Source organism: Mesorhizobium sp. Root102, from assembly GCF_001425625.1.
In the GTDB taxonomy this organism is placed as follows: domain Bacteria; phylum Pseudomonadota; class Alphaproteobacteria; order Rhizobiales; family Rhizobiaceae; genus Mesorhizobium.
The window spans coordinates 165698-389236 of sequence record NZ_LMCP01000034.1; the positions used below are offsets into that span (position 1 = coordinate 165698).

Annotated in this window: 232 protein-coding genes, 1 tRNA gene and 6 pseudogenes (2 of these 239 only partly in view); 130 read left to right on the forward strand and 109 right to left on the reverse strand. The window is 63.9% G+C overall.

Annotated features, from left to right (window positions below; genetic code table 11):
* Positions 1–232: the 5' end (the start) of a hydroxyacid dehydrogenase gene (locus ASD12_RS22985; protein ID WP_056591527.1), read on the reverse strand. 800 nt of this gene lie to the left of the window's left edge; 232 of the gene's 1032 nt are visible here — the first part of the coding sequence; its start codon is at positions 230–232; its stop codon lies beyond the left edge, outside the window.
* Positions 233–377: 145 nt separating this feature from the next.
* On the opposite strand from ASD12_RS22985, the gene ASD12_RS22990 reads away from it, so the two are divergent.
* Together ASD12_RS22990 and ASD12_RS22995 are read left to right on the forward strand one after the other, a co-directional pair.
* Positions 378–1418, forward strand: coding sequence for a LacI family DNA-binding transcriptional regulator (locus ASD12_RS22990; RefSeq protein WP_056591531.1), 1041 nt, complete (start codon positions 378–380; stop codon positions 1416–1418).
* Positions 1419–1550: 132 nt separating this feature from the next.
* Complete coding sequence (locus tag ASD12_RS22995) at positions 1551–2405, forward strand: sugar phosphate isomerase/epimerase family protein (RefSeq protein ID WP_056591533.1); 855 nt, start codon at positions 1551–1553, stop codon at positions 2403–2405.
* 321 nt (positions 2406–2726) lie between these two features.
* Here ASD12_RS22995 and ASD12_RS23000 read toward each other — a convergent pair whose 3' ends face one another.
* Complete coding sequence (locus tag ASD12_RS23000) at positions 2727–3917, reverse strand: NAD(P)/FAD-dependent oxidoreductase (protein ID WP_056591537.1); 1191 nt, start codon at positions 3915–3917, stop codon at positions 2727–2729.
* 129 nt (positions 3918–4046) lie between these two features.
* Positions 4047–5546: a hypothetical protein gene (locus ASD12_RS23005; protein ID WP_056591540.1), complete on the reverse strand. Its 1500-nt coding sequence runs from the start codon at positions 5544–5546 to the stop codon at positions 4047–4049.
* Between the two features lie 240 nt (positions 5547–5786).
* Between ASD12_RS23005 and ASD12_RS23010 the strand changes: the two genes are divergently transcribed.
* Together ASD12_RS23010 and ASD12_RS23015 are read left to right on the forward strand one after the other, a co-directional pair.
* The gene (locus tag ASD12_RS23010; RefSeq protein WP_056591543.1) at positions 5787–7889 is read left to right on the forward strand and encodes an exopolysaccharide transport family protein; all 2103 of its coding nucleotides are present in this window, start codon (positions 5787–5789) and stop codon (positions 7887–7889) included.
* A gap of 1 nt (position 7890) precedes the next feature.
* Entirely contained in the window at positions 7891–9207 is a 1317-nt protein-coding gene (locus tag ASD12_RS23015; RefSeq protein ID WP_056591546.1) for a VpsF family polysaccharide biosynthesis protein, read from the forward strand.
* A 32-nt stretch (positions 9208–9239) separates the two neighbouring features.
* Here the strand turns inward: ASD12_RS23015 and ASD12_RS23020 are convergent, their stop codons facing one another.
* The gene (locus tag ASD12_RS23020; RefSeq protein WP_056591550.1) at positions 9240–10496 is read right to left on the reverse strand and encodes a cellulase family glycosylhydrolase; all 1257 of its coding nucleotides are present in this window, start codon (positions 10494–10496) and stop codon (positions 9240–9242) included.
* Positions 10493–11662 carry a DUF1972 domain-containing protein gene (locus ASD12_RS23025; RefSeq protein ID WP_056591553.1) on the reverse strand — a complete coding sequence of 390 codons (1170 nt, stop codon included), beginning with the start codon at positions 11660–11662 and terminating at the stop codon, positions 10493–10495. The genes ASD12_RS23020 and ASD12_RS23025 overlap by 4 nt, the downstream gene beginning before the upstream one ends.
* Before the next feature lie 350 nt (positions 11663–12012).
* On the opposite strand from ASD12_RS23025, the gene ASD12_RS23030 reads away from it, so the two are divergent.
* The 11 genes from ASD12_RS23030 (at position 12013) to ASD12_RS23080 (ending at position 25224) form a co-directional block, all read left to right on the forward strand.
* A complete protein-coding gene (locus ASD12_RS23030; protein ID WP_056591555.1) occupies positions 12013–13182 on the forward strand; it encodes a glycosyltransferase in 1170 nt (389 codons plus the stop codon).
* The gene (locus ASD12_RS23035) at positions 13179–14486 is read left to right on the forward strand and encodes a hypothetical protein (protein WP_082525623.1); all 1308 of its coding nucleotides are present in this window, start codon (positions 13179–13181) and stop codon (positions 14484–14486) included. The genes ASD12_RS23030 and ASD12_RS23035 overlap by 4 nt, the downstream gene beginning before the upstream one ends.
* 13 nt (positions 14487–14499) lie before the next feature.
* A complete protein-coding gene (locus ASD12_RS23040) occupies positions 14500–15729 on the forward strand; it encodes a GNAT family N-acetyltransferase (RefSeq protein WP_056591558.1) in 1230 nt (409 codons plus the stop codon).
* Between the two features lie 42 nt (positions 15730–15771).
* Positions 15772–16959, forward strand: a complete 1188-nt coding sequence (locus ASD12_RS23045; RefSeq protein ID WP_244482960.1) for a GNAT family N-acetyltransferase — start codon at positions 15772–15774, stop codon at positions 16957–16959.
* Between the two features lie 447 nt (positions 16960–17406).
* Complete coding sequence (locus ASD12_RS23050; RefSeq protein ID WP_056592180.1) at positions 17407–17631, forward strand: hypothetical protein; 225 nt, start codon at positions 17407–17409, stop codon at positions 17629–17631.
* Between the two features lie 45 nt (positions 17632–17676).
* Positions 17677–20166: a DNA ligase D gene (gene ligD / locus ASD12_RS23055; protein ID WP_056592184.1), complete on the forward strand. Its 2490-nt coding sequence runs from the start codon at positions 17677–17679 to the stop codon at positions 20164–20166.
* A gap of 223 nt (positions 20167–20389) precedes the next feature.
* Entirely contained in the window at positions 20390–21295 is a 906-nt protein-coding gene (locus ASD12_RS23060; RefSeq protein ID WP_056591564.1) for a Ku protein, read from the forward strand.
* Entirely contained in the window at positions 21292–22413 is a 1122-nt protein-coding gene (locus ASD12_RS23065) for a tetratricopeptide repeat protein (protein ID WP_056591568.1), read from the forward strand. Before ASD12_RS23060 ends, ASD12_RS23065 begins: the two co-directional genes overlap by 4 nt.
* Before the next feature lie 49 nt (positions 22414–22462).
* Positions 22463–23107 carry an alpha/beta fold hydrolase gene (locus ASD12_RS23070; protein ID WP_056591571.1) on the forward strand — a complete coding sequence of 215 codons (645 nt, stop codon included), beginning with the start codon at positions 22463–22465 and terminating at the stop codon, positions 23105–23107.
* A 4-nt stretch (positions 23108–23111) separates the two neighbouring features.
* Entirely contained in the window at positions 23112–23882 is a 771-nt protein-coding gene (locus tag ASD12_RS23075) for an exodeoxyribonuclease III (protein WP_056591574.1), read from the forward strand.
* Positions 23883–24024: 142 nt separating this feature from the next.
* Positions 24025–25224 (forward strand): hypothetical protein, encoded by a 1200-nt coding sequence (locus tag ASD12_RS23080; protein ID WP_056591577.1) that lies wholly within the window; start codon positions 24025–24027, stop codon positions 25222–25224.
* Between the two features lie 2 nt (positions 25225–25226).
* Here ASD12_RS23080 and ASD12_RS35500 read toward each other — a convergent pair whose 3' ends face one another.
* The 3 genes from ASD12_RS35500 to ASD12_RS34330 all read right to left on the reverse strand — a co-directional run bounded on the left by ASD12_RS35500 (position 25227) and on the right by ASD12_RS34330 (position 25863).
* A complete protein-coding gene (locus tag ASD12_RS35500) occupies positions 25227–25313 on the reverse strand; it encodes a hypothetical protein (RefSeq protein WP_082525625.1) in 87 nt (28 codons plus the stop codon).
* Between the two features lie 156 nt (positions 25314–25469).
* Complete coding sequence (locus ASD12_RS33465; protein WP_082525626.1) at positions 25470–25562, reverse strand: hypothetical protein; 93 nt, start codon at positions 25560–25562, stop codon at positions 25470–25472.
* Positions 25563–25773: 211 nt separating this feature from the next.
* Complete coding sequence (locus ASD12_RS34330) at positions 25774–25863, reverse strand: putative RiPP precursor (protein ID WP_156388918.1); 90 nt, start codon at positions 25861–25863, stop codon at positions 25774–25776.
* Between the two features lie 231 nt (positions 25864–26094).
* Here ASD12_RS34330 and ASD12_RS34675 point away from each other — a divergent pair, with 231 nt between their 5' ends.
* From ASD12_RS34675 to ASD12_RS33485, 3 genes and pseudogenes are all read left to right on the forward strand, one after another.
* A complete protein-coding gene (locus tag ASD12_RS34675) occupies positions 26095–27684 on the forward strand; it encodes a WD40 repeat domain-containing protein (protein ID WP_056591581.1) in 1590 nt (529 codons plus the stop codon).
* Between the two features lie 41 nt (positions 27685–27725).
* Positions 27726–28277, forward strand: coding sequence for an isochorismatase family protein (locus ASD12_RS23090; protein WP_056591584.1), 552 nt, complete (start codon positions 27726–27728; stop codon positions 28275–28277).
* 353 nt (positions 28278–28630) lie between these two features.
* Positions 28631–28982, forward strand: a pseudogene (locus ASD12_RS33485) (metal-dependent hydrolase); the annotation flags it as partial.
* Between the two features lie 324 nt (positions 28983–29306).
* Here the strand turns inward: ASD12_RS33485 and ASD12_RS23100 are convergent.
* Both ASD12_RS23100 and ASD12_RS35505 read right to left on the reverse strand, forming a co-directional pair.
* Complete coding sequence (locus tag ASD12_RS23100) at positions 29307–29573, reverse strand: hypothetical protein (protein WP_056591590.1); 267 nt, start codon at positions 29571–29573, stop codon at positions 29307–29309.
* 78 nt (positions 29574–29651) lie between these two features.
* Positions 29652–30053: a hypothetical protein gene (locus ASD12_RS35505; protein ID WP_244482948.1), complete on the reverse strand. Its 402-nt coding sequence runs from the start codon at positions 30051–30053 to the stop codon at positions 29652–29654.
* A gap of 265 nt (positions 30054–30318) precedes the next feature.
* Here ASD12_RS35505 and ASD12_RS34345 point away from each other — a divergent pair, with 265 nt between their 5' ends.
* Positions 30319–30471, forward strand: a complete 153-nt coding sequence (locus ASD12_RS34345; protein ID WP_156398642.1) for a hypothetical protein — start codon at positions 30319–30321, stop codon at positions 30469–30471.
* An 8-nt stretch (positions 30472–30479) separates the two neighbouring features.
* On the opposite strand, the gene ASD12_RS23110 is transcribed toward ASD12_RS34345, so the two are convergent.
* On the reverse strand, positions 30480–30761 hold the full coding sequence (locus ASD12_RS23110; RefSeq protein ID WP_056591596.1) for a hypothetical protein: 282 nt from the start codon (positions 30759–30761) through the stop codon (positions 30480–30482).
* Positions 30762–30868: 107 nt separating this feature from the next.
* Positions 30869–31609, reverse strand: a complete 741-nt coding sequence (locus tag ASD12_RS23115; protein ID WP_056591599.1) for a sulfotransferase family protein — start codon at positions 31607–31609, stop codon at positions 30869–30871.
* A gap of 411 nt (positions 31610–32020) precedes the next feature.
* Between ASD12_RS23115 and ASD12_RS34350 the strand changes: the two genes are divergently transcribed.
* The 3 genes from ASD12_RS34350 to ASD12_RS23130 all read left to right on the forward strand — a co-directional run bounded on the left by ASD12_RS34350 (position 32021) and on the right by ASD12_RS23130 (position 34054).
* A complete protein-coding gene (locus ASD12_RS34350) occupies positions 32021–32284 on the forward strand; it encodes a hypothetical protein (RefSeq protein WP_156398643.1) in 264 nt (87 codons plus the stop codon).
* Positions 32285–32744: 460 nt separating this feature from the next.
* Positions 32745–33047 (forward strand): DUF1236 domain-containing protein, encoded by a 303-nt coding sequence (locus ASD12_RS23125; RefSeq protein ID WP_056591604.1) that lies wholly within the window; start codon positions 32745–32747, stop codon positions 33045–33047.
* A 212-nt stretch (positions 33048–33259) separates the two neighbouring features.
* Positions 33260–34054 carry a hypothetical protein gene (locus ASD12_RS23130; protein WP_056591607.1) on the forward strand — a complete coding sequence of 265 codons (795 nt, stop codon included), beginning with the start codon at positions 33260–33262 and terminating at the stop codon, positions 34052–34054.
* 58 nt (positions 34055–34112) lie between these two features.
* Here ASD12_RS23130 and yghU read toward each other — a convergent pair whose 3' ends face one another.
* Positions 34113–34979 (reverse strand): glutathione-dependent disulfide-bond oxidoreductase, encoded by an 867-nt coding sequence (yghU, locus tag ASD12_RS23135; RefSeq protein ID WP_056591610.1) that lies wholly within the window; start codon positions 34977–34979, stop codon positions 34113–34115.
* A gap of 233 nt (positions 34980–35212) precedes the next feature.
* On the opposite strand from yghU, the gene ASD12_RS23140 reads away from it, so the two are divergent.
* Together ASD12_RS23140 and ASD12_RS23145 are read left to right on the forward strand one after the other, a co-directional pair.
* Positions 35213–36118 (forward strand): S1C family serine protease, encoded by a 906-nt coding sequence (locus ASD12_RS23140; RefSeq protein WP_056591614.1) that lies wholly within the window; start codon positions 35213–35215, stop codon positions 36116–36118.
* Positions 36119–36134: 16 nt separating this feature from the next.
* A complete protein-coding gene (locus ASD12_RS23145) occupies positions 36135–37109 on the forward strand; it encodes a LysR family transcriptional regulator (RefSeq protein WP_056591616.1) in 975 nt (324 codons plus the stop codon).
* A gap of 16 nt (positions 37110–37125) precedes the next feature.
* Here the strand turns inward: ASD12_RS23145 and ASD12_RS23150 are convergent, their stop codons facing one another.
* Entirely contained in the window at positions 37126–37854 is a 729-nt protein-coding gene (locus ASD12_RS23150) for an SDR family oxidoreductase (RefSeq protein ID WP_056591619.1), read from the reverse strand.
* Positions 37855–37984: 130 nt separating this feature from the next.
* On the reverse strand, positions 37985–38446 hold the full coding sequence (locus tag ASD12_RS23155; protein ID WP_056591622.1) for a MarR family winged helix-turn-helix transcriptional regulator: 462 nt from the start codon (positions 38444–38446) through the stop codon (positions 37985–37987).
* A 65-nt stretch (positions 38447–38511) separates the two neighbouring features.
* On the opposite strand from ASD12_RS23155, the gene ASD12_RS23160 reads away from it, so the two are divergent.
* Entirely contained in the window at positions 38512–38982 is a 471-nt protein-coding gene (locus ASD12_RS23160) for a cupin domain-containing protein (RefSeq protein ID WP_056591625.1), read from the forward strand.
* Between the two features lie 21 nt (positions 38983–39003).
* On the opposite strand, the gene ASD12_RS23165 is transcribed toward ASD12_RS23160, so the two are convergent.
* Entirely contained in the window at positions 39004–39396 is a 393-nt protein-coding gene (locus ASD12_RS23165; protein ID WP_244482949.1) for a hypothetical protein, read from the reverse strand.
* A 254-nt stretch (positions 39397–39650) separates the two neighbouring features.
* Here ASD12_RS23165 and ASD12_RS23175 point away from each other — a divergent pair, with 254 nt between their 5' ends.
* Positions 39651–40250, forward strand: coding sequence for a YdeI/OmpD-associated family protein (locus tag ASD12_RS23175; protein WP_056591629.1), 600 nt, complete (start codon positions 39651–39653; stop codon positions 40248–40250).
* 5 nt (positions 40251–40255) lie between these two features.
* Here the strand turns inward: ASD12_RS23175 and ASD12_RS23180 are convergent, their stop codons facing one another.
* Together ASD12_RS23180 and ASD12_RS23185 are read right to left on the reverse strand one after the other, a co-directional pair.
* Positions 40256–40885 (reverse strand): glutathione S-transferase family protein, encoded by a 630-nt coding sequence (locus ASD12_RS23180; RefSeq protein WP_056591632.1) that lies wholly within the window; start codon positions 40883–40885, stop codon positions 40256–40258.
* Positions 40886–41134: 249 nt separating this feature from the next.
* The gene (locus tag ASD12_RS23185; RefSeq protein WP_056592187.1) at positions 41135–41446 is read right to left on the reverse strand and encodes a hypothetical protein; all 312 of its coding nucleotides are present in this window, start codon (positions 41444–41446) and stop codon (positions 41135–41137) included.
* A gap of 405 nt (positions 41447–41851) precedes the next feature.
* On the opposite strand from ASD12_RS23185, the gene ASD12_RS23190 reads away from it, so the two are divergent.
* Complete coding sequence (locus ASD12_RS23190) at positions 41852–43474, forward strand: ABC-F family ATP-binding cassette domain-containing protein (protein WP_056591635.1); 1623 nt, start codon at positions 41852–41854, stop codon at positions 43472–43474.
* 118 nt (positions 43475–43592) lie between these two features.
* On the forward strand, positions 43593–43946 hold the full coding sequence (locus tag ASD12_RS23195; protein WP_056592190.1) for a hypothetical protein: 354 nt from the start codon (positions 43593–43595) through the stop codon (positions 43944–43946).
* A gap of 63 nt (positions 43947–44009) precedes the next feature.
* Here the strand turns inward: ASD12_RS23195 and ASD12_RS23200 are convergent, their stop codons facing one another.
* The 4 genes from ASD12_RS23200 to ASD12_RS23215 form a co-directional block, all read right to left on the reverse strand.
* A complete protein-coding gene (locus tag ASD12_RS23200; RefSeq protein WP_056591639.1) occupies positions 44010–44663 on the reverse strand; it encodes a glutathione S-transferase family protein in 654 nt (217 codons plus the stop codon).
* 138 nt (positions 44664–44801) lie between these two features.
* Positions 44802–45350: a hypothetical protein gene (locus ASD12_RS23205; RefSeq protein WP_348271732.1), complete on the reverse strand. Its 549-nt coding sequence runs from the start codon at positions 45348–45350 to the stop codon at positions 44802–44804.
* Positions 45351–45745: 395 nt separating this feature from the next.
* Positions 45746–48349, reverse strand: coding sequence for an EAL domain-containing protein (locus ASD12_RS23210; RefSeq protein ID WP_200953720.1), 2604 nt, complete (start codon positions 48347–48349; stop codon positions 45746–45748).
* A 181-nt stretch (positions 48350–48530) separates the two neighbouring features.
* Positions 48531–49424, reverse strand: a complete 894-nt coding sequence (locus ASD12_RS23215) for a LysR family transcriptional regulator (protein ID WP_056591646.1) — start codon at positions 49422–49424, stop codon at positions 48531–48533.
* A 102-nt stretch (positions 49425–49526) separates the two neighbouring features.
* On the opposite strand from ASD12_RS23215, the gene ASD12_RS23220 reads away from it, so the two are divergent.
* The 3 genes from ASD12_RS23220 to ASD12_RS23230 are packed head-to-tail and all read left to right on the forward strand — an operon-like array spanning position 49527 to position 51414.
* Positions 49527–50267 (forward strand): SDR family oxidoreductase, encoded by a 741-nt coding sequence (locus ASD12_RS23220; protein WP_056591649.1) that lies wholly within the window; start codon positions 49527–49529, stop codon positions 50265–50267.
* Between the two features lie 7 nt (positions 50268–50274).
* Positions 50275–51171 carry an SDR family oxidoreductase gene (locus tag ASD12_RS23225; RefSeq protein WP_056592196.1) on the forward strand — a complete coding sequence of 299 codons (897 nt, stop codon included), beginning with the start codon at positions 50275–50277 and terminating at the stop codon, positions 51169–51171.
* Between the two features lie 30 nt (positions 51172–51201).
* Positions 51202–51414, forward strand: a complete 213-nt coding sequence (locus tag ASD12_RS23230; RefSeq protein WP_056591653.1) for a 4-oxalocrotonate tautomerase family protein — start codon at positions 51202–51204, stop codon at positions 51412–51414.
* A 256-nt stretch (positions 51415–51670) separates the two neighbouring features.
* On the opposite strand, the gene ASD12_RS23235 is transcribed toward ASD12_RS23230, so the two are convergent.
* From ASD12_RS23235 to ASD12_RS23250, 4 genes are all read right to left on the reverse strand, one after another.
* On the reverse strand, positions 51671–52318 hold the full coding sequence (locus tag ASD12_RS23235) for a glutathione S-transferase family protein (RefSeq protein ID WP_056591656.1): 648 nt from the start codon (positions 52316–52318) through the stop codon (positions 51671–51673).
* Positions 52306–52755 (reverse strand): SRPBCC domain-containing protein, encoded by a 450-nt coding sequence (locus ASD12_RS23240; RefSeq protein ID WP_056591657.1) that lies wholly within the window; start codon positions 52753–52755, stop codon positions 52306–52308. The genes ASD12_RS23235 and ASD12_RS23240 overlap by 13 nt, the downstream gene beginning before the upstream one ends.
* Complete coding sequence (locus ASD12_RS23245; RefSeq protein WP_244482950.1) at positions 52752–53066, reverse strand: metalloregulator ArsR/SmtB family transcription factor; 315 nt, start codon at positions 53064–53066, stop codon at positions 52752–52754. Before ASD12_RS23245 ends, ASD12_RS23240 begins: the two co-directional genes overlap by 4 nt.
* A gap of 175 nt (positions 53067–53241) precedes the next feature.
* On the reverse strand, positions 53242–54153 hold the full coding sequence (locus ASD12_RS23250) for a transcriptional regulator GcvA (protein ID WP_056591663.1): 912 nt from the start codon (positions 54151–54153) through the stop codon (positions 53242–53244).
* Between the two features lie 216 nt (positions 54154–54369).
* Between ASD12_RS23250 and ASD12_RS23255 the strand changes: the two genes are divergently transcribed.
* Complete coding sequence (locus tag ASD12_RS23255; protein ID WP_056591666.1) at positions 54370–54552, forward strand: hypothetical protein; 183 nt, start codon at positions 54370–54372, stop codon at positions 54550–54552.
* Positions 54549–55436 carry an NmrA family NAD(P)-binding protein gene (locus ASD12_RS23260; protein WP_056591669.1) on the forward strand — a complete coding sequence of 296 codons (888 nt, stop codon included), beginning with the start codon at positions 54549–54551 and terminating at the stop codon, positions 55434–55436. Before ASD12_RS23255 ends, ASD12_RS23260 begins: the two co-directional genes overlap by 4 nt.
* 286 nt (positions 55437–55722) lie before the next feature.
* On the opposite strand, the gene ASD12_RS23265 is transcribed toward ASD12_RS23260, so the two are convergent.
* Positions 55723–57384 (reverse strand): acyl-CoA synthetase, encoded by a 1662-nt coding sequence (locus ASD12_RS23265; RefSeq protein WP_056591672.1) that lies wholly within the window; start codon positions 57382–57384, stop codon positions 55723–55725.
* Positions 57385–57630: 246 nt separating this feature from the next.
* Here ASD12_RS23265 and ASD12_RS23270 point away from each other — a divergent pair, with 246 nt between their 5' ends.
* Positions 57631–58743: a KamA family radical SAM protein gene (locus ASD12_RS23270; RefSeq protein WP_056591675.1), complete on the forward strand. Its 1113-nt coding sequence runs from the start codon at positions 57631–57633 to the stop codon at positions 58741–58743.
* A gap of 4 nt (positions 58744–58747) precedes the next feature.
* On the opposite strand, the gene ASD12_RS23275 is transcribed toward ASD12_RS23270, so the two are convergent.
* The 3 genes from ASD12_RS23275 to ASD12_RS23285 form a co-directional block, all read right to left on the reverse strand.
* Positions 58748–59395, reverse strand: coding sequence for a 4'-phosphopantetheinyl transferase superfamily protein (locus ASD12_RS23275; protein WP_056591678.1), 648 nt, complete (start codon positions 59393–59395; stop codon positions 58748–58750).
* Positions 59395–59778 (reverse strand): GNAT family N-acetyltransferase, encoded by a 384-nt coding sequence (locus ASD12_RS23280; RefSeq protein WP_244482951.1) that lies wholly within the window; start codon positions 59776–59778, stop codon positions 59395–59397. The genes ASD12_RS23275 and ASD12_RS23280 overlap by 1 nt, the downstream gene beginning before the upstream one ends.
* Positions 59779–59857: 79 nt before the next feature.
* The gene (locus ASD12_RS23285; protein WP_056591681.1) at positions 59858–63976 is read right to left on the reverse strand and encodes a Pls/PosA family non-ribosomal peptide synthetase; all 4119 of its coding nucleotides are present in this window, start codon (positions 63974–63976) and stop codon (positions 59858–59860) included.
* 257 nt (positions 63977–64233) lie between these two features.
* Here ASD12_RS23285 and ASD12_RS23290 point away from each other — a divergent pair, with 257 nt between their 5' ends.
* From ASD12_RS23290 to ASD12_RS34930, 4 genes are all read left to right on the forward strand, one after another.
* A complete protein-coding gene (locus ASD12_RS23290) occupies positions 64234–64851 on the forward strand; it encodes a BA14K family protein (RefSeq protein ID WP_056591683.1) in 618 nt (205 codons plus the stop codon).
* Between the two features lie 447 nt (positions 64852–65298).
* A complete protein-coding gene (locus ASD12_RS23295) occupies positions 65299–65544 on the forward strand; it encodes a hypothetical protein (protein WP_056591687.1) in 246 nt (81 codons plus the stop codon).
* A gap of 419 nt (positions 65545–65963) precedes the next feature.
* On the forward strand, positions 65964–66281 hold the full coding sequence (locus tag ASD12_RS23300) for a DUF2934 domain-containing protein (protein ID WP_056591690.1): 318 nt from the start codon (positions 65964–65966) through the stop codon (positions 66279–66281).
* A 14-nt stretch (positions 66282–66295) separates the two neighbouring features.
* Positions 66296–66445, forward strand: coding sequence for a hypothetical protein (locus ASD12_RS34930; protein WP_023677295.1), 150 nt, complete (start codon positions 66296–66298; stop codon positions 66443–66445).
* 95 nt (positions 66446–66540) lie between these two features.
* Here ASD12_RS34930 and ASD12_RS23305 read toward each other — a convergent pair whose 3' ends face one another.
* The 5 genes from ASD12_RS23305 to ASD12_RS23330 form a co-directional block, all read right to left on the reverse strand.
* The gene (locus ASD12_RS23305) at positions 66541–67692 is read right to left on the reverse strand and encodes a sulfite oxidase (protein WP_056591693.1); all 1152 of its coding nucleotides are present in this window, start codon (positions 67690–67692) and stop codon (positions 66541–66543) included.
* A 324-nt stretch (positions 67693–68016) separates the two neighbouring features.
* Complete coding sequence (locus tag ASD12_RS23310; RefSeq protein ID WP_056591697.1) at positions 68017–69894, reverse strand: adenylate/guanylate cyclase domain-containing protein; 1878 nt, start codon at positions 69892–69894, stop codon at positions 68017–68019.
* 6 nt (positions 69895–69900) lie between these two features.
* On the reverse strand, positions 69901–70434 hold the full coding sequence (locus tag ASD12_RS23315; RefSeq protein WP_056592199.1) for a FecR domain-containing protein: 534 nt from the start codon (positions 70432–70434) through the stop codon (positions 69901–69903).
* A gap of 209 nt (positions 70435–70643) precedes the next feature.
* Positions 70644–71597: an EamA family transporter gene (locus tag ASD12_RS23320; RefSeq protein ID WP_056591700.1), complete on the reverse strand. Its 954-nt coding sequence runs from the start codon at positions 71595–71597 to the stop codon at positions 70644–70646.
* 649 nt (positions 71598–72246) lie between these two features.
* Positions 72247–73239: a helix-turn-helix domain-containing protein gene (locus ASD12_RS23330; RefSeq protein ID WP_056591706.1), complete on the reverse strand. Its 993-nt coding sequence runs from the start codon at positions 73237–73239 to the stop codon at positions 72247–72249.
* 273 nt (positions 73240–73512) lie between these two features.
* Between ASD12_RS23330 and ASD12_RS23335 the strand changes: the two genes are divergently transcribed.
* From ASD12_RS23335 to ASD12_RS23375, 9 genes are all read left to right on the forward strand, one after another.
* Positions 73513–74340 (forward strand): alpha/beta hydrolase, encoded by an 828-nt coding sequence (locus ASD12_RS23335; protein ID WP_244482961.1) that lies wholly within the window; start codon positions 73513–73515, stop codon positions 74338–74340.
* A gap of 187 nt (positions 74341–74527) precedes the next feature.
* The gene (locus ASD12_RS23340) at positions 74528–75496 is read left to right on the forward strand and encodes an MBL fold metallo-hydrolase (RefSeq protein ID WP_056591711.1); all 969 of its coding nucleotides are present in this window, start codon (positions 74528–74530) and stop codon (positions 75494–75496) included.
* Between the two features lie 72 nt (positions 75497–75568).
* Complete coding sequence (locus ASD12_RS23345; RefSeq protein WP_056591714.1) at positions 75569–76006, forward strand: DsrE family protein; 438 nt, start codon at positions 75569–75571, stop codon at positions 76004–76006.
* 201 nt (positions 76007–76207) lie between these two features.
* A complete protein-coding gene (locus tag ASD12_RS23350; RefSeq protein ID WP_056591717.1) occupies positions 76208–77035 on the forward strand; it encodes an SDR family oxidoreductase in 828 nt (275 codons plus the stop codon).
* Between the two features lie 20 nt (positions 77036–77055).
* A complete protein-coding gene (locus ASD12_RS23355; protein ID WP_056591720.1) occupies positions 77056–77289 on the forward strand; it encodes a hypothetical protein in 234 nt (77 codons plus the stop codon).
* 304 nt (positions 77290–77593) lie between these two features.
* Entirely contained in the window at positions 77594–78403 is an 810-nt protein-coding gene (gene minC / locus ASD12_RS23360) for a septum site-determining protein MinC (RefSeq protein ID WP_056591723.1), read from the forward strand.
* A gap of 75 nt (positions 78404–78478) precedes the next feature.
* On the forward strand, positions 78479–79294 hold the full coding sequence (gene minD, locus ASD12_RS23365; protein ID WP_056591725.1) for a septum site-determining protein MinD: 816 nt from the start codon (positions 78479–78481) through the stop codon (positions 79292–79294).
* Positions 79291–79563 (forward strand): cell division topological specificity factor MinE, encoded by a 273-nt coding sequence (gene minE, locus ASD12_RS23370; RefSeq protein WP_056591728.1) that lies wholly within the window; start codon positions 79291–79293, stop codon positions 79561–79563. The genes minD and minE overlap by 4 nt, the downstream gene beginning before the upstream one ends.
* Before the next feature lie 272 nt (positions 79564–79835).
* A complete protein-coding gene (locus tag ASD12_RS23375) occupies positions 79836–81329 on the forward strand; it encodes a hypothetical protein (protein WP_056591731.1) in 1494 nt (497 codons plus the stop codon).
* A gap of 224 nt (positions 81330–81553) precedes the next feature.
* Here the strand turns inward: ASD12_RS23375 and ASD12_RS23380 are convergent, their stop codons facing one another.
* The 6 genes and pseudogenes from ASD12_RS23380 to ASD12_RS35790 all read right to left on the reverse strand — a co-directional run.
* Entirely contained in the window at positions 81554–83338 is a 1785-nt protein-coding gene (locus tag ASD12_RS23380; protein WP_056591734.1) for an ABC transporter ATP-binding protein, read from the reverse strand.
* Positions 83339–83347: 9 nt separating this feature from the next.
* Positions 83348–84382, reverse strand: coding sequence for a glycosyltransferase (locus tag ASD12_RS23385; RefSeq protein ID WP_056591736.1), 1035 nt, complete (start codon positions 84380–84382; stop codon positions 83348–83350).
* Between the two features lie 3 nt (positions 84383–84385).
* Positions 84386–85492, reverse strand: coding sequence for a glycosyltransferase (locus ASD12_RS23390; RefSeq protein WP_056591739.1), 1107 nt, complete (start codon positions 85490–85492; stop codon positions 84386–84388).
* Positions 85489–86670, reverse strand: coding sequence for an acyltransferase (locus tag ASD12_RS23395; protein ID WP_056591742.1), 1182 nt, complete (start codon positions 86668–86670; stop codon positions 85489–85491). Before ASD12_RS23395 ends, ASD12_RS23390 begins: the two co-directional genes overlap by 4 nt.
* Positions 86670–86819: a hypothetical protein gene (locus ASD12_RS34360; protein ID WP_156388919.1), complete on the reverse strand. Its 150-nt coding sequence runs from the start codon at positions 86817–86819 to the stop codon at positions 86670–86672. The genes ASD12_RS23395 and ASD12_RS34360 overlap by 1 nt, the downstream gene beginning before the upstream one ends.
* A gap of 593 nt (positions 86820–87412) precedes the next feature.
* A pseudogene (locus tag ASD12_RS35790) lies at positions 87413–87753 on the reverse strand (helix-turn-helix domain-containing protein); the annotation flags it as partial.
* 311 nt (positions 87754–88064) lie between these two features.
* On the opposite strand from ASD12_RS35790, the gene ASD12_RS23405 reads away from it, so the two are divergent.
* The 3 genes from ASD12_RS23405 (at position 88065) to ASD12_RS23415 (ending at position 90515) form a co-directional block, all read left to right on the forward strand.
* On the forward strand, positions 88065–89150 hold the full coding sequence (locus ASD12_RS23405; protein ID WP_056591749.1) for a histidine kinase dimerization/phosphoacceptor domain -containing protein: 1086 nt from the start codon (positions 88065–88067) through the stop codon (positions 89148–89150).
* Positions 89151–89228: 78 nt separating this feature from the next.
* The gene (locus ASD12_RS23410) at positions 89229–89435 is read left to right on the forward strand and encodes a hypothetical protein (RefSeq protein WP_056591752.1); all 207 of its coding nucleotides are present in this window, start codon (positions 89229–89231) and stop codon (positions 89433–89435) included.
* 198 nt (positions 89436–89633) lie between these two features.
* Positions 89634–90515 (forward strand): DMT family transporter, encoded by an 882-nt coding sequence (locus ASD12_RS23415; protein ID WP_056591755.1) that lies wholly within the window; start codon positions 89634–89636, stop codon positions 90513–90515.
* Between the two features lie 96 nt (positions 90516–90611).
* Here ASD12_RS23415 and ASD12_RS23420 read toward each other — a convergent pair whose 3' ends face one another.
* Entirely contained in the window at positions 90612–93983 is a 3372-nt protein-coding gene (locus ASD12_RS23420; RefSeq protein ID WP_056591759.1) for an autotransporter domain-containing protein, read from the reverse strand.
* A gap of 343 nt (positions 93984–94326) precedes the next feature.
* On the opposite strand from ASD12_RS23420, the gene ASD12_RS23425 reads away from it, so the two are divergent.
* The 3 genes from ASD12_RS23425 (at position 94327) to ASD12_RS23435 (ending at position 97008) form a co-directional block, all read left to right on the forward strand.
* On the forward strand, positions 94327–95286 hold the full coding sequence (locus ASD12_RS23425; protein ID WP_056591762.1) for an AraC family transcriptional regulator: 960 nt from the start codon (positions 94327–94329) through the stop codon (positions 95284–95286).
* A 227-nt stretch (positions 95287–95513) separates the two neighbouring features.
* On the forward strand, positions 95514–96218 hold the full coding sequence (locus ASD12_RS23430; protein WP_056591766.1) for an outer membrane protein: 705 nt from the start codon (positions 95514–95516) through the stop codon (positions 96216–96218).
* Between the two features lie 73 nt (positions 96219–96291).
* On the forward strand, positions 96292–97008 hold the full coding sequence (locus ASD12_RS23435; RefSeq protein ID WP_056591769.1) for an outer membrane protein: 717 nt from the start codon (positions 96292–96294) through the stop codon (positions 97006–97008).
* Positions 97009–97190: 182 nt separating this feature from the next.
* On the opposite strand, the gene ASD12_RS23440 is transcribed toward ASD12_RS23435, so the two are convergent.
* The 3 genes from ASD12_RS23440 to ASD12_RS23450 are packed head-to-tail and all read right to left on the reverse strand — an operon-like array spanning position 97191 to position 100938.
* Complete coding sequence (locus ASD12_RS23440; RefSeq protein ID WP_056591771.1) at positions 97191–99488, reverse strand: xanthine dehydrogenase family protein molybdopterin-binding subunit; 2298 nt, start codon at positions 99486–99488, stop codon at positions 97191–97193.
* A complete protein-coding gene (locus ASD12_RS23445; RefSeq protein ID WP_056591774.1) occupies positions 99485–100468 on the reverse strand; it encodes a xanthine dehydrogenase family protein subunit M in 984 nt (327 codons plus the stop codon). Before ASD12_RS23445 ends, ASD12_RS23440 begins: the two co-directional genes overlap by 4 nt.
* Entirely contained in the window at positions 100465–100938 is a 474-nt protein-coding gene (locus tag ASD12_RS23450) for a (2Fe-2S)-binding protein (RefSeq protein WP_056591778.1), read from the reverse strand. Before ASD12_RS23450 ends, ASD12_RS23445 begins: the two co-directional genes overlap by 4 nt.
* Before the next feature lie 307 nt (positions 100939–101245).
* On the opposite strand from ASD12_RS23450, the gene ASD12_RS23455 reads away from it, so the two are divergent.
* From ASD12_RS23455 to ASD12_RS23470, 4 genes are all read left to right on the forward strand, one after another.
* Positions 101246–101866 carry a TetR family transcriptional regulator gene (locus tag ASD12_RS23455; protein WP_056591781.1) on the forward strand — a complete coding sequence of 207 codons (621 nt, stop codon included), beginning with the start codon at positions 101246–101248 and terminating at the stop codon, positions 101864–101866.
* A gap of 59 nt (positions 101867–101925) precedes the next feature.
* Entirely contained in the window at positions 101926–102924 is a 999-nt protein-coding gene (locus tag ASD12_RS23460) for a bestrophin family ion channel (protein WP_056591784.1), read from the forward strand.
* A gap of 124 nt (positions 102925–103048) precedes the next feature.
* Positions 103049–103522, forward strand: a complete 474-nt coding sequence (locus ASD12_RS23465) for a carboxymuconolactone decarboxylase family protein (RefSeq protein ID WP_056591787.1) — start codon at positions 103049–103051, stop codon at positions 103520–103522.
* On the forward strand, positions 103522–104379 hold the full coding sequence (locus ASD12_RS23470; protein ID WP_056592202.1) for a sigma-70 family RNA polymerase sigma factor: 858 nt from the start codon (positions 103522–103524) through the stop codon (positions 104377–104379). The genes ASD12_RS23465 and ASD12_RS23470 overlap by 1 nt, the downstream gene beginning before the upstream one ends.
* 25 nt (positions 104380–104404) lie before the next feature.
* Here the strand turns inward: ASD12_RS23470 and ASD12_RS23475 are convergent, their stop codons facing one another.
* The 4 genes from ASD12_RS23475 to ASD12_RS23490 all read right to left on the reverse strand — a co-directional run bounded on the left by ASD12_RS23475 (position 104405) and on the right by ASD12_RS23490 (position 107114).
* The gene (locus ASD12_RS23475; RefSeq protein WP_056591789.1) at positions 104405–104677 is read right to left on the reverse strand and encodes a hypothetical protein; all 273 of its coding nucleotides are present in this window, start codon (positions 104675–104677) and stop codon (positions 104405–104407) included.
* Between the two features lie 236 nt (positions 104678–104913).
* Positions 104914–105918 (reverse strand): NAD(P)-dependent alcohol dehydrogenase, encoded by a 1005-nt coding sequence (locus tag ASD12_RS23480; RefSeq protein ID WP_056591792.1) that lies wholly within the window; start codon positions 105916–105918, stop codon positions 104914–104916.
* Between the two features lie 50 nt (positions 105919–105968).
* Entirely contained in the window at positions 105969–106241 is a 273-nt protein-coding gene (locus ASD12_RS23485; RefSeq protein WP_056592205.1) for a hypothetical protein, read from the reverse strand.
* A gap of 123 nt (positions 106242–106364) precedes the next feature.
* Positions 106365–107114: a thioredoxin family protein gene (locus ASD12_RS23490; RefSeq protein ID WP_056591795.1), complete on the reverse strand. Its 750-nt coding sequence runs from the start codon at positions 107112–107114 to the stop codon at positions 106365–106367.
* 330 nt (positions 107115–107444) lie between these two features.
* Between ASD12_RS23490 and ASD12_RS23495 the strand changes: the two genes are divergently transcribed.
* The 3 genes from ASD12_RS23495 (at position 107445) to ASD12_RS23505 (ending at position 110316) form a co-directional block, all read left to right on the forward strand.
* Positions 107445–108665, forward strand: a complete 1221-nt coding sequence (locus ASD12_RS23495; protein ID WP_056591798.1) for a hypothetical protein — start codon at positions 107445–107447, stop codon at positions 108663–108665.
* Between the two features lie 36 nt (positions 108666–108701).
* Positions 108702–109334 (forward strand): PQQ-binding-like beta-propeller repeat protein, encoded by a 633-nt coding sequence (locus ASD12_RS23500; RefSeq protein WP_056591801.1) that lies wholly within the window; start codon positions 108702–108704, stop codon positions 109332–109334.
* A gap of 151 nt (positions 109335–109485) precedes the next feature.
* Positions 109486–110316, forward strand: a complete 831-nt coding sequence (locus tag ASD12_RS23505; RefSeq protein ID WP_200950966.1) for an aldo/keto reductase — start codon at positions 109486–109488, stop codon at positions 110314–110316.
* 85 nt (positions 110317–110401) lie between these two features.
* Here the strand turns inward: ASD12_RS23505 and ASD12_RS23510 are convergent, their stop codons facing one another.
* Both ASD12_RS23510 and ASD12_RS23515 read right to left on the reverse strand, forming a co-directional pair.
* Positions 110402–110773: an endonuclease domain-containing protein gene (locus ASD12_RS23510; protein WP_056591808.1), complete on the reverse strand. Its 372-nt coding sequence runs from the start codon at positions 110771–110773 to the stop codon at positions 110402–110404.
* A 123-nt stretch (positions 110774–110896) separates the two neighbouring features.
* A complete protein-coding gene (locus ASD12_RS23515; protein ID WP_056591812.1) occupies positions 110897–111202 on the reverse strand; it encodes a hypothetical protein in 306 nt (101 codons plus the stop codon).
* A gap of 411 nt (positions 111203–111613) precedes the next feature.
* Here ASD12_RS23515 and ASD12_RS23520 point away from each other — a divergent pair, with 411 nt between their 5' ends.
* Positions 111614–113116, forward strand: a complete 1503-nt coding sequence (locus ASD12_RS23520) for an ATP-binding protein (protein ID WP_056591815.1) — start codon at positions 111614–111616, stop codon at positions 113114–113116.
* A gap of 254 nt (positions 113117–113370) precedes the next feature.
* On the opposite strand, the gene ASD12_RS34370 is transcribed toward ASD12_RS23520, so the two are convergent.
* Together ASD12_RS34370 and ASD12_RS23525 are read right to left on the reverse strand one after the other, a co-directional pair.
* Positions 113371–113517 (reverse strand): hypothetical protein, encoded by a 147-nt coding sequence (locus tag ASD12_RS34370; RefSeq protein WP_156398644.1) that lies wholly within the window; start codon positions 113515–113517, stop codon positions 113371–113373.
* Between the two features lie 43 nt (positions 113518–113560).
* Positions 113561–114382 carry an N-formylglutamate amidohydrolase gene (locus tag ASD12_RS23525; RefSeq protein WP_348271733.1) on the reverse strand — a complete coding sequence of 274 codons (822 nt, stop codon included), beginning with the start codon at positions 114380–114382 and terminating at the stop codon, positions 113561–113563.
* Positions 114383–114622: 240 nt separating this feature from the next.
* Between ASD12_RS23525 and ASD12_RS23530 the strand changes: the two genes are divergently transcribed.
* Genes ASD12_RS23530 through ASD12_RS23545 form a run of 4 tightly spaced genes read left to right on the forward strand, consistent with a single transcriptional unit; the run spans position 114623 to position 118464 of the window.
* Complete coding sequence (locus tag ASD12_RS23530; protein WP_056591820.1) at positions 114623–115483, forward strand: xanthine dehydrogenase family protein subunit M; 861 nt, start codon at positions 114623–114625, stop codon at positions 115481–115483.
* Complete coding sequence (locus tag ASD12_RS23535) at positions 115483–115959, forward strand: (2Fe-2S)-binding protein (RefSeq protein WP_056591822.1); 477 nt, start codon at positions 115483–115485, stop codon at positions 115957–115959. The genes ASD12_RS23530 and ASD12_RS23535 overlap by 1 nt, the downstream gene beginning before the upstream one ends.
* Before the next feature lies 1 nt (position 115960).
* Positions 115961–118231 carry a xanthine dehydrogenase family protein molybdopterin-binding subunit gene (locus ASD12_RS23540; RefSeq protein WP_056591825.1) on the forward strand — a complete coding sequence of 757 codons (2271 nt, stop codon included), beginning with the start codon at positions 115961–115963 and terminating at the stop codon, positions 118229–118231.
* Positions 118219–118464 (forward strand): MoaD/ThiS family protein, encoded by a 246-nt coding sequence (locus tag ASD12_RS23545; protein WP_056591828.1) that lies wholly within the window; start codon positions 118219–118221, stop codon positions 118462–118464. Before ASD12_RS23540 ends, ASD12_RS23545 begins: the two co-directional genes overlap by 13 nt.
* Positions 118465–118593: 129 nt before the next feature.
* On the opposite strand, the gene ASD12_RS23550 is transcribed toward ASD12_RS23545, so the two are convergent.
* Complete coding sequence (locus ASD12_RS23550; RefSeq protein WP_056591831.1) at positions 118594–119229, reverse strand: class I SAM-dependent methyltransferase; 636 nt, start codon at positions 119227–119229, stop codon at positions 118594–118596.
* Between the two features lie 193 nt (positions 119230–119422).
* On the opposite strand from ASD12_RS23550, the gene ASD12_RS23555 reads away from it, so the two are divergent.
* Positions 119423–120955: an alpha/beta hydrolase gene (locus ASD12_RS23555; protein WP_056591834.1), complete on the forward strand. Its 1533-nt coding sequence runs from the start codon at positions 119423–119425 to the stop codon at positions 120953–120955.
* A gap of 108 nt (positions 120956–121063) precedes the next feature.
* Here the strand turns inward: ASD12_RS23555 and ASD12_RS23560 are convergent, their stop codons facing one another.
* From ASD12_RS23560 to ASD12_RS23570, 3 genes are all read right to left on the reverse strand, one after another.
* The gene (locus ASD12_RS23560) at positions 121064–121558 is read right to left on the reverse strand and encodes a DUF302 domain-containing protein (protein WP_056591837.1); all 495 of its coding nucleotides are present in this window, start codon (positions 121556–121558) and stop codon (positions 121064–121066) included.
* Positions 121559–121625: 67 nt separating this feature from the next.
* The gene (locus ASD12_RS23565) at positions 121626–122486 is read right to left on the reverse strand and encodes an alpha/beta hydrolase (RefSeq protein WP_056591839.1); all 861 of its coding nucleotides are present in this window, start codon (positions 122484–122486) and stop codon (positions 121626–121628) included.
* 149 nt (positions 122487–122635) lie between these two features.
* Positions 122636–123406, reverse strand: coding sequence for an alpha/beta hydrolase (locus ASD12_RS23570; protein WP_056591842.1), 771 nt, complete (start codon positions 123404–123406; stop codon positions 122636–122638).
* A 214-nt stretch (positions 123407–123620) separates the two neighbouring features.
* Here ASD12_RS23570 and ASD12_RS23575 point away from each other — a divergent pair, with 214 nt between their 5' ends.
* Positions 123621–124583 (forward strand): AraC family transcriptional regulator, encoded by a 963-nt coding sequence (locus ASD12_RS23575; RefSeq protein ID WP_056591844.1) that lies wholly within the window; start codon positions 123621–123623, stop codon positions 124581–124583.
* Positions 124584–124821: 238 nt separating this feature from the next.
* Here ASD12_RS23575 and ASD12_RS23580 read toward each other — a convergent pair.
* From ASD12_RS23580 to ASD12_RS23595, 5 genes and pseudogenes are all read right to left on the reverse strand, one after another.
* Positions 124822–124988: pseudogene (locus ASD12_RS23580) on the reverse strand (ABC transporter permease); the annotation flags it as partial.
* A gap of 7 nt (positions 124989–124995) precedes the next feature.
* Positions 124996–125838, reverse strand: a complete 843-nt coding sequence (locus ASD12_RS23585; protein WP_056591849.1) for a hypothetical protein — start codon at positions 125836–125838, stop codon at positions 124996–124998.
* 9 nt (positions 125839–125847) lie between these two features.
* Positions 125848–126213, reverse strand: coding sequence for an Ig-like domain-containing protein (locus ASD12_RS34375; RefSeq protein WP_156388921.1), 366 nt, complete (start codon positions 126211–126213; stop codon positions 125848–125850).
* Between the two features lie 365 nt (positions 126214–126578).
* Positions 126579–127017 (reverse strand): annotated as a pseudogene (locus ASD12_RS23590) (ABC transporter permease); the annotation flags it as partial.
* A 63-nt stretch (positions 127018–127080) separates the two neighbouring features.
* Positions 127081–127863, reverse strand: coding sequence for an SDR family oxidoreductase (locus ASD12_RS23595; protein ID WP_056591850.1), 783 nt, complete (start codon positions 127861–127863; stop codon positions 127081–127083).
* Positions 127864–128252: 389 nt separating this feature from the next.
* Here ASD12_RS23595 and ASD12_RS23600 point away from each other — a divergent pair, with 389 nt between their 5' ends.
* The 7 genes from ASD12_RS23600 (at position 128253) to ASD12_RS33505 (ending at position 136246) form a co-directional block, all read left to right on the forward strand.
* Positions 128253–129137: an AraC family transcriptional regulator gene (locus ASD12_RS23600; RefSeq protein ID WP_056591853.1), complete on the forward strand. Its 885-nt coding sequence runs from the start codon at positions 128253–128255 to the stop codon at positions 129135–129137.
* Positions 129138–129388: 251 nt separating this feature from the next.
* Positions 129389–130459, forward strand: coding sequence for a sugar ABC transporter substrate-binding protein (locus ASD12_RS23605; protein ID WP_056591856.1), 1071 nt, complete (start codon positions 129389–129391; stop codon positions 130457–130459).
* A gap of 91 nt (positions 130460–130550) precedes the next feature.
* Positions 130551–131390 (forward strand): ATP-binding cassette domain-containing protein, encoded by an 840-nt coding sequence (locus ASD12_RS23610; RefSeq protein WP_056591859.1) that lies wholly within the window; start codon positions 130551–130553, stop codon positions 131388–131390.
* Positions 131387–132646: an ABC transporter permease gene (locus ASD12_RS23615; protein ID WP_056591862.1), complete on the forward strand. Its 1260-nt coding sequence runs from the start codon at positions 131387–131389 to the stop codon at positions 132644–132646. Before ASD12_RS23610 ends, ASD12_RS23615 begins: the two co-directional genes overlap by 4 nt.
* 22 nt (positions 132647–132668) lie before the next feature.
* A complete protein-coding gene (locus ASD12_RS23620) occupies positions 132669–133397 on the forward strand; it encodes an SDR family oxidoreductase (protein WP_056591865.1) in 729 nt (242 codons plus the stop codon).
* 99 nt (positions 133398–133496) lie between these two features.
* Positions 133497–135098 carry an FGGY-family carbohydrate kinase gene (locus ASD12_RS23625; protein WP_056591868.1) on the forward strand — a complete coding sequence of 534 codons (1602 nt, stop codon included), beginning with the start codon at positions 133497–133499 and terminating at the stop codon, positions 135096–135098.
* A gap of 119 nt (positions 135099–135217) precedes the next feature.
* Entirely contained in the window at positions 135218–136246 is a 1029-nt protein-coding gene (locus tag ASD12_RS33505) for a cupin domain-containing protein (protein ID WP_082525629.1), read from the forward strand.
* A gap of 49 nt (positions 136247–136295) precedes the next feature.
* Here the strand turns inward: ASD12_RS33505 and ASD12_RS23635 are convergent, their stop codons facing one another.
* The 3 genes from ASD12_RS23635 to ASD12_RS23645 form a co-directional block, all read right to left on the reverse strand.
* Positions 136296–136637: a hypothetical protein gene (locus ASD12_RS23635; RefSeq protein ID WP_200950964.1), complete on the reverse strand. Its 342-nt coding sequence runs from the start codon at positions 136635–136637 to the stop codon at positions 136296–136298.
* A gap of 131 nt (positions 136638–136768) precedes the next feature.
* Positions 136769–138016 carry a DNA polymerase IV gene (gene dinB / locus ASD12_RS23640; protein ID WP_056591872.1) on the reverse strand — a complete coding sequence of 416 codons (1248 nt, stop codon included), beginning with the start codon at positions 138014–138016 and terminating at the stop codon, positions 136769–136771.
* A 122-nt stretch (positions 138017–138138) separates the two neighbouring features.
* Positions 138139–138555, reverse strand: a complete 417-nt coding sequence (locus tag ASD12_RS23645; protein WP_056591874.1) for a helix-turn-helix domain-containing protein — start codon at positions 138553–138555, stop codon at positions 138139–138141.
* 142 nt (positions 138556–138697) lie between these two features.
* Here ASD12_RS23645 and ASD12_RS23650 point away from each other — a divergent pair, with 142 nt between their 5' ends.
* The 4 genes from ASD12_RS23650 (at position 138698) to ASD12_RS23665 (ending at position 142366) form a co-directional block, all read left to right on the forward strand.
* The gene (locus ASD12_RS23650; protein ID WP_056591877.1) at positions 138698–139285 is read left to right on the forward strand and encodes a dihydrofolate reductase family protein; all 588 of its coding nucleotides are present in this window, start codon (positions 138698–138700) and stop codon (positions 139283–139285) included.
* A 126-nt stretch (positions 139286–139411) separates the two neighbouring features.
* Positions 139412–140293 (forward strand): SDR family oxidoreductase, encoded by an 882-nt coding sequence (locus ASD12_RS23655; RefSeq protein WP_056591880.1) that lies wholly within the window; start codon positions 139412–139414, stop codon positions 140291–140293.
* A gap of 110 nt (positions 140294–140403) precedes the next feature.
* On the forward strand, positions 140404–141345 hold the full coding sequence (locus ASD12_RS23660; RefSeq protein WP_056591881.1) for an alpha/beta hydrolase: 942 nt from the start codon (positions 140404–140406) through the stop codon (positions 141343–141345).
* Between the two features lie 130 nt (positions 141346–141475).
* Positions 141476–142366, forward strand: coding sequence for a sigma-70 family RNA polymerase sigma factor (locus ASD12_RS23665; RefSeq protein WP_244482952.1), 891 nt, complete (start codon positions 141476–141478; stop codon positions 142364–142366).
* A 44-nt stretch (positions 142367–142410) separates the two neighbouring features.
* Here ASD12_RS23665 and ASD12_RS23670 read toward each other — a convergent pair whose 3' ends face one another.
* The 5 genes from ASD12_RS23670 to ASD12_RS23690 form a co-directional block, all read right to left on the reverse strand.
* Complete coding sequence (locus tag ASD12_RS23670) at positions 142411–143154, reverse strand: 2OG-Fe(II) oxygenase (RefSeq protein WP_056591887.1); 744 nt, start codon at positions 143152–143154, stop codon at positions 142411–142413.
* Entirely contained in the window at positions 143151–143705 is a 555-nt protein-coding gene (locus ASD12_RS23675; protein ID WP_056591890.1) for a methylated-DNA--[protein]-cysteine S-methyltransferase, read from the reverse strand. Before ASD12_RS23675 ends, ASD12_RS23670 begins: the two co-directional genes overlap by 4 nt.
* Before the next feature lie 310 nt (positions 143706–144015).
* Positions 144016–144243, reverse strand: coding sequence for a hypothetical protein (locus ASD12_RS23680; RefSeq protein WP_056591893.1), 228 nt, complete (start codon positions 144241–144243; stop codon positions 144016–144018).
* Positions 144244–144255: 12 nt separating this feature from the next.
* Positions 144256–145371 carry a bifunctional DNA-binding transcriptional regulator/O6-methylguanine-DNA methyltransferase Ada gene (gene ada, locus ASD12_RS23685; RefSeq protein WP_056592213.1) on the reverse strand — a complete coding sequence of 372 codons (1116 nt, stop codon included), beginning with the start codon at positions 145369–145371 and terminating at the stop codon, positions 144256–144258.
* 89 nt (positions 145372–145460) lie between these two features.
* Positions 145461–146153: a helix-turn-helix domain-containing protein gene (locus ASD12_RS23690; protein ID WP_056591898.1), complete on the reverse strand. Its 693-nt coding sequence runs from the start codon at positions 146151–146153 to the stop codon at positions 145461–145463.
* A 176-nt stretch (positions 146154–146329) separates the two neighbouring features.
* On the opposite strand from ASD12_RS23690, the gene ASD12_RS23695 reads away from it, so the two are divergent.
* Both ASD12_RS23695 and ASD12_RS23700 read left to right on the forward strand, forming a co-directional pair.
* Complete coding sequence (locus ASD12_RS23695; protein WP_056591901.1) at positions 146330–146656, forward strand: DUF1330 domain-containing protein; 327 nt, start codon at positions 146330–146332, stop codon at positions 146654–146656.
* Between the two features lie 122 nt (positions 146657–146778).
* Entirely contained in the window at positions 146779–147330 is a 552-nt protein-coding gene (locus ASD12_RS23700; protein WP_244482953.1) for a hypothetical protein, read from the forward strand.
* Positions 147331–147463: 133 nt separating this feature from the next.
* Here the strand turns inward: ASD12_RS23700 and ASD12_RS23705 are convergent, their stop codons facing one another.
* Positions 147464–148534, reverse strand: a complete 1071-nt coding sequence (locus tag ASD12_RS23705; protein ID WP_056591904.1) for a phosphatase PAP2 family protein — start codon at positions 148532–148534, stop codon at positions 147464–147466.
* 289 nt (positions 148535–148823) lie between these two features.
* Complete coding sequence (locus ASD12_RS23710) at positions 148824–149273, reverse strand: ester cyclase (protein ID WP_056591907.1); 450 nt, start codon at positions 149271–149273, stop codon at positions 148824–148826.
* 226 nt (positions 149274–149499) lie between these two features.
* On the opposite strand from ASD12_RS23710, the gene ASD12_RS23715 reads away from it, so the two are divergent.
* Positions 149500–151596 carry an EAL domain-containing protein gene (locus ASD12_RS23715; protein WP_056591910.1) on the forward strand — a complete coding sequence of 699 codons (2097 nt, stop codon included), beginning with the start codon at positions 149500–149502 and terminating at the stop codon, positions 151594–151596.
* A 43-nt stretch (positions 151597–151639) separates the two neighbouring features.
* On the opposite strand, the gene ASD12_RS23720 is transcribed toward ASD12_RS23715, so the two are convergent.
* On the reverse strand, positions 151640–151834 hold the full coding sequence (locus ASD12_RS23720; RefSeq protein WP_056591913.1) for a hypothetical protein: 195 nt from the start codon (positions 151832–151834) through the stop codon (positions 151640–151642).
* A 268-nt stretch (positions 151835–152102) separates the two neighbouring features.
* Between ASD12_RS23720 and ASD12_RS23725 the strand changes: the two genes are divergently transcribed.
* The gene (locus ASD12_RS23725) at positions 152103–152828 is read left to right on the forward strand and encodes a 3-keto-5-aminohexanoate cleavage protein (RefSeq protein WP_056591916.1); all 726 of its coding nucleotides are present in this window, start codon (positions 152103–152105) and stop codon (positions 152826–152828) included.
* Positions 152829–152837: 9 nt separating this feature from the next.
* Here ASD12_RS23725 and ASD12_RS23730 read toward each other — a convergent pair whose 3' ends face one another.
* Positions 152838–154352 (reverse strand): AMP-binding protein, encoded by a 1515-nt coding sequence (locus ASD12_RS23730; RefSeq protein WP_056591919.1) that lies wholly within the window; start codon positions 154350–154352, stop codon positions 152838–152840.
* A 38-nt stretch (positions 154353–154390) separates the two neighbouring features.
* Positions 154391–155206: a p-hydroxycinnamoyl CoA hydratase/lyase gene (locus ASD12_RS23735; protein ID WP_056591921.1), complete on the reverse strand. Its 816-nt coding sequence runs from the start codon at positions 155204–155206 to the stop codon at positions 154391–154393.
* A gap of 117 nt (positions 155207–155323) precedes the next feature.
* On the opposite strand from ASD12_RS23735, the gene ASD12_RS23740 reads away from it, so the two are divergent.
* Both ASD12_RS23740 and ASD12_RS23745 read left to right on the forward strand, forming a co-directional pair.
* Positions 155324–155776 (forward strand): MarR family transcriptional regulator, encoded by a 453-nt coding sequence (locus ASD12_RS23740; protein ID WP_056591924.1) that lies wholly within the window; start codon positions 155324–155326, stop codon positions 155774–155776.
* A gap of 156 nt (positions 155777–155932) precedes the next feature.
* Positions 155933–157081: a Fic family protein gene (locus ASD12_RS23745; protein ID WP_056591927.1), complete on the forward strand. Its 1149-nt coding sequence runs from the start codon at positions 155933–155935 to the stop codon at positions 157079–157081.
* A 59-nt stretch (positions 157082–157140) separates the two neighbouring features.
* On the opposite strand, the gene ASD12_RS23750 is transcribed toward ASD12_RS23745, so the two are convergent.
* The 3 genes from ASD12_RS23750 to ASD12_RS23760 all read right to left on the reverse strand — a co-directional run bounded on the left by ASD12_RS23750 (position 157141) and on the right by ASD12_RS23760 (position 161116).
* Positions 157141–158238, reverse strand: a complete 1098-nt coding sequence (locus tag ASD12_RS23750) for a serine hydrolase domain-containing protein (protein ID WP_056591931.1) — start codon at positions 158236–158238, stop codon at positions 157141–157143.
* 84 nt (positions 158239–158322) lie between these two features.
* Positions 158323–159927, reverse strand: coding sequence for an ABC transporter substrate-binding protein (locus ASD12_RS23755; RefSeq protein ID WP_056591936.1), 1605 nt, complete (start codon positions 159925–159927; stop codon positions 158323–158325).
* 55 nt (positions 159928–159982) lie between these two features.
* Positions 159983–161116 carry an FAD-binding oxidoreductase gene (locus ASD12_RS23760; RefSeq protein WP_056591939.1) on the reverse strand — a complete coding sequence of 378 codons (1134 nt, stop codon included), beginning with the start codon at positions 161114–161116 and terminating at the stop codon, positions 159983–159985.
* Between the two features lie 136 nt (positions 161117–161252).
* Between ASD12_RS23760 and ASD12_RS23765 the strand changes: the two genes are divergently transcribed.
* Positions 161253–161870 (forward strand): XRE family transcriptional regulator, encoded by a 618-nt coding sequence (locus tag ASD12_RS23765; protein WP_056592219.1) that lies wholly within the window; start codon positions 161253–161255, stop codon positions 161868–161870.
* Positions 161871–161882: 12 nt separating this feature from the next.
* On the opposite strand, the gene gcvA is transcribed toward ASD12_RS23765, so the two are convergent.
* Positions 161883–162782, reverse strand: coding sequence for a transcriptional regulator GcvA (gcvA, locus tag ASD12_RS23770; protein WP_056591942.1), 900 nt, complete (start codon positions 162780–162782; stop codon positions 161883–161885).
* A 127-nt stretch (positions 162783–162909) separates the two neighbouring features.
* On the opposite strand from gcvA, the gene ASD12_RS23775 reads away from it, so the two are divergent.
* Both ASD12_RS23775 and ASD12_RS23780 read left to right on the forward strand, forming a co-directional pair.
* A complete protein-coding gene (locus tag ASD12_RS23775) occupies positions 162910–163614 on the forward strand; it encodes an SDR family oxidoreductase (RefSeq protein WP_056591944.1) in 705 nt (234 codons plus the stop codon).
* Between the two features lie 50 nt (positions 163615–163664).
* Positions 163665–164723 (forward strand): Gfo/Idh/MocA family oxidoreductase, encoded by a 1059-nt coding sequence (locus ASD12_RS23780; RefSeq protein ID WP_056591947.1) that lies wholly within the window; start codon positions 163665–163667, stop codon positions 164721–164723.
* A 55-nt stretch (positions 164724–164778) separates the two neighbouring features.
* Here the strand turns inward: ASD12_RS23780 and ASD12_RS23785 are convergent, their stop codons facing one another.
* Entirely contained in the window at positions 164779–166050 is a 1272-nt protein-coding gene (locus ASD12_RS23785; RefSeq protein WP_056591950.1) for a cytochrome c peroxidase, read from the reverse strand.
* Between the two features lie 201 nt (positions 166051–166251).
* Here ASD12_RS23785 and ASD12_RS23790 point away from each other — a divergent pair, with 201 nt between their 5' ends.
* The gene (locus ASD12_RS23790) at positions 166252–167790 is read left to right on the forward strand and encodes an acid phosphatase (RefSeq protein WP_056591952.1); all 1539 of its coding nucleotides are present in this window, start codon (positions 166252–166254) and stop codon (positions 167788–167790) included.
* 48 nt (positions 167791–167838) lie between these two features.
* Here ASD12_RS23790 and ASD12_RS23795 read toward each other — a convergent pair whose 3' ends face one another.
* A complete protein-coding gene (locus tag ASD12_RS23795) occupies positions 167839–168438 on the reverse strand; it encodes a DUF922 domain-containing protein (RefSeq protein ID WP_082525631.1) in 600 nt (199 codons plus the stop codon).
* A gap of 126 nt (positions 168439–168564) precedes the next feature.
* Here ASD12_RS23795 and ASD12_RS23800 point away from each other — a divergent pair, with 126 nt between their 5' ends.
* Positions 168565–169059, forward strand: a complete 495-nt coding sequence (locus ASD12_RS23800; protein ID WP_244482954.1) for a hypothetical protein — start codon at positions 168565–168567, stop codon at positions 169057–169059.
* Between the two features lie 43 nt (positions 169060–169102).
* Here ASD12_RS23800 and ASD12_RS23805 read toward each other — a convergent pair whose 3' ends face one another.
* The 3 genes from ASD12_RS23805 to ASD12_RS23815 form a co-directional block, all read right to left on the reverse strand.
* Positions 169103–169297, reverse strand: a complete 195-nt coding sequence (locus ASD12_RS23805; RefSeq protein WP_056591957.1) for a DUF1127 domain-containing protein — start codon at positions 169295–169297, stop codon at positions 169103–169105.
* A 64-nt stretch (positions 169298–169361) separates the two neighbouring features.
* Positions 169362–169889, reverse strand: a complete 528-nt coding sequence (locus ASD12_RS23810) for a hypothetical protein (RefSeq protein ID WP_056591960.1) — start codon at positions 169887–169889, stop codon at positions 169362–169364.
* A gap of 83 nt (positions 169890–169972) precedes the next feature.
* Complete coding sequence (locus ASD12_RS23815; RefSeq protein WP_056591963.1) at positions 169973–170248, reverse strand: DUF4242 domain-containing protein; 276 nt, start codon at positions 170246–170248, stop codon at positions 169973–169975.
* Between the two features lie 149 nt (positions 170249–170397).
* On the opposite strand from ASD12_RS23815, the gene ASD12_RS23820 reads away from it, so the two are divergent.
* Positions 170398–172020, forward strand: a complete 1623-nt coding sequence (locus ASD12_RS23820; RefSeq protein ID WP_056591966.1) for a BTAD domain-containing putative transcriptional regulator — start codon at positions 170398–170400, stop codon at positions 172018–172020.
* Positions 171989–172123 carry a hypothetical protein gene (locus ASD12_RS35795; RefSeq protein ID WP_280139595.1) on the forward strand — a complete coding sequence of 45 codons (135 nt, stop codon included), beginning with the start codon at positions 171989–171991 and terminating at the stop codon, positions 172121–172123. Before ASD12_RS23820 ends, ASD12_RS35795 begins: the two co-directional genes overlap by 32 nt.
* A gap of 60 nt (positions 172124–172183) precedes the next feature.
* Here the strand turns inward: ASD12_RS35795 and ASD12_RS23825 are convergent, their stop codons facing one another.
* From ASD12_RS23825 to ASD12_RS23840, 4 genes are all read right to left on the reverse strand, one after another.
* Positions 172184–173488 (reverse strand): cytochrome c, encoded by a 1305-nt coding sequence (locus tag ASD12_RS23825; protein WP_056591969.1) that lies wholly within the window; start codon positions 173486–173488, stop codon positions 172184–172186.
* A gap of 2 nt (positions 173489–173490) precedes the next feature.
* On the reverse strand, positions 173491–175797 hold the full coding sequence (locus ASD12_RS23830) for a xanthine dehydrogenase family protein molybdopterin-binding subunit (RefSeq protein ID WP_082525632.1): 2307 nt from the start codon (positions 175795–175797) through the stop codon (positions 173491–173493).
* Between the two features lie 19 nt (positions 175798–175816).
* On the reverse strand, positions 175817–176269 hold the full coding sequence (locus ASD12_RS23835; RefSeq protein ID WP_056591971.1) for a (2Fe-2S)-binding protein: 453 nt from the start codon (positions 176267–176269) through the stop codon (positions 175817–175819).
* A gap of 194 nt (positions 176270–176463) precedes the next feature.
* The gene (locus tag ASD12_RS23840) at positions 176464–177906 is read right to left on the reverse strand and encodes a PLP-dependent aminotransferase family protein (protein ID WP_056591974.1); all 1443 of its coding nucleotides are present in this window, start codon (positions 177904–177906) and stop codon (positions 176464–176466) included.
* Between the two features lie 5 nt (positions 177907–177911).
* On the opposite strand from ASD12_RS23840, the gene ASD12_RS23845 reads away from it, so the two are divergent.
* The 3 genes from ASD12_RS23845 to ASD12_RS23855 all read left to right on the forward strand — a co-directional run bounded on the left by ASD12_RS23845 (position 177912) and on the right by ASD12_RS23855 (position 180714).
* Entirely contained in the window at positions 177912–178664 is a 753-nt protein-coding gene (locus ASD12_RS23845) for a pyridoxamine 5'-phosphate oxidase family protein (protein WP_056591978.1), read from the forward strand.
* Positions 178665–178921: 257 nt separating this feature from the next.
* Entirely contained in the window at positions 178922–179374 is a 453-nt protein-coding gene (locus ASD12_RS23850) for a GNAT family N-acetyltransferase (protein WP_056592229.1), read from the forward strand.
* A 140-nt stretch (positions 179375–179514) separates the two neighbouring features.
* On the forward strand, positions 179515–180714 hold the full coding sequence (locus tag ASD12_RS23855; RefSeq protein ID WP_056591981.1) for a PLP-dependent aminotransferase family protein: 1200 nt from the start codon (positions 179515–179517) through the stop codon (positions 180712–180714).
* 23 nt (positions 180715–180737) lie between these two features.
* Here the strand turns inward: ASD12_RS23855 and ASD12_RS23860 are convergent, their stop codons facing one another.
* Complete coding sequence (locus ASD12_RS23860; RefSeq protein ID WP_244482955.1) at positions 180738–180992, reverse strand: hypothetical protein; 255 nt, start codon at positions 180990–180992, stop codon at positions 180738–180740.
* 381 nt (positions 180993–181373) lie between these two features.
* Between ASD12_RS23860 and ASD12_RS23865 the strand changes: the two genes are divergently transcribed.
* The 6 genes and pseudogenes from ASD12_RS23865 to ASD12_RS23890 all read left to right on the forward strand — a co-directional run bounded on the left by ASD12_RS23865 (position 181374) and on the right by ASD12_RS23890 (position 185428).
* Entirely contained in the window at positions 181374–181802 is a 429-nt protein-coding gene (locus ASD12_RS23865) for a VOC family protein (protein ID WP_056591987.1), read from the forward strand.
* A gap of 114 nt (positions 181803–181916) precedes the next feature.
* Positions 181917–182258 (forward strand): annotated as a pseudogene (locus ASD12_RS35515) (hypothetical protein); the annotation flags it as partial.
* A 108-nt stretch (positions 182259–182366) separates the two neighbouring features.
* On the forward strand, positions 182367–182984 hold the full coding sequence (locus ASD12_RS23875; protein WP_082525634.1) for a C39 family peptidase: 618 nt from the start codon (positions 182367–182369) through the stop codon (positions 182982–182984).
* 17 nt (positions 182985–183001) lie between these two features.
* Positions 183002–184075: a D-alanine--D-alanine ligase family protein gene (locus ASD12_RS23880; RefSeq protein WP_056591992.1), complete on the forward strand. Its 1074-nt coding sequence runs from the start codon at positions 183002–183004 to the stop codon at positions 184073–184075.
* Positions 184076–184237: 162 nt separating this feature from the next.
* Positions 184238–184597: an SPW repeat protein gene (locus tag ASD12_RS23885; RefSeq protein WP_056591995.1), complete on the forward strand. Its 360-nt coding sequence runs from the start codon at positions 184238–184240 to the stop codon at positions 184595–184597.
* A 396-nt stretch (positions 184598–184993) separates the two neighbouring features.
* Positions 184994–185428, forward strand: coding sequence for a hypothetical protein (locus ASD12_RS23890; protein ID WP_056591997.1), 435 nt, complete (start codon positions 184994–184996; stop codon positions 185426–185428).
* 90 nt (positions 185429–185518) lie between these two features.
* Here ASD12_RS23890 and ASD12_RS34380 read toward each other — a convergent pair whose 3' ends face one another.
* Positions 185519–185674 (reverse strand): hypothetical protein, encoded by a 156-nt coding sequence (locus ASD12_RS34380; protein ID WP_156388922.1) that lies wholly within the window; start codon positions 185672–185674, stop codon positions 185519–185521.
* A 214-nt stretch (positions 185675–185888) separates the two neighbouring features.
* Here ASD12_RS34380 and ASD12_RS23895 point away from each other — a divergent pair, with 214 nt between their 5' ends.
* Positions 185889–187826, forward strand: coding sequence for an AI-2E family transporter (locus tag ASD12_RS23895; protein ID WP_056592000.1), 1938 nt, complete (start codon positions 185889–185891; stop codon positions 187824–187826).
* A gap of 687 nt (positions 187827–188513) precedes the next feature.
* On the opposite strand, the gene ASD12_RS23900 is transcribed toward ASD12_RS23895, so the two are convergent.
* From ASD12_RS23900 to ASD12_RS23915, 4 genes are all read right to left on the reverse strand, one after another.
* Positions 188514–188816, reverse strand: a complete 303-nt coding sequence (locus ASD12_RS23900) for a DUF982 domain-containing protein (RefSeq protein ID WP_056592232.1) — start codon at positions 188814–188816, stop codon at positions 188514–188516.
* 134 nt (positions 188817–188950) lie between these two features.
* Positions 188951–189196: a DUF982 domain-containing protein gene (locus tag ASD12_RS23905; RefSeq protein ID WP_056592003.1), complete on the reverse strand. Its 246-nt coding sequence runs from the start codon at positions 189194–189196 to the stop codon at positions 188951–188953.
* A gap of 150 nt (positions 189197–189346) precedes the next feature.
* On the reverse strand, positions 189347–189532 hold the full coding sequence (locus ASD12_RS23910; RefSeq protein WP_162252278.1) for a hypothetical protein: 186 nt from the start codon (positions 189530–189532) through the stop codon (positions 189347–189349).
* Between the two features lie 125 nt (positions 189533–189657).
* Positions 189658–189957, reverse strand: a complete 300-nt coding sequence (locus ASD12_RS23915) for a hypothetical protein (protein ID WP_056592007.1) — start codon at positions 189955–189957, stop codon at positions 189658–189660.
* A gap of 271 nt (positions 189958–190228) precedes the next feature.
* Here ASD12_RS23915 and ASD12_RS23920 point away from each other — a divergent pair, with 271 nt between their 5' ends.
* Positions 190229–190468 (forward strand): hypothetical protein, encoded by a 240-nt coding sequence (locus tag ASD12_RS23920; RefSeq protein WP_056592010.1) that lies wholly within the window; start codon positions 190229–190231, stop codon positions 190466–190468.
* 76 nt (positions 190469–190544) lie between these two features.
* Here the strand turns inward: ASD12_RS23920 and ASD12_RS23925 are convergent, their stop codons facing one another.
* A complete protein-coding gene (locus ASD12_RS23925) occupies positions 190545–190751 on the reverse strand; it encodes a hypothetical protein (protein ID WP_056592013.1) in 207 nt (68 codons plus the stop codon).
* A gap of 1265 nt (positions 190752–192016) precedes the next feature.
* Entirely contained in the window at positions 192017–192316 is a 300-nt protein-coding gene (locus ASD12_RS23930) for a DUF1236 domain-containing protein (RefSeq protein ID WP_056592016.1), read from the reverse strand.
* 552 nt (positions 192317–192868) lie between these two features.
* Between ASD12_RS23930 and ASD12_RS23935 the strand changes: the two genes are divergently transcribed.
* A complete protein-coding gene (locus tag ASD12_RS23935; RefSeq protein WP_056592019.1) occupies positions 192869–193219 on the forward strand; it encodes a low affinity iron permease family protein in 351 nt (116 codons plus the stop codon).
* 435 nt (positions 193220–193654) lie between these two features.
* On the opposite strand, the gene ASD12_RS23940 is transcribed toward ASD12_RS23935, so the two are convergent.
* The 4 genes from ASD12_RS23940 to ASD12_RS23960 form a co-directional block, all read right to left on the reverse strand.
* Positions 193655–193798, reverse strand: coding sequence for a hypothetical protein (locus ASD12_RS23940; RefSeq protein ID WP_210173864.1), 144 nt, complete (start codon positions 193796–193798; stop codon positions 193655–193657).
* Between the two features lie 623 nt (positions 193799–194421).
* Positions 194422–194495 (reverse strand) — tRNA-Gln (locus ASD12_RS23950).
* 105 nt (positions 194496–194600) lie between these two features.
* Entirely contained in the window at positions 194601–194891 is a 291-nt protein-coding gene (locus tag ASD12_RS23955; RefSeq protein ID WP_056592026.1) for a hypothetical protein, read from the reverse strand.
* Between the two features lie 154 nt (positions 194892–195045).
* Positions 195046–195339 carry a hypothetical protein gene (locus ASD12_RS23960; RefSeq protein ID WP_056592029.1) on the reverse strand — a complete coding sequence of 98 codons (294 nt, stop codon included), beginning with the start codon at positions 195337–195339 and terminating at the stop codon, positions 195046–195048.
* On the opposite strand from ASD12_RS23960, the gene ASD12_RS23965 reads away from it, so the two are divergent.
* From ASD12_RS23965 to ASD12_RS35800, 4 genes are all read left to right on the forward strand, one after another.
* Entirely contained in the window at positions 195338–195670 is a 333-nt protein-coding gene (locus ASD12_RS23965) for a hypothetical protein (protein ID WP_156388923.1), read from the forward strand. The genes ASD12_RS23960 and ASD12_RS23965 overlap by 2 nt on opposite strands.
* Before the next feature lie 170 nt (positions 195671–195840).
* Entirely contained in the window at positions 195841–196920 is a 1080-nt protein-coding gene (locus ASD12_RS23970; RefSeq protein ID WP_056592036.1) for a PAS domain S-box protein, read from the forward strand.
* A gap of 157 nt (positions 196921–197077) precedes the next feature.
* The gene (locus ASD12_RS23975) at positions 197078–197386 is read left to right on the forward strand and encodes a hypothetical protein (RefSeq protein WP_056592237.1); all 309 of its coding nucleotides are present in this window, start codon (positions 197078–197080) and stop codon (positions 197384–197386) included.
* A gap of 90 nt (positions 197387–197476) precedes the next feature.
* Positions 197477–197611 (forward strand): hypothetical protein, encoded by a 135-nt coding sequence (locus tag ASD12_RS35800; protein ID WP_274533679.1) that lies wholly within the window; start codon positions 197477–197479, stop codon positions 197609–197611.
* A 68-nt stretch (positions 197612–197679) separates the two neighbouring features.
* On the opposite strand, the gene ASD12_RS23980 is transcribed toward ASD12_RS35800, so the two are convergent.
* The 5 genes from ASD12_RS23980 to ASD12_RS24000 all read right to left on the reverse strand — a co-directional run bounded on the left by ASD12_RS23980 (position 197680) and on the right by ASD12_RS24000 (position 199698).
* Positions 197680–197925, reverse strand: a complete 246-nt coding sequence (locus ASD12_RS23980) for a DUF982 domain-containing protein (protein ID WP_056592039.1) — start codon at positions 197923–197925, stop codon at positions 197680–197682.
* A gap of 13 nt (positions 197926–197938) precedes the next feature.
* Positions 197939–198175 (reverse strand): DUF982 domain-containing protein, encoded by a 237-nt coding sequence (locus ASD12_RS23985; protein WP_056592042.1) that lies wholly within the window; start codon positions 198173–198175, stop codon positions 197939–197941.
* Between the two features lie 109 nt (positions 198176–198284).
* On the reverse strand, positions 198285–198728 hold the full coding sequence (locus tag ASD12_RS23990) for a GFA family protein (RefSeq protein ID WP_056592045.1): 444 nt from the start codon (positions 198726–198728) through the stop codon (positions 198285–198287).
* Positions 198729–198818: 90 nt separating this feature from the next.
* A complete protein-coding gene (locus ASD12_RS23995; protein WP_024501602.1) occupies positions 198819–198998 on the reverse strand; it encodes a DUF3606 domain-containing protein in 180 nt (59 codons plus the stop codon).
* A gap of 508 nt (positions 198999–199506) precedes the next feature.
* Positions 199507–199698 carry a hypothetical protein gene (locus ASD12_RS24000; RefSeq protein ID WP_056592048.1) on the reverse strand — a complete coding sequence of 64 codons (192 nt, stop codon included), beginning with the start codon at positions 199696–199698 and terminating at the stop codon, positions 199507–199509.
* Between the two features lie 212 nt (positions 199699–199910).
* On the opposite strand from ASD12_RS24000, the gene ASD12_RS24005 reads away from it, so the two are divergent.
* Complete coding sequence (locus tag ASD12_RS24005; RefSeq protein ID WP_056592052.1) at positions 199911–200339, forward strand: DoxX family protein; 429 nt, start codon at positions 199911–199913, stop codon at positions 200337–200339.
* Positions 200340–200381: 42 nt separating this feature from the next.
* Here the strand turns inward: ASD12_RS24005 and ASD12_RS24010 are convergent, their stop codons facing one another.
* Together ASD12_RS24010 and ASD12_RS24015 are read right to left on the reverse strand one after the other, a co-directional pair.
* Entirely contained in the window at positions 200382–200651 is a 270-nt protein-coding gene (locus ASD12_RS24010) for a hypothetical protein (RefSeq protein WP_056592056.1), read from the reverse strand.
* A 150-nt stretch (positions 200652–200801) separates the two neighbouring features.
* A complete protein-coding gene (locus tag ASD12_RS24015) occupies positions 200802–201107 on the reverse strand; it encodes a hypothetical protein (RefSeq protein WP_056592240.1) in 306 nt (101 codons plus the stop codon).
* A gap of 477 nt (positions 201108–201584) precedes the next feature.
* Between ASD12_RS24015 and ASD12_RS35520 the strand changes: the two genes are divergently transcribed.
* The 4 genes and pseudogenes from ASD12_RS35520 (at position 201585) to ASD12_RS24030 (ending at position 203973) form a co-directional block, all read left to right on the forward strand.
* Entirely contained in the window at positions 201585–201836 is a 252-nt protein-coding gene (locus ASD12_RS35520) for a hypothetical protein (RefSeq protein ID WP_244482956.1), read from the forward strand.
* A complete protein-coding gene (locus ASD12_RS33540) occupies positions 201829–202233 on the forward strand; it encodes a hypothetical protein (protein ID WP_244482957.1) in 405 nt (134 codons plus the stop codon). Before ASD12_RS35520 ends, ASD12_RS33540 begins: the two co-directional genes overlap by 8 nt.
* Positions 202172–202831, forward strand: a pseudogene (locus ASD12_RS24025) (terminase family protein); the annotation flags it as partial. The gene ASD12_RS33540 and the pseudogene ASD12_RS24025, both read left to right, overlap by 62 nt.
* 386 nt (positions 202832–203217) lie before the next feature.
* Complete coding sequence (locus tag ASD12_RS24030) at positions 203218–203973, forward strand: terminase family protein (RefSeq protein ID WP_056592062.1); 756 nt, start codon at positions 203218–203220, stop codon at positions 203971–203973.
* 131 nt (positions 203974–204104) lie between these two features.
* On the opposite strand, the gene ASD12_RS24035 is transcribed toward ASD12_RS24030, so the two are convergent.
* Positions 204105–204476 carry a nuclear transport factor 2 family protein gene (locus ASD12_RS24035; RefSeq protein ID WP_056592065.1) on the reverse strand — a complete coding sequence of 124 codons (372 nt, stop codon included), beginning with the start codon at positions 204474–204476 and terminating at the stop codon, positions 204105–204107.
* 130 nt (positions 204477–204606) lie between these two features.
* On the opposite strand from ASD12_RS24035, the gene ASD12_RS24040 reads away from it, so the two are divergent.
* The 10 genes from ASD12_RS24040 to ASD12_RS24080 all read left to right on the forward strand — a co-directional run bounded on the left by ASD12_RS24040 (position 204607) and on the right by ASD12_RS24080 (position 214277).
* Complete coding sequence (locus ASD12_RS24040; RefSeq protein ID WP_056592068.1) at positions 204607–205176, forward strand: hypothetical protein; 570 nt, start codon at positions 204607–204609, stop codon at positions 205174–205176.
* Entirely contained in the window at positions 205145–205270 is a 126-nt protein-coding gene (locus ASD12_RS35805) for a hypothetical protein (RefSeq protein ID WP_280139596.1), read from the forward strand. The genes ASD12_RS24040 and ASD12_RS35805 overlap by 32 nt, the downstream gene beginning before the upstream one ends.
* A gap of 238 nt (positions 205271–205508) precedes the next feature.
* Positions 205509–206678 carry an acyltransferase gene (locus ASD12_RS24045; protein WP_056592243.1) on the forward strand — a complete coding sequence of 390 codons (1170 nt, stop codon included), beginning with the start codon at positions 205509–205511 and terminating at the stop codon, positions 206676–206678.
* Between the two features lie 284 nt (positions 206679–206962).
* The gene (locus tag ASD12_RS24050) at positions 206963–208714 is read left to right on the forward strand and encodes a portal protein (protein WP_056592070.1); all 1752 of its coding nucleotides are present in this window, start codon (positions 206963–206965) and stop codon (positions 208712–208714) included.
* Positions 208711–209031 carry a hypothetical protein gene (locus ASD12_RS24055; protein ID WP_056592073.1) on the forward strand — a complete coding sequence of 107 codons (321 nt, stop codon included), beginning with the start codon at positions 208711–208713 and terminating at the stop codon, positions 209029–209031. Before ASD12_RS24050 ends, ASD12_RS24055 begins: the two co-directional genes overlap by 4 nt.
* 357 nt (positions 209032–209388) lie before the next feature.
* Positions 209389–211785 carry a hypothetical protein gene (locus ASD12_RS35525; protein ID WP_244482959.1) on the forward strand — a complete coding sequence of 799 codons (2397 nt, stop codon included), beginning with the start codon at positions 209389–209391 and terminating at the stop codon, positions 211783–211785.
* A 2-nt stretch (positions 211786–211787) separates the two neighbouring features.
* Positions 211788–212183 carry an SMI1/KNR4 family protein gene (locus tag ASD12_RS24065; protein ID WP_056592077.1) on the forward strand — a complete coding sequence of 132 codons (396 nt, stop codon included), beginning with the start codon at positions 211788–211790 and terminating at the stop codon, positions 212181–212183.
* Positions 212180–212386: a hypothetical protein gene (locus ASD12_RS24070; RefSeq protein ID WP_056592079.1), complete on the forward strand. Its 207-nt coding sequence runs from the start codon at positions 212180–212182 to the stop codon at positions 212384–212386. Before ASD12_RS24065 ends, ASD12_RS24070 begins: the two co-directional genes overlap by 4 nt.
* Positions 212387–212602: 216 nt before the next feature.
* Positions 212603–213076: a hypothetical protein gene (locus ASD12_RS24075; RefSeq protein ID WP_056592246.1), complete on the forward strand. Its 474-nt coding sequence runs from the start codon at positions 212603–212605 to the stop codon at positions 213074–213076.
* Positions 213077–213311: 235 nt separating this feature from the next.
* Positions 213312–214277, forward strand: coding sequence for an IS5 family transposase (locus tag ASD12_RS24080; protein ID WP_056592082.1), 966 nt, complete (start codon positions 213312–213314; stop codon positions 214275–214277).
* Positions 214278–214442: 165 nt separating this feature from the next.
* Here the strand turns inward: ASD12_RS24080 and ASD12_RS24085 are convergent, their stop codons facing one another.
* Entirely contained in the window at positions 214443–214757 is a 315-nt protein-coding gene (locus ASD12_RS24085; protein ID WP_056592085.1) for a YMGG-like glycine zipper-containing protein, read from the reverse strand.
* A 258-nt stretch (positions 214758–215015) separates the two neighbouring features.
* Here ASD12_RS24085 and ASD12_RS24090 point away from each other — a divergent pair, with 258 nt between their 5' ends.
* The 8 genes from ASD12_RS24090 to ASD12_RS34935 all read left to right on the forward strand — a co-directional run.
* A complete protein-coding gene (locus ASD12_RS24090) occupies positions 215016–215588 on the forward strand; it encodes a hypothetical protein (protein ID WP_056592088.1) in 573 nt (190 codons plus the stop codon).
* Positions 215589–215686: 98 nt separating this feature from the next.
* On the forward strand, positions 215687–216598 hold the full coding sequence (locus tag ASD12_RS24095; RefSeq protein ID WP_056592090.1) for a hypothetical protein: 912 nt from the start codon (positions 215687–215689) through the stop codon (positions 216596–216598).
* Positions 216599–216641: 43 nt separating this feature from the next.
* Positions 216642–217631 (forward strand): hypothetical protein, encoded by a 990-nt coding sequence (locus ASD12_RS24100; protein WP_056592093.1) that lies wholly within the window; start codon positions 216642–216644, stop codon positions 217629–217631.
* Positions 217632–217976: 345 nt separating this feature from the next.
* On the forward strand, positions 217977–218573 hold the full coding sequence (locus ASD12_RS24105; RefSeq protein ID WP_056592097.1) for a hypothetical protein: 597 nt from the start codon (positions 217977–217979) through the stop codon (positions 218571–218573).
* Positions 218573–221041, forward strand: coding sequence for a hypothetical protein (locus ASD12_RS24110; protein WP_056592100.1), 2469 nt, complete (start codon positions 218573–218575; stop codon positions 221039–221041). The genes ASD12_RS24105 and ASD12_RS24110 overlap by 1 nt, the downstream gene beginning before the upstream one ends.
* 303 nt (positions 221042–221344) lie before the next feature.
* Positions 221345–222010: a hypothetical protein gene (locus ASD12_RS24115; protein ID WP_056592103.1), complete on the forward strand. Its 666-nt coding sequence runs from the start codon at positions 221345–221347 to the stop codon at positions 222008–222010.
* Between the two features lie 3 nt (positions 222011–222013).
* The gene (locus tag ASD12_RS24120) at positions 222014–222538 is read left to right on the forward strand and encodes a hypothetical protein (protein WP_056592107.1); all 525 of its coding nucleotides are present in this window, start codon (positions 222014–222016) and stop codon (positions 222536–222538) included.
* Between the two features lie 14 nt (positions 222539–222552).
* Positions 222553–223539, forward strand: partial view of an HNH endonuclease signature motif containing protein gene (locus ASD12_RS34935; RefSeq protein WP_200953719.1) — the 5' portion only. 1401 nt of this gene lie beyond the right edge of the window; 987 of the gene's 2388 nt are visible here — the first part of the coding sequence; it begins with the start codon at positions 222553–222555; its stop codon lies beyond the right edge, outside the window.

The following is a 223539-nucleotide window of genomic DNA, read 5'->3' on the forward strand; positions in this document are numbered from 1 at the left end:
CGCAGCGCAGCGCCTTCATCTGGTCGAGCGTTTCGGGCGATATCGGCGGCTGGCCGATAATGTAGCGGGCTTGCGCCAGCACGTCGGCCGGCAGTCTTGCTACCCCGTCGGCGGTGGTCTCGACGATGCGGTATTTCGACCTGAGGCGCGCCAGTTGCGGCGATGTGAAGATGAGGCCGAGCGTGCGTGGTTCCGGTGCGCTGATGACCAGTGGCAAATCCTTGTTTGACATGATGGTTCCTCCCGATACGATCCGGATCGCGCTTTCTGGGAGGTAAATTACCTCCGATAAAACGATTTACAATCACGAAAAATCGATTTATCCATTTCTCCAGCGGCCGATAAATGCTGACGTTCGTGCCTCGGAGGAGGGACCAATGGCGCATCGGCAAGGCCAGCAGCGGCGTGCCTCAATCCACGACGTGGCAAGCCATGCCGGCGTGTCCGCCGCCACCGTTTCCAAGGTCATGGCCGGCGTCACCACGGTCAAGCCCGAAAATGCGCAGCGTGTCTTCGATGCCGTCGAGCTGTTGGGCTACCGCGTCGATCCGCTGGCGTCCGACATGCGCAGGGCCAAGCGCCGCATCATCGGCGCCATCGTGCCCGAGTTCGAGAGCGAGTTCTTCGGCCAGATGGTCACCCAGCTCGAAAGCCTGGCCGAGCAGCGCGGCTACACGCTGGTGGCGGCATCGAGCCGTGAATCCGAAGCGCGTGAAACGGAAATCCTTGCCCGCATGCATGACTGGCGGGTGGCCGGCGTGGTGCTGGCGCCGGTGCGCAACGAGCACGGACCGGCGGCCGCATTCATGAAGGTCAACGGCATGACCGGCGTGCTGATCGACCGCGTGTTGTCCGACGATGCCTTCGACACAGTGTCGGCCGACAGCGCGGCGGCCAGTGCCGAAGTGGCGCGCGAACTGCTCGGCAAGGGTCACCGCCACATCCTGGTCGTCGGTCTTGGCGAACAGGCGGCGACGATACGCGCTCGCCTCGATGGCTTTCGCAGCACCGCGCTCAAGCTGGCGCCGGATGTCCGTATCGACGTTGTGCTCGCCGAAACCGATGTCGAGCCGCTCAGGGCGCAATTGCGCGACTACTTTGCGAAGGGAGAGCGGCCGACAGCGGTCTATTCGCTGTTCCTCAAGGGTACGCTGGTGGCACTCTCCGAATTCCGCCGGCGCGGCTGGCACTGCCCCAACGACATTTCGCTGGTCGGCTTCGACGATGCCGAATGGATGCAGGTGACATGGCCGGCCATCGCCGCCGTGGTGCAGCCGGTGCGCCAGATCGCCGGCCACGCCATGGAGGCCTTGTTTGCCAGGATCGAAGGCGGGGAGGGGCCGCCGATCGCGCGGCTCGAGCCTTGCAAGGTTCTGATGCGGGAATCCGTTGGCTCGCCAGGCAACGGCTCGCATTAAGGGGGAGGCTCCGGCACGTGACATCAACCGGAGGAAAGATGAAATGACGCCGTTCGCTCAGAAGATAGATCGATTTACTTTGGCTTTGGGCTTCGCGATGGCGTTCCCGGCGCACGAACACAGAGAGACCCGATGAATCTTTTTGGATTGCACACGTTCGCCCTTGCCCCGGTCTGGGATCTCGATCTGATCGAGCCGCAGATGGAGCGGTTGAAGGGGCTGGGCATCGGCCTGCTGGAGATTCCGCTGCTGCGCCCCGAGGAGATCGACACCAGGCGCACGCGCGCCTTTGCCGAACGTTGGAATGTCGCGCTTATTCCGTCGCTTGGCCTGCCTGCTTCACTCGACGTGGTGGCGCGGCCGGACGAGGCGCTGGCTTTCCTCGAACCGGCCTTCGGCGTGTGCGAGGCAGTGGGCAGCGAGGCGCTCGGCGGCGTCACCTATGGCACGATCGGCAAGACCTCGGGCCGTGAGAGGACGGCGGAGGAAATCGACGGCATATGCCGTTTTCTCGAGTGCGCCGCGAAGGCGGCCAAGGTGCATGGGCTGAAGCTCGGCATCGAGCCCTGCAACCGCTACGAGACGCATCTGATCAACCGCGGCATCGACGCGGCCAAAGTCATCGAGCGCGTCGGCGCCGACAACATCTTCATCCATCTCGACACCTATCACATGCATATCGAGGAGGAGAGTTTTGAAGCCGGCTTCCGCGCCGCCGCGCCCTATCTTGGCTACGTCCATGTCTCCGAAGCCAATCGCGGCGTGCCGGGGCGCGGCATGCTCAACTGGGCGGCCTGCATGAAGGCGATATCGGACATCGGCTATAGCGGCGCCATCACGCTGGAAAGCATGAACCATGTCGATGTCGACATCGCCGGCGGGCTCGCGGTGTGGCGGCCGGTGGCGGAGAACCCCGATGATGTCATTGCGGTTGGTCTGCCGTTCCTGCGCGAGGAGGCGAGGAAGGCGGGATTGACGCTGGGGTGAGGGCCCCATGGGGCCGTCACATGTGCCAGCGATGCAACAGTGCAGAATCGTTCGATCGAGGCCCCAAAGAAACGATGTAAGAACCAGTAACGGCACAATTGACACGGGGCATGGAATTGGTTCTTCTGACGTCGTATCCAACGTGGAGGGCACTTTGCGGTGAAGAAATACGAGAAGCCAACTTTGCAGAAGCGCGACAGGCTTTCGGGTGTAACGGCCCAGACTGCTTCCTCGACACCTCCGACGCCGCAGTGAGCGGTTGGCGTCTGACGCATTCGCACGATAAGGGCAATCAATAGGGCGCGATTGGCTGATCGCGCCCTATTGCATGTTGGCCACGGGCGCCTGCCGCTGTCCCAGATGCCGCATCTTGCGGCCGATGATCATCAGCCGGCGCGCCGTGTTGTTGCGCAGGCGCCGTACGCGCCATTCCAGCCCGGTTTCGATGGTGATCGACTTGGCGTAATAGCTCACACGCATGCCGTCCTCATCGGTCGCTACCTTGACCGGGTCGTCGTAGAAGGCGCTGATCTTGTCAGCTGCCATGCCTGGTGTTTCCAGCCAGCTCGGAATGTGAATCGAATGGAGCTGGTCAACATCGGTCATCACCCGCCCGATGCCGACGCCCGGCGTCGGACACGTCGTGCAGAAAGCGTCGCCGATGAAGACGACCCCATCGCGGCGATGACCTTGCGTCGTGCTCAGACTGACCTGCCTGACCTCGACGGGACTTGCCACTGCGAAGTTGCCACATTGCGCTGATATTTCGGGCATCAGCTCGCAAAGCATCTTTTGCGGATCCTGGCGAAATGCCCGCGTCCACGGTTCGGCCACGGTGCGATAGACGAACATGTTCGCCCGCATCTTGTCGCCGAGAGGAAAGATGCTGATGTAGGCGACACGGTCGGCGGCCCGCCTGCCGTAGCAGGTGAGAGACTGAGAGCCGAATTCACGCGGCGAGATGGCGAGGTCGAATCCCATCGACAGCGAATGCGCCTTCGATTGCTCGACACGCTCGACCCCGACGGCGCGCCGCAGCGCTTCGCCGTGGCCGGTGGCCACCACCAGCAGGCGGGCATTGATGACGGAACCGTCGGCCAGCACAAGCCGCTGCCGGTCCGGTCCGGTCGAGACCTCTGTTACCTTGCCGACCGTCAGCGGCACTTGCGGCGGCAAGGCATCGCGCAGGCCATTGATCAGCGCGCCATAGGAAAATGTGAATTCCGATTTCTTCTCATGCGCGAATAGCTGGCCGAGGCGGAAGACATGAGTGTCGGTTGTCGAGGTGACGAGACGCTTGACCGTCGCGTCGAGGCCGAGTTTTTCGAACAGCAGCATCTGATCCATGCCGATCTTCTCGGCCCGGAACTCGTCGTGATGGATGCGGTGCGGATCGATCAGCGCAACCTTGCGCCCGGCTTGTCCCAACACCGTTGCCAAGGTGGTGCCGGCCATTCCGGCACCAACGATCGCCACTTCGACTTCGGTTTGGCCAGCCTCTGCGGTACTCATTTCGCTGCCCTTTCTTTGTAGCAACTTCTGGTAGCAACTTCCCAAGTGCACTACGGTAAAAGATATCTCCCGGACCCAAATCAACCTCAAGAAACCGGAACACGTGTCTGGTAGTAAACAATGTTTAGGTTAATCGCGGACCCGTCGTTTCCAGCGCGGTGCAATCGCCGAGCCATCGATGAATTCAAAACCGCCTGCCTCGTTGAGTGTGTGAAGTTTGCGCCCACTCCATAGCGCACCCGGATTTAAGATGGTTTCAACGACCTGCTCCATGCCGATCAAATCAAGGTGAGAAATGCGTGCAATGCCGAGAGCCGCGCCATAGCTCCTGCGGCAGTCCTGCACCGGGCGCAGCAGGTCGTTGCCGCGCTGGACCATGCGGCCCGCCGGCCGCGCCGAGGCAATGTCGATCAGCACGGGATTGTTCGGATGCGGCATCCAGGGGCCGCGAAAATCCGGCGCAGACCACAGATGCAGCGTGTCGGAGAAGGCGCCGCCGCCATCCCGGATGGTGGCGAACAGCCACCACAAGCCGCCATGTTCGACCAGGGTGGCGTCGCTGGCGACGACGCCGGACAGAAGCGTCGCCTCCTTGACCCATCCGCCAGGAAAGGCGGTGGCCCGGTAGAGATCGACCGTGCCGTTGGCGCAGCTCTCCGGCACCATCCAGACCTCGCCGTCGCGCTCGAAGACGAAGGGGTAGGAGAGATGGTAGGGCAGGTCCAGCACCGGCTCAGGTCGGCCGAGCGGGCCAGACGGGCCGAAGGGCACCGCGGAGATGATGGCCCGGCCCAGCCGATGGATATAGTCCTCGACGAACAGGGTCAGCTGACCCTGATAAAGAATCGGGAACGGATCGGCGTAGAAGCGGCTGCCATCGTCCGGCAGCTCTTGCCAGCCCGATGCCGGATGCGCGCGCAGGTCGAACAGATCTCGGCCCCCGGTTTGCCGCCAGCCGACCTTCCAGTGCGGCGCGTTGTAGCAAAGATGGTAGATCTTCTGGACGATCCGCCGCGCCAGCGCCTTGCCGGCTCTGACGCCAAGCTTGCCAGCCGAGGGCAACAGCGGCGGGGCACCTGCCTGCGCCGGCTCGGGCAGATCGGGCACGGACTTGGCCGCGCCTGACAGGGCAGCTATGATCAGACTTGCCGTGCGCGCCAGCATGTCCTGGAAGGACGCGAGCGCGATGCCGCCATATTCGGTTCCCAGGCGCCCGGCGGCAATCGCGACACCGTTCTCCTCGATGCGGGCAAGCGGTGTGCGGCCGGCGAGGATCAGGGCCAGCAAGGCCGTTTCCCCACTTGTGCCATCATAGGTGACGCGCCAGACCCGCGTGCCTTCCAGCCTGACATCGCCGCAGAGGTCGATCACCAGGTCGGGCGAAGCAGGGGACTGTGTCCTGTAGGGAGCGAGCGTGGAAAGTGGCACACGCTTCGCCAGCCCATCATGGGACAGGCCGTGTATCGCCGTTTCGAGTTGAAACAGGGCCGCGGCGCTGCGCGGGATGCCGCCGCCCGCGGGCCTGGTATCGACGGACAGCTCGACATCGCCAAGCGCGGCGAGGCGTTCCAGCAGCGCGACATGGAAGGCACGCACGCAGTCGCCGTCCAGGCGCAGGCTTATCCGCATGTTGGAGACCCGAAAAGGCGGTATCCGGCCATGCCGATCCGGTCGAATTGTAGCCCCATCCGCATACGTCTCCGCTCGCTGTGCACCCAGCACCTCGGTATGTATATTTTTAAGCAAACCGCGTGCCAAAATTCACATGACTTCCCAACATAATTAACAATCTTTTAACAGTTGGAGGAATAGCTAGGTTAGTGCCGCAATCTGATCTTGCCGGCATATGGGGTATTGTCGGAGGCAGCCATGCAATCATCTCTGCCCATGGTTCCTCAGCAACATTCCCCGGATGCGGGACCAGCGGGATCATACGCGGCCTCGACGGTCGAACTGGGCGACCTAAAGCGCATCCTGGTGCGCCGCCGGTTCTGGATCTTCGGCACCGTCGCGCTGCTGACGCTGGTCACCTTGCTCTACGGTCTCTTCACGCCCGCTCTCTACAGCTCGGCGGCGGAAATCCTTATCGATCCGCAGGACCTGCAGGTGGTCACCAACGACGTCAATCCCAGCCGCATCTCACCCGACGGCGGCATCACGCAGGTCGAGAGCCAGGTCAGCGTGGTCCAGTCGACGGGCGTGCTGATGCGCGCGATCGCGGCGACCAACCTGACGCAGGATCCGGAATTCAACGGGCAGGGCTTGCTCTCGCGCCTGCTCGGTTCGGCATCGGCCGAAGGCGACAGGTCGGCGCAGACGCTCGATGCGCTGCGCCGACGCCTGGCGGTCAAGCGGGCCGACAAGGTCCTGGTCCTCGACGTCATCGTCACCGCCAAGAGCGCCGACAAGGCCGCCCTTCTGGCCAACGCCATCGCGCAGGCCTACCTGGTCGATCAGGCCGCCGCGCGGGCGCAAATGGCCAAGGACGCTTCGGAGTCCATCACAGCGCGGCTGGACGAACAGCGCAAGCGCGTCCAGCAAGCCGAGAATGCCGTCGAGGCCTACAAGTCGGCCAACAACATGGTGATGGCGGCGGGCAACCTGGTCAGCGACCAGGAACTGACCGAGCTCAACACGCAGCTTTCGGCGGCGCAGAGCCGCACCGCGGCGCTGAAGGCGCAGGTCGACCAGATGCGCCGGCAGAGCGGCACGGCGGACGCAACCTCGGAAGCGATGCGCTCGGCGGTAATCTCGAGCCTGCGGGCACAGGAGGCTACGCTGGTCGACCAGGTCTCGCAGCTCGGCACGGAGCTGGGGCCGCGTCATCCCTCGCTGATCGCCGCCCAACAGCAGCTGCGCGACACGCGCCAGCTGATCGCGCGCGAACTCGGCCGCATCGCCACCGCCACCGAGACCGACTATGAACGGGCGCTCGCCAACCAGCAGGCGCTGGAAGCCAAGGTCGCGGGTATGAAGAGCAAGTCGCTCGACACCGACCAGGCCTCCGTGCGGCTGCGCGAACTGCAGCGCGATCTCGAGGCTCTGCGCTCCGTCTACGCGAACTATCTCCAGCGCGCCCAGGAGACGCGCGAGCAGATCAATGTCGACAGCACCAATGCGCGCATCATCTCCAACGCCATGCCGGCCCTGAAGAAGAGTTGGCCGCCTTTGTCGCTGCTGCTCGTCGGCGCGATCTTCGGCGGGCTGGGGCTCGGCACCGGCCTGGCGCTAATCGCCGAATATGCCTCGCCCACGGTGCTTTCCAGCGCCCAGATGCAATCGGCCATCAAGGCGCCGGTGCTGGGCGTGGTCCCGGCAAAGTCAGGCACTGGCCGGCGCTGGTGGCCTTTCGGCGGGAGTGCGGCCGCTGCGGCCAGCCAGAAAACCGACGCCGTCGTCGGCCTTGCGCTGAGGCGGATGTTCAGTTCGGGCCAGCGGCCGCCGGACTGGCCGCTGGTGCCGTCCATCCTGGTGACATCGTCTCCGGGCGAGGGCGCGCAGCGCAGTCGGGTGGCACGGTTGCTGGCCAATACTGCGGCGTCCAGGGGCAGCCGGGTGCTGTTCATAGATGCCAATGTCAGCGGTGGCGGTCAGAAGGAGGCGCAGCCGGGAATCCTCGACGTGCTGCGCGGCGAGTATGCGTTCGAGGCCGTCAGCCACTACGCGGCCGGCAGCAACGTCGCGCTGCTGGGCAGGGGCCGCTCAAAGGCGGTCTTCCAGGAAGCGCATGGCATCTACTTCGCCCAGCACATGCTGGCCCAGGCCAGCCGGAGCTTCGAGCTCGTTGTCATCGACGGCGGCGCGCTGGCCGACAATCTCAATGCTTCGCCTCTGGTTGCCATGGTCGACGAGATCCTGCTCGTCGCCACGCTGAACGCCACGCCGATGCGCGACGTCAACGCGACCTCGCAGGCCGTTTCCGTCATGGGGCGGCTGCCGACAGGCGCCATGCTGGTCGACGAGGCGGCCTGATATGGCAGCCAGCTGGAGCGGAAGCGCTTCGAACTATGGTGCTGCCGCGCCCCGCGCCGGCACGTCGGTCGATGCGCTGACGCGCTTCGGACTGATCGTGGCGGTGGCGGTTCTGTTCAGCGTCTCCGGCGGCATGCTGTGGCTGGTGGGCTACAATTACGACGGCCTGTTCGGCAACCCGGCGACCAAGATCCACCCGTCCACCTATCTCATCGTGCTGCTGCTTGCCTGGCGCTCCTGCACCTTCGGCAATCCGGTCGGCTATCTCGTGCATGTCGCCGACAGGCGGCCGGCCAGCGCATTGATGGCCGCCATCTCGATCGTGCTGCTGTTCGTCGTCATTGCCAGGCAGCGTCCCGGCATGGCCGGCATGATCGATACGTTCGTGGCCGCGGCACTTGTGGTGCTGATGCTCAGCGAGGACGACGAACGGACATTCGCCGGGCTGCAGACTGTCGTTCATGTGGTCATGACGGCGAATGCGCTGCTTGCACTTTTCGAGTTCGCCACCAAGACGCTTATTTTCCCCTATCGCCTCGACGGGGTGGCGTTTACCACCGATCTGCGCTCGAGCGCGCTGCAGGGGCATCCGCTTGCCAATGCCATGGCGACAGCGATCTACGTGCTTGCCCTGCTCTCCGGTGCCAGATCCCTGTCGATGCCTGTGCGGATAGGGTTGATCGGCCTGCAATGTGCCGCACTCGTCGCCTTCGGCGGCCGCACGGCGATGGTGACGACGATCGTGCTCGGCGGCTGCTATCTGCTTTTTCAGGGCATCACCAAATTGCGCCAGGGCCGCGTCAACCTGCTGGGTGCAGCACTCGGCTTCATGCTTGCCGCGCTGCTGCCGGTCGTCATCGTCGTGGCGGCATATTATGGCTTTTTCGACGCGCTGCTGGAGCGCTTCGTGTCGGACAGCGGCAGCGCCAATGCCCGCGTCGAAATGTTCGAGCTCTTCAAGTACCTGGAACTGCGCGATCTGATCGTTGGACCGGATGTCGACCTGGTCGACAGCCTGCGCCGTATCAACGGTCTCGAACAGGGCATCGAGAACCCGATCATCCGCACCATCGTCTATCAGGGCGCCTTCTTCACCCTTTTGCTGACGTTTGGTTTCGTGCTGTTCCTGTTTGAGGTGGCTCGGCGCTGTCATGCCGGCATCTGGCTGCCGATGCTGGGCTGGATCATCCTGATCAACACTTCGGAAAGCGTCGCGTCGAAGACGACGCTGCTGACCAAATTCGTGGTGCTGGTGCTGGTGCTTTACCGGCCGGCGCGGGCGGTGGTGCGGCAAAGGACGCAGCCGGCGCAAACGTAGCGCTCTACGGCGGATGCCGGGATGGCAGGTGCCTATTCCGGCATAACCAGCCCAAGCGCCTCAACCATCGCCGGGTCCAGAGCCCGCGTGGTGTCGTCCATCATGCCCATGCCGTCGAAGAGATCCCAGAAGGCCCAGGGGAAGCCGAACGCCTCGGCGCTCTGCCTGACATCGACGATGTAGCGCGCGCGATCCGGATTGGGCGCCGCGACATAGTGGGCATCGGTGCGCAGGGCGCCGAACTCGCCCATGATGATGCGTTCCGGCGCAATGCCGTGGCCGTCGGCCCAGGCGCGAGCCTCGCCAAGATATTTGTCTACAAACCAGCGGTCGGGCTTGGCGTCGAAATAGACCTTCAGCACGCGCTCGGTTTCGGCATAGGCGGCCTGCTTGGTGTTTTCGGGGGTTTCGGTGTCCTGCGCCATACGCGCCCTGACCGACGCCAGCGTCTGTTCCAGCGAGCCGGCGGATGCCGGCCACGGCACGTTGTTGAGCGACCGGTAGACCGGCTCGCGCATCCACGGCGCGCCCTGATGGCTGAACAGATAGGGCTCGTAGAAGTGGAAGGTGAACAGGATCGGCTCGAACGGCGCCAGCGGTGCCGGATCGAGCGCGGTCAGTCCGCTCACCATCGAGCCGCAGCCTCCGGTGACGACCAGCGGCAGGGTCGCGGCCGACGCCCTTGCCGCGGTCAGGAGTGAAAGCTGGATCTGCGACCAGACGTTCGACGCGCAGGCCTGCGCCGGCTCGTTGACCGGCTCGAGCGCTATCCTGCCGGGCTGGAATCGCTCCAGCCTGCCAGCAAGCTCGCCGACCAGCCCGCGATAGAGATCGAAGGCGGGTGCGGCGGTGCTGGAGACCATGCGGTCCGGATTCCAGTAATGGGTGGCGCCATTGGCCTGGACGTTGACGATGATGCCGAGATCGGCGTCGAGCGTGGCGGTGACGGCCGCGTCCAGCATGTCCAGCAATCGACCGCGTGTCCTGGCGTCGGCCGCCAGGAAGGGGCCGGGATCGACGGGCAAACGGATGAAATCGAGCCCGGTCCTGCGCAGCCGACCAAGGTCGTCTGGGGTCGGCACCGGCCGTTGCGACTGGAAGGGCGGCCAGTCATAGTCGGTGCGCGGTGCGGGAAATTCGCGTGTCAGCGAAAACCAGGGCCAGGCGTTGACGCCGCGCCGAAACCGCGGTCCGGCGGCATGGGCGATTGGCGCGATCGGGAGCGAGCCGAGGGCCGCCGCCGTGGACAGCGCCGTCCGCAGCAGCCGCCGGCGCGACCAGCCTGTCATGCGGTGCCGGCTGAGGCGCGATTGGTTGCGATGGCTTCCGAGGCGGTCACGCCGAGCAAGCGGTAGGCTTCATTTTCATAGGCAAGCAGGACATCGTCCCAGCGGAAGGCCTCGCGGGCACGCGCCCTGGCGGCAAGGCCGCAGGTCCTGACCAGGTCATCATCGTCCAGCGCCTGCTGCATCCGTTCGGCGCAACTGTCCTTGTCGGTGAAGTAGATCGCCGCCGCCCCCGCGGTCCACCTGTTGTAGGGATTGTCGTGCGCGATCACCATGTTGCCGGCCGCCAGCGCCTCGACCAGCGACGGGTTGGTGCCGCCCACCGTGTGGCCGTGCAGATAGGCGCGGGCGTGGAAGCGCAGTGCCTTGACCATTGCCTGGTCGTAAATGGCGCCCGGCAGGACCACCGAGCTGTTCGCCGCCTTGCGGACGGCGGCATGATAGGGGATGTCGTCGGACAGCGTTCCCAGCACCACCAGCTTCATGTCGCGCTTGGCGGAGCAAAAGGCTTCGACGATCGGCAGGATGTTGTTGTCGGGTTCGATGCGCGCGATCGAGACCAGATAGCGCCCGGGCTCGAGGCCGAGCGCCCGCACCGGCGCTTCTGGCGCCGATGTCACCGGATCGGCCCCATAGGCGATGGTGGCGATGGCGCTGCGCGGCCGGCGCGTCGCCAGGTGATCGGCGATGGCGGGATGATCGGCGACCAGCCGATGCGAGGCCCAGGCGCCGATCCATTCGTTGAGCCAGAACCAGGTGCGCGCCGCCATGCCCCATTTGGGGCGGCGCCACTCAATGCCGTCCATGTTGGTGAAGATCTTGCGCCGCTTCAGCCTGAGCCAGGTCAGGAAGACCGCGCCATTGTAGCCAAGCACCAGGCAGACGCCCGGCCGACTGGCGGCGTCGCGGACACATTGCCAGTCGAATTCCAGGGTCGCGCGCGGCCCCTTGGAGGCAACCTGGATGTGGATGAGCTCGATGCCGCGCCAGGTTTCGCTGCGCACCCGCTGGTCGATCCGCTCGACCTCATCCTGGCAATAGACGGCGACCTTCCAGCCTCGCCCGACAAGAAACAGCGCCAGTCTTTCGGCAAAGGTTTCAAAGCCGCCATGGGCCGCGGGTATGCCGCGGGTCCCCAGGATCAGTATGGCTGGCGTCTCTGGTTTCATGGCTGGTGGCACTTTCAGATGCATTCTATATATTAGCTATTGCTTAATTTTTAGGAAGCAGGTGGCAACTTCCGTGCCATCCGCCGATTTTCGGCATACTGGCGGGTGATCATCGCGCGGGGTTGTAAAAAAACGGTGTTGAACCCGGTGGTTGTTTCATTCTCGGTCAACCCTTCTATGCGTAGCTGTATCGAAACGAGGCATTGCCAGGGTCGTGGCCAGGGTCGTGCGGCCGGTGATCGGACATATCGACCGATAGCCGGGCATATCGAACCAGGCATGATTCTTGCGACACGGATTCTGGACACCCTCGTCGAGCGCGATGGTTGTAGCACCTGGCGGGAAACAAGATGCGGATTGCCTGCGTTCATCAGGGCTATGAACTCTATGGTTCCGACCGTAGCTTCGCGGAGAGCGTTGCTGCGTTGCGCGCCGCGTTTCCGTCGGCCGACATCGAGGTGGTCTTGCCGCGCAGCGGGCCGATCGTGCAGATTTTGGAAGCGCATGCCAGCAGGATCGTCTTCGAACCGCTGTGGGTGCTGAGGCGCCAGGCCATAGCGCGCCTTGCGACGGTCGAGATGGCGCGATTGCCGGTTGCCGTGTTCAGGGCGTGGCGGCGCCTCAGGGAATGCGACCTCGTCTACGTCAACACCTCGATCGTGGCCGACTATGCGCTGGCCGCGCGCCTTCTTCCCCACAAGGCTGTCCTGCATATCCACGAGATCCCCGAAGGCGCCATGCGCAGGATACTCGTCGGCCTGATGCACTGGAGCCATGCGGATCTGATCTTCAACTCGCGCGCGACGCGCGCCGCTTTCGGCGATCCCAGGACCGCCCGCACGCATGTCGTCTACAACGGCGTTGCCGGGCCGGCGGCGCCTGAACCGACCACCTATGACGGCAAGCGCCCGTTGCGCGTGCTGCTGCTCGGCCGCATCAACAGGATCAAGGGGCAGGAGGTTTTGCTGGAGGCGATCGCCTCGATGCCGACAGAACTCCAGCCGAGGATCGAGGTGCGGCTGGTCGGCGGCGCCTTCGAAAGCACCGAGCGCGAACGTGCGCTGGCCGAACTGGTCGAGACGATGGGCCTCACCGGGCGCGTCAGCGTCTTGCCCTTCGTGCTCGACCCTTCGGAGCATTACCACTGGGCCGACATCGTCACCGTTCCGTCGCGGCGTCCGGAATCGCTCGGGCGCGTCGCCATCGAGGCAATGGCCTATGGCCGGCCGCCGCTGGTGTCGGCGATCGGCGGGCTGGTGGAAGTGGTCAGCGATGGCGAGACCGGCTGGCATGTTCCGCCCGGCGACGCGGCAGCCCTGGCCGCGAAATTGCAGGAGATCATCCTCGCCCCTGAGGCATGGCGCGGTTTTGTCGCTGCAGGGCGCGCGCGCTACGAGGCAATGTTCAGCGAGCCGGTCGCGGCCGCGGCGATCGCGGCGATCGCCGCCGACAAGCTCAAGACGACCATGGCGCGACCGAGCCGGGCGCGGGCCGCCCGCCAAGCGGAGACACGGCCGTGAAATTTGCATTCCCGAGCCATCTGGTTCGACGCCTCATGCTGATGATCGGCGGCGAGGCGATGCAGAGCGGCTTTCACTTTGCTCTCAACATCGGGCTGTTGCACATGCTGTCGGCGCAAGGCTATGGCCTCTTCGCCATTGGCATGGTGATGGGCGGCGTCGGCCTGTCCTATATCAGGTCGCTCACCGCCGTTCCCGCCAGCATCTGGATGAGCAAAAGCACCAACAGTGCCGGCGTCGATGCGCATGACGTGGCGTTTGGAACGGCGGCGCTAATCGTGGCATTGCTGATGGCCGTCGGTACGGCTGTTCTGATGCATCTCCTTGGCGATCCAAGCGGAATTGCCGCCGGCTGCTTCGTCGGCGCCTGGTCGTTGCGCAGCCATATGCGCACGGCTTTCTTCGCGCGTCGCCAGCAGGTGGTCGTTTCCATCAGCGACGGCGCTTTTACAATCGCCGGCATTGTCCTGACCGGGCTGACGATCTGGAAGGTCCAGGACCCGCTGCAGACCGTGTTCTATGCACTTGCCGCGGCAAATGTGTTCGGCATTTTCGTCCTGGTCCGGCTGGCTCGGCGCACACTTCGCATCAGCTTCCGCATGCCGACGCGGCGACGCTATACCAGGCTCTGGCACCAGCTGCGCTGGTCGGCGTTCAGCGCGACCACCACCAACATCCAGGGTCAATGTCTGGCGCTGCTGGTCGCGGGCATTGCCGGGCCTGCCGCCTATGCACCGCTGGCGGCGGTCCTGGTGCTGTTTGCCCCGCTGCGCATCATCAGTCTTGCTTTCGTAAACATGACGCAGCCAGAGCTCGCGAGGCTGATGCGGAACAACGAAACAGGCCGGGTTTGGGCACAGGCAAAGATCTGGGCGCTCGTCATGGGGCTCGGCGGCCTGGCCTATGGATGTGCGATCATGTTCGTCCTGCCGATGATAAAATCCCAGGCCCTGCAGGATGCGTCGATCGGATTCATCGGGATTTTTGTGACCGCGAATTTTGTCCCGATCATGCTCTATATCATGCCTCGCATCGTGCTTGAGATACTCGGCGATTTCCGGATCGTCGCGTTCACCACGCTGGGCGGCGCGGTCGTCGGGCTGGTACTGATCGCGATCCTGCTGGCGATAGCGTCTCCGCCGTGGGCGCTGGTGGGTTCCGCCGTGTCCGAGATCTTCGTGCTCGCGGCATCATGGTATTTCGCGCATCACCGCATATGGAATCTAGAGCATCCGGATGAGGCGCGCGACAGCCGGTTGGGTTCGTGGCGACGGGCGGTCTCGCTCGCGACGGCAAAACGATAGGAGAAGAGAAGATATGGCAGGCCAGGCAGTGCAAAGTGCTGCGGCGACCGGCTTGCCCGAAGGGCAGGCCCTACATCCCGCAACCGTCGCCGCGAACGATGCCTACACGGCGCGATTGCACACCAGCCTGGAAGCGGCCAGGCCGCTCTGGCTGCGCTACGAGGCGGACGGTGTGTGCACCGCGCACCAGCATTATGCGTGGGCCGAGGGAATCGTCGCGCGACTGATACCGAAAGGTGCGGACGTGCTCATCGTGGAGGTGAACGACGCCGCAACGGGCGCGCCCCGGATGCTGGTGCCGCTGATGCGGCGACCGGCTTTCCACCATCGGGTGATCGAATGGCTGAGCTGTGGCGTTTGCGACTATTCGGCACCGCTGCTGGCCGATGCGAGCCCGTGGACGCGGCAATCCGCACAGGCGGCCTGGGCCGCGGTGCTCTTCGTGCTGCCGCCGGCGGACCGCATCAACATCACCGGAATTCCGCAATTGATCAGCGGCGTCACCAACCCGCTGGCCTTGCTCGCGGCCACGCGCGATTCCCTTCATACCAGCTTCGGCCTCGCTATCGACGGCGACCCGGAAACTGTCCTCAAGCGCCTATGCAGGCCATCCTTCGTCAAGGCCTTCAACAAGGACTGGCGCCGGCTCGAACGGCTCGGCGACGTGGAACTGGTCGAGGCCAACACACCGGCCCTGGTGGAGCTGATCTTCGGCAGCCTGGTCCGCATGCGGCTCAGCCGCTTTCGAGAATTGGGCCGTTTCGACCTGCTGACGCAGGGGACGGTTGTCGATTTCTACCGAAACGCCGCTCTCGAGGGGCTGTCGGATGGATCGGTGCGGCTCTTCGGGCTGCGCGTTGGCGAAGCTCTGATCGCGGTCCAATATCTGCTGATCCATCAAGTTACTGTTCATGCTCTGCTGATATCAATCGACCAGGGCGCGGTGCCCAACGTCTCACCGGGGCTTCTGATCATGGGCAAGTTGATGAACTGGGCGCGCGGGCGGGGTTTCGACTATTTCGACCTGTCGGTAGGCAACCAGAGCTACAAGGAACATATGGGTGCCAAGGGTTCGGTCCTGCGCGAGCTTTGCCACGGGATTACGGTGCGGGGCAGTGCCGTGAGCACCGCCCTCGAGGTCCGCACCCGAAGTGAGGTATTCGTGCGCTCCAAACCTCGGCTGCTGAAGACGATGCAGGGACTGATGCGGAGTTTGCGGCGCTTGCGCGGGGGACCAAAATGACAGGACAAGCATGTGGCAAGCCGGGCAATGCAAGTGGCTGCGATGACGGACGATGGGCCGGTTTCCCCGATTGCCGCCAGCGCCGGAGCCGGCGCGCGCTATACGGCGCGGCTGCACACCAGCTTTGAGACCGTCAAGCCGCTCTGGCTGCAACACCAGGCGGACGGCGTCTGCACCGCCCATCAGCACTATGCCTGGGTCGAGGGAATCGCCGCGCGGCTGATGCCCAAGAGCGCGGACCTGCTCGTCATCGAGGTGAGCGACGCTGCTACGGGCGCGCCGGCCATGCTGCTGCCGCTGATGCGGCGCCGGGCCCGCGGCCACCACGTGATCGAATGGCTAAGCTGCCGCGTGTGCGACTATTCGGTGCCGCTGCTGGCGGATGCGAGAGCGTGGACCAGGCAGAGTGCCGACGCCGTGTGGGCGGCGGTCCGCGCCGTGCTGCCGCCGGCCGATCGCATCCATATCGCGGGGATCCCGCAGCAGATCCACGGCGTGGCCAATCCGCTGGCGCTGCTTTCGGTGGTGCGCGACTCCATCCAGATCACCTCCGGCCTCGTCCTGCATGGCGAACCGGAGACGCTCATCAAGCGCATCTGCAAGCCGTCTTTCGCCAAGACCTTCCACAAGCAGTGCCGCGCCTTCGAACGGCGTGTCGGCCTCGCTCTGGTCGAGGCCGACACGCCGGCGCTGACCGAGGAGCTCTTCGACACACTGCTGGAACTGCGGTTGAGGCGCTTTCGCGAGCTTGGGCGTTTCGACCTCCTGACGCAGGCCCCGGTCGTCGACTTCTACCGCCACGCGGCGCTGCAAGGCCTGTCCGACGGATCGGTGCGGCTGTTCGGGCTGCGCGCCGGTGAAGCCTGGCTCGCCTCCATCTATGTGCTGACCAGAAAAGGCACGCTTCACACCCTCCTGCTCGGCATCGACCAGAACGCGGTCGCCAATGTCTCACCCGGCCTGACGACGATGGGCAAGCTGATGATGTGGGCGCGCGGACATGGGTTCGACTATTTCGACCTGTCTGTCGGCAGCCAGGGCTACAAGGAACATATCGGTGCTGCGAGCTCGGTCCTGGCCGAGATTTGCGAACCGATAACGCTGCGGGGCAGGGCTGCGAACGCAGCCATTCTGCTGAGCAGCGGGACCGAGCGTTACGTGCGCTCCAATCCGCGACTGCTCAAGACCGTCCGGAGCCTGATGAGCCGCTTGCGGCGATTGAAGGACTGAAGGCGGCCGCATGCGAAACTCGCAGAGCCTGCCTGCCGAGGGGGCCGCGTCCGAGCGCCTGCGCAAGGATGTTCTCGCTGAGGGTGTTAAGCGGCGTCTTGACAAAGCATCGGTGCATGCCCCACTTGCCGTGAGCCGATTAGGGCTTTGGGGAATACCGATGAAAAAGACCTATGAAAAGCCGACGCTCAACAAGCGTCAGCAGCTCTCCCGCGTCACGGCGTCACCGATCCCGTCGGCAGCAACCTGACGGGCAAATCGCCGTTCGATCATCGCTACCATCAGATCCGCCGCCGCAAGGCGGCGGTTTCTTTTGTGCCCCCGATCCCGGCTACAAGCCGTTTGCACTGAAATTGACAGGACGGCGCGTCTCCGTCATCCTTGAGTCCAGTCGCCAGGCTGCGGACAGCGGCCATGTTGCGTGTCAGGGCGACCGAGGGCAGCGTCATGTTCAGTCCCATCATCGGCCAGAATTCCAAGCGCGCGGCCGTGCGCAAGGCGCTCGACCGCCACAAGGTGTACATCACCGCGCAGAGTTTCTCGGCCGGCACCTACCAAGCCCGCGTTCTGGTCGACGGCGAGGCTTATTGGGTCGATGAATTCCGGTTGAGCCAGCTGCAGCAAGGACTGTCGCCTGCGGAGCTTGAGTTGATGCCGGCCACCGACGATTGAGTGCGTGACTGGCTTGTTCCTGGCGGCCGTGCTTCGCTTCTGGTCATGACAACTCCACCAAAACTCAAAGCCTATCGCGCCAAGCGCGAATTCTCGAAGACGCCGGAACCGGCCGGTGGGCTCATTGGCGGCGATGGCAACCGCTTCGTCGTCCACAAGCACCACGCTACCGCAGACCACTATGACCTGCGCCTGCAGGTCGGCGATGTCTTGAAGAGCTGGGCGGTGCCGCGCGGGCCTTCGCTCAATCCGGCCGACAAAAGGCTGGCGGTCCAGACCGAGGATCATCCGCTCGAATATGTCGACTTCGAGGGCGTCATTCCCGAGGGCGAGTATGGCGGCGGGCCGATGATCGTCTGGGACACCGGCACATGGGCGCCGATGGACGACGTCGAAAAGAGTTTCAAGACCGGCGCCTTCAAATTCCGGCTGGCCGGCGACAAGCTCAATGGCGGCTGGATGCTGACCAGGCTGAAACCGAAACCCGGCGAGGACAGCGAGAAGAAGAACTGGCTGCTGTTCAAGGAGCGCGACCTTGCCGCCGACACCGCGCTCGACATCCTCGAAGCGCGGCCGGAAAGCGTCAAATCCGGGAAGCGCATCGAGGAGATGGTGGCGCCGGCGAAACCGGCGGCCAAGCCCAGGCCGGGGCCGCTGAAGCCAGGCACGCTGTCGGGCGCTTTCAGGGCCCCGGCACTCAGCCGCATCGAGCCGCAGCTGGCGACGCAGGTGCCGAAGCCACCGGGCGGCGAAGGGCCTGCGGAGCATACCAACGAAATTTGGCTGCATGAGATCAAATTCGACGGCTACCGCACCATGGCGCATCTAAGCGACGGCGTGGTCAAGCTGATCACGCGTGGCGGCATCGACTGGACGAAGCGCTATGGCGACCTGCCGCATGCCTTCGCGAAACTGCCTTGCCGCGATGCCATCATCGACGGCGAGATCGTCGTGCTCGACGCCAAGGGCATCAGCCGCTTCGCGCTGCTGCAGGATACGCTGGCAAAGGGCGCCGGCAGCAGGCTGCATTTCTACGCCTTCGACCTTCTACACCTCGACGGCTGGGACCTGACCAAGGCGCCGCTCGTCCGGCGCAAGGCGCTGCTGGCGCAAATGCTGTCCGGCCTCGGCGCCAATTCCGCCATCCAGTTCTCCGACCATGTCGAGGGATCGGGGCAGGGGCTCTACGACAAGGCGTCTGAACTCGGGCTGGAGGGCGTCGTCTCCAAGCGCGCCACTGCCACCTACCAGAGCGGCCGCACCAAAAGCTGGACCAAGACCAAGGCGCTGCAAAGCGGCGATTTCGTCATTGCCGGCTACACCACATCGGACGCGGCGGAGGGGCTGGCAGCGCTCGGCCTTGCCGAATTCGAGGGCGGTGAATTGCACTACCGCGGCAAGGTCGGCACCGGCTTCGACAGCGAAACCGCTGCCGAGCTGCTTGCCCGGCTGGAGCCGCTCGCATCAGGCGCGTCCGCACCGGAAGGCGCGCCGCGCGAAATCATGCGCGAGATGAACTGGGTCAAGCCGCTGCTCTCGGCCCGCATCCACTACGCCAACCGCACGGCGGACAATGCTCCGCGCCACGCGGTGTTTCGCGGCTTGCGCGATGTCGGCCTGTCGACGCCAGTGTCCTCGACACGCAAGCGGCTGATCTCGGAGGCTGATCTCGCCACCATCTGGGTGACCAACCCGACGCGGCGGCTGTTCGGCAAGACCGGCCCGACCAAGCTCGACATCGCCGTCTACTACGCGCTGGTCGGCGACTTCATGCTGCCGCACATCCTCGGCCGCCCGGTGTCGCTGGTGCGCTGCCCGACCGGCCTGCCGAAGGACTGCTTCTTCCAGCGCCATGCCTTCACCGGTATGCCGCCCTCGGTGGTGACGTTCGAGGCGACCAACTCCGAGGGCGAGACCAAATCCTACCTCTCGGTCGAAGGGGCGAAAGGGTATCTGGCGCTGGCGCAATTCGGTGTCGTCGAGTTCCACACCTGGGGCACCCACCGCACCAGCCTCGACAGACCCGACCAGATCGTCTTCGATCTCGACCCGGGCGAGGGGATCACCTGGCGCGAAGTGGTCGAGGCCGCGGTGCACATCAAAAGCGAGCTGGAAGGGTTGGGGCTGGTGCCCTTCGCCAAGACGTCCGGCGGCAGCGGCATCCACATCACGGTGCCGGTGACGCGCAAGCAGAACTGGAAGAAGCTGCACCAGGCGACCAGCGCCATCGCCACGCATCTAACGGCAACCGCGCCAGACACCTTCACCACCACAATGGGCAAGGATAATCGCAAGAGGCGCATCTTCATCGACTACCACCGCAATGCGCGCGGCCACACCTCGGCAGCACCTTACTCGCTGCGCGCCCGCACCAATCTGCCGGCCTCGACACCGGTGAGCTGGAGCGATCTCGAATCCATCGATGCGCCACAGGACCTGAACTATTCCTCGCTGCCGGGGCTCCTGGCGACGTCAGGCGATCCCTGGGCGGATATCGAGGAATTTGCGCGGGATTTGCCGGCCTTGAAGAACTAGGTTCCTGTCCCCCGCTCCCGTGGGGGCGAGGAAACCCAACGCCATCGACGCTTCCGACAATTTGAATTATTCTCCACCCACGACCTCAAAGACGTGGCGGAAGATTTCGTCAGGGATTTGCCTGTATCGTGCGGGGTCGGTGTAGGATTTGCGCAGCCTCGTTCGTCCTTCGGACGAAAAGTGCTGCAGTAAATGTCAGTGCATGGCCGCGTAGGAGTGTTTCATGGCGCCAAGGGCAAGTTGGAAAGGTTACCTCAAACTCAGCCTCGTCAGCTGTCCGGTGCGGCTATATCCCGCCACCAGCGCGAGCGAGCGCATCAGCTTCAACCAGCTGCACAAGAAGACCCACAATCGCATCAACATGAAGCCGGTCGATCCGGAACTCGGGCTCGTCGAGCGTTCGGATCTGGTCAAGGGCTACGAATATGAGGACAAGCAGTACATCATCATCGATGATGCCGACCTCGACGCGGTGCGCATCGAATCCAATCATACGATGAACATCGAGGCCTTCGTCGACGAGGGCGAGGTCGACGTCATCTACCAGGATGCGCCCTACTACATGGCGCCGGATGGGGCGATGGCGGAAGAAACCTTCGCCGTGTTGCGCGAAGCGATGCGCAAATCCGGCAAGCTGGCGATCGCGCGGCTGGTTCTGTCCAGCCGCGAGCGCGTGGTGACGATCGGCGCGCGCGATAACGGCATGTTCGTGTGCACGTTGAGAAACCCCAACGAAGTGCGTGGGACGGCTGAATATTTCGGCAACATTCCCGCCGGCAAGCCCGACGCGGAAATGCTGCAGCTCGCCGAAGCGCTGATCAAGCAGAAGGAAACCACCTTCGATCCGAGGAACTATGAGGACCGCTACGAGGCGGCACTCATGACGATGATCCGCGAGAAGCTCAAGGGCCACAAGCCGATCATCGCGGCGGCACCCGAGCGCGGCAATGTCATCAACCTGATGGATGCGCTGAAGGCCAGCCTGTCGCAGTCGAAGCCGCCGGCCAAGTCGAAGAGCAAGGCCGACGAGGTCGCCAAGCCAGCCGCCAAGAAGGCGGCAGCGGGTGGTGCTGCTGAAAATCCGCTGAAGGCCAGTCTGCTGAAGGCGGTCGGCAAAAGCAAGAAATGACGGCACCAGCCGTTTCGGGGGCGGTCTTTGGCACGGTCGGCGCGCTGGCGGCGTTTCCGCTGCGGCTCGCCGCACGCGAGGTCGAGCGCCAGCATGCCCAGCTCAGGCGCGGCCTCACCAGGCGCACTACGCATGTCGTGTTTGGCCGCACGCTCCTTGCCAAGGCTGGTCTGACGAAAAACGGCGATGCGGGGATCGAGCGCCGCGTCGCCGCCGCACGCGGCGCGGGGCAAACACTGCTCAGCGAGAACGGCTTTTTGCGCCGGCTCGGCTTGATGGGGGCGCCAGAAGCATCCTCACTGTCGCGGCAATCGCTGATCGAGCAATCGCGGCTGTCCGGCGCCGACCTGGACATGCTTTCGCTGTTCGATGCGTTCGAGCATGACGCAGAACCCTATTCCTTCCGCGACCTGATCCTGGCCCGCAAATATGCCGGGCTGGTGGCCGGCGGTGCGACATGGGGCGCAATCGCGCGCTCCGTCCATCGCTCCGGCCCGGTGGCGTCGCTGACCGCCAAGTCGCTCAATGTCGGCTCGCAGCACGGCCGGCCCGACGCTATCTATCTCGAAGGCGGCCAGAGCGAACTCGACGGGCAATTGCTGTTCGATCTTGGCACTGCCGGGGCAGAGGGCGACGACACGCTGGAAGAGCTGTTCGCCGCGGCCGAAGCGGCGGAGGATGGCGGCGACCATGAAGGTGCTGCCGCACTCTACCAGCGCTGCCTGGCCATAGACCCGAGCGATGCGATCGCCGCCTTCAACCGCGCCAACTGCCTGCGCGCCGGCGGCCACGCGGCGGACGCCGCGCACGACTATATCAGCGCGATAAAACTCGATCCGGCCTTCGTCGAGGCCTGGTTCAACCTCGCCGGGCTGATGAGCGAGCAAGGCCGCGAGGCCTCGGCGCGAAGGCACCTGCAGAAGGCGATCGCACTCGACAAGACCTATGCCGATCCTGTGTTCAACCTCGCGAGGCTGGAGTTCGACGCCGGCAATCTGCTGGAGGCGCGGCGGCTGTGGGTGCGTTACCTGGAGCTCGACGCGGAGTCCGAATGGGCTGGGGTGGCGACCAAGGGCGTGCAGTTCGTGGATATGCAGCTGGCGCGGACGGCGGGGTGAGGGGACTTATGCTGGCGAAGGAACTCGGCCTCTCCGGGAAGGTCGCCCGATGACCACCTTCCTCTTCGACGGTCCCGACACCGCTCCCGTCACCATCCTGCTCGCCCATGGCGCCGGCGCGCCGATGGACTCGGCTTCAATGACCGCGACCGCCAAGGCGCTGGCCGCGGCTGGCTTCCAGGTCGCGCGCTTCGAATTCCACTATATGGCCGCGCGCCGCTACGGCCACCGCAAGCCGCCGCCGCGGGCCGAGACGGTGAATCCGGAGTATGTCAAGGCGATCGCAGACCTCAGGGCGAAGGGCGTGACTGGCCCGCTCATCATCGGCGGCAAATCGATGGGCGGGCGCGTCGCCTCGATGGTTGCCGACGAGATGTTTGCCAAGGGCGAAATCTCGGGTCTGCTATGCCTCGGCTATCCCTTCCACCCGCCGACCAAGCCGACGCAGCTTCGGACAAAACACCTCGCCGACCTGAAGACGCCAACGCTGATCTTCCAGGGCACGCGCGACGAATTCGGGACACCAGACGAGGTGGCGACCTACGACCTTTCCAGCAGCATCGAGATCCATTGGCTGGAGGACGGCGATCATGACCTCAAGCCGCGCAAGAGCCTCTCGGGCTTCTCCGCCGCCGATCATCTGAAGACGCTGGCCGAGGCGGTGAAGGCGTGGTCGGGTCGGATCGTTTCCTGAAGCGATGAAAATCGCCTCCTTCAACATCAACAACATCAACAGCCGCTTGGAGAACCTGCTGGCGTGGCTGGCTGTCGCAAAACCCGATGTCGTCTGCGTGCAGGAGCTGAAGGCGCGCGACATGCAGTTTCCGCGCTCGGCGCTTGCGGCGGCCGGCTATGGCGCGGTGTGGAAGGGCGAGCCGACCTGGAACGGCGTTGCCATCCTCGCGCGGGGTTCGGAACCGGTGCTAACCCGCGATGCTCTGCCCGGCGACGATGCCGACAAGCAGAGCCGCTATATCGAGGCGGCGGTCAACGGCATCATCATCGCTTGCCTCTACGCGCCGAACGGCAACCCGCAGCCCGGTCCGAAATTCGCCTACAAGCTCGCATGGCACGAACGGCTGGAGGCGCATGCCGAACAGCTGCTCGACACCGGCCTGCCGGTGGTGCTGGCCGGCGACTACAACATCGTGCCCGAGCCGCGCGACATCTATGCCACCCGCTCCTATGACGACAACGCGCTGGTGCAGCCGGAAAGCCGGGCTTCCTTCGCAGCCTTGCTCGAGCAGGGCTGGACGGACGGCCTGCGCAAGAAGCATCCGAAGGAGACGCTCTACACCTTCTGGGATTATCGCCGTAACCGCTGGCCGCGCGACGCCGGCTTGAGGCTCGATCACATCTTGCTGTCGAAGAAGCTGGCGCGGCGCCTGACCGCCGCTGGCATTGACCGCGACGTGCGCGGTGAGGACGGCGCCAGCGATCATGCGCCGGTGTGGGTGGAATTGAAGTAGGGCGACCTTCCAGCCTGCGGCCGCGGTCTCCTTTTGCCGCCAGCGTCATCTGTGCAGCGACGTCGACGCAGGCTAGTCTGTTGCAAAGTGCTCCAGCCCGGATTGCTCATGATCACCAACAAGACCTGTGGATCGAGGCCCCATGTTTGACCTCGGTCCTGTCGGGATCCTGCTTGCCACCATCGTGGTGCTTGCGGCTGCCGCTGCCCTTTTCTGGCTGCTGTGGCAGAGGCGCAGCCGCCGCAAGGGGCGGCGGCTGACCAATCCGGCGGACGACTACGCCGTTCGCAGCGATTGGAGCGGCAGCAGCGGCACTTTGAACTATTCGTCCTTCGTTTATTTCGACGTCGATCGCGACGGCAAATACGGCGTCGGCGACCGGCCGATGGCCGGCATCATGGTGCGGCTGTATGATGAGGCCGGCAAGCTCGCCGCTTCAGCGCGCACCAACAATGCCGGCTTTGCCAACTTCCCGATGTCGGTAAAACGCAGAAAGGCCGTGATCCGCGTGCCGGGCAACTGGCGCTTTGCGGTTTCGGTGCCGCCCGGCTGGCAGGCGAAAAGCGAAAACGACATCCAGACCCGACACCTTCTGTCGTTGCCGGGTTCGCCGGCCGGGCTGGTCTCGCACGGGATGCTGCAGCCGGTCGGTCTGGCGCCGCTCCGGCGCCTCGGTGGGCGCGTCGCCGGCGAAGGATCCGTGACCCTCTCGGTGATGAGAAACGGACACGTGCTGGAGACGCGGCCGCTGGCGCCAGGTGCCGCCTTCAGCGTCGATCTGGCCGATGACGCCGACACGGTTCTCGTCAGTGGCGGCGGCCTTGAGCGGGGGCTGGCGCTGTCGCCCTATCCGGCCGATCTCGGCCTGTTGTCGGCGCAGACCGCTTGCATAGCGTCGGACGCCGCCCTGGAAACGATCGATTTCGACGATGTGACGTCGCGCACCTTCAGGAAGATTCCGTCCGGCCATGCAGGCTTGGCGTGGCGCAACCTGAATGCGATGGCGCGCGACTACACCAAGGACAGCCAGGGCTATGTCAATGGCAACGTCTCCGGCGACCATGTGGTCTACACCAGCAGCGGGCTGCCGGCCGAATTCAGTTGCGAACAGCCGTTCGGCTTTCACTCGGTCATGCTGAGCGCTGCCTGGCTGAAGTCGGAAGGGGAGGTGGCGCTGATCGAAAGCTGGCTTGGCGAGCAGCTGATCTCAAGCGACCAGGTCATGCTGTCGGCGCTGACGCCGCTGCACTACGCCCCGATGCTCAAGGCAGTAACGCGTGTTCGCCTGTCGACGAAACACTATTGGCAAATGGTTCTGGACGATCTGGTCCTGACGCGGTGAAATCAGAACACCGAGGCGCCATTGAGCGCCGTGACCGCCGACAGACGGCCTTTTTTCAAAAGAATTGGCTTCACATAAATCTTCTTCACGTCAGGCCCTCTCAAATCCAGATCCGATGATGCCAGACCGCAGCCATCTGTCAAACACGCGGAGCTGAATTAATCTGTAACAATGCCAAGGACAAGCGCCAAGGCGCTCATCCTCCAAATTCTTGATTCATCGCTGCGATCAGGTTTGCGCCCAGATCAGCCCGGCAAAATCGAGGCGCCGTTTGCCGCGGTGACCGTTGATAGACGGCCCTTCTTCAGAAAAACAGGCTTCGCATAGATCTTTTTCATGCCAGACTCTCCTAAAATCCCGGTTCGATGATGCCAGACCGTGGCCACCTGTCAACCATCCGGGCTAAAAGCATCTGCAATATATCCAAGGACGATCGGCATGGCGCTTGTCGTCCAATCTTTATTTTTACGCAATTCCTGATCGAAAACCGCTACACACTTTCTTGGAATTGCTCCAGCGTCGGCGCGATCCGGCCAAAGTGCGTCGGGATTATATTATGACGCTGCTCGAGCCGTTTGCCGTGACGGCTGAAAGCTTGCCCTTCCTGACGAAGGTCGGCTTGGCGTAAGTCTTCTTCATCGCGGTCTCTCCTGAATCCCTTAACGATGATGGCCAGACTGACGACATGTGTCAACCAAGCCGCAAGGCATGCGAGCGTCGGCAAGGGCGCGTGCCTTCGCTCGGCATGAACTGTCGGGTGGCGGGCTCTTGGCGATAGGAGCGCGCCGCTGGTAGTCTCGACCATTGCACCATGCGCGGGCGACGTTACGTCGTCAGGGCCACCAATGAACGGCCCGGGGGAAGAATCAGATGGACAGGTTGGCTGACAGGCTGTTTGCGCTTCCTCTGCTGGCGGCGGCAATGGCTTGCCTAGTGCGCCCATATCTGCTCCTGGGCGGAAGGGACTTCACCTGGAGCGGCATGGTGCGGATGCTGCATGGTCCGGCCACGCTGTGGCCGGTGGTGTTCCTGGCGGTGGGCGCGCTCTGCCTGCTTGGCGCTTTGTTGTTCTGGGCCGGGCTGCTGCCCGGCCGGCCGAGCCATCCCACTGGGACGCCGCTTTTTGGCCGCGACGCCGAGACCGGGCCCAAGGGCCGGCCGAACTTGCGGCGCGCTTTCTTTGTTTTGCCGGTGATTGCCGTGCTGGTGTTGCTGGCCGATCAATTCCCGCGGGGCGCGCACGGCCCGGGCGGCGAGGTGGCTTCGCCAAGCCAACCCAAGGCCAACGAACCAAAAATCCCTGGACCGAAGACCAACGAACCCAAGGGGCAGGATGTCGCTAGCGCGCCGCCGGCTCCGGAGCCAGTAGTCCCGCAAACACCACCTCCAACTGCTTCGCCGCCAGAGGCCGCCAATCCGCCCGCGCCACCGACCTTGCCTGCCCTGGTGCCGCCGACGCCGCCAGCTCCCGTCGCTCCGACGCCGCCTGAGGTCGCGGTCATTCCGCCGCCCACCGTGGCGCCATTGCCGCCGGCTCCGTCACCGCTGCCGACGCAACCCGAGGGCCACCGCGACGCCGTTGTCTGGCTGGCGGTCGCGCCCGACGGGCACTCGATCATGAGCGCCAGCACCGACCACACGATCAAGCTCTGGGATATTGCCGGCAAGCACTTGATCCGCGATCTCGGCGTCCACAAGGACATGGCCCGCACGGCGCTGTTCATGCCCGATGGCGTCAGCGCGCTGACGGCCGGTGACGACGGCGAGATCGTGCAGCGCAGACTTTCCGATGGCGCGGTGCTGCATGTCTTCTCGTCGGGCGGCAATGGCGGCGTCAACAAGCTGGCGATCAGCCCGAACGGCAAACGCGCCGTCAGTGGGCACGATACGGGCAATGTCATCGTCTGGGACCTCGAGAAGGGCGTCGTGCTGCACGTCATGAGCGGGCACGACTGGTCGGTCAGCGCCGTCGCCGTCTCGCCCGATGGCAAGCAGGCCCTCAGCGGCAGCATCGACGGCACGCTGAAACTCTGGGATGTCGAGACCGGCAAGCAGCTGCGCAGCTGGCACGGACATGAGCAAGGCACCTATGGCGCGGTGTTCACCGCCGACGGGCATCAATTGGTGACCGGCAGCGGCGATTACACGATCAGGCTCTGGGATCTCGACAGCGGCCGCGAAGTGCGCCGCTTCGAAGGCCATGAGGGCACCGTCTACGCGCTGGCGCTGTCGGCCGACGGCAAGCGCCTGGTCTCCGGCTCGCTCGACGGCACGGCGCGGCTCTGGGACATGGACACCGGCAACCAGATCGCGATGTTCGACAGCCAGACCGGCCCGATCTATGCGGTGGCCTTCGCCGCCGACGGCACGGTGCTGACCGGCGGCGACGACCGCACCATCCGCGACTGGCCGGCTATCGGCGGTGACGGCGTGGTGCTGTTTGCCGGTGCGCCGGAGTGAGCAAATCCTTGATCACCTTGCCCGCCGTGCTATCTAAAACCATGTCAGCTTCCAGCCTCCCAGACAAAGCGCCGCTCATTGTCATCGATCTCCAGACCGGCATGTTCGACGGCGTGCACGAGCCGCCGATCCATGATGCGCCTGATATTGTCGAGCGCACGAAGGCGGTGATCGACTGGGCGCGGCGCGGCGGCCGCCGAGTTGCCTTTATCAGGCATGACGGACCTGACGGCGATCCGCTGGCACCGGGTGAGCCGGGCTGGCCGGTATGGCCCGCCCTTGGCCAGGCGGCGGACGAGCCGACCTTCGCCAAATCCGTGCGCGATGCGTTCAGCAATCAGGCCTTCGGCGACTGGGTTGCCGGGCAGGGCGCGGGTGCTGTCATGCTGCTGGGCGCACAGACCGATTTTTGCGTGGCGGCGACCGTCAAGAGCGCGATCGCCAGAGGGCTCGGCGTGACCGTGGTTTCCGATGCCCACAGCACGCTGGACAATGCCAGCGAGAGCGCGGAGCAGATCATCGCCCGGCACAATGGCGAGTTTGCCGAGGCCGGCGTCAATCTGGTGACGACAAAGGCGTTGGTCGGCGGCTGAAGCCCGCGACGAACGTCGCGGCAGGCTAGTCGGCGCTTCCGGCGGCTGTGTTGTTCGACATCGCCGGCGCGCGACTTCGCGGATCGCATGATGGCGCCAAGCGGCTGCCGTGGTCGACGCGGACGGGGGGGCGCATTGTTGGGATGGCTCAGGCGCCCGCGTCAACCAGGGCGGCTCGTACCGCCGCGTTAGCAGCATTGCATATTGCGCGCCGGTCGAAACTTCCGCGAAAGCGGAATAGGCCGGGACCAAAGTGCAGATTCGGCGCCCGGGATTTCGGCGCGCCGAGAAACTGTTTCTCTTTCTTGCGGCATTGACCGCCGGCCGGCAAGCGGCGACGACTGCCGCTTCAACCCATGGATGGCATTCAGGCAAGCCGTGTCACCGTAATCAGCGGCTCCGACAACATCCGCGATTCCTGGCGGCCCTATGGCGATGGCGACATGCTGAGCCGCACCAAGATGATCGGCTGCCGTTCCGGCTTCTACGAGGACCACGAACAGGCCGCCGCCTTCGACGTGGTGACCCATGCCGGGGCGAAAGCGCTGGGGCTGGAGAGTTACGGCTTTGCGGTCGGCGCCAGCGCCGACTTCGTCACCCTGCCGGCAGCATGTGCCCGAGGCGGTGGTGGTGGTGCCGAAGGGCCGGACGGTTTATCGCCGGGGCAGGGCGGTGGCCACGGATGGCAAGGTGGTGGTGCGCTGATGGTCGTCGCATCGCCGGCGCGTGAGGCAAGCGGCAAGGGAGAAAATGGCCCGGCGGCCAGGTGCAAAGGGAGGCACGCCGGGCTCGGCCGACTTCTGGCGGTCGCCGACCGATTTGTTATATTCGCTATCTCTAATATTAATGCAAGCGCGGTCAAACCTCTTCGGTGGATAAAGGCCGTGCACCTCGGGCGTCAGAAGCCAACCTTTCCGGCCGCCACCAGCACCAGCACGACGACCGCTGCGCTCCAGACAGCGGCCGTGGCCAAGGCTCTTCCGTTCGGCCGAAACCTGCGGTGCGCCTCGGCGGCAATTTCGACATCGCTCAGAAGCGGCCGGAGTTGCAGATGCGCACCTTCTTGATCACCCAATGGTGGTGGCGCCATTGCTTCTTCACGTTCACGAAGCAATGCCGGTTGTGATGCCTGCGCCAGTAATGCTCGCGGTCGTGATGCCGGCGCCAATTATGCCGGCCCATGCCGTTATTGCCGTTGTCGGTCGTGATGACGAGGCTGGCGGCTTGCGCCGGAGCGACGATGGTGGGTGACACGACGGAGATGGCGACAAGGGCCGAAAGAATGAAGTTCTTCACTATAGATTCTCCTCTATTAGTCATGCTTACGCTAATCCGAAAGACGGCTGCTTGTTCCGCCGTGGGGTGCAGACTCGATCAATTTGCCGCTCTGCCATCCACCGCCTGGATCGATCGGGCCGGCGGGGAAGACTGTGCGCGTTGATCCGACGGCTGCTCGCTGAAGTAGAGCGAACTGCCCAGGACGAGGAATACGAAGCCCACCGCCATCAATCCGACCATGAGCACGGCGATCGCCGTGCCCGGGCCGTGGCCTGTTTTGATGATGGTGGATCGATGGGGCATTGCGTGTTCTCCGAGTTGGGCGCCGGCTGTTGTCATGCCGGAGCCTTGGCGACAAACGACAAGCAGGCCCCGATGTTCCCTTGTCAGGGCTTCAATCCAGTCAAAACGGGCTTTTGCTTTTTCCTGTGGGACCAAGGTCTTGGCTGTCGGAGACAAAGGTCCGAGGGGGACCTGTTCGGTTCCGGCAATGTCCATTGGACGTTCCATTATTTTAGTGAAAACTGATATATTATCTGGGTGAAGGCCTTAGCCGGCCAAGCGTCTTCGCCCAGGTATTCGGGCATGGAAAATGTGGTTTTGGCAAGTTTTAAGGCCACGTTGTCACATCTCGGCGGCGACGGGTGGCTCGCGGGGCGGTCTACGTCTCGGCACAGGGCGGGCCGCGGTTCAAACAGGGTCTTGCCGATAGTCAGGAATTCGAACTTGCAGGACTCGCGCGGGCGAGTGGTGGCGAGATATCATGGTTCCTCACGGGCATGGCGAAGCCGAATTCACCACCTTCACATCCATCACGGTCGAACCAGAGTGTCCGCATGCTGGAGACGCCGAAAAAATGACTGGGGCCGCCGCCGATCGCGATGCCTTCGATGATGAGCAGCGCGGCACGCCCTAGCACCCGGCTCACGTCTCGTCGAACCTACCCTCGCGGGTCGGGTGGCGCTTGATGGCGGCTTCTTCCTCGTCGTCAGGCAGGGCGTCGTCGCTGTCCTGGTAGGCGTTGTCGTCGTCTTCCTCGGACAGATCGCCATCCTTCTCGAGGCCGTAGCTGATCTCGCCGTCTTCCGACGCGGAGTCAGGCAAGATTCTGCTTCCCTTGATGGCATCCCAGTCTTGCTGCTGGATGATGGGACCATCGGCTTCTGTGTCGTCGTTGTCGATATCGGGTTTGCTGCGCGGTGCCATGCTGGCCTCCAATCCTTGAAAAGACTGGAGGCGAAACTCGGCGTGCCGGCGTTTGTTCCCTTACCCGCCGGGCAAAGACTGGTTCTGGATTGCCGACGGACTGGAGATCAGCCCAGCCACCACCACAGCGCCGCAACCACGGCCACAATCGCCGCAATGGTCAGCCCCAGCATGATGTAGGAGCCTTTGATGATATCGCGGATGATCTTCTTGATTGTTTCGCGGTCGTTGAGGTTGGGGAAAGGCTCGTTGGGCAGTGCCACGCCGAGGAACTCGCAAAGCGGCACCCAACCTTCGGTCACCTTGTAGATCAGCAGCTTTTGCGGCGGCACCGCTGCCTTCACCTCTTCGATATAGGCGTTGTAGCGCGCCACTGCCTTGGCGCGGTCGTCCATCACGCCTTTCAGGGTACGGCCCCACACCAGCTTGCGCGACATGTCCCCGAATTTCCGGCCGAAGGGCGTCAGCCATTCCAGGATCTTGAACTGCCAGACATTCTCGGTGAAGTAGATCGTGTCGATGGTGCTCTCATACCATGCTTCGGCGCCGCGCGGATGGAGCGTCAGCAAGACCTTTGCATCGGGGTAGGCAGCCATCAGTTCCTTCCACACGCAACAGCCAGGATTGTCGACCGTGGCCGTATAGTTGGCGAACACACGGTTCCAGTCGTGCTGGCTGCCCGGGGGGCTGTTGGCCACCTTGCGCCAGAAATCGAGATGGCCCTTGTTGGCCTTGTTCATGATCACTTCCTGCATGTGATAGGATGGCAGGCCGAGCCTGTTCAGCGCGGCAAAGGTCGACCACGTGCCAGTGCGGCCGAAACCGGCCCCTATCAATTTGAGTGTCATTTCCTCATCCCCCGGACCTGTTTTCTTCGCTACCCCAGTCCGTGAGCATCAAATTGCTCCCGACCAGGCCGGCGCGCAACAAATTTCGAGCGCACGGGCGCCCGATCACATACTTGCGAAGTTGCTAAAATAATGGAACGCTGTCCGCGGGTAATGGGAATTTGGCAGCGAGTCGTTGGAACCGGGGCGGTTCAACGATTGGGGAACGATGTATTTCGGACAGTTTCTTGTGGGGATGTCGGCCACGGCCGTGATTGTCGCGGTCTGGACCTATATGGCCACCGGTTCTTTCTGGGAGGCATTTGCCTGGACGATCGCGACGCTTCTTGTCGTGCAGGTCGGCTACTTCGTGCTCGTCGTGAGGCTGATCTTCGGGCGTGCGCCATGCCGCTACCAGCCAGGATCCAGTGGATGCTGTCTCGCCGCTGCATCGCGACGGTGTCTGGTTTTGAGGTCGGTACTCGGGTTCGATGCGGGATCGATCAGGAATGGCGCTTCCGCTACAAGCCCATCCATTCGCGCGTGCGCCAGGCAAGCCCGGCGAACAGCGTCACCAGCGCGATGGTGACGAATATGAAGGTGAAGGGATGCTTGGTCGAGGCTGTGTGTCAGCGCAAGGCCGCCAAAGGCCGGAACCAGTGCCGAGGCTTCGCGCTTCCCTGGCGTGACCGGTGAGACTGCCACCTCAGCCGGCGCCGTTTTGGGGCTCGCTCCGCTCCCGGGAAAGCGGGCCTTTTTTTCGTGGCGCCGGGAAAAGTGGCGGAACGACATTTCGCTCTCAACGTTAGCCAATCCTAAGGTATTGCAGCAATCGACCGCCGCTCTCGATAGAGATTGCGGAGGAGGTCGATGCGCCGCTCTTTGCGATCGCACCGAGATCGGCTTTCCATTTGGGACATAGCCCCGCCGGATCAAGGTTATAAATCCGAAAAATTATCCGGATTAGAAATTCATATACAAATCATCAAAAATATTTGGAAATATCTTGGGTCTTTCGCCGAAGCGAGACAATAATATGTGTCGGCGTCCGGCCGATTTTATTTATTCGTGTATTCGTAAATTCGAGATGGAACCTCAAGGCAATCATGGAGTTTTCATGCAGGGCGGATTTTCAGATAGCCCTTAGGAGATTGTCATGAAACTTTATCTTACGAGTGCGGCGGCCGCGGTTGTCCTGATGAGCGGCATTGGTGCGGCGCTGGCGGAAGATGTCATCGTCGTCCAGCCGGAACAGAACACTATCGTTCGCGAGTACATCAAGAAGGAGCCACTGGCATCGGTGAACCTTCTGGGGGTCGAGCTCAAGCTCGGCTCGCCGGTGCCGGATACGGTCCAACTGCGCGAAGTGCCCAACGTCAAGTACCGCGTCGCCGTCATCAATGACCAGACTGTCCTGGTCGATCCCGAGACCCATCAGATCGTCGAAGTCCTGAACTAAGAGTCACCGCGTCAAACTTACCTTGGGAAAAACCCGCCTCCGACGTCGCGTCGGTGGCGGGTTTCTTTTTGAGGCCGGGTCTTGGCCCATTCGGCGCAAGCGCATCGGGCTGGCAAAGTCGTCCGCCAGGGTGCAGGGTCTTGCGAAACGTTCGCAAGCCGGCATATGTCGATGTGCAGCCGGCCTTTCGGCCGAGACCTGAAAGCCCTTCGATGACCATCCCGCCCATCGAAACTGCCCGCGATGACGCACCCCGCACCCTGCTTCTGCTTGGCAGCGCGCCCGACGCGGTGCGTTGCGAGCCCTGGCCGAAGCAGGCGTTCAGCCGGATCGTCGCCATCAACAATGCTTGGCGGGTGCGCCCCGACTGGGATTTCCTCGTTCATGCCGGCGATTTCCCGTCGGACCGGCTGCCCCAAGACGCGACCTTGCGACAGGCTCGGATATTCAGCGCCACGCAGTATGTTCCGGCGCAGAACGCCTTCGGTGGCTTCGTCTATGCCGGCGCCACCATGGCGCTGACCGCTGCATACTGGACCATTCACAGCCAGAAGCCCGATGTGCTGGCATTCCTGGGCTGCGACATGATCTACGACCGTCCCGACAAGACGCATTTTTACGGCATCGGCCGTCCCGACCCGCTGCGCGACGACGTCACCCTGCGCAATCTCGAGGCCAAGTCGGCGCGCCTGCTTGTTCAGGCGCTGAAGCACGGCTGCCTGTGCATCAATCTGTCCGACCTGCCGCGCAGCCGGCTGGTCTTTCCCAGGCTCGCCTTCGACGAGCTTGGCGGCCTTTCGCTCACGCGGATTGCCGACATGAAGGCGGACATTCTTGGCAGCATCCGGCTCGACAAGGCCGAAAGAGCCGAGGAGATCGAGAGGGACCTCGGCTATTTCTACGAGGACGGCATGTACTGGAACCATCTCGACGAGATCGACGAGACGTTTCTTGCCGACATTGACGGGCTGTGGATGTCGGCCGTCGAGCAGAGGCGGACGGGTTGACGCCGCCGACCTCCTCGCAGGAGAGGGAGGTCGGCAGCGCTAGATCTAGCCGGTCAGCTCACTCGGCGGCCAGCTTGTCTTGCGTGTTCGTGTCGAAGTCGCTGGCGTCGTGGCGCTCATGCAGTTGCAGGGCCGGTTCGCCGAAGGCGCGGTTGACCATGCGGCCGCGCTTGACCGCCGGGCGGGCGTCGATCGCCTTCGCCCAGCGCTGCACATGCTTGTACTCCTGCACGGACAGGAACTCGGCGGAATCATTGTACATACGGCCGAGCGCCAGCCCGCCATACCAGGGCCACACCGCCATGTCGGCGATGGAGTAGTCCTTGCCGCCGAGATATTCGGTCTCGGCAAGCCGACGGTCGAGCACGTCCATCTGGCGCTTCACCTCCATCGAGAAGCGGTCGATGGCGTATTCGAACTTCTCCGGCGCATAGGCGTAGAAATGGCCGAAGCCGCCGCCCAGATACGGCGCCGAGCCCATCTGCCAGAATAGCCAGGACAGCACCTCGGCGCGGGCCGGCTGCTCGCTGGGAAGGAATTCGCCGAATTTTTCGGCGAGATAGACCAGGATCGAACCGGATTCGAAGATGCGCACCGGCGTCTTGCCGCTGCGGTCCATCAAGGCGGGGATCTTGGAGTTGGGGTTGACCTCGACGAAGCCGCTGCCGAACTGGTCGCCATCGTTGATCCTGATCAGCCAAGCATCGTATTCGGCGCCCTTGTGGCCGCGAGCCAGAAGCTCCTCCAGCATGACCGTCACCTTGACGCCATTCGGCGTCGCCAGCGAATAGAGCTGCAGCGGATGCTTGCCGATGGGCAGTTCCTTGTCATGGGTGGGGCCGGCGATCGGCCGGTTGATGCTGGCAAAGGCGCCGCCACTCGGCTTGTTCCAGGTCCATACTTTCGGCGGGGTGTATGCGGTCATCGCGGGGCCTCGTGTTCGGGGGGCTTGTGGAAAGGATGGGCAGGTCCATCTAAAGCTAGGGTTGCGGATGGGGAAGTTCAACTTGCGTTGAACTATTGTTTTATGCCGCCGCTGCACGGACCTTCTACTGCGTAGGGGATGAGGTCAGCACCCACCCCCCTTGCACCATCTCGCATGCGGCATACGTATAAGAGACATCGCCTCGCCAGAGCATTGCATCGCAGGACAAACGCATGACCATCAATCCCAATCCGCGCTCGGTCGTTGCCGTGCGGGCCACTGTTCCGGAAGATGCCTTTACGGCCGGGGCGCTCGGCACGCTCAGGGAAGGCAGCGGCGTCGTCATTCGCACTGACGGGCTGGTGCTGACCATCGGCTATCTCATCACCGAAGCGGAAGAGGTCTGGCTGACCAGCCATGATGGCCGCGTCATCCCCGCGCACGCGCTTGCCTATGACCAGGAATCGGGCTTCGGCCTGGTGCAGGCGCTGGCGCCGCTCGGCCTGCCGGCGGTGGCGCTGGGCGATGCCGGCAAGGCCAGGATCGGCGACGCCGTGGTGCTGGCCGACGGCATCGGCCAATCCGTGCAGGCCAGGATCGTCACCAAGCAGGAATTCGCCGGCTACTGGGAGTATCTGCTCGACGAGGCGATCTTCATTGCGCCGGCACACCCGTCCTGGGGCGGCGCCGGGCTGTTCGGCGCCGACGGCTCGCTGCTCGGCATCGGTTCGCTGCGCCTGCAGATGAGTCGCAACGGCGAAGTCGCCGATATCAACATGGTGGTGCCGATCGATCTGTTGCCGCCCATTCTCGATGATCTCCTGACACGCGGCCAGGTGGCCAAGCCGCCGCGCCCATGGCTCGGCGCCTTGTCGGCCGAAAGCGACGGCAAGGTGGTGGTAATGAGCGTGACCGAAGGCGGCCCGGCGGCCAAGGCCGGCCTGCGCCAGGGCGACATAATTTCCGACATCCGCGACGGCGCGGTCGATGGGCTGGCCGATTTCTATCGCAAGCTGTGGGAGAGCGGCTCGGCGGGTGCCGAGATCCCGATGCGGGTGCTGCGCGACGGCCGCGAAACATGGCTGCGCGTCAAATCGGCTGACCGCGGCAGCTTTCTGAAAAAGCCGCAGTTGCAGTAGGCTCGTCAGCCACGCGATGCATCCCAGACTGCTCAAGACCTTCCTGGCGGTGACGCGGAGCCGCAACATCACGCGTGCCGCCGAGGCGGTTCATCTCGCGCAATCGAGCGTCAGCGACCAGATCCAGGCCCTCGAAGCCGAGCTTGGCGCGACCCTGTTCACGCGCACGAAGTCCGGCCTCGAGCTGACGCCGGCAGGGCTGGCGCTGAAGCCGATAGCCGAAGACCTGTTGCGGCTCGATGGCGAGGCGCGCGCGGCCGTGCAGGCGGCGGCAGGTTCGACAAGCGGGCAGGTGACCATCGGCGCGCTGGAGACGATCGCGTCCGCCCGGCTGGCGCCTTGGCTGCCTGGGTTCCAGGCCGGCCATCCGGACATCACCGTGCGGATGAAGGTGGCGGGCAGCGGCGCGCTGCTGCGCCAGCTGGAGGATGGTGAGATCGATGTCGCGTTCTGCTTCGAGCGCCGCGATGTGGGCAAGAACGCCGCCGATGAACGCTTCGCCAGGCGCATGATAGCGGCCGAACTGCTGGTGCTGGTCGAAGCTCCGGGGCAGGGCAGCGCAGAGCATGGCCTGGCCACCCTTGCCACAATGCGCTTCGTGGCAACGGAGCCCGGATGCATCTACCGGCATATGTTCGACACCGCCTTTGCCGAGGTGGGCGTCGTTGCGCCGAAACTTGCCGCCGAAGTCGGCAGCATCGGCGCCATTGCGCGGCTGGTGGCGGCCGGCGCGGGGCTCGGCCTCGTTCCACGCCTTGCCGTCACGGACGCGATCGCGCGTGGCGACATCGTCGAAATGCCGTGGCCCGGCAGGCTGCGGACGGCGCCGCTCGCGATGATCTGGCGACGCCGACGCGTCCAGCCGCCGGCGCTCAAGCAATTGCTCACTGCCGCGCGCGACACGCTGGTGCCGGTCCCGCCGCTCGCCAGGGCTGGTTCAGGACCTGAATCGGCGAACCGCTCCAAGGCCTTGTTTGCAAACAACTCCTGACGGAGGCAACGGCGACCTAGACCAGCCGGTGCCCGCCCTCGACATGCAGCGTCGTTCCCGTGGTAAAGCCATTGCCGATCAGGAAGGCGATGGCATCGGCGATGTCGTCGGGTTGGCCGATCCGCCCGACCGGCAGCCGCCCGGCCATCGCGGCCAGCGTCTCGTCCTTGCGATCGCCGGCAACCTGGGCCCAGATCGTGGTGTCGACCCAGCCGGGTGACACGGCATTGACGCGGATCGGGGCGAGTTCCACGGCAAGCGCCCGCACCAGCCCTTCGAGCGCGGCATTGACTGATGCAACGACGGAGCCGCGCGCCGCCGGCCGGTAGGCGGCAATGCCGGAAACGAAGGTCATCGAACCGGTCCCTGCCAGCCGCGGTGCGCCGTGCTTGGCGAGCAGCAGCGGCCCATACAGCTTGCTCTCAACCACCTTTTGGGCCGCCTTCAGGTCAAGCTCCGGCAACAGCCGGTAGGCGCCTTCGATGTCGGCGGCGGTGCTGACGATGTGGTCGAGCCCGCCAATCCGCGCGAAAAGTGCGGCGACCTCATCCTCCCGGGTGACGTCGACGGCCGCCACCTCCAGGCAGACGGAATTGCCCAGCGCCGCGCGCGCCAGTTGCAGCCGGTCCTCGCCGCGCCCGGCGATGATCACCTTGGCGCCGGCCTCGACGCAGCGCCTGGTCAGCGCCAGACCCATGCCGGAACCGCCGCCGACGATCAGGATTTTCTGGTTCGAGATGCTCATATCCGCTCTGCCTTTGCTTGGATGGACAAGGGCATGGATTGGCAGTTCTGCGCGGCAGAAGGAAACGGAAGAAACTGATAGTGCCATCGGAAGGGCCGATGGAGCAGGGCGGGCGAGCGCCGTCTCTGGCTCAGCGCACCAGCGGACTTTCCCAGACGACAAACAGCAAAGCTTTCAGCTGGGCAAAGCGCTCCGGCCCAAGTTCGATGCGCCACTCCTCCTCGATGTCGCGCAGGATATCGACCATTTTCCAGAAGGCGGCATGGCCGCGTTCTGTGGACCGCACCACGCGCGCACTGCCGTCGCCGGGAATGTCGGAGCGGACGAGATAGCCGTAACCTTCGAGACTGCTGAGCAACTGGTTGATGGCCTGTTTGCTCATGCCGGCACGCTCGGCGATGGTGCCGGGCCGCGCGCCGTCCGGTCCGGGAAACTGCAACACCGCCATATGCGGCAGGCGCAATTCGTCGAAACCGGCGGCGTTGAGCTCCTTGATCAGCCGCCGCTGGATCGCTTGTGCCGGCACGCGCAGCAGGGCGCCGATCAGCAGGTTCTCGGTCTTGGTCTGCAGAATTTCCATCGAGGTGGCCATTGACGATCCGGTAAATTGAGTTTACTGATAGCTAGTAAATGTAATTTACCGGAGAGGTTTGCGCAATGTCAGTCCCGAATCTTCGGGTCAATCCAGCCGACGAGACCATCGGCGACAAAGGGCTGTCGATTCGTTTCCTTGTGACGGGCGACAGTTCGAACGGCAGCATCGCCGCCTTTGAGTTGAAGGTTGCCAGCGGACTGCGCCTGCTGGCGCCGGCGCACAGCCATGATCACTACGAAGAGACGATCTACGGCATTGACGGGGTGCTGACCTGGACCGTCGACGGCAAGCCGATCGAGGTCGGACCAGGAGAGGCGCTGTGCATTCCGCGTGGCGCAGTCCATCGCTTCGACAACAATGGCAGCATGGATGCGAAGGCGCTGTGCGTCGTCACACCGGCGGCGATCGGCCCGGACTATTTCCGCGAGATATTCGCCATGTTCCACGCCGCCGGCGGTCCGCCGGACAAGGCCAAGATGATGGACATCATGCGCCGCCACGGGCTGACGCCGGCAGCGCCGCCACCAAGCTGAAGTCGGTCGAAGAGGCGCTGGTCACTCGCCGCAAGCGGTGAAGGTGGTGCCCGGGTTCCAGTCCTTGAAGGCGATGGTCTGGCCTTCGACCGAGACGGTCTTGTGCTTCGTGCTGCCGTCCGGCTGCTTTTCGCTGCTGGTGCCTTTGCCGGTCAGCGCATTGTACTCGCAGGCGCTTTCGGCATTCTCCTCCATATAGTCATAATGGTCATAGGCAAAGCCGGCGGCGATGAAGGCATCGTTGCGCCAGGCGATGGTCAGCGTCATGTCGGTCCGTTCGCTGCCGATCCGCATCGCCGGCTGGTAGAGTTTGATCGAGCGGTTGGGCAGCATCGTCAGTTCCGGCTCGGTGTCGGAGTTCTCGTTGCCCGGGCGGTCGTAGTTGTTCCATTCGCCGAGGATCTGCCCGTGCACGATTTCAACGGGCTTGAGGTAATTGTGCTCCTATTCCGAGATTTTCTACAGCGGGGCCGGGAGAAAAATGTTCGGGTCGAGGGACAGAGGGGAGCGCGAAGGAACGCCGTACGCGCCCGACAAGTTTGCTGCCGGAAACTGACAGCGACTCGTGCCATTCTGGTCGATGACGATGGGCATGATGCCGGAGGCAGGATGACAGTGAAAACAGAGGACATGATGGCGCGAGCGACACCGAACAGGCAGGCCAACTGATGGCGCCGGTCAAAGTCGATCCCGAGAAGGTCCGCGAGTTCCCGGATGCCGCCAGCTTCCACGCCTGGCTCGGCAAGCACCACGCCACGGAAAGCGAAGTGTGGATCAAGGTGCACAAGGTGGGGTCGGGACTGAAGTCGATCACGCCCAAGGAAGCCATCGACGTGGTGTTGTGCTTCGGCTGGATCGATGCGGTGCGCAAGGGGCTGGACGAGAAGAGTTTCCTGCAGCGCTACACGCCGCGCGGCAGGAAGAGTATCTGGAGCCTGATCAACATCGACAATGTCTCGCGGCTGGTCGAGGAGGGCCGCATGACCGAACATGGGCTGAAACAGGTCGAGGCGGCCAAGGCCGACGGACGCTGGGCGCGCGCCTATGGCAGCGGCAAGGAGATGAAAATCCCCGATGATTTGCAAGCGGCCATCGACGCCGAGCCGGCAGCGAAGGCGATGCTGGCAAAGCTCAGCGCGCAGAACCGCTTCGCGCTCGCCTTCCGCACCCACAACATGAAGACCGAGGCAGGGCGCAAGAAGAAGATCGAGACTTTTGTGGCGATGCTGAAGCGCGGCGAGACGATCCATCCGCAGGGCAGGAAGTAAGCCCCTCAGGCGCCCGAGTGCGGATCGATGCTGTAGGGGTGCACGGGATAGCCGGGACCGATGGCATCGCGCACGCGGTGGATCCACGCCATGAGTGCCGGGCAATCCGTCAGTGAGAAGCCACAATCCTCGGCGCGATGGCTGTAGGCATAGACGGCGATGTCCGCGATCGTGATGTCGTTTCCAACGAGAAACGGGGTGTCGCCAAGGCTGCGGTTGAGTGCGGCGAGGGTGCGGACTCCAGCTTCGCGTTTGCCCGCAACCATGCCCTGGTTGCGCTCGAGCCGTCCGGTCAAGGTCCAGAAGCGCAGCGAGCCGATGACCGGCTCGACATTGTATTGTTCGAAGAACAGCCACTGCATGATTTTGGCGCACCGATAGCGGTCCGCCGGCAGAAAGGGCGTTCCTTCAGCAAGGTAGGTGAGGATCGCATTGGATTCGGCGATGGCGCTGCCGTCTTCGAGCTGAAGCACGGGAACCGCACCGGCCGGGTTGAGAGCAAGGAAGGCGTCGGTGCGGCTCTCGCCCTCGAAAATCGAGACGAGACGACTGTCATGGGAGATGTCGAGCAGCCCCAGGAGGACCCGGACTTTCCAGCCATTTTGCGATGGCAAATAGTCGTGGAGCGTGAGCATGGCTTCTCCTTCTGCGGCGAGGGGCTAGCGTTTCGCATGCGGCCCCGCCACCCGCCACCCGATTCCTGCGTCAGTGCGAAGACCGAAGCCGGCCGCAAGTTTTGAATCGTCGAACCGCTGTAAGCGTTTGTTTTACGCAGGTCCTGGAACTGCGTGGCCAAGAAAAAAACCGCCCTCGCTTTCGAGTGGCGGCCTTTTCCCGGGAGGATATCAAGAGAGAGTCAGAGCCAGACGGTTGACGGCTGTTGTTCACTGGTTCAGATCGACCGGTGTCACTCCAAGAAGCTTCAGGGCGTTGGCGAAGGTCCTGATACCTTGTGCCTGCTTGCGCTCGGCACAAAGCCGGTTTGCCTTGTCCTGGAGCGCGGTTGCCTCGGCGATCTCCCTGGCATCGGCTCCGGGTTCGGCTTTCGCTTGAATGACCCCGTCGAGTTGAAGACCGAGCCGGCTGCAATATTCGCTTCGGGTAACCGCCGCTTCCGCACCCGATTGCGCGACCGCAAGCATGGCGAGCGAAATGCCTGTCAGGGCAGCCATCCATCCGGTCGAACGTCGTTGCATGTTTGCGGACCATCTCTTTGCGTTGTGCCGCAGCGCTTCGGCCACCGCGGGGATGGTTATGACAGGCGATGTTTTCGCCAGTTTTTCCGGAGTGTTGAATCTTGTTTCTGGAGTGTGTCTGGCGGTGAAGCTGCCAATCTCCCACGTTGTGGGGGAGATGCCCGGCAGGGCAGAGGGGGGCGCCAAGGATCACCAAGTTCGTTGGTATCGCGACAGTTGCAAATGCTTCGGCCTAGATCGATGGATTGAGACGCCAGCGGGACAGCGCCCCCCTCTGGCCTACCGGCATCTCCCCACGAGGGGGAGATCGGCTGTATGCGGCGCTTGCGCCTCTTCCTTTGCAGCCATCCTTCGCGTAAGGCGCCGGGCAAATCCTTTCATCGCAGGCTCAGCCCCGGAAACCGCATGATCAGACTTGAAAGCATCAGCAAGCAGAACGGCCGTCAGCTTGTCTTCATCGAAGCGTCGGCGGCCCTGCAGAAGGGCGAGAAGGTCGGCCTTGTCGGGCCGAACGGCGCCGGCAAGACGACGCTGTTTCGCATGATCACAGGCCAGGAGCAGCCCGACGAGGGTCAGGTGCAGGTCGATCGTGGCGTCACCATCGGCTATTTCAGCCAGGATGTCGGCGACATGGAAGGCCACAGCGCTGTCGCCGAAGTGATGAACGGCGCCGGTCCGGTCTCCGAAGTCGCGGCTGAAATGGCAGCACTCGAGGCGGCCATGGCCGATCCCGATCAGGCCGACCAGATGGATGAGATCATCGAAAAATATGGCGAGGCGCAGCACCGCTTCGAGGAGCTCGACGGCTACGCGCTCGATGGCCGTGCGCGGGAAGTGCTCGATGGCCTGGGTTTCAGCCAGGAGATGATGGACGGCGATGTCGGCAAGCTCTCCGGCGGCTGGAAGATGCGCGTGGCGCTGGCGCGCATCCTTTTGATGCGCCCCGACGCCATGCTGCTCGACGAGCCGAGCAACCATCTCGACCTGGAAAGCCTGATCTGGCTAGAATCCTTCCTGAAGGATTATGACGGCGCGCTCTTGATGACCTCGCATGACCGCGAGTTCATGAACCGCATCGTCAACAAGGTGGTCGAGATCGATGGCGGTTCGCTGACCGCCTATTCGGGAAACTACGAATTCTACCAGCAGCAGCGGGCTATCGCCGACAAGCAGCAGCAGGCGCAGTTCGAGCGCCAGCAGGCGATGCTGGCCAAGGAGATCGCCTTCATCGAGCGCTTCAAGGCGCGCGCCTCGCATGCCGCCCAGGTGCAGAGCCGGGTGAAGAAGCTGGACAAGATCGACCGCGTCGAGCCGCCCAAGCGCCGACAGACCGTTTCCTTCGACTTCCAACCGGCGCCGCGCTGCGGCGAGGATGTCGTCACGCTGAAGAACGTCCACAAGGGTTACGGCAGCCGCTCCATCTATGAGGGGCTCGACTTCCAGGTCCGCCGCCGCGAGCGCTGGTGCATCATGGGCGTCAATGGCGCCGGCAAGTCGACGCTCTTGAAGCTGGTCGCCGGCGCTTCCGATCCCGACACCGGCACGGTCGCGCGCGGGCCCAGCGTGAAGATGGGCTACTTCGCCCAGCACGCCATGGAAGTGCTGGAAGGCGAGCGCACCGTGTTCCAGACGCTGGAAGATGCATTCCCCCAGGCTGGCCAGGCGCCGCTCAGGGCACTTGCCGGCTGCTTCGGCTTTTCCGGCGAAGAGATCGAGAAGAAGTGCCGCGTGCTGTCAGGCGGCGAGAAGGCGCGGCTGGTGATGGCGCTGATGCTGTTCGACCCGCCCAATCTGCTGGTGCTGGACGAGCCGACCAACCATCTCGACATCGCCACCAAGGAGATGCTGATCACCGCACTCTCGCAGTATGAAGGCACCATGCTGTTCGTCTCGCACGATCGGCATTTTCTGGCAGCCCTTTCCAACCGCGTGCTGGAGTTGACGCCCGAAGGCATCCACACCTATGGCGGCGGCTATACGGAATATGTCGAGCGCACCGGGCAGGAAGCGCCGGGGTTGAGGAGCTAGGGACACGGCGGCTATCGACCCACGACGTTCATACGGTCGGTGTCCAGGCCTAGGAGCGATCTGCTTGTGGGAAGAAGAGTTCTGTGTACTCTCCACCATGCTTAGGAAAGGCTTCGGGATGAGAATTGCCATGTCCGTCGCATTGGCCGCGACAGTTGCCGGATGCGCGACCTCTCCGGTCGACTATGGAGCGTCGCTTTCGCAGCAGGACCAGAAATGGGCGTCGCCGCAATGCCAGCAAGCCCGGGCGGCGGCTTCGGACTACGACGCTCGCGAAAAGCAGCACCCGGGTTGGGCATTCGTCGCGCTTGGCCCGTACGGGTTGGGGATCCTGGCGGCCGTCAAGGAGCACGAGCAGAAGCAACGAAAATTGGTCGCGCGCGAGGTGCACCTGCAATGCTCGAGCCTTCCGCTGCCGAAGGAACTGCAGGGCGACTTGAACCCTGCGAGCGAAAATCAGAAATATCCATAGTTGCGACTGCCTCCTTCGCGATCAAGCGGAGGCGCCGGCGAAGGGCTCTGAGAAAGGCCCGCATCAGCCGGCCGGTTGGCTGCCGGCGTTAACCGCCAATTGCGCGTCAAAGGCACGCTTGTAGGCGGGCCGCGCTTCGCCGCGAGCGACATAGGCGGAGAGGTTCGGATAGTCGTCCAGAATACCCGACGCTCTCAGCCTGAGCAGCACCGACACCATCATCAGGTCGCCGGCGCTGAAGGCCCCATCGAGCCAGTCGGCATCGCCAAGGCGACGGGAAAGTTGGCCCAGCCGGTTACGGACGCGATCCTGAACGAGAGGCATGCGTTGCGCGGACCAGGACTTGTCGGCCTCATGGATCCTGGCGGTTGCGAGCTCAAGGATCGACGGCTCCACCGTGCTGAGCGCGGCGAACATCCATGTGATCGCACGCGCCCGGGCATTCGCATCGTCTGGCAACAGGCCGGTATGGTGCCCCGCGATATGGAACACGATCGCCCCCGTCTCGAACAAGCCGAGATCGCCTTCTTCGTAGGTCGGAATCTGCCCGAAAGGATGAAGTGCCAGATGTGCGGGTTCCTTCATCGCCCTGAACGAAACAAGACGAACCTCGTAGGATTGGCCCACTTCTTCCAGCGCCCAGCGAACGCGCGTGTCACGCGCCAGTCCCTTGCCGCCGTCGGGCGACCGTTCAAAGGCTGTGATGGTGGGGATCATTGGAAGGCTCCGGGGTTGTCTGGTGTCCAGTTCTTGCGTTTGCATCCAAAGGACGAACGACCGGCAACATTCCCGACACCTATCTCATTTTTTGGCGATTGGATTCGCGGTTTGGACTGGCTGAGTGCATCCTCGGTGCTAGCGCAGCAGGCCTTCCGCCTCGAATGTGTCCCAGCCTTCCAGCTTTGGCCGTGGAGCGTCATCCTTGCGCGAATTGCGGGTAATGCGAACCTTGCCTTCCCGCTTTCCTGCTCGCGTCAGAGCGGCCTTGCCGGCCCCGCGCCGTCTGTTCTCAGTGACTTCCCGCGCATCCTCTTCTCTCCAGCCTGTCGCCAGGTCACGATCGAGAATGTCCTCGATGTGCCGTGGATCGAAGACATGGAAGGTTACGGCCTTGGAGCGCCCGCGCATCTTCACGGTGCGCGTGCCGACGCTTTTCAGGCGGCCATCCTTGAGCCACTTGTGACGCTCGCGGGAGGAGATCGCGAGAATGTCCTCTGCCTCTCGCGGAAGCACGGCCAGCGCTTCAATCCCGTCCAGTGTCCGAGAGATGGTTGCCGACGCGGCCTGGAACGCATCCGCATCGGTTTGCACCATGCGCAAAACGAAGCGGCCCGTCTCAGCCTTGGCAAACTTCCTCACCGCCCATGGCAGGCGGGCTCGAACTTCACGCTCGATCCCTTTCAAGCGCAAGGCGGAGCCAAGCGTCGCCGATGGCGGTAGTGGCCATTCGGCAACCAATGACGGGGTAGCTGTGCTCATGCCTCGCCCGAACCTGCCGTTAGGGACACCCGAACCTGCCGTTAGGGACAATTGCCGCGACGATGCCGCTCAGGATATTCCAAAAGGAACCGCGCTGCTTGTCCGCCATATACCATTTCGCTCATCAAGGGCCTCGTGAAACGATGGATCCCACAACGGAAATCAGGCTTGAAGGGTTCCTTTAGCACGGGGATCGCGAAGAGGGACGATTCCGTCGCCAGATTCGTCCATTCTCGGTTCACGGAGCCATCGCGACGCTGCCTTTGCTGCTTCGTCCTAGTCAGGGCAGCGTCATCGGCAACGACATCGGGTAGGGGCCATCACCCCGCGGCCAGCCATTTGCGCGACTGGGCGAAAGCCTTGAAGGCCTTGGCCTCCATCGGGCGACCAAAAAAATAGCCTTGCAGGATATCGCAGCCGAGCTCTTTCAGGATGCGCGCATGCTCCATCGTCTCAACGCCTTCGGCAACCACTTCGATACCGAGCGATTTGCCGATCTCGATGATCGACGCAACCAGTTGCCGCTGCGCCACCGAGCCGGTGATGGGCGTGATCAGTTGGCGGTCGATCTTGAGGCGGCGCGGCCGCAGCTTCAGCAGCGAGACGATCGAGGCATGGCCGGTGCCGAAATCGTCGATCTCGATGTCGATGCCGAGATCCTTGATGTGCTCGATGTTCCAGGTGACCAGATCGTCGTTCTCGTCGAGGAAGATGGACTCCACCAGTTCGAACGACACGGTTCCCGGCTTGATGTCGAGCTTGCGCAGGCCCTCGATCAAGTCCTTGTCCTCCAGGCGCCTGGCCGAGACGTTGACCGACACGCGCGGGATGTTGAGGTGGCTGCGCGACCAGCGCTCGAGATTCTCCAGCGCGTGTTCGAGGACGATGCGGTCGATCAGCGCCACGACATTGAGTTCTTCGGCCACCTTCAGATAGGCGTCGGGGGCCAGGATGCCGCGTCGCGGATGCTTCCAGCGCGACAACGCCTCGACGCCGACGATCTCGAGCGTCCTGGCATCGAACTGCGGCTGGTAGTAGGCGGTGAATTCGTGCCGCTCCAACCCGCCCAGGATCTCGTCGGCGGTCTGCTTGGTCCGAACGATCTCGCTCTGCAGCTCTTCGTTGAAGAACTCGTAGCGGTTGCGGCCGCGGCTTTTCGCCCGGTAAAGCGCGAGATCGGCGTTGACGAGCAGTTGCCTGGCATCGACGCCGCTGTTGGCGGCAATGCCGATGCTCACTCCGAACCGGCACGGATGGCCGCGATAGTCGACAGGCTGGCGCATCGCCTCGATGATGCGGTCGGCCAGCGCCGCGAGCTGTTCGTCGTCACGCCCATGGCTCACCACGACGAACTCGTCGCCGCCGATGCGCGCAACGAAATCGGCTGCGTCCGCATTGGCCTTGATGACATTCGAGGCATGCATCAGCATGGCATCGCCGGCGGCGTGGCCGAGCGTGTCGTTGATTTGCTTGAAGCGGTCGAGGTCGAGATGCAGCAGCGCCGTATGGCGGTCCGGTTCGCTGTTTTCGGCCAGCAGCTCGTCAAGATAGCGGCGGTTTGGCAGGCCGGTCAGAGAATCGTGCAGCGCCGCATACTCAATATGCGCCTTGGCAAGCTTCAGCTCGGCATTCTTCGATTCCGTCAATTGGCGCTCGCGCACAAGGGTCTCGTTGAGCAGCACGTCGCTGGTCACGTCCCATTCGGCGCCGATCAGCTTTGGCGTGCCGTCGATATCCTGGAAGAAGCTGGCGCGCGTGCGCACATGGCGGACCGTGCCGTCGGGGCGCAGGAGCCGGTATTGTGAGGAGTAGAGGCCTTTTTTCGCGGTGGCCAGATCGAAGTCCCGCAGCGCCCGACCGATGTCGTCGGGATGGATCGTCTTCGCCCAGTCATCATAACCGCGCGGCTTGCCGTCGGCTGGCTTGCCGTAGATTTCGTTGACGCGGTCATCCCACAGCATTTTGTTGGTGGCGAGGTCGTGTTCCCATACGCCGATGCCCGAGGCTTCCAGCGCCAGCTCCAGGCGGCCGGACAGGCGTCTGAGCTCGGCATAGTGTTTCTGCCTTTCACCGAACAGCCGCCCGGCAACGAGGATCGGCAGCACCACCAGCGCGCCGGCGAGCGTCATGAGCGCCCTCAGCAGCCACTCATTCTTCGGAGCGGCTGGCCAGCCGCCCTTGGGTATGGCCGAAATCCGCCAGGAGCCTGAAGGCAGCTGCACATCGGCGGACACGGGGTTGCCGGCCACGACATTGTCGCCGCCGAAGAAGCGTTCGCCGCCGCCGCCCAGCGCATCCGCGCCGGTGAGCGCGACATCGATGTCGAGATCGGGGTTGGTCAGCCCGCTCGCCGCGTAGAGCCTGTCGACATCGACCACCGCCGAGACGATGCCCCAGAAGCGGTTGCCGCCGCGCGCCGTCGGCACGAAGACCGGAATGCGCCCGATGAAGCCGCGACCGCCTTGAGTCAGATTGACCGGCCCGGCAAACACCAGCACGTGCAGGTCGCGCGCCCGAAGCGCTGCCTTGCGTTGGGCCTCGTTCTTGCGATAGTCGAGCCCGATCGCCTTCTCGTTGCCTTGCATCGGGTACATCAGCGAGATGACGAGGTCGGGCGCGCCGGCGATGTTGCGCAATTGCGATTTCTGCTTCAACAGATTGCCCGCGAGTGAGGCAAATCTCTGCTGGCCCATATAGGGCTCCGTGACGATGGTCGAGACGAGGCCCTGAACAAGCTGGAGATTTCCGCCTATGTTGCCTTCGAGCTTGGCGCGGATGATGTTGACCTTGGCCAGCACATCGGCGCGCGCCAGTTGATCCGAGACCCTACTGTTCTGCTGGTCGGCAAAGACGGCGCAGGCCAAAAGCACGACAAAAGCAATCGCCGCCGGCAAGTTGGCGGACGAAAAAACCGCCTGTCTCAAGCGGCCGAGACTGAGTTCCGTCGTAACCAATTCGACCCAAATACCTCTCTTGAACAACAGCCCACCGGTCGAATCTAGTAGCAAACGCTTAAATTTACCCTTCCAGGCTGGCGGGAAGTTTCAGTATCTGCCTATGCTGGCATTTCGGTTTGCAGGCTGGATCAGGCGCAATGGACCTGCGCTAAAGATTCGCCTCGGCGAAGATGCGCGACGCCCAGTCGAGGAAGACGCGAAGGCGTGGCGAGAGCTGTCTGTTTTGCGGGTAGAGCGCCGACAGCGGCGTCGGCGATGGCAGGCAGTCGGCCAGCACCTCCACGAGTGTCCCATCGGCCAGATCCTTTTCGAAGCGATAGCGCGGCGCCTGGATGAGGCCGAGCCCGAGCCGTGCCAGATCGGCGGCGGTGTCGGAATTGTTGGCGGCGACGCGGCCCGGCAGCCTGACCTCGCGGGTCTTGCCGCCGACGGTGAATTCGAACGGAAGGATCTCGCCGGTGCGCGACGAGACGAAGCCGACCGCCTGGTGGCCATCGAGCGCATCGGGGGAGGCGGGTGTGCCGTGCCTTTCGAGATAGGAGGGGCTGGCGCAGGTGATCTCGCGGATGACGGCCAGGCGGCGCATGATCATGCCGCTGTCGGGCGGCTCGCCGACGCGGATGACGCAGTCGACGCCCTCGCGCACGAGATCGACCAGCCGGTCGCTCTGGCCGATCTGCAGGTCGATGCGGGGAAAGCGGGCAAGGAACTGTGGCAGGCGCGGCAACAGGAAGGTGCGTGTGAGCAGCGTGCTGGCGTCGATGCGCAGCAGGCCGAAAGGCTCCGCGTTGCGGAAGGCGGCCTCGGCATCCTCGATCTCGGCCAGGATCGACAGGCAGCGCCGATAGTAGGCTTCGCCGTCCTGCGTCGCGTTCACCTGCCGCGTCGTTCGTTCCAGAAGCCGCGCGCCGAGATGCTCTTCCAGCCGCCGGATCGCTTCCGTCGCGGTTGAACGCGGCAGGCCGAGATCGGCCGCGGCAGCGGTGAAGCTGCGCCGCTCCAGAACGCGAACAAAGAGCCTCATCGTGTCCAGCCGATCCATGGCCTTTGTTCGCAGTTTCCGAATAGTGATGTCAATAGGCGGCTGATTATCCCGAATTGGCTTTGCCTATATCCGTGTCACCAACAGCACGGAGACACTTCCATGACATCTAACCACACCAGAACGGCGATCGTGACCGGCGCCTCCAAAGGCATCGGCGCCGCCATCGCACGGCGGCTCGCCCGCGACGGCGTCGCCGTCGTCGTCAACTATGCACGGGGCCGCGCGGAGGCCGAAGCGATTGTGCGCAGCATCGAAGCCGGCGGCGGCAAGGCGATCGCCGTTCAGGCCGATGTCGCCGATCCGAGCGGCATCGCAGCGCTGTTCGACGCCGGCGAAAAGGCGTTCGGCGGCATCGACATCCTCGTCAACAATGCCGGCATCATGAAGACGTCGCCGATCGCGCAGACCGACGATGCTTCGTTCGACACGCAGATCGCGATCAATCTCGGCGGCGTTTTCCGCGGCATGCGCGAAGGGGCGCGCCGGCTTCGCGACGGCGGCCGCATCGTGAATTTCTCCAGCAGCGTCGTCGGCCTCTACCAGCCGGGTTACGGCGTCTACGCCGCCACCAAGGCGGGCGTCGAGGCGATGACCCACATCCTGGCCAAGGAGCTTGGAGCGCGCCGCATCACCGTCAACGCGGTGGCGCCCGGACCGATCGAGACCGCGCTGTTCATGGACGGCAAGAGCGAGGCGCAGATCGAAGCCATCGGCAAGACGATCCCGCTCGGACGGCTTGGCCAGCCCGACGACATTGCCGGACTGGTCTCGTTCCTGGCCGGGCCGGACAGCTTCTGGGTCAACGGACAAATCATCCGCGCCAATGGCGGCGTTGTCTGAGGAGATGATCATGCAAAAGACAATCCTGATCACCGGTGCCTCCAGCGGCTTCGGCGCGATGACCGCGCGGGGGCTCGCAAGAGCCGGCCACATGGTCTATGCCTCGATGCGCGACCCCTTGGCGCGTTGCGGCGTGGCGGCAGCCGAGATGGAAGAATTCGCTCGCGACGAGGGCCTGGCGCTCAAGTCGATCGCGCTCGACGTGACCTCGGACGCTTCGGCCGACGCGGCGGTCCGGCAGATCCTCAACGAGGCCGGCCGGCTCGACGTGCTCATCCACAATGCCGGGCATATGGGGTTCGGGCCGGCCGAGGCGTTCTTGCCCGAGCAACTGGCGCAGATCTATGACGTCAATGTCGTCGGCACGCAGCGCGTCAACCGTGCGGCCTTGCCGCACATGCGCTCGCTCGGCCGGGGGCAGATGATCTGGGTCGGCTCGAGCAGCACGCGCGGCGGCACCCCGCCGTTCCTGGCGCCCTATTTCGCAGCCAAGGCCGGCATGGATGCGCTGGCGCAGAGCTATGCGCTGGAACTCGCCCGCTTTGGCATCGAAACGACGATCGTCGTGCCGGGTGCCTTCACCAAGGGCACGGAGCATTTCCACCATGCCGTAGCGCCGGCCGATGCCGCGCGTGTCGGCCACTACTGGTCCGGCCCTTACGCCGGTGTCGACCAGCAGGTGCTGAAAGAGCTGGCTGCACTGGAGCCGGCGGACGCCGATCCAGCCAAGGTCGCTGACGCCATCGTCGATCTCGTCGCGATGCCGCATGGAAGCCGGCCGCTGCGCGTCCACATCGATCCTTCCGATGACGGCGCAGCGATCGTCAACGGCGTTGCCGACCGCGTACGCGCGCAACTCGTGGAACGGATCGGCCTTGCCGACCTGCTCCATCCCAAAGCCTGAAATCCACCCTCAAGAGACAGGAAAACGATCATGCCATTCGCCAACATCAAGATGCCGCAGGCCGCTCTCTCCAAGGCGCAGAAGGAAGAACTTATCCATCGAACCACAGCCATGTTCGTCGACTTCTTCGGCGAGGGGGTGCGCCCTTACACGATGGTGCTGGTGGAGGAGGTCGCCGATGGCGGCTATGGCCGCGCCGACGAAGTGTTCATCGTGCCGGAAGCCTATCGCGCGAAGGAGTAGCGCAAGGCAAGCGACGGCGGTTCGAATTCCCGCACGCACCCGTCATATGGCGACTGGTCGCTGCGAACTGCAACGTTCATCCCGGCTGCCGATGTCTTGTTGCGTCTCGGCTTCCCAAACACCGATGCCCCCATTGGGTGACATGCATTAGGCGGGGTCCGGGTGAACGGTCCCTGGCTGTCCACCTGTCACACCCCTGTTCAGGCGTCTCGGGACACCGCGCTCAGCGACTGCGATACAGTCTCATCCGCGTGTATCAAGCTGCATCTGCCGCTGCAAAATGCGCCATCTGGTCTTCGTATGCCTTCACGAAGGCAGGCCGGGCCGTGGCGCGCGCGACGTACCCGCGACAGGCGGGATAGTTCGCCAGCCCGTCGAACCGATCGACGAGGCGCAACACGTCCGCCATCAAGATGTCGGCGACGGAGAAACTCTGGGCGAGCCATTCGCGCCCCGCCAGTACCGGTTCCATGTGCTGGAGCCGGTGAACCTTGAGGAACCCGTCCATCATCTTCCAGGCCGCCGTGTCGTGGCTCTCCCCCGAGAACACCAATATGGACCAGGGCAGGCTCGCCGCCTCGACCGAATTCAGGGCCGCGAACAGCCATTCCTTGGCGTCGCTGCGACCGCGCGGATCGGCGGGCAGCAGCGCATCGCTACGCTCGCCGAGGTGCAGCAGGATCGCGCCGCTCTCGAAGATCGAGATGTCTCCATCGGTCAGCCACGGCGCCTGCCCAAAGGGTTGATGCGCGAAATGCTCGGCCTTTCGATCGCGGAAGGGCGTGCTCTCGACGCGGTAGGGCAACCCGGCCTCTTCCAGCGCCCAACGCACCCGTATGTCACGCACATAGCCGCGCGGCGTTTCGGGAACCCAATCATAGGTGGTGAGGATCAGGTCGACCATTCGGCATCTCCAAGGAAAATAGGCAGCTTGTCGAGGAGACCTCTCCAGCCTTCCTCATGACTTTTGCGCGCATCTTCGTCGGGCAGATGCTCGTGGAGCAGCGTCAGTTCCGTGCCGCCGTCAAACGGCTCAAGCAGAAACGTTACCAGTGACTCTCGTTCTGGCATTCCGGGCCATTCCCAGGTGAAGACCAGCTTCTTCTCGGGAACCACGTCCTGATAAATCCCGGTGGGATTGTGCTCATCGCCGTTGAGCAATCGGAATACAACGCTAAATCGACCCCCCGGTCGCAAGTCGACATCGGCCCTGAGCGTTGGCCCCGCATCGGGACCCCACCACTGCATCATCAATGCGGGCTGCGTGATCGCCGCCCAGACCTTGGCGGGCGAGGCTTTGATCCTGCGCACGATGGTCACGCTCGGGAGGCGGCCGATCATCGTTCGCCACCCTCTTCCACGAGCGTGACAAGTCGATCGAGGCTTACCGTCCAGAGGCGTTCATACCGGTTGAGCCACGCCATCGCCTCTTGCATCGGCGCGACCGCGAGATGAACCGACACGGTCCGACCGGTTTTGGTCCGTGTGATCAATCCCGCATCGGACAGCACATCCAGATGCTTCATCATTCCGGGAAGTTTCAGCGAAAACGGCCGAGCCAGCTCGCTCACCGACAGGCCGGGTTCGTCCATCAACTGCAGCAGGATGCCCCGCCGCGTGGGGTCGGCGAGCGCCCAGAACGTGCGGTCCATACCGGATGATTTATGCTTCACCATATAGCGAAGTATCTATCGTTTACCCTGGCGGAGTCAACCATTGGATATCTCGCTACGAGAACCATTTGCACGACGTCTTGGGTGGGTGAGGTGGCTCGGCGAAGCCGAGACCCAAGAGGTGGCCTTTTCGCAAGCGCAGGCCTTCGCCGCCTCAACCGCTCTTCGTCGTATCAACCCACTCAGCCGCCACTTCGGCAAACATCCAGTCGCGGAACGCCCTGATCTTTTTCTGGCGCAGCGCGCCATCGCGATAGACGACGTAGTAGCGCGAGGCGGATTTCAGCGCGAGGTCGAAGGGACGAACCAGCCGCCCCGCGGCAAGATCGGCCGAGACCAGCGCGCTTCGGCCGAGCAGCACGCCTTCGCCGTGCACAGCGGCCTCAACGGCAAAGGTGGCGGAATCGAAGCGCACGCCGCGCTTGGGGTCGACATCGCCAACGCCGGCATGTTGCAGCCATGTTGCCCAGTCGATGCGAAAGGCATCATGGATCAGCTTGTGATGCCTGAGATCTCCGGGCAGGCGCAACGGATGTTCGCCTTGCAGCAGCTCCGGGCTGCAGACGGGGAAGACCTCTTCATCGGCAAGAAATTCCGCCGTCACCCCGGCATAGCCGCCTTTACCGTAACGGATGGCGATGTCGATGCCGTCGCTGACGAAATCGGAAAGCACGCCCGAGGTCGACAGCCGCACGTCGATATCAGCGTTGGCGCGATGGAAGCGATGCAGCCTCGGCACCAGCCAGCGGCCGGCAAAACCGTCCGATGTGCTGACATTGAGGATGCCCGTGATGCGGTCAGGCGTGGCGGCGATGGTGGCGGCGGCGATCTGGTCCAGCGCCGTCCTGACTTCCGACGCGTAGGCGGCGCCCAGCGGGGTCAGGCGCACGGACCTCGCCCCCCGATCGAAAAGCTGGATGCCCAGCCTGTCCTCGATGTTGCGGATGGCGCGGCTGACCGCGCCGTGGGTCACGTTGAGCTCACCCGCCGCCTTCGAGAAACTCAGATGCCTGGCGGCAGCCTCGAAGGCGGGCAGGGCAGTGAGGGGCGGCAGTCTGCGCGGCATGATCCACCTGTGAGCATTACTCACAAATCCTGCACAAAGAGTCGTTTGTCGTCCAGCCCGGAAATGTCCAATCTATAGGTCTAGCAGCGCATCCAGATCGGATTTCCCATCTCGCCGCTGCGCTGAACGACCAGAAACAGTGTGAGCAATCGTCATGCTCGTCCATCGCGGACGGCGTCGGCACGCCTGCGCCCAGCGAAACACAGGAGACGAACAATGAACCCGACCCTCGAATCCATCAGCGCCGCGATGAGCGGCCTTGCACGCAGAACCACGGCAGTCGTCGAGCGCCGCCGCATGCTGCGCCGGGTAGCGCGCTTCTCGGACCATCGTCTGCACGATTTCGGCCTCGAGCGCGACTGGGACGGCTCCATTCTGCGCAATGGGAGGGCGATATGACCAGCACCCTGATCATCGGCGCAACGGGGCTCCTCGGCAGCGAGATGGCGAAGGCCAGCGGCCACAATGGCGATCGCCTGCACGTTCTGGTTCGTCCAGCAACAGCCGGGAATGAAGAGCGGCTGCGCCCGCTGAAGGAGTTCGGCGCTAAAATCCATGTCGGCGATCTCGACGACTATGACAGCCTCGTTCGCGCTGCCGGCGCGGTGGATCGCGTCATCAGTTCGGTGCATGTGGATTCGGCCAGCGAGATGACGCTGGTGCGCGCGGTTCGCGATGCCGGCGTCTCCCGCTACGTGCCTTCCGCCGGCTTCGGCCTCGACTTTGCCGCCGCCGCACCGGGCTCGGTTCCACCGCTCGATCTCAAGCGAGCCGTGTTCGACGCGATCAGGCAAGCGGATCTGCCCTATACGGTGATCTACACCAACGGCTTCTTTTCGACCTGGGTGGCGACGCTGGGCGATTTGATGCGCTTCGGCTCGTCGCCTCTGCCTCCCGAAGAGGTGACGCTTTATGGCGACGGCAATGTGCCGGCGACGTTCGTCAGCGAGAAGGACATCGCCGCGGTTACCTTGCGTGCGCTGAATGACCCCGATGCCCTCCGCAGCGAAATCCGGATCGCCCAGAACCGGACAACCCAGAGCGAAATGATCGACCTGTGGCGCCGGGTGAGCGGCCGTTCGCCGCGCATCGTGCGCCAGGGTGGGGCGCAGCTGGAGACGATGATTGAGACAGCCCCCTGGCTCGGACTGCTGCGGGCGTTCTGGATTCGCGGCGAGACGGCGCTTGAGACGACCACGCCGGAAGCGGGTACGCTGTATCCGGAGCTGGCTTTCGAGACCCTCGAGAGCGCGTTTATGGCGATGGCTAGCGCAAAGGGCTAGGGTTGAGCGAGGCGCTGAAGCTGCCAATCTCCACCCGTGTGGGGGAGATGCCCGGTAGGGCAGAGGGGGGCGCTGTCCCGCCGATCTGTCTCGATCAATCGCGCTGCGCTCTCACGCCGGTCGGCAGGAGAAACGGCGTGGCGATCTGCTCTGTAGTGGAGGTTGGCGCTCTACGGCGCCCCCCTCTGGCCTGCCGGCCGTTCGTCGTTCGGAAAGCCAAGCAATTGGCTTTCCGTCCGCTTCGCGGACCAATCCTCAACCCCCACAAGTGGGGAGATCGGCAGCTTCAGCGCCCCTTCCGCTTCTCCACCTCGGCCTTCCTCAGAAGGAACCGCTGGATCTTGCCGCTCGGCGTCTTCGGCAGTTCGCTGACGAACTCGACCTCGCGCGGATAGGCGTGGGCCGAGAGGCGCTTGCGGACATGCTGCGCCAATTCCTCGGCCAGCGCCTCGCTGCCTTGAAAGGCAGGCGCCAGGATGACGAAGGCCTTGACGATTTCGGTGCGCTGCGGATCGGGCACACCGACCACCGCTGCCTCGTTGACCGCCGGATGTTCGATCAGCGCGCTTTCGACGTCGAACGGGCCGATGCGGTAGCCGGCCGAGGTGATGACGTCGTCGGCCCGGCCGATGAAGCTGATCGACCCATCGGGCTCGAACTCGACCGTGTCGCCGGTGCGGTAGTAGCCGCCCGCTATGGCCGGGGTTTCGGCCTGATGATAGCCGCCGAACCAGCGCAGCGGCGAGTTGGCGATGTCGACGGCGAGGACGCCGGGCTGATTGGGGCCAAGCTCGTTGCCGGCCTCGTCGAGCACGACGATGCGGTAGCCCGGCATGGCAAAGCCGGCCGAGCCGTGGCGCACCTGGTGCGACAGGCCGTGATGGTTGTTGACCATCATGCCGTTCTCGGTCTGGCCGTAATGGTCGTGGATGGGGGCGGCGAGATGAGCGTCGAACCAGCGGATCACTTCCGGGTTGAGCGGTTCGCCGGCGCTGCTCACCACGCGCAGGCGGCCCTTGACGCTGGCGGCCGACGCGGCGCCTTCGGCCAGCAGCAGGCGGAAGGCGGTGGGCGAGCCGGCAAGGCTGGTGACGCCGAGGCGCTCGATGATGTCGTACGTGCTCCGGGCGGTGAAGGCGCCCTCATTGAGGGTCGTGGCGATGCCAAGCAGCAAGGGGCCCGTGATGGCGTAATAGAGGCCGTAGGCCCAGCCGGGATCGGCGATGTTCCAGAAGACGTCGTCGGGCCTCAGCCCGATGGCATCGCGCATATAGGTGCCGAAAGCCATCAGCGCGCTGAGCGGCACCGGCACGCCCTTGGGGAACCCTGTCGTGCCCGAGGTCGACATCATCATGAATAAATCGTCGCCCTTGCGCATCACCGGCTGGCACTCGGGCGAGGCGGCGGCAAGGGCGGCGCTGAAATCGATGTCGCCGTCCGGCAAGGCTTCGCCTGCTGCAAGCACGGTCGCGACCCGAGGGCAATCCTCCACCTCGTCGAGCTTGCCGCGATTGGCTGTGTTGGTGACGACGAGCTTCGCGCCGCTGGTCTTCAGCCGGTGGTCGATGGCCTTGGGGCCGAAGGCGGTGAACAGCGGCTGGTAGACCGCGCCGATGCGCCACGTGCCGAGGATGAGCGCCACCAGTTCGGGAATGCGCGGCAGCATGCCCGCGACGACATCGCCGGGGCCGACGCCGGTCTGTTTGAGGACATTGCCAACGCGCGCGGACATGTCCTTGAGGTCATCGAAGGTGAATTCTCGCAACTCGCCGCCGGCGGAGATGGCGCGCAGCGCCAGCCGGTGCTGGCCGGTGTGGCGATCGCAGCATTCGATGCATGCATTGATGCCTGTGGCGGGATCGCCCTGAAGTTTTGCGATCTCATCCTCGATGCGAAAGCGCGCGACGGCGTCAATGTAGCGCGGCCGCGCCGCGGGTGTGTTGGTCATGGCAGTCCTCCCTGGCAGCGGCGCATCTCCCCATGCGGCGCTGTCGCGTGTGAGCTTGCCCGAAATTGTGGCGGTGGTCGATGCGGCGAAAGTTGATGGGGACAGGTTGGCGCTTGAACACCCCCCTCTGTCCGGCAGGATAGAGGGGGGTGCGAGAAGGATCGCGGCGCTGACGATCTGCGTGGTTGACCCAATCTGTCATCCAGCGGATAGGTCCGGCCCAAATATACTCGCTCGAGAAATCCCATGACTTCAGACACCAAGCTCTACCACGCACCCGCCGCCGCCCCCGACACCGCCTGGCAGGCGGACGTCCGCGCCGGCGTCCGCCACGTGCGCGACCTCGACCGCCTGCCGCTGTCACCCGCCGAGCGCGCGGCGACGCAAGCCGCGGCGGCGAACCACAAGGTGCGCGTTCCAAAAGCCTATCTCGACCTGATCGACTGGAACGATCCCGCCGACCCGATCCGAGCGCAGGTCATCCCGTCTCCGGATGAATTGGTGAAAACGGAGGGCGAGCTCGACGATCCGATCGCCGACCATGAATTCAGCCCGGTGCCCAGGCTCACGCATCGCCATGCCGACCGGGTGCTGTTGTTCCCGACTTATCAATGTGCGGTCTATTGCCGGTTCTGCTTCCGCAAGGAGTCGCTGACCGCGATCGGGAGAGGCTATACGCGCGAGGCGCTGGAGCCGGCGCTCGCCTATATCGCCGAGCATCCCGAAATCCGCGAGGTGATCCTGACCGGTGGCGATCCGCTGTCCTTGCCCGACAAGGCGCTGGTTGAAATCCGCGCTCGCATCGAGGCGATCCCGCATGTGCGCCTCCTTCGCATCCACACGCGCGTGTCGGTGGCGTTGCCGTCGCGCATCACACCAGGGCTGGTCGAGGCCTTGCAGGGCCGGCCGATGGTCACAATCGTCACCCATTTCAACCACCCGCGCGAGATCACCGACGCCACGGAGGCGGCCTGCCGCACGCTGCGCCAGGCCGGCTTCGTGCTGCTCAACCAGAGCGTTCTGCTGAAGGGCGTCAACGACACGATCGAGGTGCTGGAGGAACTCTGCCGCGAGCTGATGTACCGCCTCGGCGTCAAACCCTATTACCTGCATCATGGCGACCTCGCACGCGGCATGGCGCACAGGCGCACGACGATTGCGCAGGGACAGGCGCTGGCCGGCGCGCTGCGGGCGCGGCTGTCGGGTATCTGCAACCCCGTCTATGTGCTCGACCTGCCGGAAGGCGGCGGCAAGGTGCCGATCGGACCTTGTTATGTCGAAGCGCGGGAGGGGGAGAACTGGCGGCTGCGCGGGCTCGACGGGCAGGCGCGGAAATATACGGAGATTGTTGGCGAATAGGGTGCTAACGCGTCTCGACAAACGCCAGCACCACCACGCGCGGGGCAACGCAGTATGCGAGGCTGACGTTGCGGCCTGTCTTCGTTGTCGCCTGGCCTGCGTTCAGGTCGACGGTGATGTCCTCGTAGCCCAGCACCTCGCGATCGAGCGGATAGGAGGCCTTGTAGACCGCTTCCTTGGCGGCAAAGAGGATGCGGCCGGCAAGATGCCGGTCCGCGACGTCTATCCGGTCCGCAGGGGTTGCAACGAGCGCGAGGATGTCGTCCGGCAGAGGCTGCGCGGGCTCAACGTCGATACCCAGCGCGCTGATATGGCCAATGGGCGCCACCGCCGCCACGGCCATGTCGTCGTCGTGGGCGAGCGAACCCGTGATCCCGTCGGGCCAGACCGGCGCGCCGGTTGGCGCGCGCAGGATGGCGGCGTCGCTGACCCCAAGCTCAGCCAGCAGTCCGTGCGCGATCCAGCGGGCCGCTCCGCTTGCGCGCCGCATGGCCGGTTGGCGCGCGGGGATCGAGTGTGCTTCCTCGGGCAGCAGATGGGCCTCGTCGCCGTCGCGTATCACCCGGCATCCGATCCGGGCATTTTTGGGCGCAATGGCGATCATCGCCTGCAGCAGGGATGTTTGCGCAAGCGTGATTTCTGGGGACCGCATCACGGATCGTCCGTCCGTGCGGCGAAGGCGATATCGGCGATCATCTCTCCGTCCTCGTCGAGCCCTTCTTCGACGAAACCGGCGCTGCGATAAAGGTCTCGGGCCGCGTCATTGTCCGGTTCGTAGCAGATCGAAACGTGGCTGAAGTGGCCGAGCCCCTGGATTTCGTCCAGCACTTCACGCAGCGCGGCCTTGCCGTAGCCTCTGCCCTGAGAGGCGCGGTCGATCATGAAACGGTAGATACGCGCCTCGTCGTCATCCCGCGGCGCATCGTACATCAGGAACCCGACGACACAGGTCCCGGCCACGACGACGCGTGGCCGCGCGTCCTCGTCGGTTTCGGCTTCTTCCAGCGACTCCGCATTGCTGGCGACGAAATCCATCTGCTCCGGAGCGAGTTCCATGGCCGCGACCAGGGCCAGTTGGCCTCGGTCACTGCAACAAGACGGATTTCGCCAGTCTTCAAGCCGATACCTTGGAGCCATCGTCCGTGATCGGCTCGACGAAGCGATGTAGCTTGGCCGGGTTGCCGCGCCATATGGAGTTGGGCTCCAGCTCTTCGCCCTTCATCACGAAGGAGTCGACATCGACGACCGACCCTTCGCCCATCACGACGCCGTAATGGACAAAGGCTGAGGGTCCGAGCGTGCAGCCCTTGCCGATGCGGATGAAGTCGGACTTGAACGCGCCTTCCTCGAGCGAATGGGCCTGGATGACGCAGCCCTCGTTGAGGGTGGCGTCGTCGCCGATCTCCACCAGGGAGCGTTCGGTCAAATTGCTGCCGCCGTCATAGACACGGCTGCCGACCTTGACGCCCAGCAGGCGCAGGATCATCGGCCGAAACGGCGTGCCGGCGAACAGGCGCACGATCGGCGAATCCGCCAGCTTCCAGTGGCGTTCGTGGCGCCAGAAGGCGACGTCGTAGATCGTCGTCATCTGCGGCTTCAGCCTGCCAAAACCAAGGCTTGCCCGCTCGACCAGGATGTAGAACGGAATGGTGATCGCCGAGGTCAGGAGCACGGCGACGAACAGCGCGACCTCCGCCCATTCGGTGTAGTAGTTCAGCGCCCGGTCCCAGATCGCCAGCGTGGCGAACAGCATGACCCATTGCGTTGCCACGAACAGAAGGATCGTCACCAGGTTGTGGCGGTTCTTGTGCGGGATGCGCCGGCGGCGGTCGTCCTCGTCGACGCCAGCGATAAGCTCCTTGTCGCGGTTCACCATGCGCGGGATTTCAAAGGCAGGCGAACCGAGAAGCCCGACATTCTCGCGCAGCGGCCCATCGATGGGGATCATCACCTTGGTGCCGAGCAGGACGTTGTCGCCCGTGCGCCCGTCCGGCGGATAGTAGATGTTGTTGCCGAGATAGTTGCGCTCGCCGATGCGCGTCGGCTCGAGCCGGAACGCCGAGGCGGACTTGTGCATGTTGATCATGAAAAGCCCGTCCGACACCATGGTTTCGGTGCCGATCTCGCACAGCAGCGGGTTTTCGTGCTGCTGGTTGCTGCCGAAGTTGGAACCGGTCTGCACCACCTTGTTGAGGTTCCAGCCGATGGCGCGCATGTAGTGGACGATTGCCGAGCTGTCGCCGAACAGGAGGCCGAGCACGCGGGAGTTGCTCGAGAATTCGGCGACCGTCTGCAGCCAGTAGCGGAAGCCGTAAAGCGTGTAGGTGCGACCTGGCTTCAGGATCAGGTTTGTCAGTCGCGGCACCAGCGTCGCCGCCAGGAAGGCCACGGCGATGTAGCCGAAAAGCGTCACCGTGGTGCCGATCGCGACGATGCCGATCGTCTCCTGATAGTCGTCGCCGACATTTTCCCAATAGCTGTGGAACAGCAGCGGCAAAGGGGTGACGATGGCAAACAGGCCAATCAGCTGAACCGCTTCGAAGAGGAAGCGCCGGATGTTGGATGGATCGACATTGCGCACCTTGCAATAGTCCGCCGTGGTCGGCACGGCCGGCGATCCATGCCAGCGTTCGCGGTCCGGGATGCTTTGCCCGCGGTGCAGCGAGGAGGAATGGCCGAGCTGGGCGCCGTCGCCGATCCTGGTGTCGATGTCGAGCGTGGAGCCGACGCCCACGAAGGCATCGCGGCCGATGGTCAGCGGCCCGGTGTGGATATAGCCCGACTGGGCCCGGTAGCCGAGGATCAACGATTCCTTGCGCAGGATGGTGTTGGCGCCGATCGAAATGAGATCCGTGCAGACGGGCACGGATTTCGATTCGATGACGGCGTTCTTGCCGAGCCTTGTGCCCAGAAGCTGCAAATAGAAGCTGTAGAGCGGGCTGCCGCGGAACAGCACGACGGGCGCGGTGCGGATCAATGTCTTGACCACCCAGAAGCGGAAGTAGCGCACACCCCAGATGGGAAACGCCTCGGCCTTCCAGCGGCCGACGAGCACCCATTTGGCGATGACGGCAAAGCCCGACATGCCGAAGAACACGGCGGCCGAAAGCGCCACGCAGCGCAGGTACAGCTGCAGCGGATTGTCGAGCGCGTCATACATCCAGTTGAGGCCGTCGTTGATCGCCCACAGGGCGACATAGCTGTAGAGCCCGTAGAACAGCAGCTGTGCCGCGCCGCAGGTCCAGTAGGCAAAGTTCGATGCCCGGCGGGTGAGGACAGGCTCGTTGGTGGCCGTCGTCATCTCATCCGCCACGCCCAGATGCCGCGCCAGGCGCGCCACGGTCGGATGCAGATAGATGTCGCGCATCGACGCCGTCGCCCATTCCTTCCTGGTGCGCAGGCGGGCGCAGAAATGCGCCATCAGCAGCGAGTTGGCGCCGAGATCGTCGAAGAAGTTGTCCTCGACGGACACCGCGTCGAATTTCAGCACGGTCGCCAGTGCTTCGGCCAGGAAACGCTCGTCGTCATTGCCGGGCGCCACCATGGTGCGATCGGCCGAAAGCCGGATGCTCGTCGGCTTTGGCAGCTGGCGTAAATCCACCTTGTTGGAGACCGTCATCGGGATCGCCGGCAGCTCCTCCAGATAGGAGGGCACCATGTAGTCGGGCAGCCGCCGCTTCATCGTCTGGGCGAGATCGGCGCGGGAGATCGCTGCTACGCCGGCTTTGGGTGCGTAATAGGCGACGAGCTCGACGCGGCCGGGCTCGATCTCCCAGGTGGTGACGGCAGCCTGCGCGATCTCGGGCTGGTCGAGCAGCACCGCCTCGATCTCGCCGAGCTCGATGCGGTAGCCGCGGATCTTCACCTGGGTGTCGATGCGGCCGGCATACTCGATCTCGCCCTGGGCGTTGATGCGGCCAAGGTCGCCCGTGCGGTAAATGCGCCTGGACGGGTTGTTCGGCAGGCCGAGAAAATCGGCAATGAATTTCTGTTCGGTCAGGTCCGGCCTGTTGAGATAGCCGACCGCGAGCCCGATGCCGGCAATGCCGATCTCGCCCAGTTCGCCAGGCTCGGCAAGCTGTGGCAGCGAAGCGTCGAGAATGACGATCGAGTAGGTCGGCAGCGGCGCGCCGATGGTCACCGGACTGTCCGGCGTCAGCGCGCCCATGGTTGCCGTGACAGTCGCCTCGGTCGGGCCATAGGTGTTGAGGATCTGCCGCCCTGGCTTCGACCAGCGCACCACCAGATTGTGCGGGCAGGCCTCGCCGCCCACCAGAAGCGTGCGCAGGCTGGGCACGTCCGATGTCATCGACGACAGAAGCGTCGGGCTGCAGGCCATGCAGGTGATGTCATGTTGGCGCAGGAAGTCGGCAAGTTCCTCGCCCACCAACGGCATCTGGCCCGGCGCCGGCACCACCGTCGCGCCGGCGACGAACGGCACCCAGATCTCTTCGGAGGAAAAGTCGAAGGCGATGGTCATGCCCTGATAGACACGATCGCCCGGCCGGTAGCCGTAGGAGGCGGCGGCGACCCGGATGAAGTTGACGAAGCTCTGGTGGTTGATGACGACGCCCTTGGGCTTGCCTGTCGTGCCCGAGGTGTAGAGGATGTAGCAGGTGTCGTCGGCAGAAGCGGTCTTGGCATGCGGCTTCAGCGGCGCGCTGGACTGTTTGGAGATTTCGGCGGCCGCGCTGTCGATCAGCAGATGCGGAACCGGCAGTTGACCGGCGCGCGACGCATAGGCGGCGATGGTGACGATCAGGCTCACGCCTGCGTCTTCGATGATGAGCGTCATCCGCTCCTCGGGAAACGCGGTGGCCAGCGGCACGAAGGCGGCACCCGCCTTCATCACCGCCAGAAGCGCGACATAGGTCTCCGCCGAGCGGTCGAGAATGAGCCCGACGCGGTCGCCCGGCCGCACGCCGCGCTTGGCCAGCAGGCGGGCGAACTGGTTGGCGCGGCTGTCCAGCTCCTGATAGGTCCAGACCCGCCCGTCGGAGATCACCGCCGGCAAGGCGGCGAATGTCTGCGCGAGCTGTTCGAAGGCCGTGTCGAGCCGCTCGCCGGGCAGGCCTTGCCGGGCAAAGTCGGCGCCCGTCAGGATCTGGCCGCGCGCGACTGTCGCGGGGGCCGTTTTTACCAGCGCATCGATGCTTGCCAGGCCGGTTTCCGACCGGCTGCCCGGTCTTGCCTCGTCCAGTTCGGCGATATCGATACCGTAATCCATTTCCATACTTTCCCGTCCTGGCCGGGCATCGCCCGGCATGGCCATTTTCCGGCAGCTGCCGGCGGCTTATGCCATCCGATCTTTTCGCCAGTTTTTCCGAACTGTTGAATATTGTTTCTGAAGTGTGTCTGGGCGCTCGTCCGGGCTGACCTACGCGGCCTTGCACGCTGGCGCTGCCAGGCGCCACGGTTGATGAACGCTCGCTTGCCTGGAACCAGTCTTCACGCCCCGCATTCTATTAGACGAGGCTCAAGGAGAGTGGCATGAAAGCGATTTTGGGATTGGTTGGTGGCTTCGTGCTGACCCTTGCGGTCTTCGGCAGCGGGCTCGTCTTCGCTGCCTGGCTGCTTGCCTCCAATCCCGTGCATCAGGCAGGGCCCGTTGCGAGCGTGGCGGAGCTGTGGACGAGGAGCGCGCGGCCGGTGAACACGTCTACGCAGAGCCTGGAGCGGGTGCCCGCCGCGCGGCCCGCGGCGCCGGATGCCGCCGCCAGGTCGCAGGCGGCGCCGCCGGAAACCGATTCCACCTTGACCGGCGCGGTGGCGACCGCCGCGGGCGAGGGGGCCGTGCTGCCGGCTTCCCATGTCAGGTGGTGCGCGAGCCGCTACCGCTCCTACAATGCGGCAGACAACAGCTACATGTCCTATAGCGGCCAGGAGCGCCCGTGCGTCTCGCCCTATCTCGACACCGCCGCCGCTCACGACGGCGGGGGGCTTTCAGCCAATGTCAGCTATGTCTCGGCGGACAATGCTTCCCTGGTCGCCACGACTGGGCTTTCGGCCGACCACGTCGACTCCTGCTTCAGCCGCTACCGCTCCTACCGGCCGGACGACAACAGCTACCAGCCATATTCCGGTGGACCAAGACGTCAGTGCGAGTAGGCGCCACCTGCTGCTTTGCCATCGCCGGTGCGGGCTGCATTTCGCTCGACCGGCTGGTCGCCGTACCTGCGGCAACGGCGACCAGGAAATGGTCAAGCTGGCGATTGAGAACCTGTTCTCAGTGGATGTGAGGCTGCCGGTTCAGGGGGTGCGCTGACCCCTGCTGCCCGCAGTCGCCGCTTTGCGGCCGAATTCAACGCAGAATTCCACTCTTGCAATGGTTGCTACCACGCCGGTTCCCACGCCGGCACAAACACTACGCCCCTATAAGACGCCCCAACAGCGCAGCAACGAACCAGGACGGTCGTGCGCTGACAACCTGCCGTCGCGGATCCCGTGGGGATCGCGGCTGGCCGGTCTCGCCCGAAGAGCGAAAGACAGCCTCATGAACGCGATGCGGGCGGCGCGTCGAGGCCGATGTCAACTTTCAAAAGATGGAGACTTGAAATGAAGAAGATCATTCTCAGCATTGCCGCGTTCCTGTTTGCCTCCGGCATGGCTTTTGCCGGCAGCGACCACTTTGGCTCGGACTTCATCCCTGCCGCCAGCAGCTATCCGACTGCCGGTTCGCATTCGATGGTCTCCGGCGGCGCGGTCGGCGTCACCACGAGCATCACCGACAGCGCGGTGGAGGCAAATGCGACCTCCGGCATGCCTGCGCCGGGTTATGGCCAGGGCATCTGGGGCCGCTGACACCAAGGCCGGCCGCCACGGCCGGCATCCAGGCGGCGGACCGCCGCCTGGGCTGCGAACTCAGGTCAACAACAGGCCTGACGACGGCGAGTCCGGCGGAGTCGGCAGCTTCGTTCATGGGGCTTGATAGGAATTTATTCTTGACGCTGTGAGGGCAGCTATGCTACATGTCCGCCCATGGTGTTGATCTGCACCAGTAACCCGCCCGCACAGGCGGGTTTTTGCGTTCCATGCTTCGTCAACCAACGCGCCGGCGCCCTAACCCGCTAACCCGGATACTTGCGCTGCTCTCCCCTTGTTGGCCCTTGGGGAGGTGAAGTCTCCGCCGTAGGGCGCCAACCTTCGCGCGTGATCACGCAAATTTTTTGGATCGTTCGGTTTGGTGCGGCGTTCTTCCCTGACGCAAAGGAGGAATGACCATGGGCGACGACCGGCACGAGAAGATCCAGAAGCGCGCATACGAATTGTGGGAACGCGACGGCGGTGGCGATCCGGAGCGGCACTGGTACCAAGCCGCGGCCGAGATCGACAGGGAGGCTGCGCTGCCACTGACGGCGGACGATGCGCTGCCGCAAACCCGCGAGATCGCCAGCTCCGATGTGCTTACCGTCGAGGAACTGGCGGTGCGCACCGGCATATCCGGCGACGAGGCGCAGGAACTTCTCGACAGGCTGGGCAGCGACCGCGCCGCGACCGAGCAAGCCGCCCGCAACCTCAAGGGCAAGCGGCGGTCTTAGCCAGGGAGAGACCAATGATCCGGAAACTCAAGGACGGAAAATATCGCCTCTATTCACGCAAGAAGGACGAAAAGACCGGCAAGCGGCGGAACCTGGGCACGTTCGATACGCGCGAGGCGGCGGAGAAGCATGAGCGGGAGGTGCAGTATTTCAAGCGGCATTGAACGATGCACCGCTGACCAATTGCCATGCCGCGCGGCCGGCCCGGCATGACAATTGTCGCCACTTCGCTGGCCTCCCGCAGGCTTCCCGACTCTCCTCAAACGATCTTGATGCGCCGCGTCACCTGGCCATTGCTCTCCCAGTATGTGTGCTTCTTGGCGATCAAGGGATCGTCCATTGCCGGTTGAACCTGCCCCGTGGTGCTGACCGCGCGCGAGGTCACCGTGTGCTCTCCCAGCGAGGGGTTTGCCCAGGGCATGGACCAGATTTTCCAGGCGTGTTCGGCCTCCTCGCTGTGGTCGATGGTCGCCGGCGCCCAGGGCGCTTGATCGATTTGCACTTCGACCCGGTCGATCGGTGCGCCCCAAGCCGCGCCGACGATGGCGTAGTCGGAGCCTTTCTTGGTGACCTTCGCGGGTGCCGACTTCAGCAGCGCCCGGCCCACCGAGGTCTCGGCCCATACGGTCTCGCCATTGTGGTCTTCCTCCCGGATGGTGACATAGTCGCGGGCCATCAGAAGGCTCATGAAGCGGGTGTCGCGAACCTCGATGCGCTTCAGCCACTTGACGTTGGCGATCCCGTACCAGCCCGGAGCAATGAGCCGCAGCGGGAAGCCGTTGGGCGCCGGCAAGGCGGCGCCGTTCATTTCGTAGCAGAGCAGATTGGCGGGGTTCATCGCGTCGGCGAGCGCCATGCTGCGCGCGAAATTCTGCTTCATCTTCACGTCGCGTATCGCGACCTCGCTTTCGTCAGTGCCGAAAAAGACGACCTCGATGCCCTCTTTCAGAACGCCGGCTTCCTCGAGGATAGGCGCGAGCGGTGTCCCTGCCCATTTGGCATTGCCGATGCCGCCGGTGAAAAAGGGAAACCCGTGGTTGCCCGAGCATTCCACCGTGAAAACGACCTCCTGGCGCGGCCGTGCCCTGATGTCGGCGAGCGTCAGCTTCAGGGGCTTCTTGACCAGGCCCTCGATCTCCATGGACCATGTCTTCTCGTCGATCGTCGGTCGATTGAAATGCGAGATGCTGAAGAACTTTTCGTTTGGCGTTATCCAGCTATCCAGATCCTCCCAGACAAGCTGCGTCTTGATACCTTCCGGATTGGGGTTTTCGGTCGGCTGATCCAGCCACGGAACAACTTCCTCGCCCGCCTGTGTTGGAAAAGCGTAAGCGCGACGCGAGAGAGCAGCGATTGCGACAAGAGCAGCACTTCCTTGAACAAGAAATTCCCTGCGTTGAAAGCTATGCATGTTGGTTACCTCCCAGTTGATCCGGAACAGGCTGCAACGTGCGTTAGGCCGTAGCCTGATCACGGATAGGCGACAATGAAAGTACTCCCCATCCGGAAGTATCCGGATAGGTCGGACAATCACCGACGCACCTCAAGCATGTGAAGCGTTGGGCGAAACTCTAGCTGCGTTTCGCAATCCAAGAGTGCGCCTTTGAAAAGGACATGTCCACAACTTGGACGGGACATGATGACTTTGTGGCATTCTGGAGAGATTTCCTCAAAAAAATTGCTGCTCAGATCGCAACCGGCCGGCCGGGCCTTCGGTGGCGCCGGCCATCCTTGATCAGGGCCTGATCCTCGCCGTCCGTGCACTTTGCCAGAACCTGATTGCGAGCGAGCCGGATCGCCCACGGATCTGTGTTTCCACAGGCCCTTTCAGGGTACCGGAGCTGAACAACGCGCAGTCGCGGCCGGCGACATCGAGCATCTTGTCACTCACCGCGACGTCGGCATTGTGGTCGGCCGCGATCTCCATCAAGCGACTGGCAACGTTGACAGTGTCGCCTATGGCGGCGATGTGCTGACGGCCTTCGCTGCCGAGTCGAGAGGCCACGATCGTCCCGTGGTGGGCTCCAATCTTGAAGCCGAGCCGGGATGCGGTCGATGCAGGCAACGAGGCGAGCCAATCGTTGGTGCGGCTGGAGAGTCCCACACAACAGCGGGCGGCATTGAAGGCGTCATTTGCCGCTGGTTCCGGCAGACCGAACAGGATCATGGCTCCGTCACCCATGAAACTCGTGACGACGCCACCGCAGCGCGTCACTTCTTCGTCGACCAACGCATGAAAACTGTTCAGCAGTTCGCGTGTGGCGATCGGCCCCAAGGATTCACTCAGTCCGGTGAAGCCGGATAGGTCGATGAACAGGATGGCGGCGTCTCCCCGGACGGGGTCCGAGAGGAAGTCGCCATGCCTGGCGAGCCACTCCCCCATGCCTGGGGCTTCAACGCGTTGAAGCAATTGGCTCTGCGTTGCGAAAAATTGGGCCCGGCTCCTGCCCAGCCACAGCTGCGCGGCCCCGAACAGGATAGCCGGCGGGATGGCGGCGGCCATCGGCAACGCGGCGCTCAGCCAGATGTGGTGCGAGAAAGCGGTCATGTTGACCACGAACCAGATCAAGACCACGCCGGCGATCGCCGCGAGGCCGCTGGCGTTTCGCCGCCAAGCCAACAGCCCCACGAGGATCATGGGCAGCACCGCTGCAAAGCCGGCATCCGCAAGCCGGACATACTGGTCCCGCACCGTTCCGTCGCCGGTCATCAGATGGGCAATCGCCGTCGACATGACTTCGACGCCCGGGAGTATGGGATCGAACGGTGTCGGGAAGACATCGCCGGTGCCGGTTGCGGTCGCTCCGATCACGACAACTCGATCCCGGATGGTGCCGGGATCGAGTTGGCCCTCCAGCACGGTCGCCGCGCTGATCGTGCGGATCGTGCCGCGAGGGCCGTAGAATGTCAGAGGCAGGATGTGACCAATGTCCGTCCGGATCGGCCGTCCGCCCAGGGACAGATGATCGGGTGCGATTTCCGGATCCCCGCCTGCCGCCATGGTGGCGACACGCAAGGAGAAAGACGCTTCCAGCCGGTCTCCGGCCCGAAACAGCAACGGCACGAAGCGGGGCGTTCCCGTCTTGTCGGTGACCACGTTGACGACGCCGACAGCGGCGGCATCCGAGAACGCTTTCAGGGGCCACAGAAACCGCTCGGCATTCGGCACGCGGGCGAGGGGCCCTTCGCCCTCGGCCACCGTCCATTGTTCACCTCCGGGGTAGACCGCCGCGGCGGCGATGACGCTTGCCCCCCTGCCCAGCGAACGCGCGAGCGCCTCATCATTGTCTTTTGCGCCGGGATCGACCAGCAGCAGGTCGAGCGCAATGGCTTTTGGTCCAAGGCCGGCTATCGTATCGACAAGCCGGGCAAGCGTGGCGCGGCTGAGGGGATATGTGCCCTCGTGCCGCACCGCTTCATCGTCTATGGCGACAATGGTGATCAGCTCCGGTGGCTTTGCCGGTCCTCGAACGAGCGTTCGAAGGTCGGTCATCGTTGCTTCGACGCGATCGAGAAACCACAGATGACCGCGCCAGTGCGCGAAGCCCAGGCCGGCGCCCCAAAGACCCGCGAGAATGAGCGCGATCAGCGTCGGAAGCGCCCGCCCGCCCACTGCGGCTCACAGGCCGAAACGGGCCAGCAATGCGGAAACGCGCTTGGCGGGCCAGCGCTTGACGGTCAGTGGTGCCGTTCCGGGCACGACGTCGACGCCTTCGCCCGGCGCAAGCACCACGCCGGCATCGGACGCCCGCCTGTGCACGGCGACGCGACCCCTGAGGACGAAAACAGACGTCTTGCCCTCGCCAGTGTCGATTGCCCATTTGGTGCCGCGCACCGCGGCGATCGCCTGCGGGGTGACAACCGCGAAGCCACCCGGGACCGACCCGACTGGTGCATCGAGCAGCAGCGCCTTGCGCCGCAATCTGACCCCGTCGGCCTTGCCGTTTCGATCGCCGTCCTCCAGCGTAAAACGAGCGCCTTCTTCCACAATGATGGTGAGGCCCTTCCGACATTTCAGAATCTGCCGGGCCGTACCGGCCACCGGCTCGAGCTTACACCCCGCGTCCTGCGCCAGGGCGGCATCCACTCGGAAGACACCGGCAAACAGGCCAGCCACCACCAGGCTGCGGAAAAATCGGTCCCTTGCGTTCATCGACGTCCCCTTTGCTCTTGCGAAATCTTGCGGCCAAGAAAATCTTGCCGGCGCCAGCCCGGCAGCACGCTTGCGAACCGCACTTGCAGCCGTGTTGCGCCGCGGCAGCATGCCGACCGGCGATCTTAACACGACAACCCGGCTCCGACACCAAGCAAGGGCACGATGCAAACCAAGCGCTGACGGCCCTGCCGTCACTCGCAAGATTTCTATTCCACGCGTGGTTGAGCTGGCGTGGGTTTGACCACGGTTGCGAGTATGATGCCGGCAACGATGAAGGCCGCACCGACCAGATCGTAGTCGTGCAAGCCCTCGCCGAGCAGCAGATAGGCGAGCATGGCCACGAACACCGTCTGCAGGTAGAGCAGCATGCTTGCCCGGCTCGCGCCGAGCGTTTCCACGCTTTTGTTGTAGAGATAGTACATCAAGGCGCCGCCGGGGCCTGCCAGATAGGCGAGCGCGAGAATGCTGTCGACGTCCATGGCGGAGCGTTCATCGTTGAACAATTCCCACACATGGAAAGGCAAGGCGACCAGCGCACCGGCGCCGAGCAGCAGCACGACCATCGGCAGCAGTTCGATGCCGAATTTGGCACGGCGCAAAAGCACGGTGTAGAGGCCCCAGCAGAACGCGCTGCCGACGATCCACAGCTCGCCGGCGTTGACCTTGAGTTGCAGCAGCGCCGTCAGGTTGCCGTGGGCAACGATGAAAATCATCCCGGCAAGCGCAACCAGCGCGCCAAGCGACTTCCACAGCCCGAGCGGCTCGCCAAGCACGAAACGGGCGAGCACCATCGTCATGACAGGCGACAGCGCCATGATGATGCCGGCCGTGGTGGCGTCGGTGTCGTTGAGGCCATGGTAGATCATGCCCTGGCACAGCGTGAGGCCGATCGCCCCCACGGCGACGACCTCCACGGCGCGCGTCCGCAAAAGCCCGATCATCGCCTCGTGATGACGGTGCACGATCGGCAGCAGGATGGCGCAAGCAAGCGTCAGCCGCCAGAAGCAGAGGCCCCAGGGCGGCATTTCAGGCGCCACCCATTTGGCCGCGATATAGACACCGGCCGAAAGCAGCCAGCACAGGACGGCGGCCGGATAGCCGGCCAGGGAGGGGCCGGCCACGGGTTGCGCGGCCTGATGCGCTATCGGCATTGCCTGCATGTCATGTCCTCCCCCTTCGATGACCTCGGCCAGCCAACATAACCTGTGTCGTTGGGTCGTGCATCCGTTTTGAAAGGCGAGAAGGGATCCGCGCTCGGCCGCCCTATGTCTTCGATGGAGCGAGGAGTTCTTGCTCGTGAGGGGATGCGACGACCGGAACGGGTCAATTCACGACATCGGACATTGGAAGTTCAACGTCCTGAAAGATGGAAAATACCGCCTCTAGTCGCGCGAGAAGGACGAAAAGACCGGCAAGCGGCGGAACCTCGGCACGTTCGATACGCGCGAGGCGACCGAGAAGCACGAGCGGGAGGTGCAGTATTTCAAGCTGCAGTGAGGGTAAGGGTGGTGGTGCTTGCGACGGGCAGTGGCGATGGCGATACATCCCATGCCACCCTGAACGGGCTGACCTCAACTCCGCCAAGCGCAACAGCAGCAATGCGACCCATCGCGGACGTTCAGGCAAACTTTGCCTCGATCCGGAAGCGGACGTTGGTGGCGTTCCATCAAACGGCGGCCTCGCGCCTAAGGAAAGTCGTTCCTGGTGATCCCACCCGCTGTCCGAAGGAGGCACTCCTGGCCGGCGGACTCGAGTGCATGCACACGGTCCTCATCCGATACAGCGAAAACGTCATCGGCGCGAAACATCTTAAGAACTGACTGACGCAGGCCGATTATGGCTCCGTCGGTGCCGCTTGCGATAGTCGCCGGGGCTCACGCCTATGATCCGGGTAAACACTTTGCGGAACGAAGCCGGATCGACATAGCCTACGTCGAAGGCAATCTGGCTGACGTTTACGGTTGTTCCCTCAAGCTTTTCTCGCGCCGCGTCGACCCTGAGGCGCTGGCTGTACTCGTTGGGTCGAAACCCTGTGGCTTTGTGGAAACGGCGGACGAACGTGCGCATTTCCAAGTGAGCCCAGCCCGCCATGTCGCTGATGCTGACACCATGCGGGCCTTGCAGATGAAGCCGGTCCTGCGCGAGCGAGACGGCCAGGTCGCCGTGATTCAGTTCAGGTGAGAAAATCCTGTACAGGCGCTGTTGGCGACCTGGCGGATCAATCATCATGTAGCGTGCCGTCTCCAACATCGCCGCTCGCCCAAGAAGCCGATCAACGACGATGAGGGCAAGGTCCGCCCAGGCCAACATGCCACCGCCGGTGATCAGATCGCCGTCATCGATGATCAACTGATCGGCATCGACGTCGATACTCGGAAAGCTGTGTGCCAGTTGCCGTGCGCAAGCCCAGTGCGTGGTCGCCTGCCTTCCATCGAGCAGACCGGACTGAGCTAGCAGAAAGACGCCGCCACAGGTTGCGGCCACCGTTACGCCAGCGTTGTGGCGGTCGCGCAGCCATGCACTGGCGGCCAAGTCCTCCTCCATGCTCTCGACGACGGTGCGGAGCGGCGGCACGATAATGATACTGGGCTCGCCTGTTGCCCCTGACTGGTCGACGCGCTCCAGACCGCAGGCGGTTTCAGAAAACAGGCTCACCCGAAACAGCGGCGCGGCGCTTCCTGATCGGACACGCGCAAGCCTTTCGGCGATCTGGAACAGATCATTCAGGCCATGGACCACGCTGAGCATAGACAGCTTGCGGACCAGTATCCCGATCTCGGGCAGGTCAGCCGTAACGCTCATTGTCTCTAATGCCACTGCAATTTGTCCGATCTGCCGATCACGCCCGCCCGAGCGATTGTTCTATCTCATCGGATGCCGGCGTTGATGCCGACATCCATCTTTCGGAGCGAGCACATGCCAACGACCACAAACCAAGAAACCAGCGGGCGCGGAGGCATCTCGCGACGCGACGTGCTTGTCGGGGCGGCCGCCGTCACAGGAATTGCCCTGGCGCAGCCTGCCTTTGCCGCCACCACCGGAACGGCCAAAATCCCCAACCAAGGAGAGACGACAATGAGCACTATCACAGTCAAGGACGGCACAGAAATCTTTTACAAGGCCTGGGGCGAAGGCCAGCCGATCGTATTCCATCACGGCTGGCCGCTTAGCGGCGACGACTGGGATACGCAGATGATATTCTTCTCGGCCAACGGCTACCGGGTGGTCGCGCATGATCGCCGCGGCCACGGCCGGTCGAGCCCGAGTGCCACAGGCAACGAGATGGACACCTATGCGGCCGACGTCGCCGCGGTCACGGAACACCTTGGTCTGCGGGATGCGATCCACGTCGGCCATTCAACCGGCGGCGGCGAATTGATCCGCTATGTCGCTAAGTACGGTAGCGGTGGCCGGGTCGCCAAGGCAGTGACGATCGGTGCGATCCCGCCGCTGTTCGTCAAGTCGGCAAAGAATCCGAACGGTGTCCCCCCGGAAGTGATCGACGGCATTCGGGCCGCCGTCGCCGCTGATCGCGCGGGATTCTATCGCGATTTCCCGGCCGGGCCATTCTATGGCTTCAACCGACCCGGCGCGACGCCGTCGCAGGGTGTCATCGACAACTGGTTCCGACAGGCGATGGCAGGCGACATCAAGGCCCAGTACGACTGCATCACGGCCTTCAGCGAAAGCGATTTCACCGCAGACCTCAAGTCCATCGTGCAGCCCGTGCTGGTTATGCATGGTGAGGACGACCAGGTGGCGCCGATCGACACCACCTCACGCGAAGCGGTCAAGCTCTTGAAGAACGGTACGCTGAAGACCTATCCCGGATACCCGCACGGGATGGCCACGACGCACGCCGACGTGATCAATCCCGACATCCTCGCCTTCATTCGCAGCTGAGCCGCAACGCGGGCGGGAATGCTTCCCGCCCGCGTTCCCACGCATCGGTCAGTCGGGGCGCCACCTTCAAGTGGCCGCGCCGTGGTGATGCAAAGACACAGTGACCCGGACCGCAGCGCCAAACGGCCGACCGCAGACGTGGTGCGGCTTTGCACTGCCCAAGCGACAACCAACGAAGGACACTTCCATGGCTTCCACTTCCCGGCATCTCATGACCCGTCGCGGCTTCTGCCTGTGCTGCGTTGCCGCGCCCTTCGCCGCCACGGGTGGATGGCTCAGTCCCCGGGAGGCTTACGCCGAGGCCCGCGGGATCGTCAGTCTGATCAAGGACAGCGCAGCCGCTTCGCCGATCACCACGCATCGTCTGCGCGGTAACATCAGCGTCTTGGAAGGCTCAGGCGGCAACGTCGCAGTCTTCACCGGCACGGATGGCAAGCTGCTCGTCGACGCCGGCATCGGCGTATCACAACGACAGATGACAAAGGCCCTCGGCGCACTTGGTAGCGAGCCCGTCACGCACCTGATCAACACGCATTGGCATTTCGATCATGCCGACGGCAATGCGTGGCTTGGCTCCGCCGGCGCTACGATCATCGCGCAGGACAACACCCGCAAACACCTGTCGCAGGTCCAGCGGGTCGAGGACTGGGACTACAATTTTCTCGCCCTTCCGCCGGACGGGCTGCCAAGCGAGGTGTTCGCCAAGACCCGTGAGCTGCAGCTCAACGGCGCGTCGATCGCCCTGAAGCACTACGGATCGGCCCACACGGACAGCGACATATCCGTCACCTTTGCGGAAGCGGATATCGTCCATGTCGCGGACACTTACTGGAACGGCATTTACCCGTTCATCGACTACTCGACCGGCGGCAGCATCGACGGCATGATCGCGGCATCCGATGCCAATCTCGCGGCGACGACCGACAAGACGATCATCATCCCTGGCCACGGTCATCCGGTGAGCAACCGCGTCGAGCTTCAGAGCTTCCGCGACATGCTGGTCGCGATCCGAGACAACGTCGCAAAGTTGAAGCGCGAGGGACGATCACGGGATGAGGCCGTGTTGGCCAAGCCGACAGCTGCCTTTGATGCAAAATGGGGCCAGTTCGTCATCGATCCCGGCTTTTTCACACGCTTGGTCTACCAGGGTGTGTGAGCCTGGCAGACGCGCGCGCGCCGACGATCACAGTGCACACAGCGGGCACATCGCTCCCACAAGGATTACCTCATGAACACGTCCATACGCACACTTCATATAGACATTCCTGTCGTGCTCGCCGAGGTGAAAATGGTCTTCAGCATCAGCGCGCTCGCCTTCGAAGGCGACTTGCCGGCTTCGTTGTTCCATCTGCAACTGGTCGTCGACGATGTTGCGGATTGGGGTGCGCAATCGGATCTGGTCGCCGTCTTTCACACCAACGCCGGCCATGTCATGCTCCACGACAAGGCCTATGACGGAAACCGGAACATCACCACCGGCAACCCCTACAAGGGTCTTGTGGCTGATCTGGTGAAGCGCGGTGTCAGGGTTGAACTGTGCGGCGCTACAGCAAAGGCCCATGGCTGGGTCAACGCCGACCTGCTGCCCGACATCAAGGTCAATACCGACGCCATGGCCCGCACCGCGCAACTCGTGCAGCAAGGGTTCGTCAAGATTTCCGAATGATGCCAGGGGGCGGTCGGGACGATCCCCGCCTCGACGGCCTGCGGCATTTCAGGGACGTCGGCTGACGTTCGTTGCGCCAAGCGCCGTCACGGATCGGTGCCAACGCTGCGCGGCCGTTCGATTAAGAGAGGGCGAGCGGCTCAACATTCGTCTGAGCCGCTATCCCGAAACCATTCCCATAACCAACATCAGGAGCCAAGCGTGGCAAAAACAGTTCTCATCACCGGTTGTTCCTCAGGCTTCGGGCGGGCGTCCGCCCGAATGTTCGGCGGGCGCGGCTGGAATGTCGTCGCCACCATGCGCGATACCGCCGACGCCGGCGACCTGGCAGACAATAATGCAATCCTGGTGACCCGCCTCGACGTGGCAGATCAAAGTTCCATTGATCCGGCGATCGCCGCCGGTATTCATCGGTTCGGTGTTGTCGATGCTGTCGTCAACAATGCCGGATATGGGCTGTTCTCGATCTTCGAGGGAACGACGCGCGCAGCGATACAGCGTCAGTTTGACGTCAACCTGTTTGGGATGATGGACGTCACGCGCGCGATCCTGCCGCATTTCCGCAGCAACGGAGAAGGTACGATCATCAATGTAAGCTCTGGCGCCGGTGTTTTCGGAGCCCCGATGGCATCGATCTACAGCGCCTCCAAGTTTGCGGTGGAGGGCTTTTCGGAGGCGCTCTGGTATGAACTGGCGGCGCTCGGCATAAAGGTCAAGCTCATCGAGCCGGGCGGCGCACCTGGTACAGGCTTTATGGTGCGATCCGGCGCGGAGGGCAGTAATGTGCCGATCGATTTCGACTACTCCCCTTTTCTTGAACATATATCCCGGGTCTATGGGAGCATGGCGGGCGGTGCCGATCCTGATGCAGTCCTAGAGGTGGCAGCCGCCATCTTCGAAGCGGCCACCGACGGAACGGATCGTCTGCGTTACATCCCCACGTCCGACGTCCAGCCCATCTTCAACGCTCGCCGCCACACGTCCGAAGAGCAGTATCAAACCCTCGTTCGCAGCCTTTTCGCCATGTAAGAAAGTCAGGTAAAATCAAAATGATCACAGCGCTCTCGGTTGAGTGGACGCTGTCCGAGTATGGTACGGGCGCGCTCCTCGCCAACACGGGCGCGCTCTATCTCGAAGACTGCAACGTGCCTGCCAATAATGCCGGCGATGCAAGGCGAAAAGTGGCGATATCCATAGTCGGTCACTCCAATCAGTCGTGGAGTTGGTTGTCTCTCATTGACGACTCCGGTTTCGGTCGACGGCAGTCGGCTTTCAATCGCTAACCTGTCGTGCCTGCCCGCTTACGTCCAGTGCGACAGCCCGTGTGTGGGTATGAGTACGCTGACTGGGCATTTTGCCCGAATGTACCGATTCAGGATGGCAGCTTACCGGGAAGTGACACCTGGTACCGGACTATCGGGATTCGGCCCATATCAAGACATTCAGGGTATCGCCGGGTTCCTGTCGCAACTGGTGTTTAGTGGACCTTCAAATCTCTCGAACGGCTGCCAAGTTGCCCACCCCTCATTAACCATTCGTTAACCATTCCCTCGCTAGCGTTTACCTCTCAGTAAGGATTCGCCAGCCGTGACCTTTGCCGCTCCCCTCGAGGCCAAATCCATTCGCTTTCGCGCCCGTTCTTTCGTCGCCTTCACGCTGACGCCGGAGGCGCCCTTGGACGTGTGGCTTGAGGGGCTCGATCACTGGATCGGCAACTCGCCGGGCTATTTTGCCGGCCGCCCGGTGGTGCTTGATCTCAACACCTTGAAGCCCGATGTCGCCGCGATCGAATCGCTGGTCGATGTGCTTGGCCATCGCGGCATCCGCATCTACGCCATCGAGCTCGACGGCCACACCGCGCTCGAGCCCAACCTGCCGCCGGTGCTGGTCGGCGCCAAGGAGGCGACGACGGATGGCCTGCTGCCCGGCCGCAAGGCGCGGGATTCGGGCACATCAGAGGGCAAGGCCGAGGGCCGGGCGCCTGGAGCCATCGCGGCCAATGTCGGCGAAGGCAAGGCTGGCGCAAGCAAGGTGGACGAAAGCGAGCCGCAGGTTGCGCCGGAAGCTTCGGGCACGCTGATGATCAAGGCGCCGATCCGCTCCGGCCAGGCGATCGTGCATCCGCATGGCGATGTCATCGTGCTGGGCTCGGTCGCGTCCGGTTCGGAGATCATCGCGGCGGGTTCGATCCATGTCTACGGCACGCTGCGCGGGCGCGCTTCGGCGGGTGCGCTGGGCAACAAGGGCGCGCGCATCTTCTGCCGCAAGAACGAGGCGGAGCTTCTGGCGGTCGACGGCTGGTATGTGACCGCCGAGGAGATGGAAGGTGTTTCGCGCGGCAAGCCGGTGCAGGCGTTTCTCGACGGCGAGAGCCTGCGGGTTTCGCCGCTGAGCTGACATTGGTTTCGATATTTGGGCGGCCGAGGGCCGCCCGGCCAAGAACAACAAATGAACAACAACGGAGGCTTTTCAATGGGCAAGGTAGTGGTGGTCACCTCGGGCAAGGGGGGCGTCGGCAAGACGACCTCGACGGCGGCCCTTGGGGCTGCGGTCGCCAAGACCGGCAAGAAGGTGGCGCTTGTCGATTTCGACGTCGGCCTGCGCAACCTCGACCTGATCATGGGCGCCGAGCGGCGCGTGGTGTTCGACCTCGTCAACGTCATCCAGGGCTCGGCGAAACTCTCGCAGGCGCTGATCCGCGACAAGCGGGTCGACACGCTGTTCCTGCTGCCGGCCTCGCAGACGCGCGACAAGGATGCACTGACCGAGGAGGGCGTCGGCGAAGTCATCGACAAGCTGCGCTCGGTGTTCGACTACGTGTTCTGCGACAGCCCGGCCGGCATCGAGCGCGGCGCGCAGCTCGCCATGCGCTTTGCCGACGAGGCGGTCATCGTCACCAATCCGGAAGTGAGCTCCGTGCGCGATTCCGATCGCATCATCGGCCTGCTCGACGCCCGCACCATGAAGGCGGAGCAGGGCGAGCAGATCGCCAAGCATGTGCTGGTCACGCGCTATGACGCGGCGCGCGCATCGCGCGGCGAGATGCTGTCCATCGACGACGTGCTGGAAATCCTGTCGGTGCCGCTGCTCGGCATCATCCCCGAGAGCCAGGATGTGCTGCGCGCCTCCAATCTCGGCTCGCCGGTGACGCTGTCGGAGCCGCTCAACGCTGCCGCGCGCGCCTATCTCGACGCCGCCAGGCGGCTCGAGGGCGAGGAATTGCCTGTCATCGTGCCCTTCGAACGCAAGGGCTTCCTCGATCGTCTTTTGGGAAGGAGGGCGGCATGAGCCTGCTCGACATCTTCAAGCGGCGCTCCAGCGCGCCGGTGGCGCGCGAGCGGCTGCAAGTGCTGCTCGCCTATGAGCGCCGCAACCGCAGCCAGCCCGACCTCGTCTCCATCCTGCGCGAGGAGATCATGGCCGTCATCGCCAAGCATGTGCAGATCGACCAGGATTACCTGCAGGTCTCGATGGACCGCGGCGAGACCATGTCGACGCTGGAAATCGACATCCAGATCCCCAACAAGAGCGCCGTGCCGCTGGCCATGGCGGGGTGACTTCTTACCCTCCCCCTTGTGGGGAGGGCCAATCCGCAGAGCGGATCGGGGTGAGGGCAGCGCCGCGCCAGAAGACTTGGATTCCTCTCCCCTACTTCCGAGGGGCGAGAACAGGCTTTCCACGGGTCGCGGCATCGGTTGCTCACCGCATCCACCCCCAAATGTGCCAACCCAACCTCCCCCAACGGATAGCTTCCCCTACGCAATCAGTGGATATAAGGGTACATTAGTAATCCGTTAAATTCCCAGGTATTGGTAAGGGGAGTTGGGTCATGAACTTCAGAGGCTTGATCAAGCGTGCTGAAGAGGTAGACAAAGCAGTTCAGGACCTGCAGTTTGAGTTGGCGGATCAGGACCTGCAGATCGAATTGGCGGACGCGCTGGGGGCAAGTCTCGACGCCGAGGATCTGGCTTCGCCAAAGAGCGATGACATCCCGGGTTCCGCCGCAGGACCTGACGACTCGCCAGCCGAGGCCAATGCGGAAGATGGGGATGGTGCGAAGAATGCAGGCAGTGCCGACGATACGGACAGTTCCGAAACCGCGCCACGGCTGACGCCCCATACCCAGACCCGGCTGGCAGCGTTGAGTGCCTTTGAAGGGCTCTTCCACGACGCCAGGGATTATCTGGACGAGATCAACGGCAAGCTGTCGGAGATCGCGACCTCGCACCACCTGACGCGCGAGTTCCTCAACATCCTGCACAACGACATTCTTCGCGCCAACGAGCTGGAGCTTGCCAATGCGGGCCTCGGCGCGGAACAAAGAACGCTGTCGGAAAAGCTGCAGGACGCGGTGAGAAAGCTGCGCGAGCGCGAAGGCGCTGTCGAAGCGCTGCAACAGCGCGAGACAAGCCTGGTCCAGGACAGGGAGGCGCTTCGTGCAGCACTTGCCGCGGTCAGGCTGGAACTCGTGGAGACAGCCAATGCGAGCGCAAAACGCGACGCGGAGTTCGGCGACATCGCCAAGCGGCTGACCGGCAGAACGGTCGAGGCCAACAGGCGCTTGCGCGAGAGCAAGATGCTGCGCGAAAAGCATGTCAGCCTGTCCATCGAGCTCGACAAGGCGCTGAAGCGGGAATCCCAGGCGCGCCACAGGCTCGACGAGCTCTCGACGATCCATGCCAGCGAAGCAGCTCGGCTTGCGGACCTGCTGGCCGCGCTCGGCAAGAGCGAGAAAGAGCAGATGCGGCTGCAGAAGTCGCTCGAGGCCGCGCAGGCGAAGCTGTCGGAAATGAACGAGGCGACCCGCATGACGGAAGGCGACAGGGAAGCCGAGCTGGCTCGCAGCCAGGCGGAAATGCGCGGGTTGCGTTCGGAGATCGAGGACCTGCGATCGCGACTGGAGCAGTCCTCGAACGAGAACAGCGAGGCCGCCAGCGAAATCGCCAGGCTCAAGGCTGAATTGAACGACACGTTGGCTGAGAAGAAAATCGCCGACGAAAGATTGTCCGCTCTCACCCATGAGAACGAAAACGACAGGATGAGCCTTTCGAAAGCGAACGCCGATCTTTCACAGCTCACGCTGCAACAGGCATCGGAACAGATACAGCTCGATGTCCAGAGGCAGGAGTGCGACGACCTCAGGGCCGAAATCGTGTCATTGAATGCGCGGGTCAAGGAATTGCTGCCCTACGAGCGGCTGCACAAGGCCACCAACGGTAGACCGCGCGATGACGGGGTGGTCGAGATAGCGGCGGTGATGGCGAAGAAAGCACGGGCAACGGGCAGGCGACGCATCCGCAGGAATGTCAGCGCCGCTTCGTAGCTTGCTTCGCAGGCGCTCCACGTCGTCGCGGAGAACCCGCGAAGGAGGCCGGCACCGCATCCGGAGAGTAAACCAATGGGCACCGGCCAAGGCGGATCGACAGGTCCGCCGCGAGAGGCAAGGTAGCGGGCCTGGGCACCGCATGGCATTGGTGCGATCACGGAAGGTGCCAGCGGCAATTCCCTGGCCTCTTGATTCGAACCATGCGCTTTTGGGCACATGCATCAGTCGAGCGGCTCGTGCTGGTAAAGCTCGTCCATGCTGAGCGATGCCAGGGCGCCGAAAGGTGCCTGCTTTTTCACCCGGCCGCCACTCAGGATCACCACGTCGTCGCAGAACGAGATGGTGCTGTGATGGTGACTGATGACGATGGTCGTGCGGCGGCCGGCTCTCGACTTCAGGGTCTCGACGATCGCGGCTTCCGACAGCCCGTCCACCGCATTGGTGGCTTCGTCCAGAATGAGGAGATCGGGATCGCGCACCAGGGCCCTGGCCAAGGCGATCCGCTGCCTCTGTCCCGCCGAGAGATTGATCCCCCTGTAGCCAACCAGCGTCTCGTAACCCCGAGGCAACCGTTCGATGAATTCATGCGCTTCGGCCAGTCTCGCTGCGCCCTCGGCGTCGCTGGCGGTCGCCGCGTCCTGGCCGTAGGTTATGTTATCAAAAATGGTGCCATCGACCAGTTCCAGCTCCTGGCTGGCCAGGGCGATGTGCCGTCGCCACTGGCTGGCATCGGTCCCGTCGAGCGGTGATCCATCGACGAGAATCCTGCCGGTATCCGGTTCCACAAAGCGGCACAGGAGATTGACGATCGTCGTCTTGCCGGCGCCCGAGCGGCCGATCAGCGCGGTCGAGCGGCCACTGCCGATGTCGAACGTCGCCGCATGCAGCACCACTTCACGCCGGTCAGTGCCGGAATAGGTGAACGTCACATCCTCGAACTTGATGCCCTGGCGCAGACCGTGGAACGGCCCGTCGCCTCGCGGCGGTTGTGGCTTGCCGGCGGGATCCAGCAGCCATGTCACTTCTTCGAGCGATCCGCTCAGGCCTTGCAGCTGGCTCCACGACCCTTGCAGGGCCCGCATATGCGGCTGCAGCCTGTAGAGCAGTATGACGAACGCGATGATCAGCGGGAAACTCACCTGCGCCAGCCAGGCGCCGATCACCACCGCCAGGAACAGCATGGCATGGAGAACCTCCGTCAGCGGCGGCAGCGCTCCCTGGCGCACGAGCAGGCCGAAAGAGGCGCGGCGAACCGCATCGGATGCCGCATCGAATATCGCCTTCTCCCGGTTCTCCTGTCCGAAGATGCGGATCAGCCGTCCGGCATGCACAAGGTGGAGCATCTGCGAGGCGAGGTGGCCGTTGCGGGAGGCGACGCTGCGGCTGGGCTCCTTCAGATTGGCCGAGAGGATGGCGTGCGCGATCTGGACGAGCGCCAGTCCGAGCGTGACCAGCAGCGTCATGCGCCACGAAAGCAGCAGCAGGAAAGCCAAGAGGATTATGGCGGCCGATGCGCTGACGATGGCCGACAGCATGATCTGGATCGCATCGGACGCCCGCCAGGATTCGTTGGAGATGATGTTGAGCAGGCGTCCCGGACTCTGCCGCAGGAAGAATGGGTAGCCGACCCGCAAAAGCTGCTCCGACAAGGCGCTGCGGATCGAATGACTTGCCTTGCCGGAGATGAAGGTGATCAGCAGCGTGTTGGCGAAGGCGAAGACGTTCTTCAGGACGATCGAGCCGAGGATAGCGAGCGAGATGACGACAAGCCGGTCGCGCTCGCTCAGGCCCGATCCGACATGCTGGAGGACAGCGGAGAAGCCGGCCATTCCCGCCGCATCCCCGTGTCCCATGATGATGCCCAGCAACGGGATGATCAGGCCGATGCCGAACCCTTCGAGGACGGCGCTGGCCAGACCGAGAAACACGACGGCCGGAAGCAGGCGCAGTTGCCGCTTTCCGAACGCCCGGAACAGCATCGGCAGGCTTGGCGGTAGCAATGGCATTATAGCGTTTCACCTCGCCTGGGCATTGGCTTGCTGATCTTGCCGCACCGGCTCGGCCTGCGGCCGTCGCGCCAGCAGGAGAACCGCGAACCTGGCCGCGCCGAGCAAATTCATGGCGACGATCGGCCAGTGCGACAGGTTGAGTTCACGATCGAACGCAGGCCCACCCGCGAACTCCCGGAAAGCCCCTCTTGCGGCCCAGTAGAAATGGCGAAGCAGCCAGGGCGCATGGCGAACATGCTTCAGGCAGAGCCCGCCATTGCCCAGGCTGTAGTCGCGGTGGAGCTTTTCGATGGCTTTGCGATCCCGCCTTCCGTGATGATGGAATATCGTCATGTCGGGCACATACTCGACCGGGATACCGAGCAGCATCGCCCGCACGAGGTAATCGGTATCCTCGGCCGACCGCAATGGTCCGCCGGCGCCGAAGCGTTCGTCGAAATAGCCGATGCGGGCCGCGACATCGCGGTGCATCGTCATGTTGCAGCCCAGCACAAAACCGCCGGGATGGACATCCGGTGTCAGCCGCTCGCGCACCCGCGAGCGCTTGATGGTGAACGGCAAATCCCTGGGATCGCCAAGCTCGACACGGCCTCCCCGGATGAGCCACCGTTCCCCCGACGCATAGTGTCGCTCCAGGTCGCGCAGATAGTCGCAATGGACCGCGCAATCATCATCGACGAAGACCAGCACACGGCCGCGCGCGCGCCTCAGCCCGGCGTTGCGGGCAGCCGCCAATCCGGGGCGCGGCTCGCAAACGGGCGTGAATGGAATGTCCGACATTGCGGCGATGCTGGCCAGGCGTTCGGCCGTGCGGTCGCTCGAACCGTTGTCGACGACCACGAGTTCGGCCGCGAAGCCGGCATGGGCGCGGCACGCGGCCTGCACCGACTTGATGCAGGCATCGAGCACGGCGACGCGGTTGCGCGTGCATATGATGAAGCTGACTTCCGGCGCCGATCGTTCCGGCCGGGGACCGGCCGGGGCAGGGCCAAGCGCCGTCGAACGATCGCGCCGCAGAGGTTGGTGGGCTTTGACGGTCATCCCTCAGCCCGCCTGATAAAGTGCCAGAACCGCCGCGGCGGGAGCGGATTTGAAGAAATATGCCATGGCGTCCGCTTGCCTGCTGGCCGACAGCGAGGCAAGGCTGAGCCAGGGCGCCCAGGCGCCGGGCCGCAGCGCATATTGCTCGCGGCGCCGGATAACGTTCCACTTCGCGGTCCGCGTCAGCAATTCATGCGTCAGCGGGGGCTGCTTTTCGTCGGCGACGAGCTGGTAGAGGAAATAGAACAGGTTCAGCGCGCCGGCCTCGAAGCTCGGCCGTATCGCGGCCGGCAGCGAGGAAATCTCCTCCTCCAGCGCGACGATGAAGTGGGCCGCACGGACAACAGTGTCGTGGCTGACCGCATCGCCAATGTCGCGCAGGTCCCGCGTGGCTTGCGCCAGGCCCTCGCGCTCGAGGTTCTCGGCCACGATCCGCAAATGCGTCCTGCGCATCTCCTTGACGTGCCGGCTGGTCACGCTTGCCTGATGGACGCGGTAGACGACCAGGTTTTCGGGCATCATGGCTGCCGGGTAACGGCCGGCCAGCCGCCTGAAAAGATCGAAATCCTCGGCGTGCCTGTAGGTCTGGTCGTATTGGAGAACGCCGTCGTCGATGACCTTCCTGTTGTAGACGACCGTCGGGTGCATGAAGATCGTGAAGAACATCGCCAGTATGGGGATGCGGCCGAACTGGAACACCGGATCGGGCTTGCCCGTGGCGATGCGGCCGCGGATCAACATGTCGACGCCGGCGCCGCAGAAGCCGAGCCCGGGCCGCCGCTCAAACAGCGCCACCTGGCGCGACAATCGCCAGGGATAGGCGACGTCGTCGGCGTCCATCCGCGCGACCAACTCGCCCCGGGCGACCGCAAGCCCTTCGTTGAGCGTCGCGACGAGGCCACGGTTTTCGCGCGAGATGATCGAGACGCGGCCGTCGGCCTGCCGGTAGCGCTCGAGGATCTCAAGCGAATTGTCGGTCGACCCGTCGTCGATCGCGATGATCTCCAGGCGGCCGTAATCCTGCCGCAGGATGCTTCCCAGTGCGGCGGCGAGATAGGGCCCGGCATTGTAGACCGGCAACAGGACGGAGACGAGCGGCGCGGCGGTCATCGTCTTGCATCCGTTCGCTGGAGGTCGAGCGATGGCGTGCGGCCGTCGGGCGATCCGCCGGGATAGGCATCCGCTGGCCTCGCGAACCAGCCGGCATGGCCGGCCTGCGCGGCACTGGCGCGCGCGACATAGGGGAAGTGACGCTTCAGACTGTTGAGCGGCCTTTCGAAAACCACCCAGGAAATCGATGCCGCGACAATCGTGGCGGCGCCCGCAATCAGGAACCGCCCCGGCCCTTGCTCCGAGACATTGAGCGGGATCCAGGGCTGCCACTTGACGGCAAGCGACAGCAATATCGGATGGTAGAGATAAACGCCGTAGCTGATGCGACCGAGACCAAGCAGCGGTGGCAGGTCAAGAAGCTTGCCGATTGTGCCGCCAAGGCCGCGCGAACAGACGGCGACGATGACCATCAGCGGTACCAGAGGCAGGACTTGCCGCACCAGCCAATGGGCCCATTCCAGCATCGGCTCGGCAGGCGCCGGGACAAACCATTCGATCATCAGGAATGCGGCCGCGAAGACAGGCCAACCGAGCCGCATCCAGTGCGGCAGGGCCGCACCCCTGGACCGCCAGCAGGCAAGCAGCGCGCCCGTCGCCAGCGCATCCATGGATGCCGGCGGCAGCAGGTCGCGCGCCAGCGCCGGGGTGGCGGTGAGCGGCCAGTAAAAGCGATAGGCCAGCGACAGCGCGATGACGCCTATGCAGATCTGTTCGAAGCGCCGGCGTGGGGCCAAAAGGACGACCAGTGGCCAGGCAAGATAGAACTGCTCCTCGATGCTCAGGCTCCAGAAATGGCATAGGACCCAAGGGCTCCAGTCATTGCGCAGCGCATACCAGAAATTCGACAGGTAAAGCGCATGCCAGAGCAGCGATCCCCTGGACTGCTCCAGATCGACCAGCCAGACGAAACCCAGCACGGCAAAATAGGGCGGGAATATCCGCAGCGCCCGCCTGATGTAGAAGGATCGCAGCGCGGGGCCGGTTTCAAATTCGGCGGCCGAACGCGCTTCCAGGAGCAGGCGCGTGATCAGGAAGCCGCTCAGCACGAAGAACAGCCGCACGCCTATATGACCCCAGAAGGAAGATCCCCCCGCCGCGAAGAAATGGGAGTACATCACCATCGTCACGGCGATGGCCCTCAGTGCATCCAGTTGGATGTCGCGGGCGTTTCTCATCAGCGGCTTCCGCCGGCATTGCGCCAGCCGGCCGTCTCGAGCGGCAGGCCAAGGCGGACGAGACCCGCCAGGGCGCCGTCAAACCCGCGCTTTGCGAGTCCGATCGGGCCGGGCTCGAAATCGACGAACGGACAGCTCAAGCTGGTCAATCTGGCGGGATCCTCCACGGCGTATGTCCAGTCGCAAACGAGTCCCCCAGGTGATCGTTCTGCTATGGCATTGTGCAGTGCAACACAAAAAATCTACCCGGCTGAAATACTTATGTGAGCGAGCGCTAAAATTTGACAGAACCGGTCGGTTCTCGCGATTCGTGGCGATTTTCCCCAGAAATTAAACCCTATGGTTTAAGTTGTGCCGATATTCCCGCCTCGGTTGATTGAGGAGGTCTCTTGGCTCTAGAGCCTAGTTCTCTGTTAAATAATAGGAAATTGCGGAATCTATATTTTGGCTGTATGGATTCGGTCCCGGCTTCGCGGAGAAATGAGTTGGAATCATTGGCTTTGCGCGGTGCAGCATGCTCGCCGTTTTTTTATCGGTTGGCGCACGCAACGCCCGTCACCGGCTGAGCGGCCTCTGCCGTGGGCCGTCAACCCGTCACACCGCCTTGAACACCACCGTCTGCTCCAGCCCGCCGCACCTTCGGTTTTCCGGCGTCACCGTGCCGCGTAGCGCTCGATGATTTCCTTGGCGATGGCGACGCCGAGGCTAGCGCCCGGCAGGATGAGGGGGCGACGCAGCGAGTTCACGCGTGGCTCTCCACCGTGTCGACGCGCGTGGTGAACTGGTAGCCGCCGTTGCGCGCCGTCTTGAACAGCCGCCGTCGCCGGTGTCGGCGAATTTGCGGCGCAGCCGGCTCACCAGCACATCGACCGAAAGTTCGAGCGGGTCGCGCTCGCGGCCTTGCGTCAGGTCGAGAAGCTGGTCGCGCGACAAAAGCCTGCCGGGACGGTCGAGAAACACCTGCAAAAGATCGGACTCGGCGCCGGTGAGGTCGACGGCCACGCCTTAAGCGTCCACCACCTTGCGGGTGGCCGGCTCCACCCTGTAACTGGCAAAGCGAGATGCGGCGCGGGGCGGCGCAGGCAGGTCGCCAAGGCGCGGCGCGATCAATATTTCATCGCCTACCGGTCTTCGGTGCTGACGGCGCTGGAGGATGTGGAGAATGCGCTCGTGCGGTTGTCGGAAATCGTCGACGTCAAGACCGGCCCACGGCTGGCGTCGAAGCCGGCCTCGTGAGGCGCTCCCAAGGCCTCGGTTGCTTGCTTCGAGGCGGCTGCGCGACACGCCGCTCATCGCCGATGCGGCGTGTGAAAATGCCGCCTCCAGCTTTGGCGATGGCGGGCTGACCGCATCGCTGATACTGATGGCGCACACGCACAGCACAGGCGCCGCAGATGACATCCGATACACAGAAGGCCGAAGCGGTCGGGCAGTTGCTCGAAACGCCGGACCTTGCGAGCGCGCTGGAGAGCGAACAGTTCAAGAAGTTCCTCGACCAGGTGCCGATCGCCATTGCGGTCTCGGACCTGGGTTCGAAGGAGCGCGTCGTCTATGCCAATCCGGAATTCGAGAAACTGTCCGGCCTCAAGGCGGCGAGGCTCGCCCGGCAACACTGGGCGGCGCTTTCCGGTACCGGCCTGCACCAGCAGAAGGACCGGGTGCTGTTCGAGGCTGTTGTCGAGGAGACCGATTTCGTCGGCACGTTCCGTCTGGAGCGGACAGAAGACCAACCGGCAATCGTCGACGTCTATTCCAATGTCATCGAGGACGACAATGGCAAGGTCTGCTTCCGGCTGGTAGCGCTGGTCGACGTCTCGGCCCATGGCGAAACCGAGGATGCGCGATCGATCGACGAGCGCATCCGCGAGAAGGACACGCTGCTGCGCGAACTGCAGCACCGGGTGAAGAACAATCTGCAGATGATCACCGCGCTGATCCGGATGGAGACGCGCAACGCGGCCGAGCCGGACCAGAAGCGTTTCGAGAGGCTGGCGGGGCGCGTCGACGCGCTGGCGATCCTCTATCAGACACTGTCGGGCGATGATGACAAGGATGAGGTCGATCTTGGCGTCTATCTCAGCCAGATCGCGTCGGCGGTGATGAACTCGCATGCGGTCGAGGGCATCCGCCTCGACATGAAGGTCGACACCTATCCGGTGTCGATTAACGTCGCCATGCCGACCGGGCTGGTGGTAAACGAGCTTTTGACCAATGCGCTCAAGCATGCCTTCCAGGGGCGCGACGGCGGCACGATCACGCTGCACAGCATCGTTGACGGCGATGGCTGCCGCATCGTCGTCGCCGATGACGGAATCGGCCTGCCGGAGGGCGAGACCTGGCCCAAGCGCGGCAAGCTCGGCGCGCTGATCGCCCGATCGCTGACCGAGAATGCCAAGGCGGAATTCGACGTGAATTCGAGCGCCGGCGAGGGCACGCGGGTCACCATCGTCTTCAAGCGCTCGGTTGCCGCCGCCGGCTAGGCCGGGAAACCAAGCGGAACGGCTGGCGGTGACCGCTTGGCTGATTTTCGACCTCATACGCCCTGTCGGTGGGTTGGGGTGCACATCGGCGCCGGAACCATCCACGCCACCATCGCCGACCTGAGGGCCGCCCCGAAAGCCATGGCCTCGCAGCATTTCGACACTGCCACCAGCGAACCCGCCGCTGTCATAGGCATGGTGGTGCGGATCGTCGAGCAATTGATCAAGAAAACCGGCGTCGCCCGTTCGCGATCCGGCGATCGAGCTGTTTTGAACGTCGCCTGATGTCACGCCCGCCGCGACTTCGACCCGGCCAAGATCGTGCTGATTGCCAGCGACTAGCTTTGCCAGGTGTTTGCGGCGTATCCGCACGCCTTGCCCTAGCAGGCGATTGCCGTTGCCTCACGACAGCCGGGCCGGTTCATCCTATTGCGGTGCTGCCAGGCAGGTTCTTGCCCGGCGGCAGGGAAGGGTGAAATTGAAGTGACATCGACGTCCGTTGCCCGTCGCGAAGCGGCGCCCTTGCCAGTCGCGGCGCTGATGGGCGCCATGGTGTCGATCCAGATCGGCGCCACCTTCGCCAAGGGATTGTTCCCGCTGATCGGCGCTCAGGGCACGACGACGCTCAGGCTGGTCATCGGCGCGCTGATGCTGATCGCGGTGCTGCGGCCCTGGCAGATGCGGCCCTCGCGCGCCACTCTGCCGTGGCTGGTCGCCTATGGGGTGACGCTTTGCGCGCTCAACCTTCTGTTCTACGCGGCGCTCGCCAGGGTTCCGCTGGGCGTCGCGGTGGCGCTGGAGTTTTCCGGCCCGCTTCTGGTGGCGACGCTGACTTCGCGGCGCGCCAGCGACTTTGCCTGGATTGCGCTGGCGGTGGCCGGCATCCTGCTGTTGTCGCCCTTCGTTCATTCACTCGCGCCGCTTGATCCGATCGGGGTGATGCTGGCGCTGGCGGCTGGCGGCTTCTGGGCGCTCTATATCGTGCTCGCCCAGAAGGCCGGTGCGGAGCTTGGCACCCGCACCACCGCCTACGGCATGGCGATCGCCGCCGTGCTGGTGCTGCCCTTCGGCTTGGTGCAGGCGGGAACCGCGCTGCTGGCGCCGTCGATCCTCGTCAGCGCGCTGCTCGTCGGCCTGTTTTCGAGCGCGTTGCCGTTCTTTCTGGAGATGGTGGCGCTGACCCGCATGCCGGCCCGAATCTACGGCACGCTGACCTGCCTGGAGCCGGGGCTGGGCGCATTGGCCGGCTTCCTGTTCCTGCACGAGAGCCTGACCGCCACGCAATGCGTCGGGGTGGCCGCAGTCATTGCCGCGGCTTTCGGTACTGCGGTCACCTCGAAGCCACCGGTGCCGTCGCCGGAGTAGGGGGGACGGACGCGCGGCATCCTGCCGTGGGACCGATCCCGCCGCTGACCGCCGTTCGAGTGTTGCCTTTGTCCGGTCGGCGCCCTTCGTTGTCGTTCAGAACTTGATGCCGAGATCGACCTTGGCGCCCTGGTCGAGCGCGCCGCCGCCGAACTGGCCAGTGTAGGATACACCGAGCGTGGCATTGGCCGACATTTTGAGGTCGAGGCCGGCCTCGACCACTGCTGCGTCCCTGGCGATCGGCACGCCGGCGATGGTGAAGGCGTCGCCGCCGGCGAAGGCGAAGCTGGAGATCGGTGTGACATCGCCGAAGGCATGGCGCCAGCCGAGCATGCCGCGCGCGGTGGCGTTGATGCCGCCAAGCGCAAAATCGGTCGAGCCGCGCAGGCCGAGCGTGGTGAAGGTGGCGTCGGTGGTCGAACCGGCGCTGGTCAGCGCCGCCGCTCCGCCCGTTTCGGTGAAGCCGTCGGTGTGCACGCTGACATAGGCGAGATTGGCGAAGGGTTCTAACTTGAATTGTCCGACATCGGCTTTGTAGGCGAGTTCGCCGAAGATCTGAGCGGTGCCGGCATCATAGTCGGCCGTGAGCTGGTCGGCAAAACCGTTGAAGGCAACGGAACGTGCTGTCGAAAAACGGCTCCAGCTGTAGGCGGCGCCGGTGCGGAAGGCGATGGCGCCCCAGTTGGTGCCGCCATAGAGGCCAAGATGGTAGCTGTCGCTCTTGCCGGAGGAATTACGATCGTCGGCGTTGAAGGAGGAATGGCTGTAGCCGCCGAGCAGGCCGACGCGCCAGCCGCCGAGCTGTGTGTCGGCGCCGGCCAGCACGCCGCCGGTCGAGCGGTCGAAGGCGGCGGCGTTGCCGTCCGAGTCGATATTGCCCCAGGAACCAAAGGCCTGGCCCCAGACGGCAAAACGGTCGGTATCGGCGGCGACCATTTCGGGTCCGCCCTCGCCATAGGCCATGACCGGCAGGGCCGCCGCGCTGCCGTCGCCGAAGGCGGACCTGATACGATTGGTGGCGGCATCGCGGACGAAGCGGCTGTCTTCGACCAGCATGCCCTTGCCCGAGGCATGAATCTCACCTGAAAGCTGATCGAAGGCCGCTTGCGCAGCCGCTTCGGTCGGCAGGTCCATAATGGCGTCAAAGAGCGGATTGCCGCCGCCAAGGCTTTCGGCGCCGCCGCCGGTGGCGATCTGGTTGGGCGTCACGCCGACCGCGGCGAAGGACTTTGCCTGCACCACATCGAGGTACACATGCGTCGCGTCGTAGTTGGCAAGCAGCCCGATGAACGGGCCGGCCCCATTGAGCGTATAGGTGCCGATGACGCCTGTATCGGCTTGCAGCACAGTGTAATGCGTGCCCAGCACGTAAGGTGCGGCATCCGTCTTGACCACGTCGAGGATACCACCAGCGGCGATCGTCGCCGTGCCGGTTGCCTGGATGAGGTCGGACTGGCCGGTCGAGGTCAATTCGACCTGGTAGATCGAGCCCGCCGCTTGGTCGATATTGCCCGCGACATTGAGCGTACCGATCGAATTGCCCGGCGCGATGATGCCGCCCGACTGCGCTGCGATGCCGCCCACCGTGCCGTTGCCGCCCAACGTGCCGCCCGAGATCGTCACCAGCGAACTGGCAAGCGAACCGTTCACGGCCAGCCGTCCGCCGCTCACGTTGGTGGCGCCCGTGAAGCCGCCCGAATCGCCGGTCAGGTTGGTGTTGCCGGCGATCTGGTTGATCGTCCCCAGCCCGCTGATCGTGGCGCCGAATACGTAGTTTGCCTCGGTATGATTGAAATTGAGCGTGCCGACGCCACTGCCGAACTGCAGCGCGGCCGGATCGAAGATGCCGGCGCCGGTAGCTGCCGAGCCTGCCGCGCCGCCGATGTTGAGCGTGCCAGTGGAACCCGCGTGGCTGGCAATGGTGACGATGCCGCCGGCGGCAACCACGCCGCCGTTTGAAATCGTCAGTGCGCCTGTGCCGTCAAGGCCGACAATAAGGCCCGCACTGCTGGTCCAGGTCGAGCCGGCGCCATCCACCGTCGCCGTGCCGGTCGAGCCTGGATTGTACCCGAGGTAGCCCCAAGCATTGCTGACCGTGCCGCTGTTCAAGACATTCAGTGTGCCGGTTCCGAGGTTGCCGACGTAGAGGTCGCCGCTGTTGGCCCAGATGGAATTCGTACCGACCACTGTCGCAACACCCGTACCTGTAGTGGTGCTACCAATGGTGGCGCCTGCGCTCTTGACGGTTCCGCCGTTCGAGATCGTCAGTGTGCCGGTGCCCCAGTTGCCGACGAGCAGGCCTGAGCTGTTGAGCCAGCTCGAGCCGGCGCCATCGACCGTCGCCGTGCCGGTGGAGCCTCCCGAGTAACCCACTTGGCCGACAGTGTCTTTGACTGTGCCTCCGTTGGAGATTGTCAGCGTGCCAATACCGCCGCCGCTGACACCGACATAGACAGCCGCACTGCTGTTCCATGTCGAGCCGGCACCATCGACCGTCGCGGTGCCAACAGAATAGTTCCCGACATAGCTCATGGCACTGTCGACAGTGCCGCCGTTCGAAATCGTCAGCGAGCCGGTGCCGCTGTGGCCGACAATCAGAAGATTCGCACTATTAGTCCATGTCGAGCCGACGCCGTCGATCGTCACCGTGCCAGTAGAGCCCGCTGTTTTGCCAACATAGGCAGAGTCACTGCTGACCGCGCCGCCGCTCGAGATCGTCAGCGTGCCCGTGCCACGATTGCCGACATTGAGGCTCCCATTGTTGGTCCAGGTCGAGCCGGTGCCCGCGATGGATACCATGCCGGTCGAGCCGACCGAATTGGCGACATAGGCCGCGTCATTGCTGACCGCGCCGCCGTTGGTGACGCTCAGCGTGCCGACGCCAAGTTCGGCGATATACAGGTCACTGCTGTTGGTCCAGGTCGAGCCGATGCCGTCGACCGTCACGGTCCCGGTGCCCGCACCGTAGCCGACATGACCCACGGTGTCGCTGACAGCGCCGCCGTTCGAGATCGTCAAGGTGCCGTTGCTGTTGGTGCCCAAAGCGAGGAAAAGGTCCGAACTGTTGCTCCAGACGGAGCCTGCTCCAGTCACGGTCACGCCGCCGCTCGAGTTCGAGAGATAGCCCAGATAGCCGGCCGTGCTGGCGAGCGTACCGCCGTTTGTGATTGTCAGCGAGCCGGTGTAACTCGCAATGGTGCCGAGAAACACATAGTGCGCGGCCGCATTCGCCGCATTGACCACGGCCGGATTCGGGAACGTCGCATTCAGAGTAACGTCGTCGCTCGATGTCGGAACGGCGGCGGGGTTCCAGTTTCCGGCGGTAAACCAATCCGTGGAGGCAGCGCCGGTCCATATCTCGGCCGCCGTTGCGGCGATTGGCTGGCCAAGACCGACCAGCGCGGTCGACGTCAGCGCCAGATACTTCAATGCCTTCGCCTTGCGGCCTCCAAATCTATACTGCGGCATTCAATCCCCTGAAATGACAGTCGTTTCACCCTGCCTGACATGTCATCGGAGCCAGGCGCTGTCTTGGGCAGGGCCGCACTGGAATTGGACTGGAGTGAGGTGCCGTGCTTTTTTCGCGCACTGTGGCGGTTTGGCGCCATCGAGTGCGACGCTTTACGGATATCTCCGAGTATTTCTGGAATTGCGTCAGCCAAGTCGACGAAGTTCGGCAAAATTCTTGTCCAAAAAAGCACAGAAATTGTCGCCTGCGGCATCTGTGTCTCTGGCTATGGACAGACCGCGATCTGGTCCAATACGGTGCCCGTCGAAGTGAAGCCGTGTGTGTGGAAAAGGCCATTGCTGCTTGCAAAAGAATATCTTCTCATCGGTCGACCTGTCGCCGCATCTGGACCACCGCGCACGGTTCGCGCTGTGGCAGGACATCCATGTCGCCGAGATATGGTCGGTCGAGTATACGATTTCCGAGAAGCTGTCGTTCCAGGCCGCGATCGAAGCCACGGCCGTCGGGTCGCTGGTGCTGGGGCAGATGGCGGGGACAATCCGGCATGCCAGCCGCAAGGCGAGCAACATCGCCGCCGATGGCCGCGACGGCTATCTGCTGCTGGTCAACAATGGCGATACGGTGCTCAGCGGCACCCAGATCGGCCGCGACTATCACGTCGGCAAAGGCGAAGCTGCACTCGTCTCGGCTTCGGAAGCGTTGCAGATGACGGGCGGAGACAACAATGTCTGGGCTAATGTGGTGCTCCCGCGAGCCGTGCTGGAGAATGCCTTCACGCATATCGAGGACCGGTTGGCGTTGACCATCGGTGCCGACAATGAGGCGCTCGACATGCTCAAGCGCTATTGCAGTTTCCTGGAAGCCGGCCCCGCCCTGGTCTTACCCGATCTTGTCGGCCATGCCACCGAGACGATCGTCGACCTGATCGGTCTGGCGACCGGCGCCAAGGGCGAGGCCGCCGAACTGGCGGGCCTGCGCGGCCTGCGCGCGGCAAGGCTGCAGGCCATCCTGCAAAAGATGCGGGACAATTTCGCCGATCCCGCCATTTCGGCGCAGAGCGTTGCCGGGCAATTGCGGCTGTCCGTGCGCTACGTCCATAACCTGTTGCAGGAAACTGGGGTGAGCTTTGCCGAGCGCATTCTCGAACTGCGCCTGCAGAAGGCTCATCGGATGCTGTCCGACAGGCGCAACGACCAAATGCGGATCAGCGAGATCGCGCTGCTCAGCGGTTTCTCCGACGTGTCCTATTTCAATCGCTGCTTCCGCCGCCGCTTCGGCTCGAAGCCCAGCAGCGCAAGGTAGTCTCGCCGAAAGCGACTCCCGCCGGGTGCAGGGCGCGCCAATCGACTGAGGCTGAATGGCCACACCAGCCGGGAAAGCGATGCGATGCTTTTCCCGACAATTCTCGTGCGGCCCAGCCCAAGACGCGGCCGGCGGACAATGCAACACCGGATTTCTCGACAACAGCCGGATCTCCGCAGGACATTTGCGCGGCGGGAAACGCAACATTTTTGGGACAGCAGACAACAATGAAAACTCTTCTTCTCGCTACGGCCTTCATTCTCGCGCCGCTTGGCTTGGCATGCGCGGCTGATATCAATGAGGTTTCGCCTGCTGGTTATGACTGGTCGGGCCTCTATGCCGGTGTTGACATCGGTTACGCCGCCGGAAAATCCAATCTGTTCATTGCCGGCGCCGGCCAGGGCGGGGCCAGCGATCTCAACGTTGGCCTCGATCCGAACGGTTTTATCGGCGGCGTCCATATCGGCGCCAATTACCAAATGGCGAACAGCTTCGTGATCGGCGCCGAGGCCGACATTGCGTACAGCAATATCGATGGGCTGTCTGCCATCGACGCCGGCGGCGGCGGCGTCAACACGCTGCTCAAGAGCGAACTCAAATGGTCGGGGTCGGCGCGGCTGCGGGCCGGGTATGCTTTCGATAGGACCTTGCCCTTCATCACTGCCGGTGTCGCCGCGGCCAAGTATGAATTGATCGCGGTTAGCGCGGGCGGCCAGGCTCCCGATGTAACTCTCCACAGCGACAGCCATGTCGGCTGGACCGTTGGCGCCGGCATCGAGCACGCCTTCACCGATCGCTGGATCGCGCGGGCCGAATATCGCTTCTCAGACTTCGGCAGCCAGGACCTCTCGGCGGCAGCCGGTCTGCCTACGGAAACGCATGTCGATCTCCAGACGCAGGATGTCCGGGTCGGCCTCAGCTACAAGTTCTGATTGCTGGCCGTCGCTGAACAAACCCCCGCGCATTTTTTGCGCGGGGGAGGCAATAGTTTCGGGATAGCAAACGATGAAAACCATTCTTTTCGCCACGGCCTTCATCCTCACGCCTGTCGGTATGGCGTCCGCGGCGGACACCAGTGAGGTCTTGCCGGTTGCCGCCACCTACGGCTGGTCCGGCGTCTATGTCGGCGCGCAGGCCGGGTATGCCTGGGGGGACGCGAGGGTCGGGCAAGCCTTTGCCCCGGACAGCTTCGACAATTACGGCTGGGGCTACAGTCCGTCCGGTGGTTTCGGCGGTCTTTACGCCGGCTACAACAAGCAGTTCGAGAGCGGGCTGGTTCTCGGCATCGAGGGCGACTACAGCTTCGCAAGCGTGAAGGACACCACACTCTATCGGGCGCTTGGCGTCGATGACCCTGCCTTTGGCGGAGAGCTCAAGCTGGAGTCGGTCGCCACCGTGCGCCTGAGAGCCGGCTATGCGATGGATCGCTGGCTTCCCTTTGTCACCGGCGGCCTGGCTGTGGCAAGCTATAAGCACACTACCACCGACATTCCGGGCGGTCCCTATGCCGACGCCAAAGACACCATCACCGGCTACACGCTGGGCGCCGGTGCGGAATACGCCGTCACCGACAATTGGGTGGTCCGCGGCGAGTACCGGTTCGCCGATTTCGGCCGCCATACTTCCCAGCGTCACCTGATCGTCAACGGCGCTCCCCTCAATCCCGACGAGATCGAGTTGACGACGCACGATGTCCGGATTGGCATCGCCTATAAATTCTGATCGCCGAAGCTGCCGATCTCCCTCCTTGAGGGGGAGATGGCCGGCAGGCCAGAGGGGGGTCGGTTCAACTGGCCTCAGCCTGCTGCTGCTGCAGATGAGGTTGGCGCTCTACGCGCGGCGACCCCCTCTGTCGGCTTCGGCGACATCTCCCCGTCGAGGGGGGAGATAAAGCCGGGCGCTGGTTAAATCAGCTTTTCCAGCGTGATCGGCAGGTCGCGTATCCTCTTGCCCGTGGCGTGAAACACAGCGTTGGCGATCGCCGGTGCGACGCCGACAATCGCCAACTCGCCGACGCCCTTGCCGCCGAGCACCGAGGAATGCAGGTCGGGAATGCCGACCGAGATCACCTCGATATCGGGGATGTCGGCATTGGTAGGCACCAGATAATCGGCGAGGTTGTTGTTGACGATGCGGCCATGGCGGCGGTCCATGATGCCTTCCTCCAGCAGGGCCTGGCCGATGCCCATGATGATGCCGCCCTTCCACTGGCTTTCGGCAAGTTTCGGGTTGTAGAGCCGGCCCGAATCCAGCGCCGACACCACGCGTGATACGCGCACCGTGCCGAAATCCTCGTCGACGCGCACCTCGATGAAATGCGCGCACCAGGAGTGGCGGGAATAGTCGCCCTCTGTGTGCGGCAGCGCCATGGCGATGGTGGTGTAGTTCTTGTAGCGGTCGTCTGATGTCGAGTTGGCCGGCATGGTGTCGCCGGTGGCTTCGATGTGGTCGCGGCCGACGCTTTTGAGCAGTTCGGCGATCGAGACATCGGGTCCGTCGCCGCGCGGCGAGCCGATGCGGCCGTTGGCGACGACCAGCGTGTTGGCCTGCAGCGCATGGAAAGGCGAGCGCGGATCGCTGATGGCGAGGCCGACGAGTTGGTCGAGCGCCGATGTCGCCGCCTTGTAGACGGCGCCGGTCATCACGCCGGCCAGCCGCGAACCGCCGGTGACGCCAGCGCGGGGAAAGCGCGAGTCGCCGAGCTTCACCACCACGTCGTCGGCTCGCACGCCCACCGTTTCGGCGGCGGTTTGCGCCAGGATGGTGTAGGTGCCCTGGCCCATGTCGATCGACGAGCTTTCGACCTCGACCGACCCATCGGCCAGGATGCGCACGATCGCCTCGCCATAGGCACGTCGCACCGGATAGGTGCCGGCAGCTACTCCCCAGCCGATCAGCTGGTTGCCGTCGCGCATGGAGCGCGGTTCGGGCGTACGCCTGAACCAGCCGAAGCGCTCGGCGCCGGTGGCAAAAGCCTCGCGCAACTGCCTGGTCGACCAGGCTTTTTTGGCATGCGGATCCTGCTCGGCATAGTTCCTCAGCCGGATCTCCAGCGGATCGATGCCGACCTCGTAAGCGAGCTCGTCGATGGCGCTTTCGATGCCGAAGGCGCTAGGGTTTTCGCCCGGCGCGCGCATGGCGCCCGGCACCACGGAATTCACCCGCACGACATTCTGCTTCGAGGAGAAAGTCGGCGTCGCATACATGATCGAGGTGACCGACCCGAGCGGCTCGACCCACATGCCGTCGATCGACGTCTCGTTGACGCCGCGATGCACGATCGACTGGATTTTTCCGTTCGCGTCGGCGCCGATCGCCACCGTCTGGCGTGTCGCGGCGCGGCCGCCATAGCCGGTGAAGGTCTGCGGCCGCGTCATCACCAGCCGTACCGGCCGGCCGAGCATTCTGGCGGCACATGCCGCTACCGCGCCATGGCTGAGCGCCAGCGCCTTGGAACCGAAGCCGCCGCCAATATAGGGCGAGACCAGCCGCACATTCTCGAACGGCACGCCGAACCATTCGGCATAGGTGCGCGCCATGCCGTCCAGCCACTGGCTCGGTTCCCAAACGGTGAGCTGATCGTCCTCCCAGCGGGCGATCAGGCCGTGCGGCTCCATCGGCGCCTGGTATTCACGCGGTGTGTTGTAGGCGGCGCAGATGCGGACCGGAGCCGAGGCGAAAGCGGCTTGCGCGTCGCCCCATTCCTTGGTCATGGCGTCGATCGGAATGCCGTCGCCGGCCTTGGCATCGCTGAGGTCGACGATGGAAGGCGTCTCGTCATAGCTGACCTTGACCAGCGCTGCCGCCGCGACCGCCTGTTCGAAGGTCTCGGCGACCACGGCGGCGACATGCTGACCGGAGAAGGTGATGTCGCGGGCCAGCGGGCAATAGGGCTTGTCGGGTGGCGGCGTGCCGAACCAGTCCGAAGCGGTCCTGAGGCTGATGATGGTGTCAGGCGTCAGCACCTGCAGCACGCCGGGCGCTGCCTCGGCGGCAGTGGTATCGATCGCACGCACCTTGCCCGACGCAATCGTGCTTTCGACCAGCACGGCATAGGCGAGGCCTTCGAGCCGCTGCTCGACGGCGTATTTCGCTGCACCGGTGATCTTGGCCGGGCCGTCGACGCGCGACAGCCGGCCGCCGACGGCTTCCGACAGCGCACCGTCGGACGCGTCGCCATGTCTGATGTTGTGAACGGTCATGCCGTTTCTCCCAATTTGAGGATGGCGCGGGCGACGACGCGCGGCGCCAGTTCGATCTTGTAGTGGTTGGCGCCATGGTCGACGGCGCCTTCGACGGCGAGCAGGCTGGCGGCGCGGACAGCGTCCGGCTCCAGCACCTTGCCCTTAAGCGCGTCTTCCGCGGCCCGGGCACGCCAAGGCTTTGTAGCGACGCCGCCAAGCGCGACGCGCAGGTCGCGGATGGTGCGTCCGTCGGCTTCGAACTCGACGCCGACGGCGGCACTGGCGGCGGCAAACTCATAGGATTGGCGATCGCGGATCTTGAGGTAAGTAGAACGCCGGGCAGAGGCCGAGCCGGGGATCTCGATCGCGGTGATCATCTCGCCTGGTTCGATGGCGTGTTCCCTGTTCGGCGTGGTGCCGGGCAGAAGGAAAAAGTCATCGACCGGAACCTGGCGCAGGCCCAGATGCACGACCGCATCGAAGGCGACCAGGGCCACGGCGAGGTCGCCGGGATACATGGCGATGCAGGCGTTGCTGGTGCCGAGCACGGCGTGTCCCCTTGTGACGCCGCCGATGGCCGAACAGCCGCTGCCGGGTTCCCGCTTGTTGCAGGCGGGGAAATTCGCCGGGTCGCGGAAATAGGGGCAACGCGTGCGCTGCATCAGATTGCCGCCGATGGTCGCCATGTTGCGGATCTGCGCCGAGGCCGCCTGCCACAGTGCTTCCGAGACGGCGGGAAAGCGGCTCTTGATGTCGCCATGGTCGGCGACATGGCCCATCCTGGCCAGCGCGCCGATGGTGGCGCCGCGCTCGCCCACTTCGATGCTGTTCAGCCCCTTGAGATGGGTGATGTCGACCAGCGTCTCGGGCTCGGTGACGCCACATTTGGCGAGGTCGATCAGCGTGGTGCCGCCAGCGAGCAGCATGGCGCCGGGCAGGGCGGCCGCCTGGAGTGCGGCATCGACTGAAGCTGCGCGCAGATAGGAAAAATCCTTCATGACTGGACCTCCAATGCCGCCTGGCGAACGGCGGCGACGATGTGCGGATAGGCGCCGCAGCGGCAGAGATTGCCAGCCATGTATTCGCGGATTTCCTCGTCGGAGCCGGCATGGCCCTCACGGATGCAGGCGACCGCCGACATGATCTGGCCGGGCGTGCAATAGCCGCACTGGAAGGCGTCCTGTTCGAGGAAGGCAGCCTGCACGGGATGCATTTCGCCCTCCCGTGCAAGCCCCTCTATAGTGGTGACGGTGCGGCCCTCGACTTGTGCGGCCAGCGTCAGGCAGGCCAGCACGCGCTCGCCGTCAACATGCACCGTGCAGGCGCCGCACTGGCCGTGGTCGCAGCCCTTCTTGGTGCCGGTCAGGCCGAGCCGGTCGCGCAAGGCATCGAGCAGCGTGACACGCGGCTCAAGTTGAAGTTCGTGATGGTCGCCGTTGATATCGAGTTGGACGTGGATTTTGGTCATGGGCGTCTGGCTCCAGTTGCTTGACGCGGATGGGAATGAATTGGGGTCGAGGCGGGGGAGGGCAAGGGCACCTTGTGGCTAGGCCTGAACGGCGGAGGCGTCGACGACAGATGATCCCCACGAGGGGGAGATTGACGGCTTGGCCGTCTTCGCCAGCCTCCGGTGATCTTGCAGGTTTGAAAGACGTGACATAACGGTCCCCCTTCTTATATGATGAAGGTACTCCACTAAAACGGAGGCGCCTCCGTTTATTACGTGGGGGTTGACCCGACCGGGTTCAAGCCCCTGACACGACGTGGAGAAAAAATTGGCCATCGAGCCGCCCGCCATTGCTGAACAGACGGCCGAAGCCGCGGAGACAAAACCGCTGCGCGCCGATGCGCAGCGCAACCGTGACCGGCTGGTCGAGGTGGCGGCCGTCGTCTTTGCCGAGCGTGGCATCGATGCTTCGCTGGAGGAGATTGCGCGCCGCGCCGGTGTCGGCATCGGTACGCTCTACAGGCATTTCCCGACGCGCGAGCATCTGGTCGAAGTGGTCTACCGCCGGGAGGTGGAGGCACTGTGTGCGGCCGTCGGCGAGCTTGCCCAAAAACATCCGTCCGATGTCGCGCTGGAACAGTGGATGCAGCGCTTCGTCGACTATATCGCCACCAAGCGCGGCCTGGCGACCAGCCTGCGCATCCTGCTCACCACCAATTCGACACTGTTTTCCGACACGTCGGGCCGGGTATCGCAAGCCTTGCGGCAACTGGTCGAGGCGGCGGTGGCCGACGGCACCATCCGAGGCGATGTCGATGCTTCGGACGTGCTGCATGCACTGTCGGGCATCTACTCGGCACCCGACACCCCGGAATGGCGCGACCGCTCGCGCCGCCTGGTCAAGCTGCTGATGGACGGGTTGCGGTTTGGCGCGGGGAAGGCACGGTGAGGGCGACCAGATTTCGGTCGTGCAACAACCTGACCTGTCCATGATTTGAGGGGCATCCGATGTATGTAGGCCGTTCCTACAAGGTGATCGATTTCGCGCTCTGGTCGCGACGCAGCGTCATCTACATGGCGGTGGTGAGCGGACTGGCTGTCGCAGCCTACCGGCTTCCCGGTATCGCCGGTTTCTCGGTACCATGGTCGGTGGTGCTGGTGCTCGGCACGACGGTGTCACTCGTTGCCGGCTTCAAGAATTCGCAGGTGTTCACCCGCAGCAGCGACGCGCTGCAGGCCTTCGCGCAAATTACGGCCAGCAGCCGGCTGTGGTCCAATTTCTGCAGGGACTTCATCGATGCGCCGACGGCCCGGCAACTCATCTACCGCCATATCGCCTGGATGACGGCACTGCGGTTCGCCCTGCGGCGGCCGATGCCCTGGGAATCCATGGCGCGGGCAGCCAATGTCGAATACCGGCGGCGCTACCACATCCATGAGGATGCGAGCTCGGTCGCCGGCGAATTGCGTCCGCTGCTGGCCGAACAGGCCGAGGATGTGCTGAAATCGGCTCAGCCGGCGATCACCCTGCTCGAACTACAATCGGTCCAGGTCAATGCGTTGTTCAAGGATGCAAAAATCCCTCCGCAGGTCTATGTCGAGCTGACCAAGCTGATCCGCGACTTCCACGACCAGCAGGCGCGCTGCGATCGCATCAAGAACAATCCCTATCCCAGGCAATACGCCATCGTCAGCTCGATGTTCGTGATGATCTTCTGCACCCTGCTGCCATTCGGGGTGGTTCCGGTGTTTGCCGAGATGGGCAAACTGGGCGGCGTGCTCGGTCCGATCGCGATCTGGCTGACCATCCCGTTCAGCACGCTGCTGGGCTGGGCCTACATGTCGCTCGACCAGGTCGGCGAGAGCAGCGCCAATCCCTTCGAGGGCAGCGCCAACGATGTTCCGATCTCGCAGATCTGCCGCGACATCGAGATCGAACTGCGCAGCGGGCTTGGCGAGGCTGACCTGCCCAAGCCGTTGCTGCCGGTGAACGACATTGCCACCTAGGCAGCCAGACACCGAGGGCTGCGCGACCGCTCGCGCCGGCGACATGCACAAAAATCTCGGCGTGTATGTCACACCAGCGGATCCTGTCTCGTCATGATGTCGGCACAACAGAAGGAAGCCAATCATGACTGCAAAACTTGATCTCTTCGCCGCTGCCCCTGCGCTGATGAAGGAATGGCAGCGCGCAGCCTTTGCCATTTCGGCCAGCCTCGAGCCGAGCCTGGCCGAGCTGGTGAAGATACGGGCATCCCAGATCAACGGCTGCGCCAACTGCCTCAACATGCACACGGTGTTCGCGCGCGAGGACGGCGAAACCGAGCAGCGCCTCTATTTGTTGGCGGCGTGGCGCGAGGCGCCCTGCTATACCGACCGTGAACGCGCCGCGCTTGGCTGGACCGAGGCGCTGACGCGGATCAGCGAAGGACATACGCACGAAAGCGCCTATGATGCCCTGAAGGCCGAGTTCACGCCGGAGGAACAGGTGAAGCTCACCTTGATGATCAATGTCATCAACGGGTACAACCGCCTTGCGGTCGGTTTCGGCGGTTGGGCCGATCCGGCGGCGATCAGGTCAGCCGCCAAGGCGGCGGCTGCCTGATGACGAACGCGGAGCCCGAGCATACAGCGCCGGATTTCGGCGTGCTCGGACCAAAGCTCAGGCGCGTCGCCTATCGTATGCTTGGCTCCGTGGCGGACGCCGAGGATATCGTGCACGAGGCCTTCATCCGCTGGATGAGGGCCGACCGCAGCGATGTGCGCGAGCCCGAGGCCTTTCTGTGCCGCACGGTCACGCGACTCTGTCTCGACCAGCTCAAATCCGCGCGCCGCCGGCGTGAGAGCTATGTCGGTCCCTGGCTTCCCGATCCGCTCGTGGAAGAGGACGACGAGGAAGACGTCACCTTGCCGCTGATGATGGTGCTGGAGCGTCTTTCTCCGCTCGAGCGGGCGGCCTTTCTGCTGCACGATGTGTTCGGGCTGGGATACCAGGAGGTCGCCGCCGCCATCCAGCGCGAACCCGCCGCCTGCCGCCAGCTCGCTGCCCGCGCGCGCACCCATGTCCGTGAGGCGCGCCCGCGTTTCAAGGTGGAGAAGCAACGCGGCCTGGCACTGGCCGAGGCCTTCTTCGCCGCCTCGCGCAACGGCGACATGAAGGCGCTCGGGGCGCTTTTGGCGGCCGATGTCAGCGCCCATGCCGACGGCGGCGGCAAGCGTCCGGCCGCCACGGATGTGGTCCTGGGCTTCGATGCCGTCATGCAGCAATACGAGCGTGTGGTTGCCTGGCTCCAGGAGAACCGCTCGACCCTTGTTCGCATCGGTTTCGTCAACGGATTGCCCGGCTTCGTCACGCTGGAAGCCGATGGCGAGCTGCAGACAACCGCGCTCGACATCGAGGACGGAAAGATCGCGGCCATCTATGTGATGCGCAATCCCGACAAGCTGAGGCACCTGCATTGAAACCTGTCGCCCGAAAAGCGAGCGGTTACCCCTTCGCTTCGACCAGAATCACCAGCGACTCCGGCACCACTCCGTCGTGGGCCATTGCGTCGGCAGCCGCCTTGCTCTGCATCAGCGCGGCCATCTTATCCATGTCCGGAACGTCCATCATCACGGCCACACGTTTCGGGTTCTGCGGATCGACGAAAGTGCGGATGTTGGTGATCCCAAGCGAGCCGAAGAGCTCCTTGCGCTTGGGTGAATTGAGCCAGTGCTTGCTGTCTTTCGTGATGTTGTGGTGACCGATAACGGTTGGCATGGCATCCTCCCTGGTTCTACGCAATTCCCACGGGAAAGCGCTATGCGCTTTTCCCGGGAAACCGTTTCACGCTTTTCCCGGAATTGCTGAGGTGACGCCGGCGGTCGATATCGCCCGCCTGATGCTGCGATCCACCTGTGAAAACCAGTGAGCGCCGTTTCTCTCGGACTGTCAATTAGCTGTTGCTGATGGATTTTGGGTGGTTTGTGGGGCTGCTGGCGCCTTGGGGGGAGCGCTCAAACGTCGAGGCAGACCTTGCCGAAATGCTTCTGGGATTCGTAGTGTGCGAAGGCGGTGGCGATGTCCTCAAGCGGGAAATGGCGGTCGACAACGGGCTTCAGGCGGTTGATCTCTATCGCCCGGATCATGTCCTGCTGGTCGGCCCGGCTGCCAATGGAAATGCCGCTGATGCGGATCTGGTTCGAAAACACCGCCGGGATCGAGACCTCAGCCGCAAAGCCGGTCAGCACGCCGATCAGGGCGATGTGACCGCCCGTCCGGCAGGCCGCTATCGACTGCGCCAGCGTGTCGGGGCCGCCGACCTCGATCACGTGATCGACGCCGCGTCCGTCGGTGAAGTTTCTGGCCTTTTGGCCCCAGTCCGGCACCGCCTTGTAGTTGATGACAGTGTCGGCGCCGAGGCGCCTGAGTCGCTCCAGCTTCTGCTCGTCGGATGACGTTGCTATGACCCGGGCGCCGGCGGCTTTGGCGAATTGCAGCGCAAACAGCGACACACTGCCGGTGCCGAGGACCAGCACCGTGTCGCCCGGCTTCACCTTGCCGCACACAACCAGGCCCCGCCAGGCGGTGACGCCCGTGCAGGTGAGCGTTGCCGCCTCGACATGCGTATAGCCCGCCGGTGCCCTGGTGAAGGCCCGCGCCGGCATGCATACATACTCGCTGGCGAAGCCGTCAAAACTTTCCCCCGGAATGTCGCGCCGGGTCGCGGGCATCATGTCGCCGTCGAGCCACCAGGGGTAGAAGACGCTGACGACGCTGTCTCCGGGCTTGAACGCATCGACAGCGTCGCCGACGGCAATCACCTCGCCTGCGCCATCGGACAGCGGAACGCGGCCGTCAGCGAACGGTGTCTTGCCCTGCACCGCGAAATCGTCACGCATGTTCAACGAGCAGGCCCGGATCCTGACCAGCACGTCACCCGGCCCTGGCTGGGGCGGGTCTTCCTCGACCAGGTCGAGATTGTCCAAGCCGCCCGGCGCTCTCAGCCTGACCAGTTTCATTGTCTTTCTCCGATGTGTGGGGTGTCGAAAATTGGGGCGGCGCGCTGGACCTATCGGACCTGCCGGCCGGAAATCACCCGCAGCCAGGGCGCCAGATGGAAGGCGCTCATCAGAAGATACATCGCCGCCATTCCGGTTAAAGACGGGCCGGTCAGTGGCGAGGAGCCCATGCACAGCATGGCTGCATCGCCACCCTGGAGACAGGAGAGCAGCGCCATCAGCGCGAAGGTAGGGGCCGCAGCAAGGCATAGCCAGTCGGCGATGGTGAGGGGGGCAGTGTCTTCGGAGGGCACGCTGCCCGTGCGAGAATGGATATCGCTCATGGTCTCTTCCTTGATGGTCATGGCGGGGCCGATAACAGGACTTGGGTTCCTCTCCCCCACTCCGTGAGGGAGAGGAAACTCAAGCTGGGTGAGCGTGCGCCACCCTTTCCCGACAGGCCCTCGCTACTCGCCCTTGTCGCGGAACGCCGCTTCTCCGGCCGCAGACACTTGTTCCCATGTCTTGTCGACCCCGGCGTCGTAATTGTCGTGCCAGTTCCACCAGGAGTAGAGCGGGGTCTGCGGATAGCCTTCGGGCGAATCTTCCCAGATCTCCTGGCGGCCGAGCGGCGTCGCGTCGAGATAGCTCCAGACGGTGCCCATCGCCTCGTCGCCGCGGCTGTTGATGAAATAGGTGCGGAAGATGCGGTCGCCATCGCGGATGAAGACGTTGTGGCCGTGCCATTCGTCGACGCCGAAGTCTTTGTCGAAACTGTCGGTGATGGTGTACCAGGGCATCTCCCAGCCCATCCGCTGCTTCACCCGCGCAATGTCGGCCTGCGGGGCGCGCGAGGCGTAGGCAAGCGTGGTGTTGCGGGCGTTGAGATGGGCGAGGTGGCCGACCTGATCGGCGCCGAGCGAACAGCCGCGGCAGGCATGCTCGGGCCAGCCGAACACGCCGGGCTCGAAGAAGGCGCGGTAGACGATCAGCTGGCGGCGGCCCTCGAACAGGTCGAGCAGGCTCGCCTTGTCATTCGGCCCCTCGAACACATAGGCCTTGTCGACTTCCATCCACGGCATGCGCCGGCGCTCGGCGGCCAATGCGTCCTTGGCGCGCAGCGTTGCCTTCTCCTTCACCAGCATCTGTTCGCGGGCAGCTTCCCAGTCCTGTCTTGAAACGATCGGCGGGGTCTTCATTGCGATGTGCTTGGTCATTGGTCGTCTCCTTGTCAGTTTGCCGCCGCACTGTTGCGACGTGTTGCTGCTTGCTGATCGTGAGCTAGGGTAGGGCGGTCTGGCGCAGCGGTGGGAGTTACAAGTGTGAGGGGATTTGAATCGCCAGGCCCGCCGCAGCAGGGGTGGCGGATTCGCGCGGAGTGCCTGGTCGTGTCGATTGTCGCGTCGAGGGGCAGATCGGCTGAACTGGGCATCTTCTTCTCCGTTGGCGTGCCGTTGGTTGCCGGCACGGCTTGCTGGTTGACTGTGCTGGCTTAAGTTAGGGCGGTGACGCTCGGGGGTGGGAGTTACAAGTGTGACGGGATTTGAATGGACTCGCTGATCACCGCGGCAGCACTGGCGCTGGCCGGGGGCGATCCGCTCGGCGCGCTGGATCGCGTCGCCTTGCGCGAAGACCCGCCGGCGCTGGCGCTGCGCGGCATTGCGATGGCGCAGCTCGGCGATCTCGATCGCGCCAAGGCGCTGCTGCGGAGGGCCGCGCGTGGCTTCGGCCCGAAAGAAGCGGTGGCGCGCGCCAGATGCGTCGTCGCCGAGGCCGAGATCGCGCTGGTCTCGCGCGACCTCGGCTGGCCGGCCAAGGCGCTCGATGCGGCGCGCGCAACTCTGGAAAAGCACGGCGACCGGCTGAACGCCGGGCATGCCGGCCACCTCAAGGTGCGGCGCCTGCTTTTGATCGGCCGTCTCGACGAGGCTGAAGACGTGCTGGCCGGGCTCGACCCGGCGCCGCTTCCGCCGGCCTCGCGCGCCGCGCACGAACTCGCGGTCGCCGGCATCGCGATACGGCGCCTGAAGACGAAGCCGGCGCGCAGGGCGTTGGAGTGGGCACGCCACGCCGCTCGCCGGGCCGGCATTGCGGGCCTGATCGCGGAGGTCGACAGCGCATTCTTGGCGCTGGACACGCCGGCCGCGCGGCTGATCGCGGGTGGCGAGCAGCGCCCCTTGCTGCTCGAGGACGTCGAGGCGTTGCAGGCGTCGCCGGCGCTGCTGGTCGATAGTTTCCGCTATGTCGTGCGCAGGCAGGAAGTCACGGTCTCGCTGGCAACGCGGCCGGTGCTGTTTGCGCTGGCACGCGCGCTCGCCGAAGCATGGCCAGGCGATGTGTCGAGGGCGAGGCTAATCGCCGAAGCCTTCGGCGGCAGGCACGCCGATGAATCGCACCGGGCGCGGCTGCGGGTCGAGATCGGCCGGCTGCGCGCCGAACTGCGGGGGCTGGCCGACATTGGCGCGACCAGCCAGGGTTTCGCGCTGGCACCGCGCCAGGCGCGCGAGGTGCTGGTGCTGGCGCGGCCTATCGAGGAGCGGCACGCGGCGGTGCTGGCCTTCCTTGCCGATGGTGAATCCTGGGCGTCCTCTGCGCTGGCGCTGGCGCTTGGCATCGGCCAGCGCAGCGTGCAGCGTGCGCTGGAGCAGCTTGGCGAGGCCGGCAAGGTGCAGTTTTTCGGGCACGGACGGGCGCGCCGCTGGATGACGCCGCCGGTGGCGGGATTCACGACCACCTTGTTACTCCCGGCGCCGTTGCCGAGTGGTTAGTAAGGGACATCAGACCATCTCAGTGAGGATCAAGACATGAAACAGTCAGCGGCCGAAATCCTGCGCGAATACGGACCCTTTCCGGAAGTGGAGAGGGTGCATGGGGTGAGCTTTGACGGCAACAACGTCTGGTTTGCCTCGGGCGAGAAGCTGAACGCCTTCGATCCGGAAAACGGGCAGGCGCTGCGCTCGATCGATGTCGCGGCACATGCCGGCACCGCCTATGACGGCCAGCATTTCTTCCAGCTTGCCAACGAGCTCATCCAGAAGATCGACCCTGATACCGGCCAGGTGCTGGCGGCCATTCCGGCGCCCGGCGGCGGCGGTGATTCCGGGCTGACCTGGGCTGAAGGGACGCTGTGGGTGGGGCAATATCGCGAGCGCAAGATCCACCAGATCGATCCGGAGACCGGGGCAATCCTGCGCACCATCGAATCCAACCGTTTCGTCACCGGGGTGACATGGGTTGACGGCGAACTGTGGCACGCCACCTGGGAAGGCGACTACAGCGACCTGCGCCGCGTCGACCCGCAATCAGGCAAGGTACTGGAGAAGCTCGACATGCCGGCCGGCATGGGCGTGTCGGGACTTGAATCCGATGGCGGCGACCGCCTCTACTGCGGCAGCACATCCGCCGGGGTGGTGCGGGCGGTGCGCCGGCCGCGGTGAGGCTGACACCGAGGTCACACTTGCAGGCGAACTTCGACAATTTGTCGCTGTCGGCTGGCCGCGCCCCCTGTCGAACCTAGATAGGCTGTGCACCGGGCGGACCGCCTGGACCAGCTTTGCAAAGGACCCCGCCATGCCTGAACAGCCCACCATGCCTGCACAGATTGCGTTGAACGACGGCTCCGCCGTTCCCCAGCTCGGCCTTGGCGTGTGGCAGGTCGACCAGGATATCACCGCTGAAGTGGTGGGTTGGGGCATTGAGGCCGGCTATCGCCTGATCGACACCGCCGAGGGTTACCAGAACGAGGAGGGGGTCGGAGAGGCGATACGCAGCGCCGGCGTGCCGCGCCGCGAGCTGTTCATCACGTCCAAGCTGCGAAACGCCACGCACCAGCGCGATGCGGCGTTGCGCGCGTTCGACGAGACGATGGGCAAGCTCGGCATCGAGCAGCTCGACCTGTTCCTGATCCACTGGCCGGTGCCCAGCCTGGACAAATATGGCGAGGCCTGGAAGACGCTGGTCGAGCTCAGGCAAGGCGGCCGCATCAAGTCGATCGGTGTTTCGAATTTCAACCAGGACCATCTGGAGCGGATTATCACAGAGACCGGCGTGACGCCCGTCGTCAACCAGATCGAGTTGCATCCTCGTTTCCAGCAACGCGACCTTAGGGACTTTCATGCCAGCCACGGCATCCGCATCGAAAGCTGGAGCCCGCTGGGCAGCGGCCGGCTGCTGAACGATCCGACCTTGGCAAGCATTGCAAAAAAGCATGGCAAGTCTGTCGCCCAGACGATCATCCGCTGGCATCTCCAGGAGGGGCTGATCGTCATTCCAAAATCGATCCGCAGGGATCGCATCGTCGCCAATTTCGATGTCTTCGATTTCGAGCTCGATGCCCAGGATCTGCAGACGATCCGGGGCATGGATTCGCCCGACGGGCGCACCGGGCCGAACCCCGCCACGGCCGCGTTTTTGTTCTGAGGGGCCCGGCGGCCGAACTGCCAATCTCCCCCCTCGTGGGGGAGATGTCCGGCAGGACAGAGGGGGGCGCTGCCCCGCCAACGTGTCAGGACGTGTCGGTCAAACCTGCGCTGATAACAATATGTTGGCAGACATTGTCGATGTCTCGAATGACATCGTCATTCCAGAACCGCAGCACGGTCCAGCCATCCTGCGCCAGACGTGACGTCCTTGCTTCGTCACTTGTGAGAGCGTCGGTTTCCGCATGCTGGGTGCCGTCAAGCTCGACGATCATCGTCTTCTCTGGACAAGCGAAGTCGGCGATGTAGCCAGCGATTGGAAATTGTCGCCGAACGCCAAGGCCCATCAGTCTGTGCGCACGAAGCTCGTTCCAGAGCTTCAACTCGGCGCCGGTCATGACTTTACGCATCGACCTCGCGTTTGCGCGGTGTTTCGGGGGCAATGGTGTGTGAGGCATGGTCAGTGTTCGGTGGTTATCGATGTTGGCGCTCTACGGCGCCCCCCTCTGTCCTGCCGGACATCTCCCCCACTTGAGGGGAGATCGGCAGTTCGACCGCTTTCGCCAAACTCTTGCACCCGCTCAAATCCCCGAGCCGTCGAGTTGCTGGGCGTCTTCACCTTCCCAAGGTGCTGGCATCGAGGCACGGCTGAGGTTGGCCGTCGGCAACGGCATCCAGCACTTCAGTTCCGGTTCGGCGTATTCGACGACGCGCCCTGGCGAGGAGTCCGACGCGCGCCAGCCTTCCGAGGCGAACTGGTCGGCGCGTGACCAATAGGCGAGGTCGACTTCCGCCGGCCCCTGTTCGGACGGGCGCACCGTGACCAGGATGCGGCTGCCATCCCTCGGCGCCGTCGACATGTGGCGCCACCGTTCGGGCTCGTCCATCGCAATTCCTCCTCGCACCTGTTCGTTGGGTGGAGTGTCGCCTTGCGGTCCGAAGGGGTCAACCCAAAGTTTGCGCCGCTAAGCGGCTCTGTACGATGCCAGAACTTGGCGGGATCAGGCGCAGTTGGCGACCGACATATACTTGGAGAGGGAACTTGAAACGTCGGTCGCCAAGCGGGCGGGGTTGGGACGCATCACGTTGGGGACGCGGTGCAAGGTCAGGCTAACCGGATGCGGGGCGCCTGCAATCGGAACGCTGGCCCATGGTGAACGACTGGTTACTATCCACAGGGTTCACCCGACAGACCGCGTCAGGACAGCTGTGCGCAACGCTGAACTGCCGGCCATGCGCGCTCGACGGGCTGTGACCCAGTTGATAAGCCCATCTGCGAAAGGAGCGCCTGAGTCGAGATGACCGTTGCGATCGAGATGGGACACACGACCGCAGGCGCCCCGGCGAACCTGGATCTCGAGGAACTGCTGGCGACCCGGCTTTTGGTGCAGGGCAATTCGGGCTCCGGCAAGTCGCATCTGCTGAGGCGCCTCCTGGAGCAGAGCGTGCCCTGGGTGCAGCAGACCATCATCGACCCCGAAGGCGACTTCGTGTCGCTGGGCGATCGTTACGGCCATCTGGTGATTGATGCCGAGCAGCATACCGAGCGCGGCCTGCAAGCGGCCGGCGAGCGGGCGCGCATCCATCGCGTCTCCACCGTGCTCAATCTCGAAGGGCTCGACGCCGAGAACCAGATGCGGCGCGCTGCCGCCTTCCTCGGCGGGCTGTTCGAGGTCGCCCGCGACCACTGGTACCCGATGCTGGTGGTGGTGGACGAGGCGCAGCTGTTCGCGCCGGCGGTCGCCGGCGAGGTTTCCGACGAGGCACGAAAGCTCTCGCTCGGCGCCATGACCAATTTGATGTGCCGTGGCCGCAAGCGCGGGCTGGCCGGCATCATCGCCACCCAGCGGCTGGCCAAGCTCGCCAAGAACGTCGCCGCCGAGGCGTCCAATTTTCTCATGGGCCGCACCTTCCTCGATATCGACATGGCGCGCGCCGCCGACCTTTTGGGCATGGAACGGCGCCAGGCGGAGGCTTTTCGCGACCTGGAGCGCGGGCAGTTCATGGCGCTCGGCCCGGCGTTGTCGCGCCGTCCGCTGGGCCTGCGCATCGGCCCGACCGATACAAGCCCGCGCAACGGCACACCGCGGCTGATGGCGATGCCGGAAGCGGCATTGGAGGATGCACGCGCCATCATCCTGGCGGCGCTGCCCCCCGAGACGGTGCGCGCGCCGCGCCGCACGACGTCGCCGGACCTGCTCGACCAGTTGATGGCGGCCAAGTCAGCGGCCTTGGAAATCCGCCCCGAACCGGCGGAGCCGCAAGTCAGCGCCGAGGATCTGGCGGAGCGTCGTGAGCGCGTCGACCGCGTGCTGCGCGCCATCCTGGCGCAACCCGACGCGGGTTTCCGTGTGATCGGCGTGCTCTATCAGGAATTCGTGGTCCGCTGCCGCATCGAAGGCCTCGCCTCGGTCGTGCCCGACCTGCCGGAGTTCCGCCGCATGCTGACGCGCGCCCGCGCCGGCCTCGGCTCCGAGACGACGCAGGATGACGCATGGCGGGACGTTTCCGTCCGCGCGTCGCTGCTGCCCGACGACATGCAGGGCGTGTTCATGATGATCGCGCGTGCGGCAAAGGAGGGCTGGCCGTGCCCGAGCGACGCCGCGATCGCGCGTGCCTACGGCTCCCACTCGCTGCGCCGCGCCCGGCGTCTCTTGACCTATATCGAGGAGCAAGGCCTCATCGTCTGCCAACTGGACGGAACAGGCCGGCGCACCGTGACGCTGGTCGAACTGGCCTGGGCGACGGCACCGGGCGATCCAAATGCTGCGGAGGTGGAGCAGGGGAGCCTGGCGCTGTGAGGCGGGGCGGATAGGGCGCTGTGGGGTTAGAAGCCGCCTTGCATGCGCTCACCTCGGCACGCGCGGGGAGCCAGCAACGACGTCGATCCCACACCCGGCCGTCAGATCGGTCGCGGTGACACCGGTCAGGGTAGGTGTATCTCGCCACCGAAATCGATGGCCGTGCCTGTTTTGCGGCGAACGCCGACCTTGCGGCCCATTTTCATTGCAAGTGATCAAAGCGTCGCCAACTGCGAATTCGCTATGGTCTTTCCTTAGGATTGGCGCAGCTTCAGCTGCTCCTCCAGCGCAACGACAACACTTGTGGCAAATCCGTCGTGTACATAGCGGTAGATGTGCAAACGGTTGCCGTTGCCGAATTCGCGGCGGATCGGCTTGCCGTCCCGGAAATGCGCGCCCATATCCGCTTCGACCAGTACCAATGGAGACGTGGGTTCGACGGCTTCATCGCGCGGCCCGCAGGACCGACTCCAGGACGGGCACGGTCGACGCCAGCATGGCGCGCAGCCGCTCGATTGCGCTCCAATCGGGTTCGCCGCTCCACTCGTCCATGAAGATCTTTTTGAACTCGACCGCGATGGCACACCCGGTTTGCGGGAAATTGGCATGGATGAAGCGGGTCTGTTCGCCCTTGCCCTGGAAGGACACGTTCTCGCGCACATCGATCGGTTCGCCGTTGAAACGCTGGCCGCGAAGCGCCTCGATGAAAGCGTCGACAACCGGTGCCCAGCGCTCGCGGTCCATCGAGAATGTGCCGATATTGATATCGGGCGCGCCATCTTGAGACCCGGGCACGCCTTGGGGCCCTTCGCGCCGGTGGTTGTAGCTGTGGACATCGACAAGGACGAACCTGCCGTAGCGTTTTTCGACATCGACGAGGACACGCTTGAGCGCGGCATAGAACGCGTCGTGAAACGCGAGGGATTCGTTCATGATCTCCTCGGCCGGTGGCTCTTGCCACACATTCAAGCCCCAGGACTGGTCCGGCGACAGATAGATCGCAGCCTCGCGCGCCCGGTTCAGATCGACTTGAAAGCGCGATCGATGAACAATGACCTGGGTCGGGAAATCGGTGATGAACTGTTCGGTGAAGGGGTCCTCTTCACGCAGCCGGTCGGCGTTGGAGATGGACAGGAGCGATTGGCAAACGGACCCGACATCGCAGCCGCTGTGGATCGCGGTGCCAATGACGGGCGATTCACCGCGCTTGATCGTCCAGCCTGCCGCTGACCCGTTGGAAGTGGTGTTGAAAATGGGCTTGTTCACGATCCACTGAAATGCACGGAGGGCGGAGGGTTCCGGTTCGCCACGCTAGCCTAACGTTTTAAACTCTTGAGGAAACCAGGAATTTGCTCCAAGCTGGGCTTTCTCAATGATTTCCGGTTCGCACGGCGTACGCCAATTCAGGTTGGGCGCCTGGCTCAATGCCGCGATACGGAACCGGATGGTCATTATGAGGAGACTGTTTATAACGGTCGCTGAAATCGCTATGATCAAGGGGAGACGATGCGCTACATACGTCCGCTTTCAATGGAAGATGCCGTTGGCCAGTTGGCCGGCTCGTCCGGTACGGCCGCAATTCTCGCGGGAGGCAGCGACCTTCTGGTGAGGATGAAAGGCGGCTTCATCGAACCCGACCTGATCGTCGACATCAAGGCGATCGACGGCTTGAGCGAGATCACGGAAACCGGAGACGGCTTCAGCATCGGCGCCGCGGTCCCCTGCGCCGTCCTGGGAGAGAGCGCTGCGCTGAAGAAGGCGTGGCCTGGCGTCGTCGAGGCGGCCAAGCTGATCGGCTCGAAACAGGTGCAGGGACGCTGCACCATAACGGGCAATCTCTGCAACGCTTCGCCTGCCGCCGACAGCGTGCCGGCGCTGGTTGCCGCCGGCGCCAGGGCATCGATTGTCGGACCGGCGGGCAGGCGCACGATTCCCGTGCAGGGCGTGCCGACCGGGCCGGGCAAGACGTCGCTGGCCAAAGGCGAGATCATCGAGGCGATCCTGCTCGACAAGCGCGCGCCGCGCTCGGGCGATGCGTATCTCCGGTTCATTCCACGCACGGAGATGGATATCGCGGTGGTCAGCGCCGGCGTGAACCTGACGCTCGATGAGCACGGTGTGGTCAAATCGGCCCGCGTGGCGCTGGGCGCCGTAGCGGCGACGGTGCTTCTGGTCGAGGAGGCCGCGCAGGTGCTCATCGGCTCCAGGCTGGACGAAGCGACGCTGGAGCGGCTCGCCAAGGTCTGCGCGGGGGCCTGTCGTCCCATCGACGACAAGCGCGGCACCGTCGAATTCAGAAGGAAAGTTGCGGGCGTGCTGGCCAAGCGGGCCGCCACGACCGCCTATGCACGCGCAGGAGGAAAATGATGGCTGGTGTAGCAGTTTCAACCACAATCAATGGCGACAGCGTCGAGTTCCTGTGCCAGCCGGACGAGACGCTGCTCGATGTCCTGCGCGATCGGCTGGGACTGACGGGCGCCAAGGAAGGTTGCGGTACCGGCGACTGCGGCGCCTGCAGCGTCATCCTCGACGACCGGCTGGTGTGCTCGTGCCTGGTGCTCGGCGCGGAGACCGAAGGGCGGCGCGTCGAGACCATCGAGGGCATGGCGCATGGCGACACACTGCATCCGCTGCAGCAGAAGTTCCTCGAGCACGCGGCGCTGCAATGCGGCATCTGTACGCCGGGCTTCCTGATCGCGGCCAAGGACCTTTTGGCCAAGAACCCCGATCCGACCGAGGAAGAAATCCGCTTCGGCCTCGCCGGGAACCTCTGCCGCTGCACCGGCTATGACAAGATCGTGCGCGCCGTCCAGGACGCGGCCATCGTGATGAAGGGAGCATGAGATGAATTTCGATCCACGTTTTTCCGGACGCAAATTCACCTCCGTCGGCACACGCCCGATCCGTCCCGACGGCGTCGACAAGGTGACGGGCCGCGCGCGCTACGGCGCGGACTTCAACATGGCCGGCCAGCTGGTCGGGCGCATTTTGCGCAGCCCGCACGCCCACGCCAGGATCATCAAGATCGACACGTCGAAAGCGGAGAAGCTCGCCGGCGTGAAGGCGGTGATCACCGCGGCCGACCTGCCGGACCTCACCAATGGCGACGCCGCCATGTACGACGTCCTCGACAACTGCATGGCGCGCACGAAGGCGCTCTATGACGGCCACGCGGTGGCCGCGGTGGCGGCGATCGACGCCCGCACCGCCAGGCAGGCGCTGAAGCTGATCGAGGTCGAGTACGAGCTTTTGCCGCATGTCACCGATGTCGACGAGGCGGCGAAGCACAAGGCGCCCTTGATCAACGATGCCATCTTCACCGAGGGTCTTGAGGAAAAGCCGGTAAAACCCTCCAACGTCACCAAGCGCAGCCAGTTTGGCCATGGCGATGTCCATCAGGGTTTCGGGCAAGCCGACTTCATCGTCGAGCGCTCCTTCAAGACCGAGCAGACGCACCAGGGCTATATCGAGCCGCATGCCTGCGTGGCGAATTTCAGCTCCGACGGCACCGCTGATCTCTGGGTCTGCACGCAGGGCCATTTCGTCTACCGCCAGCACTGCGCCCAGCTGCTTGGCATGGAAGCCTCGAAACTGCGCGTCACCTCGTCGGAGATCGGCGGCGGTTTTGGCGGCAAGACCCATGTCTGGGCCGAGCCGGTGGCGCTGGCGCTGTCGCGCAAGGCTGGACGGCCGGTGAAGCTGGTGATGACCCGCGACGAGGTGTTCCGCGCCTCGGGCCCGACCAGCGCCACCTCGATCGACGTGAAGATCGGCGCCCGCAAGGACGGCACGATCACCGCCGCCGAAGCGACGCTGCGCTACAGCTGCGGCCCGTATGCCGGCTCCTGGGCCGAGATCGGCGCGATGACGGCGTTTGCCTGCTACAAGCTTGATAACGTCAAGACGGTCGGCTACGAAGTGCTGGTTAACCGGCCGAAGACGGCGGCCTACCGCGCGCCTTCGGCGCCGATGGCCGCCTTCGCGGTGGAAAGCGCGGTCGACGAATTGGCCAAGATGATCGGCATGGACCCGGTCGATTTCCGGATCAAAAACGCCGCGCAGGAAGGCACTAGGTCGTCCTACGGCCCGGTCTACGGCCCGATCGGCATCGGCCCGACGCTTGAGGCGGTGAAGAGCCATCCGCATATGAAGGCGCCGCTGGGCGAGAACCAGGGTCGCGGGATGGCTTGCGGCTTCTGGTTCAACTTCGGCGGCCAGACCTGCACCGACCTCAACATCGGCATGGACGGCTCGGTCTCGCTTGCCGTCGGAACCGTCGACGTCGGCGGCTCACGCGCGTCGCTGTCGCTGGTGGCGGCGGAGGAACTCGGCATCGCCTATGAGCACGTCAAGGCTGTTGTCGCCGATACCTCCAGCCTCGGCTACAACGACATGACGGACGGCAGCCGCGGAACCTTCTCGTCCTCGATGGCAACGATCTCGGCCGCCCGCAATGCGATCAAGATCCTACGCGAGCGCGCCGCGCAGATGTGGGACATCGCCGTCGACGACGTGGTCTGGGAAATGGGCCACGCGGTTGCCAAGGGCGAGAAGCACGGCAATCTCGGCAAGCTGTCGCTGAAGGAGATCGCGGTCGAGTCGGGCAAGACCGGCGGACCGATCGCCGGCCACAGCGAACTCGTCGCCGATGGCGCCGGCGTCTCCTTCGCCACCCATATCTGCGATATCGAGGTCGATCCCGAGACTGGCGCCACCAGGGTCATCCGCTACACGGTGGTGCAGGATGCAGGCAAGGCGGTGCACCCGACCTATGTCGAGGGACAGTACCAGGGCGGCGCCGCGCAAGGCATCGGCTGGGCCCTCAACGAGGAGTATATCTACGGCAAGGACGGGCGGCTGCAGAATCCGGGCTTCCTCGACTACCGCATCCCGGTCTGCTCGGACCTGCCGATGATCGACACCCAGATCCTCGAAATCCCCAACCCCAACCATCCCTACGGGGTGCGCGGTGTCGGCGAGACGTCGATCGTGCCGCCGCTGGCGGCGATCGCCAATGCGGTGTCGAACGCCGCGGGCGTGCGGATGACGCATATCCCGATGTCGCCACCGCGCATCCTGGCGGCGATCGAGGCGGAGCGGGAATGGTCGAAGTAACGCTCTGGGGCTCGCTTGGCGCGCTCGCCGGAGGCAACAGCAAGGTCGAGATCGAGGCCAAGGACATAAGGGAGCTGTTCAGGAAGCTGGCTGAACAGTATCCCGGCCTCGAGCCCTGGATCGACAAAGGCATCGCCGTCGCCATCGACGGGACGATCTATCGGGATACGTGGTCGAAGGAACTGCCGCAGGGGGCGGAGATTTTTTTGTTGCCGAGGCTGGCTGGGGGATAGGCGAGCTATTGACGACGATGTGCTCGATGCGACGGGCCGAGCCGGGTTTCGGCAGACGTGCCGCGAGGCGGTTGGCCCCGCGGCGATGCCGAGGTCGCTCGTCGGTTTCGGGGGGTCGGCAAAGACCGGTCAGCCAGCCGCCGCGATGCCGGCGTGATGGCTGCCCAATTGCCAGAGGGGCAAAGGAAACCGCCCGTGCTGGACTTCGAGCAGGCGAAAGCCCGCCCCTCCGATCAGGCGCAGCGGATCGCGGTTGAGGTGGCAGCCGCCGGCAATTGATCCCCACAGCCCGTTCAGCCGCTCTTGCCACCGGCGGCAACGCGGTCCCTCGGCCTGGCCGTGCTCGATGAAGATCAGCCGGCCCGTCGGTTTCAGAATGCGCCGGATTTCGCTCAGCGCGGCTTGAGGGTCGGGAATGGTGCAGAAGGCATAGGTGACGACCACCGTGTCGGCGAAGCCATCCGCCAAAGGCAGGCTCTCGCCGCTGGCCCGGATGCATTCGACGGCGAAGGGCGAGGCGCGGCTCTTCGGTGCGGCAAGGCCTAGCATGGTGCCGTCGGGATCGACGCCGACCAGCCGCTCTACCCTGGCGGCTTCGTAATAGGGCAGGTTGAGGCCCGAGCCGAAGCCGACTTCGACGACGACACCTTGCGCCCGCGGGATGACGCGCCCGCGCATCCGCGCGAAGGCGCCGGCCGAGCAGCCGGCATGGACGAAATAGGGGGCGACGCAGCGCGCATACCAGGAGAGGCAGGTCTGGCACATGGCTCAGCCTCCATGCCCGGTGGCAGGGGCGCCGAGGGTAAGTGGTTCTGATGTGTGATGGCTTGATGTATTGACCGGTGACATTTCTCGCTCCAAGGGAGTTGATCGGGCCGGATCGGCTCGAAACCGGGGATAGACGGCCGGCGTCCCCTCAACGTCCTCTCGAAACCCTTGCCCGGCCGCGTGCGGATCGATGGAGCTGATACAACTCAGACTTCTGGGTTTTCCGGAGTTCCGGCTGAACGGGCGGCCGATAGAGCTTGCCCTGCGCAAGGCGGCGGCGCTCGTTATCTACCTCGCCGAAGCCGGCGGACCCGTGGCGCGCGAGGTCGCCGCCACGCTGCTGTGGCCCGAAGCCGACGCGGAGGCCGCACGCGCGCGGCTGCGGCGCACGCTGTACAAGATCCGCATCGCGTTCGGCGAGGAGGTCATATCAGCCAGTGCGGCATCCCTCATGGTGCGCGCGCCGCTGTCCGTCGAGGCCGATGCAAGCGCCTTCGAGCATGCCTGCGACGCCGGTCTTCTCGACGATGCCGCCGGTCTCTACACCAGCGACTATCTCGCCGGCTTCTCGCTGCCGGACTGTCCCGAATTCGAGGAATGGGTGTTCTTCCGCCGCGAGGCCTTGCGCAGCCGGCTGGTGCAGGCGCTGGAGCGGCTGGTGGAAGCCAAGATCGCCGGGGGCGAACCGCGCGACGCTGTAATGCATGCCACGCGCCTTGCCGCCCTCGACCTCTTGAGCGAAAGCGCACATCGCCATTTGATCCGCGCCCATCTGGCGGCGGGCGACCGGGCGGCGGCCGAGCGCCAGGGCGAAACCTGCACGCGGCTGCTGCGCGACGAACTCGGCGTGGCGCCGGACCCCGCTACGCTCGCTCTGCTGCGCGCGAGCGATGCCGAGGTGCCGAGAACCCGCTATGTCGAGGTGGACGGCATCCATATCGCCTACCAGACTGTCGGCAGCGGCCCGGCCGATATCGTGCTGGTGCCTGGCTTCATCTCGCATGTCGAGCGCATCTGGGAAGACAGGAGCTGCCGCGCCTGGCTCAATGCCGTGTCGCGGCTTGGCCGGCTGATCCTGTTCGACCGGCGCGGCATGGGCCTGTCCGACCGCGTCGGCGCCCGCCCGACCGTCGAGGCGACCGCGCGCGACATACTGGCGGTGATGGATGCGGCCGGCAGCCGCCGGGCCGTGCTGGTCGGCGCCTCCGAGGGCGGGCCGGGCTGCATCCGCTTCGCCGTCGACCACCCCGACCGCCTGACCGGCCTCGTTCTGTGGGGCTCGCTCGCCAAGGGCAGCCATGCGCCCGACTATCCCTTCGCGCTCACGGCGGCGCAATACGATCTGTGGCAGCGGCGCTTGCTCGCCGGCTGGGGCGGCCCAGCCGAAATCGAAACCTTCGCGCCGAGCGTCGCCTCCGACCGCCAGGCGCGCGCCTGGTGGGCCGGCCTGCTCCGGGCCGCCTCCAGCCCCGGCGCCGTCGCCGGCCTGCTGCAGGCGCTGCGCGATGCCGATGTGCGGCCGCTGCTGTCAAAAGTCTCGGCCAAGACCCTGGTCCTGCACCGCACCGGCGACCGCGCCGTGCGGGTCGAGGCCGGGCGGTATCTGACGGCGAGGATACCGGGGGCGCAGTTTGTCGAGGTGGAGGGGGAGGATCACTGGTTCTGGGTGGGGGAGCAGGGGGTGCTGCTGGAGGGGATTGGGGGGATGGTGCGGGGTAGGTGAGGGGCCGATGAGGGTGATGTAGAGAGTGCACTGTCACCGTAATTCGTAATTCATGCGTTTTCTGGACGGACTCTCACTTCCATCCGTCTGAAGCGTCATCAGGAGAGTTTAGCTTGCGCATTCGCGTAACAAGGTTGTGATTTTCGCATCAAGAGTGCGGGCGACAGCAAGAGCCTCCAAACTGCCATAGGAGAGAAGATAACTCTCCATTTTGTCATAGGAGACATGCACGCCATCGGGACGTTGATCGAGAAGGACTGTGACTGGGGCGTAAGATCCAGCGTCGGGAACGTGCTTGACCATTTCTTTCATAATGAGTGGATTGCCCACCAGAAACCGCATGCTCTTGAGAGTCTCGGTTCCAGTTTCGCGGCGCAGAATGGCGCCCAAGTCGAATTCCGCGAAGAGCATGAGACCTGTGCGGCCGAGGCCGCTTTGCACAACGCGTTCCAAATCCGAGAAGGAATTTGCAGCCCTCGTCGCCTTGAAAAACTCGACCATGTCAGGTTGGCCAACCGCTGACTTGAGTGCGGCCACAACGGCGTCGAATGGTTTGGAAGACGTCAGGCTGAGACGCTCAACCTCGACCTTGGCGATTGTCATTTCTCTCTCCGCAACAGCTCTCATGAATAAAGGCGCGCTCGATGGCGCCGGGATTAGGCAACGCCGGTTAAGCTTCCAGGAAGGTCCGGACGTGGCTTACGAACAATTCGTGGTGCTGAAACAGCGAGCCGTGACCGGAATCGGGATAGAGGACCAGCTGGGCGTTGCTTAGAGCCTTGAACATTGCGTAGGCGTTGTCCGCCGGCAGCATGGTGTCGTGGCTGCCGCTGACCACGAGGGTGGGCTGGCGGATGGCGCGCAGAATGGCGTGCTCGGGATCAGGTGTGGCGCACCAGGTAATAAGCGCCTTGGCCTGCGGATCGGTCACCGTGCTGCCGTTATCGGTATCCCGATCTTCCTTACGCACCTTAGCCCGCTTCAGAAACGCTCGGCCGGCCGACTGGCTGGCCGAGGACTTCGTGAAGAACAGCGGCAGGCGGGGGTCCGGCACCTCGTTTTGGGAAAACGCGTCCTGCAGAACCGCCAAGAGGTGTTCCTCTCCGCCTTTCGGAGCGGTGCCAACGAGGATGAGCTTGCGGACCAGCGTTCCGTGCTCGGCGGCGATCTGCTGCGCGACGCAGCCGCCGAGGGAAAAGCCCAGAATGTCGACTTCGGAGAGGCCGAGCAGTTCGATAAAAGCGACCGCGTCTCGCGCCATCGCCTCGATGCTGTCCGGCGTTTGGCCTGTCGAGCGGCCGACCCCAGCGTTATCGAAAACGATCACCGGTCGATCGGCGGCCAGGATATTCACGACGGCGGGGTCCCACGCGTCGATGTTGCCAGAGAAATGCTGCAGGAGAACCAGCGCCGTTCCGGTCGATGGGCCGAGGCGGCGATAGGCGAAGCGGATTCCGCTGCCTTCGATGTAACGGGTGGGCGCCGTTTCTAGCGTGGCGTCGTCCTGGCTCGCCGTGTCGAACTCAGTCATGTCATCCTCCGGATGCTTGGTATTAAATAATTGAGTGAGAGAAGCTGTTGCGGTTTTGGCGAGGCCTGAGCCGCTCGCGGTCCAAGGCATTCCGTAGTTCGCCGAGCACGCGTGGTGCTCCCGGCACGAAAGTGCCGGGAGCGGTATCGTCACTTCACGAGTGCGGCCTTTTCAATCACCGCGGCGACTTCCTTCGCGTGGACGACGAGGGAGGCATGGCTGCCGGCGACCTCCGTCGTCTGGGCCTTCATCCTGTTGGCGAACATCTTCTGGACCTCGGGTGCGATGACCTTGTCCTTCGTGCTGATCACATAGAACGTCGGCTTGTCGTGCCAAGCTGCCTTGTTAACGGGAGCCTCGAACGCCGTATGGTTCAACGGGAGCTGATGGCTTGCCAAGGATTCGGCGATCTCCGGAGGAAGGTCAGCCGCGACTGCCGAAGGAAACACTTTGGGATCGATGTAGAGGTCGCCCTTTTCGTCGGGATGAATCGCCGCGCCGCCTTCGGTTGCCGGACCGCTCTTTGCCAGGGTGGCCAGGGATTGTCCTACGTCGGGCGCGAATGCGGAGACATAGACGAGCGCCGAGACCTTCGGATCGTCACCTGCTTGCGTGATGACAACGCCGCCCCAGGAGTGGCCAACGAGAACGGTCTTGCCATTCTGTTTCGCGAGCGCCTGTTTGGTGGCATCAACGTCCGCTTCGAGGGAGGTGAGCGGGTTTTCAACGAGCGTTACGTTGTAGCCCTTCTTCGTGAGGATATCGGCAACAGGCTTCCAACTCGTCTGGTCGACGAAAGCGCCATGGACGAGCACGATGTTGTGAGCCGCCCCCTTTGGCAGTTGAGCTGATTGGGCGGGGGCGGCAATTGTTGCTCCGGCCATGAGGACGGCGGCGACTGAGAGTAGAAGATATCGCATTGATTGCTCCTGTTGAGATGACGGACGACGCGAGTCCGGGGATAGGGCAGGCGTGTCGGCAAAAGTCGCGGTTCTCCCATCTGCCGTTTGCGCAATGGTTTGCCGCCCGATCTGTTGGCTCGACTTGAGATCAGGTAGTACATGGGGCATTCGGACGTTAGGCATCAATCGTCCGAATATTGTGTCTGACCGTCCGTCGTTTTAACATTGGGGAATGGACATCCTCGCTGAAGTGCTCGATCGCGTTCGCCTTGGCGGAACCTTGCTGTTCCACTTCGAGCTCGGCCATCCCTGGAATCTCGCGCTGCCAAAGCGCCCCTACGCCCTGTTCCACTATCTCAGCCGTGGTTCGGCTACGCTCGCGCTCGAACAGGGACGAGAGCTCCACATGACCGAGGGCGACTTTGTTGTCGTCACGCGTGGCGAGCCCCATGTGATCTACTCGGATAGCCAGACGGAGCCGGTAGCGATTGTCGACATCGATCGATTAGCCGGGCGTCTTGGCCTCGTTCGTCACGGAGGCGGCGAGCAGCCGCTCGCGACGATGATCTGTGGTAATTTCACAGTGGCACGGCCCTCGCGCGGTAGCGTTTTGGAATTGCTTCCGCCCGTGCTTCTTCTGAAGCCCACGGAAGACGGAGGATGGCTCGAGGCTATTCTGCAACGCATGGTGAGCGAGGCGGCGTTCGAGCGTCCCGGACAAGGCGTCGCGCTCTCACGTCTGACTGAAGTGCTCTTCGTCGAGGTGCTGCGAAGCTGGATCAAGTCGCTCGGCCCCGGAGAAGGCGGGTGGCTGGGGGCGATGGCGGACCCGCACATAGGACCGGCACTTCAGTTGATCCACGAACGACCGGATCGGCCCTGGACCCTTGGCGACCTCGGGCAAAGCGTGGGACTTGGTCGTTCGGCGTTTTCGGCTCGCTTCACTAAGCTCGTTGGCGAGTCCATGTACCGATATCTGATCGCACGCCGGATGTCGGAGGCCGCGTTTCTGCTCGAAACAAGCGACGAGGGGATTGCACGGATTGCGACCCGTGTCGGCTACGAGACCGCGGCCGCGTTTTCGAAGTTGTTCCATCGACATCATGGCCTATCGCCTGGCCGTTATCGAGCAGTTCGCCGGTCTGACGGTGGCCTAAGGCAAGCGGGCGTTGTGGGAACAGAAGTTGCCGATTGACCTCAACCAAGCTGGCATCTGGAGGGTCTGGCAACGGGCGGCGGGGCGTCTCCGACAGGAGTGCCCAGTTTTCACGAATGACGCACCGGGAGAGACTCGAACTGTCCTCGAGTTTTGGCTTGATCACCGGCGCGACGACTGCTTTCGCGAGGCTGCCATCTAGTAGTGGACAGTCCGCTTTTCGGCCCAAAGCAGCCATCCGCCTCAATCCACCCCCCTACCTCTCCTCCACAATCCGCCTTGCCCCCTCCGGATCTGGAGGATGGTCAGCAGGGTTGTCAGCACTGTCAGGATCTGCGCGCCGATGATGGTGCCGGTGTAACCGCCGCGGCCGCCGAAGATGGAGGTGCCGCCGATGACGGCTGCGGCCACCGAGGGCAGCACCAGCGGTTTGGCGAGCGACAGATCCCTCTCACTGCACGATGTCCGTCGCCGGCGGAGCGGCCGCAGGCGCCATGCCGGTTCCGCTGATGATGTAGCCCGGGTCATCGGCGTACGCGAAGACCTTTGTAATGATGCCTGATTTCAGAGCTTCGGTGCTTTGGACCCAGTAAAAACCGTAAGGTGTCGCCAGTCCCATCATGGCGAACACATCCTGGCTGCTGACGCCCATGTCTTCGAAATAGCTGGAAAGCATCTGTTTCAACGCAGGGTCGGACCGCGTCGAAATTGCGTTAAGGTCTCTTTTTGCTGCCTGCTCGGGCCCTCTGTAGCCGTTGATCGTTACTTGATGAAGGCCGATGCGGGCACCAGGAGCCGCAGCGCGGATCTGGCCGCCCATGAGAGCTAGCGGGCAAGCCGAGAAGCAGTAGGCGCCCCCTGAATGGACCTCGCCTTGCGACCAGCCGTTCTCAACGATTTTTTCGGGACAGCGCGGCACCAGCATCGGGCAGCCGTTCAGCTGCGTTCTGCCCACTGCTGTTTCCAGGCCGGCGCTCCGGATCATGCGTCCAATCGCTAGCGCGGCAACCACGTCCCCACCGGGAGACTGAAACACCACAGGCAGTTTTTTGCCCTTCAGCCGCTTCAGAAATGTCTTGAACCGTCTGGCGGTGTCGCGTGTTATGGCGCCTTCGGCTGATATCCATTGAACGCAGGTTTGCGTGCAATCGCCGTTGCGAACCAGAGCGAAATTCATCGGCCACTCGCCGGGCGCCTGCTGTTTCCCGGCGGCCGACGCTATCGCAGCCAAGGACATAAGAGATGCGGCGACGCTCAGGCAAACGGCCGATAGCAAAGCAACGCGAATTGCCATGATGATTGCTCAGTCAACCTTCATGGTCATGGTGATTGTCGACTGGCCGTGATTGACTTGGCTTTTGCCGGTGGCGACGAAGACAAAGGTGTCTGTGCCCTTGTAGCCGTTTTGCGCCTGATAGGCGATGGTCGAGCGGTTGGGGAGGGTGACCACTCCATGCTTAGGGCGGGAAACGATTTTTAGACTGAGGGTACCGCTGGCGTTCATGGGAAATACGCATTTTTGCCCGCTGTGGACCATGGCGCTGCCATTGGTGTCCACGCCGAGCCAGAAACGCAATTGCCATGGACATTCGAGCGCATGGGCGGGCGCTGCAAGGCCCACGGCGAGAAGGCTCGCGAGGGCAAGGGCTGAAAGTCTGGTGGGAATCATGGAATAGCGCTTTCTTGCCAAACGAGATTTGATGGGAAACTCGATGCCTCGTGGCGATTTGGTTTCCGAAGGGCGGATGCAACAGCTTTTCGAAATCACCAGTCTAAATAGGGTGCAGCATCAACGATTGTCCTCGGGCTGCGGAATTGTCTGGGTCGTCAAAAGATAGCGCCAGCTTTTTCTCGAAATTTTTCGACATACTAATCAGCCCCCGCTTCTAGATGCGGATTTCTGCATATTGGCGGTATGTCGTGCAATAGATTTATTCAGTATTTGAAATTGGGATCATGAATTGGACGCGCTTGTCGCTGTCTTGTGGGCCTTGTTTGTTATCTCCATAGGCCGCCATCTTGACCCTTCTGGTATTACCGCTCCTCGACAATCCGCAAATAAGCCGCCGTCACGAAAAGCACGATCAGCCCGAACAGAATCCGCCTTGCGCCCTCCGGCATCTGCAGCGTCGTCAGCACGGTCAGGATCGGGACGCCGATGATGGGTGTAGCCGCCGCGGTCGCCGAAGATCGAGGTGCCGCCGATGACGGCGACGGCCACCGAGGGCAGCACCAGCGGTTCGGCGAGTGACAGGGGAGGGGCCTTGATCAGGTCGATATAGAGCAGGCCGGTGATGCCGACGAGCACGCTGGAGGTGACGTAGAGCGTGGTGATGACTTGCCAGTATTGCACGCCGGACAGGTGCGTTGCGCGCTCATTGTCGCCGACGGCGTAGAGCAGGCGGCCGAAACCGGTGCGGGCGAGCGTGAAGACGATCAGGGCGGCCAGCGGCACGAACAGCAGCAGCGCGTTGGCAGCCGGCAGCGGAATGGCGAATTTGATGGTCCAGCGCTCGTTGACGATGCTGGGGTGCGCTCACCGGTTCGCCCCGATCACCCACTGTTCCTGGTCGACCAGCGTTCCGGTCATTGGTCCGGCCGCATCGGAAAGCAGGAAGACGGCGAGGTTTGCGATATCGCTCGTCGAGAACAGGCGGCCGAAAGGCTGCAAGGCGTTGGCGGCATCGAGCCAGCCCGGACCGTTGCCCAGCGTGTCGGCCTGCATGACGCGTTCGGCCGGCGTGTCGGTCCAGCCGACATTGATGCCGTTGACGCGGATGCGGTCGAAGCGGTGGGCGTTGGCCGCGTTCTTGGTCAGCGTCGCCAGCGCGCCCTTGCTGGCTGAGTAGACGGCGAGTTCCGGCGAGCCGCAATGCGCGTTGATCGACAGGATGTTGACGATGGCGCCACCCTGGCCGCGCTTCTTCATGTCGGCGATAGCCGCCTGCATCAGGAAGAACGGTGCGCGCGCGTTGACGGCGAACAGCGAGGCCCAGCCGTCGAGATCGGCATCGAGGAAGGACGCGCGGTCGGTCAGGCCGGCGGCGTTGACCAGCGCATCGATGCGGCCGAAGCGGTCGATGCAGGCTTGCGCCAGCAAAGCGGGAGTTGCCGGGTCGGCGAGGTCGGCGGCGACGAAGAGCGTTGGTGTGCCAAGCTGCGAAAGCTCTTCCGCCACAGCGTCGCCGCGCGTTTTCTCGCGCCCGGTGACCAGCAGGCCGCCGGCGCCGGAACGCGCCAGCGTCTCGGCGATGGCGCGCCCGATGCCTTGCGTCGAGCCGGTGACCAGCACCACCTTGCCGTTGAGTTGAAGCTCCATTCCTCCTCCCGGAACAAATTTTCTATTTCCTGAGATATGGAACGCCGAATTCCCGATAGTCAATCGTGCCAGCTCTTGCTCATTCCCGCGGCGGGCGGGGCGTGGACGGCTGCGCGGCTCGGGTGAGAGGCGATGGGCAGGGGCGGTTGGCGTCCGCCCCGAACCGTGGCCGGCGCGTCAGCAAGACTGACCTGTCCTGCCCGAATATCGCCTCTGAGCATCCCTTCCCGGTTAAAAAAGTATCATCCGTTGCCTTGAATCGTGGTGGCGCCTGTTGTCATGAGCCGATACCGTGGCTCTTGAAATGCAGAGCCGAAACCAATTCGGCCGGTTTAGGGAATGTGGGCCGAACGCGGCAACGATCCGTGCCGGCCCGGGAGGAAACGGACATGGAACCGGACCTGGAAGTTGTCCAGATACGACGCGGTGAGTCCTTCAAGGCGTGGTCGCATGGCTACCCCTTCCACACGGTGCGCTGGCACTTCCATCCCGAATATGAACTGCATCAGGTGATCTTCACCAATGGCCGCTATTTCGTCGGCGATTTCATCGGCGAATTCGAGCCGGGCAATCTGGTGCTGACTGGTCCCAACCTGCCGCACAATTGGGTCAGCGACATCCCCAGGGACAGCTCGATCCCGCTGCGCGGCCGGATCATCCAGTTCTCCGAAAGTTTCATCGGCGATGCCATGCATGTGCTGCCGGAGCTGGCGGGGCTCGCGCATCTGCTCGAGGCGTCGCGTCGCGGCGTGCTGTTTTCCAACCGCACCAGCAAGGCGCTGGCGCCATTGATGGAAGAGATGATGCAGGCGCAGGGCGTGCGCCGCATCGAGCTGTTCATGATGATCGCGGGCTTGCTCAGCCGCGCCCAGGAATTCCAGCTCTTGGCCAGCGCCAGCTACCGGCCCGATCCCTCCGGCTACATGACCGCCGGCATGAACAAGGCGCTCGCCTATATCAGGGAGAACCTGACGCAGCTGTTCGACGAGGCCGACCTCGCGGCTATCGCCGGCCAGTCGACCGGTGCCTTCTCGCGCTCGTTTCGCCGCCACACCGGCATGTCGCTGGTGCAGTATGTCAAGCGGCTGCGCATCAACCTCGCCTGCCAGATCCTGATGAGCGACGAGCAAGCCTCGATCACCGACATCTGCTACGAGGTCGGCTTCAACAATCTGTCCAATTTCAACCGGCAGTTCCTGGCGGAGAAGGGCATGCCGCCCTCGCGTTTCAGGCGGCTGCTGGCCGACAACATCAACGCGGGCAAAGCCGCTTAACGGAGGAGCCAGGGAGGAACCAAGGGAGGAACAACACTTTTTCGCATGACAACGTGGACCGCATGGAGCGGTCCGCGATGGAGAGCGCTTGTCTTGAAAAATCCTCCGTCAGCGGAGGATGTGGGCGCGGACTCGAAAGGTCGGCGCCGAGCCCTAGTTCCCAATTGCAGTTGGGGGCGAGGGCGGACGCGTGTCTCCACACCAACGTCAACGACCTTCTTACAACCATATCCAGAAACGGAGAAGACCGAATGACCAAACTTTCATTGAAATCCGCCGGCATGGCAGCCCTTGCGCTGTCGCTGCTGGCCGGCACCGCCGCGATCGCCAGGGCCGCTGAGGTCACCGATGCCACCGTCGCCTTCCTGATGCCCGACCAGGCCTCGACCCGTTACGAACAGCATGACTATCCCGGCTTTGCCGCCGAGATGAAGAAGCTGTGCCCAGGCTGCAAGGTGCTCTACCAGAACGCCGACGCCGACGCTTCGCGCCAGCAGCAGCAGTTCAACTCGGTGATCTCGCAGGGCGCCAAGGCGATCGTGCTCGACCCCGTCGACTCAACCGCCGCCGCCTCGCTGGTCAAGCTCGCGCAGAGCCAGGGCATCAAGGTCATCGCCTATGACCGGCCGATCCCGACAGCACCGGCCGACTTCTATGTCTCGTTCAACAATGAAGGCATCGGCAAGGCCATCGCCGACTCGCTGGTCGAGCACCTGAAGGCGCTAAAGGTCGATCCGGCCACCGGCGGCGTGCTGCAGATCAACGGCTCGCCGACGGACGCGGCGGCCGGCCTGATCAAGAAGGGCATCCATGCAGGCCTCGACAACAGCGGCTACCAAATCCTGGCCGAATACGACACGCCGGAATGGGCGCCGCCGAAGGCGCAGCAATGGGCCGGCGGCCAGATCACCCGCTTCGGACCAAAAATCCTCGGCGTCGTTGCCGCCAATGACGGCACCGGTGGCGGCGCCATCGCCGCGTTCAAGGCTGCCGGCGTCGATCCAGTGCCGCCGGTGACCGGCAATGACGCGACGATCGCAGCACTTCAGCTGATCATCGCCGGCGACCAGTACAACACCATCTCCAAGCCGAGCGAGATCGTGGCGGCAGCCGCTGCCAACATCGCCATCAAGCTGCTTTCGGGCGAAACGCCTAAGGCCGAGATGACGCTGTACGACACGCCCTCGCAGCTGTTCACGCCAGCGGTGGTGACGCAGGAAAACCTGAAGGCCGAGATCATCGACAAGAAGATCAACACCGCGGCCGAACTCTGCGTCGATCGTTACGCGGAAGGCTGCAAGAAGCTGGGCATCGGGAACTGACCGCGACCCTTGCCCGCTCCGCTGCCTGGCCGCCCGCGGCCAGGCAGCGCTCATCCGATATTTTTGAACCGGTTTTGAAAGGCTTCCTGGCATGATCGATACCCCGGACGGACCGGTTCCGGCAGGCGAGCTGGTGCTCAGCCTGCGCGGTGTTTCCAAGAATTTCGGCGCCGTTTCGGCACTCACCGACATCGATCTCGATGTCCATGCCGGTGAGGTGGTGGCGCTGGTCGGCGACAATGGCGCCGGCAAGTCGACGCTGGTCAAGATCCTGGCCGGCGTGCATCAGCCGAGTTCAGGCAACATCAGCTTTCGTGGCGAGCCGGTGACGCTTGCCGACCCGAGTGCGGCGCTGACGCTCGGCATCGCCACCGTGTTCCAGGACCTGGCGCTATGCGAGAACCTCGACATCGTCGCCAACATCTTCCTTGGCCGCGAGCTCAGCCCGCTGCGGCTGGACGAGGTAGCGATGGAAGTGCGGGCCTGGACGCTGCTCAACGAGCTGTCGGCGCGCATCCCCAGTGTGCGCGAAGTCGTCGCGTCGCTGTCGGGCGGCCAGCGCCAGACGGTGGCGATCGCCCGCTCGCTGCTGCTCGAACCCAAGCTCATCCTGCTCGACGAACCGACGGCTGCGCTCGGCGTCGCGCAGACGGCGGAAGTGCTCAATTTGATCGAGCGTGTGCGCGACCGTGGCCTCGGCGTCGTCATCATCAGCCACAACATGGAGGACGTGCGCGCGGTAGCTGACCGCATCGTCGTGCTGCGGCTTGGCCGCAACAACGGCATCTTCTCGCCCGATGCCTCGAATCAGGAACTGGTCAGCGCCATCACCGGCGCCTCGAACAATTCAGTGTCTCGGCGCGCCGAGCGCCGGCAGGCGCGACAGGATCAAACCGTCCTGCAAGATCAAAAAGGGGAGTCACGCCCATGAGCCGCGACGTGCAACAGGCGGCCCCCGTGCCGCCGCAGCTCGACCGCGCCGATGTGCGCGTCAAGCACGAGGCGGGGATCGGCGGCGCCATCCGCAGGTTCTTCGACCGGGTCCGCTCGGGCGATCTCGGCTCGCTGCCGGTGATTGTCGGGCTGGTCATCATCTGGACGGTGTTCGCCAGCATCAACCCGATCTTCCTGTCGAGCAGCAATCTGGTCAATCTGCTGTTCGATTGCTCCACCGTCGGCGTCATCGCGCTCGGCATCGTCTGCGTTTTGATGGTCGGCGAAATCGACCTGTCGGTCGGCTCGATCAGCGGCTTTGCCTCGGCGATGGTGGGCACGCTGTGGGTCAACCAAGGCTGGCCGGTGGCGCTCGCCATTCTTGCCGCCGTCGCCGTCGGCGGCTTCATCGGCGCACTCTACGCGTTGCTGTTCAACCGGCTCGGCATGCCGAGCTTCGTCTCGACGCTGGCCGGCCTGCTGGCGGTGCTTGGCCTGCAGCTCTACATCCTCGGCTCGACCGGCTCAATCAACCTGCCTTACGGCTCGAACCTGGTGAATTTCGGCCAGCTGCTGATGATGCCGAAGTTCGTGTCGTTCGGGCTGGCGGCCGTGCCCGGCATCGTCATGCTGGTCACCGGCCTGCGCACAGTCGCGCGCCGCCGCGCCGCCAACCTGTCGGCGCCCTCGACCGGCGGTCTCATCACGCGAGCGGCCGTCATCACGGTCATTCTCGAACTCATCGTCTTCTATCTCAACCAGGCGCGCGGCATTCCGTGGATGTTCGGCCTGTTCGTCGGCCTGGTCATATCAATGCACTACGCGCTGACACGGACCAAATGGGGCCGCTCGATGTCGGCGGTCGGCGGCAACCGCGAGGCGGCACGGCGCGCCGGCATCAATGTGCGGCTGATCTATTCCAGCGCCTTCGTGCTGTGCTCGATGCTGGCCGCTTTCGGCGGTGTGCTGTCGGCGGCCCGCCTGGCCTCGGCCAGCCAGCAGGCCGGCACCGGCGACGTCAACCTCAACGCCATCGCGGCGGCCGTCATCGGCGGCACCAGCCTGTTCGGCGGCCGCGGCAGCGCCTATTCGGCGCTGCTCGGCATCATCGTCATCCAGTCGATCGCCAGCGGCCTGACGCTGCTCGATCTGTCCTCGTCGCTTCGGTACATGATCACCGGCGCCGTGCTTGCCATCGCGGTCATCGTCGACTCGCTGGCACGCCGCTCGCGTGTCTCGCATGGCCGGGCCTGAACCTATCAACAGGAAGCAAGACATGAGCGAAGAACTGTCCGGAAAAGTTGCCGCCGTCACCGGCGCGGCATCAGGCATCGGCCTCGAATGCGCCAGATTCATGCTGGCGGCCGGCGCCACCGTGGTGCTGGTCGACCGCGCCGAGGCGACGCTGAACAGCCTGTGCGCCGAACTCGGCCCCAAGGCGATCCCGCTGGTGATCGACCTGATGCAGCCGACAAGCGTCGCCAGCATGATGCCGCAGATTCTGGAGAAGGCCGGCCAGCTCGATATCTTCCATGCCAATGCCGGCGCCTATGTCGGCGGCGAGGTGGCGACCGGCGATCCCGACGCCTGGGACCGGATGCTCAATCTCAACATCAATGCCTGCTTCCGCTCGATCCAGGCGGTGCTGCCGCACATGATCGAACGCAAGACCGGCGACATCATCGTCACCAGTTCGATCGCCGGACTGGTTCCGGTGGTCTGGGAGCCGATCTACACGGCCTCCAAGCACGCCGTGCAGGCCTTCGTCCACACGGTGCGCCGGCAGGTTGCCAAGCACGGCCTGCGCGTCGGTGCGGTGGCGCCCGGCCCGGTGGTGACGGCGCTGGTCAGCGATTGGCCGAAGGCCAAGCTCGAGGAAGAACTCGCCGCCGGCGGCCTGATGCAGCCGCGCGAAGTGGCCGAGGCGGTCATGTTCATGCTGACCCGGCCGCGCAACGTGACGATCCGGGATCTGGTGATTTTGCCGCAGAGCAATGATCTCTGAGCGAATAGGGAATAGGGAGTGGCGAATAGGGAAGAATCCAACGACTTACCTATTCGCTATTCCCTACTGCCTATTCCCTAAATCGAAGGTTTCCCCCCAATGCCCCACTATCTCGGCATCGACGTCGGCACCGGCAGCGCGCGGGCCGGAGTGTTCGACCACACCGGAAACCTGCTTGCCTCGGCCAAGCAGGACATCGAGGTCTGGCGCGAGGCCGGCGACATTGTCGAGCAGTCGAGCAATGATATCTGGCGGGCGGTGTGCGTTGCCACCCGCGCCGCCGTCGCACAGGCTAAGGTAGCGCCCGAGGCGATCGCCGGCATCGGCTTCGACGCCACCTGTTCGCTGGTGGTGCTGGGCGAAGGCGGCGTGCCGCTGGCGGTCAGCAAATCGGGCAATGCCGAACGCAACATCATCGTCTGGATGGACCATCGCGCGGTCGATCAGACGCGCCGCATCAACCGCAGCGGCGAGGCGGTGCTGAATTATGTCGGCGGCGTCATTTCGCCGGAGATGGAAACGCCGAAACTCCTGTGGCTGGCCGAAAACCTGCCCGCCACCTTCAATGCCGCCTGGCAGTTCATGGACCTCGCCGACTTTCTCACCTGGCGGGCGACCGGCAGCCTTGCCCGTTCGGTCTGCACGGTGACCTGCAAATGGACCTATCTGGCGCATGAAGACCGCTGGGACGAGACCTATTTCCGCAAGATTGGGCTTGGGAGCCTGGCCGACGAGGCATTCGCGCGCATCGGCACCGAGATCGTGCCGGCCGGTGCCGCCCTCGGCGGTGGACTGACCGCGCAGGCAGCGTCGGACCTTGGCCTAGTCCCCGGCATCGCGGTGGCCGCCGGGCTGATCGATGCGCATGCCGGCGGCGTCGGCACGGTCGGGGCGCGGGGCGACTTCGGCAGCGTGCTGTCGCGCATGGCCTATGTCTTCGGCACCTCGGCCTGCACCATGTCGTCGACCGCCGAGCCGGCCTTCGTCGACGGCGTCTGGGGTCCGTATTTCTCGGCCATGGTGCCGGGCCTGTGGCTGAACGAGGGTGGCCAATCGGCGGCCGGTGCGGCCATCGATCATCTGGTGCGCATGCACCCGGCGGCCGGCGAGGCGGCGGCCAAGGCACATGCCGAGGGGCTTAGCCTCAGCGCCTGGCTGTCGCTGCAGGCGCAAAGCCGCAACGGGGCCGCGGCGACGCCGGCGCTGGTCCGCGGCATCCATGTCGTGCCGGAATTTCTCGGCAACCGCGCGCCTTTCGCCGACCCGGACGCACGCGCCCTGATTGCCGGGCTCGATCTCGACACCAGTCTCGACAGCCTGGTCGGGCTCTATGTCGCCGGGGTCTGCGGGCTGGGCTACGGCGCGCGCCAGATCGTGCGGGCGGAGCATGACAAGGGCATTCCCGTCGACACCATAGTCGTCAGCGGCGGCGCGGGCCAAAGCCCGCTGGTGTGCCAGCTGCTTGCCGACACGACAGGCATGGTGGTGGCGGCGTCGACTTCGCCGGAGCCGGTGCTGCTCGGCTCGGCGATGCTCGGCGCGGTCGCCGCCGGAACCTATAGGGATGTGGCGACGGCGATGGCCGGCATGTCGGAACTCGGCGACTTCTATCATCCCAATGCTGCGCTGGCCGACTGGCACACGAAGCGCTTCGCCGCGTTCGAACTGCTGCAGCAGGCCGGCAAGGCGATCCGAGGCTGAGACAAGCGGCTCCTGTCCGGCTCCGTCAGGAGCGTGGCGAACACCGCTTGGCGATGACGCCGGAAGCTGGCAGCTTTGTTCCGTCGCGACGAGGGCAGGCGACAGGACCAGGAGGCCCTATGGCAGACGACAAAGCGCCCGTGCCATTCGCATCGGATGAAGTGCCGTGGACCGAATGGTCCGATGTGCCGCGCTTCGGTGTGCGCTACCGGCATCTTTCGCAGGCCGCCCTCGGCGAGAATTACCATGTTGGCGTGGCGATCGAGGAGCTGCCGCCTGGCAAGCAGACCTCGCCGGCGCATTACCACATTTTCGAGGAGGAGCATGTCTTCATCCTCGAAGGGATGCTTACCGCGCATGTTGGCGACGCCCCCTATGCGATGAAGGCCGGCGATTACATCTGCTTTCCTGCGGGTGCGGCGGCGGGGCATTGCCTGATCAACACCAGCGACGCGCCGTGCCGCTATGTCATCGTCGGCGAGCGCAACCCGAACGACGTGGTCGTCTACACCGTCTCCAACAAGGTGCTGGTGCGCGCGCTGGGCAGCCGCGCGATCTTCGATCTCTCGGCAACCCGAAGCTATTGGGACGGCGAGAACACCGGCCTTGCCGCCGGCGACCCCTTGCCGTCGGATGGGATGGCCGGAGTCACCAAGGCAGCAGCCACTCCGGTCCCGCCGGTCGCCAGCGATGCTGTCGAGTGGAAACAGGAAGGCGAGGGGGCGCGGTTCGGTGGTCAGTCCAAACACCTCACCTATGCCGCCTTGGGACGGCCCGACTATCATGTCGGCATGTTGATCGAGGCGCCGGCCCCCGGCATGCGCCTGGCGCCCAGGCACTACCACATGCTGGAAGAGGAGCATGCGCTGATCCTGGAAGGGCAGGTGACGCTGCTGCTTGGCGATGAGCGCCACGAGATGAAGGCCGGCGACTATGTCTGCTTTCCCGCCGGTTTGGCGTTCGGGCATTCCTTCCTCAACAGCGGCACGGGACCGTGCCGCTACCTGATGATCGGCGAGAAAAATCCCAACGAGGTCTGCGTCTATCCCGATTCCAACAAGATGGCGGTCGACGCCTTGCGCCGGCGCGACGGCATTTTCGACATGGCTGCGGTGAGGCGGTACTGGGATGGTGAAGAGACGGAATAAGACGCTCCAGCCGCACCGATATCGCGCGCTGAAGCTGTTTGTCGTGATCTCATTGAACAGACTGGATGAGCCATAGGAGAGCCAGAAGGTTGGCGAGCGATGCGCCGGCCGGGCCGAAGGTTTTCATCCGATCGTCGATCGTGGCGCCTATGACGGCATCTCCAGCCTGCACGAGGATCGTTGTCCAGGCGATGGCCTCAAGCCATTCCGTCGAACCCGTAAAAAATGGCACGGCGCTTACGACCACCAAAGCTGCGCTGCGTGCACAGCCGTACAATGCCACCGTCCGGGCGCTGCCGGTTTCGTTCATGACGGCAGCCAAGGAGAAACCGAGACTGACAACCGCGCTGAGAGCTGTGACCAACGCGCAAACGATGAAGGGTGCGAACATGAGATTCCATGGCTTGTGTCAGGGACATCTTACTCGAATAGCCACCAGTGAGGAGATCAAGATTTTTCACGGCCTGCCGCCCCTCGGTTACAATGCCGACGCGGTCACATTCAGGATGGCGTCAACCGCGCTCACAGCTCCTTCTGCGCCAGCTCCCTGAATTCGTCGGGCACCGAGCGCGCCGCGTCCAGCGCCACCGTGCCGTAGCCGACCGCCTGTTTGCCGAAGCGCTCACGGATCTTGTCGATGGCGCGGTCGGCGCCGAAGCGTGCCAGGCCCTTCTTCGTGCCGGGACGGCGTTTCTCGTCCGCGAGGCCGAGCGGCAGTTCGAGCTGTAGCTCGAGGCTTTCCTCCAGGTGCGATACCGAGATCGCCAGCAGCGAGATCGTCTTCTCCTGGCGGTGGTCGGCAAGCACGCCGCGCACCAGATCGCCGGCGATCTCGGCCAACATCGTTGTCGCCGAGATCGGCTGGTCAAGGGTGATTGAGCGGGTGACGGCGCTGAGACCGGCAAAGCGCACGCGCACCGTCACCGTGCGGCCGGGCCGCGCCTTGGCGCGCAGCCGGCTGGCGACGCGGTCGGCCAGATGCAGCAGAGTGGGCACGATGACATCAGCCACGGCGGGCTTCTGGCCAAGCGCCGATTGCGCACCGGCCGAATGCGCCCGGCGCTTCGTCTCCAGTTTCCGCGGGTCGCGGTTCCAGGACAGGGCGGCGAGCTTCTCGCCGGCGGCGGGACCAAGCAGCCGCGTCAGCGTGCCGCTGTGCGTCCTGGCCAACTGGCCGATGGTCTCGACGCCGATTTCGCCCAGCCGCGCTTTGGTCGCCGGGCCAACGCCCCACATCAGCCCGACCGGCAGATCGTGCAGGAAGGCGATCTCCGTGCCAGGCTCGACGACGACCAGCCCGTCGGGCTTGGCCACCTGCGAGGCGATCTTGGCCAGATGCTTGGTGCGTGCCACGCCGATCGAGATCGGCAGGCCGAGTTCGGATCGCACGCGGCGGCGGATGGTCGTGGCGATCTCTTCTGGCTGCCCGAACAGATGCGTGCAGCCGGCGACATCGGCAAAGGCCTCGTCGATGGAAATGCGCTCGACCAGCGGGGTGAAATCGTCGAGCACTTTTATCGCCGCGTCGCCCAGCCGCTGGTAATGGCTGAAATTGCCGCCGACGAAGATCAGCTGCGGGCAAAGCTCACGCGCCTTGCGCCCCGGCATGCCGCCGCGCACGCCAAAGGCGCGTGCCTCATAGGAGGCAGCGAGCACAACGCCACCGCCCACCGCGATCGGCTTGCCGCGCAGCGACGGGTCGAGCAATTGCTCGACCGAGGCATAGAAGGCGTCGAGATCGGCATGCAGGATGGTGGCTGTCGTTTCCATCCCGACCGCACATCCGCAGTTGCTGATAGATCTGAACAAATAGAGAACAAAGGCGGATCATTGTCAAGTGGAGAGCGATTTGTGCAGCAAAGAGCCGTGCCGGTTCGGCTTGAGCGCCCTGCCTAGACAATATGCTCGGCCCTCAGCGCCGTTTTCATCTGTTCCAGCGCCGCCTCGCCACCGGCCGTCAGCTCTTCGGCGATGCGAGCCAGCTTGTCGTCGGCCTTGCGGTGCTTGCTGCCCCAGGCGCCGAGCGTCGCCAGCACTGGCAAGAGGTCGATGCCGGCTTCGGTCAGCCGGTAGACCGTCTTCAGCCCATGCGTCGGGTCGTCGCTTCTGGTGAGGATGCCTTCGTCCTGAAGGGTTTGCAGCCGCTCGGCCAGCGTGCGCGAGGAGATACCTTCGTCGGATTGCAGGAATTCGCGAAAATGCCTTTTTCCGGCGAAGACCAGGTCTCGGATGATGAGCAGCGTCCAGCGGTCGCCGACGAGTTCGAGCGACAGGTTGATCGGGCAACCGGATTTTTCGTGCGTCGACATCTATGGTTCCATTTTTAAATCACTTTACTATTGACACCATTTTGGCCGTGCGTCAATGCTTCCAAATGTAAACCATATAACGTTGATCGCGACGGCTCGCCGGACGCACGCTTTGAGCAGGGACAAACCGAGGAGAACGATGATGAGAAAGCTGATCCTTCAGATGCAGATGTCGGTCGACGGCTTTGTCGGCGCCAATGAGGACCATCCCTGGCAGCTCTGGGAATGGGGTGACGAGAGCGCCTGGGACGGCGAGCTGAAGCAGGACTTCAACGCCGTCTTCGCCGGTATCGACACCATCCTGCTCAGCCGCAAGATGGCGCAGGAGGGCTATCTCACCCATTGGGGCAACGCGGCGAAGAAATTTCCGCGCGATCCGTTCTATGCCTTTGCGCAACGCATCGTCGACGCCCGGAAGGTGGTGCTGAGCGACAAGCTCAAGCAATCGGCCTGGGAGCGCACGAGGGTGGCCAGCGGCGACCTGCCGCGTGAGGTCAGCGCGCTGAAGGCGGGCGAGGGCAGCGACATGGTCGTGTTCGGCGGGGCAGGTTTCGCGTCGGCGCTGATCGCGGCCGGATTGGTCGACGAGTTCCAGTTATTCATCAACCCGGCGGTGCTGGGCGCCGGACGCCGCATCTTCGACCAAGGTGGTTTCAAAACCCTGCGCCTGCTCGGCTCGAAGGCCTATGCCTGCGGCATGGTGGTCAACCGCTACGCATCGGCGAGATGAGGAAGGCGTGAAAGGCATCCGCCGACAAAAATGTTTGGATGGAATCCTTTGCCCGCGTTTCTTCGTCTTCAAGGTGCGGTCGCCTGACAGGCAAGCCGCGACAATCCTGAACGGAGAGAGAAGATCATGATCCTGGTGACAGGCGCCACGGGCCTGAACGGCAAGTCGATCGTGCGGGAGTTCGCACGGGAGAACCATGAGGTGAGGGCACTGGTACGAGATCCGGCCCGGGCATCGGCGGCGGGCCTTGACGAGCTTGCCGGTGTAGAACCGATCGAGGGCGACATGCGCCGGCCTGAAACGCTGGGCGCCGCGCTCGACGGTGTCGACCGCGTGCTGATGATTTCGACCGCCGCTGAGGACATGACGGAAACGCAGTGCCGCTTCATCGATGCCTGCAAGCAGGCCGGCGTTGCCCATGTGGTGAAGTTTTCCGGCGCGGAATCCAACATCGGCTATGACGCAACGAAATTCCGCTTCACGCGCATGCACGAGGAGACCGAGCGCTATCTGGAAGGGGCAGGCATGGCGTGGACGCATCTGCGCCCCAGCCAGTTCATGCAGGTCTATCTGCGCGACGCGCCGGCCATTGCCGCCGAGGGTGCGTTCACTCTCGCGCTCGGCGATACCGAACTGTCGCCCGTCGACGTCGAGGACATCGCCAAGGTGGCCTTCCGACTGTTGCGCGATGGCGGCCACGAAGGCGAGAGCCTCGACATGACGGGGCCGGAGGCACTGACCATGAGCGACGTGGCGGAACGGATATCACAGGCGATCGGCAAGCCGGTCCGCTATGTCGACGTCAGCCCTGAAGTGCGGCGGAGAAATCTGCTCGCCTCCGGGATTTCGCCCGGCTTCGCCGATGCGCTGGACGAACAGCTGGCGGAGCGGCTGCGGCGGCCGAAATCGCGGGTGCATCTGGCGACGCACGAGATGTTCGGCGTGCGGGCAACACCGTTTATCGAATTCGCCCGGCGTCATGCCGCGATGTTTGGCGGCAAGGGTTAACCGCGCTCCGTGAAAAAAGCATTCGCTGCGACGTATCCTTTTTGCCCACTCGTTCGTCCTAGGCTTCGAAGGTCGCGCGGCCCGCGATCCGCAATCCCCAGGAGACCATCATGGCAAGCGTACAGAGCGAGGCAAACAGGAACCACTACGCGGCGATCGCCGACAATGCGGGCAAACTGACCAGCCCGCAAGCGATCATCGACTTCAACGACACGCATTGGACGGCGCTGACCGGCGAACCGGGCGGCGTCGACTATATCGAGGTCGATGCCGGCGGCGTGCCGGCGATGTGGATCGCGCCGAAGGGCGCCGACGAGGGGCGTGTGCTGTTTTATGCGCATGGCGGCGGCTTCATCGGCGGCTCGATCTACACGCACCGCAAGCTGGTTGGCCATCTGGCCAAGGCCGTGGGCTGCAGGGCGTTGCTCTACGACTATCCGCTGGCGCACCAGGCCAAGCATCCGGGGCAGCTCGAGGCGGCAATGACCGCCTGGAACTGGCTCATCGACCAGGGCTTCGACTCCGGGCGGATCGTGATCGCCGGAGATTCCTCCGGCGCGGTCCTGACCTATGGAGTCCTGCAGCGGCTGCGGGCCGAAGGGCGGCCGCTGCCTGCCGCGACGCTGATCATCTCCGGCTGGTTCGACATGGCGCTGACCGGCGCCAGCTACGAGACCAACCGCGAGAAGGACCCGGCCTTCGCAAAGGCCGCCGTCGACTGGCTGGTGACCAACTTCATCGGTGACGGCGACCGGCTCGATCCGGAGGTCAGCGCTCTCTATGCCGACCTCACCGGCTTTCCGCCTGTGTTCCTGCAGGCCGGTGCGGATGAGACGCTGGTCGACGAAAGCCGCATGTTCGCCGAGCGCGCCAGGCAGGCTGGGGTCGAGACACGGCTCGACGTCTTCGAGGGCATGTTGCACTCATTCCAGATGATGGCAGGCCGGGCGCCGGAAGCCGACGACGCGATCGGCCGCTTCGCCACCTGGGTGCGGCCGAAACTGGGCCTGTCAGCTACGCGTGACAAAGCTGCCGGCGACAGGGCGGCATGAGCATGCGCTGGCTGGTCGCATCGTGCTTCGTGCTTGTGGAAGTGCTGCACTCGCGCAATGGTGTAGTGACGCTGACCGACGTGCCGCTATGAACCAGCAGATCCGCAAATCCCGTGAAACGAGGCGAGGCATGCAGCCGCGCCTCGTCCCCGAAGGCCTGTTCGATCTGCGCTACGCAGCGTTCCTTGAGACGGTGTCGCATCTGCGTATCAAGCTGCACCGGTACTGCGCGCGCATGACCGGTTCGGCCCTCGACGGCGAGGACATCATGCAGGAGGCGCTGTTCGAGGCCTATCGCAAGATCGAACAGCTCGACGATGCGCAGGCGCTGCGGCCCTGGCTGTTCCGCATAGCCCACAACCGCTGCATCGACTTTATCCGCAACAGCCAGGCGCGACAGCGGGCCGAGGCCGGCTATGCCAGCGACGAGATCGTGCTGCCTGTCGAGCCCGCCGGTCCCGGCGCGGGCCGCGCCATCGAGCGACTGGTCGTGCACCTGCCGCCGAAGGAGCGCGCTTGCGTGCTGCTCAAGGATGTCTTCGACCATTCGCTTGAGGAAATCGCCGAGCTGGTCGGCTCGACATCAGGCGGTGTCAAATCGGCGCTCAACCGCGGCCGCGCCAAGCTCGCCGCCTTGCCTGCGCAACAGGCCGCGGCACCGGCACACGACCCCGAACTGGCGCGGCTGCTCGATCGCTATGTAGAATTGTTCAACAGGCGAGACTGGGACGGGGTGCGGGCAATGGCTAGCGCCGATGCACGGCTGCGGGTCTCGGACTGCTACAACGGCTTGCTGTCGGGCTCGCCCTACTTCGTCGAATATGAGCGCGGCGAGCCTTGGCGTATGCGGCAAGGAGCGATCGAAGGGGAGATCGTGCTGGTCGTCGACAGGCTGCATCGCGAGGAATGGCGGCCGGCTTATCCCGTGCGCATCCATACCGATGGCGGCGTCATCGACCGCATTGCCGACTACTATGCCTGCCCCTGGATACTGGATTTGGTCTTCGAGGACGCAGGATGAAGCGCGGCCTTCCCTTCTCCCACAAGGGGAGGAGGGAGAAGCGCTCACTTCGCGTCATGAAAAATGATGCCGACCGTGTGGCGCATGCCTGAGCGCAAGCGGCTGACGCCGTGGCGCAGATTGACGCGGTAGTTGCCTTTGGTTCCCTGCACCGGTCGGTTGTGGACGGCGAAGACAACGGCATCGCCCTGGCACAACGGCACCACTTCGACCCGGCTCTGCATGCGCGGCCGCTGTTCGGTCAGCGCGAACTCGCCGCCGGTGAAATCCCTGCCCGGTTCGGAAAGCAGGATCGCCACCTGCAGCGGGAAGGCGAGGTCGCCATAGAGGTCCTGGTGCAGGCAGTTGAAGTCGCCAGGCACATATTGCAGCAGCAGCGGGGTCGGCCGCGTCTGGCCGGCGGCATGGCACTGTTCGAGAAACGCGGCATGCGTCGCCGGGTAGCGCATGGCTTGCCCCATGCGCTCGTTCCACCGATTGGCGACCTCGGCCAGCCTGGGATAGAGCGCGCTGCGCAGGCCGCCCAGCAGGTCGGGCAAGGGGTAGCGGAAGTAGCGGTACTCGCCCTTGCCGAAACCGTGCCTGGCCATATGGATGTGGCTGCGGAAATGCTCCTCCCTGGGATAGAGGCCGGCGATCTGCCGGCACTCTTCGGGCGACAGCAGCTTTTCGATCACCGCACAGCCGAAGCCGTCGAGTTCGGCGGCAAGGGGCGGCCAGTCGTACCCGCCAACGCGCGTCTGAGCGGCTTCGACCACCGATGGGGCAATTTTGGCACGGGCGTTCATATCGCAGCCTCCTTGTTAAGCAGGGCACGCATGCGTTCGACACCCCAGCGGTAGCCAGCCAGCGTGCCGTCGGCGCGGACAACGCGGTGGCAGGGAATACCCAGCGCGATCGCATTGGCCGCACAAGCCGTCGCCACGGCGCGGGCGCCGTTCGGCTGGCCGAGACGCCGGGCCAGTGCGGTGTAAGGGATGGTTTCGCCGCATGGGATGGTGCGTAGCACATCCCAAACACGCTGCTGGAATGGCGTGCCGTGGCGCATGTCGAGCGGCAAGTCGAGGCCGATGCTGGGCGTCTCGATGAAGCGCGCGATTGCCGCGAGATCGTCGCGCAAGGTGGTCTCGTCCTCGACCAGCACCTTGCCGGAGAAGCGATCGCCAAGGTCCTGCTCCAGCGCGTCAGCGTCCGAGCCGATCAGGATGGCGCAGACGCCGATGTGGCTGCGCGCAGCCAGGATGTTGCCGATCGCGGATTCGCCGATGGCGTAGGCGATGGTGTCGAGGGCGTCGTGGACGGTCGCCGGTGCGGCCATTTGAGTTTGCATGAGGTTCATTGCCTTCACTCCTTTGTCTGTGAGTGAACCCTACAGAGACGGCTTCTCGCGCTCACTCCGGTGCTTGCTTTCAAATTCGAATCTCAGGATCTGAGGATGAACGGCGAAAGGTAAGCGCTCTACGGCGCCCCCCTCTGTCCTGCCAGACATCTCCCCCACGAGTGGGGAGATTGGCCGTCACGACGGCCTTCGCCAATCTTCAACGTCGCAAGAAGAGAGCCGGCGCCAGAACTGCCAATCTCCCTCCTTGTGGGGGAGATGTCCGGCAGGACAGAGGGGCGCGCCGTAGAGCGCTGATTTTGAACCGTTCTCACGCGACACGGGTGACAGCGAGTTCCCCCAGCACGAACACCTCACCGGTCAAAAGCCGCAGCTCGATATCGCCGGTCGCGGTGCGGCTCCACTCGGCTTTGCCGTCGTCGACCATTTGGCCGATGGCGGTCATCACCCGTGATTTTGCGTCAGAGGCGCGCCGGCTGCCGGCAGCTTGGGTCTGGCTGGTCGCATCGGCGGTGGGAGACCTTGCCATCGTGCGCATTGCCGGTCCTCGTCAGGCCCGTATCGGCAGGTTGGCATTGTCGGACGACGACGCCTCACGGTCGAGCAGTGCGCGTTTGCGCTCCGCGCCCCAGGCGTAGCCGGACAGGGCGCCGTCTTTGCGGATCACGCGATGGCAGGGAATGGCGACGGCAAGGCTATTGGCGGCGCAGGCGGCGGCGATGGCGCGGGTCGCCTTCGGCGCGCCGATGCGCTGCGCGATCTCGGCATAGGAAACTGTGCGGCCTACGGGGATGTCCTGCAAGGCCTGCCAGACGCGCTGCTGGAAGGCGGTGCCGCGCACGTCGAGCGGCAGGTCGAGGCCGAGCGCCGGCACTTCCACGAAACCGACGACGCGGGCGACCAGCGCCTCATAGTCGCGGTCGCCGCCGATCAGCCGTGCCTTGGGGAAACGGTCCTGCAGGTCGCGCACCAGCGCGTCGGGATCGTCGCCGAGCAGGATCGAGGCGACGCCCTTTTGGCTGGAGGCGACCAGGATGGCGCCGAGCGAGGATTCGCCGACAGCGAAGCGGATCTCTTCATGGGCGCCGCCGGCGCGATAGCGCGTTGGCGTCATGCCGAGCATGCCGGTCGATTTCTCGTAAAAACGCCCGCTTGAATTGAAGCCGGCGTCGTAGATCGCCGTCGTGACGCTGGCGCCGTCTTCCAGGCCCTGGCGGACCCGGGCGGCGCGGTGCGCGGCGGCGAAATCCTTCGGCGTCAGCCCGGTAACGGCCTTGAAGATACGGTGGAAATAACCGGCGCTGCGGCCGGTGGCATCAGCCAGTTCAGCCAGCGACGGTTCTTCTTCGCTCTGCTCGATCCTGCGGCAGGCAGCGGCGACCATCGCCGCCTTGCTGGCCTCGAGCGACGGGCCATCCGGGTTGCAGCGCCGGCACGGGCGAAAGCCGGTCGCCCTGGCCTGATCGAGCGTGCCGTGCAGCTGCACATTCCTGGGGTTGGCGCGCCGCGATGGGCAGGAAGGCCGGCAATAGACGCCGGTCGTCGCCACCGAATACCAGAACTCGCCGTCGGCCGACTTGTCGCGCGCAACGATACGCGCCCAGCGCGGATCGTCGGCAACCGGCAGCGGCGCGGACTTCAGATTCTTGGCCAGGGTGATGAACATGACCGCATTGAAGCCGCCAAAAGCCGGCCTCGCCACCCGTTTCCCGCCAAGCGCCACCAATCGCCCACGTCGAGTGCTCGCTTCGCTTCCTAAGCCGCACGCTTGGGTTCCACCGCGAACGGGCTGAGCCCGAGCCAGGTCTGCATCTTCCTGCCGATGGCCTGGTTGCCGGTCAGGGCAACCTTCGCACCGGCTTTCTCGACGGTCAGCAATCCCATCCAGATCGCCGTCATCGTGTGCAGGTCGGTCGAGACGTAAAGATCGACATCGAAGCCCGGATCGTACCAGCACAGATCGACCTCGCCGTGCTTCTCGACGATCAGCCACCACGACCGTTTGGACGCTGGTAGCTCCTGATACAGAAATTGTATCACCGTGCGCCCCTCGGGCAGCGGCGAAGGGTTCAGATTGCGCCGCATGTCCCACATCAGCAGCGACGGATCGAGGTTCTTCAGCGACAGCCGGGACTCGACCCATTTCTGCCCCCAGAAGCCCATTGCTTCGACGACCGGCCGCAAATCCCGGCCGGCTTCCGTCAGCCGATATTCGAATATCCCTTTTTCGCCCAGCACTTCCTTGCGCTCGATGATCCCAGCCAGTTCAAGTTCCTTGAGCCGTTGCGACAGAAGGGTCGGCGACATTTTGGGGACGCCGCGGCGCAGGTCGTTGAAGCGGGTCGAGCCCGCCACCAATTCGCGCATCAGCACCATCGTCCAGCGGGTGCACAGCACCTCGGCGGCCATCGATAGCGGGCAGAACTGTTTGTATCCGTGCTGGGCCATGATCTGTGTCCCTCCCTCGAACCTGGGTCGAACATTAGGCCTTCATGAATGAAGCGGCCAGTACGGAAACTGTACTACCCCAGTACAGATCGCGGACTGGCTTGCGAGGGGCCTGCCATGCGAGCCCTTTGGCCGGCTGCACCGGATACCCTGTGCACCGCAACCAGGAGACTACCATGACCGCTTACGTCATCGCAGACATCAAGATAAACGACCCGCAGTGGGTGCCGGCCTACGCCGCATCGGTGCATGATCTCGTCCACAAGCATGGCGGCAGGTATCTGTCGCGCAGCGGCAATGTGAAGACGCTTGAAGGCAAGCCGCTCGACACCACGCTGATCGCCCTGATGGCGTTCCCGTCGGAGGCGGCGGCGCGCGCCTTCACCAACGATCCGGCCTACGCGCCCTTCGTTTCGGCCCGTCAGGGCGGCAGCGACAGCCGTTTCCAGGTGATCGACAACACCGATCTGGCCGGAACGATCCCGTATTTGCCGAAGGGATGATCCTTCCTGGCAGTCGTCACAGCGATTTCGGGATCTCCAAGCAACAACAGTCACAAGCGCTTGCCTGCCGGGCCTCCGTATTTTCGGCGGCCGGCCAGCTGTGCTTTTTCAAGAAGAATGGAATGAAGATGATGTCGAACTTTCACAACAGGCCAAATTTTCGCTATAGGTTTGTCATGGCCGGGATGCTGGCTGTCTGCACCACTTTGGCACAGGCACATCAGGAAGCTGCCGCGCCGGCGTCCGGCCCCAATCCGCTGGCCGACAAGGTGCGGGCCGCCAACAGCCGGTTTCTCGACGTCAAGGCAGCTACGGCCGAGGGCTATGCGCCCATTCCGTGCGCCAGCGGCATCACCGGCGGCGCCATGGGCATCCACTATGTCAACGGCCAGTATCTGAAGGACGACAAGATCGATATCGCCCGGCCTGAAGCGGTGATGTACGAGCCGATGGCTGACGGCAGGCTGCAACTGGTGGCGGTCGAATACATCACCTCGAAGGGGCCGGCGTCGCTGGACGGACAGCTGTTCAATTTCAACAGTGCGCCCAACCGCTACGGCCTGGGTGAATTCTACGAACTGCATGTCTGGGCCTGGAAGGGCAACCCGACCGGCACTTTCGCCGACATGAACCCGAAAGTGTCATGTGAGCACGCGATGGCGCCGAGCCAGTAAGCAATGAAGCCAGGCGGCGCCAATGCCGCCTGGCCGCTTTCCCAAGTCAGTCGAGACGCTGCGTCCCAAAGGTCGCTTTCGGCGAGGAAAGGCTGGGCCGCTGTACGTGCCGCTGCTGCTCCTCACGGCGTCTTTATGCCGCCTGGTCCGGAATCGCCAATCCCACCTCGGCGGTATCCCGGCGCGCTTGCGGCAAGACGAAGCGTCCCGTCACGTACCAGAGCAGAGACACGACAAGGATCGAGAGATAGCCATCCACGGCATAGTGCCAGCCGGTGTAAACCGAGCTGAACAGGATGAACGCCGTAAAGGACCAGCCGGCGATTGCCCACCGGCGGCCGAAGCCGGCCAGGAAGAGTGCGTTGAGCGTGGCGATCGCGACATGCATGCTTGGCATGGCGGAGATGCCGCCGCCCAGTTCCGGGCGGCCACTCTGGTAGGCTGCAAGCAGATAGTCGGCATAGACATGGACCGACGCGGCGGCGTAACGGTTCTGCGCCAGGGCGGCTTGCAGCCCGGCAAACCGGTCACCGCCGTAGAACTGGTCGTGGAACATCGGGCCGGTGGACGACAGCAGGGTCGCCAGAACGGTGCCGCACAGGATCGTGGTCAGCGCGAACGCCCATAGATAGCGCAAGCGGCCGACCGGATTGTTCCAAAAGGCGACGAAGAGAACCGCGCCGAACCATTGCACGAGCCAGCCATATCCATAGCCGGCGAAAATTGCGAGCGAGATCGGTTCGGAAACGACGCTGTGCGCCCATGTCCAGGGATCGACGCCATGCAGCCGAAGATCGAGGTCCGCCAGGGCACGGTCGGCGTAGAACGGTATCGTGTCCGGAATGGCGACCTTCAAGGTGGTGAAGGCGGTGACGCCAAGAAAGAACAAGAGGATGACGGGCGCGGCTGCCAGCCAACGCTGCCTGAGTATGTCGAGGATGAATCTTGTCGGGTTATGTCGGGCAAACGCCAGCCCCGCCACGCCGAGGCCAGCCGCCAGAAGCGCGGGCAGGAAGAAGGCGAACGGCTCGGCATAGGATTGCGCCAGATGCAGGTAGCGATCAGGCTGCAGGCAAAGAGCGGTCACGGCATAGGTCAGACACAAGGCAACCAGCAGCCAGCCGCTCCTGGTTGTCGCGATGTCCGGGTCAAGGATTGCAGCTGGGCGGCGATTGCCGCCGCGCTGACCGGTGTGCTCATTCATGGAAGGACACCCCGCCAGCTGCCCAAAAGATTGTTGTGGAGTATTTTGTAGATCAAGTATTAACATCGGGTTGCACCGTGAGGAAAGTAAAATTTCCTAAATTAGATGGTTATAATACATACTTTGTTGGCAAGGATTCATTGACGAAGACGTTGCGCCGCAACGCCCCGGCATCACCTTCGTGCGCTGGTTTCAACTGTCGCAGGCTTCCGTGTCATCAGGCTTCGGCTCGATTGAAACAGGGCCATCGCCTGGGTGGTGATGGCCCTGTTTCAATCATGCGGCTCGATCAGGCGGCCTTGATCAGGCCGAGCTGGGTGAGGGCGGCGACGCCGTCATCGAGGCCGATCTCCTCGACGATCCTGCCGTCGACCACCTTCAGCACGGTGGTGCCGGTGAAGCGCATGGTGCGGCCGGTGGCGGCCGGCAGCGAGCCGGCGAGGAAATCGCCGAAGGCCGGGCCGGTATGCGTGCCGCCGCCCTCCCACTGGCCGACAACATAGTCGCCCTCGGCGATCAGGTCGGCCGTGGCCCAGAAGTTGAGGTCCGGGAAGGCGGCGCGGAAGTCGGTCATGAAGGCCTTGATGTCGTCGCGGCCGCGGCGCGGCTCGTGCAGCGAATATTTCAGCAGCATGTCGGGTGCCGCGAGGTCGTCGACGACGGACAGATCGCAGGTTTTACCCCAGAAGTCGGTGAACCATCTGACGACGACGGCCTTGTTATCTTCTTGCTTGGTCATTGGGAGGTCCTTGTTGTGTTTGCACGGGGAGATCACCGGATTGGCCGATGACCTGAAGCAAGCAGTAGGACGATCAGGCGGGCGCAAAACTCCGGTTCTTGCCGGCCAATCGAATGGTGGGGTGTGGCAGGTGAGGAGGCAAGGAAACACCCGGCTCAGCCAAGTAACGCTTTCTTCTCTGGTTTTGCTGCAGATTGCCCCGTGGCGGGGTTGAGCGAAACGGACGATGGCGCGTCAGGACAAGAAAAATCGCAGTGGAACGTTCTGGGAAAAGGCCCTGGAGCGCGCCCATCTTGGCGTCTGGGACTGGGATCTTGCGACCGGGGAGTGTTTCTATTCCGCGACCTGGGCGCGGATGCTGGGCTATGATGAAGGCGAACTTGCCAACACCAGCGACCTGTGGCTGCAACTGACACATCCCGACGATCGCGAGCGGGCGCTGGCCAGCGGCGACCTACACATTGCCGGACAGACCGACGCCATCGAGACCGAGCTCAGGCTGAAGCACAAGCAGGGCCACTGGGTGTGGGTGCTCGATCGCGGCGGCATCGTCGAACGCGACGCGATGGGAAAACCGCTCAGGCTAATGGGCGTGCAGACCGACATCACCAAGCAGAAGGCCGCCGAAGCCGAACTCGAACAGGTCAATGTGCGCTTCCGCCTGGCGCTCGCCGCCAGCGGCACCGGCATCTGGCATTATGACCTCGCCACCAACAAGAGCTATTGGGACGCCCGCACAAGGGATATATTCGGCCTCGTCGCCGATGCCGACGAGGTGACCGCCGATCTCTGGCATACTTTCCTGCACCCCGACGACAGGGAAGCCACCGAGCAGGCGCATTTGCCGACACCCGGCTCGGACGCAGTCACCGCCTCGCGGTACCGCATCATCAAGCGCGACGGCGTCATCCGCCACGTCGAATCGCTGGTCCGCTTCATCGCCGCCGCCGGTGCGGCTGGCCAGGTCCTTGGCACCGTGCGTGACATCACCGAGGAAAAACTGCGTGAACAGGAACTCGCCTATGCCGCCCGTCACGACGCGCTGACCGGCCTGTGGAACCGCTCCGCCTTCGACCGGCTGCTCGCCGACCATATCACGGCGGGTGCGCCTCTGGCGGTGTTCTATGTCGATCTCGACTACTTCAAGGCGCTCAACGACTTTGCCGGCCACGCCGCCGGCGACCTGGCGCTGAAGAGCGTTGCCGCCGGCATTCGCGGCTGCCTGCCGGCCGCTGCACATGCGGCGCGGCTGGGCGGCGATGAATTCGCGCTGCTGGTGCCGCATTGCGATGCCGCACAGGCCGAGCGGATCGCCGCCGCGGTGCTCGGCGCGGTGCGTGAGGCCGATCTCGGCCCGGCCGCGTCGACGCGCAAGCTGGCGGCCTCGATCGGTATCGCCTTCGTCGACGACGCGAACACTACGGTCGCCGACGCGCTAGCCTGCGCCGACGACGCCTGCTACGCGGCCAAGGCTGCTGGCCGCAACCGTTTCGCGGTGTTCTCCGCTGCAGCGGCAGCGGGATCGGGCGGGCTGAATGCCGCGCGCGTCGCCGCCGACACCGTCGATGCGATGGAAGACGGGCGGCTGAAACTGTTCGGGCAGGAAATCCATCTGCTGGGCCGGCCCTGGCAGGAAAGCCGCCATGTCGAAGTGCTGGCCAGGCTCGTCGCACGCAACGGCCGGCTGGTGCCGCCCGGCGAGTTCATTCCGGTGGCCGAGCGCTTCGGTATCGCGTCGCGGCTCGACCGCTGGATCATCCGCACCGCGCTGTCGCGGCATGGCGCTGCACTGCGCTCGGGCGCGCTGACGCTCGGCTTCAACCTGTCGGCGCAGACGCTGAGCGATCCGCAGTTGTGGGACTTCGTCGACACCGTTATCGAAGAAACCGGGGCGCCGCATTCGGGCATCGGCTTCGAGATCACCGAAACCGCCGCCGTCACCAATTTCGACGCCGCCGAACAATTCGTGTGCAAGGCGCGCGAGCGGCACTGCCGGGTCAGCCTCGACGATTTCGGCGCCGGCATGAGCTCGTTCGAATATCTCAGGCGCTTCCCCGTCGACACGATCAAGATCGACGGTTCCTTCATCGAGCACATCACGCAAAGCCGCTTCGACCGCGAGATCGTGCTGGCCATTACCAGCATCGCCCGCAGCCTCGGCTGCGACGTGGTCGGCGAGAAGATCGAACGGCAGGACACGTTGGCGATGCTGAGCGACATGGGCGTCGCCTATGGCCAGGGATTTCTGCTGCATCGGCCGGAGCCGCTGGAGCAGATTGTCGCGCGGGCAACCAGGGTGGTGGCGGCCCGCAAGGCATCGTGATCCAAGGAGATTCAGGCCGGGCCGGCCTGAATCTCAACATATTCTATCCGGTTCGCCGCGTCGTCGGTTGCGGAAACTCCAGTACTCCAGCTTCGGATGGCCTGTGCTGCGCTTCCGCCACTGTTTCGATCAACAGATCGAGGGCGTCACAGGCCGTGCGGCTCGTCTCGTCATTGCCCTGCAGATAGTGATAGGCGCGTTCGAGGTGGATGCGGGCGGCTGAAAAATCGCTGGTCAATGGTCTCTCCATCATCCCACCCTAAAATACCTTGCCGGAGGCGAGGGAACGCCGGGTAAATATCCACAGGCGGCTTTTATTCAAATGCTGTCCAATGTTGTGGGAAGAGACCTTGGGACGCTGCGGCCTTGCCTTTCAATGTTGCAGGGAAGGGCGCCGCCAGCGACGCAGTTCCACGGCCGCGCTGTCAGGACAGACGCGGCCCAACTCTTTGCCATGCCGTGCCGCACAGCTACACTGCGGCCTCCCTTTGTCCGAGGTAAGACCGATGATCGTCCAGGCCTGCATCAACGGTGCGCGTCCGCGCGATTTTCATCCTCAGTTGCCGCTGACTGCCGAGGCGATGGCGAGCGACGCTGCCGTCTGCGTCGCCGCAGGTGGGGCCGAACTGCACATCCACCCGCGCGGCGCTGACGGCGGCGAAAGCCTGGCCGCCGTCAATGCCGCCGTGCTGGCGGTGCGCCGGGCCTGTCCCGGCACGCTGGTCGGCGTCTCAACCGGCGCCTGGATCGAGAACGATGTCGAGCGGACCCGAGAGGCGATCGCCGGCTGGCGGGAATTGCCCGACTATGCCTCGGTCAATCTGTCGGAGGCAGACGCGCCCGCCGTGATGGAGCTGCTGCGACTGCGTGGTGTCGGCATCGAGGCCGGGCTTGCCGCGGTCGCCGATGCAGAGCGCTTCGTCGGCCTTGCCGATCATGACCGGGTGCTGCGTATCCTGATCGAGATAGACATCCAGGACCTGCCGGCGGCGCTGGACCAGGCGCACGGCATTGCCGCGGTGCTCGAACGCGCCGGAGTGCGGCGGCCGATCCTGCTGCACGGCGTCGACGCCACCGTCTGGCCCTTCGTCGCGCTTGCGTATCAAAAGCGCTGGTCGACGCGGGTCGGGCTGGAAGACGGCAACACGCTTGCGGACGGAACGACAGCGAAGGACAATGCGGAAATCGTCGCTGCGGCCGTGGCGATCTTTCGCGGTGCGCCTGCGGTCTGAACGACGCCCTCAGGTCTGCCCGCTGGCCGGTGCTGTCCAGCTGCGCAAAATGTGTTTCTGGATCTTGCCGGATGCGGTGCGCGGCAGCGCATCGGTGAGCAAAAACTCCTTCGGCACCTTGTAGCGGGCGATGCGGGCACCGCAGTGGCTTGCCAGGTCAGCCGGATCGACAACGCAACCGGTTTTCACCACGACAAAGGCGCACCCGACTTCGCCCCAGCGCTTGTCGGCGACGCCGATCACGGCTGCTTCGGCGATGTCGGGATGGTCGAGCAGCACCGTCTCGACCTCGACCGGATAGACATTCTCGCCGCCGGAAATGAACATGTCCTTGCGGCGGTCGACGAGCGTGACAAAGCCTTCTTCATCCTGCCACCCGATGTCGCCGGTGCGGAACCAGCCATCGGCGGTGAAGGCACGCGCGGTCTCGTCCGGCCGGTTCCAGTAGCCTGATGTGATGCTGGGACCGGACAGCCATAGCTCGCCTGGTTCCCCGGCCGCGACATCGCGGCCAGCGTCGTCGACGATGCGCAGGCCGATGGTCGGCGCCGGCAGGCCCGCCGAGCCCGCCTTGCTGGCGATGCGGTCGGCCTCGATAGGCATGCCGAGCACGGTGCCGGCTTCAGTCATGCCGAAGCCGTCGACCATGCGCACACCTTGTGCCAGCCACCAGTTGATGTCGGCCGCCGGATTGGGCGCGCCGCCGGTGAAGATGGCGGTGAGCGCGGTCCAATTCGAAGGCGCAAAATCGGCATGGTCGCGCAGCATCCTGGCCATCTGCGGTACACAGAAATAATGGGTGACGCCGAGCGTGGGATCGGCCAGGCGACGATTGGTGAGGCCGGCGTCGAAGCCGGGCGAGATCAGCACCGTGCCACCCTGCAGCAGCGGCGGACGCAGGCTGGTGATGAGGCCGATGACATGGAACATCGGCGCGTCGCAGAGGAAGACGCTGGCATTGCCGACGCGTCCCAGCACGCCGAAATTGACTGCGGTGGCGAAGGCGTTGGCCTCGGTGACGACGACCCCTTTCGGCCGGCCTGACGTGCCCGACGTGTAGAGGATGATCGACGGCGCATCGCTGGCCGGCAAAGGACGGCGCGGTGCCGGGACCTGTGTCTCGACTGCCGCCGCGAAGGCCGCGACTTCGCTTGGCACGCAGCCCTTGGGCGTTGCCATCTCAAGGGCGGTGTCATGCAGCAGCAGCACCGGATCGCAATCGGCCAGGATCGCGTGCTGTTCGGCATTGGCGAGCCGCCAGTTGAGCGGCACGAAGACAGCGCCGAGCCGCATCGCGGCCTGCTGCAGGATAAGCAGGTCTGCGCTGTTGCGGGCAAGCGTGGCGATGCGCTGCCCTTGTTCGATGCCATGGCCGGTTTCGAGCACGGCGACGGCGCGCTGGATGGCCTCGTCAAGCGCGGCATAGGTCCAGCGCCGGCCGGATGCCAGGTCGACACAGGCAACACGATCCGGCTGCGTCCTGGCGTGCAGGGCCACGGGATCGGATGTCGTCCAGGCCGGCATTCGCAGCTCCTCCCCAGGATTGCCTTATGCTTGCACGATCACCTTGCCTTGTCGTAGGCGGCAAGGCCGGGCTTGTAGCTCTTCTCGTCGATGAACTGGCGAATGCCCTCCTTGCGGCCGTCATTGTCGTAGGAATTGGCCGCTTCCTGCGCCCGGACCAGATAATCCTCGGCATTGTCATAGGTCATCTCGGCGACGCGGCGGATGGCGTCTTTGGTCGCCTTCAGGGCAATCGGGTTCTTCTTCAGCAGGATGGTCGCAACCTCGGTGACACGTGCCTTCAGGTCCGCCAGCGGCAGGCTTTCATTGACCAGCTTCCAGGCGGCGGCCTTCCTGCCGTCGATGAGCTCGCCGGTCAGCGCGTGGTACATGGCATCGCGCATCGACAGGAGGTCGACCACCACCTTGGTGGCGCCGCCGCCGGGCAGGATGCCCCAATTGATCTCGGACAGAGCGAACTGCGCTTCGTCGGCGGCAAAGGCAAGGTCGCAAGCGAAGAGCGGGCCATAGCCGCCGCCAAAACACCAGCCATTGACCATGGCGATGGTCGGCTTGCCGTACCAGCGCAAGCGCCGCCACCAACCATAGGCTTCGGATTGCGCCTTGCGGATGGCGCCAAGACCCTTGGCCTCGGTCTCGCGAAAATACTCCTTGAGGTCCATGCCCGCCGACCAGGCGCTGCCTTCGCCGGACAGCACGAGCACGCCGACATCGTCGCGGAATTCAAGCTCGTCGAGAACCTCCATCATACGCCGGTTGAGCGCCGGGTTCATGCAATTGCGCTTGTCCGGCCGGTTGAAGCGCACCCAGGCGATGCCGTTCTCGACGTCGAAGGCAACGGTCTCTTCGGTCACGGTAAGGTCCTCCCGTTTCGCTTGGCAAGTTGCTATGCGCCATAGCTATCATATTTGCTATGTCGCATAGTCTTTTTTGCTTGACAAGAGGGGATGTTCGCGGCGATCGGTTGAAGCATGGAAAAGGCACGGCTCCGCACCAGTCCCGAAGAGGCGCTCGACGCGCAGATCGGCTACAATCTGAGGCGCGCCTCGTCACTCGCGCTCAATGATTTCGCGGTCGAGATGGGTGACGCGGCGCTGCGCCCTGTCACCTATGGTATGCTGGCGCTGATCGACGAAAAGCCCGGCATCCGCGCCGCGGAACTGTGCCGCCTGCTCGGCATGAAGAGCGCCAACATGGCGCCGCTGCTTGCCGAACTTGACGAGCGCGGGCTTGTCGAACGCGACGACCATGCCGGCGACAAACGCGTGCAGATGCTCGCCCTGACGCCGGCCGCAAAAGAGGCGATGCCCGGATGGCGGCAACAGGTGCGCCGGCACGAGGACCGGTTCCTGCATCGGCTGACAAAGAAGGAACGGGCGACGCTGCTTCGGTTGCTGCGCCTGATCTGGACCGACGAAGATTGAGGGCTACCTCAGCGCTCAAGCAGGGGTGTGGAAGTTTCTGAAATAGGCGCGCCTCTTATTTCAGAAACCTGGTCTGAAAATGAAATAGCTGTTGGAAGTCGACCGAATCTGACATATGGATTTTCTTATTGCAGAAATGAGGGTATTTTCTGAAATATGGAACTGTCGACCTATAGGGCGGGGCGCTATGAAAAGCGATTAGAGTACCGCAGTTTCGTGCCGACCTCGATCAATCATCCCTGGATAGTCTCCGACCCTGAAGTTATAGACGTCCTTGGTCGAGCCGACCGTGCCTTGGGCGAATTGAACGCGTTCGCGCAACTCGTCCCTGACATTGATTTCTTCATCAGTATGTATGTCGCGAAGGAGGCCACGCAATCGAGCCGCATCGAGGGTACCCAGACCAATATCGAGGACGCCTTCAAGCAGATGGAGGACCTGTCTCCGGAAGCACGCGACGACTGGGGCGAAGTGCAGAATTACATCCAGGCGATCAATAGCGCCATTGCCAGTTTGGACCGCCTGCCTTTCTCCAACAGGCTTCTGAAAGAAACACACGCCATCCTCATGCAAGGTGTGCGCGGCGAAACCAAACAGCCTGGCGAATTTCGAGCCAGTCAGAACTGGATCGGCGTAAGCTTAAGAAACGCTGTGTTCGTGCCCCCGCATCATGAGCACGTATCTGAACTTATGAGCGACATGGAGAAATTCATCCATGACGACAGCCTGCGCGTGCCGCCGCTGATCCGCATCGCGATTGCCCACTATCAATTCGAGACCATCCATCCGTTCCTAGACGGCAACGGCCGGTTGGGCCGCCTTATGATCTCACTTTACCTTGCCTCGCAGGGTCTCCTTGTCAAACCGGCGCTTTACCTTTCGGATTATTTCGAACGCAACAAGACCGCCTACATCGATCACCTTATGGCAGTGCGCGAAGGCAACCACATGCGCGACTGGTTGATCTTCTTCCTCTACGGAGTTGAAGAGACGGCGCGTGCGTCCGCCGATGTGTTTCGCCAGATTCTGGTGCTTAAGGAGCGGATAGAGCGCGAAACGCTGCCGCGTTTCAGTCATCGCCGTCAAGGAAACGCGCAACGGCTTGTAAGGCATCTCTACAAACGACCGTTGATTGACGTGAAAGGCGTCGCCGTTCTGCTGGATACGACGACAAACACAGCCACGTCGTTGATTGCTGATTTCATGAGCCACGGTGTGCTGGTTGAGGTGACGGGCCAAAGGCGCAATCGGCTTTTCGTGTTCGAACGATACCTCCAGCTCTTTGAAAGACGCAGAGGTAGCTGACGTCCGCCGTCTTATCTCTCTGTGAAAGCTGCCGATCGATACCTCCTTGCTGGAGGTCATCACCCCAGAATGATCTGGATCGCCTTGTCGACCACCGGATGCAAGCCGCTGGCCTGGAAGGACAGCCGGTTGCCGGAACCGACATTGCTGGTCATGGCAATGGTCAGCCCCGAGAGCGGGTCGTGCAGCATGACGGCGACGTAGCCGGGAATGCTGCCCTGGTGGCCGTAGAAGGCGTGGTCGGCATAGGCGCTCTGGAACATGCCGGCACCGGTTTCGCGCATGCGCGTGCCGGGGAAACTCGCCGGCACACGGCCTTCGAACATCTCGGCGAAGAAGGGCCGCGACAGCAACTTTCCGGAAAACAGGCCGCGCATGAAGCTCACCATGTCGAACGGCGTCGACACCATATCGCCGCAGCCATAGGCGGCGCCGAACGGGAAGGAATCGGAAGAATCCTGCAAGTCGTCGGAATAGGGCAGCACGCCGTCCATGCGCCACATCTCGCCGCCCGAGGCGATGTCGGTGGGCGCATTCGCCGCCGGCGGCGGCCGGTGGTAGTAGCCGCGCACCATCGACTTTTCCGGAAAGGCCTCGGTGGCCGGCGACCACGTGTTTGTCAGGCCGAGCGGCTGCAGCACCGCGCTTCTGACGTAGCCGCCCAGCGGCTGGCCGGAGACAGCCTCGATCACCATGCCGGCAAGCACATAGCCGGTGTTGTTGTAGACGGCGGCACCGCCCGGCGCCTTCTGCTTGTCGGAAGCGAAGGCGATGTCGACCAGCTGTTGCGGCGTCCACTGCCGGCTCGGGTCCATCGGAATGTAATATTCGAACTCCGGCAGGCCGCTGCGATGGTTGATCAACTGGCGCACCGAAATGGCGCCGGCACCCGGCAGGTCGGGAAACCAGGAGGCGATCGGCGCGCCGAGATCGAGCTTGCCGTCCTGGGCGAGCTTGACCAGGGCCGCGGCAACGAAGGTCTTGGTGCAGCTGCCGATCTTGAACAGGCGGTCGGGCGAGACGGCAACGCCATGCTCCCGGTCGGCGAGGCCGGCGGTGAGGGCGGTTGGTGCGGCGCCTGTCGAGTAGGCCAGCGACGCGCCCACCGCGCCGTCGGCGAGATAGGTATTCAGGAGGGCGTTCAGGTCTTCACGCATGGATTCTGCTTTCGCCGCTAAATTGCTGGTTTCATACATGTCGGTGCGCCCTCGAGCCGAACCCGAGGGCAGGGCCGCCAAGCTTCACTCCGCCACGTCGACCGCGGCAAAATTCTGCCGTCCGAAGGGGTCGAGCACGTAGTTGAGCACGCTCTTGCGGATCGGGATCGCCACCACCGAATGGGCGATCGGCGCCACCGGCACCTCGACTTTCAGGATCGCCTGCGCCCTGGCGTAGATGTCGGCGCGGTGCTTCGCATCAGCGGCGACGCGGCCGTCCTGCAGAAGCTTCTCGAAGGCCGGATCGCACCAGCGCGAGCGGTTGGAGCCGCCCTTCACGCCGTCGCAGGAGAGCAGGTAGCTCAGCATGTTGTCGGGGTCGCCATTGTCGCTGCTGCCGCCGAGCAGGTAGGCGTCCTGTTCGCCCGAGGCGGTGCGCTTGAGATATTCGCCCCACTCGAAGCTGACGATCTCGGCCTTGACGCCGACTTTTGCCCAGTCGGCCTGGATCATCTCGGCCATGCGCTTGGCATTGGGATTGTAGGGCCGCGACACCGGCATCGCCCACAGGCTGATTTTCAGGTCGCTTTCGTGGCCGGCTTCCTTCAGCAGTTTCTTCGCGCCATCCGGATCATAGTCGATGCCGGCGTCGGTGACGGCGCCGATCTGTGCCGGCGGCACGACGCTGCCGGCCACTGTGCCGGCGCCGGCATAGACGGCGTCGACGATCGCCTTGCGGTCGATGGCCTTGGCCAGCGCCATGCGCACGCGCACGTCGCCGAGCGGCTGGTGTTCGACATTGAAGCCGAGAATGCCGATGTTCTGGCCCTTGAGGTCGAGCACGGTGATGTCGGGATCGGTGCGCAAATCGGCGACGGCACTGGGCGGCGGCGGGGCGGCGACCTGGCATTCATTGGCCTTGAGGCGCTCGACGCGGGTGGTCGGCTCGGGCGTGATGGAGAAGACAAGCGTGTCGATCTTCGGCGCGCCGCGCCAGTAATCCTTATTGGCGGCGTAGCGGATCTGGCTGTCGGGGACATAGGCCTGCAGCACGAACGGGCCGGTACCGACGGGTTCCGAGTCGATCAGTTCCGGCGTGCCGGCGGCGACCATCTTTTCGGTCTGCTCCAGCGACAGGATGGAGAGATAGTCGAGGGCGATGCCGGGCAGGAAGGTGACGTTGGCCGCCGTCAGCGTGAAGCGCACGGTGTAGTCGTTGACCTTGTCTATCTTGTCGATCAGCGTGCCCATGCCCAGCGCATTGAAGTACTCGTAAGCACCGCCGCCGAGCTTGTGGTAGGGATTGTTGGCGTCGCGCTGGCGGTTGAAGGTGTAGAGCACGTCGTCGGCGTTGAGATCCCGCGAGGGCGTGAAATGGTCGTTCGACTGGAATTTCACGCCGTGCCTGAGATGGAACGTGTAGGTCTTGCCGTCGGCCGAGACCTCCCAGCTTTCGGCCAGCGCCGGGCCGACCTCGGTTGTGCCGGGCTTGAACTCGACCAGCCGGTTGAAGATCGTCTTGGCGGCGGCATCCATGGTGGAATCGGCGGTGCCGATCGCCGGGTTGAAGGTCTCGGGGTTGGCTTCCGAGCAATAGACCAGGGTTTTGGCATAAGCCTGCCCGCCGAGAAGGGCGGATGAGGCCAGCAGGGACGAGGTAAGCACTGCGCGCAGAACGGTGGATTTCATCGCAAACGCTCCTGATGACACTTTATGGGTTGAGAGAAGGGCAGGCCGGTGAACTTCATGGCGTCGCCGCCGCGGCGAGGAAACGGTCAGGCGCCAGCGCCGCCGTGGTGACGCCGCGCGCTGTGAGATCGTCCGGCAGGGGTTGGCCGTGCAGCAGCGCCGAACCCAGCCGCGCCAGCGTCAGCGAGACCTGGAAACCGTAGCCGCCCTGGCCGCCGAGCCAGAAGAAGCCGGGCAGGCGCGGGTCGAAGCCGACGACCGGTGTGCGGTCGGGCGAAAAGGTGCGCAGGCCCGCCCAGGGCGTCGACGGACGGCCGATGCGCAGCGACGTCGCCTGTTCGATGCGGTCGACGGCGATGGCGACGTCGATGTCTTCCGGATACGCGTCGCAGGGCTCGGAATCGGTCTCGTCGGCGAGCGAGCCGATCAGCCTGCCGGCATCCGGCTTGAAGTAGAACTGTTCGTGCAGGTCAACCACCAGCGGCCAGGCGCTGATGTCGGTCCCGGCGGGCGGATCTAACAGGAAGGCGGTGCGGCGCTTCGGCCGGAAGCCGAGACCGGAGAGACCGGCCAGCCCGGCGACGGCATCGACCCAGGCGCCGGAGCCGTTGACGACGATATCGGCCTGGTAGGCACCGGCATTGGTCGCGACGCGAAAGCCGTTTGCGATGCGGGAAATCTCCAGCACTTCCTCGCTGGTGCGGATGACGCCGCCGCCGGCCTTCAGCGCCGAGGCTGAAGCCGCAAGCATCTTTCCCGTGTCGACATCCAGCGCGCCGGGTTCATGCACGCCGCCGCAGGTGGTTGCCGTGGCGATGACCGGCACCAGCGCGGTGACTTCCGTGGCCGACAGGCGCCGAACGCTGGGCACCAGCGCCTGCATCTCGGCCGCCATGCGGTCGACGGCTGCACTGTCTTCGACGCCGCCGACATGCAGCGCGCCACGCCGGTGGGCGGCGAAGCCGCCATCGATGATCGCCTGCCGGCTGGCCAGTGACAGCGCCCGCACCAGCGCATTGCCGTAGGTTTCGGAAAACAGTGCCGCCGAGCGGCCGCTGGCGTGGTAGCCGAGTTGCGGCTCGCGCTCGAGCACGGTGACCTCGGCCCAGGGCTGCACGGCTGCCGCCAGCGAGAGGCCGGCAATGCCGCCGCCGATGACGACGATTTTCTGGGGGGACTTCGATTGCATCCACTAGGGGTAGAAATAATTTCGCATCCAGTCAATATTTAGCGTATAAGAAAATAGTTAGCGTTGTTGATAGCGGCAGGGAGTTCGACTACCTAGGAATGACAGGCGGCGTGATCGCCGCGCCATGGAGCTGACGATGTCGGAGCAACCGAACCTCGGTGATTGCCTGCGCGGCCTCAGGAAAACGCATGGCTGGACCTTGCAGGAGGTCAGCACGCTCACAGGCGTTGCGGTCTCGACGCTATCCAAGGTCGAGAACGACCAGATGTCGCTGAGCTACGACAAGCTGCTGCAGATCTGCGAAGGGCTGGGCATCCATGTCACCGAGTTGCTCAACGGCGACCGTAAGCAGCCGTCAGCGCGCACCCGTCGCTCGGTGACCTCGCAGTCCAACACGCTGCGCCAGCTGACCCGCAACTACGACTACCGCTATCTGGCCACCGATCTGGTGCGCAAGCGCATGGTGCCGATCCACGCCTATGCGCGCGCCCGCACACCGCAGGAGTTCGGCCCACTGACCAAGCATGCCGGCGAGGAATTCCTGATCGTGCTCAAGGGCGAGATCGAGCTGCACACCGACCAGTACGCGCCGGTGCGGCTGAAACAGGGCGAAAGCGTCTACATCGATTCCACCATGGGCCATGCCTACCTCTCGGTCGGCGAGGGCGACGCCGAGATGCTGTGCGTCTGCTCCGGCGACGAGCCGGATATGGAAGGCACGCTGCTGAGCGTGCTGGAGACGGTGGAGGGGTAGGGGCGAGCCGATCTAGACCGGCGGCCTTTCTCCGGCATCGAGCAGCCATTGCCGCACGGCTTGTGTCGGTTCTGGATGCCGCTGCTTTCTCGGCATCACGACATAGAAATCCTGCGTGCCGCGCATTTCGCCGCTGACGGGCTGAACCAGGCGGCCAGCGGCGAGGTCGGCGGCGACGAGAAAGCGGCTGGCCAGCGCAATGCCCTGGCCGGCGACGGCTGCGTCGATGGCCAGGCCCGTCTGGTTGAAGCGCATGCGTTTCAGCTCGGTCTTCATCTTCAGGCCGACCGCCTTTTCCATGAATTCCGGCCACAGATTGTGCGCATCGTGCAGCAGCACGTGGTGCTGGATTTCAGCCGCGGCGATTTCATTGGCGCCGTGCGGCAGCAGGGCAGGGCTGCAGACGGCGATGATCTGCTGGGCAAACAACAGGTCGACGACCAGGCCGGCGCCGAAGGGCGGGCGGCCCTGGCGCACCGCGATGTCGACACCGTCGGCCTGAAAGCTCGACAGGCTTTCGCTGGCCAGGACGCGCAGATCTACCAGCGGATTGTCCGTCACAAAATCCTGCAGCCTGGGGATCAGCCATTTGGTGGCGAAGGTCGGCGTCACGCTGATCGTCAGCCGCGCCGGCTGGGGACGAAGCAGCAGCGTCGCCTCCGAGATCAGGTCGAAGGCGCGGCGGATGTTGGGGACATAGGCGCGGCCCTCATCGGTCAGCGCCAGGCCGCGTGGCAGCCGCTCGAACAGTTTTGTGCCGAGATCAGCCTCCAGCCCGCGAATGTGCTGGGCCACCGCCCCTTGCGTGACGTTGAGTTCTTCGGCCGCGATGCGGAAGTTGAGATGACGCGCCGAGGCCTCGAAGGCGCGCAGCGCATTCAACGGCGGCAGGTTAAGGAAGGCTTCGGGCATGCAGGAGTTTTTCTACAGGTTGATTTCAGGCATTCTGGTTCGAACCCGAGGAGAAAACCAGCTATATCAACGCTCAACTCCCGAAAACACCGCTTGCGGTGCCCGCCAACCCTGAGAGGAAAATCCAATGAGTGTAGAAAAAGTAGCTGTGGTCGTGGCCGGCGGCAGCGGCATGGGTGCGGCGGCGGCGAAGCGGCTGGCGGCGGATGGCTTCAAGGTTGCCATCCTGTCTTCCTCGGGCAAGGGCGAGGCGCTGGCCAAGGAACTGGGCGGCCTCGGCGTCACCGGCTCCAACCAGTCGAACGACGATTTGCAGCGCCTGGTCGACCTCACGCTCGAGCGCTATGGCCGCATCGACGTGCTGGTCAACAGCGGCGGCCACGGCCCGCGCGCGCCGATCCTGGAAATCACCGACGAGCAATGGCACACCGGCATGGACGTCTATCTGCTCAACGTCATCCGGCCGGTACGCATCGTGGCGCCGCAGATGGTCAAGCAGAAGGGCGGCGCCATCATCAACATCTCGACGGCCTGGGTGGTCGAGCCGAGCCCGATGTTCCCGACCTCGGCCGTGTTCCGCGCCGGCCTGGCCGCCTACACCAAGATCTTCGCCAACACCTATGCAGCCGACAATGTGCGCATGAACAACGTGCTGCCCGGCTGGATCGACAGCCTGCCAGCCACCGAGGAGCGCCGCGACAGCGTGCCGATGCAGCGCTACGGCACGTCGGAAGAGATCGCCGCGACCATCGCCTTCCTGGCGTCGGAAGGCGCCGGCTACATCACCGGCCAGAACATTCGTGTCGACGGGGGCATCATCCGCGCTATTTGAGGGCGTCGGCCGGGAGGTCGATTCTGACCTCTCGGCCCAAGGAGCAAAAAATGCGGCTTTTGATACTCGGCACCGGTTGGATGGCGCAGGAACATGCCCGTCGATTCGCCGCCATCGAGGGCGTCGACATTGTCGGTGCTGTCGATGTCGATCCGGCACGGGTTGGCGAATTCGCCGACAGCTTCAACATTCCCAACCGCTTCACCGCGCTGGAGGAGGCGCTGAACTGGGGTGAATTCGACGCGGTGGCCAATGTCACGCCGGATCGCATCCACCACCCGACCACCATGTCGCTGATCGCCGCCGGCAAGCCGGTGCTGTGCGAAAAGCCGCTGGCCGAAAACTTCGGCAAGGCCACCGAAATGGCCGATGCCGCCGAGGCCGCCGGCATCGTCAACATGGTGAACCTCACCTATCGCAATGTCGCCGCGCTGCAGAAGGCCCGCCAGATGGTGCAGGCGGGCGAAATCGGCACGGTCAGGCATGTCGAAGCGTCCTATCTGCAAAGCTGGCTGGTGTCGAAGTTCTGGGGCGACTGGCGCACCGATCCGAAATGGCTCTGGCGCCTGTCGCGCGGCCACGGCTCCAACGGCGTGCTCGGCGATGTCGGCATCCACATCCTCGACTTCGCCAGCTATGGTGCGGCGCTCGACATCGACCATGTCTTCTGCCGGCTGCGCGCCTTCGACAAGGCGCCCGGCAACCGCATCGGCGACTACGGGCTCGACGCCAATGACAGCTTCGCCATGACGCTGGATTTTTCCAACGGCGCCTTCGGCGTGGTGCATGCCAGCCGCTGGGCCACGGGCCATCTCAACGAGCTGCGTCTGCGCATCTATGGCGAAAGAGGCGGCATCGAAGTGGTGCACAATCTCGACGGCTCGGCGCTCAAGGCCTGCGTCGGTGACAATGTCGAGAACGCCAAATGGGAAGAGCTCGAGGCCGGCACGGTGGCAACCAACTACCAGCGCTTTGTCGATGCGGTGCGAACCGGTGTGCAGGCCGAACCGTCCTTCCGCCACGCCGCCGAATTGCAGAAGGTGCTGGATCTGGCAGCGGTGTCGGATGAGAAGCGCGCGGAGCTGCGGGCGAGTGCGGATACGCAGTAGTTCCTCGACCCGCGAAGGCTTTGAATGCCATGTCGGTGCAAAACCTGCCCCGTCCTCAGTGCCCTGGCACTTGATCCGCATCCGTCAACGTCTGCAGAAACGCAACGATGTCGTCGATCTCGGGGTCGCTCAGCGCTGGTCTGTCGCCGGGCTTCTTGCCGAGGGGCGGGTCCTGGTTGAGGTTGGCCCAGTAAGCCCTTGGCAAATCGTCATATTGCTTGACCGTGCCGTCGGCGTCTTTCGGGTACCAGCGGCCGGGATCGGTGTCGCGCGTTGCGTAGAAGGCGACCGCGTCGCGCAAGGAATGGAAGTAGCCATTGTGGAAGAAGCTTTTGCGCAGCGCCACATTGCGCAGCGTCGGCGTGCGAAACAGGCCGCAATAGTCGGCTCGGCCTTTGAAGTCGGTGCGCAGTGGCCCGCACAGGCCGAGATCAACATAGGCGGGGTCGGCGTTGGCGGGAATCGCCCTGTTGCGCGGCACGGCGACGGCGATCAGGCCGAAATCGGTGAATTGCGGCGGCTCGCCGTCATTGGCCGGTTCGCTGAGATGGCAACTGGCGCAATTGCCCTTGGCCGCGTCCTCGAACAGCGCGCGACCGCGTAACTCCTGCGCCGACAGCGTCGCCTTGCCGGCAAGGAAGGCGTCGTAGCGGCTGGAATAGGGATAGAAGTCGGGCGCACTCTGCTCGAAGGTGCCAAGCGCCTCGGCGGCGGCGTCGAAGGCGTCGTCCGGATGGTCGAGAACGTTGTCGCCGAAGGCGGCCTTGAAGTCGTCGGCATAGGCCGCCTTGCGCAAGGCGGACGTGACGGCGGCGGCATCCTTGTTGGCCATCTCGAACGGCGACCGCAGCGGGATCTTCGCCTGGTCGCTGCCGCGGTCGGCGCGGCCGTCCCAGGTCAGGCCGCCGGTTGGACCATTGTCGACGCTCTCGTCGCCTTCATCCTCGGAATCGTAGAAATGCTCGGTGAAGGCCGGCGCCGCCTGCAAATAGCGCAGCGAGGGCACGGCACGCAGTCCGGGTTGGTCGAGATGCGGCCCGCCCATTTCGACGGGTGCCGCCGAGGCTGGGCCGAAGGCATGGTGCGGGTCATGGCAGGACGAGCAGGCCTGCTTGCCGGAGGCAGACAGCGATGGGTCTAAGAACATTTTCCGGCCAATCGCAGTCAGGGCGGCGGCGCGTGCGAAGGCGTCCGCCCGCGACATCGGCCCGGGATGGACGCTGCCGGTTCCGGCGCGAACAACGGTCGCCGGCAGGGGCACGGCAAAGCCGAATATCGATGTCGCGGCGGCCGCGATCATCAGGCTTTTCCATCCTCCTGTTGTCATGGGTTCAATCCGGTTTGCTCCGGAATTAGGTTCGCACTGCAACAGATTGATGACTGGTCCATCCGCTCACGCAACCGTGTTCGCCGGCAGCGCAAATGTCACAAAGGTGACAAGGCATCGACTTAGCCTCTGCAGCCATGGCCGTTGCCCCCAGCCATGCATTGCTCCCTCTAGCCATCCCCCCAGCCATGAGGACTTCCCATGACGCGGCTCACGCTTCTCACCTCGCTTTGCCTCGCCTCGACGGCGCTGGCGTCGTTCACCGCTGCTGCCAACGCCGCGCCGCCCGGCTACGACAAGATCGACACCGTCGTCGTCATCTATGCCGAGAACCGCAGCTTCGATAATCTCTATGGCGGCTTCCCCGGCGCCAACGGCCTGGCCAACGTCTGCGCCGACCAGGCGCGCCAGCTCGACCGCGACGGCAAGCCGCTCACCGAACTGCCGCCTGCCTGGGGCGGGCTGACCGCCAAGGGGGTGACGCCGCCGGTGACCGAGGCGCAGTCGGCGCATCTCACCAATGCCAGCTTCGCCATCGACGATGCCAGCGGCTTCAACGAGAAAACCTCCGTCGTCACACGCGACCTCTGGCATCGCTTCTATCAGGAGCAGATGCAGATCGACGCGGGCAAGAACGACAAGTTCGTCGCCTGGGCCGATTCCGGCGGCCTCGTGATGGGCCATTATGACGGATCGGTGCTGCCGATGTGGGCGGTGGCGAAGAAATACGTTCTGGCCGACAATTTCTTCCAGGGCGCCTTCGGCGGCTCCTTCCTCAACCATTTCCAGCTCGCCTGTGCCTGCGCGCCGGTCTATCCGCACGCCGACACCAGCCCGGTGAAGGGGCAGATCGCCGTCGTCGAGGCGGACGGCAAGACGCTGAAGGTGGCCGACAATTCGCCGGCCTCTGCACTTAGCGGCGCACCGAAATTCGTCAATGACGGCGCCATCACGCCCGACTTCTATGCCGTCAACACCATGCAGCCGCCCTATCAGCCGAGCGCCAACAAGCCGGTCGAGGGCGGCGACAAGGCACTGGCCGATCCGGCGCAGCCGACCACGCTGCCGCCGCAGCACGACATCACCATCGGCGACCTGCTGTCGCTGAAGGGCGTCGACTGGGCCTGGTATGCCGGCGCCTGGCAGGCAACGCTCGACGGCAAGAACGCGACGCCGGCGCCGAACTTCCAGTTCCACCACCAGCCGTTCAACTATTTCGCCGCTTACGCGCCCGGCACTGCCGCGCGGGCCGAGCATCTGCGCGACGGCGGCCTGGATGGTGCCGAGTTCATCAAGGCGATCGACGACGGCAAGTTGCCTTCGGTGAGCTTCTACAAGCCACAAGGCAATCTCAACGAGCATGGCGGCTATGCCGATGTCGCGAGCGGCGACCAGCATCTCGCCGACCTCGTCTCGCATCTCGAGAAGAGCCCGCAATGGAGCCACATGCTGGTGGTCGTCACCTATGACGAGAATGGCGGCTTCTGGGATCATGTCGCGCCGCCGAAGGCCGACCGTTGGGGGCCGGGCAACCGCGTCCCGGCTTTCATCGTCTCGCCTTATGCCAAGATGGGCACGGTCGACCACACGCAATACGACACGACGTCGATCCTGCGCTTCATCACCGCGCGCTACGATTTGCCGGTGCTGTCCGGCATCGTCGCCCGCGACAAGGCGCTGCGCAACAACGACCAGCCGCCGATGGGCGACCTGAGCGCGGCGCTCGATCTCAGCCGGTAGGTAGGCTTCAAAACAGGCCGCCGCGTCGCAAAGGCGCGGCGGCCTGTTTCAAGGGCCGGTCACCAGGGAAAAAACCAGTTTCTGCAGATTGCCGCCGTTGCCGAATTCGACGCGGTCGAAATCGCGGCTTGCCTGAACCCGCGCCTTCGAGATCGCATCGAGCCGACGAACCACTTCGGCCCTGGTCTTGCTGCATTTGGGATCATCGGCAATCTTCAGGCCGTCCGTCGCGGCTTCGATGTCGTGGACCATCTGTACCATGCTGGCGCCATGCACCTTCTCATGGGCGCTGACGCCGGCGATGAACACATCCCAGTTCTTCCGGACGGCAGGCGGCAGCGAGCCGTAGGGTTTTGGCAATGTGTAGGTGATGATCAGTTTTGGCCGTCCCGCCGTAAGTATGCAGTCCTCGCCGCTGGGTTTGTAGTCCCTGCCCCCCCAGGTCAGTTTGAAATTGGTGTAGGCGATGGCGCGGGCAATGCCGAGCTTTGGCCCGTTCTCGCCGATCGAGCGGTAGAGTTCGGCGCCGGACTGGCCCGAGATGGCGTAGGGCTCGATCTTCTCGACCGGCTTCCACTGCGCATGGGCGGCCAGCGGCAAGGCCAGCAAGACGGCCAGCAGAAAACACAGACGAACACAGGCTCTCAACACCGCTCTCCGCAAAATCAGGACCGGGCGACATCGCCGCGACGGGCAATGCCACAGGACAGCTTTTCCTATAGAATGCCTGCTGGTGCTGCAAATGCCCTAGAGGGAGTCACTTGGGGGGAAGTCATGAGAGCTGGATATCTAGTCGTCGCCGGTGTGGTAGCGGTCGTGCAGGCCGCGCAGCCGGCGTTTGCCGCGTCCTGCGGCGGCTGGAGTGCGAAGATGGAGGAAGACGAAGGCGGCAGCGTGCTGACCGCCTCGGTCTGCGGCGGGCCGAAAGGCGATGCGCATCTGATGCTGATCTGTTTCGACACGCCGGTGCTGAGCTACGATCTAGGCGCCACAGGCCAGCAGTTGGAGCCCGGCATCAGCGGTTCGTTCGAGTTCAAGGCTGACGGCAAGACGGCGACCAAGACGCTGCAGTTGGAGGCCATGTACAACTACTTCGTGGTCAATCTGCCGAAAGCCGATCCGTTGCTGGACCTGTTGCGCGGGAAAGGCGAGGTCAGCGTCAGTGCGGCCAAATACGGCCAGGCCAGTTTTCCGCTGAAGGGTTCGAGCGCTGCCATCGGCAGGGTGCTGGCGCAGTGCGGCAAGGCCCAGCCCGCCGATGGGGATTGACAGGGATCCTTCGCCATCGCCAACGCCTGGCATGACGCGGTCTCTATGTCTCGCCATGTGCCGCGACATAGTCGATTTCGGACCGGCTGATGCCGATGTCCTTGAGCATGAAGTCCGGCATCGTTTCCAGATGGCGCCGGTCGCGACGGTGGCGCCAGCGGCGCAGCAGGCGTGCCAGCAAGGTTAACGGCAGGCGCCATTCTCGGGCGCTGATCAGGACGCGTTCGGTTTCGGTCATGGCTTCCTCGAAAATGCAGGGCGAAGCTCTTGCCGGGGGCGCGCCGGCAAGAGCTGACGCGACCTCAATCGGCCATCTTCATCGCGTCGCAGGACACGTCGGGGTTCATGTCGGCGAAGGTGCCGGTCCGGTTCTTCTTCCAGGCCCAGACGTGCAGTTCGTAGAATGCGCCGAGGCCATAACGGTTGGGTGCGCTGTTGAAGTTGAACAGCTGTCCCTCGAGTGAGGCCGGGCCTTTCGAGGTGATGTATTCGACCGCCACCAGTTTCAGCTTTCCATCGGCCATCGGCTCGTACATCACAGCCTCGGGCTTGGAGAGATCGACGACATCGTCCTTCAAGTAGGCCGCGTTGACATAGTGGATGCCCATGGCGCCGCCGGTGATGCCGCTGGCGCAGGGGATGGGCGTGTAACCCTCGGCGGTGGCCGTGGCCACGGTCTCGAACCGGCCGTTGGTCGCGCGCACCTTTTGCGCCAGGATATTGGTTTCGCCGGCGTCAGCGGCGTCGTGGGCATGAGCCGTTGCCGCGACGGCAAGAGCGGACAGGAGGATCGGGGCGGCAAGGCGCCGGGTCCAGGGCAGGAATGTCATGTTGACTCCATGGATTTGCTGTCGCACTGGCCATCCCGGTCCGAGCGCGTTGGTTGCGGCAGAGGCGCGTCCCGATCGCGGTGTCAGGCTCCGGCGGTTTGCGGGCCGATGAAGGCGGCGATCTCCGTCACCTTGTTGGCGGGGAAGCCACCCTCGCGGGCATGCCGCTCGACCATTTCGGCGCTTTCGGCCTCGTGCACACAGTAGATCTTGTCGCCGGCGACATAGGAGGTGAGCCATTTGTAGGGCACGCCGAGCCCGGCCACGACCTCATTGGACTTGGCCGAGATTTCCTTGAGTTCATTGGCGCTCAGCCTGTCGGCGCCGGCGATTTCGCGTTCGATGATGAATGTCGGCATTGTCGGTCTCCGTTGTTGGTTGACGGCCCGATAAATCCGATCGACGTTGGACCCGGTGTGCCGTCCGCGAAAGAAACAGGGCGGGGCCGGTCACACGCTTTGTCCCACGGTGGTGGCGTAAGCCGCATGCGGGGACGGAGCGGGCCAGGATGACGGTGGAAAAAGTGGGCGGTACGATCAGGCTTCTTGGCGAACCCGCCATTCTCGATGCGAATGGCCAAAGCCAACCCGTGCGCGGCCATCAGGCCTGGGCGCTGCTTGCGCGCGTGGTTCTGGCGCGCGCGCCGCTCGATCGCCGCGCGCTGGCGGCGGAGCTGTTTCCCGAAACCGTCGATCCGCTGGGTTCGCTGCGCTGGTGCCTGGCCTCGCTGCGCAAGGCGCTCAACAGCACCGATTGTCTGAACGGCGACCCGATCGAGGGACGCTTTGCGGACGATCTGGACATCGACGCGCTGCGGCTCGACCGCGACGATTTCGACATCGAGGCCGCCGGGCCGCTGCTCGGCACGCTGGAGCCCCGTTGCAGCCCGGAATTCGCCACCTGGCTGCTGGTCGAGCGCGAGCGCATCGCCGGCATCGTCGAAGCCCGCATCCGCCAGGAAACCATCCGTGCCATGTCGGTCGAGGATCATGGCCGCGCGACGCGGCTGGCTGGACTTGGCGTCCGGCGCAACCCCTATGACGAGGGCGCGCACATATTGCTGGTGAAGAGCCTGGCCTTGGCGGGGCGCTACCAGGCGGCCCTCGATCATGTCGAAGCGACCGAGGCGGTGTTTGTGGCGGAGCTCGGCGAGAAGCCGTCGGCCGCTTTGCGTAGTGCCGCCCGCCGCACCATCTCGTCGCCGCCCAGCGGAATCTCACGCCAGGCCTTCGTCACCTCGCTGATGCAGTCGGGCCTGGCCGCGCTTTCGGCGGGCGCCGTGGATGCCGGCATCGATTGCCTGCGCCGCGCCGTGCGCGACGCGGAGAAACACAAGGACGCGCAGCTGACGGCGCGCGCCATGTTCGAGCTTGGCACGGCGCTTGTGCATTCGGTCAAAGGCTATGATGACGAAGGCTCGGTGCTGCTGCGCCAAAGCACGGAACTGGCGCGGCAGGCGGGCAACGCGGCCATCGCCTCGGCGGGGTTTCGCGAACTGGGCTATGTCGAGGCGCTGGCGGGGCGGCGGCCCTTGGCCGCCACCTATCTTTCGCAGGCGTTGGAACTGGCCGGCGGTGGCGAAAACCTGGCCGGCATTCATGCCGTCATCGGTTTCAACCTGGTCGACTGGGGCCGGATCGGCGAGGGGCTCGATCACTACGCGCTGTCTCTGGAGCATGCACGCTCGGCCGGCAACCGCCGCCGCGAGATCTGGTCGCTTGGGCTTGGCGGCTGGGGTCTGCTCGCCGCCGATCGGCTGGACGAGGCCGATCGCTGGCTGGACGACTGCCTGGCGCTGGTAGAGGAACAACGCTGGATCTCGTTTCGACCATGGCCTGTAGCCGTGCTGAGCGAATCCCGCACCCGCCAGCGGGCGCGCCCCAATGATTTGCGTCCCCGGCTGGAGGAAGCCTTCGCGCTGAGCTGCCAGATGAACGATTCCCTGCTGGGAAGGGGCCGTCGCACGCGCGCTGGCGCTGACCTATGCGGCGCAAGACGCGCTCGCGCCGGCCATGGAGTGGCTCGCAGAGGCTCGCCGGCGCTGCATGCGCGACACCGACAGCTATGCCGGGCTGCAGGTGGAGATCCTGGCGAGCCAGGTGGACGTCAATCTGAAGCTGGACCAGCCTGAGACGGCCGACGCCATCGCGCGCGAATGGCTGGCTTTGGCGGCGCGCACGCATCGCGATGCTCATGTCGTGCGCGCCGCCGCGTTTATCGCCCAGCGCAACTGACGCTACAGGAACACCTTGTTCGGTCATGGTCAGCGCGTCGCGCCGCCTGGGCTCAAGGTTTCATTGCGTCCGCGCCTTGGCCACATCGGCCGGCGTGATCGCCGATTGCTTGCCGCCGAAATGGGCCAGGACATAGTTGCCGAGCGCCGCGATCTCGACGTTCGAATAGGCGTTGGCGAAGGCAGGCATGCTTTGTGCGCCCGTTGCCGTCGTCATATGCGCACCCTTGAGGATGACCTGGATAAGATTGGTCCCCTCGGGGTCGTTGACCGTGCGGCTGCCGCGCAGCGCGGCATAGGGCGTCTGCAGCCCTTCGCCGTTCCAGCCGTGGCAACTGGCGCAGGCGCCCTGGAACAGCTTCAGGCCAAGCCCGCCTTGCGCGGCCGCGTCGCCTGACGGCGCATAGGCAGTCGACGCCTTGAGCGTGGCCGGTTCGGCCTCGACGATCGCCTGGTCGCTGCTGACCTGCGGCGGCACGGTTTTCACATAGGCGACGATCGCCTTGATGTCTTCGGGCGTCAGGTGGCGCAGGCTGTAGTCCACCGCTTCACCCATGCTGCCCGTCGGCGAACCGCGACCTTCCGCATGACCTTTGGACAGGTAGTCAAACAGCTGTTCGTCGGTCCAGTTGCCGATGCCCGTGCGATTGTCAGAACTGATATTGTAGGCCTTCCAGCCCTGCAGTTCCGCGCCGGCGAAGGTCTTGCCGCTGTCGAGCGCGTAGAAAACATTGCGCGGCGTGTGGCATTCGCCGCAATGGGCCATCGCCTCGACCAGATAGGCGCCACGGTTCCATTCCGCGCTCTCGCTCGTGTTCGGCTGAAAGGCACCGTCGGGAACAAAAAGCAGGTTCCAGAACCGCATGACGTAACGCTGGTTGAACGGGAAGACGAGGTCGTTCTTTGGCGCATCCGCGTGCACCGCAGGGAGGCTGAAGAGATAGGCCTTGATGGCCAGCGCGTCTTCCGTGGTCATCCGCGCATAGGCGGCATAGGGAAAGGCCGGATAGAGATTGTGGCCTTGCCTGTCGATGCCCTGATGCAAGGCGCGCACGAACTCGGCGTCGCTCCAGTAGCCGATGCCGGTTTCCTTGTCGGAAGTGATGTTGGGCGCGTAGAGCGTGCCGAATGGCAGCTTGAAGGCGAGGCCGCCCGCATAGGGCTTGCCGCCTGATGTGGTGTGGCAGGCGACGCAGTCGGCGGCGCGCGCCAGATACTCACCGCGGTCGATCAGCGCCTGGCCGGTCGGCAGTGCGGCCTGTGCCACGGACACGTCCGGCAGTGACGCCGGCTTGAGCAGGAACACCGCGACGGCAGCAGCAATGACCACCGCAGCGGCGAGGATAATGAGGCCCAGCCGTTTCATCGTTACGCCGCCTCGGGTTCGGATTCGCCGGTTTCCTCTGATGTCGCCAGCGCCGCCAATACGGGCACGCTGAGCGGCGGCATCATCGAGACACTGGTCTTGTCGGCGCCGTCGCTCTTCAACTGGTTGCGGTCGAAGGGCAGGCTGCGCAGGCGCTTACCCGTGGCGGCGAAGATCGCATTGGCGAGGACGGGGGCGGCCGAGACGGTTGCCGTCTCGCCGATGCCACCGGGGGATTCCAGGCTCTTGACGTGATAGACCTCGATCTTGGGCGCCTCGTTGTTGCGCAGGATCCGGTAATCGTGAAAATTGCTCTGGTCGACGCGGCCATTGGTGAACGTTATGCCGCTGTAGAGCGCGGCGGAGAGACCGAAGATCAGCCCGCCTTCGATCTGGGCCTCGACGGTGTTAGGATTGATGGCAATGCCGCAATCCACCGCCACCACGGCTCGATGCAGCGTGATCTCGCCGGCTGACGAAACCGAGATTTCCAGCACCGCGGCCATATAGCTGCCGAAGGCATCGTGCAGCGCGATGCCGCGTCCCGAGCCGGCCGGAAGCGGCGTGCCCCAGCCGGATTTTTCGGCCACGAGTTCCAGCACGCCCGCCGCGCGCGGCTGGTTCTTCGTCAGCGCCCGGCGATACTCGACGGGATCCTTGCCTGCCGCATGGGCGAGTTCGTCCATGAAGCTTTCGACGACGAAGACATTGTGCGTGGAACCGACGCCGCGCCACCAGGTGATCGGCACCGGCGGATCCTGGCGCACCCAGTCGACCTGGATGACCGGCAGGTCATAGGGCGGCTTGATCGCGCCTTCGACGGCGTCGTCGTCGAGCTTGTCGTCCGGCCAGCCGCCGGGAATGTAGTTGCCCAGGACCGAGCCACCGGCGACATGGTCGATCCAGACCGTCGGCAGGCCATCCGGGCCGAGGCCGGCGGAGATGCGGTCGTAGTAGGCGGGCCGGTAGAGATCGTGCTGGATGTCCTCCTCGCGGGTCCAGATCACCTTGACCGGATAGCTCACCTGCTTGGCGATGGCCACGGCCTGCGCGACCGACTCAGCCACCAGCCTGCGGCCGAAGGCGCCACCGATCAGATGGTTGTGGACGATGATCTTGTTGAGCGGAAAACCGGTGACCTGCGCGGCTCCGGCCTGCGCCTGCGTTGGCACCTGCGTGCCGACCCAGATCTCGCATTCATCGGCGCGCACATGCACGACGCAGTTGATCGGCTCCATCGGCGCATGGGCGAGGAACGGCAGTTGGTAGGTCGCCTCGACCGTCTTGGAAGCGGCTTTCAGCCTGCCTTCGACGTCGCCTTCCTTGCGCGCCATGATCGGTGTCTTGTGCTCGGACGCTGTCTTCAGGGCGGCCATGATATCGGCGCTGCCGAGCTTGGCGTTGGCGCCATCGTTCCAGGTGATGTCGAGTGCCTCGAGCCCTTTCTTGGCGGCCCAGAAATGATCGCCGATCACGGCCACAGCGTTGGGCAGGCGCACAATGTCGCGCACGCCCGGGATGGCGCGCGCTGCCTTCTCGTCGACATCCTGCAGCGTGCCGCCGAGGACCGGGCAAGCGGATACGGTCGCAACCTTCATGTCGGGCACGCGCACGTCGATGCCGTAGATCACCGCGCCATTGACCTTGCCTGCCGTGTCGACCCTGCGCAGCGATTTGCCGATCAGTTCAAAATCGCTGGGGTTCTTGAGCTTGACGTCGGCCGGCACCGGCTCCTTGCCCGCTGCATCGGCCAGCGCGCCATAGGCAAGCTGCCTGCCTGTCGGCTGGTGCGTGACCAGGCCAAGCTTCGCCCCGCATTCCGACACCGGAACCGACCATTGCGCGGCCGCCGCCGCAACCAGCATCATGCGCGCCGTGGCGCCCGCCTTGCGCAGCGACTCCCAGGTGGCGCGCATAGAGGTGGAACCGCCCGTCGCCTGGCCGCCAAGGGCCGCGGTGGCGTAGAGTTTGTCGTTAGGCGGCGCGTCGACGACGCTCACCTGGTCAAGGCCGACTTCCAGTTCCTCGGCGATCAGCGTGGCTTCGCCGGTGTGGGTGCCCTGTCCCATCTCGATATTGGGAAGGATGAGCGTGATCTTGCCGTCGGTGCCGATGCGGATGAAAGCATCGGGTGAAAAGGCCGCGGTGACGTCGCCCGCCACGGGCTCCGTGGCGGCAAGGGTGGGTTTCACCCCGGCTCCAAGCAAAGCGAACCCCAGCAGGAGACCGCCGCCTTGCAGGAAGGCACGACGCGAGGCGCCGGTCTCAGGGAAGGGGCCTGTTTTTGGGGAGGAGAATGGCTTGCTCATGCTGGCTGTCTCCTCGTCCTCAGGCTTTGGCGGCCTGTTTTATGGCCGCTCTTATTCGCGTGTAGGTGCCGCACCGGCAGATGTTGCCGGACATGGCCGCATCGATGTCGCTGTCGCTCGGATCGGGATTGCGTTCCAGCAGCGCCGAGGCCGACATGATCTGCCCGGACTGGCAATAGCCGCACTGGATCACCTCGAGGTCGAGCCATGCCTGCTGCACTTTCTTTCCACCAGCAGTCGCACCGATCGCCTCGACGGTGGTGACACGCCGCGTGCCGACAGAGGCGACGGGCAGGACGCAGGAACGGACGGGCTGGCCGTCGAGCTGCACCGTGCAGGCACCGCACTGGGCGATGCCGCACCCAAACTTGGTGCCGGTCAGGCCAATGACATCGCGCAGCACCCATAGAAGCGGCATATCTTCGGGCACGTCGACGCTGCGGTCCTCACCGTTCACATTCAGGGCAATCATCGGCCGCTCCTTCTTGTCCCGATCTCAGCTCAGTAGGCACACTTTGGCGAGATCAGTCCAATCAAATGGTTCTTGATCGATAGCGGCAGGGAGGTCGCTTCTGTTCCCACGCGGCCGCAAGCCGGCCCCGTGTCGTGGTCGCCTTGGCGTGCGATTTCCACCGCTCGGCTCCTGAGAGTTCCAACGATCCGTCGCTACCGCAACACTTTTCCCAGCCTGACGGTCGCGGCCAAAAGATCCTCGTCCGAAAAACCGGAAAAGCCCAGCACCAGGCCTTGCCGGGGCGGGCCGCCGATGAACATCGAGGAGAGGGCACGGGCGCCGACGCCCGCCGCTTTCGCCGCCTCGACGATCACGGTATCCGGCCCGGCGCGCTTCAGCGTCGCCATCAGGTGCAGCCCCTGTTCGGGCACTGACACATCGACCGCGTCGCCGCAATGCGCCTCGAGGCCGGCGACCAGCACGTCTCGTGCGGCCTGGACGCGGCGGCGCACGCGCCTGAGATGCGCGGCGAAATGGCCTTCGTTCAACAGGTCGGTCAGCGCGCCTTCGGCCAGCGTCGAGGGAAAGCGGTCGGAGCGCGCCCTGACCGCCATCACGGCATCGAGCAGCGCTTCGGGCACCACGACATAGCCGATGCGCAGGCCGGGAAAGAGCACCTTGGAGAAGGTGCCGAGATAGGCGACACGGCCCGAACCATCCATGCCTTGCAGCGAGGTCAGCGGCGGGCCGGCGTAGCGGAACTCGCTGTCGTAATCATCCTCGATGATCCAGGCATCGTTGCGCCGCGCCCAGTCGAGCAAAGCGAGGCGGCGGCGCATCGTCATCGTCACGCCGAGCGGGTATTGGTGCGAGGGCGTGACATAGGCCGCGCGCGCGCTTGGGCACAGGCTTTCGCCGATCTCGGGATCGAGCCCTTCTTCGTCGACCGGTACGCCAAACGCCTTGGCGCCGCTGCCGGCCACGACAGCATGCGCCATGGGATAGCAGGGGTTTTCAAGCCAGACGGCATCGCCGGGGCGAAGCGCGGCGCGCACCAGGAGATCGAGCCCCTGCTGCGTGCCCGAAGTCAGCACGATCTGGCCGGCGTCGCAGCGCACGCCGCGCGCGGTTCTCAGATAGGTTGATATCGCCGCGCGCAGCGGCAGGCCGCCGCGCGGATCGCCATAGCGGAAATGCTCTGGTCCGGGGCGGGCGAGGTGACGCGACAGAAGGATGCGAAACAGATCAAGCGTGCGCGGATGGGACACCGCCACGCCAAGGCCGCAAGGCAGCGAGGTGGCCGCGTCGATCTCCGGCGGGCGCGCCTTGACCAGTGTTGTCGGCAGATGCGGCACGTCAGGCGCGACGAAGGTTCCGGCACCGACCCTGGCGACGGCGAACCCTTCCGAGATCAGCATTTCGAAACAGGCGACGGCCGCCGAACGCGACAGGCCGAAGCGCTGGGCCAGATCGCGCGAGGTCGGCAGCTTGGCGCCGGCGGTGAGCGCGCCGGTCTCGATCAGCCGCCTGAGCGCCACATACAGCTCGCGGCTGCGCGGGCCGTCGCCCGGCAGGACCGGGATCAGCGCCGACCAATCCGGCGGATTGGTCTGAATTTTATTGCCATGATTGGTTCTTTTTCCGACCAATGCCATGGCGCATGGTTGGCAGACAACAGATAAGGATGCAAGCCGTGAACGATAGCGTCGCCAGCTTTCCGACCACCAGGCGCAACCGGGTGAAGCGCCGGCATGACCGTGGCAGCTATGACCATGCCTCGGTGTTCGCGGTGCTGGATGCCGGGTTGCTGTGCCACGTCGCCTATACGTTCGACGGCCAGCCCTATTGCACGCCGACCATCCATTGGCGCGAGGACGACTGGCTCTACTGGCACGGCTCGTCGGCCAGCCGCATGCTGCGCCAACTGCGTGGCGGCACACCGGCGTGTCTCACGGTGTCGCACCTCGACGGGCTGGTGCTGGCGCGCTCGGGCTTCAATCACTCGGCCAACTACCGCTCGGCGATGTGCTTCGGCACGGCGCGGATCATCGATGAGCCACAGGAGAAGCTGAAGGCGCTGGCTGGCGTGGTCGACCGTTTCTATCCCGGCCGGAGCGCGACCTTGCGGCCGATCTCGGCGCAGGAAGCCAAGGCGACGACCGTGATCGGCATGCGCATCGAAGAAGGGTCGGCGAAAGTGCGCGCCAAGGGCGTCGCCGACGACGAGGAGGATTACGGGCACCCCGTGTGGGCCGGCGTCATCCCGGTGCGGACGGTGGTAGGGGCTGCCGAGCCGTGTCCGAGGCTGCTGCCTGACGTGGAGCGGCCGCGGAATCTGTCGGGTTATGCGGAGGGCGAGAGGCTCGATAAGGCGCTGACGCAGGCGCAGCTGGCGTATGAGAGCGAAGTTTAGCCTACGGGGCGGGTGCCGCCCCTCATTGTCCTGCCGGACATTTCTCCCCGTATAGTGACGGGGAGAAAGAGGCTGGCCGCAATGCTGGCGTTCTTCCTGCAACGTCGGCGATTGGCGAAATCATCCGACACAGCGTCCTTCTCCCCGTCACTATACGGGGAGAAGATGCCGGCAGGCAGATGAGGGACGGCGCCAGCGCCCGGTGAGGATTGTATCCAATCTTGCCGCTGCCGGCACGTCGCGATATGCCCGACACCATGATCACCTTCCGCCGTGCGCAAGCCTCCGACCTGCCTGACATCGTCGCGATGCTGGCCGATGATCCACTTGGCGCGGGCCGCGAGGACGCTTCCTTGCCGCTCGCGCAAGGCTATGTAGATGCGTTCAACGCCATCGATGCCGATCCCAACCAGCTGCTGGCGGTGGCCGTGGAGGGTGGCGAGGTGATCGGCACCTTGCAGGTCACCTTCGTTGCCGGCCTGTCGCGCAAGGGCGCCTGGCGCGGGCAGATCGAGGCGGTTCGGGTTGCCGGCCACAGGCGCTCCGGCGGCATCGGCAGGAAGATGATCGAATGGGCGATCGATGAGTGCCGCGCGCGCGGCTGCGGCCTCGTCCAGCTGACCACCGACAGGTCGCGAACGGATGCGCACCGCTTTTACGAAAGCCTCGGCTTCACCGGCAGCCATCTCGGCTACAAGAAGACCTTGTAGTTTCGCGGCCGCTCCGCGTTGGCAGCGACTGGCGCATAGCGGAAGGCTCTCAGGCACTATTCAAAGCGCCGGGGAAAGCTGATATAGGTCAGTCAGGTTGACCTATATCGAACTGTCGCGGGAGGCGTGACTTGACCCTTATGAACCTGTTGGCTTCGCGCTCGTCGCGCATGAAGGCGTCCGAAATCCGCGAGCTCCTGAAGCTGCTCGACCAGCCCGACATCATCTCGTTCGCCGGCGGCATTCCCGATCCGGCGCTGTTCCCGGCCGAGGCCATCCGCGACGCCTATGCCGATGTGCTGGGCGGTGCAGAGGCTGGGGCGGCGCTGCAGTACCAGGTCTCGGAAGGCTATCTGCCGTTGCGGCGCTGGCTGGCCGGGCAGATGGGCAAGCTCGGCGTCGCCTGCGACGAGGCCAACATCTTCATCACCTCCGGCTCGCAGCAGGCGCTGGATTATCTCGGCAAGCTGTTCCTGTCGCCGGGCGATACCGCGCTGGTGACATGGCCGACCTATCTCGGCGCCTTGCAGGCTTTCAACGCCTATGAACCGCGCTACGACCGGCTGACCCCGGCCGGCGGCAATATGACGCCGGATGCCTATCGCGCGGCGGCGGCCGCGAATGGCGGCAAGGTCAAGTTCGCCTATCTGGTGCCGGATTTCGCCAACCCGACCGGCGAGACCTTGAACCGCCAGCAGCGCGAGGCGGTGCTCGACCTTGCCGGAGAACTCGACATCGCCGTGATCGAGGATGCCGCCTATCGCGCGCTGCGCTATGATGGCGAAGGCGTGCCGCCGATCCTGGCGCTCGACTGCATCAGGTCCGGCGGCATCGACAAGGCGCGCACGCTCTATTGCGGCTCGTTCTCGAAGATCCTGTCGCCGGGCATGCGCGTCGGCTGGGTGTGCGCGCCGCGCCATGTGGTCGAGAAGCTGGTGCTGATGAAGCAGGCCTCCGATTTGCACAGCCCGTCAATCAACCAGGTGGTGATGCATCGTGTGGCAGAAGCCGTGTTCGACGGCCAGGTGGAAAAGCTGATCGGCGCCTATCGCGAGCGCCGCGACGGGCTGCTCGCAGCGCTTGAGGCCCACATGCCTGAGGGCGTGAGCTGGAGCCGTCCGGAAGGGGGCATGTTCGTCTGGGTGACGCTGCCCGAGGGTTACGACGCCACGGCGCTTCTGGCTCGGTCGGTGAAGGAAGCGCGGGTCGCCTTCGTGCCCGGCAGCGCCTTTTTTGCCGACGGCAGCGGGCGCAACACGCTGCGGCTGTCCTTCACGCTCGCCGACCGCCGCGCGGTGACCGAAGGCATACCGCGGCTGGCGGCCATATTGAAGCGGTAGGCCGGCTGCCGGAAGTCGACATCCTACGCCGCTACGTTCACCAAATGCTGGAGCTTCGACAGCCTGGCGCGAGCCAGCTTGCCCAGTGATTTCCGGAACCCTTGCTCGCCGCTCTCGACGACGAAGACCAATGTCTTGAAGTCCAGCATAAATTCGTCGATCGCTGCCGTGAGCACCTGCGACCTGCCCTTGAACCGACGCAGCAGAGTGTTCGCTTCTTCGATGCCGTTGATGTCGGCGCTATCGACAAGCGCTTCGAGCCTTTGAAAACAGTCCAAGCGAAATTCCTCCCAGCCGCGCCATAAAACCCGGTTGGGAGCGGAAGGTTCCAGTCGGGAGAGGTCGCGCGAAAAGAAGTCGCCTCCACCGCTTGAAATTTCTGGATTCGACGGCCCGTGGGGAATCTTTTTGTTCGGGTGGAACCTCCGCGGCCAATAAAGGTTCTTACCCTGTCTGATCCCCCGTCAGACATCTGAAAGCTTGAATATCAGCTTTCCAAAGGCCCGCCGGATCCCCCCTCCTGGCGGGCTTTTTGTTTGCAAGACTGACTGGGTACATGGGGCCGGGCCTGCGGCAGGGGTTGGCAGTTGGAAAGCGTGCCCACATTGACGGCGTCCTGTCCGAACCTAAATTCGAAAGCCTCATGAGGAGGCGTTTTCATGGAAACCCAGGAACTGCATCGCGGCCGGCTCATCGACCACATCCAACTGGTGGTCAAGGATCTTGCCGCCAGCAAGCGTTTCTACGAGGCGATCTTCCGGGTGCTCGATGTTCCGATCGGAGGTGTCGGCGAGGATTATTTCTGGGCCGACGAATTGTTCATCTCCAGCGCGGACAGCCCGGCGGCGTTGGGAAAGCTCACCGGCCGCCATCATCTGGCCTTCCAGGCAAGGGACCATGCCATGGTCGAGGCCTTCTACAAGGCCGGGCTCGCCGGCGGCGGCGTGGACAATGGCGCGCCGGGCGAACGGCCCTATCATCCCGGCTATTACGCTGCCTTTCTGCTCGATCCAGACGGCAACAACATCGAGGCCGTCCATCACGGTCCGCACAGACGCAGCGCCGCTTCGGTGAAGATAACCTTTTAAGCTGTGCCGATAGTCAGCCGGTCTGCAAACACGGCTCTGCACGCTTTGGCGCCCACCCGCGTTGCAGTCCCCGGACGCGGCACCAATTGGCGATGCTGGAGAGATGGAGCCATCCGGCCGCCGCGCGACATGAAGGATGCGCCGACGCCGAAACAAGAGGCGGCCGCTAATGAGTTCCAGCGAATGGTGACCGCGTTTTACGGCGCGTTCGACTCTCTGGAGATCACGGCGGACGGCCGCTAATATTTTCATCAGCCTGGTGATCCGACGCCGGGGGCCTGCGTCTGGTGCGGAACCTGGTCCTTCAGCAGGAGTTCGCTGTGGCACAAGCTCGACAACGCGCCCGGGCTGGATATTTACGCCAAGGACGGCGACATGCAGACGACCTAGACTGCCGAACCCGACGAAAAATCGAAATACGCCTGGCTGGTCTTCGGCTGGACGAAGGCCGAGTAAGCGGCGCCGCGGCTCATTAGGGGAAGCTTCGTAACAGGGCTCCAAGCGGCTTTTCATCCATCTCGTATCCTCGTACACGAGATGGAGTTCGCTGCCTGGGGGGTCCGCATGAGTCCACTGCCTGAAACCGTGCCGTTTTTCAGCCAGTGGGAAACGTCAGACATGACCATTGAGGTGCTCGCCGACGGCGCCGAGGTCGCGCTGCGGCGCGATCCGCTGTGGCGGGGGTCGGGTGCGGAAACTCTGGGCGAATACGCGGTGTGGGCCGCCAACATCTGCGGCATGGCGTGCCTGAAGATGATCCTGGCAACGCGCGGCGAGACCGTGCCGACTATCGAGCTGGCCAGGCGATGCACTGGATATGGCGGCTATGTCGTCAGCGAGGGATCGATCAGGGGGCTGATCTACGCGCCCTTCGTCAGCTTCGTGAAAGAGGTCTTCGGTCTTCAGGCCGAAGTGATGACCAGTGTCGCGACAGCGGACATTCCGGCCATCCTTGAGCGGCAGCGCTTCTTCATCGCCTCGGTCAGCAGTTCGATCCGTTGGCCCGAGCGCGAGCCGCCGTCGAAGGGCGGCCATCTGGTGCTGGTCACCGCGACGTCGGACAAGGGTTTCCGCTTCCACAATCCGTCCGGCCATACCAGCGCCACACAGGCAAACGCAGTGTTGGCGCCAGCCGACTTCGACCGCTTCTTTGCCAATCGCGGCATTGCCGTCGCCATTTGATGTTTTGAGGGATTTCGATGACCGGTAAGACAAGAGTGGCCATCCTCTATGGCGGGCGTTCGGCCGAGCATGACGTGTCGCGCCTTTCAGCCGCCAATGTGCTGAAGGCGATCGACCGGATGCGCTACGACATCATGCCGATTGCCATTTCCCGAAGCGGCAGATGGCTGCTGCAACAGCCGGCCGCCGGTGACGGGGCAGGGGCGCCGGCATCCGAGGACGAGATCGAGGTTGCGCTTTTGCCCGGCGGCAAGGGCAGGCTGGTTGCCGTGTCGCGGGATGGAACACAGCCCGACCTGCCGCCGGTCGATGTCGTCTTTCCCGTGCTGCACGGGCCGTTCGGCGAGGACGGCTCGGTGCAGGGCTATGCGGAAGTCGCCGATGTCGCCTATGTCGGCTGCGGCATCCTTGCCTCGGCAGCCGCCATGGACAAGGAGATTGCCAAGCGGCTGATGCGCGAGGCGGGACTGGCTGTTGCCCGCTCGCTGACCTTGCGGCGCGGGGAGTCCGTGCCCTTCGAGGACGTCGCGGCGAAGCTCGGCCTGCCGGTGTTCGTCAAGCCGGCGCGCCAGGGCTCGTCCTTCGGGGTCAGCAAGGCGACCGACAGCGCCGGCTTCACCGCGGCCGTCGAGGCGGCTTTTCAGCATGACAGCAAGGTTCTGGTGGAGGAGTTCGTCGAAGGCCGCGAGATCGAGTTCTCGGTGCTGGAGCGGGCCGACGGCACGCTGACGGTGTCGCTGCCCGGTGAGATCATTCCAGCAGGCAAGCATGGCTTCTACACCTATGAAGCCAAATATCTCGATGCCGACGGCGCGGTGATTCAGGTGCCCGCCGATGTCCCGACCGCAGTTGCCGACAGAGCGAGGGAAATGGCGCGGCAGGCTTTCCAGGCACTCGGCTGCGAAGCCATGGCGCGCGTCGATTTCTTCCTGCGCGCCGATGGCAGCCTGCTGGTCAACGAGGTCAACACCATTCCCGGTTTCACCGACATTTCGATGTACGCCAAGGCGCTGGCGGCGTCAGGCATCGGCTACAGCCAGACCATCGACGTGCTCATCGAGCACGCGCTGGCCAGGCATGCGGCGCGCTGATCCCGTTCGGAGCGGAGTGGCGCAGAAAAGTGGTCTGCGCCAAGCCGGGGCTCGTCATTGGCCGAGGTCTTGAAGGCCATATGAAGCGTAGTTACATCAATAACTAAGCGTGCGTTGCACGCGAATTTTACGCTTGGTCAAGCTTCATCTATGGAGGTTGTCATGGCTAATACATTCATGGAAGGCAAGAAGGGGCAGGACTGGCTCAATCTGGTCCTTGCCATCGGCCTGTTCATCTCACCTTGGATAATCGGCTTCGTTGCTGAAACCGCTCCCGCATGGAACGCCTGGGTTGTTGGCGTCGTGCTGGGCGTCATGGCTCTGGCGGCGCTTACCGCATTCGCCGAGTGGGAGGAATGGGTCAGTGTCGTCCTCGGGCTCTGGCTGATCATTTCGCCCTGGCTGCTCGGTTTCGTGGCGAACGGGTCTGCGATGGCCACCCACGTCATTCTCGGCTTGCTGGTGGTTGCCGTATCAGGTTGGGCCGTCTGGGACTTCCGTCATCCGCACGCGCATGCGTAACCGGTAAGGGTTGGGGTCCGCCGCGTAAGCGGCGGGCTCCTCCGGCCGATGACCTGCTCACGATCTTCAACAAAAAGCCGGACGAGGCCAAGTGAACCGGCCTCGTGCGCTGAGCAGCCGCATTGCGGGTTTCGGGCTCCCCGACCGTGCTGCGATAATCCTGGTGCACGAACTCATCTTGCGCAGCGCCGAGGCATTGGCCAAGCGCGGCCTCGAATTGCCGGTCTTCGCCTCGCCGACGATCGCTGGCGAGCCGTGCCGCGGAATGGAGCCACGCTGCCCAAAAAGAATCATCGTACCATGCTTTTCCGGATCTTGCCGACCTCGCGGCGCGCCATAATTCCATTCAAGGCTGGAGTGAATCCAGCTGCTGAATAGGAGGCATAGGAGGCGTCCATGAAGCATCAAACCGTTGACCAACTGCACGCCGTTGCCGAGGTCCACGCCGAGGCAACCTATCTTGTCGCGACTCGAGGCGAACGCCTCGAACGCTGGGCGCAGCTTCTGGAGCAAAATCCCAACAGGTGTCTAGGGGCGCTGACGGGGACCGAGTACCAATCCGTGGAGATCCGCGAAAGAATGCGTTCCGCGGGATCACCAATCACAGTTGCTTTCGAAGATCCGATCTTTCGCGCGCTGGGCTTGAAGGAGGATACCTACGGTGAGGCCAAGCGCTTCTTCGAGCTGACCGATTGGCAGCTCCACGAAATCGTCTGCCATTGCCATGTCGGCGCTACGATGCCGGCACGATGGGCCGCATCCCGTGTCCGCGCGGCAATTTCGGGAAGATCCGGTTTCTTCGCGTGGCTGCGAGGAGCGTTTCTGCACTGAGGCCGATGCTCCAGCTGGTGGACATCGCGCACGGTGCCGGCTGAGCGACTGCTTGAAGACCGATGAGGCGGCAGAGGGTCTCTCCGCCTCCTATCGATTGTTCTGGATGGTGCAGCTTGTCTTCCACCAGCGGTTGATCTCGCCGAACACGATGTCGAGCGAGCCGATCCCATCGCGCCCAACATGGGAACGCTGACAACAGCATTCGATCTCGCCATCCCGGCGCAGGCAGGGGATGCGTTCCACGAACGGCAGCTCGCTGATGAGATGATCCGGTGCTGCCTTTCCTCAGGGTGAGCAGCCATTCGATCGTCGCCCGGCGGCGGGGGACGCGTATTTCATCACTGGCTAAAGTTGCACGCAGGCTCAATATATCAGATCATGGCGGCGTGGCAGGGGGAGACATCGAGTGGCCAATAGTCGAAGCGACAAGGCGTCTCCCGCTGATGGGTCGGAGGATATGCTTTCGGCCGTCGCGCCCCGCCCGCGAACCGCGTTGCCCAACGTGGCAACAACCGTCACCACGGTGGCGGCGCTGTATTTCGGGCGCGAGGTTTTCCTGCCGATCGCGATCGCGCTGCTGCTGACCTTCGCGCTCGCGCCGCTTGTTTCAGCGCTCAAAAAGGTCGGGATCCCGCGGATCGCCGCCGTCATCGCAAGCGTGCTCGGCGCTTTCGCGGCGCTTGGCCTGTTCTCCTTCATTGTCGCCACGCAGGTCAGCGAACTGGCGCAGAACATCCCGGTCTACCAGACCAACATCCTGACCAAGATCCGTTCGCTCAAGGAAACCGGGGTCGGGGGAGGGATCATTGCCAGATTGAGCCAGGTGGTCGAGCGTGTCGGCCAGGAGATCGACAGGCAGGACGCCTCGCTGCCGGCCGCCACCCCGGAAAAGCCGCCGCGCGAGCCGGTGCCCGTCGAGATCGTCTCGCGTGAAAGGCCGCTCGAGGTCCTGCAGAACATAGTGGGGCCGCTGCTCAGCCCGCTCGGTTCGGCAGGGCTTATCATCGTCGTCGTCATCTTCATGCTGCTTGAGCGGGAGGATCTGCGCGACCGCTTCATCCGGCTTGTCGGTTACGGCGACCTCCACCGCACCACCGAGGCGCTTCAGGATGCCGCCAAGCGGGTGGGCCGCTATCTCTTGATGCAATTGGTCGTCAACATCGTCTACGCAATACCGATTTCGATCGGGCTGTGGATTCTCGGCATCCCGAATGCGCTGCTGTGGGGGCTGCTGGCTCTGGCGCTGCGTTTCGTCCCCTATATCGGCCCGATCATCGGCATGCTCTTGCCGCTGTTCCTCGCGCTGGCCGTGGCGCCGGGCTGGTCGCTCGTCCTGTGGACGGCCGCCCTGTTCGTGGTGATGGAACTGATCACCGGCAATGTCATCGAACCCTGGCTTTACGGCTCGCGAACCGGACTGTCGCCGCTGGCGATCATTGTCGCGGCGATTTTCTGGACGTGGCTGTGGGGGCCGCTCGGGCTGATCCTGTCGACGCCGCTCACCGTCTGCCTTGTGGTGCTGGGCAGGCACGTGCCGCAGTTTGAATTCCTCGACGTGCTGTTCGGCAACGAGCCCGTGCTCGAACCTCATGCGCGCCTCTACCAGCGGCTGCTGGCCGGCGATCCCGAGGAAGCCACCGACCACGCCGAGGAGATGCTGGAGGAGAAATATCTCGTCGAATTCTACGACAAGGTTGCCATTCCGGCACTGCTGCTGGGCGAGCGCGACCGTGTGCGCGGCGTCATGGGCGACCTGCAAAGACGCCATGTGGCGGCCAGTGTCCTGACGCTGGTGGCCAACCTAGACGACAGCGCGCAGGAGGAAGCGAGCGAGGAGGAGGAGGAGCCGCACGTGGTCGCAGAGGCGGGCGTCGATGGCGATGTCAGCGGCGAGGACGAGACCGAACTGCCCGATGGCACCGGCATGTCAGTGCTTTGCGCCGGCGGGCGCGGCGAACTCGACGACGCCACTGCCGCAATGCTGGCGCAGGTGCTGGAAGTCCAGGGCGCGACGGTGTCGAAGGCCGGTTTTGCCGATATGGAACCCGCCAACATCCGCCACCTCGAACTCGAAACCGTCGACACCGTCGTGGTCGGCTTCCTGAACCGGGATTCCGTCAAGCACGCCCGCTTTCTGGTTCGCCGGCTGAAGCGCGCGAAGGCTGCACTTCGGGTGGGAATCGTGTTCTGGTCGGAGACCGCTGCCGAGGACAAGGAAACGGCTGCCAAGCTGGCCCAAGACATGAACGCCGATTTCGTGGCGCATGGCATGGTGGACGCGGTGGTGGGCGCGCTGTCAAACGAGCCGCCGGTTGCTCTCAAGCTCATCGCCAAACGCCGCATGCGGCGACAGCGGGCGGCCCCCAAGAAGGTTGCGGCAGCGGCGGCGAGTTAGGTCGTCTTCGCCTGGGGTGGGCAAACCAGGGACCGATGCCAAAGCGCAAAGTATTTTGTATCCTGCTGCTCCCTCTGTTCCCGTACGGTATCCAACCTTTCTGAGTGGTGATCCGATCGGTAGCAAGATGGCTTATGTTCCGATCGGGATCTGCCCGGAGACTATGGCAGCGACTATGTTCGGATCGGCATGGAGCGAATGGTCGACATCGTTGATGCGCTGGTGGCCGTCAGCCACAGTGCCGACACCAGGAAGTAGAAAGCGCCGAACGCAGCGCAGGGCGCGACCTGATGTCGATAATTTCACTGCCGCCGGCCATCTTCACAAAAAGAGTGCGGCCAGTGCCGATTGAGCGCCGCTCAAGGGTGTGACTTCTCCGAAGCCGGTTCCCACCCTCTGCTCGGCGTGCGTCCTATCGGTCGACCATCGCCATGCCGTGCTCGGTGTAGCGCGGGCCGGAGATCTTTCCCGGCGCGAGCGCCTCGTCGAGCGCGGCCATCTCGGCTGCGTCGAGTTTGAGCGATGCGGCGGCGACATTTTCCTCCAGATATCTGATCCGCTTGGTGCCGGGGATCGGCCCGATGTCGACGCCAAATCGACCTGGCCGGGCTTGACGCCTTTGCTCACTGCGATATCGCGCACACCTTGGCGGCGGCCTCGCCGCGCGATATTCTTGAAGCCAGCAGCTCAGGCCGGAATACCGCCGCGCCCGGACCGATGCCCGGTCATCCAGGGCAGGACGTTCGAGACATCCTCCAGGATGCGCGCCGATCTTGCCCAGCCGGCGAAGGCTTCCCGCGCAACCGACGGCGGCAACAGCCCGTCAAAGGAGCGATGGCAGGCGCGCCGGGCGGTATCGAAGATCGGGCCGCGGCGGTTGCTCGGCCATTCGTCGAGAAAGTCGAGGGCCTCCTCGAGGCAGGTGATTTCCTGGACGATCATCTGACCGTCCTTGACGAAAACGGGGTGGTTGAAACGCCTGTCGTTCATTACTTCCTCCAATCGCTTGAACGATGCTTTGAACTGGCCGGCAACGTTGGCGGCGGCCATCGAAAAATATGCGAGGGGCGGCTTTCCGTGTCAAGAACAGACACGAGCAGCCAGACTACTCGATCAGGATATGCCTACTCGATCAGGATATGCGCCTCGCGGGCGGCCTCGACGAAAGCCTCCCTGGCAATGTCAGGGGACACCTCGCCACTCGCCGCCCGGCGGCAAGCGCGCAGCGCGGACTGATGTTTCGGGCTGCCGGCGTCACGCCAATGTGTCGTGAGCAATTCAATGGCCTGCTGTGTATTGGACAGATGGCGGATGGAACCGGTGACGCCGACCGAAACCGCCACGGGCTTGGAAAACCATGCAGTTTGCATTGGAACCTCGACTGGTTGCGGCGATTAACGCCTTCGGCAGCGCAAGGTTTCAGCAACACCAATCACGCTGGCGTGAGAGTTCCCACACATGCGTTCTCCTACGAACCACTGCATCGAGGGACGCTGGGTTGTTCGCCTTTATGCGATCGCTCACATGTTTGAGGCGAAGTCGCGGGTGGGCGGTGGTTTGGGTTTGTGGGCAGCACGCTGCCTTGTCGTTTGTTGGGCGAGGCGGGGCGCGGCCTTGACCGTGTTCACGGTGTCGGGCGATTGCGCCTTGCGGCGCTTGAGCCAGCTGGATGACAATTCGGCAAGGAGACTGCGCAGCTCTTTCACAACATCCTCCTTTTGCAAGGCGACGGGATAATTTCCGCCAGTCCAACTTGTTCCATCGGAAGACTTGTTCCGCCGGAAAGATAGGAAGGACCCTTGCCCGGGCGTATCGGCCGGCGTTTGCCGGACTATTGAATCGAAGCCGGGCGCGGCAGATCGAGCGTGGCGATCGCGCACTCGCAGTCCTCGTCGGCCAGGCCATTCACGAACAGACCGGCCAGGCCGTCGAATTCGATTGCCGCGCCGATCAGTTGTGCCGCCTGCAGGACCAGATGCTCGATGTCCTCGAGGGCGACATTCTCGGCCAGATTCCTGACCCTGACCTGTTCCGCCACCGCCGTTATGTTGACGATGCCTGCCATCTTGAAGGCCATCTGGACCGCTGAACTGACGTCATCGCGCAGTCGCGTCGAGTAATCATACCGCATCGAAACCTCCCAAAGGGATCGATTTTCTTGTCAGATTCCACCTTGCGCCGGGCGCTGCGTTAAAGCAAGTAACGATATAAATATTATTCAAATAAATCAAATAGTTAGCAGAGTTACACAAAGGCGCGTCCAGCGCCGAATCCGCTTCATGTGCGTGATGCTCCGTTCACCCATCGCAGGGTCTTGACGTATTATGAGAGCTATCCTAATCATGCGCCAAGTGGGCTAAATACTAACTCTACGTATTCTTGGTCCTGAGCGAGGAAGCGCCATGGCTGAACTGGAACGCCCCGAACGACTGCAGATCATGCTGACATCAGACGAACTGGCGGCGCTGGAAAACTGGCGCTACGACAAGCGCATGCCGAGCCGCTCGGCCGCAGTCAGGGAGCTGCTGCGGCGCGGCTTGGCCTCGGACGGGTTCCTGACGGCGGAGCAGGGAGTGAAGTCGCAGGATTATGGCATCCTGCCTACGGAAGGCAACGGGATTGCCGACAGCGGCAAGGAATAGGCACGGCCGCCGGTATGCTGTCGCGACCGGCGGGCAGGCGCCGGCTGGTAATGCTGGAAGCTGGTTGCTCCAGGCTCTACAGGATGTTGGTCGTCACTTCGACGACGATTGCGGCACCTTCCAGCGTGCCATTGGTCACATGCACGACACGCGATACCCGCAGATCCTGCGTCGTTCCGTCGATCGACAGGGAAACGCTTTCGCCAACCCGGGGAACTGCCTGGAAAACGGCATCGGCTGCTTCCGGACGGTTGTCGATGGATATGCGGCGGTTGACGGTCATGAGATGTCTCCTGTGTCGGCCCCGCTCGTCAACGCGGGGTCCGCGAAATGGTTTCAGGGGCATGAGAGGCAGCGGTGCAACTTAGTGCGGCGTCAATTCGTAGTGGAGTCGTTGCTCGATTGTTCATTGTACCGGAGCGACAGGCTCGCTGGGGAAGGTGTTGGGCTGCCCCGGCGAGCCAGCCCGTCTTTGCGCCGTCGGACGTTGCAAAACCACCGTCAGTCGTCCGACATTGGCGCCTTGGATCACTTCCGCTCGCGTGGCACGAGATAACTCGTCGTAACACCGGCCCCAATGCCGCGCGTGACGACGACCGTGGTGTAGTCTGGCGGTAGTGAGGCAGTGACGGTCGCATCGACCGACCGGCACCTTCCGACGATTTCCCCATTTGGCGAACTTGCCAACCTGTCCGTCAGCGAAGCCTGGCATTGATCAAGCGAGGCGTACAGTGTCGGCGCCATATCGACGGGTTTGCATATTGACGCCTCTCCTGGGCTGCAGGAGAGCAAGAGCATCACTGCCTGGGTTGCCGGATCCATTCTTCGAGTTCCCATGTTGAACGAGCCTCAACGTGGAAGTGCGATCTTGGTTTCGCTGTCGCTAAAATATGGATGCGCATTGCCTGGTGGCCTAAGGACATTGCCAACGTCAGGATGAGCGAGACTCACGATGGCTTGTCGGAATATGCGCGCTGTAGCAGGTGCGCTAAGCACCGTGGCTGTTTCTTGCAGGAGCGCGACAACGTCTTCCGGTTTCATCTTTCCAACTGGTCGGCGGCACTGACAAGTTCATAAACCAGTTCAACGCCGCGTTGATGAAGCTGGCGCATTTGCTCGTCCTTTCGTTTTCCGACGGTGATCCAAATCACCGTTCGATCCTCAATAACAAATGAGGCGGCATCCCAATTCCTTCGCAGGGAACATTTTCTCAGGTTCCTGCTTTCTTGGCTGCTGGAACAGAGGAGGCTGTCGTGAAACGAAAGGTTGATCGCGAAAAGATTGAGAGAGCGGACCGCGAGAGCAAAGTGGTGTTGGACGCCGAACGTCAGGCCAGGGAGGCCAAGACAGCGCGCCTACGAGAACAGAGATTGGCGCTAAGATCAGAGAGATCGCCCAATGCGGGGCCGAGCCGTGCGAATTGACAGCGATCAATCCACCCCCGAGGTCGGTGCGGAAACGGGCAAGATCCCTGGTAAGCCCCAACCACCACGGGCCTGACGTTGCGGCCCGTCGCCACAAGGGCGACGGGCTTCAGATGCAGGGCTGTCAGTCGTAGACCTTGATGATCTTGTGGGTGCCGGGATCGACGACGACCGTGCGGTTGTCGATCACGGTGTAGCGATACTTGACGTTGGGGACCTCGTAGAGCTCGACTGTATCAGGCAGGGCTGTGCCGATATTGAGTTCCACGCCGGGGACTTTGATCGAAGCCACGGGCTGCTTCTTCACATATTCGCGGATAACTGTGTCCTGCTCGGGCTGGATGATGATGTCATCCGCTGTGGCTGCGCCGATTCCTGCAAGCAACAGAAACGCCGCAGCAGTGCTGGTAAGATGCGTTCTCATAGGTTCCTCCTTTGTGAGATCGGCGCAGGACGCCATCGTCCTGCGCTCGGAAAACCGAACTTGGGTCATCCCCAAACGTTCCCATGGCTGGTCTTCGGTCGGGCAGCGCGTGGGACTTAGGTCCAGCCACGAAACGCAATGGTCCTAGCGGTGGTGTCCATCGGAACAGCGGCCGTTTGCGGTAGTTGTCCGTGTGGATTTTTTGCAGGAGGAACGGATGGATAAGAGTGTTGATCAAGCGCGCTGGTTGCTCGGACCGATGTTCACGGTCGCCATCATCTTCCTCGCGGTTGGAATGTCGCTTGGCTGAACACCAACGAGATGTGCCCCCAAGATTGCGAGGTCCGCGCAGCTATGTCCCTTCCTGCGCCGATAGGGTTCGCCCGCTGCTCCCGTGTGACGAGCGAACCCTCAATCCTAGATTTGGTGAGTGTGAGCTGATCTGATGTTTCGTGACAAAGAGACCCGGTTCCTCGAGGCTGGCTTGCTCGCGGCAGTGCCTATTTGCGTAGCCATCACCGCACTGATTGCCTTGTTGACTTTGGCCAGGATATGAACCGCATCCTTTTCGTGGCGGCCGACTTTCTGTCCCGGCCGCCGGGTTTCTACGCCTTGATGATAGCCATGGTATTGTGCACTGCGCTGGTGCCTTACGGCCTGACAAATGCAGTCACCTATGCCTTATCGGTCGCGGCTATCGTGATCACCGGAGTGGTCCTGATACAGGGCTACCGCGACACCGCCGCCATCCACGCCAAACTCGATGAGATCATCGTTTCACTGGACGCAACCAGAAACGACGTTGTCGGGTTGGAGCATGCCCAACCGGAGGAGATCCGGGAAAAGCTTACAATGCTCGAAGAGGAAGCGGCACAGGCAGTCGGACGACCTCCCTCACTCTGATTCTTCGCACCTCACCCGGTTTCAGATGTCGACCCCCGCACAGGCGCCGAAAAGAGGTTCGAAACGAAACAAGTGAGCAGAACCAGTCTAACGGAACATTAGCTGTCACCAAAAGTTGGTGCATGCGGCAGGAGGTGCCCTCCATCGCCTGCTGAAGATCGGGCCTCCGATCGGCCCGCGCTCTCCGCCAGGGCGCGGGCTTTCGCCGACCTTGGGACGAGATGAGAGGAAAGTCGTGGCCGCTCTGGTGGCCGGCCGTCCAATTGCATCGAGATGGCTGCCTCGTTCCCCATTTCGGTCTCCCCTAACGTAACCGGTGCCGAAACGTGGACGCGTTTCGTTAACTCGGCCATCCTGACATGATGCTGCGCTTCGAATTGGAGCCAAGGTTCACGCAGTGAAAGGGAATTTATCGCCTCTTTCCGGCGGCTGGTGTCACTGAGGTGAGAAGGGGACGCGTTTCGGTGACCGCAATTCCCCGGCCATTTTCGCCGCCTCGAAAATTGTCATCAAAACCAGGATTGGCTCACCCTCGGTCGGGTTGATGGTCAGGACCACACGGCCAAGCTCGTCGCTCATGCCGCAAGACCAGTCCTTAACCGCCATCACCTTCCTCGCGGCCATATACTTCTCCGGATGGGAAGCACCTCGCGGGCTACACCGCCTGGAGCTGTTCGATAGAACCTTCGCCTGACATTGCTATCAGCCGTACAGCCGCCAATGCGGCCAAAATTACGAAAACCGCCGTGATGTTCAGGAACATCGTCGATGCAAAGATGCCCCCACTGTGGTCAAAGCAACTCAGTTGCATGGCGCTTCACCTTCAAGCCACTAACAGCTTGATGATGATCCTGCTTCAGAAGAAATACAAGCATGTGCTAATAAGATCGGATGGGAGCGTTCTCTCAGGAGAAATCAGGTGAGCTTTCTTCGTCCCAGGCAAAAGCCGAAAAAGGCTTACCCGAACAGCGACCGGTTCGGAGAGGACGGCCGGCGGCTCTATAGTGCTTACGCCAGCGCAGATCGAAAGCAGCCGGGCAAGAGCCGCAAGCGGAGACACCTGGCGCTGATCCTGGGTGGGTCGACAGTCGCCGCTGCAGTGGGCGTGTTGATGTATTTGATATCGGCGGGCTAGGCCATGCGCGCCGCTTCGAAATGATCGATCTTCTCTCTGTGGTCGAGGCCCTGCAAGTGCTTGATTTTGGTTCCCGCTCATGGGCTCGAACCACGATTCACGCCTTCAAAGGGCGCTGTCCTACCATTAGACGAAGCGGGAAAATGCAACTGCGCCTACACCCGTAGCCGGTTCGCGCGCCGGGATCAACGCGATCCTCTTGCGATCGGCAACTGGCGATCGGCAATTGGCGGCAAGCCGTCGCCGTCACGGGATGCGGCCAACCGGCTCGTCGCAGCGGTAGAGTGGGCAGCGGCCGTCACGGGTCGGGACATAGGCCGACATCGGCACGTCGGGCCAGTCGCATTCGTTGCCGAATTGCCTGACGTAGCGGTCATAGGTGTTGGGGCCGGTGGTCAGCACCACGGCGCGGCGGCTCTGAATCAGCTGCTGAAGCTGCTCGCAGCTCATCGTGCGCGTGTCGGGCCGGGCCTCGGCGAGGCTGGTCGCGGCAAGCAGGATCGCTGCTGTCATTGTAACAATACGGCGGATGGGCATGGCGGTTACCTCGGGCGTTTCACTTACCTCGTGGCGAGCGTATCACGGGAGCGAGCGTGTCACGCGAAACTCGCATCCCGGCCAGCGGTTCCGCAACAGCGCGATCTCTTGCGGTCGCAACTGGCGATCGGCAATTGGCGGCAGGCCGTCGCCGTCAACCGGGGAGATCGCCGATCGGCTGGTCGCATCTATAAACCGGGCAGTGGCCGTCACGGGTCGGGACATAGGCCGACATCGGCACTTCGGGCAAGTCGCATTCGTTGCCGAACTGCCTGACATAGCGGTCATAGGTGTTGGGGCCGGTGGTCAGCACCACGGCGCGATGGCTTTGGATCAGCTGCTGGAGCTGACCGCAACTCATCGTGCGGGTATCGGGCCGGGCCTCGGTGAGGCCGGTCGCGGCAAGCAGGATCGCTGACGTGATCAAGGCAATTCGGCGTATGGGCATGGCGGTTTTCCTCGAGCTGATGTGTCACGCGAAACTCGCATCCGGCCGGTGGTTCCGCAACATCCGGCTGGCCGTTTCTTGCGGCGGCGCAACCACTGGCCGTTTCTTGCGGCGCAACCAAATGGCGCGTCGCGCATTGCTGGGGATGGACAGCAGGAAACCCTACCAAACGCCGCAATGGTGGCCCGGACGCGGATACGAGGATCGCGAAGCCATGTGCTGTTCCTTCTGCGGCGGCCGCGACCACCGCTACGAGGATTGCCCGCAACAGGACCCCGCCGCCAATCCTCCGTCGGATGCGCTCGACCGTGTCTCCTCCAAACCGAACTGATTCTGAATTTGGCTCCCAGTTCGCGGCCGCGCAATGTCGCGTGCCGATTGCAACCAAAATGCTCCGCCACGCATTGCTGTGCGTTGGCGCAATCCCTCGTGTGAGCCGAAGGGGCGGTTGCGAGACCGCGAGACGCAAGGCGGTCGACGTGATATGGGAAGGTGGGGGCAATGACAGAATTCGCAAGCAGCGGCCTGATCCATATCACCGCCGATTCTCGGCTGGCGGCAATCGTCGATTCGTCCTTCGACGCCATCATCAGCAAGGATCTGAACAGCGTCATCACCAGTTGGAACGGGGCGGCGCAGCGCATGTTCGGCTATGCTGCCGAGGAGGCTGTCGGCCGATCCGTGTTGATGCTCATTCCCGATCATCTCAGGGACGAAGAGGCCGATATCATCGGCCGGGTTCGCAATGGCCAAGTCGTGGCCAGCTATGAGACGATCCGGCGACGCAAGGATGGCGGGATCATTGCCGTTTCGCTGACCGTCTCGCCGATCAGGAATGCAGCGGGCGAGATCATCGGTGCCTCCAAGATCGCCCGCGACATCACCGCGACCAAGGAGAGCGAGCGCCGCATCCGGCTGTTGCTGCGCGAGGTGAATCATCGCGTCAAGAACCAGTTCGCGGTGATCCTCTCGATGGTCAGGGAGACAAGCAAACGCTCGACCGATCCGCGCGAGTTCGAGGAGTTGATCCGCTCCCGCATCATGGCGCTGTCGCGGTCGCACGATCTGCTGGTGAACTCGGAATGGGCGGGCGCCAGCCTCTTCGACCTTATCCAGGAGCAGCTCAAGCCGTTCGGGCACGAGGAACAGGTATCGCTCTCCGGACCGCTTTTGACCTTGCAGCCGAACGCCGTGCAAAATCTCGGCATGGCATTTCATGAACTTGGCACCAACTCTGCCAAATATGGCGCTCTGGCGGGTGATGCCGGGCGGCTCGAGATCACCTGGCAGATCGCCGCCGGTGTTTCGGGAAAGCGGGAAATCCATCTCGTCTGGGACGAGACGATGCCCGTGCATGAAGGGGAGCGGCCAGGGGGACGGCAAGACGAAAACAAGCGCAAGGGTTTTGGCACCGTCGTCCTGCAGCGGGTCGCGCCGCAATCGCTGAACGGCTCGGCGGTGCTGGAGCGCGGCCCCGGCCATCTAAGCTGGTCGCTGACGGCGCCGCTGGACTCGATCGTCGTTGCGCAGCTCGGCGCCGAAATCCCTGCCGCCGAGCCCAACCAGTCCTTCAGCCCTTGAGGGTCCGGCCCGGTCAATCGAGACAACCATCGGCGGACTGATCCTGCCGGCTTCGCATCGGCCGGGTGGACGCGGCCAACCTTTTTCATCGACAGGCGTTGTCCCGGTGAAGGGAAAGGTCGCCGCTGGCGGCCGTGACAGGAAGAAGGAGGCCGAGATGAGAATTCTCGCCATCGTCCCATTCAGCCTGATGCTGGCGCTGGCAATGCCGGCCGTGGCCCAGCAGCAGAACGACAGCCAGGCGCCGCAGGCCGACAAATGCCGGGTCCAGACGGCGCAGGGTGCAAAACAGCAGCCCGAACAGCAGCCAAGCAGCGACAATCTGACGGAGACGCTCAGCGATTGCGGCGGTGTGCTGAAACCGCCCGCCACCGGCGACCAGGGAATGGCAGCGCCGGCGCCCGACGAAGGCAAGACGCCGGTGATCAAGCCGGGCGAAGTGCCGGTCCAGCCGCCGAAGCAATAAACGCGGGTTCGCCGGTATCATCGCCCAAGCTAATGGAACCTCGGTTTCTCAGGAGCGTTTCTCTCACGATTGGAATTTGGAGATATTATCGTGAGAGATATTGCGACCACGGCCACATTGCTTGCCTCGATTGCCGTTGTGATTGCGTTGGTTCTGCTGGCGCCAAAGAGTTTTGGCTTCGAAAGCTCCAACCCGATCGTACAGGGCGAGCTTCCCGCCGAGTAATCAGACCAATTTCTCAATAAAAAGCAGGCGAGGCACAATGCCTCGCCTGCTTTCAATGGGCTACGCCTCTAGCGCACCAGCACGCCGGCATGGTTGCAGAGCGCCGCGAACGCTTCCTGCGCCTCGGCGGCACCAGCCTTGCTTTCCAGCGCTGCTTCGACTTTTTTGCGCGCCGCCTGATAGAACGGGCCGCGCTTGGCCTGTGGCCAGTCGATGAGGATCTCGCTGGCATCCCTGAGTGTGGTGACGTCGCGGATCGTGTCCGAGCCATGCGGTCTGATCCGCATCGGCGTGGACAGCATCAAGTCGGCCATGTCGTGCTTCCCATTACTGGAGGAATTTTGCTTCGCGCGCGGCGTCGATCATCGCCCGCATCGCCTTTTCCGGCGGCGTCCAGCCGTCCAGTGCATCGCGGCAGCTGCGCAGGGCCGCCCGATATTGCCGGCCCTGGCCGGCCGGCCAGTCGCCGAGGCATTCCAGGCCTTCCCAGGCACTGCGCACCATACGCTCCCGCTCGGGGGCAAACTTCAACCTGATGGGGTGGGGAAACATCTTGTCGTTCAACGGTCGTCTCCGTGACTGATGCATGCCGTGAAAATGCTCAGCGGCATGCATGAGAGGCGTCCAGTAACGTCGGCGATAGGGCAGGGTTCCTTGCTGGGAGGATCAAATCTCACTCGGCCGCATCGACGCCCGACAGCGACCTCGGCGTCGGCACTTCGGCGTCGTGCGCCGCCGGCCGGTCGTGCTCGAACTGTTCGGTGCCGGGCAAGGCGTGCAGCCAGGCCTCGCGCCTCGAGGTCCACAGTTCATATTCGGGTACGAGATCGGTCGGCACGATGTCGAGGCTGCCGATCATCACCTCGGCCTCGTTGTCGTCGACCCAGGCGACGCGGCCGCCGCAGGTCGGACAAAAGCTGCGCGTGCCATAGGAGCTGACGAGGCCTGTCGTCTCGAAGGCCTCGCGCGGCCAGATGGCAAAGGCCGAATAGACCGAGCCGCCGGCCTTGCGGCAATCCTTGCAATGGCAAAGACCAATACGCAGCGGCGCACCGTGTACCTTGAACTGCACGCCGCCGCACAGGCAACTGCCGGTCCTGCGTATGGTGTCGGACATGGCAACCTCCGTCAGGGGTGGCGCTGCGGGCCTGGTGGGACAGGGGCTCGTGCGAAACAGAGTTCCCCGTCCCGATCCCGGGAACAGGCTCTAGCCGCGCGCCGCCATATGGGCGTCGAGCTTCTTGCGCGATGGCCCGTAGCGCTTGATGATGGTCTGCGCCTCGCTTGGCGGAATGCCGTATTTGCGGGCAAAGGCAGCGACCTCGTAAGGCTCTTCGCTCGAGACCAGCTTGCGGTCCTGTTTCGTCTTCGACTTGTCGTCAGCCATCTCAGGCCTCACTTTCTGTTGTCGGGGAAACGCGCAGCCGTCGGCGCCCGATCCCGCGATCAACAGGACATAACACAGATCGGCGCCGCGGGTTCCACCGTGGCGACAATAACACGATGGTGTCGTAAAGCCTGTATCAGGCCGATGGCCGCATCGGGTCGGCGTCGGAAAGGTGATCGCCGTCACATTCGGAGCAGGCAGTGCTGACCCCGGGGCAGCCGCGCCGGTGCGTACCGGCGGGGCAGCAATGGCCGTTGGAACTCGTCCAGCGCGGGCATTGGAAGACCTTGCCGGCGCCACCGCAGCCGCGGCATTCCAGCGCCGTCGACCGGACGGCAAGGGATTTTGCCCCAAACCTGACGTTCGTGCCCAATTTCAAACCCGCCCCAAAATAACTGCACCGGTACACGTCTGTGCATTAGCCCTAGCTACAATAGCACGTTCGTGGTTACCAACAAGTTTCATGATTGTGGGACAGGCGGGAAGGCCGTCCGGGCCGGGCGCGCCGTCAGACCGGCTTCAGGCGCATCGCGACGAGATACATGAGCACTGATGCGGCCTGCCCGCGGTCCCAGCCGGCGGCCTCGACCTTGTCGAGCAACGCGTCGAGATGGGGAGCGAGCATCTCGCTGCACTCCTGCTCATAGGCGGTGCTCATCGCCTGATGCTCCGGCGCACCGATGGTCAACGCCTTGGCCATGTCCGTTTCCCCCTTTTGAGTGGGCAACAATATACCGTCAGCCGGCAAATCGAAAATCGGTCCTGCCAGCGCGGTGCATGGTTTCAAGAGGCATCCCGGATCCCTGGCGGAGCGCCTGCATCGCGCTTGTCGAAAAAATTAGCCTGATGTGTCGGACGTGGCGATCATCGCGCGTCCTAGGGGCGACCAACCTGCAACACTGGAGAACGAGCATGTCGTCGCAAATCACTCAATCGCCGTGGCGGACCGCGGCCCTTGTCGTCGCCCGGCTGATCTTCGCTGGCGTCTTCCTGATGGCCGTGACCTTCAAGTTCATGGGCATGGAGGCGACCGCCGGCTACATCGCCGCCGCAGGCTTTCCATTCCCGCTGTTCCTGGCCTGGTGCGCGGCGATCCTGGAGGTCGCCCTGGTGCTGTGCTTCCTGACCGGCGCCTTCTTCACGCAGGCGGCCCTGATTGCCGCCGCCTATGTGCTGTTCCTCGGCTTCGCCTTCCACGGACCCAGCCACTGGGCCGGCAGCCAAGCCGAGTTCGGCTTCTTCGTCGACCATTTCTCCTTCCTGGCCGGGCTGCTGTTCGCGGCGGTGCACGGTCCAGGCAAGGTGCTTTCGCTCGACCTGGGATGGTCGGGCAGGGCGTAGTCGTAGTGTGGCGCGGTCGCGAAAGATCGGAGGGTGGCCTGGCTATTCCTGCGTCAGGCGCTCGCCATATTCGCGCCAAAGCGCCTTCACCTCCAGGCTGCCGAGGCGAGGGGCCGAAGGATCGCTCGAGTGGATGGCGACGGCGCTGATATCGTATTGGGGATAGGCGTGGGCGACGAAGCGAATCGCTTCGCCGAGCGAACGCACTCGGATGACCGGATCGGCCTGGCCGTGGCCGGTGCTGCGCACTCCGGAGACCGTGGCCGGCGCATGCCGCATCCTGAACACCGATGCCATGGCTGGTCTGTCCATCGTCCTCTCCCACAAGGGCGTGTGACGGGAATCATTCCATGCGTGTTGACTAATGATTTCACAGCCGTCGGCCAAAGACCAGCCTGCCGGAAAAAGCGGGATTTCTGCGAGCTTGCCGGCGCCGCTCCATTGGCCGCTGCCTTGGCGCCCTCATAGCTGGTCGTTGTAGGGTTCCTTGATCTTGCCGACCATGCGGGCCAGCTTCGAGAAGGAGGGCATGTCCGCCTCGGGCTGGCACTGATTGGCGAGCTCCAGCAGCCGGATCGGGAAGTTGACGGCGTCACGGCTGGACGCGGACATGCCTTCGGATCGCTCCTGGTTGGTTTCGCCGGCTTCGGTCTTGCGCAGGGCCACGTCGATTTCCTCGGATGTCAGCACCCCCTTTTGAACCAGGAGGCGGTTGATCGACGCGACGGCCATCAGCAGGCCTTCGAGTTGCAGGTTGGCGACATTCATGGCGATTGCTCCCGTGGCTACAATCGAAACGCGCGACCAGCCTTTTCGCTCCGAAGGGCGCAGCGAGGCGATGTCTTGGCAAGTCTTCTGGATCTTGCCCAAAGACGCGTCCTAGGAATTTTTTCTTAGAAAATCGTTGACGGGGTGAGGGCAGCCGTGCTACATATTTGTCCATGGTGCTGATTTGCGCCACGACCCGCCGCCAAGGCGGGTTTTGTGTTTCTGGGCTAGACATGTCGGCAGGACAGAGGGGGGGCGCCGAGGAACGCCATCCTTCGCCCGATGACTCATTGCGCAATCCGCGAGAAATCCCATGTCCACACGCTACGCCACGATCATCACCGACGATCATGGCCAAGAAATCGTCAGCGCCATCGGCGAGTTCGAGGGTGGGGCGCCGCAGCCACGCCTCGGCCGTGTCGAGCCGGTCGCGCCCGGCGTGCTGATCGGCATGGTACGGGATGCGGCCGGCGGCTTTTGTTTTCCGCGGCCGGGATCGCCGGGCAGCTTGTCGGTCTGGTCATGGCGCGCCTCAAGGCGCAGGCGGCGAAGCCCGCCCAGGCAGAGAAGCCTGCCGGTGCGGCAAGGCCGAAGCGCGCCCCGAGAGCCAAGAAGCGGACCAGGAAGAACGGCCGCTCGAAGAAGCCGGCTGGCCGGGCCAGATCGGTGCCAAAGGCCGGCATTTCCGCTGCCGATGCCAACGCCGATGATCGTCACGTCCATGACTGACAAGACCGCCGCCCGGCCAACGCGCGCCAAGCCGGTAAGGCGCAAACCCGCCGCCAGCTCGTCCGCGCGGAAGCCGCGCGCCAAGCGCGCGAAAAAGACGCTGGGTGACGATTTCCTGGCTGCCGTGCGGGCTGATTTTCGCGCGTATGGCGCCGGCGTCATCGCCGAGGTGCGGGCCGACAAGCCGGACCAGTATCTGAAGATCGTGCTTTCGGTGCTGCCCAGGGATTTCAATGCCACGATCAACCAAATGGACGGCCTGAGCGATGACGAGATCCGCAGTCGCATCCGTGCCCTCGAAGCCGTCGTCAAGCCGTTCCTCGAAGAACTCGGTGATGGCGGCCAGGACGGAATATCTGGCGCTGCTGGCGGAACTGGACCGCAGGCGCCGCAGTAATCTTCTTGCCGCCTACACGCCGTATCAGCGCCAGGCCGAATTTCACGCGGCAGGTGCGCAAAACCGCGAAAGGCTGTTCATGGCCGGCAACCAGCTCGGCAAGACCCGCGCCGGCGCCGCGGAATGGGCCATGCATCTCACCGGCCGCTATCCCTCATGGTGGCAAGGCAAGGTTTTTGACTCAAGCGTCAGGCTGTGGGCCGCCGGCGTGACGGGCGAGGGCACGCGCGACAATCCGCAGCGTGTGCTGGTCGGCCCGCCGCAGCAGCAGGCGGCCTGGGGCACCGGCATGATCCCGGCCGACGCCATCCTGCAGACCGCGATGGGCCGCGGCGCACCGGGCGCGCTCGACAGCGTCGTGGTGCGCTGGGGTGGTGGCGGCGATGTGCAGGCCGATGAATCGGTGCTGTCGTTCAAGAGCTTCGAGAAGGGCCGCGAGAAATGGCAGGGCGAAACCCTGCACGGCGTCTGGTTCGACGAGGAACCGCCGCTGGATATCTATTCCGAAGGCCTGACCCGCACCAACGCGACGGGTGGGATTACCATCGTCACCTTCACGCCGCTGCTTGGGATGTCGGATGTGGTGCTGCTTTTTTTGTCGGCGGCGCAGGTGGAGGGGATGGTGAAGGGGGTGAGAAGCGGTCCGCGATAGCGGGCGAAAAGCCAATTGCTTGGCTTTTCGAGCTTCGAACGCCCTGAGCCTGCGAAGGGCGGGGCACATTTCAGAACCTGGGTTCCTCGCCCCCGCCAGAGCGAGGGAGAGGTGGCCGCGAAGCGGTCGGAGAGGGGGCTTCGTAGGGCGTTGGCTTAACGGGACGAGGTTCGCTTCATCTGGGTATGTCCGCGCCGTCCCCCTCTCCGTCTCGGCTTCGCCGAGCCACCTCTCCCCCGTTTCACGGGGGCGAGGAACCCAGGCTTTCCAATGGCTTCGCGGTGGTTCCTGGTGCAAAGATTCTCTTCGAACGATGTCGGAGAACCAAAAGAATGTCCCGTCACGTCACCTTCATGACCATCGACGATGCCGAGCATTATTCGCCCCAGGAGCGCGCGGCGATCGTTGCTGCCTATCCCGCGCATGAGCGCGAGGCTCGGGCGCGCGGCATTCCGGTGCTGGGTTCGGGCCGCATCTTTCCGGTGGCCGAGGCGCTGATCGCCTGCGAGCCGTTCCGGCTGCCGCGCTACTGGCCGCGCATCGGCGCGCTCGATTTCGGCTGGGACCATCCGTCGGCCGCGGTCGAGCTCGCCTGGGATACGGAGGCCGATGTCGTCTATGTCTCGAAAGCCTGCCGCGCGTCGCAACAGACGCCCGCCATGCAGACGCTGACCTTGAAACCATGGGGCGACTGGCTGCCCTTTGCCTGGCCGCGCGACGGCCGCCGCGAAACGCTGGAAGGCGCGGGCGTGGCGCTCGCCCGGCAATATGCCGCGCACGGCCTGAACATGCTGACCCGCCACGCGCAATTCCCCGACGGGTCGGTCTCGGTCGAGGCCGGGCTGATGGAAATGCTCGACCGCATGCAGTCCGGCCGCTTCAAGGTGTTTTCGACGCTGGCCGACTGGTTCGAGGAGTTTCGGCTTTTTCACCGCAAGGATGGCCAGGTGGTCAAGCTGCGGGATGATCTGATGGCGGCGACCCGCTATGGCGTGATGATGCTGCGCGAGGCGGTGGTGGATCCGGCGGAGTTCAAGGCGGCGAGAAGGCCGGTGGGGCAGAGTGACCCGCTGGGGGCATTTCGGTGAGGCACAGCGCTATAACCCGCCATCGCTCAAAGGCGATTTCTTGTTGGAGAACGGAATTACGGTGACAGTGCATTTTTAGGTCGTGCCCATCTTGGCGCGATCTCGCGAATTGTTCGCTATGGAGCCAGCTCCTACTCCACGATCTTCCAGTAGGAATCCTTGCGGATCACCTTGCCGTTGCGAAACGTGTAGAAGTCGCAACCTCGGACTTCCTTTTTGACGCCCTCGCGGGTGGTGCCGGTGAGGGTCCATTTGGACATGCCGGTGTCGGCAGCCTCGTCCGCAAAGTGCTCGCCATTGCCGTAATGGACATCGGGCAGGCCTTCGAAGCGTGTCGCCAGCGCGTCTCTTACGTTGCGTTTGCCCTCGCAACGCGTTCCCCAGGGCTCGGCTCCCCTCGGCATCTCCAGGACGCAGTCGTCGGCAAAGAACGCCATGATGCGATCGAGATCGTGCGCGTTGAAGGCTTCGCATAGCTCCGTCAGTGTCGCTCGAATGTCCATTCGCCCGTCTCCTGGATAACCGACAGCGTTCGATGTCCGAAGTAGGTCACTGGCGACGGGGCCGGTCAAGTGCGCTGTTTTCGACACTCCGCCTGAAAGCGGCAAGTGCATCCATTGCCCAGGCCTGCCCATGACCGTCCGCATCATCCCCGCCACGCTGCGCGACCTGTCGTACATCGCGGCCAACCTTCGCCCCGAGGACCGCGCCGAGATCGCCTGCCAGCTCGACCAATGGTCGCCGGCGCTGCTGGCACTGACGGCGCTGCAGGGGTTTGCCTACGTCGCCGAGTTGGACGGCAATCCGGAGGCCGGATTTGGCGCCGCCGAACAGCGGAGCGGTTTGTGGATCGCCTGGAGCTGGGGCACGCGCCGCATGCGGCGCTGCGTGCCTGGGATTACCGGGTTCTTTCACACCGTGCTTGGGCCCCAGGTCGCGGCGCGCGGCGCCTGGCGGGTCGAGGCCCGCGCCTTGGCCACCAATGAACTGGCGCTGCGCTGGCTTGGCCGGCTGGGCGCCACGCAACGCTGCCTGTTGCCGGGTTACGGCCGCAACGGCGAAGATTTTTTCCTCTACGACTGGACAAGAGAAGGCTGGAACCATGTGCCTGTTGCAAAAACCACCGGAACTGAAGCCGCTGCCGCCAACGCCGACGGCGCAGGACAAGGACATGCAGGCGCGCGAGGCGGCATTGCGGGCTGAGCTCGAACAGCGCCAGGGAACGCTGAGCACCGTCAAGACCGACCTCGCGCCAGGCAGCCTTACCGGCCAGCGCCGCGTGCTGCTGGGGCTTTGACCATGACCGCGATGAAGCGCAGTTTTCGCAAACGCGTGTGGGATTGGTGGGTGTGGAGAAGGCATGCGCGGGTGATGAGAAGGCGGGGATAATCTCCCCCTGGAGGGGGGAGATCGGCAGCTCCGGCGTCCTGCCCGCACTCCGTAACAGCCGAGGGCAATTCGTCATCCTGCGCTGGGTTGACAATCTGGCCTCAGGCGCCATGCTGCACTGCAACATGACTATCTCGGACTCCGGCATGACAGATATCAGGTCCTCGCGCATCGAATGCCTGGACGGGCTTCGGGCGCTCGCCGCGATCTGGGTGCTTGTCGGGCACTGCCTGCTGTTGACCGGCTGGAGCGTTCCCATCCTGGGCGAGCCGGATCTTGGCGTCGACCTGTTCATCATGCTGTCCGGCTTCCTGATGGTGTTCCACTATAACCTGCGCCAAGACAAGGAGCCCTGGCAAAGGCCGGCGACCTGGCTGAAATTCTGGACCCGACGCTATTTCCGGATAGCGCCGCTGTTCTACGTCATGCTTTTCGTGGCTCTGGCGCTTGGCCCTTATCTTTACGATTGCAGGACCGTCATCGACGATTTCCTCCTGAGATCGCACCAGGCGCCTGAACGCTACCTGGACAGCGGCGTGAAAAACATCGTTGCCCACCTTCTGTTCCTGTTCGGCCTGGTGCCGAATCTTGCCTACCGCACGCCGCTCCCCGACTGGAGCCTGGGGCTGGAGATGCAGTTTTACGCGGTCTTTCCGGCCGTCATGCTGCTTGTGCGCTGGCTCGGCTGGGAAAGGAGCGCCGTCCTGGTCGCGGCCGCCGGTTGCGCCATCGTGTTTGCGATGGGGCGATTGTCGGTGCATTTTCCGATGCCGTCGTTCCTGCCGCTAAAGATGCAGATATTCCTGTGCGGCATGCTGCTGGCGGGCGTCGTGCATCAAAGCCGGCCCCGGCCGATCCTCTATCTGGCATTGGCACTGCTGCTGGCGGCGCTGCCTTTTGGCGGCGGCTACGGACTGGGCAAGCTGCTGGTGCGTGAAGCGCTGGTGGCGGGCTTCTTCGCCTTGGTTCTTTACCGCATGCTGCCGGGAGCGGCGGGAACGCTGGCGAGGGCGATAGCCACGACGCTCAGCAACCGGTTCTTTCATCTCATGGGAGAACTTTCCTTCAGCATCTACCTGATCCACCTCCTGGTGTTGCAGCCTGTCGCGGCGTTCGTCATCGACCAATACGGCCACGGGCTGGCGGCGCCACTGCGTTTCGCCATCGTCGTTGCCGTCGTCCTGCCGACGGTGACCTTGCTGTCCTGGATCACCTATAATCTGATCGAGGTGCCGGGCCAGAAGGCGGGGCGCTTCGTCGTCCGGCGCTTTGGCCGCAGGACCGGGCCGGTGCTCAAGACGACGCCGGCCGAGTAGCGGCGCCGTCAATCTCCCTCCTTGAGGGGAGGGATGCCGCCGAAGGCGGCAGAGGGGGTCCGTACGACTGGACGCGACCTTCAGGCTCGAAAAGAGAATGCTAGCGCTCCACGCGAGACGACCCCTCTGGCCTGCCGGCCGATCGTCGTTCGGAAAGCCAAGCAATTGGCTTTCCGTCCGCTGCGCCGACCACTCCTCAACCCCCTCGAGGAGGGAGATTAGCGGCTTCGCCCGTCTCCTCCTTCCCGCACCAATTCCTTTCCTCACCTCAGCGAGGCCATCTCATGACCGATTCCCGCGCCCGCGATATCCTGTGCCACCAGTCCGAGCTCGAGAGCGAGCGCAGCCAGTATGAGGCTGTGTGGGAGCAGGTGGCGGAGTTCTGCGACCCCGACGCGCCCGATATCTGGAGCGGCCGCCGAACCGGTAGCCCGGACTCGCAGGCCGAGCGGCAGGAGCGGCGTGGCGCCCGTGTCTACGCCAACACCATCAACTCGGCCGCCAACCGGCTGGCCGCAGGGCTCGAAAGCCTGATCATTCCGCAGTCGGAAAAATGGCATGGCCTGTCGACGGCGGCCATGAACGACGAGGAGACCGACGAGGAAAAGGAATGGGCGGAGGCCTTGCGCGATTTCCTGTTTGCGCTGCGCTACTCCGCCAATTCGAATTTCGTGCCGGCGACCCAAGCCTGCCTGCGCAATGTCGTGCGCTACGGTCCGGCCTATCTCTATGCCGAGGAAGGGTTCGGCGCGACGCTGATCCGCTATGCCTCGATCCCCGTGGTCGAGGGCTATCTCTGCCGCAACCGCTGGGGCCAGGTCGACATTTTCCACCGTCGTTACGAGCGCACGGCGCGGCAAGCGGCGCAGCTGCTCGGCTATGACAGACTGCCGGCGCGGATAAAAGTGCTGGTCGACGATCCGGCCAAGTGCGAGACGAAGATCTCGCTGATCCAGTGCATCCAGCCGCGCGACGAGCGCAAAATGTATCGGCTGGGCGGCCAGTACCAGTATCTCGACACGGAATTCGCCTCCTACCACGTCATCGAGGACGAGGAGGAGATTGTCCGCGAGAGCGGCTTCCGCACCTTCCCGGTGTCGACCTTCAACTGGCGCCGCTACGAGGGCGACCCTTACGGCATCTCGCCGACCATCGAGGCGCTGACCACCGTGCGCGAAGAGAACGCCGTGCGCCGCTCGGGGCTTCGCGCGCTGCAGCAGATCACCGATCCAGCCACCGCCTCGAAGGCCCGGCTCGACTATGTGCCGGTGCTCAACCCGGGCGAGAATTATCCCGGCCTGATCGACGACAATGGCAGGCCGCTGATCGCGCCGATCTCGACCGGGCAGAACCCGACCTATGCCTTCAACTACGCGCAGAGCCGCGCCGACGAGATCCGCGACATGATGTTCGTCAATCTGTTCCAGACGCTGGTGCAGAACCCGCAGATGACGGCGACCGAGGCGCTGATCAGGCAAGAGGAAAAGGGCGCGCTGCTCGGGCCGTCCGGCTCGATCATCCAGGCGGGCTTTGCCACCAATCTCGACCGCGAGCTCGGCATTCTGGAGGACAAGGGGCTCTATGACGAGGACAGCCGCTTCCTGCCGCCGGACAGTCTTGCCGGCAAGGCGGTGCGGCCGACCTTCACCGGCCCGCTCGACGTGCTGCGCCGCTCGGCCGAGGCGCGCGACACCATCCAGGTGGTGACGACGGCCATGCAGATGGCGCAGTTCGACCCTGGCGTGATGGACAACATCGACAGCGACGAGGCGATCAAGATCGTGCAGAGCGCCGGCCGCAGCCCGCAGCGCATCTTTCGGCGCAAGGAGGAGGTGGAAGAGTTGCGCGGCGCGAGAGCCAAGGCCCAAGAGGCGCAGGCCGGCATGGCGGCGATCGCCACGGCCGGCAGGGCGGCCAAGGATGCGGTGCCGGCCGCGGTGCAGGCGCGCGACAGCGGGTTGCTCGACGGGTTGCAAGACATGCTGCAGGGTGGCCAAGGCGGGCAGCCCGTCGGCCCGGCGGGTAACGGCGCATGAGCCGGAAACGCTTCGCTCATTCCGGCCAGGCCGGCAGTCCTGCCAGGGCCCGAGACGCGCTGGCCAAGGCGTATCTCAGGGTGTTTTCAGGCGAGGATGGCGAGATGGTGCTCGCCGACCTCGCGGCGACGACAGGCTATTACCGGCGTCCGTCCTATGGCGAGTGGATGGCACGGACCAGGACACCGAACGGGTTCGAATTGCACAGCGCCTTGAGCAATGCGCGCGCCGAGGTGGTGCAGCACATTATGGGGTTCCTGACGCTGGATGAGGCGCAGTTGGCGGCGCTGGAGAAGGCGGCACGGGCGGAGGGGTAGGCGGTATTCAGGAAGCTGCGCTCCTCTCCCCGTCTCTATACGGGGAGAGGATGCCGGCAGGCAGGTGAGGGGCGGCGCCAGCATCTCGGAACTTAGCGCTGCCCCTCATCCCCCTCCGGGACCTTGTCCCCGTAGAACGGGGAGAAGGGGCCAGTCGTGGTCGCCGCGGCTCCGTGGCGTGGTCGCGCTGCCGATGAGGTCCATTGACCCACCCAGGCAGCACCGCTGCTCCAGGATTTCTCCAAAAAGTCGATCCGACAAAACCCGCGAAGGCGACAGCCAGCGTGCGACCCGGCCGTGCCGTGATCGCCAGCGCCGCGCCCTTTTGTTCAAAGCCAGTTGGGCAGGAAACAGCCAATGGTCCACATCATCCCCCTCTCCATTGCTCAGCGCCGGCTCGATACCGGCAACGCGGTGCAATATCCGCAGGGGTCGCCGATCGGCGGCGCCATGCAGAGGCTCGGCGACGAGTTCTCGGCCATCGCCGCGCGCTACCAGCAGATGAAAGACCAGCAGGAGGCGTTCGACGCCGAGCTGGCGCGCCGCCGGTTCACCGGCCGGATCGCGCAGGCGGAAGACCAGGTGGCGGCGAACGCGCCGGCCGATGGCGCCGGCCTGCACGAGACCATGTACGGCTTGGTCGATCCGCGCACCGGCCGGGTGGTCAAATCAGGCCTGTTCGACACGCTGTTTGACGATGCCTTGCCTGATATGCCCGAGAGCCAGCGCGCCGGTTTCGCCAGGCAGAAGGAGACGATGCGCGCGGTTGGCGCGCGGCGCATGGCGCTGCGGCAGCTTCAGCGGCGTCAGGACTACGAGCAGGCGCAGGTCGACACGGCGCTCAAGACCAGCGCCATCGCCATCGGCAACGCCAACCCCGACGATCCCGTCACCTTCGAAGCAGCCCGCCAGGAAGGGCTCGACTTGATCGACAAGATGGGGCTCGACCCGGGGATCAGGCAGCAGAAGGTCAAAGACTGGTTCAGCACCGCCGCAAAGACGCGCTTCGAGGCGTTGATCGCCAAGGATCCGCAGCGGGCGCTGGAGATGTTCGGGGGAGGGACGCCGGCAGCCTCTTCCGGCAGCGATGCCTTCGGCGATGTCGCGCAAACCGCAGGCGCCTCTGGCAGCTCAAAGATGGCTGCGGGAAAAGGTGACCGCGTTGGCAAACAGACGCCGGAAGAGATGCTGGCGCAGGTGTTTCGGGACGACCTTCCGCAACAGGAACAGGCCGCGCTGGTTCGACAGGCTGAGGTGGCCAAAACGGCTCAGCAGGTTGAGCTTCGCACCAACATCGGTCTCGCCGAGCAGAACGCGCCGGACGCTATCGCAAGGACCGGCGCCTATTCCGGCAAGATGCCTGGCCGGGACGCATTCAGGATCGCCTATGGGCTCGATGAGGGCGACCAGCACTTCCGGGACTTTGACTGGCGAGCCGATGTCGGTCGTCAGGTTTTCGGCATGCGCACCATGCCGAACCAGGCAATTCATGCCGCCCTTCGCGACGCCGATTCCGGGCCGAACGGTTCGCAGGAAGACCAGACGCGCCGTGAGGCGACCGCCGCTGCGGTAGGGCTGGTGATGAATCACAGACGAGCCGATGGCGGGGGCTATGTCAGCGAAGTGTTTTCCAATGTCGATGCCGCCTGGAAAGCCGTGATCGGCGGTGGGCTCGAGGATCCAAATGGCTATGACAAGGATGCCTATGACAAAGCGATAGCCATATCTGTCGCCGCGCAGGAACAACTGGGTATTGAGAACCCTCAGCCCGTGCCGTTGTCCATCGTCCGTGATCTCTCCGATAATTACGACAGCCCGAGTTCATACCAGCAGGAGATAAACGCGAAGGTAAGCGGGCTGCTTGCGGGAACGTCCGGCCCTGTCGCTCGAGCAGCCGTGGCCCGGCAACTGGCCGATGCCGGTCTGGGTTGGATCATCCCGGTTGCTGGCTACAAGACCCCTTCGGCGCTCTCGGTGTTCGCATCAGACGCAAAAGCCCTTGGCAAGGTGGCCGCCAATGCAGGGATCGCCCTCGCCAACGTAAATGATTGGATTGCCTACGGCATGTCCGGAGGAACGATCAGCCCTCCAGATTACAAGGATGCCTATTACGAGCCGTCGGACCGTGTTGAGAGCCTGATGATGCATCAGGGATCTGATGCGTTGGGCTGGGCGATACCGTGGCCCGCGTTTGGTCGCGCTGCTGTCGCCGCGAAGGGCATACCCCGCTCACTTGAGCCGTTGAGTGCCCTTGTGGCGGGGCGTGCCGAAAGTCTCGTAGCCAAAGAGCTTCCCGGTGAGCTGTCTAAGGAAGGCGCGGGGCTCGTCGAAGGTGGCAGCGGCACGCGACAGTCAGATGTCGCGGCAAATGGCAAAGCCGCCGAAGTTTTGCTCGGTAAATCCGCTGGCAAGGACGCACGGCCGACCGTCGCTCTCGATCTCCCCTCGGGCAGTTTCTCAATGTCAGATTGGGCAGATTATCCGATAGCGGTTGTTCCCAAGCCAGAGGGACCATTCATACGGCTAGAAGGTACAGAGCACAAAGCTGCTAGAAAAGCGGCCGATAAAGCCAATCGCATTATCCGCCGAAAGCGAGGACTTGTCGGCCAGCCCGTGGATGTGCATGAAATCAAGCCAGTGAAGTTTGGCGGGAGTCCCACCGATGCGTCCAACAAGGTCATTCTGCCCCGCGAAGTTCATCAGCAGCAGGTTACGCCATGGTGGAATAAACTACTGAAAGACGTAGGAGAATAGCAGTGAGATATACTCTAACTGAGGGACGTTTCGACCCACCGGCTGAAGCCGCAATTGTCGATGGACTGTCCGCAAACCTGGGAGTGACGCTGCCCAAGGATTACACCAAATTCCTTAAGGAGCATAATGGAGGGGAAGGCTTCATCGGCGACAGCTATATAATTTTTTTCAAAGCCGAAGAGTTGGTGGAATTCAATCGAGAATATGAGGTTGAAAAATACGCACCAGGCATCCTGTTGTTTGCATCAAACGGAGGAGGGGAAGCCTATGGCTTCGACACCCACGAAGTGGAAATGCCAATCGTGCGCATCCCCTTTATATTTATGGAACGGCAATCCGCCGAGACGATAGCGCGAGACCTCGCCGATCTATTTGCTACGCTGGAGGACTTGAAATGAGCGTACAAGATACAGCTTCTCGCTCCAAGGGCATGGAACTGTTCGAGGTCAAACCGATTGCGGTTGGCGGCGATCCAGTCAGTTTGGAGAACAAGATCTGGTTGACCAGACAACAGCATTTTGAAGTGGTGCGCTTCTGGAATCGAACTATCGAAATTCAGCGTAAGGCGGCACTGGAGAAGGCTTCACGGGCGGAGGGGTAGGCGGTGGCGATCAAGCTACCTTGCCTGCCGACGTTCGTTGTTCGACCAGCCAAGCAATTGGCTTTTCGTCCGCTGCGCGGAACACTCCCCAACCCCACGAGCGGAGAGCAACGCATCAAACATTCGGCCTCGTGTCAGGGCTGACCATATAAAGCGGCATCGTGATGCCGGAGACCACAGACGCTGGGCTATGCAAAGATGGCAAGGGAGTTAGTCATGGAGAACACTACCAAACCTGACTTAAGCAGCGTCACACGTCTGCCTCCGGCCCATGTCAGCACCGGCGACGACGAGCTTGATTCCGCCCGGATCGAGGCGCGCCAATATCTTGAATTCTACACATGGGTATCGGCTATCAAGGGTGAATATCTTGGTTACGGCGCGGAAGGGATAATCTATATTTTCCTCTTCGAGATAGAGACCAGCCGAGCGGATGTGAATCCATGGACATGGGTGATCGTCGGGGACGTGCCGCCGACGTACCTGCCAGCCGACGACGGAAAGACCCCGTTTGAGGCGCTGGATGGGTATATCGGTGCCCTTGAAGTCTGGGTTGAAGCTGCACGCAGCGGAAAGTCTGTAGCGGAATTGATACCGGTCGATGTCGACGCAAATCCCGCCAACGCCGAGATGCTAGCGAGCCGGCTCAAATTCCTTGATGAGAAGATTTTGCCAGAGCTCAAAAGGTAATTCGGACGATCGCGGCAAGCTGGAATTGGCGCCGTATTGCTGCCGCCTTGAGCCTTTTGCAGCGTCTTGATGGCCTCAGCCCTGGGCGATCCTGTCGCAACGTCGCTTGTCGGAAAAGGGGTGTCGCCAAGCTGGAACACCCCTCATCCGACCCTTCGGGCCACCTTCTCCCCGGTTGGGACTGTTGCAAAATTGGGTGGATGTGATTCCCTGTTTTTGAACAGGGGATCGTGCGATGACGACGAAGCCGAGCGGTCAGTTCAGTTTTGTGGAGGCCCTGCTGCCGCAGGGTCTTGGTCGGAGCGGTCGACTGGACCGGTTGTCGTCGCTGGTGAAGTGGTATCGGTTCGAGAAGATCCTGGCCCGGCTGCGTTCGCCGGCAGGACCAGGCCGGCCTGCCTACAATTCGCTGGTGATGTTCAAGGCGCTTCTGCTGCAATCCTTGTATGGACTGTCGGACAGCGAACTGGAGGAGGCGCTCGCCGATCGGCTGTCGTTTCGCCGCTTCGTTGGGCTGACGCTCGAGGAGAGGGTGCCCGACCACACCACGCTCAACCGCTTTCGCAATCTTCTCGTCGAGGCCGAACTTCTGGAGAAGCTGTTTGGCGAACTGGACCGGCAACTGGACAAGGCTGGGCTGATCCTGCGGCGCGGCACGATGCTCGATGCCACGGTGATCGAGACGGCGGCGGCACGACCACCCAGTGGAGCGGCGCACGAGGCTGGCGATCCCGATGCCGGCTTTACACGCCGGCAGGGCAAGCCTGGCTCCTCCTATGGCTACAAGGCCCATGTTGGTGTCGACCAGGGTTCTGGCCTGATCCGCCGGGTGAGGACGACAGCGGCCAACGTCAACGACACGGTCGAGGCGGATCATCTGATCTGTGGCGACGAAGGTGCGGTGCTGGCGGATGCGGCCTATCACACCAAGGCGCGCGAGGTGTTGCTGAGGCAGCGCGGGATCAAGCCAAGACTGATGCGGCGAGCCAACAAGCATCATCCGCGCCTGCCAGCGCGGCTGAAACACTTCAACCGGCTGATCGCACGGCAACGCTTTGCCGTCGAGACGACCTTTGCCACCTTGAAGAACCGCATGCGACTTTGCGCCATCCGCTATCGCGGCATGGCCAAGGCGGCAGGACAGGTTCTCATCGCTGCCATGGCCTTCAACATGCGCCGCTGGGTGACGCTCGCGACCTAGGCCTCGGCCGCACTGCGACCGAAATCCACCCAATACCTCAAAAGCAAGCCAATCCGGCCCAAAACCCGAGCCGCAAAGCACCACACACGGGGGTTGCCGTCTCTCCTTGCTCCCACAGCCTAATAATGCAACGGGCCCACAGGGGGAGAAGGGAAGATCAGCGCCTCAATAATCGCCGTTGTAGTACCGGTCGTCGCACGGTGCCGTGTAGATGCGGCCGCGGCGGTCCTGGTAGCGGCACATCTGTTCGCCGCGGCGCTGCGGCGTGGTGGAGCTGCCGACAACCGCGCCGAGCAGGGCGCCGGCGCCGGCGCCGATGAGCGTGCTTTCGGTGTTGCCGCCGATGGCCTGGCCGACGAGGGCGCCGCCGGCGCCGCCGATCAGCGCGCCGGTTCCGGCCCGCTGCTGGCCTTCGGTCTGCGCGCAGCCTGCCAGTGCTGCAGTCATCAGCACGGCGGCGAAGGCTTTTTGAAAATTCATGTGCGGTCTCCCTTGAAGGCCTGAAATCCCTATGGCTCGTCCCGTGCGGTCGCATTGCGGCGGAACGGGGGCACGCGGCCTCACGATATAAGACATGGTTTCTCGGGCGTTGATGGACCGAGCGCCGAAAACACCTCTTACGAACAAGGTGCTAGCACCGCTCCTTGTCAAAATGATTCAGCCTTTTGAAGGTTCGGCCCGGTGCCGGGGTTCACTCGGCCGGGCTTCCCGAATTTCACCCAACAATGGAGAAATGCCATGACCCGAGGTCTTCCCCGGACGCTTGCCCGTGCCGCCGCCCGCGAGGGCGGCCTTGCCCCGCCCAGGCCCGGGCTGAAAGCCGTCACCACAGGGCAGGGCGGATCGTACCGCACCGTCTTCACCTTCGCCGGCATGCAGGTTCCGGTCACCGACGCGCTGGCCTATGCTGCCCAAAAGATCTTCGACTTCACAGACGGCAAGGTGCGCATCAAGGGCGGCACGGCGCGGCTGCAGTTCGCTGTGCTCGGCACCCGCGCATCGACCATCAACGACAATGCGGCGCTGACCTGGTCGCTCGGCTCAGCGGCGGCGTCCAGCGCGACGCTGGCCTCTACCATGGTCAACGTGCTGGCCTCGACGGTGCGTACGCTCGACGGCACTGGCGTCGTGCTGTCGACCGTCTCGACCGCCGATATCGCCGCCGCTGTGACGCTGGATGGGACAGTGACGCCGGTCGATCTCTATCTCAACCTGGCGTTTGCAACCGGCACCGACATCGACGCCGACGGTGTGCTGACGGTGACGGGCACCATCACGCTGCTTTGGGAGAACTGGGGGGATAATGCCTAGCTGCCGATGACGCGGCCAATCTCCCCCACGAGGGGGAGATCGGCAGCTTCGCCGGTCGGCGCCATCACGTCTTCGAATCTCAACACAAGGAACATCACATGACAGATCTGGCAGATGCCGGGTCCGTGGCGGCGCGTGCGCAGCCGGCGGGCAACCCGGCACAGTCACCGGCAGGCGAGGACAACGGGTCCGCCGCGCCTGGCGCCAAAAGTTGGTTTGACGGCCTTTCCGAAGGCAACCGCAAGCTCGCTGAAACCAAGGGCTGGACCAAGCCTGAAAGCCTCGATCGGGTTTTCACATCCTATGCGGAGCTGGAGCGGCTGCAGGGTGAGAGCCTGCGTATTCCGGCGCCTGACGCATCGCGGGAAGACTGGGACAGGTTTCATGCCCGGTTGCCCGAGACCATGCGTCCGGTCACCTCGTCCGAGAAGGTCGAATACATCAGGCCGGAAGGCCTGCCGGAAAACTTCGCCTATTCGGACGAACTCGCCAATGCTTCCAAAGCCTGGGCGGTCGAGGCGGGTGCAAGCCCGAAGATCGCGCAGGCCTATCACGACAGGTTCGTCGGCTACATGGCCGAGCAGGCGGTGCGCCAGGAGATTGCACTGGCCCGTTCGGTGGAAGCCACCCATGACGACCTTGTCAGGGACTGGGGACCGACCGACAGCGACGGCTTTCGCCAGAAGCTGGAGGTCGCCAACCGGGCAATGAAGAAGCTCGGCCTGGTCGACGCCTACAAGGCGAAGGGCATCCTTCTGCCTGACGGGGCGCTGACCGATCCGCAGATCGCCAAGGCGTTCCAGGCGATCGGCGAGGCGATGTTCCGTGAAGACACGATCGACGGCGGTGCTTCTTTCAGCGGAGGCAATCCGTTCAAGCGCAACGCCGCCGGCGAACGCAACCTGACTAACATTTCAGCCCTCGTCAAAAGCGACCCCGCCCGCGCAAGGCGGCTGGCACGCGAGGCGGGAGAAAATCCCGATCTCTGGATGCCAAATAATCCCCTCTGACTTTGAGGGTTCACCGCCAAACCAAACCTGAAGGAAGAGAAAAATGGCAGATGCCTATACCCGTATCGCGGACGCGATCGTTCCGTCCGTCTATGCCCAATATGCTTTCGAGGAACATGTCCAGTCGCTCGAAATCTACCAGGCCGGAATCCTGTTTTCCGACCCGGCCATCTCGTCAAAGCTGTCGATGGGCGGCCGCTCGGTCGACATGCCCGGCTGGAAGGATCTCGGCAACGACCCGTCCGAACCGGTCAATGACGATCCGACCGATTCCATCGAGATGAAGAAGATCGGCTCGCGCCGCGAGGTCGCCGCCCGCAATGTCCGCGCCCAGGCGTGGGGCGTTCCGGACCTGACCTCGATCCTGGCCGGCGACGATCCGCAGAAGCTGATCGTCAAGCGGCAGACCGAGTACTGGCAGCGCGCCAACAAGCTGACCCTGCTCGGCATCCTGAAAGGCGTCGTCGCCGACAACATCGCCAATGATGGCGGCGATCTGGTGCGCACCACCGGCGCTTCCATCGTCGACACCGACATCATCGAGGCCGCCTATCTGATGGGCGACCGCGCGGACAAGTTCAAGACGATCTGGATGCACTCCAAGCAGATGAAGGCGCTGAAGCTCGCCGACCTGATCGACTATGTGCCGTCTTCCGAACAGGGCGGGCCGCTGATCCCCTACTATATGGGGCTGCGGGCCGTGGTCGATGACGACATTCCGCAGGCCGCGGGCGTCTACACCGCCTTCATGTTCAAGGACAAGGCGATCTTGTGGAACGAGCTGCCGGTCAACACCGAAGGCGGCCCGCTGGAGTTCGACCGCAAGCCGCGCCAGGGCCATGGCGGTGGCGTGACGGAAATGGTCGGCCGCCGGCACTTCGTCCCGCATGTGCCTGGCACCCGCTTCCTCGACGCCTCCTCGGCCGGCGAATTCGCCACCGATGCGGAACTGGCGCTGGCGGCGAACTGGGACCGCACCGCGTCGAGCGTCAAGAACATGACGTTTATTGCGCTGAAGACCACCGAGGCCTGATCGAGGTGAGGGGCGAGGGCGGAGGCGGTGAGCTCGCCCTTCGCCTCTCTCGTTCTGACAGCATTCCTTCGCGCCCCCCCTCTGTCCTGCCGGACATCTCCCCCACAAGTGGGGAGATCGGATGTTGCTGCCGCCTTCGCCAATCTCCGATGCTGCAGGAACAGCGCCAGCGCCTGAACTGCCAATCTCCCCACCCGTGGGGGAGATGTCCGGCAGGACAGAGGGGGGCGTCGTAGAGCGCGATCTCTGAATATCACCATCCAAATCTCCAAGCCGCTTCGCAGCGGCTTTTTTCATGTCCGGAGAAAAGTCATGACCCGACCCACATGGACGGAGGCCTGAGCCATGGCCATCACCCCGCTCGATATCGCCAACATGGCGCTCGCCGTGCTCGACGAGGCGCCGATCGACAGTCTCGATCAAGACGCCAAGGCGGCACGGCTCTTGAACCTACATCTCGATCTCACCCGGGAAGCGGAGCTGACCAAATGTGCCTGGGTGTTCGCGATCCTGCGCGCCACGGTGGCGGGCGCGGATACCGGCAGCGATTGCGGCTTGACCTTTGCCTATGAGCTTCCGGCCGACTGCCTGCGGCCGCTGCCGCTGACCCACAATGGCGAACCGGACGGCGTGCCGATCTCCTGGCGGCAGGAGGCGGGGCTGATCTATTCCGACCGGTCCGGCCCGCTGACCCTCCGCTACGTCGCCAACCTCACTGATCCCAACGACTGGGACGCGCTGTTCACCGAGGTGCTGGTGGCCGCACTTGCCATCAAGGTGGCGCATCCGCTGACCCACAAGTCGGGCATGATCGACATTGCCCGCTCGGCCTATGACCGGGCGCTCGACGCCGCGCTCAACGCCAACGCCATCCAGCGCGGCGGCCGGCTCTACACCGCGTCCTGGGCCAGCCAGCGCGGCGACAACAGGATTGCGCGCTGATGACGACGCTCTATCCCGTCCAGGACGTCTTTACCCGCGGCGAAATCTCGCCGCGCCTGCACGCACGCGCCTCTCTCGACTTCTATCGGGCGGCGCTGTCGAAATGCGAGAACTTCGTCACCCTGCCGCATGGCGGCATCCGCAAGCGCGGCGGCACCTACTTCGCCGGCGAGGTGAAGATTTCAGCGAAGAAGACGCGGGCAATCCCGTTCATCTTCTCCGCCGACCAGGCCTATGCGCTCGAATTCGGCGACCAGTATATCCGGGTCTATGCCTATGGCGCACGCGTCGGCACGGTGGAGGTCGCTTCGCCTTATCTCGAGGCGGATCTGTTCGAACTGACCTATGTCCAGTCGGCCGACCAGATGTGGATCACGCATCGGAACTACCAGCCCAAGGTGTTGACGCGAACCGCGCACACCACATGGACGCTCGAAGATTTCGAATTTCTCGACGGTCCTTATGATCCGCTCAATGACACGGCAACGACGCTGACGCCATCCGATACCGGGCATCTCACACCGCAGATGACCAGCAATTCGGCGCCATCCGGCACTGCCTCCACAGGCAGCGGGAGCGCGGCGGCCTGGCAGATGTTCGACCGCGACAAGACGCAGGACATCGAAATTGCGAGCGGCGGCGACGGCTACATCCGATATCGCAACGCCGGCGGTGCGCAGCGCGTGATCGATGCCTACTGGATCACCACGTCGCGGGTGGCAACGGGCAATTACGACTTCTTCACCGCATGGGAATTGCAGGGTTCCAATGATGGCACCAACTGGGTGACGCTGGATACGCGCACCGGGGAACTCGGCTGGGGGAACGGCGAAACCCGCTTCTACGATTTCACCAACAAATCAGCGTTCGAATACCATCAGTTGGTGTTCAGCGGCGGCGGCGGCGACGATGCGGTCGGCAGCGTCTCCGCTGAACTTGCCATGCATATCGCCGCTTTCGATCAGACGCCGTTCGACCTCACCGCCTCGTCAATCGTCGGCATTAACGACGACACCGGCTTTCAGCCCTCGGATGTTGGTCGCACCATTCGCCTTCTCGGTGCCGATGGCATCTGGCGCTGGGCCAAGATCACCAGCCGCACGAGCACAACTGTCGTCAAGATCAGGCTGTATGGTCACGCCCTGCCGAACATGAATCCGATCACGCGTTGGCGGCTCGGCACGTTTGTCCCCGGAAAGTATGTGGAGAGCGGCTCACTCTACGAAGAGCGGCTGGCCTTCAGCCGGAAATTCTCCGTCTATGCCTCGGCCACTGGCGACTTCGATAATTTCGCGCTCGGCGAGAAGGACGACGACGCGCTGGAGTTCGTCCAGGCCGGCGGCGGCCAGGCCAACGACATTGTCTGGATCGCCGACAGCGATGGCGCGCTTTTGATCGGCACCTCCGGCGGCATCCGCGCGTTGTCGGGCTCGGGCATCGACGAGGCGCTGACACCGTCCTCCTTCAAGAACCGGCGTTCGCGCACCTTCGGCTGCGCCCGCATTCGCCCGGTCGATGCCGGCCAGTCGTTCCTCTATGTCACGCGCTCGCGCAAATCGATCGCCGAGCTGACGCAGACGGCGCAGAGCCGCTTTGCTTCGGACGATGTCGGCCAGATCTCCGAGCACATCCCCAAGCAAGGCGTGGTCGAGCTGGCCTTCCAGGCCGATCCCGACCCGCTGCTGTGGTTCCCGCTCGAGAATGGCGAGCTTGGCGGCTATACCCATCAGCCCAGCCAGGAAGTGCGCGGTATGCACCGGCATCGCCTGGGCGGCACCTTCAGTGGCTCCGACTGGGCCGTTGTCGAGAGCGCTGCGGTGACGCCCGGCCAGGACGGCAATGACGATCTCTGGCTGGTGGTCAAGCGTACCATCGGCGGTGTGACCAGGCGCTACATCGAGATCAAGACCGCGCCGTTCGAATATGGCGCCATCGCCGACGCCTTCGAGGTCGACTGCGGGTTGAGCTACACTGGTCTTGCGGTCACCACGGTGGGCGGAGCTATCCATCTCGCAGGCCAGTCCGTCGATGTTCTCGCCGACGGAAAAGTCTATCGCGGGCTGACCGTCAGCGGCGGCGGCACGGTGACGCTGCCTGATAGCTCGACCGCCGCCAAGTGGCAGCTCGGCCTGCCCTATGCGGCAGGCGCCGACACGCTGGAGCTCGATGTCGGCGGCCGCGACGGCTCCATCATCGGCCGGCGCAAGAAGGTGTCGAAGGTGATCCTGTCGCTGCTCGAGACCGACACCACGGGGCTCCAGGTGCAGTCCTTCATGCGCGGCCGTTGGGAGCCAGTGCGCATGCCCTCGATCGTCGCGCCCAATGGTCGGGCAACGCTGTTCACCGGCAATGTCGAGGTGCCGATCGATGACAGCTGGGAAGGGCAGGGCCGGGTGAGAATCCGCCACGTCAACCCGACGCCCTGCACGATTCGCGCGTTCACGCCGGTGTTTGACGCCGAGCCTTAGATAATCTCCCCCCTCGAGGGTGGGATGTCGCCGAAGGCGACAGAGGGGGTCGGTACGACGGGACGCGACCTCCTAGTTTAAAGAGGATGCCGGCGCCTCACGCGAGGCGCCAGCCTTCATCCGCCGCAGGAGGTCGCATCCGGTCGAACCGACCCCCTCTGGCCTGCCGGCTCTGGCCCTTCGCTGTCGCTTCGGGCGTTCGTCGTTCGGAAAGCCAAGCAGTTGGCTTTCCGTCCGCTGCGCGGACCACTCCTCACCCCCCTTGAAGGGGGGAGATAACAATCCATCCAAAAGGACTCCCCAATGACCCACCATGCCGAGCAACTCGGCAGGGCGCGGACGGCTGCCGAATTCGCTGCCGTCATCGCCTTGCTCGACATCGACCTCAACGACGCGCTTCGCTGCAGAGCCGAGCTGGCGGAGGCCGAGGACCGCGCGGTCTTCGGCGACGGCGACCTGGCCGCCGCGCGTGCCGTCCTCGACGACTGCAACGACCACATCGCCCTTCTGGAAAAGACCATCGACGCCGCCGGCAAGCGCCGTGCGGAGGTGGCGCGGAGCGAAGCCAGGGCCGACATCGCCGCCCTTGGCGACGAGATCAAGGCCAGGGCAGCAACGCTCGGCGAGCGCTGGCGCAGCGTCCAGCGGCTGGTCGAGCAATTGCGCCAAGAACTGTTCGAGGCCGACGCGCTCGCCCGCACTATTGCCACCGCCAACGGCCTGTTCGACGCCGCCGGCGTCACCGAGCTGAAAGCCAATCTGACCACCACGCGCCGCGCCGCCATGGCCGGGCCGCGGGCTGCCGCACCCGCCCGCCTCAGCCGGCCGGCGCTGCAGGCCGACAGGCTGCTGCTGTCCTTCCTCAGCCCCGGTGGCGCGCTCGATCCGCGCCCGGCGCTCGGCGCGCCCGTCGACAGCGTCAAAAGCAAATTCATCCCCGCAGTCACCTCCTTTGGCGAACGAGGCTGAACCATGTGCACACTAGCTCTTCTTGGACTGGCAGGGACCGCTCTGTCGGTCGGCGGCGCGCTGGTCGAAGGCCAGCAGTCGAAGCAGATGGCCGACTACCAGGCCAAGGCCTATGAGCAGCAGGCGCGGGCCGACGCCCAGTCGGCAGCCTTCGACCAGAGCCAGGAGCGCCACAAGCAGGATCTCCTGCTGTCGCAGGCGCGCGCCCAGGCTGGCGCGTCCGGCGTCGGCATAGCAGGCTCGCCGACCGAGGTGCTGGCGGCCAACGCCAGGCAGGGCCAGCTCGACCTCGGCGCGATGTTGTACGGCTCGCAGCTGCGCCAGAACAGCCTAAACACGCAGGCCGCGATCTCGCGCTTTTCCGGGAAGCAGGCGGTAACGGCGTCGATCTTCAAGGCCGGCAGCGCGCTCGTTGGTGGGCTTTCCAAAATCTACGACCCGACCAAGGCGGCAGCCTCAAGCACCATTGCCGGCACGGTGCCGAAGCGGTCGGTGATCTTCGGCGGTTCAGCCCTCAGGACTTCGTGAGCAGGGAACAGCCAATGGTTAGCATCATCCCCCTCTCCATTGCCCAGCGCCGGCTCGATACCGGCAACGCGCCGCAATATCCTCAGGGATCGCCAGTCGGCGGCGCCATCCAAGGGCTGGGCGACCAGCTTTCTGCCGTCGCCGAGCGCTACCAGCAGATGAAAGACCAGCAGGAGGCGTTCGACGCCGAGCTGGCGCGCCGCCGGTTCGCCAGCCGGATCGCGCAAGCGGAAGACGAGGTGGCGGCGAACGCGCCGGCCGATGGTGCCGGCCTGCATGAGACGATGTATGGCCAGGTCGACCCCCGCAACGGCCGGGTGGTCAAGACAGGCCTGTTCGACACGCTGTTCGACGCTGCCTTGCCTGAAATGCCCGAGAGCCAGCGCACCAACTTCGCCAGGCAGAAGGAGACATTGCGCGCGGTTGGCGCGCGGCGGATGGCGCAGCGGCAGAAGGCGCAGCGCGACGACTATGAGTTGGCCGAGTGGACCAAGGTCGACAACATCTCCACCAGTTCAATCGCAAAAAGCGACCCGAACGACACTGCAAACTTCGAGGCGATCCGGCAGAGCGGGTTTGACCTGATCGCCAAGATCGGCAACCCGCTCGCCCGGCAAGCGGCGGAAGTCGCCTGGCGCACCAACACGGCCAAGGCGCTGGTTCAGGCGATGATCGCCCAGGACCCGAAGCGCGCTGCCGAGATGCTGGGTGCGGCAGCAGTCACTCCGGCGAGCAGAGCGGCCAATGCCGTGGATCGTTCCAAAATCGCCGAGAACGCCGATGTCCCGGTAGACGGGCCGGTGACCGATGCACTGTCGCTCCGCGGGAGTGCTGAACAGCCCGACAGCAGGGCAACTTGGGCGGCTGCTCCTTGGATTGCCGAGCTGTCGCCGGAAGACCTTCATGACCTTGGCCAGAAGACCCAAGTCGCCATGACGGCGCAACTCTTTGATGCCCGCACCAATGTCCAACTCGCGCACCAGAATGCACCGGACACCCTC

Coding starts and splice junctions, on each gene's coding strand:
- ASD12_RS22990 (WP_056591531.1), top strand. CDS start 378: ATGGCGCATCGGCAAGGCCAGCAGCGGCGTGCCTCAATCCACGACGTG.
- ASD12_RS22995 (WP_056591533.1), top strand. CDS start 1,551: ATGAATCTTTTTGGATTGCACACGTTCGCCCTTGCCCCGGTCTGGGAT.
- ASD12_RS23000 (WP_056591537.1), bottom strand. CDS start 3,917: ATGAGTACCGCAGAGGCTGGCCAAACCGAAGTCGAAGTGGCGATCGTT.
- ASD12_RS23005 (WP_056591540.1), bottom strand. CDS start 5,546: ATGCGGATAAGCCTGCGCCTGGACGGCGACTGCGTGCGTGCCTTCCAT.
- ASD12_RS23010 (WP_056591543.1), top strand. CDS start 5,787: ATGCAATCATCTCTGCCCATGGTTCCTCAGCAACATTCCCCGGATGCG.
- ASD12_RS23015 (WP_056591546.1), top strand. CDS start 7,891: ATGGCAGCCAGCTGGAGCGGAAGCGCTTCGAACTATGGTGCTGCCGCG.
- ASD12_RS23020 (WP_056591550.1), bottom strand. CDS start 10,496: ATGACAGGCTGGTCGCGCCGGCGGCTGCTGCGGACGGCGCTGTCCACG.
- ASD12_RS23025 (WP_056591553.1), bottom strand. CDS start 11,662: ATGAAACCAGAGACGCCAGCCATACTGATCCTGGGGACCCGCGGCATA.
- ASD12_RS23030 (WP_056591555.1), top strand. CDS start 12,013: ATGCGGATTGCCTGCGTTCATCAGGGCTATGAACTCTATGGTTCCGAC.
- ASD12_RS23040 (WP_056591558.1), top strand. CDS start 14,500: ATGGCAGGCCAGGCAGTGCAAAGTGCTGCGGCGACCGGCTTGCCCGAA.
- ASD12_RS23045 (WP_244482960.1), top strand. CDS start 15,772: ATGACGGACGATGGGCCGGTTTCCCCGATTGCCGCCAGCGCCGGAGCC.
- ASD12_RS23050 (WP_056592180.1), top strand. CDS start 17,407: ATGTTCAGTCCCATCATCGGCCAGAATTCCAAGCGCGCGGCCGTGCGC.
- ligD (WP_056592184.1), top strand. CDS start 17,677: ATGACAACTCCACCAAAACTCAAAGCCTATCGCGCCAAGCGCGAATTC.
- ASD12_RS23060 (WP_056591564.1), top strand. CDS start 20,390: ATGGCGCCAAGGGCAAGTTGGAAAGGTTACCTCAAACTCAGCCTCGTC.
- ASD12_RS23065 (WP_056591568.1), top strand. CDS start 21,292: ATGACGGCACCAGCCGTTTCGGGGGCGGTCTTTGGCACGGTCGGCGCG.
- ASD12_RS23070 (WP_056591571.1), top strand. CDS start 22,463: ATGACCACCTTCCTCTTCGACGGTCCCGACACCGCTCCCGTCACCATC.
- ASD12_RS23075 (WP_056591574.1), top strand. CDS start 23,112: ATGAAAATCGCCTCCTTCAACATCAACAACATCAACAGCCGCTTGGAG.
- ASD12_RS23080 (WP_056591577.1), top strand. CDS start 24,025: ATGTTTGACCTCGGTCCTGTCGGGATCCTGCTTGCCACCATCGTGGTG.
- ASD12_RS33465 (WP_082525626.1), bottom strand. CDS start 25,562: ATGAAAAAGATCTATGCGAAGCCTGTTTTTCTGAAGAAGGGCCGTCTA.
- ASD12_RS34330 (WP_156388918.1), bottom strand. CDS start 25,863: ATGAAGAAGACTTACGCCAAGCCGACCTTCGTCAGGAAGGGCAAGCTT.
- ASD12_RS34675 (WP_056591581.1), top strand. CDS start 26,095: ATGGACAGGTTGGCTGACAGGCTGTTTGCGCTTCCTCTGCTGGCGGCG.
- ASD12_RS23090 (WP_056591584.1), top strand. CDS start 27,726: ATGTCAGCTTCCAGCCTCCCAGACAAAGCGCCGCTCATTGTCATCGAT.
- ASD12_RS35505 (WP_244482948.1), bottom strand. CDS start 30,053: ATGGACATTGCCGGAACCGAACAGGTCCCCCTCGGACCTTTGTCTCCG.
- ASD12_RS34345 (WP_156398642.1), top strand. CDS start 30,319: ATGGTTCCTCACGGGCATGGCGAAGCCGAATTCACCACCTTCACATCC.
- ASD12_RS23110 (WP_056591596.1), bottom strand. CDS start 30,761: ATGGCACCGCGCAGCAAACCCGATATCGACAACGACGACACAGAAGCC.
- ASD12_RS23115 (WP_056591599.1), bottom strand. CDS start 31,609: ATGACACTCAAATTGATAGGGGCCGGTTTCGGCCGCACTGGCACGTGG.
- ASD12_RS34350 (WP_156398643.1), top strand. CDS start 32,021: ATGCTGTCTCGCCGCTGCATCGCGACGGTGTCTGGTTTTGAGGTCGGT.
- ASD12_RS23125 (WP_056591604.1), top strand. CDS start 32,745: ATGAAACTTTATCTTACGAGTGCGGCGGCCGCGGTTGTCCTGATGAGC.
- ASD12_RS23130 (WP_056591607.1), top strand. CDS start 33,260: ATGACCATCCCGCCCATCGAAACTGCCCGCGATGACGCACCCCGCACC.
- yghU (WP_056591610.1), bottom strand. CDS start 34,979: ATGACCGCATACACCCCGCCGAAAGTATGGACCTGGAACAAGCCGAGT.
- ASD12_RS23140 (WP_056591614.1), top strand. CDS start 35,213: ATGACCATCAATCCCAATCCGCGCTCGGTCGTTGCCGTGCGGGCCACT.
- ASD12_RS23145 (WP_056591616.1), top strand. CDS start 36,135: ATGCATCCCAGACTGCTCAAGACCTTCCTGGCGGTGACGCGGAGCCGC.
- ASD12_RS23150 (WP_056591619.1), bottom strand. CDS start 37,854: ATGAGCATCTCGAACCAGAAAATCCTGATCGTCGGCGGCGGTTCCGGC.
- ASD12_RS23155 (WP_056591622.1), bottom strand. CDS start 38,446: ATGGCCACCTCGATGGAAATTCTGCAGACCAAGACCGAGAACCTGCTG.
- ASD12_RS23160 (WP_056591625.1), top strand. CDS start 38,512: ATGTCAGTCCCGAATCTTCGGGTCAATCCAGCCGACGAGACCATCGGC.
- ASD12_RS23175 (WP_056591629.1), top strand. CDS start 39,651: ATGGCGCCGGTCAAAGTCGATCCCGAGAAGGTCCGCGAGTTCCCGGAT.
- ASD12_RS23180 (WP_056591632.1), bottom strand. CDS start 40,885: ATGCTCACGCTCCACGACTATTTGCCATCGCAAAATGGCTGGAAAGTC.
- ASD12_RS23185 (WP_056592187.1), bottom strand. CDS start 41,446: ATGCAACGACGTTCGACCGGATGGATGGCTGCCCTGACAGGCATTTCG.
- ASD12_RS23190 (WP_056591635.1), top strand. CDS start 41,852: ATGATCAGACTTGAAAGCATCAGCAAGCAGAACGGCCGTCAGCTTGTC.
- ASD12_RS23195 (WP_056592190.1), top strand. CDS start 43,593: ATGAGAATTGCCATGTCCGTCGCATTGGCCGCGACAGTTGCCGGATGC.
- ASD12_RS23200 (WP_056591639.1), bottom strand. CDS start 44,663: ATGATCCCCACCATCACAGCCTTTGAACGGTCGCCCGACGGCGGCAAG.
- ASD12_RS23215 (WP_056591646.1), bottom strand. CDS start 49,424: ATGGATCGGCTGGACACGATGAGGCTCTTTGTTCGCGTTCTGGAGCGG.
- ASD12_RS23220 (WP_056591649.1), top strand. CDS start 49,527: ATGACATCTAACCACACCAGAACGGCGATCGTGACCGGCGCCTCCAAA.
- ASD12_RS23230 (WP_056591653.1), top strand. CDS start 51,202: ATGCCATTCGCCAACATCAAGATGCCGCAGGCCGCTCTCTCCAAGGCG.
- ASD12_RS23235 (WP_056591656.1), bottom strand. CDS start 52,318: ATGGTCGACCTGATCCTCACCACCTATGATTGGGTTCCCGAAACGCCG.
- ASD12_RS23240 (WP_056591657.1), bottom strand. CDS start 52,755: ATGATCGGCCGCCTCCCGAGCGTGACCATCGTGCGCAGGATCAAAGCC.
- ASD12_RS23245 (WP_244482950.1), bottom strand. CDS start 53,066: ATGGACCGCACGTTCTGGGCGCTCGCCGACCCCACGCGGCGGGGCATC.
- ASD12_RS23250 (WP_056591663.1), bottom strand. CDS start 54,153: ATGCCGCGCAGACTGCCGCCCCTCACTGCCCTGCCCGCCTTCGAGGCT.
- ASD12_RS23255 (WP_056591666.1), top strand. CDS start 54,370: ATGAACCCGACCCTCGAATCCATCAGCGCCGCGATGAGCGGCCTTGCA.
- ASD12_RS23260 (WP_056591669.1), top strand. CDS start 54,549: ATGACCAGCACCCTGATCATCGGCGCAACGGGGCTCCTCGGCAGCGAG.
- ASD12_RS23265 (WP_056591672.1), bottom strand. CDS start 57,384: ATGACCAACACACCCGCGGCGCGGCCGCGCTACATTGACGCCGTCGCG.
- ASD12_RS23270 (WP_056591675.1), top strand. CDS start 57,631: ATGACTTCAGACACCAAGCTCTACCACGCACCCGCCGCCGCCCCCGAC.
- ASD12_RS23275 (WP_056591678.1), bottom strand. CDS start 59,395: ATGCGGTCCCCAGAAATCACGCTTGCGCAAACATCCCTGCTGCAGGCG.
- ASD12_RS23280 (WP_244482951.1), bottom strand. CDS start 59,778: ATGGATTTCGTCGCCAGCAATGCGGAGTCGCTGGAAGAAGCCGAAACC.
- ASD12_RS23285 (WP_056591681.1), bottom strand. CDS start 63,976: ATGGAAATGGATTACGGTATCGATATCGCCGAACTGGACGAGGCAAGA.
- ASD12_RS23290 (WP_056591683.1), top strand. CDS start 64,234: ATGAAAGCGATTTTGGGATTGGTTGGTGGCTTCGTGCTGACCCTTGCG.
- ASD12_RS23295 (WP_056591687.1), top strand. CDS start 65,299: ATGAAGAAGATCATTCTCAGCATTGCCGCGTTCCTGTTTGCCTCCGGC.
- ASD12_RS23300 (WP_056591690.1), top strand. CDS start 65,964: ATGGGCGACGACCGGCACGAGAAGATCCAGAAGCGCGCATACGAATTG.
- ASD12_RS34930 (WP_023677295.1), top strand. CDS start 66,296: ATGATCCGGAAACTCAAGGACGGAAAATATCGCCTCTATTCACGCAAG.
- ASD12_RS23305 (WP_056591693.1), bottom strand. CDS start 67,692: ATGCATAGCTTTCAACGCAGGGAATTTCTTGTTCAAGGAAGTGCTGCT.
- ASD12_RS23315 (WP_056592199.1), bottom strand. CDS start 70,434: ATGAACGCAAGGGACCGATTTTTCCGCAGCCTGGTGGTGGCTGGCCTG.
- ASD12_RS23320 (WP_056591700.1), bottom strand. CDS start 71,597: ATGCAGGCAATGCCGATAGCGCATCAGGCCGCGCAACCCGTGGCCGGC.
- ASD12_RS23330 (WP_056591706.1), bottom strand. CDS start 73,239: ATGAGCGTTACGGCTGACCTGCCCGAGATCGGGATACTGGTCCGCAAG.
- ASD12_RS23335 (WP_244482961.1), top strand. CDS start 73,513: ATGAGCACTATCACAGTCAAGGACGGCACAGAAATCTTTTACAAGGCC.
- ASD12_RS23340 (WP_056591711.1), top strand. CDS start 74,528: ATGGCTTCCACTTCCCGGCATCTCATGACCCGTCGCGGCTTCTGCCTG.
- ASD12_RS23345 (WP_056591714.1), top strand. CDS start 75,569: ATGAACACGTCCATACGCACACTTCATATAGACATTCCTGTCGTGCTC.
- ASD12_RS23355 (WP_056591720.1), top strand. CDS start 77,056: ATGATCACAGCGCTCTCGGTTGAGTGGACGCTGTCCGAGTATGGTACG.
- minD (WP_056591725.1), top strand. CDS start 78,479: ATGGGCAAGGTAGTGGTGGTCACCTCGGGCAAGGGGGGCGTCGGCAAG.
- minE (WP_056591728.1), top strand. CDS start 79,291: ATGAGCCTGCTCGACATCTTCAAGCGGCGCTCCAGCGCGCCGGTGGCG.
- ASD12_RS23375 (WP_056591731.1), top strand. CDS start 79,836: ATGAACTTCAGAGGCTTGATCAAGCGTGCTGAAGAGGTAGACAAAGCA.
- ASD12_RS23380 (WP_056591734.1), bottom strand. CDS start 83,338: ATGCCATTGCTACCGCCAAGCCTGCCGATGCTGTTCCGGGCGTTCGGA.
- ASD12_RS23385 (WP_056591736.1), bottom strand. CDS start 84,382: ATGACCGTCAAAGCCCACCAACCTCTGCGGCGCGATCGTTCGACGGCG.
- ASD12_RS23390 (WP_056591739.1), bottom strand. CDS start 85,492: ATGACCGCCGCGCCGCTCGTCTCCGTCCTGTTGCCGGTCTACAATGCC.
- ASD12_RS23395 (WP_056591742.1), bottom strand. CDS start 86,670: ATGAGAAACGCCCGCGACATCCAACTGGATGCACTGAGGGCCATCGCC.
- ASD12_RS23405 (WP_056591749.1), top strand. CDS start 88,065: ATGACATCCGATACACAGAAGGCCGAAGCGGTCGGGCAGTTGCTCGAA.
- ASD12_RS23420 (WP_056591759.1), bottom strand. CDS start 93,983: ATGCCGCAGTATAGATTTGGAGGCCGCAAGGCGAAGGCATTGAAGTAT.
- ASD12_RS23430 (WP_056591766.1), top strand. CDS start 95,514: ATGAAAACTCTTCTTCTCGCTACGGCCTTCATTCTCGCGCCGCTTGGC.
- ASD12_RS23435 (WP_056591769.1), top strand. CDS start 96,292: ATGAAAACCATTCTTTTCGCCACGGCCTTCATCCTCACGCCTGTCGGT.
- ASD12_RS23440 (WP_056591771.1), bottom strand. CDS start 99,488: ATGACCGTTCACAACATCAGACATGGCGACGCGTCCGACGGTGCGCTG.
- ASD12_RS23445 (WP_056591774.1), bottom strand. CDS start 100,468: ATGAAGGATTTTTCCTATCTGCGCGCAGCTTCAGTCGATGCCGCACTC.
- ASD12_RS23450 (WP_056591778.1), bottom strand. CDS start 100,938: ATGACCAAAATCCACGTCCAACTCGATATCAACGGCGACCATCACGAA.
- ASD12_RS23460 (WP_056591784.1), top strand. CDS start 101,926: ATGTATGTAGGCCGTTCCTACAAGGTGATCGATTTCGCGCTCTGGTCG.
- ASD12_RS23465 (WP_056591787.1), top strand. CDS start 103,049: ATGACTGCAAAACTTGATCTCTTCGCCGCTGCCCCTGCGCTGATGAAG.
- ASD12_RS23470 (WP_056592202.1), top strand. CDS start 103,522: ATGACGAACGCGGAGCCCGAGCATACAGCGCCGGATTTCGGCGTGCTC.
- ASD12_RS23475 (WP_056591789.1), bottom strand. CDS start 104,677: ATGCCAACCGTTATCGGTCACCACAACATCACGAAAGACAGCAAGCAC.
- ASD12_RS23480 (WP_056591792.1), bottom strand. CDS start 105,918: ATGAAACTGGTCAGGCTGAGAGCGCCGGGCGGCTTGGACAATCTCGAC.
- ASD12_RS23485 (WP_056592205.1), bottom strand. CDS start 106,241: ATGAGCGATATCCATTCTCGCACGGGCAGCGTGCCCTCCGAAGACACT.
- ASD12_RS23490 (WP_056591795.1), bottom strand. CDS start 107,114: ATGACCAAGCACATCGCAATGAAGACCCCGCCGATCGTTTCAAGACAG.
- ASD12_RS23495 (WP_056591798.1), top strand. CDS start 107,445: ATGGACTCGCTGATCACCGCGGCAGCACTGGCGCTGGCCGGGGGCGAT.
- ASD12_RS23500 (WP_056591801.1), top strand. CDS start 108,702: ATGAAACAGTCAGCGGCCGAAATCCTGCGCGAATACGGACCCTTTCCG.
- ASD12_RS23505 (WP_200950966.1), top strand. CDS start 109,486: ATGCCTGCACAGATTGCGTTGAACGACGGCTCCGCCGTTCCCCAGCTC.
- ASD12_RS23510 (WP_056591808.1), bottom strand. CDS start 110,773: ATGCCTCACACACCATTGCCCCCGAAACACCGCGCAAACGCGAGGTCG.
- ASD12_RS23515 (WP_056591812.1), bottom strand. CDS start 111,202: ATGGACGAGCCCGAACGGTGGCGCCACATGTCGACGGCGCCGAGGGAT.
- ASD12_RS23520 (WP_056591815.1), top strand. CDS start 111,614: ATGACCGTTGCGATCGAGATGGGACACACGACCGCAGGCGCCCCGGCG.
- ASD12_RS34370 (WP_156398644.1), bottom strand. CDS start 113,517: ATGGGCGCGCATTTCCGGGACGGCAAGCCGATCCGCCGCGAATTCGGC.
- ASD12_RS23530 (WP_056591820.1), top strand. CDS start 114,623: ATGCGCTACATACGTCCGCTTTCAATGGAAGATGCCGTTGGCCAGTTG.
- ASD12_RS23535 (WP_056591822.1), top strand. CDS start 115,483: ATGGCTGGTGTAGCAGTTTCAACCACAATCAATGGCGACAGCGTCGAG.
- ASD12_RS23540 (WP_056591825.1), top strand. CDS start 115,961: ATGAATTTCGATCCACGTTTTTCCGGACGCAAATTCACCTCCGTCGGC.
- ASD12_RS23545 (WP_056591828.1), top strand. CDS start 118,219: ATGGTCGAAGTAACGCTCTGGGGCTCGCTTGGCGCGCTCGCCGGAGGC.
- ASD12_RS23550 (WP_056591831.1), bottom strand. CDS start 119,229: ATGTGCCAGACCTGCCTCTCCTGGTATGCGCGCTGCGTCGCCCCCTAT.
- ASD12_RS23555 (WP_056591834.1), top strand. CDS start 119,423: ATGGAGCTGATACAACTCAGACTTCTGGGTTTTCCGGAGTTCCGGCTG.
- ASD12_RS23560 (WP_056591837.1), bottom strand. CDS start 121,558: ATGACAATCGCCAAGGTCGAGGTTGAGCGTCTCAGCCTGACGTCTTCC.
- ASD12_RS23565 (WP_056591839.1), bottom strand. CDS start 122,486: ATGACTGAGTTCGACACGGCGAGCCAGGACGACGCCACGCTAGAAACG.
- ASD12_RS23570 (WP_056591842.1), bottom strand. CDS start 123,406: ATGCGATATCTTCTACTCTCAGTCGCCGCCGTCCTCATGGCCGGAGCA.
- ASD12_RS23575 (WP_056591844.1), top strand. CDS start 123,621: ATGGACATCCTCGCTGAAGTGCTCGATCGCGTTCGCCTTGGCGGAACC.
- ASD12_RS23585 (WP_056591849.1), bottom strand. CDS start 125,838: ATGGCAATTCGCGTTGCTTTGCTATCGGCCGTTTGCCTGAGCGTCGCC.
- ASD12_RS34375 (WP_156388921.1), bottom strand. CDS start 126,213: ATGATTCCCACCAGACTTTCAGCCCTTGCCCTCGCGAGCCTTCTCGCC.
- ASD12_RS23595 (WP_056591850.1), bottom strand. CDS start 127,863: ATGGAGCTTCAACTCAACGGCAAGGTGGTGCTGGTCACCGGCTCGACG.
- ASD12_RS23600 (WP_056591853.1), top strand. CDS start 128,253: ATGGAACCGGACCTGGAAGTTGTCCAGATACGACGCGGTGAGTCCTTC.
- ASD12_RS23605 (WP_056591856.1), top strand. CDS start 129,389: ATGACCAAACTTTCATTGAAATCCGCCGGCATGGCAGCCCTTGCGCTG.
- ASD12_RS23610 (WP_056591859.1), top strand. CDS start 130,551: ATGATCGATACCCCGGACGGACCGGTTCCGGCAGGCGAGCTGGTGCTC.
- ASD12_RS23615 (WP_056591862.1), top strand. CDS start 131,387: ATGAGCCGCGACGTGCAACAGGCGGCCCCCGTGCCGCCGCAGCTCGAC.
- ASD12_RS23620 (WP_056591865.1), top strand. CDS start 132,669: ATGAGCGAAGAACTGTCCGGAAAAGTTGCCGCCGTCACCGGCGCGGCA.
- ASD12_RS23625 (WP_056591868.1), top strand. CDS start 133,497: ATGCCCCACTATCTCGGCATCGACGTCGGCACCGGCAGCGCGCGGGCC.
- ASD12_RS33505 (WP_082525629.1), top strand. CDS start 135,218: ATGGCAGACGACAAAGCGCCCGTGCCATTCGCATCGGATGAAGTGCCG.
- ASD12_RS23635 (WP_200950964.1), bottom strand. CDS start 136,637: ATGTTCGCACCCTTCATCGTTTGCGCGTTGGTCACAGCTCTCAGCGCG.
- dinB (WP_056591872.1), bottom strand. CDS start 138,016: ATGGAAACGACAGCCACCATCCTGCATGCCGATCTCGACGCCTTCTAT.
- ASD12_RS23645 (WP_056591874.1), bottom strand. CDS start 138,555: ATGTCGACGCACGAAAAATCCGGTTGCCCGATCAACCTGTCGCTCGAA.
- ASD12_RS23650 (WP_056591877.1), top strand. CDS start 138,698: ATGAGAAAGCTGATCCTTCAGATGCAGATGTCGGTCGACGGCTTTGTC.
- ASD12_RS23655 (WP_056591880.1), top strand. CDS start 139,412: ATGATCCTGGTGACAGGCGCCACGGGCCTGAACGGCAAGTCGATCGTG.
- ASD12_RS23660 (WP_056591881.1), top strand. CDS start 140,404: ATGGCAAGCGTACAGAGCGAGGCAAACAGGAACCACTACGCGGCGATC.
- ASD12_RS23665 (WP_244482952.1), top strand. CDS start 141,476: ATGCAGCCGCGCCTCGTCCCCGAAGGCCTGTTCGATCTGCGCTACGCA.
- ASD12_RS23670 (WP_056591887.1), bottom strand. CDS start 143,154: ATGAACGCCCGTGCCAAAATTGCCCCATCGGTGGTCGAAGCCGCTCAG.
- ASD12_RS23675 (WP_056591890.1), bottom strand. CDS start 143,705: ATGAACCTCATGCAAACTCAAATGGCCGCACCGGCGACCGTCCACGAC.
- ASD12_RS23680 (WP_056591893.1), bottom strand. CDS start 144,243: ATGCGCACGATGGCAAGGTCTCCCACCGCCGATGCGACCAGCCAGACC.
- ada (WP_056592213.1), bottom strand. CDS start 145,371: ATGTTCATCACCCTGGCCAAGAATCTGAAGTCCGCGCCGCTGCCGGTT.
- ASD12_RS23690 (WP_056591898.1), bottom strand. CDS start 146,153: ATGGCCCAGCACGGATACAAACAGTTCTGCCCGCTATCGATGGCCGCC.
- ASD12_RS23695 (WP_056591901.1), top strand. CDS start 146,330: ATGACCGCTTACGTCATCGCAGACATCAAGATAAACGACCCGCAGTGG.
- ASD12_RS23700 (WP_244482953.1), top strand. CDS start 146,779: ATGAAGATGATGTCGAACTTTCACAACAGGCCAAATTTTCGCTATAGG.
- ASD12_RS23705 (WP_056591904.1), bottom strand. CDS start 148,534: ATGAATGAGCACACCGGTCAGCGCGGCGGCAATCGCCGCCCAGCTGCA.
- ASD12_RS23710 (WP_056591907.1), bottom strand. CDS start 149,273: ATGACCAAGCAAGAAGATAACAAGGCCGTCGTCGTCAGATGGTTCACC.
- ASD12_RS23715 (WP_056591910.1), top strand. CDS start 149,500: ATGGCGCGTCAGGACAAGAAAAATCGCAGTGGAACGTTCTGGGAAAAG.
- ASD12_RS23725 (WP_056591916.1), top strand. CDS start 152,103: ATGATCGTCCAGGCCTGCATCAACGGTGCGCGTCCGCGCGATTTTCAT.
- ASD12_RS23730 (WP_056591919.1), bottom strand. CDS start 154,352: ATGCCGGCCTGGACGACATCCGATCCCGTGGCCCTGCACGCCAGGACG.
- ASD12_RS23740 (WP_056591924.1), top strand. CDS start 155,324: ATGGAAAAGGCACGGCTCCGCACCAGTCCCGAAGAGGCGCTCGACGCG.
- ASD12_RS23745 (WP_056591927.1), top strand. CDS start 155,933: ATGGAACTGTCGACCTATAGGGCGGGGCGCTATGAAAAGCGATTAGAG.
- ASD12_RS23750 (WP_056591931.1), bottom strand. CDS start 158,238: ATGCGTGAAGACCTGAACGCCCTCCTGAATACCTATCTCGCCGACGGC.
- ASD12_RS23755 (WP_056591936.1), bottom strand. CDS start 159,927: ATGAAATCCACCGTTCTGCGCGCAGTGCTTACCTCGTCCCTGCTGGCC.
- ASD12_RS23760 (WP_056591939.1), bottom strand. CDS start 161,116: ATGCAATCGAAGTCCCCCCAGAAAATCGTCGTCATCGGCGGCGGCATT.
- ASD12_RS23765 (WP_056592219.1), top strand. CDS start 161,253: ATGTCGGAGCAACCGAACCTCGGTGATTGCCTGCGCGGCCTCAGGAAA.
- gcvA (WP_056591942.1), bottom strand. CDS start 162,782: ATGCCCGAAGCCTTCCTTAACCTGCCGCCGTTGAATGCGCTGCGCGCC.
- ASD12_RS23775 (WP_056591944.1), top strand. CDS start 162,910: ATGAGTGTAGAAAAAGTAGCTGTGGTCGTGGCCGGCGGCAGCGGCATG.
- ASD12_RS23780 (WP_056591947.1), top strand. CDS start 163,665: ATGCGGCTTTTGATACTCGGCACCGGTTGGATGGCGCAGGAACATGCC.
- ASD12_RS23785 (WP_056591950.1), bottom strand. CDS start 166,050: ATGACAACAGGAGGATGGAAAAGCCTGATGATCGCGGCCGCCGCGACA.
- ASD12_RS23790 (WP_056591952.1), top strand. CDS start 166,252: ATGACGCGGCTCACGCTTCTCACCTCGCTTTGCCTCGCCTCGACGGCG.
- ASD12_RS23800 (WP_244482954.1), top strand. CDS start 168,565: ATGAGAGCTGGATATCTAGTCGTCGCCGGTGTGGTAGCGGTCGTGCAG.
- ASD12_RS23805 (WP_056591957.1), bottom strand. CDS start 169,297: ATGACCGAAACCGAACGCGTCCTGATCAGCGCCCGAGAATGGCGCCTG.
- ASD12_RS23810 (WP_056591960.1), bottom strand. CDS start 169,889: ATGACATTCCTGCCCTGGACCCGGCGCCTTGCCGCCCCGATCCTCCTG.
- ASD12_RS23815 (WP_056591963.1), bottom strand. CDS start 170,248: ATGCCGACATTCATCATCGAACGCGAAATCGCCGGCGCCGACAGGCTG.
- ASD12_RS23820 (WP_056591966.1), top strand. CDS start 170,398: ATGACGGTGGAAAAAGTGGGCGGTACGATCAGGCTTCTTGGCGAACCC.
- ASD12_RS23825 (WP_056591969.1), bottom strand. CDS start 173,488: ATGAAACGGCTGGGCCTCATTATCCTCGCCGCTGCGGTGGTCATTGCT.
- ASD12_RS23830 (WP_082525632.1), bottom strand. CDS start 175,797: ATGAGCAAGCCATTCTCCTCCCCAAAAACAGGCCCCTTCCCTGAGACC.
- ASD12_RS23835 (WP_056591971.1), bottom strand. CDS start 176,269: ATGATTGCCCTGAATGTGAACGGTGAGGACCGCAGCGTCGACGTGCCC.
- ASD12_RS23840 (WP_056591974.1), bottom strand. CDS start 177,906: ATGGCATTGGTCGGAAAAAGAACCAATCATGGCAATAAAATTCAGACC.
- ASD12_RS23845 (WP_056591978.1), top strand. CDS start 177,912: ATGGTTGGCAGACAACAGATAAGGATGCAAGCCGTGAACGATAGCGTC.
- ASD12_RS23850 (WP_056592229.1), top strand. CDS start 178,922: ATGATCACCTTCCGCCGTGCGCAAGCCTCCGACCTGCCTGACATCGTC.
- ASD12_RS23855 (WP_056591981.1), top strand. CDS start 179,515: ATGAACCTGTTGGCTTCGCGCTCGTCGCGCATGAAGGCGTCCGAAATC.
- ASD12_RS23865 (WP_056591987.1), top strand. CDS start 181,374: ATGGAAACCCAGGAACTGCATCGCGGCCGGCTCATCGACCACATCCAA.
- ASD12_RS23875 (WP_082525634.1), top strand. CDS start 182,367: ATGAGTCCACTGCCTGAAACCGTGCCGTTTTTCAGCCAGTGGGAAACG.
- ASD12_RS23880 (WP_056591992.1), top strand. CDS start 183,002: ATGACCGGTAAGACAAGAGTGGCCATCCTCTATGGCGGGCGTTCGGCC.
- ASD12_RS23885 (WP_056591995.1), top strand. CDS start 184,238: ATGGCTAATACATTCATGGAAGGCAAGAAGGGGCAGGACTGGCTCAAT.
- ASD12_RS23890 (WP_056591997.1), top strand. CDS start 184,994: ATGAAGCATCAAACCGTTGACCAACTGCACGCCGTTGCCGAGGTCCAC.
- ASD12_RS23895 (WP_056592000.1), top strand. CDS start 185,889: ATGCTTTCGGCCGTCGCGCCCCGCCCGCGAACCGCGTTGCCCAACGTG.
- ASD12_RS23900 (WP_056592232.1), bottom strand. CDS start 188,816: ATGAACGACAGGCGTTTCAACCACCCCGTTTTCGTCAAGGACGGTCAG.
- ASD12_RS23905 (WP_056592003.1), bottom strand. CDS start 189,196: ATGCAAACTGCATGGTTTTCCAAGCCCGTGGCGGTTTCGGTCGGCGTC.
- ASD12_RS23915 (WP_056592007.1), bottom strand. CDS start 189,957: ATGCGGTATGATTACTCGACGCGACTGCGCGATGACGTCAGTTCAGCG.
- ASD12_RS23920 (WP_056592010.1), top strand. CDS start 190,229: ATGGCTGAACTGGAACGCCCCGAACGACTGCAGATCATGCTGACATCA.
- ASD12_RS23925 (WP_056592013.1), bottom strand. CDS start 190,751: ATGACCGTCAACCGCCGCATATCCATCGACAACCGTCCGGAAGCAGCC.
- ASD12_RS23930 (WP_056592016.1), bottom strand. CDS start 192,316: ATGAGAACGCATCTTACCAGCACTGCTGCGGCGTTTCTGTTGCTTGCA.
- ASD12_RS23935 (WP_056592019.1), top strand. CDS start 192,869: ATGAACCGCATCCTTTTCGTGGCGGCCGACTTTCTGTCCCGGCCGCCG.
- ASD12_RS23940 (WP_210173864.1), bottom strand. CDS start 193,798: ATGAGCGACGAGCTTGGCCGTGTGGTCCTGACCATCAACCCGACCGAG.
- ASD12_RS23955 (WP_056592026.1), bottom strand. CDS start 194,891: ATGCCCATCCGCCGTATTGTTACAATGACAGCAGCGATCCTGCTTGCC.
- ASD12_RS23965 (WP_156388923.1), top strand. CDS start 195,338: ATGGCGGTTTTCCTCGAGCTGATGTGTCACGCGAAACTCGCATCCGGC.
- ASD12_RS23960 (WP_056592029.1), bottom strand. CDS start 195,339: ATGCCCATACGCCGAATTGCCTTGATCACGTCAGCGATCCTGCTTGCC.
- ASD12_RS23970 (WP_056592036.1), top strand. CDS start 195,841: ATGACAGAATTCGCAAGCAGCGGCCTGATCCATATCACCGCCGATTCT.
- ASD12_RS23975 (WP_056592237.1), top strand. CDS start 197,078: ATGAGAATTCTCGCCATCGTCCCATTCAGCCTGATGCTGGCGCTGGCA.
- ASD12_RS23980 (WP_056592039.1), bottom strand. CDS start 197,925: ATGGCCGACTTGATGCTGTCCACGCCGATGCGGATCAGACCGCATGGC.
- ASD12_RS23990 (WP_056592045.1), bottom strand. CDS start 198,728: ATGTCCGACACCATACGCAGGACCGGCAGTTGCCTGTGCGGCGGCGTG.
- ASD12_RS23995 (WP_024501602.1), bottom strand. CDS start 198,998: ATGGCTGACGACAAGTCGAAGACGAAACAGGACCGCAAGCTGGTCTCG.
- ASD12_RS24000 (WP_056592048.1), bottom strand. CDS start 199,698: ATGGCCAAGGCGTTGACCATCGGTGCGCCGGAGCATCAGGCGATGAGC.
- ASD12_RS24005 (WP_056592052.1), top strand. CDS start 199,911: ATGTCGTCGCAAATCACTCAATCGCCGTGGCGGACCGCGGCCCTTGTC.
- ASD12_RS24010 (WP_056592056.1), bottom strand. CDS start 200,651: ATGGACAGACCAGCCATGGCATCGGTGTTCAGGATGCGGCATGCGCCG.
- ASD12_RS24015 (WP_056592240.1), bottom strand. CDS start 201,107: ATGAATGTCGCCAACCTGCAACTCGAAGGCCTGCTGATGGCCGTCGCG.
- ASD12_RS33540 (WP_244482957.1), top strand. CDS start 201,829: ATGACTGACAAGACCGCCGCCCGGCCAACGCGCGCCAAGCCGGTAAGG.
- ASD12_RS24030 (WP_056592062.1), top strand. CDS start 203,218: ATGTCCCGTCACGTCACCTTCATGACCATCGACGATGCCGAGCATTAT.
- ASD12_RS24035 (WP_056592065.1), bottom strand. CDS start 204,476: ATGGACATTCGAGCGACACTGACGGAGCTATGCGAAGCCTTCAACGCG.
- ASD12_RS24040 (WP_056592068.1), top strand. CDS start 204,607: ATGACCGTCCGCATCATCCCCGCCACGCTGCGCGACCTGTCGTACATC.
- ASD12_RS35805 (WP_280139596.1), top strand. CDS start 205,145: ATGCAGGCGCGCGAGGCGGCATTGCGGGCTGAGCTCGAACAGCGCCAG.
- ASD12_RS24045 (WP_056592243.1), top strand. CDS start 205,509: ATGACAGATATCAGGTCCTCGCGCATCGAATGCCTGGACGGGCTTCGG.
- ASD12_RS24050 (WP_056592070.1), top strand. CDS start 206,963: ATGACCGATTCCCGCGCCCGCGATATCCTGTGCCACCAGTCCGAGCTC.
- ASD12_RS24055 (WP_056592073.1), top strand. CDS start 208,711: ATGAGCCGGAAACGCTTCGCTCATTCCGGCCAGGCCGGCAGTCCTGCC.
- ASD12_RS35525 (WP_244482959.1), top strand. CDS start 209,389: ATGGTCCACATCATCCCCCTCTCCATTGCTCAGCGCCGGCTCGATACC.
- ASD12_RS24070 (WP_056592079.1), top strand. CDS start 212,180: ATGAGCGTACAAGATACAGCTTCTCGCTCCAAGGGCATGGAACTGTTC.
- ASD12_RS24075 (WP_056592246.1), top strand. CDS start 212,603: ATGGAGAACACTACCAAACCTGACTTAAGCAGCGTCACACGTCTGCCT.
- ASD12_RS24080 (WP_056592082.1), top strand. CDS start 213,312: ATGACGACGAAGCCGAGCGGTCAGTTCAGTTTTGTGGAGGCCCTGCTG.
- ASD12_RS24085 (WP_056592085.1), bottom strand. CDS start 214,757: ATGAATTTTCAAAAAGCCTTCGCCGCCGTGCTGATGACTGCAGCACTG.
- ASD12_RS24090 (WP_056592088.1), top strand. CDS start 215,016: ATGACCCGAGGTCTTCCCCGGACGCTTGCCCGTGCCGCCGCCCGCGAG.
- ASD12_RS24095 (WP_056592090.1), top strand. CDS start 215,687: ATGACAGATCTGGCAGATGCCGGGTCCGTGGCGGCGCGTGCGCAGCCG.
- ASD12_RS24100 (WP_056592093.1), top strand. CDS start 216,642: ATGGCAGATGCCTATACCCGTATCGCGGACGCGATCGTTCCGTCCGTC.
- ASD12_RS24105 (WP_056592097.1), top strand. CDS start 217,977: ATGGCCATCACCCCGCTCGATATCGCCAACATGGCGCTCGCCGTGCTC.
- ASD12_RS24110 (WP_056592100.1), top strand. CDS start 218,573: ATGACGACGCTCTATCCCGTCCAGGACGTCTTTACCCGCGGCGAAATC.
- ASD12_RS24115 (WP_056592103.1), top strand. CDS start 221,345: ATGACCCACCATGCCGAGCAACTCGGCAGGGCGCGGACGGCTGCCGAA.
- ASD12_RS24120 (WP_056592107.1), top strand. CDS start 222,014: ATGTGCACACTAGCTCTTCTTGGACTGGCAGGGACCGCTCTGTCGGTC.